Source organism: Planococcus salinus (assembly GCF_003719725.1).
Lineage (GTDB): Bacteria > Bacillota > Bacilli > Bacillales_A > Planococcaceae > Planococcus > Planococcus salinus.
The window spans coordinates 230687-461372 of the sequence record NZ_RIAX01000001.1; the positions used below are offsets into that span (position 1 = coordinate 230687).

The 230686-nt window shown below is 47.4% G+C and carries 233 protein-coding genes, 2 riboswitches and 1 other annotated feature (1 of these 236 only partly in view); of the genes, 160 read left to right on the forward strand and 73 right to left on the reverse strand.

Going from position 1 to position 230686, the window contains the following annotated elements:
• From alaS to mtnN, 10 genes are all read left to right on the forward strand, one after another.
• Positions 1-1750, forward strand: partial view of an alanine--tRNA ligase gene (gene alaS / locus EEX84_RS01095; RefSeq protein WP_123163728.1) — the 3' portion only. It extends 875 nt beyond the left edge of the window; 1750 of the gene's 2625 nt are visible here — the last part of the coding sequence; the start codon falls outside the window, past its left edge; the stop codon is at positions 1748-1750.
• Positions 1751-1838: 88 nt separating this feature from the next.
• Positions 1839-2105: an IreB family regulatory phosphoprotein gene (locus tag EEX84_RS01100; protein ID WP_123163729.1), complete on the forward strand. Its 267-nt coding sequence runs from the start codon at positions 1839-1841 to the stop codon at positions 2103-2105.
• Between the two features lie 2 nt (positions 2106-2107).
• Complete coding sequence (gene ruvX, locus EEX84_RS01105; RefSeq protein ID WP_123163730.1) at positions 2108-2524, forward strand: Holliday junction resolvase RuvX; 417 nt, start codon at positions 2108-2110, stop codon at positions 2522-2524.
• Positions 2525-2537: 13 nt separating this feature from the next.
• Positions 2538-2837: a DUF1292 domain-containing protein gene (locus tag EEX84_RS01110; RefSeq protein ID WP_123163731.1), complete on the forward strand. Its 300-nt coding sequence runs from the start codon at positions 2538-2540 to the stop codon at positions 2835-2837.
• A 90-nt stretch (positions 2838-2927) separates the two neighbouring features.
• Positions 2928-4052 (forward strand): endolytic transglycosylase MltG, encoded by a 1125-nt coding sequence (mltG, locus tag EEX84_RS01115; RefSeq protein WP_123163732.1) that lies wholly within the window; start codon positions 2928-2930, stop codon positions 4050-4052.
• Between the two features lie 68 nt (positions 4053-4120).
• On the forward strand, positions 4121-4726 hold the full coding sequence (locus EEX84_RS01120) for an O-methyltransferase (RefSeq protein WP_123163733.1): 606 nt from the start codon (positions 4121-4123) through the stop codon (positions 4724-4726).
• A gap of 249 nt (positions 4727-4975) precedes the next feature.
• The gene (udk, locus tag EEX84_RS01125; protein WP_123163734.1) at positions 4976-5599 is read left to right on the forward strand and encodes a uridine kinase; all 624 of its coding nucleotides are present in this window, start codon (positions 4976-4978) and stop codon (positions 5597-5599) included.
• 81 nt (positions 5600-5680) lie between these two features.
• Positions 5681-6157 (forward strand): transcription elongation factor GreA, encoded by a 477-nt coding sequence (gene greA / locus EEX84_RS01130; protein WP_123163735.1) that lies wholly within the window; start codon positions 5681-5683, stop codon positions 6155-6157.
• Between the two features lie 129 nt (positions 6158-6286).
• Positions 6287-6970: a YrrS family protein gene (locus tag EEX84_RS01135; RefSeq protein ID WP_123163736.1), complete on the forward strand. Its 684-nt coding sequence runs from the start codon at positions 6287-6289 to the stop codon at positions 6968-6970.
• A 51-nt stretch (positions 6971-7021) separates the two neighbouring features.
• Positions 7022-7726, forward strand: a complete 705-nt coding sequence (gene mtnN, locus EEX84_RS01140) for a 5'-methylthioadenosine/S-adenosylhomocysteine nucleosidase (RefSeq protein WP_123163737.1) — start codon at positions 7022-7024, stop codon at positions 7724-7726.
• Between the two features lie 49 nt (positions 7727-7775).
• Here mtnN and pssA read toward each other — a convergent pair whose 3' ends face one another.
• Positions 7776-8315, reverse strand: a complete 540-nt coding sequence (pssA, locus tag EEX84_RS01145; RefSeq protein WP_123163738.1) for a CDP-diacylglycerol--serine O-phosphatidyltransferase — start codon at positions 8313-8315, stop codon at positions 7776-7778.
• Positions 8316-8408: 93 nt separating this feature from the next.
• On the opposite strand from pssA, the gene EEX84_RS01150 reads away from it, so the two are divergent.
• From EEX84_RS01150 to EEX84_RS01190, 9 genes are read left to right on the forward strand one after another with little or no spacing between them, the layout of a single operon-like run.
• Positions 8409-9182, forward strand: a complete 774-nt coding sequence (locus EEX84_RS01150; protein ID WP_123163739.1) for a phosphatidylserine decarboxylase — start codon at positions 8409-8411, stop codon at positions 9180-9182.
• A gap of 30 nt (positions 9183-9212) precedes the next feature.
• Entirely contained in the window at positions 9213-9743 is a 531-nt protein-coding gene (locus EEX84_RS01155; RefSeq protein WP_275669720.1) for a YqeG family HAD IIIA-type phosphatase, read from the forward strand.
• Positions 9740-10843: a ribosome biogenesis GTPase YqeH gene (yqeH, locus tag EEX84_RS01160; RefSeq protein ID WP_123163741.1), complete on the forward strand. Its 1104-nt coding sequence runs from the start codon at positions 9740-9742 to the stop codon at positions 10841-10843. Before EEX84_RS01155 ends, yqeH begins: the two co-directional genes overlap by 4 nt.
• Before the next feature lie 10 nt (positions 10844-10853).
• The gene (gene aroE / locus EEX84_RS01165) at positions 10854-11681 is read left to right on the forward strand and encodes a shikimate dehydrogenase (RefSeq protein WP_123163742.1); all 828 of its coding nucleotides are present in this window, start codon (positions 10854-10856) and stop codon (positions 11679-11681) included.
• Positions 11668-11967 carry a ribosome assembly RNA-binding protein YhbY gene (gene yhbY / locus EEX84_RS01170; protein WP_123163743.1) on the forward strand — a complete coding sequence of 100 codons (300 nt, stop codon included), beginning with the start codon at positions 11668-11670 and terminating at the stop codon, positions 11965-11967. Before aroE ends, yhbY begins: the two co-directional genes overlap by 14 nt.
• Positions 11964-12566 carry a nicotinate-nucleotide adenylyltransferase gene (locus EEX84_RS01175; RefSeq protein WP_123163744.1) on the forward strand — a complete coding sequence of 201 codons (603 nt, stop codon included), beginning with the start codon at positions 11964-11966 and terminating at the stop codon, positions 12564-12566. The genes yhbY and EEX84_RS01175 overlap by 4 nt, the downstream gene beginning before the upstream one ends.
• Positions 12520-13095 (forward strand): bis(5'-nucleosyl)-tetraphosphatase (symmetrical) YqeK, encoded by a 576-nt coding sequence (gene yqeK / locus EEX84_RS01180; protein WP_123163745.1) that lies wholly within the window; start codon positions 12520-12522, stop codon positions 13093-13095. Before EEX84_RS01175 ends, yqeK begins: the two co-directional genes overlap by 47 nt.
• Entirely contained in the window at positions 13092-13430 is a 339-nt protein-coding gene (gene rsfS / locus EEX84_RS01185; protein WP_123163746.1) for a ribosome silencing factor, read from the forward strand. Before yqeK ends, rsfS begins: the two co-directional genes overlap by 4 nt.
• Positions 13427-14149 (forward strand): class I SAM-dependent DNA methyltransferase, encoded by a 723-nt coding sequence (locus tag EEX84_RS01190; RefSeq protein WP_123163747.1) that lies wholly within the window; start codon positions 13427-13429, stop codon positions 14147-14149. Before rsfS ends, EEX84_RS01190 begins: the two co-directional genes overlap by 4 nt.
• A 108-nt stretch (positions 14150-14257) precedes the next feature.
• Here EEX84_RS01190 and EEX84_RS01195 read toward each other — a convergent pair whose 3' ends face one another.
• The gene (locus tag EEX84_RS01195; protein ID WP_240033890.1) at positions 14258-15208 is read right to left on the reverse strand and encodes a nuclease-related domain-containing protein; all 951 of its coding nucleotides are present in this window, start codon (positions 15206-15208) and stop codon (positions 14258-14260) included.
• A 472-nt stretch (positions 15209-15680) separates the two neighbouring features.
• Between EEX84_RS01195 and EEX84_RS01200 the strand changes: the two genes are divergently transcribed.
• The 3 genes from EEX84_RS01200 (at position 15681) to EEX84_RS01210 (ending at position 19153) form a co-directional block, all read left to right on the forward strand.
• Positions 15681-16187 carry a helix-hairpin-helix domain-containing protein gene (locus EEX84_RS01200; RefSeq protein ID WP_240033891.1) on the forward strand — a complete coding sequence of 169 codons (507 nt, stop codon included), beginning with the start codon at positions 15681-15683 and terminating at the stop codon, positions 16185-16187.
• A 120-nt stretch (positions 16188-16307) separates the two neighbouring features.
• Complete coding sequence (locus EEX84_RS01205; protein WP_123163750.1) at positions 16308-16880, forward strand: ComE operon protein 2; 573 nt, start codon at positions 16308-16310, stop codon at positions 16878-16880.
• A gap of 104 nt (positions 16881-16984) precedes the next feature.
• On the forward strand, positions 16985-19153 hold the full coding sequence (locus EEX84_RS01210) for a DNA internalization-related competence protein ComEC/Rec2 (RefSeq protein ID WP_240033892.1): 2169 nt from the start codon (positions 16985-16987) through the stop codon (positions 19151-19153).
• A gap of 43 nt (positions 19154-19196) precedes the next feature.
• Here the strand turns inward: EEX84_RS01210 and EEX84_RS01215 are convergent, their stop codons facing one another.
• Positions 19197-19331: a YqzM family protein gene (locus EEX84_RS01215; RefSeq protein WP_123163752.1), complete on the reverse strand. Its 135-nt coding sequence runs from the start codon at positions 19329-19331 to the stop codon at positions 19197-19199.
• A gap of 155 nt (positions 19332-19486) precedes the next feature.
• On the opposite strand from EEX84_RS01215, the gene holA reads away from it, so the two are divergent.
• Positions 19487-20521 carry a DNA polymerase III subunit delta gene (gene holA, locus EEX84_RS01220; protein WP_123163753.1) on the forward strand — a complete coding sequence of 345 codons (1035 nt, stop codon included), beginning with the start codon at positions 19487-19489 and terminating at the stop codon, positions 20519-20521.
• Positions 20522-20663: 142 nt separating this feature from the next.
• Here the strand turns inward: holA and rpsT are convergent, their stop codons facing one another.
• Positions 20664-20915 carry a 30S ribosomal protein S20 gene (gene rpsT / locus EEX84_RS01225; RefSeq protein WP_123163754.1) on the reverse strand — a complete coding sequence of 84 codons (252 nt, stop codon included), beginning with the start codon at positions 20913-20915 and terminating at the stop codon, positions 20664-20666.
• Positions 20916-21131: 216 nt separating this feature from the next.
• Between rpsT and lepA the strand changes: the two genes are divergently transcribed.
• The 21 genes from lepA to recO all read left to right on the forward strand — a co-directional run bounded on the left by lepA (position 21132) and on the right by recO (position 42339).
• Positions 21132-22961 carry a translation elongation factor 4 gene (lepA, locus tag EEX84_RS01230; protein WP_123163755.1) on the forward strand — a complete coding sequence of 610 codons (1830 nt, stop codon included), beginning with the start codon at positions 21132-21134 and terminating at the stop codon, positions 22959-22961.
• Positions 22962-23017: 56 nt separating this feature from the next.
• A complete protein-coding gene (hemW, locus tag EEX84_RS01235; protein ID WP_123163756.1) occupies positions 23018-24157 on the forward strand; it encodes a radical SAM family heme chaperone HemW in 1140 nt (379 codons plus the stop codon).
• Positions 24158-24347: 190 nt separating this feature from the next.
• Positions 24348-25379, forward strand: coding sequence for a heat-inducible transcriptional repressor HrcA (gene hrcA / locus EEX84_RS01240; protein WP_123163757.1), 1032 nt, complete (start codon positions 24348-24350; stop codon positions 25377-25379).
• Positions 25380-25398: 19 nt separating this feature from the next.
• On the forward strand, positions 25399-26031 hold the full coding sequence (gene grpE, locus EEX84_RS01245) for a nucleotide exchange factor GrpE (protein ID WP_240033893.1): 633 nt from the start codon (positions 25399-25401) through the stop codon (positions 26029-26031).
• A 20-nt stretch (positions 26032-26051) separates the two neighbouring features.
• Complete coding sequence (dnaK, locus tag EEX84_RS01250; protein ID WP_123163758.1) at positions 26052-27884, forward strand: molecular chaperone DnaK; 1833 nt, start codon at positions 26052-26054, stop codon at positions 27882-27884.
• A 118-nt stretch (positions 27885-28002) separates the two neighbouring features.
• Entirely contained in the window at positions 28003-29121 is a 1119-nt protein-coding gene (gene dnaJ, locus EEX84_RS01255) for a molecular chaperone DnaJ (protein ID WP_123163759.1), read from the forward strand.
• A 15-nt stretch (positions 29122-29136) separates the two neighbouring features.
• Positions 29137-30078, forward strand: a complete 942-nt coding sequence (gene prmA, locus EEX84_RS01260) for a 50S ribosomal protein L11 methyltransferase (protein WP_123163760.1) — start codon at positions 29137-29139, stop codon at positions 30076-30078.
• Positions 30079-30090: 12 nt separating this feature from the next.
• Entirely contained in the window at positions 30091-30828 is a 738-nt protein-coding gene (locus tag EEX84_RS01265; RefSeq protein ID WP_123163761.1) for a 16S rRNA (uracil(1498)-N(3))-methyltransferase, read from the forward strand.
• A 15-nt stretch (positions 30829-30843) separates the two neighbouring features.
• The gene (gene mtaB / locus EEX84_RS01270; protein ID WP_123163762.1) at positions 30844-32178 is read left to right on the forward strand and encodes a tRNA (N(6)-L-threonylcarbamoyladenosine(37)-C(2))-methylthiotransferase MtaB; all 1335 of its coding nucleotides are present in this window, start codon (positions 30844-30846) and stop codon (positions 32176-32178) included.
• Positions 32179-32527: 349 nt separating this feature from the next.
• Positions 32528-33196 (forward strand): deoxyribose-phosphate aldolase, encoded by a 669-nt coding sequence (gene deoC / locus EEX84_RS01275; protein ID WP_123163763.1) that lies wholly within the window; start codon positions 32528-32530, stop codon positions 33194-33196.
• A 95-nt stretch (positions 33197-33291) separates the two neighbouring features.
• Positions 33292-33465 carry a 30S ribosomal protein S21 gene (gene rpsU, locus EEX84_RS01280; RefSeq protein ID WP_112232367.1) on the forward strand — a complete coding sequence of 58 codons (174 nt, stop codon included), beginning with the start codon at positions 33292-33294 and terminating at the stop codon, positions 33463-33465.
• A 216-nt stretch (positions 33466-33681) separates the two neighbouring features.
• Positions 33682-34512: an NfeD family protein gene (locus tag EEX84_RS01285; RefSeq protein WP_240033894.1), complete on the forward strand. Its 831-nt coding sequence runs from the start codon at positions 33682-33684 to the stop codon at positions 34510-34512.
• 4 nt (positions 34513-34516) lie between these two features.
• Entirely contained in the window at positions 34517-35518 is a 1002-nt protein-coding gene (gene floA, locus EEX84_RS01290) for a flotillin-like protein FloA (RefSeq protein WP_123163764.1), read from the forward strand.
• A gap of 30 nt (positions 35519-35548) precedes the next feature.
• A complete protein-coding gene (locus EEX84_RS01295; protein WP_123163765.1) occupies positions 35549-36019 on the forward strand; it encodes a hypothetical protein in 471 nt (156 codons plus the stop codon).
• A gap of 144 nt (positions 36020-36163) precedes the next feature.
• Entirely contained in the window at positions 36164-37123 is a 960-nt protein-coding gene (locus EEX84_RS01300) for a PhoH family protein (protein ID WP_123163766.1), read from the forward strand.
• Between the two features lie 131 nt (positions 37124-37254).
• Positions 37255-39399, forward strand: a complete 2145-nt coding sequence (locus EEX84_RS01305; RefSeq protein ID WP_123163767.1) for an HD family phosphohydrolase — start codon at positions 37255-37257, stop codon at positions 39397-39399.
• Positions 39386-39868 carry an rRNA maturation RNase YbeY gene (ybeY, locus tag EEX84_RS01310; RefSeq protein ID WP_123163768.1) on the forward strand — a complete coding sequence of 161 codons (483 nt, stop codon included), beginning with the start codon at positions 39386-39388 and terminating at the stop codon, positions 39866-39868. The genes EEX84_RS01305 and ybeY overlap by 14 nt, the downstream gene beginning before the upstream one ends.
• Positions 39855-40208 carry a diacylglycerol kinase family protein gene (locus EEX84_RS01315; RefSeq protein WP_123163769.1) on the forward strand — a complete coding sequence of 118 codons (354 nt, stop codon included), beginning with the start codon at positions 39855-39857 and terminating at the stop codon, positions 40206-40208. The genes ybeY and EEX84_RS01315 overlap by 14 nt, the downstream gene beginning before the upstream one ends.
• Before the next feature lie 20 nt (positions 40209-40228).
• Complete coding sequence (locus tag EEX84_RS01320) at positions 40229-40639, forward strand: cytidine deaminase (RefSeq protein ID WP_123163770.1); 411 nt, start codon at positions 40229-40231, stop codon at positions 40637-40639.
• The gene (gene era, locus EEX84_RS01325) at positions 40623-41540 is read left to right on the forward strand and encodes a GTPase Era (protein WP_123163771.1); all 918 of its coding nucleotides are present in this window, start codon (positions 40623-40625) and stop codon (positions 41538-41540) included. Before EEX84_RS01320 ends, era begins: the two co-directional genes overlap by 17 nt.
• 13 nt (positions 41541-41553) lie before the next feature.
• Positions 41554-42339 carry a DNA repair protein RecO gene (gene recO, locus EEX84_RS01330; RefSeq protein WP_123163772.1) on the forward strand — a complete coding sequence of 262 codons (786 nt, stop codon included), beginning with the start codon at positions 41554-41556 and terminating at the stop codon, positions 42337-42339.
• Positions 42340-42761: 422 nt separating this feature from the next.
• Here recO and EEX84_RS01340 read toward each other — a convergent pair whose 3' ends face one another.
• On the reverse strand, positions 42762-44150 hold the full coding sequence (locus EEX84_RS01340; protein ID WP_123163774.1) for a glycine--tRNA ligase: 1389 nt from the start codon (positions 44148-44150) through the stop codon (positions 42762-42764).
• A gap of 310 nt (positions 44151-44460) precedes the next feature.
• Here EEX84_RS01340 and ccpN point away from each other — a divergent pair, with 310 nt between their 5' ends.
• The 8 genes from ccpN (at position 44461) to EEX84_RS01385 (ending at position 52974) form a co-directional block, all read left to right on the forward strand.
• Positions 44461-45099, forward strand: coding sequence for a transcriptional regulator CcpN (gene ccpN / locus EEX84_RS01350; protein WP_123163776.1), 639 nt, complete (start codon positions 44461-44463; stop codon positions 45097-45099).
• A 10-nt stretch (positions 45100-45109) separates the two neighbouring features.
• Complete coding sequence (locus tag EEX84_RS01355; protein ID WP_123163777.1) at positions 45110-45913, forward strand: pyruvate, water dikinase regulatory protein; 804 nt, start codon at positions 45110-45112, stop codon at positions 45911-45913.
• A 324-nt stretch (positions 45914-46237) separates the two neighbouring features.
• Entirely contained in the window at positions 46238-48040 is a 1803-nt protein-coding gene (gene dnaG, locus EEX84_RS01360) for a DNA primase (protein ID WP_123163778.1), read from the forward strand.
• Positions 48041-48072: 32 nt separating this feature from the next.
• On the forward strand, positions 48073-49227 hold the full coding sequence (rpoD, locus tag EEX84_RS01365) for an RNA polymerase sigma factor RpoD (protein ID WP_123163779.1): 1155 nt from the start codon (positions 48073-48075) through the stop codon (positions 49225-49227).
• A 202-nt stretch (positions 49228-49429) separates the two neighbouring features.
• The gene (locus EEX84_RS01370) at positions 49430-50569 is read left to right on the forward strand and encodes an acyl-CoA dehydrogenase (protein ID WP_123163780.1); all 1140 of its coding nucleotides are present in this window, start codon (positions 49430-49432) and stop codon (positions 50567-50569) included.
• A gap of 127 nt (positions 50570-50696) precedes the next feature.
• Positions 50697-51107 carry a cytochrome c550 gene (gene cccA, locus EEX84_RS01375; protein WP_123163781.1) on the forward strand — a complete coding sequence of 137 codons (411 nt, stop codon included), beginning with the start codon at positions 50697-50699 and terminating at the stop codon, positions 51105-51107.
• A 57-nt stretch (positions 51108-51164) separates the two neighbouring features.
• On the forward strand, positions 51165-51878 hold the full coding sequence (locus tag EEX84_RS01380; protein WP_123163782.1) for a tRNA (adenine(22)-N(1))-methyltransferase: 714 nt from the start codon (positions 51165-51167) through the stop codon (positions 51876-51878).
• The gene (locus EEX84_RS01385; RefSeq protein WP_123163783.1) at positions 51865-52974 is read left to right on the forward strand and encodes a Nif3-like dinuclear metal center hexameric protein; all 1110 of its coding nucleotides are present in this window, start codon (positions 51865-51867) and stop codon (positions 52972-52974) included. The genes EEX84_RS01380 and EEX84_RS01385 overlap by 14 nt, the downstream gene beginning before the upstream one ends.
• A 187-nt stretch (positions 52975-53161) precedes the next feature.
• Here EEX84_RS01385 and EEX84_RS01390 read toward each other — a convergent pair whose 3' ends face one another.
• Positions 53162-54142 carry a 4-hydroxy-3-methylbut-2-enyl diphosphate reductase gene (locus EEX84_RS01390; protein WP_123163784.1) on the reverse strand — a complete coding sequence of 327 codons (981 nt, stop codon included), beginning with the start codon at positions 54140-54142 and terminating at the stop codon, positions 53162-53164.
• A 132-nt stretch (positions 54143-54274) separates the two neighbouring features.
• On the opposite strand from EEX84_RS01390, the gene EEX84_RS01395 reads away from it, so the two are divergent.
• The 5 genes from EEX84_RS01395 (at position 54275) to EEX84_RS01415 (ending at position 58609) form a co-directional block, all read left to right on the forward strand.
• The gene (locus EEX84_RS01395) at positions 54275-55570 is read left to right on the forward strand and encodes a DEAD/DEAH box helicase (protein ID WP_123163785.1); all 1296 of its coding nucleotides are present in this window, start codon (positions 54275-54277) and stop codon (positions 55568-55570) included.
• Positions 55571-55582: 12 nt separating this feature from the next.
• Positions 55583-56476: a deoxyribonuclease IV gene (locus EEX84_RS01400; RefSeq protein WP_123163786.1), complete on the forward strand. Its 894-nt coding sequence runs from the start codon at positions 55583-55585 to the stop codon at positions 56474-56476.
• Between the two features lie 105 nt (positions 56477-56581).
• The gene (locus tag EEX84_RS01405) at positions 56582-57355 is read left to right on the forward strand and encodes a metal ABC transporter ATP-binding protein (RefSeq protein WP_123163787.1); all 774 of its coding nucleotides are present in this window, start codon (positions 56582-56584) and stop codon (positions 57353-57355) included.
• The gene (locus EEX84_RS01410; RefSeq protein ID WP_123163788.1) at positions 57348-58202 is read left to right on the forward strand and encodes a metal ABC transporter permease; all 855 of its coding nucleotides are present in this window, start codon (positions 57348-57350) and stop codon (positions 58200-58202) included. Before EEX84_RS01405 ends, EEX84_RS01410 begins: the two co-directional genes overlap by 8 nt.
• Positions 58199-58609: a Fur family transcriptional regulator gene (locus tag EEX84_RS01415; protein WP_123163789.1), complete on the forward strand. Its 411-nt coding sequence runs from the start codon at positions 58199-58201 to the stop codon at positions 58607-58609. The genes EEX84_RS01410 and EEX84_RS01415 overlap by 4 nt, the downstream gene beginning before the upstream one ends.
• Positions 58610-58837: 228 nt before the next feature.
• Here EEX84_RS01415 and EEX84_RS01420 read toward each other — a convergent pair whose 3' ends face one another.
• The 3 genes from EEX84_RS01420 to EEX84_RS01430 form a co-directional block, all read right to left on the reverse strand.
• A complete protein-coding gene (locus tag EEX84_RS01420; RefSeq protein WP_123163790.1) occupies positions 58838-59416 on the reverse strand; it encodes a hypothetical protein in 579 nt (192 codons plus the stop codon).
• A 12-nt stretch (positions 59417-59428) separates the two neighbouring features.
• A complete protein-coding gene (gene ispG, locus EEX84_RS01425) occupies positions 59429-60550 on the reverse strand; it encodes a flavodoxin-dependent (E)-4-hydroxy-3-methylbut-2-enyl-diphosphate synthase (protein WP_123163791.1) in 1122 nt (373 codons plus the stop codon).
• Positions 60551-60700: 150 nt separating this feature from the next.
• Positions 60701-61219, reverse strand: coding sequence for a DUF1189 family protein (locus EEX84_RS01430; protein WP_123164031.1), 519 nt, complete (start codon positions 61217-61219; stop codon positions 60701-60703).
• A gap of 166 nt (positions 61220-61385) precedes the next feature.
• Here EEX84_RS01430 and EEX84_RS01435 point away from each other — a divergent pair, with 166 nt between their 5' ends.
• The 13 genes from EEX84_RS01435 (at position 61386) to EEX84_RS01495 (ending at position 74488) form a co-directional block, all read left to right on the forward strand.
• Positions 61386-63017 carry a Na/Pi cotransporter family protein gene (locus tag EEX84_RS01435; protein ID WP_123163792.1) on the forward strand — a complete coding sequence of 544 codons (1632 nt, stop codon included), beginning with the start codon at positions 61386-61388 and terminating at the stop codon, positions 63015-63017.
• Between the two features lie 86 nt (positions 63018-63103).
• The gene (locus EEX84_RS01440) at positions 63104-63583 is read left to right on the forward strand and encodes a DUF456 domain-containing protein (protein WP_123163793.1); all 480 of its coding nucleotides are present in this window, start codon (positions 63104-63106) and stop codon (positions 63581-63583) included.
• 109 nt (positions 63584-63692) lie between these two features.
• Positions 63693-64301 carry a superoxide dismutase SodA gene (gene sodA / locus EEX84_RS01445; protein WP_123163794.1) on the forward strand — a complete coding sequence of 203 codons (609 nt, stop codon included), beginning with the start codon at positions 63693-63695 and terminating at the stop codon, positions 64299-64301.
• A gap of 298 nt (positions 64302-64599) precedes the next feature.
• Entirely contained in the window at positions 64600-66774 is a 2175-nt protein-coding gene (locus EEX84_RS01450) for a peptidoglycan D,D-transpeptidase FtsI family protein (protein WP_123163795.1), read from the forward strand.
• 165 nt (positions 66775-66939) lie between these two features.
• Positions 66940-67914, forward strand: a complete 975-nt coding sequence (locus tag EEX84_RS01455; protein WP_123163796.1) for a PstS family phosphate ABC transporter substrate-binding protein — start codon at positions 66940-66942, stop codon at positions 67912-67914.
• A 71-nt stretch (positions 67915-67985) separates the two neighbouring features.
• Complete coding sequence (gene pstC, locus EEX84_RS01460; RefSeq protein WP_123163797.1) at positions 67986-68912, forward strand: phosphate ABC transporter permease subunit PstC; 927 nt, start codon at positions 67986-67988, stop codon at positions 68910-68912.
• Between the two features lies 1 nt (position 68913).
• Positions 68914-69792, forward strand: coding sequence for a phosphate ABC transporter permease PstA (gene pstA / locus EEX84_RS01465; protein WP_123163798.1), 879 nt, complete (start codon positions 68914-68916; stop codon positions 69790-69792).
• A gap of 24 nt (positions 69793-69816) precedes the next feature.
• Positions 69817-70632 carry a phosphate ABC transporter ATP-binding protein PstB gene (gene pstB / locus EEX84_RS01470; RefSeq protein ID WP_123164032.1) on the forward strand — a complete coding sequence of 272 codons (816 nt, stop codon included), beginning with the start codon at positions 69817-69819 and terminating at the stop codon, positions 70630-70632.
• A gap of 18 nt (positions 70633-70650) precedes the next feature.
• On the forward strand, positions 70651-71310 hold the full coding sequence (phoU, locus tag EEX84_RS01475; protein ID WP_123163799.1) for a phosphate signaling complex protein PhoU: 660 nt from the start codon (positions 70651-70653) through the stop codon (positions 71308-71310).
• 162 nt (positions 71311-71472) lie between these two features.
• Positions 71473-71622, forward strand: a complete 150-nt coding sequence (gene rpmG / locus EEX84_RS01480) for a 50S ribosomal protein L33 (RefSeq protein WP_123163800.1) — start codon at positions 71473-71475, stop codon at positions 71620-71622.
• 62 nt (positions 71623-71684) lie between these two features.
• Positions 71685-72260 (forward strand): 5-formyltetrahydrofolate cyclo-ligase, encoded by a 576-nt coding sequence (locus EEX84_RS01485; RefSeq protein WP_123163801.1) that lies wholly within the window; start codon positions 71685-71687, stop codon positions 72258-72260.
• Positions 72257-72448: a YqgQ family protein gene (locus EEX84_RS01490; RefSeq protein ID WP_123163802.1), complete on the forward strand. Its 192-nt coding sequence runs from the start codon at positions 72257-72259 to the stop codon at positions 72446-72448. The genes EEX84_RS01485 and EEX84_RS01490 overlap by 4 nt, the downstream gene beginning before the upstream one ends.
• Positions 72449-72601: 153 nt before the next feature.
• On the forward strand, positions 72602-74488 hold the full coding sequence (locus tag EEX84_RS01495) for an LTA synthase family protein (RefSeq protein ID WP_123163803.1): 1887 nt from the start codon (positions 72602-72604) through the stop codon (positions 74486-74488).
• Positions 74489-74772: 284 nt separating this feature from the next.
• Here the strand turns inward: EEX84_RS01495 and EEX84_RS01505 are convergent, their stop codons facing one another.
• Positions 74773-74952: a DUF2759 domain-containing protein gene (locus tag EEX84_RS01505; protein ID WP_192892894.1), complete on the reverse strand. Its 180-nt coding sequence runs from the start codon at positions 74950-74952 to the stop codon at positions 74773-74775.
• Between the two features lie 145 nt (positions 74953-75097).
• Here EEX84_RS01505 and EEX84_RS01510 point away from each other — a divergent pair, with 145 nt between their 5' ends.
• Positions 75098-75736, forward strand: a complete 639-nt coding sequence (locus tag EEX84_RS01510; protein WP_123163805.1) for an MBL fold metallo-hydrolase — start codon at positions 75098-75100, stop codon at positions 75734-75736.
• A 56-nt stretch (positions 75737-75792) separates the two neighbouring features.
• Here the strand turns inward: EEX84_RS01510 and EEX84_RS01515 are convergent, their stop codons facing one another.
• Entirely contained in the window at positions 75793-76035 is a 243-nt protein-coding gene (locus EEX84_RS01515) for a DUF2626 domain-containing protein (RefSeq protein WP_123163806.1), read from the reverse strand.
• 305 nt (positions 76036-76340) lie between these two features.
• Between EEX84_RS01515 and comGA the strand changes: the two genes are divergently transcribed.
• From comGA to gcvPB, 10 genes are all read left to right on the forward strand, one after another.
• Entirely contained in the window at positions 76341-77390 is a 1050-nt protein-coding gene (comGA, locus tag EEX84_RS01520; protein WP_123163807.1) for a competence type IV pilus ATPase ComGA, read from the forward strand.
• Positions 77338-78378: a competence type IV pilus assembly protein ComGB gene (gene comGB / locus EEX84_RS01525; protein WP_240033895.1), complete on the forward strand. Its 1041-nt coding sequence runs from the start codon at positions 77338-77340 to the stop codon at positions 78376-78378. The genes comGA and comGB overlap by 53 nt, the downstream gene beginning before the upstream one ends.
• An 11-nt stretch (positions 78379-78389) precedes the next feature.
• Positions 78390-78701: a competence type IV pilus major pilin ComGC gene (gene comGC, locus EEX84_RS01530; protein WP_123163808.1), complete on the forward strand. Its 312-nt coding sequence runs from the start codon at positions 78390-78392 to the stop codon at positions 78699-78701.
• 41 nt (positions 78702-78742) lie between these two features.
• Positions 78743-79129, forward strand: a complete 387-nt coding sequence (locus EEX84_RS01535; RefSeq protein WP_123163809.1) for a GspH/FimT family protein — start codon at positions 78743-78745, stop codon at positions 79127-79129.
• A 25-nt stretch (positions 79130-79154) separates the two neighbouring features.
• Positions 79155-79418: a hypothetical protein gene (locus EEX84_RS01540; RefSeq protein WP_123164035.1), complete on the forward strand. Its 264-nt coding sequence runs from the start codon at positions 79155-79157 to the stop codon at positions 79416-79418.
• Positions 79406-79843: a ComGF family competence protein gene (locus EEX84_RS01545; protein WP_123163810.1), complete on the forward strand. Its 438-nt coding sequence runs from the start codon at positions 79406-79408 to the stop codon at positions 79841-79843. Before EEX84_RS01540 ends, EEX84_RS01545 begins: the two co-directional genes overlap by 13 nt.
• Positions 79844-80046: 203 nt before the next feature.
• Entirely contained in the window at positions 80047-80559 is a 513-nt protein-coding gene (locus EEX84_RS01550) for a shikimate kinase (protein ID WP_123163811.1), read from the forward strand.
• Between the two features lie 140 nt (positions 80560-80699).
• Positions 80700-80791, forward strand: a riboswitch (glycine riboswitch).
• Position 80792: 1 nt separating this feature from the next.
• Positions 80793-80872: riboswitch (glycine riboswitch) on the forward strand.
• A gap of 106 nt (positions 80873-80978) precedes the next feature.
• Positions 80979-82079 (forward strand): glycine cleavage system aminomethyltransferase GcvT, encoded by a 1101-nt coding sequence (gene gcvT / locus EEX84_RS01555; RefSeq protein ID WP_123163812.1) that lies wholly within the window; start codon positions 80979-80981, stop codon positions 82077-82079.
• Positions 82080-82105: 26 nt separating this feature from the next.
• Entirely contained in the window at positions 82106-83473 is a 1368-nt protein-coding gene (gcvPA, locus tag EEX84_RS01560) for an aminomethyl-transferring glycine dehydrogenase subunit GcvPA (protein WP_123163813.1), read from the forward strand.
• Complete coding sequence (gene gcvPB / locus EEX84_RS01565; protein ID WP_123163814.1) at positions 83466-84929, forward strand: aminomethyl-transferring glycine dehydrogenase subunit GcvPB; 1464 nt, start codon at positions 83466-83468, stop codon at positions 84927-84929. Before gcvPA ends, gcvPB begins: the two co-directional genes overlap by 8 nt.
• 234 nt (positions 84930-85163) lie before the next feature.
• On the opposite strand, the gene EEX84_RS01570 is transcribed toward gcvPB, so the two are convergent.
• Positions 85164-85544, reverse strand: coding sequence for a rhodanese-like domain-containing protein (locus tag EEX84_RS01570; protein WP_123163815.1), 381 nt, complete (start codon positions 85542-85544; stop codon positions 85164-85166).
• A gap of 155 nt (positions 85545-85699) precedes the next feature.
• On the opposite strand from EEX84_RS01570, the gene EEX84_RS01575 reads away from it, so the two are divergent.
• From EEX84_RS01575 to EEX84_RS01665, 19 genes are all read left to right on the forward strand, one after another.
• Positions 85700-86479: a lipoate--protein ligase family protein gene (locus EEX84_RS01575; protein ID WP_192892906.1), complete on the forward strand. Its 780-nt coding sequence runs from the start codon at positions 85700-85702 to the stop codon at positions 86477-86479.
• A 178-nt stretch (positions 86480-86657) separates the two neighbouring features.
• Complete coding sequence (locus tag EEX84_RS01580; RefSeq protein WP_123163817.1) at positions 86658-89222, forward strand: vitamin B12-dependent ribonucleotide reductase; 2565 nt, start codon at positions 86658-86660, stop codon at positions 89220-89222.
• Between the two features lie 276 nt (positions 89223-89498).
• A complete protein-coding gene (gene aroQ, locus EEX84_RS01585; RefSeq protein ID WP_123163818.1) occupies positions 89499-89939 on the forward strand; it encodes a type II 3-dehydroquinate dehydratase in 441 nt (146 codons plus the stop codon).
• On the forward strand, positions 89936-91003 hold the full coding sequence (locus EEX84_RS01590) for a M24 family metallopeptidase (RefSeq protein ID WP_275669721.1): 1068 nt from the start codon (positions 89936-89938) through the stop codon (positions 91001-91003). Before aroQ ends, EEX84_RS01590 begins: the two co-directional genes overlap by 4 nt.
• A gap of 17 nt (positions 91004-91020) precedes the next feature.
• Positions 91021-91578, forward strand: coding sequence for an elongation factor P (gene efp / locus EEX84_RS01595; RefSeq protein ID WP_123163820.1), 558 nt, complete (start codon positions 91021-91023; stop codon positions 91576-91578).
• Between the two features lie 143 nt (positions 91579-91721).
• The gene (gene accB / locus EEX84_RS01600) at positions 91722-92231 is read left to right on the forward strand and encodes an acetyl-CoA carboxylase biotin carboxyl carrier protein (protein WP_123163821.1); all 510 of its coding nucleotides are present in this window, start codon (positions 91722-91724) and stop codon (positions 92229-92231) included.
• 22 nt (positions 92232-92253) lie between these two features.
• The gene (accC, locus tag EEX84_RS01605; RefSeq protein ID WP_123164036.1) at positions 92254-93603 is read left to right on the forward strand and encodes an acetyl-CoA carboxylase biotin carboxylase subunit; all 1350 of its coding nucleotides are present in this window, start codon (positions 92254-92256) and stop codon (positions 93601-93603) included.
• A 15-nt stretch (positions 93604-93618) separates the two neighbouring features.
• On the forward strand, positions 93619-94020 hold the full coding sequence (locus EEX84_RS01610) for an Asp23/Gls24 family envelope stress response protein (RefSeq protein ID WP_123163822.1): 402 nt from the start codon (positions 93619-93621) through the stop codon (positions 94018-94020).
• Between the two features lie 212 nt (positions 94021-94232).
• Entirely contained in the window at positions 94233-94622 is a 390-nt protein-coding gene (nusB, locus tag EEX84_RS01615) for a transcription antitermination factor NusB (protein WP_123163823.1), read from the forward strand.
• 15 nt (positions 94623-94637) lie between these two features.
• Positions 94638-95498: a bifunctional methylenetetrahydrofolate dehydrogenase/methenyltetrahydrofolate cyclohydrolase FolD gene (gene folD, locus EEX84_RS01620; RefSeq protein ID WP_123163824.1), complete on the forward strand. Its 861-nt coding sequence runs from the start codon at positions 94638-94640 to the stop codon at positions 95496-95498.
• Positions 95499-95584: 86 nt separating this feature from the next.
• Positions 95585-96937, forward strand: a complete 1353-nt coding sequence (gene xseA, locus EEX84_RS01625; protein ID WP_123163825.1) for an exodeoxyribonuclease VII large subunit — start codon at positions 95585-95587, stop codon at positions 96935-96937.
• A 1-nt stretch (position 96938) separates the two neighbouring features.
• Entirely contained in the window at positions 96939-97175 is a 237-nt protein-coding gene (gene xseB, locus EEX84_RS01630; RefSeq protein WP_123163826.1) for an exodeoxyribonuclease VII small subunit, read from the forward strand.
• Entirely contained in the window at positions 97172-98050 is an 879-nt protein-coding gene (locus EEX84_RS01635) for a polyprenyl synthetase family protein (protein ID WP_123163827.1), read from the forward strand. The genes xseB and EEX84_RS01635 overlap by 4 nt, the downstream gene beginning before the upstream one ends.
• Positions 98051-98143: 93 nt before the next feature.
• On the forward strand, positions 98144-100048 hold the full coding sequence (gene dxs, locus EEX84_RS01640) for a 1-deoxy-D-xylulose-5-phosphate synthase (protein ID WP_123164037.1): 1905 nt from the start codon (positions 98144-98146) through the stop codon (positions 100046-100048).
• Positions 100045-100866 carry a TlyA family RNA methyltransferase gene (locus EEX84_RS01645; RefSeq protein WP_123163828.1) on the forward strand — a complete coding sequence of 274 codons (822 nt, stop codon included), beginning with the start codon at positions 100045-100047 and terminating at the stop codon, positions 100864-100866. The genes dxs and EEX84_RS01645 overlap by 4 nt, the downstream gene beginning before the upstream one ends.
• A 203-nt stretch (positions 100867-101069) precedes the next feature.
• The gene (gene ahrC, locus EEX84_RS01650) at positions 101070-101519 is read left to right on the forward strand and encodes a transcriptional regulator AhrC/ArgR (RefSeq protein ID WP_123163829.1); all 450 of its coding nucleotides are present in this window, start codon (positions 101070-101072) and stop codon (positions 101517-101519) included.
• 16 nt (positions 101520-101535) lie between these two features.
• A complete protein-coding gene (gene recN / locus EEX84_RS01655) occupies positions 101536-103233 on the forward strand; it encodes a DNA repair protein RecN (RefSeq protein WP_123163830.1) in 1698 nt (565 codons plus the stop codon).
• Between the two features lie 32 nt (positions 103234-103265).
• Entirely contained in the window at positions 103266-104030 is a 765-nt protein-coding gene (gene spo0A / locus EEX84_RS01660) for a sporulation transcription factor Spo0A (protein WP_123163831.1), read from the forward strand.
• A 49-nt stretch (positions 104031-104079) separates the two neighbouring features.
• Positions 104080-104805 (forward strand): glycerophosphodiester phosphodiesterase, encoded by a 726-nt coding sequence (locus tag EEX84_RS01665; protein WP_123163832.1) that lies wholly within the window; start codon positions 104080-104082, stop codon positions 104803-104805.
• Positions 104806-104816: 11 nt separating this feature from the next.
• On the opposite strand, the gene EEX84_RS01670 is transcribed toward EEX84_RS01665, so the two are convergent.
• Positions 104817-105050, reverse strand: a complete 234-nt coding sequence (locus tag EEX84_RS01670; protein ID WP_123163833.1) for a DUF2627 domain-containing protein — start codon at positions 105048-105050, stop codon at positions 104817-104819.
• Positions 105051-105175: 125 nt separating this feature from the next.
• On the opposite strand from EEX84_RS01670, the gene EEX84_RS01675 reads away from it, so the two are divergent.
• From EEX84_RS01675 to EEX84_RS01735, 13 genes are all read left to right on the forward strand, one after another.
• Positions 105176-107221 (forward strand): sigma 54-interacting transcriptional regulator, encoded by a 2046-nt coding sequence (locus EEX84_RS01675; RefSeq protein WP_123163834.1) that lies wholly within the window; start codon positions 105176-105178, stop codon positions 107219-107221.
• 132 nt (positions 107222-107353) lie between these two features.
• Entirely contained in the window at positions 107354-108274 is a 921-nt protein-coding gene (yqiS, locus tag EEX84_RS01680) for a phosphate butyryltransferase (protein ID WP_123163835.1), read from the forward strand.
• 22 nt (positions 108275-108296) lie between these two features.
• On the forward strand, positions 108297-109391 hold the full coding sequence (locus tag EEX84_RS01685) for a Leu/Phe/Val dehydrogenase (protein ID WP_123163836.1): 1095 nt from the start codon (positions 108297-108299) through the stop codon (positions 109389-109391).
• 370 nt (positions 109392-109761) lie between these two features.
• Positions 109762-110847 (forward strand): butyrate kinase, encoded by a 1086-nt coding sequence (gene buk / locus EEX84_RS01690; RefSeq protein ID WP_123163837.1) that lies wholly within the window; start codon positions 109762-109764, stop codon positions 110845-110847.
• Positions 110848-110870: 23 nt separating this feature from the next.
• Positions 110871-112298 (forward strand): dihydrolipoyl dehydrogenase, encoded by a 1428-nt coding sequence (gene lpdA, locus EEX84_RS01695; protein WP_123163838.1) that lies wholly within the window; start codon positions 110871-110873, stop codon positions 112296-112298.
• 13 nt (positions 112299-112311) lie between these two features.
• Positions 112312-113316 carry a thiamine pyrophosphate-dependent dehydrogenase E1 component subunit alpha gene (locus tag EEX84_RS01700; protein ID WP_123163839.1) on the forward strand — a complete coding sequence of 335 codons (1005 nt, stop codon included), beginning with the start codon at positions 112312-112314 and terminating at the stop codon, positions 113314-113316.
• The gene (locus EEX84_RS01705) at positions 113316-114299 is read left to right on the forward strand and encodes an alpha-ketoacid dehydrogenase subunit beta (protein ID WP_123163840.1); all 984 of its coding nucleotides are present in this window, start codon (positions 113316-113318) and stop codon (positions 114297-114299) included. The genes EEX84_RS01700 and EEX84_RS01705 overlap by 1 nt, the downstream gene beginning before the upstream one ends.
• 210 nt (positions 114300-114509) lie before the next feature.
• A complete protein-coding gene (locus EEX84_RS01710) occupies positions 114510-115859 on the forward strand; it encodes a dihydrolipoamide acetyltransferase family protein (protein WP_123163841.1) in 1350 nt (449 codons plus the stop codon).
• A gap of 98 nt (positions 115860-115957) precedes the next feature.
• On the forward strand, positions 115958-117649 hold the full coding sequence (locus EEX84_RS01715; protein WP_123163842.1) for a methylmalonyl-CoA mutase family protein: 1692 nt from the start codon (positions 115958-115960) through the stop codon (positions 117647-117649).
• A gap of 2 nt (positions 117650-117651) precedes the next feature.
• Positions 117652-119799, forward strand: a complete 2148-nt coding sequence (gene scpA / locus EEX84_RS01720) for a methylmalonyl-CoA mutase (RefSeq protein ID WP_123163843.1) — start codon at positions 117652-117654, stop codon at positions 119797-119799.
• Positions 119799-120866: a methylmalonyl Co-A mutase-associated GTPase MeaB gene (gene meaB, locus EEX84_RS01725; protein WP_123163844.1), complete on the forward strand. Its 1068-nt coding sequence runs from the start codon at positions 119799-119801 to the stop codon at positions 120864-120866. Before scpA ends, meaB begins: the two co-directional genes overlap by 1 nt.
• A 64-nt stretch (positions 120867-120930) precedes the next feature.
• Positions 120931-121371: a BrxA/BrxB family bacilliredoxin gene (locus EEX84_RS01730; protein ID WP_123163845.1), complete on the forward strand. Its 441-nt coding sequence runs from the start codon at positions 120931-120933 to the stop codon at positions 121369-121371.
• Between the two features lie 54 nt (positions 121372-121425).
• Complete coding sequence (locus tag EEX84_RS01735) at positions 121426-122412, forward strand: aromatic acid exporter family protein (protein ID WP_123163846.1); 987 nt, start codon at positions 121426-121428, stop codon at positions 122410-122412.
• Between the two features lie 69 nt (positions 122413-122481).
• Here the strand turns inward: EEX84_RS01735 and prli42 are convergent, their stop codons facing one another.
• Complete coding sequence (gene prli42 / locus EEX84_RS16455; protein ID WP_158599055.1) at positions 122482-122577, reverse strand: stressosome-associated protein Prli42; 96 nt, start codon at positions 122575-122577, stop codon at positions 122482-122484.
• Between the two features lie 170 nt (positions 122578-122747).
• Here prli42 and mce point away from each other — a divergent pair, with 170 nt between their 5' ends.
• The 5 genes from mce to rnz all read left to right on the forward strand — a co-directional run bounded on the left by mce (position 122748) and on the right by rnz (position 128547).
• Positions 122748-123146, forward strand: coding sequence for a methylmalonyl-CoA epimerase (gene mce, locus EEX84_RS01740; protein WP_123163847.1), 399 nt, complete (start codon positions 122748-122750; stop codon positions 123144-123146).
• Positions 123147-123161: 15 nt separating this feature from the next.
• A complete protein-coding gene (locus EEX84_RS01745) occupies positions 123162-124703 on the forward strand; it encodes an acyl-CoA carboxylase subunit beta (RefSeq protein ID WP_123163848.1) in 1542 nt (513 codons plus the stop codon).
• A gap of 18 nt (positions 124704-124721) precedes the next feature.
• Positions 124722-125852, forward strand: a complete 1131-nt coding sequence (locus EEX84_RS01750; RefSeq protein WP_123163849.1) for a M20/M25/M40 family metallo-hydrolase — start codon at positions 124722-124724, stop codon at positions 125850-125852.
• 483 nt (positions 125853-126335) lie between these two features.
• A complete protein-coding gene (locus EEX84_RS01760) occupies positions 126336-127580 on the forward strand; it encodes a DNA polymerase IV (protein WP_123163851.1) in 1245 nt (414 codons plus the stop codon).
• A 7-nt stretch (positions 127581-127587) separates the two neighbouring features.
• Positions 127588-128547: a ribonuclease Z gene (rnz, locus tag EEX84_RS01765; protein ID WP_123163852.1), complete on the forward strand. Its 960-nt coding sequence runs from the start codon at positions 127588-127590 to the stop codon at positions 128545-128547.
• 766 nt (positions 128548-129313) lie between these two features.
• On the opposite strand, the gene namA is transcribed toward rnz, so the two are convergent.
• Together namA and proC are read right to left on the reverse strand one after the other, a co-directional pair.
• On the reverse strand, positions 129314-130330 hold the full coding sequence (namA, locus tag EEX84_RS01775) for an NADPH dehydrogenase NamA (protein WP_123163854.1): 1017 nt from the start codon (positions 130328-130330) through the stop codon (positions 129314-129316).
• A 47-nt stretch (positions 130331-130377) separates the two neighbouring features.
• A complete protein-coding gene (proC, locus tag EEX84_RS01780) occupies positions 130378-131181 on the reverse strand; it encodes a pyrroline-5-carboxylate reductase (protein WP_123163855.1) in 804 nt (267 codons plus the stop codon).
• Between the two features lie 52 nt (positions 131182-131233).
• Positions 131234-131439: a binding site (T-box leader), on the reverse strand.
• Between the two features lie 118 nt (positions 131440-131557).
• On the opposite strand from proC, the gene EEX84_RS01785 reads away from it, so the two are divergent.
• The 9 genes from EEX84_RS01785 (at position 131558) to EEX84_RS01830 (ending at position 142964) form a co-directional block, all read left to right on the forward strand.
• Positions 131558-132505 (forward strand): MBL fold metallo-hydrolase, encoded by a 948-nt coding sequence (locus tag EEX84_RS01785; RefSeq protein WP_123163856.1) that lies wholly within the window; start codon positions 131558-131560, stop codon positions 132503-132505.
• Positions 132506-132781: 276 nt separating this feature from the next.
• On the forward strand, positions 132782-134017 hold the full coding sequence (locus EEX84_RS01790; RefSeq protein ID WP_123164038.1) for an argininosuccinate synthase: 1236 nt from the start codon (positions 132782-132784) through the stop codon (positions 134015-134017).
• On the forward strand, positions 134014-135387 hold the full coding sequence (gene argH, locus EEX84_RS01795) for an argininosuccinate lyase (RefSeq protein ID WP_123163857.1): 1374 nt from the start codon (positions 134014-134016) through the stop codon (positions 135385-135387). The genes EEX84_RS01790 and argH overlap by 4 nt, the downstream gene beginning before the upstream one ends.
• A 350-nt stretch (positions 135388-135737) precedes the next feature.
• A complete protein-coding gene (locus tag EEX84_RS01800) occupies positions 135738-136994 on the forward strand; it encodes a Y-family DNA polymerase (RefSeq protein ID WP_123163858.1) in 1257 nt (418 codons plus the stop codon).
• Between the two features lie 122 nt (positions 136995-137116).
• Entirely contained in the window at positions 137117-138871 is a 1755-nt protein-coding gene (locus EEX84_RS01805) for an ABC transporter transmembrane domain-containing protein (protein ID WP_123163859.1), read from the forward strand.
• The gene (locus EEX84_RS01810; RefSeq protein WP_123163860.1) at positions 138871-140640 is read left to right on the forward strand and encodes an ABC transporter ATP-binding protein; all 1770 of its coding nucleotides are present in this window, start codon (positions 138871-138873) and stop codon (positions 140638-140640) included. Before EEX84_RS01805 ends, EEX84_RS01810 begins: the two co-directional genes overlap by 1 nt.
• Positions 140641-140652: 12 nt before the next feature.
• Positions 140653-141411, forward strand: a complete 759-nt coding sequence (locus tag EEX84_RS16555; RefSeq protein ID WP_192892895.1) for a hypothetical protein — start codon at positions 140653-140655, stop codon at positions 141409-141411.
• A 192-nt stretch (positions 141412-141603) separates the two neighbouring features.
• Positions 141604-142314 (forward strand): cytochrome c biogenesis CcdA family protein, encoded by a 711-nt coding sequence (locus EEX84_RS01825; RefSeq protein WP_123163861.1) that lies wholly within the window; start codon positions 141604-141606, stop codon positions 142312-142314.
• A 149-nt stretch (positions 142315-142463) separates the two neighbouring features.
• Complete coding sequence (locus EEX84_RS01830; RefSeq protein WP_123163862.1) at positions 142464-142964, forward strand: CcdC family protein; 501 nt, start codon at positions 142464-142466, stop codon at positions 142962-142964.
• Positions 142965-142976: 12 nt separating this feature from the next.
• On the opposite strand, the gene EEX84_RS01835 is transcribed toward EEX84_RS01830, so the two are convergent.
• Entirely contained in the window at positions 142977-143411 is a 435-nt protein-coding gene (locus EEX84_RS01835; protein WP_123164039.1) for a DUF2621 domain-containing protein, read from the reverse strand.
• A 165-nt stretch (positions 143412-143576) separates the two neighbouring features.
• Between EEX84_RS01835 and EEX84_RS01840 the strand changes: the two genes are divergently transcribed.
• The 4 genes from EEX84_RS01840 (at position 143577) to EEX84_RS01855 (ending at position 144888) form a co-directional block, all read left to right on the forward strand.
• A complete protein-coding gene (locus EEX84_RS01840) occupies positions 143577-143798 on the forward strand; it encodes a DUF1659 domain-containing protein (protein WP_123163863.1) in 222 nt (73 codons plus the stop codon).
• Between the two features lie 16 nt (positions 143799-143814).
• The gene (locus tag EEX84_RS01845; protein WP_123163864.1) at positions 143815-144030 is read left to right on the forward strand and encodes a DUF2922 domain-containing protein; all 216 of its coding nucleotides are present in this window, start codon (positions 143815-143817) and stop codon (positions 144028-144030) included.
• A gap of 70 nt (positions 144031-144100) precedes the next feature.
• Positions 144101-144226: a YvrJ family protein gene (locus EEX84_RS01850; protein ID WP_123163865.1), complete on the forward strand. Its 126-nt coding sequence runs from the start codon at positions 144101-144103 to the stop codon at positions 144224-144226.
• Positions 144227-144324: 98 nt separating this feature from the next.
• Entirely contained in the window at positions 144325-144888 is a 564-nt protein-coding gene (locus EEX84_RS01855) for an SCO family protein (RefSeq protein ID WP_123163866.1), read from the forward strand.
• A gap of 11 nt (positions 144889-144899) precedes the next feature.
• On the opposite strand, the gene mscL is transcribed toward EEX84_RS01855, so the two are convergent.
• Positions 144900-145289, reverse strand: coding sequence for a large conductance mechanosensitive channel protein MscL (gene mscL, locus EEX84_RS01860; RefSeq protein ID WP_123163867.1), 390 nt, complete (start codon positions 145287-145289; stop codon positions 144900-144902).
• 115 nt (positions 145290-145404) lie between these two features.
• Between mscL and EEX84_RS01865 the strand changes: the two genes are divergently transcribed.
• A complete protein-coding gene (locus EEX84_RS01865) occupies positions 145405-146052 on the forward strand; it encodes a lytic transglycosylase domain-containing protein (RefSeq protein WP_123163868.1) in 648 nt (215 codons plus the stop codon).
• 87 nt (positions 146053-146139) lie between these two features.
• On the opposite strand, the gene EEX84_RS01870 is transcribed toward EEX84_RS01865, so the two are convergent.
• The 3 genes from EEX84_RS01870 to EEX84_RS01880 form a co-directional block, all read right to left on the reverse strand.
• Positions 146140-146403, reverse strand: a complete 264-nt coding sequence (locus tag EEX84_RS01870) for a GlsB/YeaQ/YmgE family stress response membrane protein (protein WP_123163869.1) — start codon at positions 146401-146403, stop codon at positions 146140-146142.
• 88 nt (positions 146404-146491) lie between these two features.
• Complete coding sequence (locus tag EEX84_RS01875; protein ID WP_123163870.1) at positions 146492-147034, reverse strand: cysteine hydrolase family protein; 543 nt, start codon at positions 147032-147034, stop codon at positions 146492-146494.
• Positions 147035-147329: 295 nt separating this feature from the next.
• Positions 147330-148187 carry a site-specific integrase gene (locus EEX84_RS01880; RefSeq protein ID WP_123163871.1) on the reverse strand — a complete coding sequence of 286 codons (858 nt, stop codon included), beginning with the start codon at positions 148185-148187 and terminating at the stop codon, positions 147330-147332.
• A gap of 216 nt (positions 148188-148403) precedes the next feature.
• Here EEX84_RS01880 and EEX84_RS01885 point away from each other — a divergent pair, with 216 nt between their 5' ends.
• The 4 genes from EEX84_RS01885 (at position 148404) to EEX84_RS01900 (ending at position 152622) form a co-directional block, all read left to right on the forward strand.
• On the forward strand, positions 148404-148910 hold the full coding sequence (locus EEX84_RS01885; RefSeq protein ID WP_123163872.1) for a DinB family protein: 507 nt from the start codon (positions 148404-148406) through the stop codon (positions 148908-148910).
• Positions 148911-149037: 127 nt separating this feature from the next.
• Entirely contained in the window at positions 149038-151749 is a 2712-nt protein-coding gene (gene acnA / locus EEX84_RS01890; RefSeq protein ID WP_123163873.1) for an aconitate hydratase AcnA, read from the forward strand.
• Positions 151750-151901: 152 nt separating this feature from the next.
• Positions 151902-152339 carry an acyl-CoA thioesterase gene (locus tag EEX84_RS01895; RefSeq protein ID WP_123163874.1) on the forward strand — a complete coding sequence of 146 codons (438 nt, stop codon included), beginning with the start codon at positions 151902-151904 and terminating at the stop codon, positions 152337-152339.
• Complete coding sequence (locus tag EEX84_RS01900; protein ID WP_123163875.1) at positions 152323-152622, forward strand: hypothetical protein; 300 nt, start codon at positions 152323-152325, stop codon at positions 152620-152622. Before EEX84_RS01895 ends, EEX84_RS01900 begins: the two co-directional genes overlap by 17 nt.
• Before the next feature lie 236 nt (positions 152623-152858).
• On the opposite strand, the gene EEX84_RS01905 is transcribed toward EEX84_RS01900, so the two are convergent.
• A complete protein-coding gene (locus EEX84_RS01905) occupies positions 152859-153107 on the reverse strand; it encodes a HesB/YadR/YfhF family protein (RefSeq protein ID WP_420812543.1) in 249 nt (82 codons plus the stop codon).
• 23 nt (positions 153108-153130) lie between these two features.
• The gene (gene plsY, locus EEX84_RS01910) at positions 153131-153721 is read right to left on the reverse strand and encodes a glycerol-3-phosphate 1-O-acyltransferase PlsY (RefSeq protein ID WP_123163876.1); all 591 of its coding nucleotides are present in this window, start codon (positions 153719-153721) and stop codon (positions 153131-153133) included.
• 190 nt (positions 153722-153911) lie between these two features.
• Between plsY and EEX84_RS01915 the strand changes: the two genes are divergently transcribed.
• The 4 genes from EEX84_RS01915 (at position 153912) to EEX84_RS01930 (ending at position 159313) form a co-directional block, all read left to right on the forward strand.
• Positions 153912-154319, forward strand: coding sequence for a CoA-binding protein (locus tag EEX84_RS01915; protein ID WP_123163877.1), 408 nt, complete (start codon positions 153912-153914; stop codon positions 154317-154319).
• A gap of 166 nt (positions 154320-154485) precedes the next feature.
• Positions 154486-156456, forward strand: a complete 1971-nt coding sequence (gene parE / locus EEX84_RS01920; RefSeq protein WP_123163878.1) for a DNA topoisomerase IV subunit B — start codon at positions 154486-154488, stop codon at positions 156454-156456.
• Positions 156453-158879 (forward strand): DNA topoisomerase IV subunit A, encoded by a 2427-nt coding sequence (gene parC / locus EEX84_RS01925; protein ID WP_123163879.1) that lies wholly within the window; start codon positions 156453-156455, stop codon positions 158877-158879. The genes parE and parC overlap by 4 nt, the downstream gene beginning before the upstream one ends.
• A 140-nt stretch (positions 158880-159019) precedes the next feature.
• Positions 159020-159313, forward strand: a complete 294-nt coding sequence (locus EEX84_RS01930; RefSeq protein ID WP_148039008.1) for a hypothetical protein — start codon at positions 159020-159022, stop codon at positions 159311-159313.
• 111 nt (positions 159314-159424) lie between these two features.
• Here EEX84_RS01930 and EEX84_RS01935 read toward each other — a convergent pair whose 3' ends face one another.
• Positions 159425-159658, reverse strand: coding sequence for a hypothetical protein (locus EEX84_RS01935; RefSeq protein ID WP_123163881.1), 234 nt, complete (start codon positions 159656-159658; stop codon positions 159425-159427).
• Between the two features lie 342 nt (positions 159659-160000).
• On the opposite strand from EEX84_RS01935, the gene EEX84_RS01940 reads away from it, so the two are divergent.
• Positions 160001-160663, forward strand: a complete 663-nt coding sequence (locus EEX84_RS01940) for an SDR family oxidoreductase (protein WP_123164040.1) — start codon at positions 160001-160003, stop codon at positions 160661-160663.
• A gap of 191 nt (positions 160664-160854) precedes the next feature.
• Here the strand turns inward: EEX84_RS01940 and EEX84_RS01945 are convergent, their stop codons facing one another.
• Complete coding sequence (locus tag EEX84_RS01945; RefSeq protein WP_123163882.1) at positions 160855-162153, reverse strand: NAD(P)-binding domain-containing protein; 1299 nt, start codon at positions 162151-162153, stop codon at positions 160855-160857.
• A 46-nt stretch (positions 162154-162199) separates the two neighbouring features.
• Positions 162200-162514 (reverse strand): ArsR/SmtB family transcription factor, encoded by a 315-nt coding sequence (locus EEX84_RS01950; protein WP_123163883.1) that lies wholly within the window; start codon positions 162512-162514, stop codon positions 162200-162202.
• 307 nt (positions 162515-162821) lie between these two features.
• On the opposite strand from EEX84_RS01950, the gene EEX84_RS01955 reads away from it, so the two are divergent.
• The 3 genes from EEX84_RS01955 (at position 162822) to EEX84_RS01965 (ending at position 166855) form a co-directional block, all read left to right on the forward strand.
• Entirely contained in the window at positions 162822-164417 is a 1596-nt protein-coding gene (locus EEX84_RS01955) for a long-chain-fatty-acid--CoA ligase (RefSeq protein WP_123163884.1), read from the forward strand.
• 118 nt (positions 164418-164535) lie between these two features.
• Positions 164536-165234, forward strand: a complete 699-nt coding sequence (locus tag EEX84_RS01960; protein WP_123163885.1) for a hypothetical protein — start codon at positions 164536-164538, stop codon at positions 165232-165234.
• A gap of 118 nt (positions 165235-165352) precedes the next feature.
• The gene (locus EEX84_RS01965; RefSeq protein WP_123163886.1) at positions 165353-166855 is read left to right on the forward strand and encodes an FAD-dependent monooxygenase; all 1503 of its coding nucleotides are present in this window, start codon (positions 165353-165355) and stop codon (positions 166853-166855) included.
• Positions 166856-166932: 77 nt separating this feature from the next.
• Here the strand turns inward: EEX84_RS01965 and EEX84_RS01970 are convergent, their stop codons facing one another.
• The 15 genes from EEX84_RS01970 to EEX84_RS02040 form a co-directional block, all read right to left on the reverse strand.
• The gene (locus EEX84_RS01970; RefSeq protein ID WP_123163887.1) at positions 166933-167307 is read right to left on the reverse strand and encodes a hypothetical protein; all 375 of its coding nucleotides are present in this window, start codon (positions 167305-167307) and stop codon (positions 166933-166935) included.
• A gap of 1582 nt (positions 167308-168889) precedes the next feature.
• The gene (locus EEX84_RS01980; protein ID WP_123163889.1) at positions 168890-169498 is read right to left on the reverse strand and encodes a 3'-5' exonuclease; all 609 of its coding nucleotides are present in this window, start codon (positions 169496-169498) and stop codon (positions 168890-168892) included.
• 68 nt (positions 169499-169566) lie between these two features.
• Positions 169567-171573 carry an ABC1 kinase family protein gene (locus EEX84_RS01985; RefSeq protein ID WP_123163890.1) on the reverse strand — a complete coding sequence of 669 codons (2007 nt, stop codon included), beginning with the start codon at positions 171571-171573 and terminating at the stop codon, positions 169567-169569.
• Positions 171574-171661: 88 nt separating this feature from the next.
• Positions 171662-172468: an MBL fold metallo-hydrolase gene (locus EEX84_RS01990; RefSeq protein ID WP_240033896.1), complete on the reverse strand. Its 807-nt coding sequence runs from the start codon at positions 172466-172468 to the stop codon at positions 171662-171664.
• Between the two features lie 284 nt (positions 172469-172752).
• Positions 172753-173208: an SRPBCC family protein gene (locus EEX84_RS01995; protein WP_123163892.1), complete on the reverse strand. Its 456-nt coding sequence runs from the start codon at positions 173206-173208 to the stop codon at positions 172753-172755.
• Between the two features lie 58 nt (positions 173209-173266).
• Positions 173267-174802: a CPBP family intramembrane glutamic endopeptidase gene (locus EEX84_RS02000; RefSeq protein ID WP_123163893.1), complete on the reverse strand. Its 1536-nt coding sequence runs from the start codon at positions 174800-174802 to the stop codon at positions 173267-173269.
• Positions 174803-175084: 282 nt separating this feature from the next.
• Complete coding sequence (locus EEX84_RS02005; protein ID WP_123163894.1) at positions 175085-175807, reverse strand: 3-ketoacyl-ACP reductase; 723 nt, start codon at positions 175805-175807, stop codon at positions 175085-175087.
• 275 nt (positions 175808-176082) lie between these two features.
• Positions 176083-176445, reverse strand: a complete 363-nt coding sequence (locus tag EEX84_RS02010) for a nuclear transport factor 2 family protein (RefSeq protein WP_240033901.1) — start codon at positions 176443-176445, stop codon at positions 176083-176085.
• An 82-nt stretch (positions 176446-176527) separates the two neighbouring features.
• Complete coding sequence (locus EEX84_RS02015; RefSeq protein WP_123163896.1) at positions 176528-176881, reverse strand: nuclear transport factor 2 family protein; 354 nt, start codon at positions 176879-176881, stop codon at positions 176528-176530.
• Between the two features lie 322 nt (positions 176882-177203).
• Entirely contained in the window at positions 177204-177797 is a 594-nt protein-coding gene (locus tag EEX84_RS02020; protein ID WP_123163897.1) for a histidine phosphatase family protein, read from the reverse strand.
• A gap of 202 nt (positions 177798-177999) precedes the next feature.
• Entirely contained in the window at positions 178000-178233 is a 234-nt protein-coding gene (locus EEX84_RS02025) for a hypothetical protein (protein ID WP_123163898.1), read from the reverse strand.
• A 46-nt stretch (positions 178234-178279) separates the two neighbouring features.
• Positions 178280-178444 carry a hypothetical protein gene (locus EEX84_RS16465; protein ID WP_158599056.1) on the reverse strand — a complete coding sequence of 55 codons (165 nt, stop codon included), beginning with the start codon at positions 178442-178444 and terminating at the stop codon, positions 178280-178282.
• Positions 178445-178645: 201 nt separating this feature from the next.
• Entirely contained in the window at positions 178646-179842 is a 1197-nt protein-coding gene (locus EEX84_RS02030; protein ID WP_123163899.1) for a M14 family zinc carboxypeptidase, read from the reverse strand.
• An 802-nt stretch (positions 179843-180644) separates the two neighbouring features.
• Complete coding sequence (murJ, locus tag EEX84_RS02035; protein WP_123163900.1) at positions 180645-182168, reverse strand: murein biosynthesis integral membrane protein MurJ; 1524 nt, start codon at positions 182166-182168, stop codon at positions 180645-180647.
• A gap of 90 nt (positions 182169-182258) precedes the next feature.
• Positions 182259-183278, reverse strand: coding sequence for an ATP-grasp domain-containing protein (locus tag EEX84_RS02040; protein WP_123163901.1), 1020 nt, complete (start codon positions 183276-183278; stop codon positions 182259-182261).
• A gap of 272 nt (positions 183279-183550) precedes the next feature.
• On the opposite strand from EEX84_RS02040, the gene EEX84_RS02045 reads away from it, so the two are divergent.
• The 3 genes from EEX84_RS02045 to EEX84_RS02055 all read left to right on the forward strand — a co-directional run bounded on the left by EEX84_RS02045 (position 183551) and on the right by EEX84_RS02055 (position 185973).
• Positions 183551-184414 carry an NAD(P)H-hydrate dehydratase gene (locus EEX84_RS02045; protein ID WP_123163902.1) on the forward strand — a complete coding sequence of 288 codons (864 nt, stop codon included), beginning with the start codon at positions 183551-183553 and terminating at the stop codon, positions 184412-184414.
• Positions 184415-184527: 113 nt separating this feature from the next.
• Positions 184528-185217 (forward strand): Na-translocating system protein MpsC family protein, encoded by a 690-nt coding sequence (locus EEX84_RS02050; RefSeq protein WP_158599057.1) that lies wholly within the window; start codon positions 184528-184530, stop codon positions 185215-185217.
• Between the two features lie 60 nt (positions 185218-185277).
• Positions 185278-185973, forward strand: coding sequence for a Na-translocating system protein MpsC family protein (locus EEX84_RS02055; RefSeq protein WP_123164041.1), 696 nt, complete (start codon positions 185278-185280; stop codon positions 185971-185973).
• A gap of 15 nt (positions 185974-185988) precedes the next feature.
• Here EEX84_RS02055 and EEX84_RS02060 read toward each other — a convergent pair whose 3' ends face one another.
• From EEX84_RS02060 to EEX84_RS02075, 4 genes are all read right to left on the reverse strand, one after another.
• On the reverse strand, positions 185989-187362 hold the full coding sequence (locus EEX84_RS02060; RefSeq protein ID WP_123164042.1) for an MATE family efflux transporter: 1374 nt from the start codon (positions 187360-187362) through the stop codon (positions 185989-185991).
• 31 nt (positions 187363-187393) lie between these two features.
• Entirely contained in the window at positions 187394-188713 is a 1320-nt protein-coding gene (locus tag EEX84_RS02065) for an alpha/beta hydrolase family protein (protein WP_240033897.1), read from the reverse strand.
• 171 nt (positions 188714-188884) lie between these two features.
• On the reverse strand, positions 188885-189592 hold the full coding sequence (locus tag EEX84_RS02070; RefSeq protein WP_123163904.1) for a Crp/Fnr family transcriptional regulator: 708 nt from the start codon (positions 189590-189592) through the stop codon (positions 188885-188887).
• Positions 189593-189707: 115 nt separating this feature from the next.
• The gene (locus EEX84_RS02075) at positions 189708-189929 is read right to left on the reverse strand and encodes a heavy-metal-associated domain-containing protein (protein ID WP_123163905.1); all 222 of its coding nucleotides are present in this window, start codon (positions 189927-189929) and stop codon (positions 189708-189710) included.
• Positions 189930-190117: 188 nt separating this feature from the next.
• On the opposite strand from EEX84_RS02075, the gene EEX84_RS02080 reads away from it, so the two are divergent.
• A complete protein-coding gene (locus tag EEX84_RS02080) occupies positions 190118-190624 on the forward strand; it encodes a flavodoxin domain-containing protein (RefSeq protein WP_158599058.1) in 507 nt (168 codons plus the stop codon).
• Between the two features lie 42 nt (positions 190625-190666).
• Here the strand turns inward: EEX84_RS02080 and moaA are convergent, their stop codons facing one another.
• Genes moaA through EEX84_RS02110 form a run of 6 tightly spaced genes read right to left on the reverse strand, consistent with a single transcriptional unit; the run spans position 190667 to position 194678 of the window.
• A complete protein-coding gene (gene moaA / locus EEX84_RS02085) occupies positions 190667-191686 on the reverse strand; it encodes a GTP 3',8-cyclase MoaA (protein WP_123163907.1) in 1020 nt (339 codons plus the stop codon).
• Positions 191687-191710: 24 nt separating this feature from the next.
• Positions 191711-192268, reverse strand: coding sequence for a molybdenum cofactor guanylyltransferase (locus tag EEX84_RS02090; protein ID WP_123163908.1), 558 nt, complete (start codon positions 192266-192268; stop codon positions 191711-191713).
• Positions 192268-192501, reverse strand: coding sequence for a molybdopterin converting factor subunit 1 (gene moaD, locus EEX84_RS02095; protein ID WP_123163909.1), 234 nt, complete (start codon positions 192499-192501; stop codon positions 192268-192270). Before moaD ends, EEX84_RS02090 begins: the two co-directional genes overlap by 1 nt.
• Entirely contained in the window at positions 192498-192938 is a 441-nt protein-coding gene (locus EEX84_RS02100) for a molybdenum cofactor biosynthesis protein MoaE (RefSeq protein ID WP_123163910.1), read from the reverse strand. Before EEX84_RS02100 ends, moaD begins: the two co-directional genes overlap by 4 nt.
• Positions 192925-193446: a molybdopterin-guanine dinucleotide biosynthesis protein B gene (mobB, locus tag EEX84_RS02105; protein ID WP_123163911.1), complete on the reverse strand. Its 522-nt coding sequence runs from the start codon at positions 193444-193446 to the stop codon at positions 192925-192927. The genes EEX84_RS02100 and mobB overlap by 14 nt, the downstream gene beginning before the upstream one ends.
• Positions 193434-194678: a molybdopterin molybdotransferase MoeA gene (locus tag EEX84_RS02110; RefSeq protein WP_123163912.1), complete on the reverse strand. Its 1245-nt coding sequence runs from the start codon at positions 194676-194678 to the stop codon at positions 193434-193436. The genes mobB and EEX84_RS02110 overlap by 13 nt, the downstream gene beginning before the upstream one ends.
• Positions 194679-194741: 63 nt before the next feature.
• On the opposite strand from EEX84_RS02110, the gene moaC reads away from it, so the two are divergent.
• A complete protein-coding gene (gene moaC, locus EEX84_RS02115) occupies positions 194742-195230 on the forward strand; it encodes a cyclic pyranopterin monophosphate synthase MoaC (protein ID WP_123163913.1) in 489 nt (162 codons plus the stop codon).
• On the opposite strand, the gene EEX84_RS02120 is transcribed toward moaC, so the two are convergent.
• From EEX84_RS02120 to modA, 14 genes are all read right to left on the reverse strand, one after another.
• Positions 195218-195730, reverse strand: a complete 513-nt coding sequence (locus EEX84_RS02120) for a MogA/MoaB family molybdenum cofactor biosynthesis protein (RefSeq protein ID WP_123163914.1) — start codon at positions 195728-195730, stop codon at positions 195218-195220. The genes moaC and EEX84_RS02120 overlap by 13 nt on opposite strands.
• Before the next feature lie 20 nt (positions 195731-195750).
• Positions 195751-196770: a ThiF family adenylyltransferase gene (locus EEX84_RS02125; RefSeq protein WP_123163915.1), complete on the reverse strand. Its 1020-nt coding sequence runs from the start codon at positions 196768-196770 to the stop codon at positions 195751-195753.
• Between the two features lie 20 nt (positions 196771-196790).
• Positions 196791-198320, reverse strand: a complete 1530-nt coding sequence (locus tag EEX84_RS02130; protein WP_123163916.1) for a nitrate/nitrite transporter — start codon at positions 198318-198320, stop codon at positions 196791-196793.
• A gap of 655 nt (positions 198321-198975) precedes the next feature.
• The gene (locus tag EEX84_RS02140) at positions 198976-199506 is read right to left on the reverse strand and encodes a hemerythrin domain-containing protein (protein ID WP_123163918.1); all 531 of its coding nucleotides are present in this window, start codon (positions 199504-199506) and stop codon (positions 198976-198978) included.
• Between the two features lie 21 nt (positions 199507-199527).
• Positions 199528-200175 (reverse strand): response regulator, encoded by a 648-nt coding sequence (locus tag EEX84_RS02145; protein ID WP_123163919.1) that lies wholly within the window; start codon positions 200173-200175, stop codon positions 199528-199530.
• A 4-nt stretch (positions 200176-200179) separates the two neighbouring features.
• Positions 200180-201235, reverse strand: a complete 1056-nt coding sequence (locus EEX84_RS02150) for a sensor histidine kinase (protein WP_123163920.1) — start codon at positions 201233-201235, stop codon at positions 200180-200182.
• Entirely contained in the window at positions 201235-201693 is a 459-nt protein-coding gene (locus EEX84_RS02155) for a GAF domain-containing protein (RefSeq protein WP_123163921.1), read from the reverse strand. Before EEX84_RS02155 ends, EEX84_RS02150 begins: the two co-directional genes overlap by 1 nt.
• Before the next feature lie 44 nt (positions 201694-201737).
• A complete protein-coding gene (narI, locus tag EEX84_RS02160; protein ID WP_123163922.1) occupies positions 201738-202427 on the reverse strand; it encodes a respiratory nitrate reductase subunit gamma in 690 nt (229 codons plus the stop codon).
• Entirely contained in the window at positions 202414-202989 is a 576-nt protein-coding gene (narJ, locus tag EEX84_RS02165; RefSeq protein ID WP_123163923.1) for a nitrate reductase molybdenum cofactor assembly chaperone, read from the reverse strand. The genes narI and narJ overlap by 14 nt, the downstream gene beginning before the upstream one ends.
• Positions 202982-204568 carry a nitrate reductase subunit beta gene (narH, locus tag EEX84_RS02170; RefSeq protein ID WP_123163924.1) on the reverse strand — a complete coding sequence of 529 codons (1587 nt, stop codon included), beginning with the start codon at positions 204566-204568 and terminating at the stop codon, positions 202982-202984. Before narH ends, narJ begins: the two co-directional genes overlap by 8 nt.
• Positions 204558-208232, reverse strand: coding sequence for a nitrate reductase subunit alpha (locus EEX84_RS02175; protein WP_123163925.1), 3675 nt, complete (start codon positions 208230-208232; stop codon positions 204558-204560). The genes narH and EEX84_RS02175 overlap by 11 nt, the downstream gene beginning before the upstream one ends.
• Before the next feature lie 679 nt (positions 208233-208911).
• Entirely contained in the window at positions 208912-209562 is a 651-nt protein-coding gene (locus EEX84_RS02180) for an ATP-binding cassette domain-containing protein (RefSeq protein WP_123163926.1), read from the reverse strand.
• 5 nt (positions 209563-209567) lie between these two features.
• Positions 209568-210248 carry a molybdate ABC transporter permease subunit gene (gene modB, locus EEX84_RS02185; protein ID WP_123163927.1) on the reverse strand — a complete coding sequence of 227 codons (681 nt, stop codon included), beginning with the start codon at positions 210246-210248 and terminating at the stop codon, positions 209568-209570.
• Positions 210245-211021, reverse strand: coding sequence for a molybdate ABC transporter substrate-binding protein (gene modA, locus EEX84_RS02190; RefSeq protein WP_123163928.1), 777 nt, complete (start codon positions 211019-211021; stop codon positions 210245-210247). The genes modB and modA overlap by 4 nt, the downstream gene beginning before the upstream one ends.
• A gap of 339 nt (positions 211022-211360) precedes the next feature.
• Here modA and EEX84_RS02195 point away from each other — a divergent pair, with 339 nt between their 5' ends.
• Positions 211361-211783, forward strand: a complete 423-nt coding sequence (locus EEX84_RS02195) for a hypothetical protein (protein WP_123163929.1) — start codon at positions 211361-211363, stop codon at positions 211781-211783.
• Entirely contained in the window at positions 211783-213648 is a 1866-nt protein-coding gene (locus EEX84_RS02200; protein ID WP_123163930.1) for a tetratricopeptide repeat protein, read from the forward strand. The genes EEX84_RS02195 and EEX84_RS02200 overlap by 1 nt, the downstream gene beginning before the upstream one ends.
• A 64-nt stretch (positions 213649-213712) precedes the next feature.
• Here the strand turns inward: EEX84_RS02200 and EEX84_RS02205 are convergent, their stop codons facing one another.
• The 3 genes from EEX84_RS02205 to EEX84_RS02215 all read right to left on the reverse strand — a co-directional run bounded on the left by EEX84_RS02205 (position 213713) and on the right by EEX84_RS02215 (position 215895).
• Positions 213713-213955 (reverse strand): hypothetical protein, encoded by a 243-nt coding sequence (locus EEX84_RS02205; RefSeq protein WP_123163931.1) that lies wholly within the window; start codon positions 213953-213955, stop codon positions 213713-213715.
• 102 nt (positions 213956-214057) lie between these two features.
• Complete coding sequence (locus EEX84_RS02210) at positions 214058-214996, reverse strand: MBL fold metallo-hydrolase (RefSeq protein WP_123163932.1); 939 nt, start codon at positions 214994-214996, stop codon at positions 214058-214060.
• Between the two features lie 242 nt (positions 214997-215238).
• Positions 215239-215895 (reverse strand): GDSL-type esterase/lipase family protein, encoded by a 657-nt coding sequence (locus EEX84_RS02215; RefSeq protein ID WP_158599059.1) that lies wholly within the window; start codon positions 215893-215895, stop codon positions 215239-215241.
• A 405-nt stretch (positions 215896-216300) separates the two neighbouring features.
• On the opposite strand from EEX84_RS02215, the gene EEX84_RS02220 reads away from it, so the two are divergent.
• The 3 genes from EEX84_RS02220 (at position 216301) to EEX84_RS02230 (ending at position 219962) form a co-directional block, all read left to right on the forward strand.
• Complete coding sequence (locus tag EEX84_RS02220; protein ID WP_123163934.1) at positions 216301-217302, forward strand: ion channel; 1002 nt, start codon at positions 216301-216303, stop codon at positions 217300-217302.
• A 50-nt stretch (positions 217303-217352) separates the two neighbouring features.
• Positions 217353-217748 (forward strand): hypothetical protein, encoded by a 396-nt coding sequence (locus tag EEX84_RS02225; RefSeq protein WP_148039011.1) that lies wholly within the window; start codon positions 217353-217355, stop codon positions 217746-217748.
• Between the two features lie 135 nt (positions 217749-217883).
• Positions 217884-219962, forward strand: a complete 2079-nt coding sequence (locus EEX84_RS02230; protein ID WP_123163936.1) for a sensor domain-containing protein — start codon at positions 217884-217886, stop codon at positions 219960-219962.
• Positions 219963-220047: 85 nt separating this feature from the next.
• Here the strand turns inward: EEX84_RS02230 and EEX84_RS02235 are convergent, their stop codons facing one another.
• Entirely contained in the window at positions 220048-221316 is a 1269-nt protein-coding gene (locus tag EEX84_RS02235) for a dicarboxylate/amino acid:cation symporter (protein ID WP_123163937.1), read from the reverse strand.
• 92 nt (positions 221317-221408) lie between these two features.
• Positions 221409-222632, reverse strand: a complete 1224-nt coding sequence (locus EEX84_RS02240) for a threonine synthase (RefSeq protein WP_123163938.1) — start codon at positions 222630-222632, stop codon at positions 221409-221411.
• A gap of 145 nt (positions 222633-222777) precedes the next feature.
• On the opposite strand from EEX84_RS02240, the gene EEX84_RS02245 reads away from it, so the two are divergent.
• The 4 genes from EEX84_RS02245 (at position 222778) to EEX84_RS02260 (ending at position 227472) form a co-directional block, all read left to right on the forward strand.
• A complete protein-coding gene (locus EEX84_RS02245; RefSeq protein WP_158599060.1) occupies positions 222778-224454 on the forward strand; it encodes a DUF2207 domain-containing protein in 1677 nt (558 codons plus the stop codon).
• Between the two features lie 632 nt (positions 224455-225086).
• Entirely contained in the window at positions 225087-225242 is a 156-nt protein-coding gene (locus EEX84_RS02250; protein ID WP_123163940.1) for a cytochrome c oxidase subunit 2A, read from the forward strand.
• 42 nt (positions 225243-225284) lie between these two features.
• Positions 225285-225752 (forward strand): cytochrome c oxidase subunit II, encoded by a 468-nt coding sequence (locus EEX84_RS02255; RefSeq protein WP_123163941.1) that lies wholly within the window; start codon positions 225285-225287, stop codon positions 225750-225752.
• Positions 225753-225774: 22 nt separating this feature from the next.
• Positions 225775-227472 (forward strand): cbb3-type cytochrome c oxidase subunit I, encoded by a 1698-nt coding sequence (locus EEX84_RS02260; protein ID WP_123163942.1) that lies wholly within the window; start codon positions 225775-225777, stop codon positions 227470-227472.
• A gap of 144 nt (positions 227473-227616) precedes the next feature.
• Here EEX84_RS02260 and EEX84_RS02265 read toward each other — a convergent pair whose 3' ends face one another.
• Positions 227617-228333 (reverse strand): ferredoxin reductase domain-containing protein, encoded by a 717-nt coding sequence (locus EEX84_RS02265; protein ID WP_123163943.1) that lies wholly within the window; start codon positions 228331-228333, stop codon positions 227617-227619.
• Between the two features lie 388 nt (positions 228334-228721).
• Positions 228722-229174, reverse strand: a complete 453-nt coding sequence (locus EEX84_RS02270; RefSeq protein WP_123163944.1) for a VOC family protein — start codon at positions 229172-229174, stop codon at positions 228722-228724.
• Between the two features lie 316 nt (positions 229175-229490).
• Between EEX84_RS02270 and EEX84_RS16560 the strand changes: the two genes are divergently transcribed.
• Together EEX84_RS16560 and EEX84_RS16565 are read left to right on the forward strand one after the other, a co-directional pair.
• A complete protein-coding gene (locus tag EEX84_RS16560) occupies positions 229491-229907 on the forward strand; it encodes an ester cyclase (RefSeq protein ID WP_192892896.1) in 417 nt (138 codons plus the stop codon).
• A gap of 5 nt (positions 229908-229912) precedes the next feature.
• Complete coding sequence (locus tag EEX84_RS16565; RefSeq protein WP_192892897.1) at positions 229913-230236, forward strand: VOC family protein; 324 nt, start codon at positions 229913-229915, stop codon at positions 230234-230236.
• A 207-nt stretch (positions 230237-230443) separates the two neighbouring features.
• On the opposite strand, the gene EEX84_RS02280 is transcribed toward EEX84_RS16565, so the two are convergent.
• Entirely contained in the window at positions 230444-230665 is a 222-nt protein-coding gene (locus EEX84_RS02280) for a hypothetical protein (RefSeq protein WP_123163945.1), read from the reverse strand.
• Between the last annotated feature and the right edge of the window lie 21 nt (positions 230666-230686).

The window sequence follows — 230686 nt, forward strand, 5'->3', positions numbered from 1 at the left end:
TGGACTGCCGTCAAACGAAGGACGTGGATATGTGCTGCGCCGTTTGCTGCGCCGCGCTGTCCGTTATGCTAAAAAACTGGGAATCGAAAAACCGTTTATGTATCAATTAGTACCCGTTGTGGGCGATATCATGAAAGGGTTTTATCCGGAAGTGGCAGAAAAAGAAGACTTTATCGTTCGTGTCATGAAAATGGAGGAAGAACGTTTCCATGAAACGCTTCATGACGGATTGGCCATCCTGAATACAGTTGTTGAGCAGCAAAAAGCAGCCGGCCAGGCGCATTTGCCGGGCCAGGATGCATTCCGTCTCTATGATACGTATGGCTTCCCGGTCGAACTGACCGAAGAATACGCGCAGGAAGCCGGAATGGAAATCGATCATGAAGGCTTTGAAACAGCTATGCAGGAGCAGCGTGACCGTGCACGCAGCGCCAGACAGAATGTCGATTCCATGCAGATCCAGTCGGAAGTACTGGGCAATATCAAAGAGCCGAGTGAATTTATCGGTTACAGCCAAACTGTCGCTGACGCCAAAGTGCTCGTCATCATCAAAGATGGCCAGCTGGCAGAAAGCGCCCACGAAGGGGAAGAAGTGCAGGTCATTCTGGACCAGACGCCATTTTATGCAGAAAGCGGCGGCCAAATTGCCGACCGGGGTACTTTATCCAACGATTTGGTAACTGCTTCCGTACTGGACGTCAAAAAAGCGCCGAATGGCCAGAATCTTCATTCTGTCCGTATCGATTCCGGTGAATTGACGAAGACGGCCGTCCATGCCCAAGTGGATGCTTCCGAGCGCCGCCATACCGTCAAAAACCATACGGCGACCCACCTCTTGCATCAGGCGCTGAAAGATGTGCTGGGGACGCATGTCAACCAGGCGGGATCCTATGTCGGTCCCGACCGCCTGCGTTTCGATTTCTCGCATTTCGGACAAGTGACAAAAGAAGAACTGGAAAAAATCGAAGCAATTGTCAATGAAAAAGTGTGGGAAGGCATTGCTGTTGGCAGCGGCTATCATAATTTGCAGGAAGCGAAAGACATGGGCGCCATGGCTTTATTCGGTGAAAAATACGGAGACGTGGTCCGTGTCGTGCAAATCGGCGATTATTCACTTGAATTATGCGGCGGTGTCCATGTCGTCAACACCGCGGACATCGGTTTGTTCAAGATCATGTCCGAAAGCGGAATCGGTGCCGGCATCCGCCGGATCGAAGCGGTCACGGGCAAAGGGGCTTATCAAAGCCTGAAAGACAGCGAACAGACACTTGAACAAGCGGCTGGGCTATTGAAATCTTCTCCAAAAGACATCGTGAAAAAAATCGAGTCGTTCCAACAGGACATGAAGAATCTGCAGCGTGAAAACGAATCGTTGATGGCCAAAATTTCCAATGCGCAATCTGCCGACATTTTATCAAATGCCCGCCAGTTTGGGGATGTCCAGGTACTGTCCGCGAAAGTGGAAGCGAAAGACAATAACCAATTGCGCCAGATGATGGACGACCTGAAGCAGAAATTCGACAAAGCGGTCATCGTCCTGGGGGCCACAGACGGCGACAAAGTGATGCTGGTGGCCGGAGTGACAAAAGAATTGGCCGGCGGCACATACCATGCCGGGCAGATCGTCAAGCATGTTGCAGAACAATGTGGAGGAAAAGGCGGCGGCCGTCCGGACATGGCGATGGCTGGAGCCAAAAACCCTGAAAAATTGGATGCTGCGCTGGAATCTGTTTACGACTTGGTTAAATAGGTTTAATAAATGTGCGATATCGTATATAATGAGTGTCAGGCAGTGAGATCGATTTCTCCTACTTAAATCCGAAAGCGAGGTGCTTGTCGTGAGTTCATTTGATAAGACGATGAAGTTCAATTCTTCAGACGAGTCGATGGAGCAGGAAGTGAAGCATGTGATGCTTCAAGTTCATGCTGCATTGGAGGAAAAAGGTTATAATCCGATCAATCAGATTGTCGGGTATTTATTATCAGGTGATCCGGCTTATATTCCTCGCCATCAGGATGCACGAAATATGATTCGCAAACTTGAACGGGATGAAATCCTGGAAGAGCTGGTGAAGTTTTATATCAAAAAGAATAATGAGGAATAATTATGCGCATAATGGGGCTTGATGTCGGATCAAAGACAGTCGGCGTCGCAATCAGCGATGCGCTCGGCTGGACTGCGCAAGGCATCGAAACTGTCAAAATAAACGAGCAGCAGGAAGACTTCGGCATCGCACGTTTGGGTGAATTGATCAAACAGTACGAAGTCACGGAAATAGTCGTCGGCTATCCGAAAAACATGAACAATTCCATTGGACCCCGGGCGGAAGCATCCGAAAGATTTGCAGCTTTGCTGGAAGAAGTGTATTCTATACCGGTAGTGTTATGGGACGAACGGCTTACTACGATGGCTGCTGAAAAAATGCTGATATCAGCGGACGTCAGCCGGAAAAACCGGAAAAAAGTGATCGACAAGATGGCGGCCACAATGATTTTGCAGGGCTATCTTGACTTTAAAAAATGATGAGGTGACACAAATGGAACACGGACAAGAACAGATTACAGTAGTAGACGAAAACGGCAACGAACAATTATACGAAGTATTGTTCACATTTGAATCAGAAGAGTTCGGAAAGTCTTATGTTTTGTACTTCCCGGTAGGCGCTGAAGAAGATGAAGAAGGCGAAATTGAAATCCAGGCTTCTTCATTCACTGAAAACCCTGACGACGACGGCAAAGTGGCTGGCGGCGAATTACGCCCGATCGAAACCGATGAAGAATGGGACATGATCGAAGAAATGCTGAACACGTTCCTGGAAGAAAACGACGAACTGTAGAAAAAGGGGCGGAATTGATGCCGATTCCGCCTTTTTCTTTTGTACGGAATTCTTGTATACTTGGTGTAGGAAAGATAAGGGGGGGAACCCGTGGACAAGCAATCGAAAAAAGAAGTCATGTTCGAACGGATGAGAGAGAAAAAGCAGGAAGTGAGAGTGGTCCGGCGAATTGTTCTGATCGTTACACTAATTCTGCTGATCGTGTTCGGCATAGCCGGATATCAGGCGTATAATTACGTTTCCGGCGCATTAAAGCCGGTGGATCCCGATTCGGACGAAGTTGTCGACATTGAAATTCCAATCGGTTCGTCGATTGACAGTATAGCCAGCATTCTGGAAGAAAACGGTTTGATTGACGATGCACGAGTGTACAAGTACTATGTAAAATTCAACAATGAATCTGAATTTCAGGCCGGTAATTATGAAATGACGCCATCGATGACATTGGATGAAATTACAGAAAGCCTGAAGACCGGAACGGTTTACCGTGAGCCGTTGTTCACCATTACCGTACCGGAAGGCCTGACACTGGATGAAATTGCTGCGCGTGTCATCGAGGAAAAGACGGCTTATACGGCAGAAGAATTCATGACGCAGGTGACGGATGAAGAGTACATCAAGCAATTGATGACGGATTATCCGACGTTGTTGACGGATGAAATCCTGCAGGAAGACATCCGCTATGCATTGGAAGGATATCTGTATCCTGCGACGTATCCATTCTATGAAGAAGATCCATCGCTGACATTGATCATTGAACAAATGATTGAAGCGACAGAAACCACTGTGCTGCAATACGAATCGGTATTGCAGGAAATGGAGAAGACGCCGCATTGGCTGTTGACTTTCGCTTCGCTGCTTGAAGAGGAAGCGACCAGCCAGGCCGACCGCGCGACGATTGCCAGCGTCTTTTACAACCGCCTGAACAAGCCGATGCCGCTACAGACGGACCCAACCGTCATTTATGCCATGGGTGAACACCGTGAACGCTTGTTCAATTCGGATTATGAATTTGACCATCCTTATAACACGTACCAGATACAAGGATTGCCGCCGGGACCGATTGCATCAGCCGGTTTGTCTTCCATCCAGGCAGTTCTGGATCCGAACGACACCAATTATTATTATTTCCTGGCCGACTCGGAAGGAGTCAACCATTTCGCCGAAACCTATGAAGAACATTTAGCGAATCGCGATCAATATATCGGAAATTAATCATGAGAGAAGGAGGCGTTTTCGCTTTCCTTCTTCTTTCATGACGGTAGGAAAAAGGGGATTTTTGTATGGGTGCTGAACAACTGGAGCAAACCATTGCTGACATGAAACATTACGCGGATGCACACCACGTTCCGATTATGGAAGACGAAGGCATGGAGCAGCTGCTTGCTTTATTGACCGGCCAACAGCCGGAAAAAATATTGGAAATCGGGTCTGCCATCGGGTTTTCAGCCATCAAAATGGCCCAGAGTCTGCCTGACTGTCACATTGATACCATTGAAAGAGACGGGCAGCGCTATGAAAAAGCGGTGCAGTTTATCGGCCAATCAGGATTGAGTGATAAAATCCGGATTTTTCAGGGAGATGCCCTGGAAATGGATATTTCTTCATTGGACAAGGACTATGATGCCATCTTCATCGATGCCGCCAAAGGCCAGTACGAGCGGTTTTTTGAAAAATACGAAGTCCTTTTGGCTAACGGCGGTGTCGTCTATTGTGATAACATGCATATGCACGGTTTGGCGGAATTGCCGATGGCCGATGTGCCGAAAAGAAAAAGGACCATGATCCGGAACCTGAAGAAATTCAGAGACCATATGATGGAACATCCTGCATATGACACGCAGCTGTTGAATCAAGGCGACGGCATCATGGTGTGCAGGAAGAAATGACAATATTGTTTATGTACAATTAAAGAAAATTATTATTAAACACCGTTTCGGCCGCTTTGGGCAAGGCTTCCGCCATGAACCGGGAAAACACCCGTTTCATAGCTCCGCCTAGCCCGTGGACGCGCCGGCGCTAAGAGATTTACTCACTTGTAAGCGAGCATGTGTTTTTCACTGTTTTGCGGAATATCGACAAGTGAAGGTAATTAGTTCAACTTATATTCAATCAAACTTTGCAAGGAGCACGGGTATATGGCTGAAAACCGACCGGTTGTAATCGGGATTGCAGGGGGTTCCGGCTCAGGTAAAACGAGCGTTACGAATTCCATTTACGAAGTTTTCAAAGACCTCTCTGTAGTGGTCATCGAACAGGATTATTATTACAAGGACCAAAGTCACTTGGCTTTTGAAGAGCGGCTGGAAACGAATTATGACCATCCACTGGCATTTGATACCGAACTGCTTATTGAGCATATCCACAAATTGCTTGAAAGAAAGCCGATTGAAAAGCCTGTTTATAACTATGCATTGCATACGCGTTCCGAAGAAACGGTATTGATCGAGCCAAAAGATGTCATCATTCTGGAAGGCATCCTGGTGCTGGAAGATCAGCGCCTGAGAGACTTGATGGATATTAAGTTATTTGTCGACACAGACGCAGATTTACGCATCATTCGCCGTCTATTGCGGGACATAAATGAACGCGGACGGACAATCGATTCAGTGATCGAGCAATACCTGACAGTGGTCCGACCGATGCATAACCAGTTCATCGAACCGACGAAGCGTTATGCAGATGTTATCATTCCGGAAGGCGGCCAGAACGAAGTGGCCATCGATTTAATGGTTACAAAAATTAAAACAATTCTTGAATAGCAACACAGTTTATAATATGATGAGACGAGACTGACAGATAATTCTAATTATCCAGCGTCAGCAGTTGAAGGAGTGGGGAAAATGGCGAACGAAAAACAATTTCCAATGACCGCTGCAGGTAAGCAGAAATTGGAAGAAGAATTGGATTACCTAAAAACCGTAAAACGAAAAGAAGTAGTGGAGCGGATTAAAATAGCACGCAGTTTCGGAGATTTATCTGAGAACTCCGAGTACGATTCGGCAAAAGAAGATCAGGCATTCGTGGAAGGACGGATTTCGACGTTGGAATCAATGATCCGGAATGCCGTCATCATAAACGAAGACAAACTGGACAAAGACACGGTCCGTTTGGGAACCACCGTTACATTTGTTGAAGTTCCGGATGGCGATGAAGAGTCCTATACCATTGTAGGGTCAGCGGAAGCGGATCCGTTGGAAGGTCGAATTTCCAATGACTCCCCTATTGCCAAGAGCATGATTGGCCGTACGGTCGGCGAAAATGTGAAAGTGTTGACACCGGGCGGAGAAATGGAAATCAAAATCGTTTCCATCAGCTAAAACAGGCAGCCATTCTTTATTGGAGAATGGCTGTTTTTTAGAAACATCCGTTTGAAACATCTCTTTTATCAAAACATCAATTTTGTAACAGAGAATTATGGTACAATAATCTGTAGGGGAGGCGAGCGTATGTCAAATGATCAAAAACCTTATCCCTCGCGTTTGAACAAAAGAAACCGGAACCGCTCCAATTCCATATTGAATATGATGATTGGACTGGTCTTTACGTTAATTTTGATTACCGGAGCTTTCATCTTCCTCGATGGCGATGAAGAAGAAGCCCATGAACCGGAATCAGTGCAAATTGCTTCAGGATCTGAAGGGCAAACGAATATGAAGGATAATGGCGCCGATGAAGGTGCGGCAAGTCAAAATGATGCAGAGCCACAGGAAAGCGAACCACAGGACGACAGTTCTGAAGAACAAACCGGTTCTGATGAATCCGGTGAAGCAACTGTTGGAGGTACGATTACACGCGAAGAGTCCAATGATCCGATTGTGGAAGAAACAGTGATCAATACGAGCTGGGAACCCATCGGCACATCTCAAAGCGGTGAGCACGTGTCAGTTTATCAGAAAGATTCAGTGGACTGGCAGGAAAAAGTCAGTGCTCTTTCATATGCCACGGGGTTGGCTGAAGACGATATGTATGTCATGATGATCCAAAACGGCGGTGGACCGCAAAAGTCGATTGGTACGGTCACCTCAAAAGATCAATCGAAGAAATATCGGGTGCATCTGGAATGGGTGGATGGCGAAGGCTGGAAACCAATGAAAATGGATGTATTGAAAACCTTGGAAGGCGCCTATTAAGCAAGGCGTCTTTTTTACGACAAAGAACAGAAAAGAAATGGGGATTACTGGATGAAAATCGGTGTCATAGGAGCAATGGAAGAAGAAGTCGAATTATTGAGAAACAGTTTGGATCAACCGCGGACGACGACAGTGGCGAATTGTGAATTTACGGAAGGTACATACAAAGGACAGGAAGTCATCCTGCTGAAAAGCGGTATCGGCAAAGTGAACGCTGCCATGTCAACAAGCCTTCTGCTTCAACAGTTCAAACCCGATGTTGTGATCAACACAGGATCAGCCGGCGGGTTTGACAAAGACCTGGAAGTCGGCGGCATCGTGATATCGGATGAAGTACGCCACCATGACGTGGATGCAACCGTTTTTGGCTATGAAATGGGACAGGTGCCGCAAATGCCGGCAGCTTTCCAGTCCGATAAAAAACTGATCGAGCTGGCTTCGGCGGCAGTATCGGAATTGGGAGAACACCCATATGCTGTCGGTTTAGTGGCAACCGGGGATTCGTTCATGAACGATCCGGAGCGTGTGGAAACCGTACGCGGCCACTTTCCGGAAATGAAAGCCGCAGAGATGGAAGCGGCCGCTGTGGCGCAAGTTTGCCACCAATTCAGAGTGCCATTTGTGGTGATCCGTGCATTATCCGACATCGCCGGAAAAGAGTCGTCGGTATCGTTTGAAGAATTTTTGCCGGTAGCAGCAAAACATTCCACACAAATCGTCCATCATGTCATAGAGCGCCTGTCTTCAGGAAAATAGAGGAGTCACTGCCAATGAAAAAGCTGAAGGCGAATTTCGCCTTCAGCTTTTAAACTTTTTTCAATGTGAAAGTGCTGACCATCAAAATCGAACAAAGCAGAAACAAAAACATATACAGCACCGGCGGAAATGCCGCCAGGCCGAAAAAAGACAAGGTGATGACGGTACCGGCTGCAGTGATCGGTAACCCGATAAAAAAGCCGTTTGATTCCGATATATTAAAACGAGCAAGACGGAACGCTCCGCTTGCAATGTATAAGACCGTGAATGCCATGCCGGCGATGCCAAATTCTGTCAGAACCAATTCATACAGCAGAATGGCAGGTGCCACACCGAACGAAATGATATCACTCATTGAGTCTAATTGTTTGCCCAGGTCGGATTCCTGATTCAGTTTTCTGGCAACCACGCCGTCAAACCGATCAAAAAAAGCTGCGATAAAGATGAAAAGCACACTGAAGCTGTAAGCTTCGTTTAAAGTGGCCATCAATGAGGCTCCGCCAAAGGTCATATTGCCGATGGTCAGCATATTAGCCGACTGGGTTTTGAGCTTTCTTAATGTGTGATCCATTCGTTCAATGATCAGCAATGGAAAACACTCCTTTTTTGTTAAACTTATTCACTTTATTATACTGTCTAACCAGGAAAAATGATAGACTATTTTAAGTATTGGGGGATGAATATGAAAAAGAAAGTGTATCAAAAGGCCATCGAACTGACGAACGGTCCGGTAACAAGTGGTGTGTTGCGCCGTTTTGCCCAATCTGCTAAAAGCCGTTGGGTGATTCCGGGCTACATCAAAACGTATAATATTACACTGGACGATATCGATTCGCCGCTCGACTCCTTCTCATCGCTCCACGATTTTTTCATCCGTAAGCTGAAGGCGGCCAGTCGACCGACTGCGTCCGCCCCGATTGTTTCGCCGGTCGATGGAACAATAGAAGCGTTGGGAGATTTGCATGAAGGCATTGAATTTCTGGTGAAAAATCAGCAGTATTCCTTAGCCGCCCTGCTTGGCAGCGATCAAATGGCCGAACAGTATCAAAACGGTAAGTATGCTGTATTCTATTTGTCACCGGCAGATTATCATCGCATACATAGTCCGGTGAATGGAACAGTGCTTAAACAGTATCTGGCCGGAAAGAAATCCTATCCTGTAAACCGATATGGTTTGTTATACGGGAAAACACCGCTCAGCGGAAATTACAGGATGGTGACAGAGTTGGAAACCGATTTTGGACGTTTGCTGGTGGTAAAAGTCGGTGCCATGTTCATTAATTCGATAGAGTTGACAAACCGGGGAAAAGAATGGAAGAAAGGCGAAGAAGTAGGTTATTTCAGTTTTGGTTCAACGGTGGTTTTATTTTTCCAGGAGAACCAGGTTGAACTGTTGGATGATATTGCGGCCGGCCGACAGGTCAAGATGGGAGAAGCCGTGGCAAATATGATATAATCAATAGCATTAAGTTCGAGGAAACAGGAGTTGTTTGCAATGTACCGACATTTTGTGCCAAGTCAGTATGTCCATACGGTGTTCGATATCACACCCGAATCGTTACTGAAAAAAGGGATAAAAGGCATCATAACAGATTTGGATAATACGCTGGTGGAATGGGACCGCCCAGAAGCGACCCCTCGGCTGATCGAGTGGCTGGCAGCGATGAAACAGGCTGGAATCCAAGTGGTGATCGTTTCCAATAACAAGGAAATGCGCGTCAAATCTTTTGCCGACCCATTGGGTATCCCGTTCATCTTCCAGGCACGGAAGCCGATGGGAAGAGCGTTCCGAAAAGCGCTTGCCATCATGGAAGTAAAGCGCGACAAAGTAGTGGTGATTGGTGACCAAATGCTGACGGATATATTCGGTGGCAACCTCAATAAATTGCACACGATTCTGGTTTTGCCAGTGGCGCAGTCAGATGGTTTTTTCACACGCTTTAACCGGCTGGTGGAAAGACGGATTATGAGAAGGCTGAAGAAAAAAGGACAAATTATGTGGGAGGAAGAAAATTGAGCGAAATGCCAACATGCATCGGATGCGGAATGCAGATACAGACTGAACGTCCCGGAGAAGCGGGATATGCACCGCCATCTTCATTGAATAAGGAGGAAATTATCTGCCAGCGTTGTTTCAGGCTGAAAAACTACAACGAGCTTCAGCCGGTTTCTTTGACGGATGATGACTTCCTGAAAATTTTAAACGGTCTGGGAGAACGAAAAGGGCTGATCGTCAAGATTGTCGATATTTTCGACTTTAACGGCAGCTGGCTGCCAGGACTTCACCGTTTTGCGGGGGGCAATGATATTCTGCTCATTGCCAACAAAGCCGATTTATTGCCGAAGTCGGTGAAACAGCAGAAGCTCATTCATTGGATGAAACAGGAAGCCAATAAACTGGGGCTGAAACCTGTGGACATTTTGACGGTGAGTGCTCATAAAGGCGATGGCGTCGAAGAAGCAATGCAAGCCATCGAGAAACACCGAAACGGTGAAGATGTCTATATAGTCGGTTCTACAAATGTCGGCAAATCCACTTTCATCAATCGCATCATCAAACAGGCGACTGGGCAAAATGATGTGATCACGACTTCTCATTTCCCAGGTACGACATTGGATATGATTGAAATTCCATTGGACGATGAACGTTCTTTATACGATACACCGGGAATCATCAACCATCATCAATTGGCGCATTATCTTCACGCTGATGACCTGAAGAAAATCATGCCGAAAAAAGAGATCAAACCGCGTGTCTTCCAATTGAATCCGGAACAGACACTTTATATCGGCGGCTTGGCACGGTTCGATTTTATCCAGGGCAAACGTTCATCTTTTACAGTACACATCGCTAACGACCTGCTGATTCACCGGACCAAACTGGAAAATGCGGACCAGCTGTATGAAGAGCATCTGGGTGACATGCTGTCGCCGCCTTCAGCTGAACACAAAGAGAGTTTTCCGGAGTTAGTGCGGCATGAATTTCGGGTAAAAGACAGTAAAACGGATATTGTGTTTTCAGGCCTCGGCTGGATTACCGTTCAGCATCCTGACGTGGTTGTGGCCGCTTATGCCCCCAGAGGCGTTGAAGTAATGATCAGACCATCATTGATATAGGAGGAATTGGATGAAGAAATGGTACGCAGTCATCGGCGATCCGATCACTCATTCCTTATCGCCGTTCATGCACGATACATGGTTCCGGGACCATGGCATCGATGCCAGTTATGTGCCGATCCGTGTCGAGCCGGCAAATTTGGAAAAGGCGTTCGAATCGTTGAAATTGCTGGGTGTCAGCGGGTTCAATATCACATTGCCTCATAAGCAGTCCATCATCCCTTTTTTGGACCAGCTGGATGACACAGCATTAAAAATGAACGCCGTCAATACGGTGGTCTGCGATGGTCAGCAGTATGCCGGTTTTAATACGGACGGCGATGGATTTGTCCGTTCTTTGCTTACACATCCGGTTGACCGGAACGATCAATTGCTGGTCATCGGAGCGGGAGGAGCCGCGAGAGGGATTGTCCATGCTTTGAAGCGGGCTGGTTTCCATCATGTGACGATTGCCAACCGGACTTTCCGGCGAGCGGAAGAGTTGGCGGAAGAGACGGAGAGCGCAGCGATAACGATGGCCGATGCCGAGTCTTCTTTGGCTGATTTCAACATCATCGTCCAAACGACTTCTGTCGGCCTGTCGAAGGATGAGGCATTGCCGCTGTCGCTTGACCGGTTAAAAGAAGGGGCTGTTGTGGCGGACATTATCTACAATCCGCTGACGACCTCTTTTTTGCAGGCGGCGAAAGAAAAAAATTGCACGATTGTCAACGGGGTCGGCATGTTCGTTTATCAAGGAGCAATCGCTTTTGAAAAATGGACAGGTGTCGAACCTGATACAGAAAAAATGATTCAATTGATTACAGAGAAATTAGGTGGAACTTATGTTAACAGGTAAACAAAAGCGTTTTTTGCGCAGTGAAGCACATCATTTAGATCCGATTTTCCAGGTTGGAAAAGGCGGTGTGAACGAAGCGATGCTTGTTCAGATCGAAGAAGCGTTGGAAAAGCGGGAATTGGTGAAAATCAGCATTCTTCAAAACAACGAAGATGATAAGCACGAAGTGGCAGAAAAGCTGGCAAAAGGCACAAAAGCGGAATTGGTGCAGCTGATTGGCCACACCGTCGTTCTATACAAACAATCCGTCAACAACAAGAAAATTGAGCTGCCGGTGAAAAGATGAAAAAAGTCGGGATCCTGGGCGGAACATTCAATCCACCTCATCTCGGCCATCTGATTATGGCAAATGAAGCGTTTCATGCGCTCGAATTGGATGAGGTCCGTTTTATGCCGAACTTCATCGCACCGCATAAAGACGTGAGCGATGCAAGCGTCGGCCAGCGTCTTGAAATGACCCGCCTGGCTATTGAAGATTATCCGTATTTTCAAGTGGAAGATATTGAAATCCGCAGCGGTGGTGTTTCGTATTCTGTGGATACCATGGCAGAATTGACAGAAAAAGAGCCGGACAGTGAATTTTATTTCATTATCGGAGGAGACATGGTCAAAGGTCTTGATAAATGGCATCAAATCGACAGACTGATCAATTTGGTTCAGTTTATCGGCATTAAACGCCCGGGATATGAAGCAGAAACTGCCTATCCTGTGCAAATGGTCGAATCCCCTGAAATTCACCTGTCTTCAACAATGCTACGGCAACGGGCTTCTTTGGGCAAAACCCTGACTTTCCTGGTGCCGGAAAAAGTGGAAGCCTATATTCGAAAGGAGCGATTGTATGGACCAGAGCGTGATGCTGCAAAAAGTAAAGAAACGCCTTCCTGAAAATCGCTATGCCCATGTGATCGGGGTCATGGCAAAAGCGACGGAATTGGCTCAAACATTCGGTGTGCCGGAAGAAAAGGCGAAAGTGGCGGCGATTCTGCATGATGTCGCCAAATTTTCAGACCGTGACTGGATGAAATCCATCATCATCTCAGAAAAGATGGATCCGTTATTGCTTGAATACCATGCGGAATTGTGGCATGCTCCAGTCGGTGCGTACGTCGCACAGAAAGAATTCGGTGTCCAGGATGAAGACATCCTCAATGCCATCCGCTACCATACTACGGGCCGTGCAGGCATGTCAGATCTGGAAAAAATCATCTATATTGCCGATTTGGTCGAAACCAACCGCAAGTTCAAGGGAGTCGATGAATTGCGACAATTAAAAGAACAGGGATTAGATGTTATGATGGAAGCCTGCGTAAAGCATTCCATCGAATTTCTTGCTTCAAAAAATCAACCGGTTTATCCGGATTCACTGAAGTGTCATGAATACTTCGTGCGACAGAAAGGGAACGTGAAAGAATGACAAAACTTACATTATTGCAAACAGCCTACAACGCTGCAGAAGACAAGAAAGCGGAAGACATCGTCGTCTTGAATATGGAGGGGATTTCCCTTCTTGCCGATTACTTCATCATCTGCAGCGGAAACTCCGACCGTCAAGTACAGGCGATTGCGAAGGAATTGATCGACAAGTCGAACGAAGCGGGCAACGAAGTGAAAAGCGTTGAAGGGTTTGACGCTGCCCGCTGGATCCTGATTGATATGGGAGACGTCGTCGCGCATGTCTTCCACAGAGACGAGCGTTCTTACTACAACCTGGAGCGGCTTTGGAGAGAAGCGCCGACGCTCGAAATATGAGATATGGAAAGTTTGCATCGGTCTACGATGGCCTGATGGAAGACATTCCTTATGAACAGTACGCGGAACGGGTGGCCAAACATGTTCAGTCCGGAAAAATTCTGGATTTGGCCTGCGGAACCGGTGTGCTGTCCCAGCTTTTTGCCGAAATCGGCTTTGATGTGACGGCCAGTGACCTTTCGGAAGAAATGCTGACGGTCGCAAACCAGCGTTTTCAGGAAGCCGGGCTGCAAATTCCAGTGCTCCAGTTGTCCATGGACAATTTGGAAGGATTGAGCGGTTTCGACGTGGTCACCATTGCCATCGATTCGCTGAATTACCTGGAGACGGAAAAGCAGGTTCAACGGACTTTTCAGGAAGTCCATGCCGCATTGAATGACGGCGGTCATTTTTTCTTCGATGTTCATTCACTCCATAAAGTGGATAATGTCTATCTGAATGGTCCGTTCACGCTCGATGCTGAAGATATCGCATATATATGGCATACGGAACCGGGCGATCACGAACATAGCATCATTCATGACATCACATTTTTCGTTCGCCAAAACAGATGGTTCGAACGCTTTGAAGAAACGCATGAACAGCGGACATTTGCTGTTTCGCTGTATCGGAAATGGCTGGAGGAAACCGGCTTTACGGTGGAATCCATCACAGCTGATTTCACAGATGAAGAGCCGAATGAGGAAAGCGAACGGATTTTTTTCCACGCCCGAAAATAGAATGGTTTGAGCCCTTTGCGGATTCCGCAGAGGGCTCTTTATGAGGATGAAAAATCGCTTTATTTGAGTTCCGCAGGATCTATTAGCGTTCGACAAAATCCGCTCCTTTTATTCACCGCTCCATAATTGATAACTGCGCGTTTTCAATTCACCTGTTTTTTTCAAATCAAGCTGTTTCAGTAACCGCGATGCAACGTGAGGGGAATCGACACGGCAGAACTTGCGAAATTGTTCGTTGGTTAAGTGCGTATTAACCAACGAAAAGTATTCCTGAACAGCGAGATGGTGGGCAAGGCTGTCGCGATGACCGCATTTTGTGCAATGCCAGTTTTTCCTGTGGCGCTCCATCGTCAGCAACTGGCACTGGGAACATTTCACACCGGCCAGTAACTCATTCGGGTCAAGGTAATATTGCTGGCATAAAGGGTTTCGTCTAAAAGGGGTTTGCAGGGATAGGAGCTTTTTCTTAATGGTGATCAGTTTTGTACTGTGGGCTTCCGGGGGAAAAGCCTGCCATATCTTTAACAGGTTCTCAGGCATTTGATAAGTTTTGCAGATGGGAGTATGGTTAGGTTTGGAAATGAATTCGGACTGCTTCGCGGTAAATACCACTATTCCGGCCAGCGGCATATTGATTTTTTGTGTTTTGAACCACTTTGTCAAAAACCGGATATGCTTGTTTAATTGGACTGTCGGATCTTCCATGATCGTCTTTTTTCCTTCAAGGTCTTCCCTTGAAAACTCACCGGTTTCTTCATTGAATAAAATTTTTCCGCTGATATTCTTCGATTCAATGATTATAGCGCCTCTTTCAGTCAGCAGGAGCCCATCCATTTGTACTCTCCAGTCACCTAGGCATAGGCGGATGTCCCATAGCACCTCGTAGGCTGCGTCCAAATCGAATTCTTTGAAGCGTTCGCGGAGGCGTTTTTCTCCTCTCTTTCCTGCAGCCTGCCGGTAAATTTCCGTTTCCAGAAATTTTCGCTGAAAGTGATTGTCCGGAAGGCGTGCCAGTAACGCGTGTAATGCTTCCATTTCAGAAAGCCTGGCAAGTTTCATCTTTATAAATAATCCCCCTTTCATATGGTTAATTGAATTATACTCATCTCCAAAAACAAAAACCAGTGCCATATTTTGGTTTGTAGAAGATGAGAAAAAACTTATTTGCGTTCCTGAAAGTTTATTTGCGATCAGAAGATTTTATAAGCGTTCCTAGAGAGTTGTTTGCGATAAAAATTTTTTATTTGCTTTCCGCGCATTTCTTTTTGCGTTCGCTAAAATTCACCGGTCATTTCTCTCCAAACCATTACTTCCGACGTCAAAACCGAACCAAATGAGCTGGACACCGGAGAATTAATAACTTATAATTCAGACAGCTTCTTATTTAATTGCCTTCTGAAGAAAAGAGGAATGACAACTGAAATTTTCCCAGCTTCAGAACAAAGTTGTGTGGTTATTGGTCCCCGCCGTTTCCGCGCTGCTGTTAGTCGCTTATTTTTTATTTCCTCAGGAAGTACCGGAAAGTGTTCCGGTGTCATCGTTTGATTTGAATGAAGCTGAATCCCCTCAGCAGACGGAAACTCCCCCTACTGTAGAACCAATCCAAATATCACCAGTTGTCGACGTAAAAGGTGCCGTGGCCCATCCGGGTGTGTATGAACTGTCTCCGGAAGCGCGGATCCAGGACCTGATTCAGGCGGCAGGCGGTTTTCTTCCTGAAGCAGACAGCCGTGCGATCAATCTCGCCATGAAATTACAAGATGAAATGAGCGTCTACGTGCCGGCAGTCGGCGAAGAAATCCTTCTGCCCGAATCACCACACTCAGCTGCTGCAACGGGTGATACTATGGTCAACCTGAATACCGCTGCCGAAGCGGAATTGACTTCGCTTCCGGGAATTGGCCCTTCCAAAGCGGCAGCCATCATCACATATCGGACCGATCATGGCAACTTCAAGACCATCGACGAATTGAAGGAAGTCACCGGCATCGGCGACAAGACCTTCGAACAATTGAAAGACGCCATCACCGTCAAGTGACGGACTGAAACACCGGCGGGGGTGCAGCGGTTAGCCCGAAACACCCATAGACAAAAGGCGGTTGACGAAGTTTGTGCCTCTGCTACACTTATTTTATAACCATCAGCGGGAGGCAATTAAATGAAGCGAATAACATGGGATCAATTTTTTATGGCACAAAGCCATCTACTGGCACTGAGGAGCACGTGCACACGGCTTTCGGTCGGTGCCACCATCGTACGGGACCGGCGCATTATGGCAGGAGGATACAATGGTTCGATTTCCGGAGGGGATCATTGCATCGACAAAGGCTGTTATGTCGTGGATGGGCATTGCGTCAGAACGATACACGCCGAGATGAATGCGTTATTGCAGTGTGCCAAATACGGCATCAACGTCGGAGGGGCGGATATGTATGTCTCTCATTTCCCGTGTCTGCAATGCACCAAATCGATTATACAGGCTGGCATTGCACGACTGTATTATGCGGCAGATTATAAAAACCATGAATACGCCATTGAATTACTGGAACAGGCCGGCGTTGAAGTGGTCCAAGTGCCGTTTGACGAACGGAAAATTGACTTCCTGAGTGTCGAAAAAACATCTCTGTACATGGAACTGCTCGAGAAACTCCGTGAAAAAGGTGGCAGTGAAGAAGAGTTGTCCCATTATAACGAGCGGGTGAAGCAATTATTCGGAGAACTCGAAGTGTAACGGCCAATTTATACGTTTATATAGCAATTTCCATCATACTTGCTACATACGCAGCGCATGAAACACCGATTAAATTTGTGTTCATGGCGCTGCTTTTTTGCTGGATGCTGTGGAAAAAAGAACCGGCGTCATTCATGCTGTTGATCCTGCTGGCAGCAATCGCGGTTTACATGCTGCAGGATTTCCGTCAGCAGGATGACTTTCCATACGAAAAAGCCTTTACGGGAGAGCTGTCTTTTGACAGCGATTACGTAGTGGACGGCGATCGTTTGAGGGGATTTGCCAGGCTTGACGGCAAAACGCGTGTATATGCGACTTACCGCTTTGAAACTGCGGAAGAAAAAGCGGCTGTTGAACAAATGGCACACAAATCCAATTTTCAAGTTACCGGCTTGTTTGAGGTGCCGTCCCCGCCGTCACACCGGTTTTCATTTGATATGGAAAAGCATTTGAAAAAGAATGGCGCTTCCCATATCCTGGCCATCGATACGATTCATGCCGCCACAGAAAAACGGTCGGCTTTCGGTAAATTGATCGGTCAACGAAAAGCGGTACAACACCATATTCGTGAACATTTCCCGGCAGCTTTAACGGCTGAAGCGGAAGCGTTGCTGATCGGCGAACGGGAAACGATGACCGAGGAAGACCGTCTTGTTTACCAGACACTCGGCATTACGCATCTTTTTGCCATATCGGGTCTCCACGTGGGGATTGTTTCAGGAATGCTGTATTTTCTGCTGATCCGCCTTCATATCCGGAAAGAAACGGCGATCTTGCTTTTGCTGGTGGCTTTGCCGATGTATGCGGTGGTTGCAGGAGGGGCACCTTCCGTATGGCGCGCGGTGAGCATGGTATTGACGGTATTGGTAGCCAGCCTTTTCGGTGCCAGGTTGCCGATTGCACAGGTTTTGCTGCTCAGTCTCTGCGCATTTGTGCTGCTGGACCCGTACGTCATGTATCAAATCGGCTTTCAGCTGTCCTATGGAGCGTCTTTTGGCATCATTTATTCCATTCGCTTCCTCTCTGCATCACAATCGCTTGTGAAAACAGGTTTTTTGGTGACATGCATCGCTCAGCTGTCACTATATCCTTTGCTGCTGTTCTATTTTTATGAGCTGTCGGTGTCAGCTTTTTTCGTCAACAGTATATTTGTCCCTTTATACACCATGCTTATTTTGCCTGTTAATTTTATACTGCTTTTTTTGACGTGGGCGTTTCCGCCGGCCGCCGATCTGATTTTTCACTTTTATGAGCCGCTTCGCTCGTGGATTGGTGGTGTGATGGAGTGGCTGTCGTTCCTGCCTTTTCAAATGTGGAATCCAGGAAAGCCGGAGCCGCTTGTTCTGGCGTTGCTGATTGCGACGGTTCTGCTGTTCTATTCACTGGCTGAACAAGGTTTCAAGTATCGGCAATTGCTGATCCTGCTGTTGCCGGCGGCTGCCTTCAGTTTATGGCCTTATGCGGACCCCGCTTTGAAAGTGACATTTCTGGACGTCGGTCAAGGAGACAGTGCGGTCGTTGAGTTGCCGTACCGGAGGGCGGTATATCTGATCGATACGGGCGGTGTCCTGCGTTTTGATGCAGAAGAATTCAAAAAACGGCAACGGCCGTATGAAGTGGGGCGGCAAGTGGTCGCCCCTTATTTAAAAGGCAAAGGCATTTCGACGATTGACGCCCTGATCCTGTCTCACCCGGACGCTGACCATGCTGAAGGGGCGGACGAGATTTTCCGGCTTTTTCGGGTGAAGGAACTTCATGCGACGCCTGGATCTGCCGCCACGGATTTAATGAAGGCGTTGTCGGCTGCGGCAAAAGAAGCGGATATTCATTATCCGGGAAAAGGATCCGAATGGGAGGAAGGCGGCATCCAGTTTTCCTATTGGGCACCGGAAGATACGGAGTATGAAGGAAATAACGATTCGCTGGTACTGAAAATGGAAAAAGAAGCGTTCAGTGTGTTGTTTACCGGGGATTTGGAAGTGGCAGGGGAAAATAAAATTGTGGAACGGCATAAAGAGGAGCTGCGGGGCACCACCATCCTGAAAGTCGGGCATCATGGCAGCAAGACGTCAAGCGGCCAGTCTTTTCTGGAAGCCGCTTCTCCAAAACTGTCCATTTTTTCAACCGGCAAAGACAACCGCTACGGCCACCCGACGGAAGAAGTGGTGGAGCGGTTTCAGTCACTGGGGCTGCCGACTTTGAATACAGCAGAATCAGGAACCATTGAAATTGAGTATGAAAATGGAGCCGTCTCCGTTCAAACCATGCGATGAAAAGAAAAAAGCCCCGGCTTGCCGCCGGGGCTTTTCATCCTTTTTATCGAGCCATAAATTCAACGACCGCCGCAATGATAAAGATAACTGCGAAAAAACCAAAAGAAACTACAAAGCCCATTCCGGCATCTATTGCGTCGTTTCGCTTCGACTGTACATTCTGTTCAAATTCATTCATTGCTACCCCTCCTAATTCCCTCTAATTATAAGTGAAACAGCTTGAAAAATCCAGATTGAACGAATTTTTAATGGCGGAAATTCCGCATCGTCACAAAAACGACAAATAGCATCCGTGTGTGAAATCCGTTATAGTAGAAGGAGGGAGGCAGAATTATGATTACTTCAATTTGGAAAGCCATACGCAGCGGCCAAATAGATCCCGTATACCTGATTTCGGGCCCGGAAAGCTATTTTATCGAAAAAACATTGGATTTATTAAAAGAAAAAATGACTGATGGTGACCTGGAGCTGTCCCATTTTGACTTGGATGAAGTTCCTGTAGACCATGTGATCGAAGAAGCGGATACGTTTCCGTTTTTCAGTGACCGGAAATTAATCATCGCCAAGAATGCCTCTTTCCTGAAAGCGGCAGAGCGGGGCAAAGAGAAAATCGACCACAACCTGAAAGCCCTTGAGGCCTGGCTGAAAAATCCGCCGGCGAGCAGCGTGACCGTGTTTATCGCACCTTATGAAAAATTGGATGAACGCAAGAAAATGACGAAACTGATGAAACAGCACACTGTTTTGATAGAAGCCAAGCCGTTGCAGAGCAACGAACTGGAAACATGGATCGATCATGAAGCGAGGAATTTCGGCAAACGGATCGACCGGAAAGGCGCACAGAAACTGATTGAGATGGTAGGCACAAATTTAACGTTACTGTCTTCTGAAATCGAAAAAATGTCGCTGTACCTCGGTTCGGAATACGAAGACATCACCATTCCTCTCATTGAAGAGATGACAGCGAGAACGCTTGAGCAGGACGCTTTCAAAATGCTGCAATCGTATCTGGACGGCAACATCAGTACTGCCCTCAGCGTCTACTATGACCTGATCAGGCAAAAGGAAGAGCCGGTGGCATTGACGGCGTTGCTGGCGTCTCAGATCCGTTTCATGATCCACGTATTTTACCTGCAGAAGAAAGGCTATCACGCACAGCAGATCTCCAAGCAGTTAAAAGCGCATCCATACCGTGTGAAACTGCTGGTGGAAAAACGGCAGCAAATTTCCGAACAGCGCCTGCTGGAAGTGCTGGGCGATTTGGCCGACATTGACCTGGAGCTGAAGACCAACAGCGGCAACCGGGAACGGATTCTGGAGTTTTTCTTGATGAAAAGAAAAACGCAGGCACCAGAAGGAAGAAGATAAGCAGAAAATGCGGTAACCGGGCGCAGGGCTTATCTGAACCTTCTGCTGTGAGCCACCGATAGGATCAGCTGAAGCAACACGGTTCAAAACGACACAATAAAAAATGCCGGCTCCCTCTGAAAGGGAACCGGCATTTTTTATGTTACGCTTGTTTTTTCATCAAGCGAGATTTTTTACGGGCTGCAGTGTTTTTGTGGATTAAGCCTTTAGAAGCCGCTTTTTCCACTTGTTGGATCGCCGCTTTCACAGAATCGCCAGCGTTTTCAGCGTTGTTTGCTAAAGCTTGCTCCGCTTTTTTAACAGTTGAACGCATAGCTGATTTTTCCTGTGAGTTTTGTGCGTTTTTCTTTTCATTCGTGCGCACGCGCTTGATTGCAGATTTAATGTTTGGCATGTCTTTCACCTCCTAGACAAAAGGAACAGAGATATAAACATCTCATATCTTTAATGTCTCTATACAACATGAGTTATTCTATCAAATCGTTAAAAGGAATGCAATAGATACGTGGAAAGAAGTTTCACTTGACAGCAAAAGCTTTCCGCAGGGATTCATTGCTCAATGTCCATGACACTGCTATAATTCATAGTAGTTTATATAGGAGTGAAGAGAATGAACTTAGAGCAGAAAATAGCGCGGCAAAGCAAGATTCGTAACTTTTCCATCATCGCCCATATCGATCATGGGAAATCCACGCTTGCAGACCGTATACTGGAACTTACCAAAGCATTGACTTCACGTGAAATGAAAGCGCAGCTGCTGGATTCGATGGATCTGGAACGCGAACGCGGCATCACGATCAAATTGAACGCAGTGCAATTGAATTATACCGCCAAAGACGGTGAAACGTATATCCTGCATTTAATCGACACTCCGGGACACGTCGACTTCACTTATGAAGTTTCCCGCAGTCTGGCCGCCTGTGAAGGAGCGGTGCTGGTGGTGGATGCGGCACAAGGCATTGAAGCGCAGACATTGGCGAATGTCTATTTGGCGTTGGACAATGACCTGGAGATTCTGCCGGTCATCAATAAAATCGATTTGCCGGCAGCCGATCCGGAACGGGTTCGCCAGGAAGTTGAAGATGTCATCGGTTTGGACGCATCCGAAGCGGTGCTGGCGTCTGCCAAAGCAGGCATCGGCATCGAAGAGATCCTGGAGCAGGTGGTCGAGAAAGTGCCAGCTCCTCAAGGAGACCCTGAAGCGCCGTTAAAGGCATTGATTTTTGACTCGATGTATGACCCTTACCGGGGAGTCATCGCCTATATCCGTATTATGGAAGGAACGGTAAAACCGGGTGACAAAATCAAGATGATGGCGTCCGGCAAAGAATTCGAAGTGGCCGAAGCCGGCGTTTTCACACCGAAAGCGACTTTGCGCGACGAATTGACAGTCGGTGATGTAGGTTATTTGACCGCCGCCATCAAAAATGTCGCCGATTCGAGAGTGGGGGATACCATCACGTTGGCGAACCACCCAGCCGAACAGGCGCTTCCGGGCTACCGCCGTTTAAATCCGATGGTGTACTGCGGGCTGTATCCGATCGACACAGCGAAATACAATGATCTTCGTGACGCGCTGGAAAAATTGGAGTTGAACGATGCAGCGCTCCAGTTTGAACCGGAATCGTCACAGGCACTTGGCTTTGGCTACCGCTGTGGGTTCCTCGGCCTTCTTCATATGGAAATCATACAGGAACGCATCGAACGGGAATTCAATATCGATTTGATCACGACAGCACCAAGTGTTATTTACAATGTGCATATGACAGATGGCGAAGTCTTGCATATCGATAACCCCGCAATGATGCCGGATCCTCAAAAAATCCGTGTCATCGAAGAGCCGTATGTCAAAGCGACCATCATGGTGCCGAATGATTTTGTCGGTCCGGTGATGGAAATCTGTCAGAACAAACGGGGCAATTTCATCAATATGGATTATGTCGATTCGACCCGTGTCAGCATCATCTATGAGCTGCCACTTGCGGAAATCGTCTATGACTTTTTCGACCAGTTGAAATCCGGTACAAAAGGATACGCTTCTTTCGATTATGAGCTGATCGGTTACAAAGAGTCGAAACTGGTGAAAATGGATATCCTGTTGAATTCTGAACAAGTGGATGCATTAAGTTTTATTGTCCATCGCGATTTCGCTTATGAGCGTGGGAAAGTCATTGTCGATAAATTGAAGACACTGATTCCGCGCCAGCAATTTGAAGTGCCGATCCAGGCAGCGATCGGTCAAAAAATCATTGCCCGCCAAACAATCAGCGCCATCCGGAAAAATGTTCTCTCCAAATGTTACGGAGGCGACATTTCACGGAAACGGAAGCTTCTTGACAAACAAAAAGAAGGTAAAAAGCGCATGAAGCAGGTTGGCTCTGTTGAAGTACCGCAAGAAGCATTCATGGCCATCCTGAAAATGGATGACCAGTCAAAATAAACGAAAAAAGGAGGCCGGAATTTGCGCCTCCTTTTCTTTTGGAAAGAAGGAATACTATGGTAAAGGGATTGTATATCCATATCCCATTCTGCCACCAGATCTGTTTTTATTGTGATTTCAACAAGGTTTTCTTTAAGGACCAGCCAGTGGATGCCTATATTGATTCACTGGGAAGAGAATTGGCGCTGTGGAAGCAGGAAGGCGCGTTCGCTCGACCGCTGGAGACGATTTTCCTGGGCGGCGGCACGCCGACTGCACTGACGCCGGAACAACTGGAGAAACTGCTGTCTTATATCCATCAATACGTCCCGATGGCTGACAATTTGGAATGGAGTTCGGAAGCGAATCCCGACGAATTGACAAAAGACAAGCTGCAGGTATTGTTTGACGGCGGCGTCAACCGATTGAGCATGGGAGTCCAGTCATTCGACCAGGACCTGTTGAAGCGGCTTGGCAGAACCCACAGCAATGAGCATGTCAGCCGGGCGCTTGAAGAGGCGAGACAAGTCGGTTTTACGAATATCAGTTTTGATTTGATGTATGGGTTGCCGGGTCAGACGATGGAGCAGTGGGAAGACACCTTGAAACAGGCTTTTTCGTTCGAACTGCCCCATTTCTCGGCGTATTCGCTGATCATCGAACCAAAGACGGTTTTCTATAATCTCATGACAAAAGGTAAATTGAATACAGTGACGGAAGATCTGGAAGCTGCCATGTACGATAAGCTGATGGCTGAAATGGACCGGCATGGCCTGGAGCAATACGAAATCTCGAACTTCGCCAAACCCGGATTTGAATCGCACCATAATTTATTGTACTGGAACAACGAAGAATACATCGGTGCAGGAGCCGGTGCCCATGGTTATGTAAAAGGTGTCCGTTACTCCAACGCAGGACCGCTGAAAAAATACATGGAGCCGCTGGACGAAGGCAAGCGTCCTGTCCTGAATATCCATGAAGTCCCGTTCCACGAAAAAATGGAAGAAGAAATGTTTCTCGGTCTGCGGAAGACGACCGGCGTTTCACTGTCGCATTTCCAGCAAAAGTTCGGCCGGCCGATGGAAGAGGTTTACGGAGAGATCCTGAAAAAAGAGATGGAAAAGCAAAACCTCGCCATCGACGGCGGTTTTATCAAACTGACGAAAAAAGGACGGTTTGTCGGAAATGAAGTATTTGAGCAGTTTCTTTTAGGTTAACCATATATCAGAAGATGGTTGATTTTGCTTTATAGAAAAGATGAGAAGCTTCAACTTACTTATGTGAAGTAAATAAACTTCAGTCCTTCAAACTAAAAAAATCGCATGCGTTGACAAGCCGAATGGAATTTGGTAATTTTATTGTAGTATTAGCACTCGACATCATAGAGTGCTAACAGAGGTGATGATCATGTTAACAGAACGGCAACTGCTCATTTTGAAAGTGACAGTGGATGATTTTATTCAATCAGCACAGCCGGTGGGATCGAACCAACTCTCAAAAAAACCAGAAATTCCGTTTAGTTCAGCTACCATCCGCAACGAGATGGCCGATTTGGAAGGTCTCGGTTTTCTTGAAAAAACTCATACTTCTTCAGGGCGTGTGCCGTCCGAAAAAGGATATCGCTATTATGTCGATCACTTATTGACACCCCGTCCGCTGCCGCAGCAGGATATTGTGCAGCTGCGGTCGATATTCGATGACAAAATCGCTGAAACTGAGGAAGTAATCAAGCGGTCAGCAATGATATTGTCGGAACTGACGAATTACACGTCCATTCTGCTCGGCCCGGATGTGCGCAAGCATGTATTGAAAAGGCTGTCGATTGTTCCTTTGAGCTCTGACACGGCAGTGGCGATCATAGTTACAGACGGTGGACATGTCGAAAACCGGGTGTTTACACTGCCTTCCGGATTGGATGCAGGAGATATCGAAAAGATGGTCAATATCCTGAACGAACGGCTGCTCGGTGTTCCGTTAAGCAACCTGCACCAGCGCTTGGAACAGGAGACTTTGACCATTCTCAAACAGCATGTCAATCGCTATGGCGAACTGTTTTCCACATTCCGAAAAGCAGTCGTGATGCCGCAGGAAGACAAAGTGTTCTACGGCGGAAAATTGAACATCCTCAACCAACCTGATTTTCATGACTTGCATAAAATCAGGGAGCTGATGGATGTGATTGAAGAAGCCAAGCACATTCCGATGATTTTACCAGTCGGAAGCCAGGGTCTCCATATCCGCATCGGATCGGAGAACGTCCTTACCGCCATGGAAGACTGCAGTGTCATCACCGTTTCCTACGATATCGGTGAAGAACAGACCGGATCGATTGCCATTGTTGGGCCAAAACGGATGGATTACAAGCGGGTTGTCACGTTGCTTGACATTTTAAGCGGTGATTTATCAAATGAGTTGACCCGCATGATGCGTGGCAAATGAACTAAAGGAGGAACAAATCTTGTTTAAAGAAAACGAACAACACCAAACCGAAGAAGTGACTGTGGAAGAGTCGGGAGCAGAAAAATCCGAAACGGCAACAGACACAGAAACTGTCGGTGCAGAATCGACGCAGCAAGATGCAACTGAAAATGCTGAAGAAGCAACAGAAGAAACCGCAGAAACAGCAGAAGAAGTGCCAAGCGTTGATGAGACGGTTAAGCTTCGCGAAGAATTGGAAGCAGAGCAGAACAAATACCTGCGTTTGATGGCCGATTATGATAACTTTAAACGGCGTACAAAAAAAGACCGCCAGGAAGCAGAAAAATTCCGCGCCCAATCTTTATTGACAGACCTGCTGCCGGTGTTGGATAATTTCGACCGGGCTTTGTCTGTTGAGACGAAAAGTGAAGAATCCGCTTCTTTGCTGAAAGGTGTCAAGATGGTGCAGTCGTCCTTGCTTGAAGCGGTGCAGCGTGAAGGGCTGGAGGAAATAAAAGCTCTTGGCGAACCGTTTGATCCGAATTTCCATCAGGCGGTCATGCAGGAAAAAGATGAAGAAGCCGAACCGGGAATTGTCTTACAGGAACTTCAAAAAGGGTATACCTTAAAAGGCAGAGTCCTGCGTCCGGCAATGGTGAAAGTCAACGAATAAAAGCTAATGGAGGAATTGAAATGAGCAAAATTATCGGTATTGACTTAGGAACAACAAACTCAGCAGTTGCAGTATTGGAAGGCGGCGAACCAAAGATCATTCCGAATCCGGAAGGCAACCGTACGACTCCTTCTGTTGTTGCATTCAAAAACGGTGAACGCCAAGTCGGTGAGGTGGCGAAACGCCAGTCCATCACAAACCCGAACACCATCCAGTCCATCAAACGTTTGATGGGTACACAGGAAAAAGTGACAGCTGAAGGAAAAGAATATACGCCTCAGGAAGTTTCTGCCATGATCCTTCAATACATCAAAGGCTATGCTGAAGATTATTTGGGTGAAAAAGTGGACAAGGCTGTTATCACAGTGCCGGCATACTTTAACGACGCTGAACGCCAGGCAACTAAAGACGCCGGACGCATTGCCGGACTTGAAGTTGAGCGCATCATCAACGAACCGACTGCCGCAGCGCTTGCATACGGTCTGGACAAAATGGATCACGATGAAACGGTTCTCGTTTATGACCTTGGTGGCGGTACGTTCGACGTATCGATTCTTGAACTTGGTGAAGGTGTATTCGAAGTACGTTCAACTGCCGGTGACAACCGTCTGGGCGGAGATGACTTCGATAAAGTCATCATTGACTATTTGGTGCAGGAATTCAAAAAAGAAAACGGCATCGATTTGTCGAAAGACAAAATGGCGACACAGCGATTGAAAGATGCTGCTGAAAAAGCGAAAAAAGATTTGTCAGGTGTTTCTTCAACTCAAATCTCATTGCCGTTCATCACTGCAGGAGAAGCAGGACCGCTTCACCTGGAAGTGACAATGAGCCGCGCGAAGTTTGACGAGTTGACTTCTTCTCTAGTGGAACGCACGATGGGACCAACTCGCCAGGCGCTGAAAGATGCAGGCATCTCTGCGTCCGAACTTGACCGTGTCATTCTTGTCGGTGGTTCTACACGCATTCCAGCTGTTCAGGAAGCGGTTAAAAAAGAAACCGGCAAAGACCCTCATAAAGGCGTTAACCCGGACGAAGTTGTGGCAATGGGTGCTGCCGTTCAAGGTGGCGTATTGACAGGCGACGTCAAAGACGTTGTACTTTTGGACGTAACACCATTATCACTTGGTATTGAAACAATGGGTGGTGTGTTCACGAAGTTGATCGAACGCAACACGACGATCCCGACTTCGAAATCACAGACATTCTCGACAGCTGCTGATAATCAGCCAGCGGTTGATATCCATGTTCTTCAAGGTGAACGTCCGATGGCAGCAGACAACAAGACGCTTGGCCGTTTCCAGTTGGCGGATATCCCACCGGCGCCACGCGGCGTACCACAAATCGAAGTAACTTTCGATATTGATAAAAACGGTATTGTGAGCGTTAAAGCGAAAGATCTTGGAACTCAAAAAGAACAGACAATCACCATCCAGTCCAATACTTCATTGACAGACGATGAAATCGAACGCATGGTGAAAGAAGCGGAAGAAAATGCAGAAGCGGATGAAAAGCGCAAAGAAGAAGTAGAACTGCGCAACGAAGCCGACCAGGCTGTTTTCCAAACAGACAAAACAATCGCGGATCTTGGCGAAGTCGTAACAGAAGAAGAAAAAACAAATGCCGAGCAGGCTCGCGATGAGCTGAAAGCCGCATTGGAATCAGACAGCACAGATGACATCCGTGCGAAAAAAGAGAAACTGGAAGAAATTCTTCAAGGTTTGGCCATGAAAGCTTATGAGCAGGCAGCAGCGGCTCAGCAAGGAGCACAGGGCGAACAGCCGCAAGGCAACCAGGGCGACGATGTAGTCGACGCTGAATTTGAAGAAGTAAATGACGACAAAGACAAGTAAGATATGCAGGAACTGGAAAAGTCAAAGCAAAGCAACATGCTTTGGCTTTTTCAATGTCTTTGCAACCGTAATCCTAACCGTGTACAATTACAGTTGATTGCATTAGGGGAGTGAGCCGATGAATAAACGAGATTATTATGAGGTATTGGGAGTGGAAAAAACAGCTTCCAAAGAAGAAATCAAAAAAGCTTACCGGAAGCTTTCAAAAAAATTCCATCCGGATATCAACAAAGACGCGGATGCTTCTGAGAAATTCCAGGAAGTAAAAGAAGCGTATGAAGTATTGAGTGACGATCAGAAACGGGCGCAATACGATCAGTTTGGCCATCAGGATCCAAACCAGGGCTTTGGCGGCTTCGGCGGCGGAGCAGACGGTTTCGGTTTCGAAGATATATTCAGTACATTTTTCGGTGGCGGCACAAGACGCCGTGACCCGAATGCACCGAGAAAAGGGGACGACCTGCAATATTCCATGAATATTGATTTTATGGACGCCGTATTCGGAAAAGACACGGAAGTTGAAATACCACGAGACGAAACGTGTGAAACATGTGATGGGTCTGGAGCAAAACCCGGAACGAAAAAGAAAACATGTTCTTACTGTGAAGGTACCGGCCAGTTGAATGTGGCACAGGATACACCTTTTGGGCGCATGGTCAACCGGAGAGCCTGCCATCATTGCCAGGGATCCGGTGAAATTATTGAAGAGAAATGCCGGACATGCCGCGGCGAAGGAACAGTCCGCAAACTCAGAAAGATCAAAGTCACGATCCCTGCAGGAGTGGATGATGGACAGCAGCTGCGTGTCGCAGGACAAGGCGGACCAGGAGTTAATGGTGGACCGGCCGGCGATTTATATGTCGTATTCCGTGTCAAACCGCATAAACAATTTGAACGTGAAGGCGATGATATCTACCTGGACTTGCCGATTACGTTTGCGCAGGCTGCATTGGGCGACGACATCGAAGTGCCGACCGTTTCCGGGAAAGTGAAGCTGAAGATTCCGGCGGGTACTCAAAGCGGAGCGAGATTCCGTCTGAAAGGCAAAGGTGTTAAAAATGTGCACGGATATGGTGTTGGCGACCAGCACATCATTATCCGAGTGAAAGTACCGACAAAATTGAACGAAAAGCAAAAGCAATTGCTCCGTGAATTTGCTGAAATCAGCGGTGATATTCCAGAAGAACAAAGCAGTTCGTTATTTGATAAGATCAAGCGGACGATCAAAGGTGAGTAAAGGAGCTGGTTGCGCATGAAATGGTCGGAACTGTCCGTTCATACGACAAACGAAGCGATTGAATCTGTTTCCAATATCCTGCATGAAGCAGGTGCCAGTGGAGTTGTCATAGAAGACTCGGAAGATTTAATGAAAGCAAGAGAAGACCAATTTGGAGAGATCTGGTCGCTGAACCCGGATGATTTTCCGAAAGAAGGCGTCGTTCTGAAAGCGTATCTGCCCGTCAACAGCTTTTTGGGTGAGACGGTAGAAGCGATCAAACTGGCAATCAATAATCTGGTGGCTTTTGATATTAATCTTGGTGCCAATGTCATTACAATCAGTGAAGTGAATGAAGAAGAGTGGGCGACTGCATGGAAGAAATATTACCATCCGGTCAAAATCTCGAAACGTTTCACCATTGTGCCAACATGGGAAATATATGAGCCGGTGGACAGCGATGAATTGATCATCGAACTGGATCCCGGCATGGCGTTCGGGACAGGGACTCACCCGACAACGGTCATGAGTCTGCAGGCGCTTGAGAAGACTGTGAAACCCGGCGACCGAATCATAGATGTGGGCACTGGATCCGGTGTTCTCTCCATTGGTGCTGCCTTGCTTGAAGCAGGGCAGGTTCACGCACTGGATTTGGATGAAATTGCGGTCAAGGCGGCTGGATTGAATGTCAAACTGAACAAAGTGCAGGACACAGTAAAAGTCGTCCATGGCAATTTGCTGGATACTGTCGATGAACCGGGCGACGTTGTAGTGGCGAATATTCTTGCTGAAATCATCATGTCTTTTACCGATGATGCATTTCAAGTGGTGAAACCGGGAGGGCGCTACATTACTTCGGGTATCATTACGGCCAAGAAAACAGATGTCAAAAATGCTCTGGAAGCTTCAGGATTTATCATTGAAGACGTGATGATGATGGAAGACTGGGTCACGATCATTTCAAAAAAACCGGAATAACGGGGTGCAACGATGCAACGATATTTTATTGAAGGCAAAGTTCCCGACAACCGAATGGTGACGATAACTGGCGATGATGCAAAGCACATCGCCAAAGTTATGCGTCTGGGACCTAAGGACAACATTATTGCCGTAATAGAGAACCGGGCATTTCTTTCGGAAATTGAATCCGCTGACAGGGATGTGGAAATACGGTTGCAGGAAGAACTGGTTCAACATACAGAAATGCCGAAACAAGTGACGATTGCCTGCGGACTGCCAAAAGGCGATAAATTGGATCTGATTACGCAAAAATCAACGGAACTCGGGATGTTCGCATTGATTCCTTTTGAAGCGGAGCGTTCCATCGTCAAATGGGATGCAGCGAAAAGCGAGAAAAAAAGGTTGCGTCTGCAAAAAATCGCAAAGGAAGCGGCTGAGCAATCACACCGGATGCACATTCCGGAAATATATACGATTCACCGTTTTCCTGAACTGCTCAAAGCCGCTTCCTCTTTTGATACGGTGCTTGTGGCATACGAAGAAAAAGCACGGGAATCCAAGCGAACGCGATTTGCCGAAGTACTCGAAACATTGTATGATAAAAGCTCAATCCTTATCATTTTTGGACCAGAAGGCGGCATTTCGGAACAGGAAGTTTCTCTTCTAAAAGAAGCTGGGGCTGTTTTTGTGGCTTTAGGACCGCGGATTTTACGCACAGAGACTGCACCTTTATACGCCTTGTCTGCAATCTCCTATGAATTTGAATGAAAGAGGTGGCCACTTATGTCAACAGTAGCGTTCCATACGTTAGGATGTAAAGTGAATCATTATGAAACAGAAGCAATTTGGCAGTTGTTTAAGGACCAAGGGTACAGCCGCGGAGAATTTGACCAGCATGCAGACGTCTACGTCATCAATACTTGCACAGTGACCAATACTGGCGACAAAAAAAGCCGCCAGGTGATCCGGAGAGCTGTGCGCAAAAATCCTGATGCTGTCATCTGCGTCACTGGCTGTTATGCCCAGACATCACCGGCTGAAATCATGGCGATTCCGGGAGTGGATATTGTCGTCGGCACACAGGATCGTACCAAGCTGCTGTCGTATATTGAACAATACAAAGAACAGCGCCAGCCGATCAATGCGGTCGGCAACATCATGAAAAATCGCGTTTACGAAGAACTCGATGTTCCGTCCTTTACAGATCGCACACGGGCTTCTTTGAAAATCCAAGAAGGCTGCAACAACTTTTGCACGTTCTGCATCATCCCTTGGGCTCGCGGTTTAATGCGTTCAAGAGATCCCCAGGAGGTCGTCCGTCAGGCGCAACAATTGGTGGACGCCGGATATCAGGAGATTGTCCTGACTGGAATCCACACAGGCGGTTACGGAGAAGATTTGAAAAATTACAACCTGGCGCAGCTTCTACGGGATCTGGAATCACAGGTCACCGGCTTGAAGCGGCTCCGGATTTCGTCCATCGAAGCGAGCCAGTTGACCGATGAAGTGATTGACGTACTGCGCGAATCGAATATCGTGGTGCGCCATCTGCACATCCCGATTCAATCAGGATCAGACACTGTATTGAAGCGTATGAGAAGAAAATATACGATGGAATTTTTCGCTGACCGCCTCAATCAGCTGCGCAAGGCGCTGCCGGAACTGGCAATCACGTCGGATGTCATTGTCGGATTTCCAGGAGAAACCGAAGAAGAATTCATGGATACCTACAATTTCATCCATGACCATAAATTTTCGGAACTCCATGTATTCCCTTATTCGCAGCGGACAGGTACACCTGCAGCCCGTATGGAAGATCAGGTGGACGAAGAAGTGAAAAATGAACGGGTTCACCGGCTGATTTCGTTGAACGACCAATTGGCCAAAGAATATGCTTCCCGCTTTGAAGGGGAATTGATGGAAATCATTCCGGAAGAATTGTCCAAGGACAATATGGAAGGCCATATGGTCGAAGGTTATACCGACAACTACCTGAAAGTTGTGGTTCCGGGAGACGAATCATTGATCGGCAAAATCATCAAAGTGAAGATCGTAAAAGCGGGCTACCCTTATAATGAAGGGCAATTCGTCCGGGTTATGGAAGAAATGACTGTATAAAAACTCAAGCTATATAAGTTGAACTAATGATTTTTACTTATCGATATTCCGCAAAACAGCTGCGCTTGCGGGCCCACAGAATGTGGGTCATGCAGTAGGCGCGACAGGACGTCGCGCTGCCTACTGCCAAAACCCGTGCTCCTGTCTCTGCATCGCTGCGCTAGCTTCGCTGTTTTGCTCCATATCTTTAGTGACTTCTCTCAGCGCCGGCGCGCCTCCGGACTGGACGGAGCAATAAGACGAGTGGTCTTCTCGGCTTATTGCGGGAGTCATGTCCAAAGCGCCGAAGCGTTAGATAAAAGGTCATTCTTTTGTTCAACATATATATCAACAGATTGGAGCATTAACAATGACAAATATCGCCTCGTACATCGACCATACATTATTGAAAGCAGAATCGACTAAAGAGCAGATCATAAAGCTTTGTAAGGAAGCGGCTCAATATGAATTTGCATCAGTCTGCGTCAATCCGGCATGGGTGGAAACTGCCGCATCCGAACTGCAGGACAGCAAAGTGAAAGTCTGCACAGTAATCGGTTTCCCGCTCGGAGCTTCAACTTCTGAAACAAAAGCATTTGAAACAACAGATGCCATTTCAAAAGGCGCCGGCGAAATTGACATGGTCATCAACATCGGAGCCTTAAAAAGCGGAAACACTGAGCAGGTGAAAAACGATATTGAAGCAGTAGTGAAGGCGGCGAAAGGCCACGCCATCGTCAAAGTGATCATCGAAACAAGCCTATTGACAGACGAAGAAAAAGTTGAGGCCTGCCGCCTCGCCAAACAAGCCGGAGCCGATTTTGTAAAAACGTCCACGGGTTTCTCAACCGGCGGTGCGACTGTCGAGGATGTTAAGCTGATGCGTGAAACGGTAGGAGCTGAATTGGGTGTCAAAGCGTCCGGAGGCGTCAGAAGCCTGGAGGATCTTCAGTCGATGGTTGACGCCGGCGCAACAAGAATCGGCGCCAGTTCAGGGGCTCAAATCATGCAGGGACTGTCTTCACAATCCGATTATTAACTATTGACTTACGGTTCAAGCCACGCTATAATTTTAAAGTATATAACACGTGTGGTTATATGCTGTAACGTGTGTTCGGAGGGAGGGAAAAAGAGATGACAAAAACAAATGTTCGTAAAAACGAATCAATTGAAGATGCTCTTCGCCGCTTCAAACGCACTGTTTCTAAATCCGGGACAATGCAAGAGGTAAGAAAGCGCGAGTATTACGATAAGCCAAGCGTAAAACGTAAACTGAAATCAGAAGCTGCGCGTAAACGCAAATTCTAATTGACCTTACTTTAAAATCGAGCTATTTTCACATATGACTGATAGCATCACCGGCTGTACGGATAAACGTACAGCCGGTTTCTTTTATACTTTTGTAAGCGCATTCTTTCGTGATTCTGATGGCATTCCTCTATAATAAATTATGAAGCGGATAATGAAACCATTCACCTGTTCATCCGTAAATATAGAAACGGTTTAACGAAAGGAGGGGTTCTTTTGCGCAGGATTAAAATCACTCTTGCTGTTGGCCTGGTGTTGGCAGCAGGCCTGTTACTGTCAATATCTCACAGCGATGTTTCCGCCAGCGGTCACCTGACAGCTGGGACCGAAATGGATGGTGTGACCTTATTGGCAGTGTATGCTGCACCTGCAATGGAAAATAAAGGCTTCAGTGAAATGCTGGGCCAATTTTTAACCAACCCTTTCGTTATACCGATTTTATTGTCAATTGCAGCACTTGGAATCCTGTTGTCGATGTTTACACCAGGACCTGTACCTGCGTTTGTCGGCCTTTTTTCGCTCCTGCTGTATTTCTACGGACACATGATCGAAGGGGCAATGGGCTATGGATCCGTTATCTTGCTTGTCATCGGCCTGGGCCTGCTCTTTGTTGAGATTTTTATACCAGGAGGAGTTATCGGCTTTTTCGGGATTGCTGCTATAGTCACCAGCATCCTGTTGACAGGGGAGGATATGGGATTCACTGCCATTTCACTGCTTATTGCGCTTATTGTAGCTATAGGGGGGACGGTGATTTCGTTGAAATTTTTTGGCAAACGGCTTCATTTATTCAAAAGAGTCATTTTGACAGATGCGACGGATACGGAAAGTGGCTATGTTTCGACCGTTAACCGTCCGGAACTGGTTGGACAAATGGCTGAAACAGTAACAGCTCTCCGCCCATCTGGTACAATCAAGCTGCTGGATGAACGAATTGATGCGGTTTCAGAAGGCCGCTTCATCGGTTCAGGTAAGCGTGTTAAGATTATTAAGGTGGAAGGTTCGCGGATTGTAGTGCGCGAACTTGAACAAGAAGAGGAGGAGTAAGAGCATGGGGATTGAATTGGGAGTCATCGGGTTAGTGGCAGTTATTATCGGGATTATCATCCTGTTTGCTATTTTTTTCACATTTGTACCGGTTACATTGTGGATTTCAGCAGTAGCTGCCGGCGTTAAAATCAGCATTTTCACCCTGATCGGAATGAGGCTGCGCCGTGTTATTCCATCGCGTATCGTAAATCCGCTCATCAAAGCTTCAAAGGCGGGGTTATCTGTCCAGATCAACCAGTTGGAAAGCCATTATCTGGCAGGAGGAAACGTGGACCGTGTCGTGAATGCGTTGATTGCAGCCCACCGTGCCAACATTGAACTGCCGTTCGAGCGTGCAGCTGCCATCGACTTGGCTGGCCGCGATGTCTTGGAAGCCGTCCAAATGTCCGTCAATCCGAAAGTCATTGAAACACCGTTTATTGCTGGTGTCGCGATGGACGGGATTGAAGTGAAAGCAAAAGCGAGAATCACTGTGCGCGCCAATATCGATCGCCTGGTCGGTGGTGCCGGTGAAGACACAATCGTAGCCCGTGTGGGTGAAGGGATTGTCTCTACACTGGGTTCCAGTTCGAGCCATAAAAAAGTTTTGGAAAACCCGGATTTGATTTCTCAGACGGTATTGGGCAAAGGTCTCGATTCCGGTACAGCATTTGAGATTCTGTCAATTGATATCGCCGATGTGGATATCGGCAAAAACATCGGTGCCGAATTGCAGACAGAACAAGCGGATGCAGATAAGAAAATTGCACAGGCAAAAGCGGAAGAACGACGTGCTATGGCTGTTGCAAGTGAACAGGAAATGAAAGCAAAAGTTGTGGAAATGAGATCGAAAGTTGTTGAAGCCGAAGCTGAAGTGCCACTTGCGATGTCCGAGGCGCTCCGTTCGGGGAATATCGGCGTGATGGATTATGTGAATTACAAAAACGTGCAGGCTGACACAGGCATGCGCGATTCCATCGCCAAAACAGGAACGGACAAAGCCAATTCTTCCGATGACAGATGATCACATTGATCCATAAGGGAGGTTTTTTGTTTGGAACCACTTATTTTCGGACTGATCATCATGGCGATCGGCGCTTTCTTTAAAAATAAAGGCGGCGACGAAGGCGATGAAAAGCCCCGGCGTCCCACCAAAGGCAATTCCGATCAAAAAAGGTTCAAACGGGTTGAGGATTATGCCAAGGAAATCTACGGAGAATTCCAGGCTCAAATGAATGGCCAGACCGATCGGAAAGACCAAGTCAACCGGAAAATCGAAGAAGTGGTGGAAAAAAAGCCGCTCAGCCAGCCTGCCAGGCAGACAGCCAAGCAAGCGGCAAAAGAAGCGGTGAAAAAAACCGACGACTTGACTACCGGGAGATTGAGCGCTCACCAACACCGCTCTGCAGTCAGAAAGCCGGAACCGGCTGAAAGCGAAGAATTGCTGCCATTGTCCAATGAAGATGTCCAAAGAGGAATTATACTGGCGGAAATCTTAATGCCGCCGAAATCCAAAAGACGTTAATCAAATCCAGTCGCCTTCAGCGGCTGGATTTTTATGTTTATAATATTGTTATGTAAACAAAGACAAGGAGAAATTAATTTACAGGACTTTGCTTTTAATGATAGAGTAATTAGTAGTAAATACTCGATTCCAAGGAGAGTCTGCATGACTGAAAACCAATTACTTGAACTGCATGTGAAAGATCCAAATGAAGCGGTATTGCTTTTGGGAATTTCGGATAATCACATGACATTGATTGAAGAAGCGCTCGATATTCAAATTATTACCCGTGGTGAAACCATCCGTCTTTCGGGGTCTGAAGAAAACAAAGAGACCGGGAAATTATTGATAGAACAATTACTGAAAGTGATCCGCAAAGGCATCAACATCGATCAGCGGGACATCGTATCGGCGATCGAGATGGCCAAAGCTGGAACCATTGAATATTTTGCGGAGCTGTACGAAGAAGAAGTGGCGAGAAATGCCACTGGCAAAGTGATTCGGGCCAAAACGATTGGCCAGCGTCATTATATCCATGCCATGCGCAGCAGGGACCTTGTTTTTGGCATTGGTCCTGCCGGAACAGGAAAAACGTATTTAGCGGTTGTCATGGCTGTGCAAGCGTTGAAGAACGGACAGGTGAAACGGATTATCCTGACACGTCCCGCTGTGGAGGCGGGTGAAAGCCTTGGCTTCTTGCCGGGCGATTTGAAAGAGAAAGTGGATCCTTATCTGCGCCCTCTGTACGATGCTTTGCATGATGTGTTGGGGCTCGAGCAAACCAACCGTATGATTGAACGGGGAACCATTGAAGTGGCACCGCTTGCTTATATGCGGGGACGCACACTCGATGAAGCTTTTGTCATTTTGGATGAAGCTCAAAATACGACAAAAGCACAGATGAAGATGTTTTTGACCCGCCTGGGTTTTGGTTCCAAAATGGTCATTACAGGCGATAAGACGCAGATTGATTTGCCCCGAGGAGCTGAATCGGGATTGATTGCTTCTGAAACAGTGCTGCAGGGAGTGCGTGGCATCCATTTTCAGTACCTCGAAAGTGGAGATGTTGTCCGCCATCCGCTTGTTGCAAAAATCATTGAAGCATATGAAAACCAGTCATCGTGAATGACTGGTTTTTTTATTTGACTGCCAAATAAGTTTCCTTGCATATCGAATAATTTGTAAAAATTTGAAATATAAAGTGAAATCGCACCCGCAACTTGATATGATGGATTTACAAAGAGTGAGGTGATCATATGCGCCAGTGGATGAGAAATATTTACATAAATACCGGGTATAAAGCATTTGCCATCGCGTTAGCTCTGCTGACAGGACTTATACTTTATGCCTTTTTGTACAGTTCTGTAAAAAGTGATACATACAATCCGCAATTGTTTCAGCTTTCAGAAGAGACCATCCGGTCCGCCAAGACAGTGGAGGATCCGGTGAAAACAGAGCAGGAAAGAGAGCGGGCTGCAGCTGAAGTTTCCCCGAGCTATCACTTTAATGATGAAATTGCCGGCAATCAGGCGGCTGTTATTGAATCTTTATTCGGTTATGTGCAGGAAGCGAAAGAAATGGCTGACCAGGAAGACGGAGCCGACATGAGCATGATGGTAACTGAGCTTCAGGAGAATCTCCGTCTGATGGAAACCAGTGAAAACGGTCTGCGGTTGACAGATGAAATGCTTCGTGCTTTATTATCAATCCCTGATGGAGCGATTGAAAATGTGCAGGAAGAACTGACAGAAATCGTGGAAAGCCGTCTTGGGAATCCAATAAGGGAAGAGCAATTGTCGAACGCAAGAAACGGAGTCGAGCAGGAAGTCAGGGAAAGTGACAAAATTCCATCCTCCGTTCTGCAGGCAGCGGTGTCAATTGTCCGCTTTGGCCTCATCCCGAACGAAACAGTGAACGAAGAATTGACCAAAGCGCAAGCCGAACAGGCGCGGGCAAGCATCGAGCCGACACGCATTTTAAAAGGACAGGTGCTGGTACAGGAAGGGCAAGTGATCGACAAGGAAATATATCGCCAATTGGAATTGGCAGGAATGACTGAAGAGCAGACAACCCTCAAGCCACTGGCCGGATTGGGTCTGTTTGTGTTATTGGCGATGCTGCTGTTGCTTCTGGTGACGCAGCGTTACGAGTCAAAAGAGCGGAACAAGCGGCTGGCTTTGATGGTCATTGCACTGGTATTGGTTATCTCTTTGGCACTGATGCAGTTAATCAGTGCAGTCAGTGACAATTTCGATACAGTCATCGCTTTTTTATTTCCGACAGCGATGGCTGGAATGATCATGCGCTTATTGACCAATGAACGGCTGGCTGTGCTGGTGACTTTTTTGATTGCCGCAAGTGCCGGAATGATGCTCGAAGGCGGATATGCCGCAACACTTCAGATGGACATCGCCTTGTATATCCTCTTTGGGGGGCTCACAGGCATTTACTTGATCGAACAGGACGACCGGCGGCTTCAGCTGCTGCAGACCAGTTTAGCGGTGGCAATCGTGAACGTTCTGTTTATCGGTTTTTATATTCTTGTCGGCCAAAGCCAGTATGATTGGTCGGAAATTGCGTTTTACCTAACGGCAGCGGTTGTTTCAGGCTTGTTATCGGGTGCTTTGACTATCGGGCTGCTGCCGTTTTTTGAGACGGCATTCGGCTTGCTATCGACGATGCGCCTCATCGAGCTCTCCAATCCGAATCATCCGCTGCTGAAAAAAATTCTGACAGAGACACCGGGGACTTATCATCACAGTGTAATGGTCGCCAACCTGGCGGACGCAGCCTGTGAAGCCGTTGGGGCCAATGGTTTGCTGGCACGTGTCGGCTGCTATTACCATGATATCGGGAAAACGGAATTGCCGCAGTATTTCATTGAGAATCAGTTTAATGGTGCCAATCCGCATGACTCGCTTCCGCCGGAAGAAAGCCGGGACATTATCCTGGCCCACGGCAGGCGGGGAGCAGAAATGCTGAGAGAATACAAAATGCCGAAAGAAATTGTTGATATCGCAGCGCAGCATCACGGCACCAGCCTGTTAAAGTATTTTTACCATAAAGCAAAAGAAAGAAATCCAGCTGTGGCTGAGCAGTCCTATCGTTATGAAGGCCCTAAGCCCCAAACCAAAGAAATTGCCATCATTTGCATTGCCGACAGCCTGGAAGCTGCTGTCCGTTCAATGAAAGAACCGACGACAGAAAAGATAAAAAATTTGGTGGCAGCCATTATAGAAGATAAACTAAAAGATGGACAGTTTGACGAATGCGACCTGACAATGAAAGAATTGAAGAAAATCAAAGCCATTATGTGCGAAACGCTGAATGGCATTTTCCACAGCAGAATTGAATACCCGAAAGAACAAATTGATGGGAGGAAACAGCATGCTTTCGATTGACCTTATGGACGAGACAGCTTCCTTAACTGATAAGGAGCTGCAGTTGGTGGAAAAAGTTCTGCAGCATGCTGCTTTGGAAGAGCAGGTAGGAGCTGCAGAAGTATCGGTCACCTTCGTGACAAACAATGAGATCCGGGAGATCAATAAAGAATACCGCGGCAAAGACCAGCCGACGGATGTTATTTCTTTCGCGATGGAAGAGCTGGGGGAAGGTGAGATGGAAATCGTCGGATCCCTGGAACCGCGGATGCTCGGGGATATCATCATCTCTCTGGAACGGACAAAAGAACAGGCAAACGACTATGGCCATTCGTTTGAACGGGAATTGGCATTTTTAGCGGTTCATGGCTTCCTGCATCTGCTTGGTTATGATCACATGAATGAACAGGATGAGAAAAAGATGTTTTCCAGACAAGAAGAGATTCTGGCCTCTCTTGGAATTACACGTGATCACCATGAAAGCGAGTAGGTTTTTCCGTTCTTTCAAATTTGCCGCAGAAGGCATTGTGGAGGCGGTTAAACGCGAGCAGAACATGCGAATGCACTTATTGGCTGCAGCTGTTGTAATGATTGCAGGAGGAGCAACCGGTTTAAGCTATGCCGAATGGCTTGTGGTCATCGTTTTAATCGGTGGAATGATTTCGCTGGAATTGATGAACTCAGCCATCGAACGGGTGGTGGACCTGGTGACCCCTGAGTTTCATCCGCTTGCCAAGCAGGCAAAAGACATGGCAGCAGGCGCCGTTTTGGTATTTGCCGTGGCAAGTGCTATAATTGGATTACTACTATTTGTACCCAAGTGGTTTTAAAATGACTGAGGTGAGTGTGAATGGACAAAGAAAAATTGATGCAAGAAGCGATACAGATTCGCGAACGGGCATATGTGCCGTATTCGAAATTTCCGGTAGGTGCCGTACTTGAAACTGCTGACGGCAAACTTTACCATGGCGTCAACATTGAAAATGCCGCATATTCCATGGCCAATTGCGCAGAGCGCACAGCTATCTTCAAAGCGGTATCTGAAGGCGAAAGGTCTTTTGCTTCACTCGCGGTTGCCGCTGACACAGAAGGGCCGGTTTCACCATGCGGTGCCTGCAGGCAAGTGATTGCTGAATTTTGTGATCCGGATATGCCGGTCTATTTGACAAATTTAAACGGAAAAGTCAAAGAAACAACGGTCAGCCAGTTGCTGCCGGGTGCTTTTTCAACGGAGGATTTAAAGTATGCAGCCAGAAAATAAAGGTTATAAATCAGGGTTCATTTCCATCATCGGGCGACCGAATGTTGGGAAATCGACGTTCCTCAACCGTGTAGTGGGGCAGAAAATTGCCATCATGAGCGACAAGCCTCAAACCACCCGAAACAAAGTGCAGGGGGTTGTGACGAACGATTCCAGTCAAATGGTTTTCATCGATACACCGGGCATCAATGAGCCGCGCCATAAACTGGGTGACTTCATGTTGAAAGTGGCCAAAAATACATTCAGGGAAGTGGATGTCCTATTGTTTGTGGTCAGTGCCGCTGATCGTGTCGGTAAGCAGGACCGGTACGTTTTGGAAATGCTGAAAGGGGTCGATGTGCCGGTATTTCTGGTTCTTAACAAAATCGACCAGGTTCATCCGGATGAACTGCCGAAAATCATCGAGTCCTATCGCCAGGAATTCGATTTTGCAGAAGCGATCCCCATTTCCGCCTTGCAGGGCAATAACGTGGAAAATCTGCTGAAAAAGATTGAAGAACGTCTACCGGAAGGACCTCAATACTACCCGGCTGACCAGGTGACGGATCACCCTGAACGCTTCATCATCTCGGAACTGATCCGTGAAAAGGCGCTGCATTTGACGCGTGAAGAAATTCCGCATTCCATTGCGGTTGTCATTGAAAAAATCGCACCTGACAGCGACAATGAGAATATGATCCGTGTGCAGGCGACAATCATGGTGGAACGTGATTCCCAAAAAGGGATTGTCATCGGCAAAAAAGGGGCGTTGCTGAAAGAAATCGGCAGCCGTGCACGAGCCGATATCCAAAACCTGCTCGGCTCAAAAGTTTATTTGGAGCTGTGGGTGAAAGTCCAGAAAGATTGGCGCAACAAATCCATGCATTTGCGTGATTTTGGCTTCAGAGACGATGAATATTAAGGAGTAGTCTCCTATGTTGAATCAATTGGAAGGAATTGTTATCCGTACGCGTCCTTACGGTGAAACAAATAAAATAGTGACCTTGTTCACCAAAGAAGCAGGAAAAATCACCTGCATGGCAAGAGGTGCGAAAAAACCATCGAGCCGTTTGGCAGCCATTACACAACCGTTTACACACGGAACATTTTCTGTCTTTAAAGGCAAAGGAATGGGAACGCTTCAAACAGGAGACCAACTGGAGTCGCTGCGTCATATACGGGAAGACATTCTGTCCACTGCATATGCCAGTTATATAACGGAGCTGATTGATCGTCTGACCGAACAGGATGAACCGCAGCAAGGAATATACGCCATGCTTTATCAGGCCTTGCATGCCATAGAAGAAGGATACGATCCGGAAGCGATTACATTGTTCGTGGAGTGGAAAATGCTTCCATCTGCAGGGCTGACTCCCACGTTGCACCAATGCGCCAGTTGTGGCGCCACTGAAGGTGAATTTGCTTTTTCGTTTCAGGAACTGGGGTTTCTGTGCCATCGGTGTTTTCATGTGGACCGTTATATCATCCGCCTGAGTCCGGCGCTGGTAAAGCTGATCCGAACCTTTTTTTTCGTGCCGATCGAACGGGTCGGTTCCTTGACATTGAAGAAAGAATCCAAAACATTGCTGAAGCAGATTGTCCGGACCATTTACGAAGAACAGGCGGGAATCCGTTTGAAATCACGTAATTTCCTGGAACAGTTGGAACGTACGCCGGAATTTTTGCCGAATAAACCAGGAGATGATCCGAAAGACCGCTGAATATGCGGTTGCGGGTCATCTTTTTTGTCGTATGCTTTATTCATTGTCCGACTGGGATGCCATACTGTCTGCCAGCTCATGGCAATAAACCAAAAAAAGCGCTGCCTCCAGACCTGGAGGCAGCGCTTCAGCTTGTTGAGAAACGGTTCAGCAACCCGATATTCCGCAAACCAGCTGCGCAAAAACCCTGTGCTCCTGCATCGCTCCGCTGCTTCGTCGCAAAGGCATTGACCGAATTACTTTCGGCCAATGCCTTTCCTGCGGGGATAGCATGAGCTTGAGACCCCACACGAAGCGAAGCGTAGGAGGAGGCTCAAGCCATGCCCGCGGAAAGCGTCCGCCTGGAGCGAAATGTTACTGGCGAGATTTCTCGACAGTCTCAAGCGCTGCCTCTAGACCTGGAGGCAGCGCTTTTGGAATGCTTAAAATTGAATGTGCTTTTCAATGTATGCCTGCACTTCAGCAATCGGCATACGCACCTGCTCCATAGAATCACGGTGGCGCACCGTCACCTGGCCATCTTCTACGGAATCGAAATCATAAGTGATGCAAAAAGGTGTGCCGATTTCATCCTGCCGGCGATACCGTTTCCCGATGGACTGGGACTCGTCATATTCCACCATGAAGTGTTTCGACAAGTCGGCGAAGATTTCGCTTGCACCGTCCGACAGCTTTTTGGACAATGGCAGAATGGCTGCTTTGATCGGTGCCAGTGCCGGATGGAACTTCAACACGGTACGCGTATCATCGTTGTCCAATTCCTCTTCACCGTAGGCATCCACCAGGAAAGCCAGCGTCACACGGTCCGCTCCCAGCGAAGGTTCGATGCAGTAAGGGACAAAACGTTCGTTGGTGATCGGATCGATGTAGTTGAAGTCCTCTCCCGAATGTTCCATATGACGTTTCAAGTCGAAATCGGTGCGGTCAGCTACGCCCCATAATTCGCCCCAGCCGAATGGGAACCGGTATTCGATGTCAGTGGTCGCATTCGAGTAATGGGACAATTCGTCTTCATCGTGATCACGAAGGCGGATATTGTCTTCTGTAATATCAAGTGACAGCAGCCAGTTCTTGCAGAAGTCACGCCAGTAGGCAAACCATTCAAGGTCTTCTCCAGGCTTGCAGAAAAATTCCAGTTCCATTTGTTCAAATTCGCGTGTGCGGAAAGTGAAGTTCCCCGGTGTGATCTCATTACGGAAACTTTTGCCGATTTGAGCAATTCCGAACGGCATTTTTTTCCGCATCGAGCGCTGGACATTTTTGTAGTTGACAAAAATCCCCTGGGCGGTTTCCGGGCGTAAAAAGATTTCATTGGTGGAAGATTCCGTTACCCCCTGGAACGTCTTGAACATCAGGTTGAACTGGCGGATTTCTGTGTAATCATGAGCGCCGCACGTTGGGCATTTGATATTGTGCTCTTCGATCAGTTCAGCCATTCTTTCAAAAGACAATCCGTCAACAATCATTTCGATGCCTTTTTCATCGAGTGCATTTTCAATCAATTTATCTGCACGATGGCGTGTTTTGCAGCTTTTGCAGTCGATCATCGGGTCATTGAAGTTGCCGACGTGGCCGGATGCTACCCACGTTTGCGGATTCATCAGGATGGAGGCGTCCAATCCGACGTTATGTGGTGATTCCTGAACAAACTTTTTCCACCAAGCTTTTTTAATGTTGTTTTTCAATTCGACGCCTAAAGGACCGTAATCCCATGTGTTCGCCAAACCACCGTAAATTTCTGAGCCCGGGAATACAAATCCCCGATGCTTTGCTAGCGCTACTACATTTTCCATAGACTTACCTTTTGACATGTCATTACCTCCATAAAATAAAAAAATCGTACCCGTCCCGGACATCATGTCCGAGGACGAGTACGTTAAGACCCGCGGTTCCACCCCGATTGGCTGCGGATGCAGCCCACTTAAGATAATATGGCTCCAGATTGCCGTTTCCTGCTGGTGCGGGCTTCCACTGTCCCCGCTCGCTGATTGTGCAGTACTTATTCATCCTTCAATGCCTCGTATTCAATTCTTTAGTATTGTAGCATGGCATTGTTTTCTTCGCAATATGGCGTTAATTAGTATATAATAATCATCATTGAGTATAACATATTTTGAGGCGGTGAGTCCGATCGAACTCAATAAACGGCAGGAAGAAATATTGCGGATCGTCAAAGGCAATGGTCCGATTACGGGTGAGCAGATAGCTGACCGACTGAACTTAACACGCGCCACATTGCGGCCGGATTTAGCCATTTTGACCATGGCTGGGTTTTTGGATGCACGTCCGCGTGTAGGCTATTTTTATTCCGGCAAAAAGCCGGGGTCAGATATTACTGATACAATGAACAATATGAAAGTGAAGGATTTTCAATCCATCCCGATTGTTGTCAGAGAAGATGTCAATGTATATGATGCCATCAGCCAAATGTTTTTGGATGATGTCGGCACTTTGTTCGTTGTTGACAAAAACGCCTGCCTGACAGGTGTGTTGTCCAGAAAGGACCTGCTTCGCACAAGCTTAGGGAAGCAGGACTTAACTACCATACCGGTACATATTATTATGACGAGAATGCCGAATATCACATATTGCATGAAGAATGATTCCCTCATAAAAGCGGCAACCCGCTTGATCAACCGGCAGATCGACGCTTTGCCGGTGGTCCAGGAACATCCGGAAGGGCTGAAAGTGATCGGCAGATTGACTAAGACAAACATTACACGGGCATTTTTATCGCTGTCAGAAAGCCATGAATTGTGAGGTGCACAAAATGAATCCACTCCGTTTGTTTATCGTTTCCGATTCGGTCGGAGAAACAGGAGAACTTGTCGCCAAAGCGGCAATCAGCCAATACTTAAATGCAGACCAGAATGCTGTAATGAAGCGGTTTCCCTATATCGATTCCGTCCAGCAACTGCAGGAGATCATCAAGCTTGCCAGCAGCCAGGAGGCATTTATCGTCTATACGCTTGTGTCACGGGAATTGCGTACCTACCTGACAAGTGCTACAAAGAGGCATGATGTGCCTGCTGTCGATTTGATGGGTCCCCTGATGGATGCCCTTGAAAATGAGCTGGAAATGGCTCCTATTGGAGAGGCAGGTTTAGTGCGGAAATTGGATGATGATTATTTCCAGAAAGTCGAGGCCATTGAATTTGCCGTTAAATATGATGACGGAAGGGACCCCCGGGGGATATTGCTGGCCGATATTGTACTGGTGGGGATATCGAGAACTTCAAAAACCCCTTTATCGCAGTATTTGGCACATAAGCGTTTGAAAGTGGCCAATGTGCCACTCGTTCCGGAAGTCGATCCACCGGAAGAGTTGTTCAAGGTGGATCCATCAAAATGTTTCGGCCTGGTCATTTCTCCTGAAAAGCTGAATCATATCCGAAAAGAGCGGCTTATCGCACTCGGGTTGAACGACGACGCCAATTATGCACAGATGGATAGAATTCGGGAAGAGATTACGCATTTCCATAAAGTTGTCGATAAAATGGGCTGTGAAGTATTGGATGTTACGAACCGGGCGGTAGAAGAAACCGCCAATCTGATTTTGGCCAAACTGAAATAATAAGTCGGGAAAACCACCTGCAAAGGCGGTTTTCTTATTTTTGTCGTGAAAGCCAAAAAGTTGTCTCATGCCTCCAGTGTTCCGTGACTGGACTAAATTCATCTGTACAGCAGCGCGCTGGAATATTTCCACTGAAGAACTGCAAAAAAACTACGGGTGCCAAACGTTTTTATAGATTTTTCCACAAAAACGTTTTATAATGAAGAATTGTGGCTAAAGCTATGTATCAGGCGTTTTCTGTCTGCATCTTTTTCTTGAAAGATGAAGGAATTTGTCTGAGCATCACGAATTAAATAAGTTAAGCAAACTAAAGATGGTGATAAAGTGTCTACTAGAGTTCCTGAAGAAGTGATTGAAAAAGTCCGTTCATCCACGGATATCGTAGACCTTGTCGGGGAATATGTCCAATTAACAAAAAGAGGCCGAAACTGGTTTGGCCTTTGCCCATTCCACGGAGAAAGTACACCGTCATTTTCTGTAACAGCTGATAAGCAGATCTTTCACTGTTTCGGTTGTGGTGCCGGTGGAAATGTCATCACTTTTCTGATGGACATTGAAAATATATCATTTCAGGACGCTTTAGCGAGACTCGGGAGCCGTGCAGGAATTGAAGTTGAAATCAACAGCAATCCTGAAGATTCTTCTCCGGCAGCAAGCAAAAGTGATCAACAGCTGATTTCGATGCACGAGTTTGCTGCTGAAATGTACCATCATATATTGATGAACACCGAAGAAGGACAATCAGCTCTTGATTATCTGGAAAGCCGGGGATTTACGCATGAAATGATTGAAAAAAACCGCATCGGCTGGTCACTGCCGGAATGGAATTACATGGCGACGGCCCTGCAGAGAAAAGGCTTCAGCGAAGAGGAATTAGTGACAAGTGGTCTGGCGATCGAACGGGAACAGTCCAATGGATTTTTTGACCGTTTCCGTGGCCGGATCATGTTTCCGATCATGAATGAAAATGGAAAAGTCATTGCGTTTTCCGGCAGGGTGCTGGAACAGTCGAAGCAGGAAGCGAAATACATGAACAGCCCGGAGTCTCCGATTTTCCAGAAAAGCCAGGTGCTTTATAACGTTCATCAAGCCCGTAATGCGATCAGGAAGAACCGGAAAATCGTCCTGTTCGAAGGGTTTATGGACGTCATTGCGGCTGGCAAGGCCGGAGTCCACAATGCGCTGGCCACCATGGGCACTTCTCTAACCGCTCATCATATCCGGAAGATGAAACGTTTTGCACAGGAAGTCGTCATCTGTTTTGACGGCGATGACGCCGGTTGGGAAGCGGCCAAAAGAGCTGCTATCGCATTAAATGAAGAAAATTTCAAAGTGGAAGTTGCTGTGCTCCCGGGAAAGATGGATCCTGATGATTTTATCCGGGAACAAGGCGCGGAAGCTTTTCAAGAACGGATTATCGGAAAACCGCATGCATTTATCGCATTTGCCATGATGCACGCCCGCAGGCATAAAAATTTTCAATACGAAAATGACCTGTTGCAGTATATACAGGAAGTGTTGCAGCTGTTGGCTGGCCGTTCAACGCCCATCGAGCGTGATTTGTACATCAAGCAGTTATCAGGCGAAACGGGTTTATCGGAAGAAGCGATTTTGCAACAGTACCGAAAATTGGAAAATAAATCAATTGGCAGAAGCCGCCCTGAAAAGCCGGTTGAAAATGTTGCCAAAAAAGAATCCAAGCGCATCACTTCATTGCACAGGGCGGAAAGGCTGCTGTTTGCGCATGCACTGGCAGATCCGCAAGTGATGGATAAACTGATCGCTGACCGGGAGGGAATCCCTTTTATCAGCGAAGAATTTCAGACCTTGTATGTTCAGCTGATCGGATTTTACGAAGAGTGGGAAAAAGCGGATTTCCATCATTTTCTGGAAACGCTGAAAGACAATGATCTAAGAAAAATTGTGATGGAGACCGCGCTGTCTGAACGCGACCCCGAACACGCAGAAGAAGAAATTGCCGATTGTTTAAAGCATCTGGAAAAGCATCGGGTCGAGCAGCAAATTGAATTGAAACTACAGCAATCCAAGGAAGCGGAAAAGCAACATGATTTGAAACGCGCTTTAGTCCTTGCTCAAGAAGTGATTGCTTTGCGGAAATCATTGTAAGTTATTACCGGTTTTTTAAAGGAGGAAGCAACATGGCTGAAAAGTCTGAACGTCCAAACGAAGTTGAAGCACGAAATGTCCCTTTGGTTACCGAAGGTCCTGAAACATCTGTAGAAGAAGCAAAAAAGCAGCTGATTGAAGCAGGGAAAAAAACAGGTGAATTGAATTATGAACAAATTGCTGACAAATTGGCTATTTTTGAATTAGAGTCTGACCAAGTGGAAGAATTTATTGATCAGTTGGAAGGCCATGGCATCGACCTTGAACGAAAAACCGATGATGAAGAACATTTGGATCGTCTCATGAAACCAACCGAAGAAAAGTTCGACTTGAACGATTTGAGTGTTCCACCGGGCGTAAAGATCAACGACCCGGTACGGATGTACCTGAAAGAAATCGGCCGTGTCGACTTGCTGAAAGCTGAAGAAGAAGTCCGTTTGGCCAAACTGATCGAACAGGGCGATGAAGAAGCCAAAAAGCGTCTGGCAGAAGCCAACCTGCGATTGGTGGTCAGCATCGCGAAACGCTATGTCGGACGCGGAATGCTGTTCCTGGATCTGATTCAGGAAGGGAATATGGGTCTGATCAAAGCGGTTGAAAAGTTCGATTACTCCAAAGGGTTCAAGTTCAGTACGTACGCCACCTGGTGGATCCGTCAAGCCATCACACGTGCCATTGCCGACCAGGCGCGCACCATCCGGATCCCCGTGCATATGGTCGAAACCATCAACAAACTGATTCGGGTCCAGCGCCAATTGCTGCAGGATCTGGGACGTGAACCATCCCCGGAGGAAATTGGGGAAGAAATGGACCTGCAGCCTGAGAAAGTACGTGAAATCCTGAAAATTGCTCAGGAACCAGTGTCGCTTGAAACACCAATCGGCGAGGAAGATGATTCACATCTGGGAGATTTCATCGAAGACTCTGATGCGCAATCCCCTTCTGACCATGCAGCCTATGAACTGTTGAAAGAGCAATTGGAAGATGTACTGGATACGCTGACCGACCGTGAAGAAAACGTACTTCGCCTGCGCTTTGGCCTGGACGATGGACGCACACGGACACTCGAGGAAGTGGGCAAGGTATTTGGTGTGACGCGCGAACGCATCCGTCAAATCGAAGCAAAAGCACTCCGCAAGCTTCGCCATCCTTCGCGAAGCAAACGCCTGAAAGACTTTTTGGAATAAAATCCGCCGCTCTCATGACATCATGAAGGGCGGTTTTTTTTAATGGTCTATCCTTCCGGCTGACATCATGAAGGGCGGTTTTTTTTAATGGTCTATCCTTCCGGCAACCGGCTATAAACTTTTACTTATGCTTGAGTTTATTGAAATTCTTCCTATATAATGGGGAATGTAAGCGCATTCAACACAAAGGGGATGTAATGAGATGAACTTTGATTTGACACAGGAACAGCAGATGATCAAAAAGACCATTAAAGAATTTGCAGACGAAGTGGTGGCTCCGGGGGCAGTGGATCGTGACCGCTCAAAGGAGTTTCCGGCAGATATCTTCAAACAGCTTTCCGACATGGGGATGATGGGATTGCCGTTTGATGAAAAATATGGCGGAGCAGGAGCGGACACGACCAGTTTTGCCATTGTGACAGAAGAATTGAGCCGAGCTTGCGCTTCCACAGGGATCACCTATTCCGCACATATTTCCCTGGGCGGGGCGCCGTTGAATTTGTTTGGCACAGAACAGCAGAAACAGCGTTATTTGACACCGATCTGCAAAGGCGAGTCGTTTGGCGCGTTCGGTTTGACGGAACCAAATGCCGGGTCTGATGCAGGGGGTACACAGACGCGTGCCACAGAAGATGGTGATGACTGGGTCATCAACGGATCAAAAGTCTATATCACCAACGCCAGCTACGCCAATCATTTGGCATTGACGGCAATTACGGGAATGGAAGGCGGCAAAAAAGAGATCAGTGCAATTATTGTACCGACCGACGCGGAAGGTTTTACCATCATCGACAACTACGAGAAAATGGGGCTTAACGCATCCAATACGACGGAGCTGGTTCTCGACAATGTACGGGTACCGAAGGAAAACCTGCTGGGTAAACGGGGGCAGGGGTTTAAGCAGTTTATGGCGACATTGGATGGCGGCCGCATCGGAATTGCAGCAATGGGTGTCGGAATTGCGCAAGCCGCATTTGACCGGGCATTGCGGTACTCAAAAGAACGCAAACAGTTTGGCAAGACGCTGTCCGAGTTTCAAATCACACAGTTTAAACTGGCGGATATGGCAATGAAAATCGAATTGGCGCGCAATATGGTCTACAAAGCTGCCTGGCTGAAAGACCAGGGACGGCCATTTACAAAAGAGGCGTCGATGGCCAAATTATACGCTTCTGAAATTTCCATGGAAGTAGCGGATGAAGCGATACAAATCCATGGCGGCTATGGCTATATGAAAGAATATGAAGTGGAACGCTATATGCGTGATGCCAAACTGTTGGAAATCGGGGAAGGAACTTCTGAAATCCAGCGAATGGTGATTGCGCGGCAAATTGGCTGTTAAATTGCTGAATTTGTCACAATCAGTCAAATTATCTCCGTTTTGGCTTTTCGTTTTGCTTGGAATGCAGTACAATAATGAATGTTACGCATAGTATCATAAGCAGAACTAGAAGAAGGAGGGGTAACGGATGCAAAAAAATGCAATTGTACCTTATATCTTAATCATGGCGTTTGGTATCGGTCTGATCTTCTTTTTATCATTGGAAGGTGCCAATAACCAGGATGAAATTGCTGAAGAGCATGCAAGCGAAGAAGAAGGCGGTTCCGGCGGTGGAGAAGAAGAGCCGACTGATGACGGTTCTGGCGACGAAGGCGAAGGCGATACTGCTTTCGATCCTGAAGCTCACGCACAGCAAAACTGTATTTCCTGCCACGGTTCAAGCTATGAAGGCGGCATGGGACCATCATTGATCGGTCTTGATATGCCACAGGAAGAAGTGGAAGACGTCCTGCTGAATGGTAGAGGCGCTATGCCGGGCGGACTTGTTCCGGAAGAAAATGTTTCAGCAATGGCTGAGTGGGTATTGTCACTCGAATAGTAAAAAAACCCTTAGTTCTTTCTGAGCTAAGGGTTTTTTATTAATAGGAGGAAGCGGATGAACGCTCAACAATTATCGAATCGTTTGATGAGAGTGGCACATCACGTGCCGGCAGGAGCGGTAGTAGCCGATATCGGCAGTGATCATGCTTATCTGCCCTGTTATCTGGTGCTGAATGGCATAGCAGAAAAAGCGATAGCAGGAGAAGTTGTGCAGGGCCCTTATGATTCAGCGAGAAACCAGGTGATTCAGGAACAATTGACAGGACAGATCGAGGTCAGGCTGGCCAGTGGTCTCGGTGCTGTCCAACCGCAGGACGGGGTGACCGTTGTGACAATTGCCGGCATGGGTGGCCCTTTGATCCGGACAATCCTGGAGCAGGGGAAAGAGCGGCTGGCCGGAGTTGAACGGCTAGTGCTGCAGCCGAATGTCCACGCACGGTCAATCCGGGAATGGGCGGTTGAAAACGGCTGGTCAATCGTTAATGAAGAAATCTTGAAGGAAAACGAAAAAATCTATGAAATTCTCATTCTTGAACAAACGGATAAAACAAAAGAACTGTCTCCTGAAGAATTATTGATGGGTCCTGTGCTTATGAAAGAATTTTCTGCTGTGTTTCAGGAAAAATGGACGAAGGAATGTGCACAGTGGAAAAAAATCATTTCCTCCATGGAATCGGCAGAAGAAACACCGGAACTGGCAGAAAAAAAGCAGGAACTTTCAGGGAAAGTAAAACTTGTAGAAGAGGTGCTGAAAAATGAAAATTCCTAACGGTCAGCAAATCATCGAAGAGTTCGAAAAGTGGTCGCCGAAGTATTTGGCAATGGAAGGCGATCCGATCGGTTTGCATGTCGGTACATTGAACAAAAAGGTGGAGCGCGTACTGGTGACGTTGGACGTCAACGAAGAAGTTGTCAATGAAGCTATTTCCAAAGGGGCAGGATTGATCATTGCGCATCATCCGCCGATTTTCAGACCGCTGAAAATCCTGCAGACCGATTTTCCGCAGGGACGCCTGATGGAAATGCTGATCAAGCACGATATCGCGGTATATGCGGCCCATACCAATTTGGATGTGGCGAACGGCGGCGTCAATGATTTATTGGCGGAAGCGCTCGGACTCGAAAACACAGAAGTGCTGGTGCCGACTTATGAAGCGGAGCTTGTTAAAATTGCTGTTTTTGTTCCGGAAAGTCACGAAGAGCAGGTGAGGGAAGCACTCGGCAAAGCAGGAGCCGGCTCGATTGGCGATTATGAACATTGTTCCTATACTTTGTCTGGGACAGGGCGTTTCCGTCCGACAGCTGACGCGGATCCGTATATCGGGGAAAGCGGAAAAATGGAAGTCACGGAGGAATCGAAAATTGAGGTGGTCATCCGCAAAGCGGAAAAAGACCGCGCCATCAAGGCGATGATTGCCGCACATCCTTACGAGGAAGTGGCGTATGACGTTTTTACGCTTGAAAACAAAGAAGTGCCGATGGGGCTCGGCAGAATCGGGCGTCTGGAAACTGCGATGAGCCTTCGGGAGTTTGCAGAACATATCAAAGAACGCCTGGACGTGCCGGCTGCGCGTGTTGTCGGAAATCTGGATGCGCCGGTCAAAAAAGTCGCCGTGCTTGGCGGAGATGGCAATAAATACATCCAGCAGGCAAAACGTGCAGGTGCGGATGTGTATGTCACCGGCGACTTGTATTTTCATGTGGCTCAGGACGCGGAAGCGATGGGGCTGCACGTGATTGATCCCGGTCATCATGTTGAAAAAGTGATGATTAAAGGTGTCGTCAATGAAATGTCCAAGCGGCAAAATTGGCAATGTGAGTTCCTGCCTTCCGAAGTAGATACCGAGCCATTCAATTTTTTGTAGGAAATATGCAGGTTCGATGAAAAGGAAAATGGCTGCCCGCTTTCGGTCAGCCATTTTTTCGTTTTTCTGACACGAACAATGGTAGACAGAGCAGAAAAGTGGACTTATGCACGTTCCGGAAAAATTCCGTAACAAAAATGTTAAAATCGGCAATAAAAAAAAGAGGCCTGGGCCTCTTTTTTGTGTTTTATTGATTTGCCGGGTAAGGTTCAATCCGCTCTGATGGTTGCGGGTTTTTGATTTTCGGCAAAATCTTGTTGAGTGGTACGCTACGTTCCAATGTGTGCGTCTCTGGATCATTCGGGTCGTATTGATCCAGAAATTTCATAACTTCTTTGACGATCGGTGTCGGAGTGGAAGCACCTGCAGTAATGGCGACAGTCTCGACGTTTTCCAGCCATTCCAGTTTCAGTTCCGAAAGGTCGGAAATGCGGTATGCCGGTGTGCCGGCAATGTCCTGGGACACTTGTGCCAAACGGTTGGAGTTATTGCTCATCGGATCCCCTATGACGATCAAAAGATCAGCATCTACAGCCTGTTCGGCTACCGCTTCCTGCCGGACTTGTGTGGCCAGACAGATTTCTTTATGGACTTCCGAGTGCGGGAATTTCTCTTTCAGCCGCTCCATCATATGAACGACATCCCATTGGCTCATCGTCGTCTGGTTGGTGACAATGATCTTTTCGGAATCCAGTTCCAGGCGATTGACGTCTTCGACCGATTCCACTAAGTGAACCATGTCAGGCGCAACGCCAATGGCTCCTTCCGGCTCTGGATGCCCGCTTTTGCCGATATAGACGATCTGATATCCTTCTGCAGTTTTTTCACGGATCAAATCATGAGTCACGGTAACGTCGGGGCAAGTGGCATCAATGGAAACAAGGCCTTTGCGTCTGGCAAGCTCCCGGACTTGAGGAGACACGCCGTGTGCTGTGAAAATAACGGTTCCTTTTTCAACTTTCTCGAGAATTTCCAATCGGTTTTTGCCATCCAATGTGATGATGCCGTCTTCTTCAAAAGCATCTGTCACGTGTTTGTTGTGGACGATCATTCCCAGTATATAAATAGGGCGGGGCAAAGATTTGTCCATTGCCGCATTTTTGGCAATGACCATTGCATCCACCACTCCATAGCAATACCCTCTTGGCGATATTTTCATTACTTTCATGTACTATCGCACTCCTTTCAAAATCATACTTTCATTATAACGGAGACGGCTGTGCATTACAAAAAGTTGCCGTTCGTGAAAATAAAGAAATTATGCTATAATGTCAAGAGCTTAAGGAGGGAACTTTATCCCATGACAAATTTCAACGAATATCCATTCAAACCGTTTTTGCAGGAAGCGATTGCAAAACTGGGTTTTAACGAACCGACACCCATCCAAAAAGAAATCATGCCTCATATATTAAAAGGCAACAGCGCCATCGGACAATCCCATACAGGAACCGGCAAAACGCACAGTTTCATCATTCCGATCGTCGAACGCATCGATGCCGGCAAGCAGGAAGTGCAGGCGGTCATCGCGGCTCCGACGCGCGAGCTGGGTACACAGATTTACAACGAATTGATAAAACTGGTGGAAGGTTCCGGCATCGAAGTGAAATCTTTCATCGGCGGAACAGACAAACAACGTTCCATCAATAAGTTAAAAACTCAGCCCCACATTGTTATTGGAACACCTGGCCGTTTGAAAGACCTGGTCAATGAAAATGCCTTATTGGTGCACACCGGCAAAATTCTGGTGGTGGACGAAGCGGATTTGGCATTTGATATGGGCTTTATCGAGGAAATCGATCAAGTGGCCGGCAAAATGCAGGAAGACTTGGAAATGTATGTTTTTTCTGCGACCATTCCGGAAAAACTGAAACCTTTCCTGAAAAAATACATGGAATCACCGGTTCATGTGAACATCGCGGATAAACGCCCGACAGCGGAAGGACTGGATTTCTATTTGGTGCCTGTGCGCAGCAAAAAGAAAATGGAACGTCTGAAGGAAGTGATGGACGTGATCAACCCATATTTGGCCATCATTTTCGTCAACACGCGCACCAATGCTGATTACGTGGCAGATGAATTGTCGAAAGCCGGCATCCGTGTGGGACGTATTCATGGGGATCTGGCTCCGAGAGAACGTGTGAAAATGATGAAACAGATCCGTGATCTGGAATACCAATACATCGTGGCAACCGATTTGGCAGCACGGGGCATTGATATTCAAGGCGTCAGCCATGTCATCAATTACGAACTTCCCGAAGACCTGGAGTTCTTTATTCACCGTGTCGGCCGGACTGCCCGCGCAGGACTGAAGGGCCTGGCAATTACATTGTTCAAGCCGGAAGACGAAGACGCGTTGGTCCGTGTCGAGAAAATGGGCATCCCATTTCAGCAGAAAGACATTGTAAAAGGCGAATTTGTTGACCTGAAAGAACGTCACAGCCGCAAAAAGCGGGTACGGACGGAAAATGAAGCAGACGCCAAAGCGAAAACGATGGTCCATAAACCGAAGTCGGTCAAACCGATGTACAAAAAGAAAATGAAGTGGAAAATGGACGAAATCAAAAAAGCGGAACGGCGGAAAAACCGCAAGAAGTAAGGAGCCGAAGAAATGCTATTAGGATCTCATGTGTCAATGAACGGGAAAAAAATGCTGTTGGGCGCAAGCGAGGAAGCAGCGTCCTATGGTGCAACAACTTTCATGATTTATACAGGAGCGCCCCAGAATACACGGCGCAAACCGATCGAAGAGTTGAATATTGAAGCTGGACAAGCCCACATGGCAGCCAATAACCTGTCAAATATCATTGTCCACGCACCTTATATCATTAATATCGCCAATACGCAAAAACCGGAAACCTTTGCGCATGGTGTGGAATTTCTGCAAAAGGAAATCGAACGCACTGCTGCGCTGGGTGCCAAACAAATCGTTCTGCACCCTGGAGCACATGTCGGTGCCGGAGCGGAAGCCGGCATTGCAAAAATCATCGAAGGTTTGAACGAAGTGCTGACGCAGGATTTTCCGGTCAATATCGCTCTTGAAACAATGGCTGGAAAAGGCTCTGAATGCGGCCGAAGCTTTGAAGAAATCGCGGCAATCATCAATGGCGTAACCCATAATGAGCGTTTGTCGGTGTGCTTCGATACCTGTCACACGCACGATGCCGGGTATGATGTCAAAGAAGATTTTAATGGCGTGCTGGAAGAGTTCGACCGGATTGTCGGCATCGACCGTTTGCAGGTGCTGCATATCAATGACAGCAAAAATGTCCGCGGTGCGGGCAAAGACCGCCATGAAAATATCGGCTTTGGCGAAATCGGTTTCGATGCTTTGAACGGCATTGTCCACCATCCGGATTTGATGCACGTGCCGAAAATTCTGGAAACCCCTTACGTTGGGGCAGATGCCAAAAACAAAAAAGCGCCTTATGCGTTTGAAATTGAAATGTTCAAAAATGGTGTCTTTACGCCGGGTGTTATTGAAGACCTGAAAATCCCTCTTTAAACAGAGGGATTTTTTTGAGTTCAATCTGTTTACATCACCCACAATCTCAATTATACTTTTCTAATGTAAATCGTAATTATTATTATTTAGAAAAGAGGCGAAACGATGGTTGCGCCATTAATTGAAATCAAAGACATCAGTTTTGAATACGAACAGACAAAAGCGCTGGAAAACATTTCGATGTCAGTGCAGGAAGGCGATTTTCTTGCCATCCTCGGTCCAAACGGATCAGGGAAGTCAACGCTGTTGAAAATCATGCTTGGGCTGATCAAACCCACCAAAGGATCGATTAAGCTGTTTGGTGTCGATTCGAAACAGTTTAAGAACAGGGAATGGGTTGGTTACGTCTCGCAGAAGTCGAATTCCTTCAATTCGGGTTTTCCGGCAACTGTGGAAGAAGTGGTGGCCGGCGGTTTGGCAAAGAAGTCCGGGTTGTTCCGGCGGTTGCCGAAATCGGCCAGAGAAGATGTAAAAGAAGCGCTTGAGGCTGTCGGGATGGAAGCGTTCATCGACCGCAGCGTCAGCGAATTGTCGGGAGGCCAGCAGCAGCGTGTTTTCATCGCACGGGCCCTGGTGGCAAAACCGAAAGTGCTGATACTGGATGAACCGACGGTCGGCATCGATCATCAGAATGTCCAGTCATTCTATAATATGCTGGCGTCGCTTAATCGGGACAAGAAAATCACACTGGTCCTCGTCACGCATGACGTCGATACGGTAACAGACCGGATTACGCACGTAGCATGTTTGAACCAGACCATTCATTTCCACGGATTCAAAGAACAGCTTCATACGATGAGCGATGAACAGCGTGAAGCCTGGTATGGCCATTCCGTCCGGAAAATTCACCATGTCGGAGGGAGCCACAGCCATGCTTGAAGCCATTTTTTCCTATGAATTTCTGCAGAATGCCTTTGGCGCCGGTTTGATCATTGGTGTGATTGCTCCGCTGCTCGGGGTCTTTATCGTGGTCAGACGGCTGTCGCTCATCGCCGATGCGCTCAGCCACGTTACGCTGGCCGGCATCGCCGGAAGCTTGTATCTGAGTCAGAGCGCAGCGGTTTTTGCATCGTTGAATCCGTTGTTTCTGGGGATTTTTGCTTCTGTTGGAGGGTCGGTTCTGATTGAACGGCTGAGAAGTTTATACAAGCATTACGAAGAGCTGGCGATTCCGATTATACTATCCGCCGGAATCGGTTTTGGGGCGATATTCATTTCCCTGGCACAAGGGTTCTCGAATGATCTGTTCGGCTATTTGTTCGGTTCGGTTTCAGCTGTCAGCAGAGAAGACTTTTTGATTGTTGCCGGAATCGCCATTGTGGTTCTGCTGTTTATCCGGTTGTTTTTCAAAGAGCTTTTCGTGTTGTCATTTGATGATGAATACGCCAAAGCCTCCGGACTTCCTGCCAAATGGGTCCACTTTCTTTTCATGATTGTCACCGCACTGGTGATTGCCGGCTCGATGCGGATTGTAGGGATCTTATTGGTTTCGTCATTGATGACAATTCCTGTGGCTACAGCGATGCGAGTCTCGAAAAGTTTCAAGCAGACCATCTTTTTGTCCATTCTGTTTGGAGAATTGTCGGTGATTACTGGATTGTTCACCGCGTTTTATTTCAACCTGGCGCCCGGCGGTACCATTGTCGTAACTTCGATTTTTCTGCTGCTTGTCGTCATTGGATATAAAAAAGCCGCGGTTTCCAGGAAAAAGGGGGCGATTGCATGAATCTGACAAAAGCATGGGACATATTAAAAGAGAATGGATTCAAGGAAACATCAAAGCGCCAGCAGATTTTGGAGCTGTTTTCGAAAGATGACCGTTATTTGACGGCGCGTGACTTATTGGATGTGATGCAAAAAGATTATCCAAGCATGAGCTATGATACGGTCTACCGCAATCTGGCGACGTTTGTGTCATTGGGGATTCTGGAAGAAACGGAACTTTCCGGTGAGCGCCATTTCCGGATGCATTGTGAAAGCGATCAGCACCATCACCATTTTATCTGCATGGACTGCGGAAAAATCAAAGAAATTCCCGTATGCCCGATGGATATGCTCGGAGCGGCTTTGCCGGCTTATGAAATCGACAATCATAAATTCGAGATTTACGGAAAGTGCCCGGAATGCAAATAGAAAAGCGGTGGGGCGGAAGTGGAGAAAAATCCATTTCCGCCTTTTTTGTTATATTCGGGGCGAATTTTGGAGAACGCAGATAAAACTCCAGCATCGCAAATAAATTCCTCTGATCGCTAATAAAGTTTCTCCAGCGCGAATAAAATAAGTTCATTGTATATAAAATCAAAAATCGTCCACAAACCCAAAAAAAGAAGGCACTCGCCATCAGCGAATGCCTTCTTTTACTTATACGTTTTGTGCAAGGAACTCTTTTTTCACCCATTCGTCGGCTTCGAGCCAGTTGTAGACCCGAATGACGTTTTTGGGAGCGGGCATCCGGTTATAGGGTGTGTCGAATAACAATACCGGGATATCCAGTTCCTCGCTGATTTCCACGGCGTTATCATGCTTGTCTTCAAAAAACAGATCGACATCATGCTTTTGGGCCGCTTCGATTTTTTTGTGTGTGCCAATCAATTCGATGTGGTCGTACGCAATGGCGTGATGCTTGAACCAGTCATACGTCACATCCAGGACATTATCGCCCCGTGCCGAAATATAAAACAGTTCGAATTGGTTTTTCCATTGATTTAGTACCGCTTTGGCATTTTCTGATACAGGAGAAGAGGAATAGATCTTGGATTCCATACTGCGGAACCAGGAATAGACTTCTTCCTGCGAAGCATGCGGCAAAGCTGCTGATAAATCATATTCTTTGATGTCTTCCAAGGTCAAGTCGCTTTTGAACGCCTCATTCAAATGAGGAAGCAGTGACGTGGGACACGTCACAGTTCCGTCAATGTCAATTCCAAATCGGTGTCTCATCGCTTCACAACCTTATGCTTTTTGTTGTTCAAGTGCTTCTTTTTCTTCTTTTTGCTTGGCAAAGTATTCTTCAGCCAGTTTGTCGATTTCCACTTTCAATTCCTCGACCATCGTTTCTTCCGGAACTTTGCGGACTGTTTTGCCTTTCATGAACAGCAGCCCTTCGCCGCGGGCACCGGCAATGCCGATATCCGCTTCGCGTGCTTCTCCGGGACCGTTGACGGCACAGCCGAGAACTGCCACTTTAAGCGGCGCTTTAATAGTGGAAATATACTCTTCGACTTCATTGGCGATTTTGATCAGATCAATTTCGATGCGTCCGCATGTCGGGCAAGAAATAAGTGTGGCGGCATTTGAGGAAAGGCCGAATACCTTCAGCAGTTCACGTGCCACTTTCACTTCTTCCACCGGATCGGCACTCAATGACACGCGCAATGTGTTGCCGATGCCTTTTGCCAGAAGTGCCCCTAAACCGGCGGAACTTTTCACGGTGCCGGAGAACAACGTACCGGATTCTGTGATGCCGAGATGGAGCGGGTAGTCGAACGCTTTGGAAGCTTTTTCATAAGCTTCGACGGCCAGGCCGACATCCGATGCTTTCAATGAAACGATGATGTCATGGAAATCAAGGTCTTCCAGTATTTTAATGTGGTGAAGTGCGCTTTCCACCATACCGTCAGCTGTTGGATAGCCATATTTTTTCAGGATATGACGTTCCAATGAACCGGCGTTGACACCGATGCGAATCGGAATGCCTTTTGCTTTGGCTGCAGTGACGACAGCTTCCACTTTTTCACGCCGCCCGATGTTACCCGGGTTGATGCGGATTTTGTCTGCACCCTGTTCAATGGCGATCAATGCTAATTTATAATCAAAATGGATATCGACCACCAAGGGAATATTGATGCGTTTTTTGATTTCGCCGATGGAGTAGGCTGCGCGCTCATCCGGGCAGGCCACACGGACAACCTGGCATCCGGCTTCTTCCAGGCGCAGGATTTCTGCTACTGTCGCTTCCACATCATGAGTTTTTGTCGTAGCCATACTCTGAATGAATAATTCATTGCTGCCACCGATCGTCAAATCTCCGACTTTTACGGGGCGTGTGTTTGAACGGTGAATAATTTCACTCATTAATAGTTCTCTCCTTTTGGGATTCACTGGCTTTCAGCCAGCTCCGCATTTCTAGCAATTTCTATTACCTACAGTCATTTTAGCAGTGTCCCATTCAAAAAGACAAGAAAGACGGTTGATCTTATCTTTTTCTTTACAAACCCGGCTGCGTCAGTTTTTCGGACGCTGGGCAGGAGGCATCTTCGGGTAATAGCCGGCTGCCAGGTACAGGTAGATGACTGTCAGCAGGCTGGTGATGAGAGAAACCCATAGTCCCATCCCGAAAAAACTGAGGACAAAGGATACTAATGTCGGAATGGTGACACTTAATGCTGCTGTACGCCACATATGACGATATTCACCTTTGCGTTTTCTCATCTGAAGTAACCCCACACCAATCAATGCAAAAAGGCTGATTTTCACAAAATGGTATAGCGTGGTGGAAACGAATAAAAAAATCAAGGCGAATGGATACAGCAGCCACTCGATTTGTTCGACAAATTCCAATAACCCTTCCACACCAATTGCCGCACTGTCCAGGTTGAAGGCCAATTCCACAAATGAAATGGCGGTCATCAGCAAAATAATCATGAAAACAAAGCGCATAATTTTGCCAATTGTCATAATACGGACGGCTGCCTGCTTTTTAGGTTCCATGAAACTGGCTTTAAATAATTGAAATAAATTCACTTCCATCTTCCTTTCAGTTATATTGTAATCGTAACACGGCAAAACGCGAGTTTTTTGCCACTTTGTTACGGCATTGTAAATTTTAAAAAAGGTATTTACAATCTCTTATTGAACTCTTCATAATAGACTAGGTGTCAAAAAGATATTTAGGAGTTGAATGTAAATCGTGGATATGAGTTGGCAAGAGATACTCTTTTCTTTCTTCGGGGGACTGGGGATCTTCCTTTTTTCAATTAAATACATGGGTGACGCATTGCAGAAAGCTGCAGGAGATAAACTCCGCGATATTCTCGACCGCTTTACAACCAATCCGTTCATGGGGGTGCTGGTCGGAATCGTTGTAACGATTTTAATCCAGTCAAGTTCCGGGACGACCGTCATTGTCGTCGGTTTGGTCAGCGCCGGTTTCATGACGCTTCGCCAGGCGATCGGTGTCATCATGGGCGCTAATATCGGTACGACGGTTACTGCGTTCATCATCGGCTTGGACGTCGGTGCATATTCTCTGCCGATCATGGCAGTCGGGGCTTTCCTGATTTTCTTCTTTAAGAAAAACAAAGTTCAGAACGTCGGCCAGGTCATTTTCGGTTTTGGTGGTTTGTTCTTCGGTATGGAAACGATGAGCGGGGCGATGAAGCCATTGCGTGAATTGCCTGCTTTCATCGATATGACCATCAACTTAAGTGAATACCCAATTCTGGGTGTTGTAGTCGGTACGGTCTTCACCTTGATCGTCCAAAGCTCCAGTGGTACGATCGCCATTTTGCAGGGCCTTTATGACGAGCAGATCCTGACGCTTGCGGCTTCTTTGCCGGTATTATTCGGTGACAATATCGGAACGACCATTACAGCGGTGCTGGCTGCTCTTGGTACATCCATTGCCGCACGCCGTGCCGCAGCTGTTCACGTGTTGTTCAATGTCATCGGTTCGGTCATTTTTCTTCTATTGCTTGTGCCGTTCACCGCGTATGTGGAATGGCTGTCAACTTTGCTGGGTCTGGAACCAAGAATGCAGATTGCCTTCGCCCACGGTTCATTCAACGTTGCCAATACACTTATCCAGTTTCCATTGATCGGTTTTTGGGCTTATCTGGTAACCAAAGTGATCCCTGGACAGGAAGTGCTTGTCGAGTTTAAGCCGAAGCACCTGGACCCAATTTTCATCGAACAATCTCCATCAATTGCCCTCGGGCAGTCGAAAGAGGAAATTCTTCGCATGGGGGCTTATGCGGTACAGGGGCTTCAGGAAACATTTGAATACCTGAAAACGAAAAGCAAGAAAAATGCCGAGATGGGTTACCAGTTGGAAGATGCCATCAATAACCTCGACGGCAAAATCACCGATTACCTGGTGCTGATTTCAGCAGAAAGCATTTCAGCCGCTGACTCCACTCGTCATACCATGCTGATGGAGACAGTGCGTGATATCGAACGGATCGGTGACCATTTTGAAAACATCATTGAATTGATTGATTACCAGGAAAACAACAAAGTGAAAATCACGGAAGATGCGATGGAAGATCTGGGTGAAATGTTCGCTTTGACGATTGCCACTGTCCAGAAATCGCTCGATGCTCTTGATACGACAAGCCATGAATTGGCACGTGAAGTAGCGGAGCAGGAAGACCTGATCGATAAAATGGAACGCAAATTCCGGAAAAAACACATCATGCGTCTGAATGAGGGCCAATGTTCTGCTCAAGCAGGTATCGTCTTTGTCGATATCATCAGTAACTTGGAGCGGATCGGCGACCATTCGGTCAATATTGCAGAAGCTATACTGGGCAATCGGGCCTAATGGAAACTCCTTCTCATTTCTTTACATTTTTACAGATGTAGGGCACGATGAGAAGGAGTTTTACTATCTTTAGGAGTGTGAAAAAGATGGAAATTTTCGCCTGGATTTTGATTTTGCTGTTTTTCGTTATCGGTTTCGTCGGTTTGGTTTATCCAATCATCCCGGCAGTGTTGTTCATATTTGGCGGTTTCCTCATCTATGGCTTGTTCTTCAGCTTTTCGGAGTTGCCCTGGTGGTTTTGGGCCATCCAAGTCCTGTTCGTGGCGTTGCTGTTTAGTGCAGATGCCCTTGCCAATGCGTTCGGCGTGAGGAAGTTCGGTGGATCCAGAGCGGGTTTTTGGGGCAGTACGCTGGGCTTGATCCTGGGACCGTTCATCATCCCGATTGTTGGAATCATTATCGGACCGTTTGTCGGAGCCATTGCGGCCGAACTATTGGTCAACCGGTCTTCTTTCAAGCAGTCATTCCGTTCAGGGGTCGGTTCAGTTGTCGGCTTTGTCACCTCGGTGTTTACAAAAGGGATTATTCAGACGGTCATGGTCATTCTGTTTTTTCTGGTCGTTTAAATCAGCCTTTGGACTGAAAGTGAATTGAATCATGCATTTTATTTGTGTCGGTCTGAAAATTTTGATACGCTAAAGAGGTAGACCAATAGACTCAAGGAGGAATTTAATCATGGCTTATGAATTACCAGAACTACCTTACGCGTACGATGCATTAGAACCGCATATCGACAAAGAAACGATGAACATTCACCACACAAAGCACCATAATACGTATGTGACAAAAGTGAATGCGGCTCTTGAAGGGCAAGATGATCTGGCTTCAAAATCAGTGGAAGAATTGATTTCCGACTTGGACGCTGTTCCTGAGTCAATCCGTACAGCAGTTCGCAACAACGGCGGCGGGCACGCCAACCATTCACTATTCTGGCAGTTATTGTCTCCGAACGGCGGCGGCAATCCATCAGGTGAACTTGCTGAAGCGATCAACAGCAAGTTTGGCAGCTTCGATGAATTCAAGCAAAAGTTCGCTGATGCGGGTGCAGCTCGTTTCGGTTCCGGATGGGCTTGGCTTGTGCTTTCAAATGGAGAACTTGAAATCACTTCAACTCCAAACCAGGATTCTCCGTTGATGGAAGGCAAAACGCCTATCCTCGGATTGGATGTCTGGGAGCATGCATATTACCTCAAATACCAAAACAAACGTCCTGACTACATTTCCGCATTCTGGAATGTTGTAAACTGGGAAGAAGTATCAAAACGCTACGAAGCAGCAAAATAATTGTCACAAAATGCAACTCGGCACACACTTTTTCGTCTGAAAAAGTGTGTGCTTTTCTTTTTGGGATGATATACTATCCATTGTGTATTTTATCCAATCCGTTTTAGGTGAAGCAGTGCAGCGGCGGTTTTCTTGCACCGATGCCGGCAATCCAGGCGAGCGAGGAATTCGTACAGCCGCCTTGCGGAATATCCTAAGATTGAAACGATTAGTTTACTTTGTATACCATATGTAATTCAACTTATTTTCAAAAGCCTGAACGGCTGTTTGATTATTACAGGAAAGGAGCTCCTGCATCATGAACACACCTCCTAAAAGGCGTGTGGCACTGGCGAAAGCCAAACTGAAGTCGCATACTATCTTTCGGATGAATATCCTCTTTTTTGCTATTTTTCTTCTTTTTTCCGTATTGATCCTCCGGCTCGGTTATCTTCAGATTGTCAAAGGCGAAGATTATGCACGTGCCCTTGCCCGCACAGAAGAAGTGCCGGTGAATACCAGTGTGCCAAGAGGCCGCATCTATGACAGCGAAGGGCGTGTGCAAGTCGACAACCATCCCGTCAATGCCATTACATATACTGCCATGCAGACCACAAAAAGAGATGAGATGCTTGAAGTGGCAACCGAACTGGCAAAATTGATCGAGAAAGATACAGGCAAAGTGTCGCTGCGCGATAAACAGGATTATTATATTTTATTGAATACGGAATCAGCTTCAGCCAAAGTGACCGATGAAGAACGAGCGGCTGTTGCATCGGAAGATATTCCGGAAAAAGAAAAACAACGAAAAATCGATGCTTTGATCAGAGAGAAAATCACGGAAGAGGAACTGGCCAGTTTGAGCAAGGATGACCTTGAAGTATTGGCAATTTATCGTGAAATGACTTCCGGCTACGCATTGTCTCCACAAATTATTAAAAACAAGGACGTAACTCCGGAAGAGTTTGCACGGGTGTCGGAACGCCTGACGGACCCTAAGTTGAAAGGTGTCAATACGGTGACCGACTGGGAAAGGACCAAAAAGAGTGACTTGACCATTCTGGGCAGCACCACTACACCGGAACAAGGGATTCCAGCCGATGAACTGGATTATTATCTGGCGCGTGATTATTCCCGCAATGACCGGGTGGGGACGAGCTTCCTGGAAGAACAATACGAAGAAGTGCTGCAGGGCCAAAAATCCATTGTCAAAAACCTTACTGACAAGCAGGGGCGTGTGACGGAAACGGTGCTGGTTGATGAAGGAAAGGCAGGCCGGGATCTTGTTCTGACAGTGGACAGCGAAATGCAGAATGCTCTGGAAGAGATTGTCGAATCGAAACTGCTGGAATTGAAAGCGGGGCCGAATTCACAGCTTGTACGGGATGCCTACCTGGTCATGATGGATCCGGCCACCGGTTCGATTCTGTCGCTTGTCGGCAAGCGGCTGGACACGGACGAACAGGGCAGACGAATTGTGTTGGATCATTCCTATGGTGCCTTTACTGCTGCTTATCCGGCTGGCTCTGTGGTCAAAGGTGCCACTGTGCTGACGGGCTACAGCCAGGGAGCTTTGGACATGGGGCAAGTCATGATCGACGAGCCGCTGCAACTGGGCAGGGGGCTGATCAAACGGTCGCTGTTCAACAGAACTTTGTTTAATCGAGTGCCGGTCGATGATTTGGAGGCATTGGAACGTTCATCCAACGTCTATATGTTCAAGATTGCCATGGCCATGTCTGGGAATACGTATCAATACAATGGTGGGTTAGCCGTCACACCTGAAGAATTCAATGTCATGAGAAATTCGTTTGCCCAATTCGGGCTTGGCGTCCAAACGGGCATCGACCTGCCGAATGAAGGCAAAGGTGTAACGGGCAATTATTCGGCAACGGAACCGGGAACTTTCCTCGATTTGGCGATCGGACAATATGATACGTACACGACGCTGCAATTGGCACAGTATATTTCAACGATTGCCAATGACGGATACCGGATGAAACCGCATATTGTCAAGGAAATTCGTGAAGCGTCGGTCGATGGGGAGACACTGGGGCCGCTTGTCACTTCTGTCGGATCGGAAGTTTTGAACCGCATCAACAACTCGCAAACAGAGATAGACCGTGTCAAAGAAGGGATGCGTCGAGTCTATACCGGAACCCACGGGACAGCGAGAGCATATTTCAGCGATACTCCCTACACGGCAGCCGGGAAAACAGGAACCGCCGAAATCAGGTATTACGATGATCAGGACAGCCCATTCTATAATGAGGCATCAATCAATACAGCGCATGTCGGATTTGCACCATACGACAATCCGGAAGTCGCCTACGCCGTATTTATCCCGTATATCACGACAGATACGAGCAAAGTGCCACCGGCAAGCAATCAAATTGCCCGTGCCGCATTGGACAAGTATTTTGAACTGAAAAATCGCAATGCGGAAGGCAACCCGAACATTATCAAACCGGCTTTATCGACGGAAGAAAAATAGAACGCATGGACCACAGGCAATCGCCTGCGGTCCATGCGTTTTTTGTTTAATCGTATTTTATAAGTTTACGTTATCTTTACAATCGCTTTATATGTTCTCAACAATCGGGGTCTATAGTAGGGATTGTAAGTAATTCAAACATAAAATTTTAGGGGGAACTGATCAATGAGAAAGTGGAAATTTGCAATGGCATCAACAATTCTGGGGTCTGCTTTGGTGCTGGGAGCTTGCGGAGGCGAGTCGGAAAGCAATGCTTCAGAAGAGGAAGTGGAACAAACGACTTCCGACACAGCAAGTGATGAAGAGGCTGCACTGGAAGGGAGCGTTTCAGGTGACGGTTCATCGACAGTTGCTCCAATCATGGAAGGGATTGTAGAAGAGTATGCAGCTGAGCAGCAGGGCGTACAAGTTACAGTTGGCGTTTCAGGAACTGGCGGCGGATTTGAAAAGTTCATTCAGGGAGAAACGGATTTCTCGAATGCTTCTCGGCCGATAAAAGAGGAAGAAGCAGCGAGCCTGGAAGAAGCAGGCGTTGATTATACGGAGTTTCTATTGGCTTATGACGGTTTATCTGTTGTCGTCAGCCAGGAAAATGACTGGGTGGAAGATTTGACAGTGGAAGATTTGAAAAAGTTATGGGTGGAAGACGGCTCCACGAAGATGTGGTCGGATATCAATCCGGAATGGCCTGAAGAAGAAGTGGTCTTCTACGCACCCGGGACAGATTCAGGAACTTATGATTATTTCAATGAAGTGATCCTTGAAGACGAAGACCTCGTAAGCACAGCGACTTTGTCGGAAGACGACAATATCCTGGTGCAAGGGATCCAGTCTGATCCAAATGCCATCGGATTCTTCGGCTATGCGTATTACGTTGCCAACCAGGATACCTTGAAAGTCGTATCGATTGAAGGCGTGGAACCGACGAATGAAACAATTGAGTCGGGAGACTATTCACCACTTTCCCGCCCGTTGTTCACCTATGCCAGCAATGCAGCTATTTCTGAAGACCCGGCAGTTTACGACTTTATGGAATATACGTTGAACAACGCGGGGGCAATGGCGGAAGCAGTCGGCTATGTAGCTCTTCCTCAGGAAGAATATGACAAAGGCTTGGCGGCTCTTGAAGCATTGAAATAAAATCAACAGGAAATGCAAAATTACGGGTGAGCAGCCACTGCTCGCCTTTTGCGCTTGAAAGGGGTTTCGTTATGCGTCCATCTGTGCAGGAAATGATCGCGCAGTCAAATGGCAAGAAAAGCAAAAAAGTAATTGAAAAAATCATTCCGGTCGTGCTGTTTTTGATCGCTTCCGTGTCGGTCCTGACGACAGTCGGAATTGTGATTACGCTGATACTGGAAACCATTACATTCTTTACACGCGTACCGGTTGCCGATTTTTTATTCGGCACAACCTGGCTGCCTTTTTCCAATAAAGAAGAGTTGTACGGCATCTGGCCATTGATTCTGGGAACATTGAAAGTTACGGCAATTGCCGTGGTCGTGGCGGTGCCGATTGGAATTTCCGCAGCCATTTACCTGAGCGAATATGCCAGTGAACCTGTGCGCAGGACCATCAAGCCGGTGCTGGAAATTCTGGCTGGCGTACCGACGATCGTCTATGGGTTTTTCGCATTGACGTTTGTGACGCCGGTGCTTCAAAGTTTTTTTCCGGACGTCAAAATTTTCAACGCCATTTCGCCGGGAATTGTGGTCGGCATCATGATCGTACCGATGATCGCCTCGCTGTCTGAAGATGCCATGACCTCTGTTCCCAGACAGATTCGGGAAGGCGCTTTGGCAATGGGATCGACAAAGTTGGAAGTGGCGATGAAAATTACATTGCCTGCGGCTTTTTCGGGCATTATCGCGTCGGTTGTGCTGGCCATTTCCAGGGCCATCGGGGAAACAATGATTGTTTCACTTGCAGGAGGTTCCACTCCGCGTTTTGATGGGAATTTTACAGATTCCATCCAAACGATGACAGCTTATATCGTCCAAGTATCAAAAGGGGATGCCGGATATGGCACGACCATCTATTATTCGATTTATGCGGTCGGATTCACCCTTTTCCTCTTTACGATGATCATGAACATCCTCGCCGGTTACCTGTCAAAACGTTTCAGGGAGGAATATTGAGATGAAGTACATTGAACAAGATCTGGTAATCCAGCGGATGAGCGGCCGGAAAATCCTGAATTTGATTTTTAAAGTCCTGTTCCTTTTTGCGACTTCGTTGGCCCTTCTGGCATTGGCCATTCTGCTGTTTCGTATTGTCACACAGGGAGCCGGACATTTATCCATCGATTTCATCCAGAATTTCGCTTCCCGTTTTCCTGAAAAAGCAGGGATTAAGGCGGCGCTTGTCGGTTCGCTTTGGTTGATGGCCGTTGTAGCCCCGACTTCCATCATCTTAGGCGTCGGTTCGGCCATTTATCTGGAAGAGTATGCAAAAAAAAACAAAGTGACGACATTTATCCAGGTTAATATATCAAATTTGGCAGGAGTTCCTTCCGTTGTATTCGGCCTGCTCGGACTGACCATCTTTGTGCGGGCATTGGCGCTCGGCAACAGCATCCTGGCAGCCGGCTTTACAATGAGTTTATTGATTCTGCCGGTCATTATCGTGGCTTCGCAGGAAGCGATTCGTTCGGTGCCGGCTGAATTGCGTGACGCTTCCTACGGCATGGGCGCCACAAAATGGCAAACCATTGTCAGAATCATATTGCCCGCTGCGATTCCGGGAATTCTGACAGGCAGCATTTTGGCGCTGTCCCGTGCAATAGGGGAAACAGCTCCTTTGATCGTTATCGGTGTACCGGTCATCATTCAATTCCTGCCTTCAGGAGTTATGGATACGTTTACGGCGTTGCCGATGCAGATCTATGATTGGTCGAGCCGGCCACAGCAGGAGTTCCAACAAGTGGCCGCAGCCGGAATTATCGTCTTGATGGCATTTTTGCTGTTCATGAATTCAATCGCTGTTTTTATTCGAAATAAGTTTCATAAACGCTATTAACGAAAAAGCGGGAGGAAGATTATGATGACAACCATAGTGGAAAAAGAAAGAACCACCGAATCACCGGTCCGTGTAAAGGAACATGCCAAGTCCGTTTACAGCACCAACCAATTGAACCTTTGGTACGGCAGCAATCATGCGCTGAAGAATATCGATCTGGATATCAAAGAACATGAAGTGACGGCCATCATCGGTCCATCAGGCTGCGGGAAATCGACTTATATCAAGACTTTGAACCGGATGGTCGAATTGGTGCCTTCTGTAAAGACGTCGGGAGAAATCCTTTACCGGGACCGCAATATCTTTGACTCGAATTACAGTGTGGAAGAACTGCGCACGCGCGTCGGAATGGTGTTTCAGAAGCCGAACCCGTTTCCGAAGTCGATTTATGACAACGTGGCATACGGGCCGCGGATCCACGGTATCCGAAACAAAAAGATTCTGAATGAGATTGTGGAAAAAAGCTTGCGCGGCGCGGCCATTTGGGATGAAGTGAAAGACCGCTTGCACGAAAATGCCTACGGTGTCTCAGGCGGACAACAGCAGCGCATCTGTATCGCACGGGCGCTTGCCATCGAACCGGATGTCATCCTCATGGATGAACCGACATCGGCGCTGGATCCGATTTCCACGCTGAAAATTGAAGAGCTGGTGCAGGAATTGAAAAAGGATTACAGCATCATCATCGTTACGCATAATATGCAGCAGGCAGCCCGCATATCCGATAAGACCGCTTTTTTCCTCAATGGAGAAGTGGTGGAGTTTGACCATACTGATACAATTTTCTCCAATCCGTCCGATAAACGGACAGAAGATTATATATCCGGACGGTTCGGTTAAGGAAAGAGAGTGAAAAAAATGGCAGTTCGCGAAAAGTTTGAGTTGGAGCTGAAGTCGGCACAGGACCAGCTGATTACGCTGAGCAATATGTCGATTGAAGCCATGGACAAGGCAGTGGATGCACTCATTAATCATGACATCGATTCGGCACTCGAAGTGATTGAAGATGACAACGACATCAATAAGCTGGAAGAGGAGATCAACGATCATGTGGTTTTGCTGATTGCCAAACAGGCTCCCGTAGCCACGGATCTCAGAAGGCTGATTGTCATCATCAAAGTCGCTGCTGACATGGAGCGGGTGGGCGACTATGCGGTCAATGTAGCAAAGGAAGCCATCCGGATCGGTTCCGAGGAACTGGTGGCAACCATCGGCCAAATCGATACGATGAGAAAATTGGCCATAGCCATGCTGAGGCAAGTGATTGAAGCGTTTATCGATGAAGACATTGTAAAAGCAAAGGAAATCGCTGAGCTGGACGATCAAGTGGATGAGCTGTACGGCGATTCGATCATCAAGCTGATGAAAGCCGGCGCAGAAAGCCCGGAAAAATTGAAGCAGATCACACAGCTGGCGTTTGTCTGCCGCTACATGGAGCGGACGGCGGATTATTCGACAAATATCGCGGAACAATTGTTTTTCCTGGTCCGAGGCCAGCGTTATGATTTGAATCAGTAAGAAAGGATTTCCCGGGAGCGAAAGAGCTCTCGGGATTTTCTTTTTTAAAAATAAAATATTGAACGTGGAAGTAGACTTTTTAGTGAAATATGCTATAATAATAAAGTCGTATAAATCACGCTTATTTATAAACGATCTTTGAAAGAATTAGGAGGGATAAAGATGCGTGTTAACATCACTTTAGCTTGCACAGACTGTGGCGAACGTAACTACAGCACTGTTAAAAATAAGCGCAATAACCCTGAGCGTCTTGAAATGAAAAAATATTGCTCACGTGAACAGAAAATGACTTTACACCGTGAAACAAAGTAATGCTTTGATTGCCAAAACCCCATACCGGTTTTGGCTTTTTTCTATCCAAAGGAGTTATTGATATGGACAAACCCCTGCTGAGAAAAACGGTATTGAATACCATGAAACAACTGGATAAACAGGCGCACCAGACGAAATCACAGGCCATTCACCGCCGTTTGCTGCAAGATCATGCATTCGTCGATGCCTCGACCGTAGCATTGACGATTTCCGCTTTTCCGGAAGTGGATACTCTCGGTTTGATCACAGAATGCTGGAATGCCGGCAAACAAGTAGCGGTACCCAAATGCATCCCCGGCAGTCGAGGGATGGATTTTTATGTATTGGAAACTTTTGAGCAGCTCGAAGTGGTTTACATGCAGCTGAAGGAACCAAAAGTGGAAGAAACGATGTACGTCGGTCCTGAGCATATCGATTTAATGATTGTGCCCGGCGTTGTTTTCAGTCCTGCGGGTTACCGCATCGGATTCGGCGGAGGTTATTATGACCGCTACCTCGCAAAATACAAAGGGCCTACACGGTCGCTGGCCTTTGACCTTCAGCTGGCTGAGAGAATCCCTGTAGAAGACCATGATATTCCTGTAGATGGCATTCATACGGAAAGTCGTTTTATCGATACGAAAAAGGTGAGGGCATGAAAAATCTATTCGATGTGATGCAGTTATTGAAAAAGTACGGAACCGTGATCTATACCGGGGACAAACAAGCGGATCTGGAAATGATGGAAGACGAAATCCGTGAATTGTATCAGCTGCAGTTTATCACAGCGAAAGAATTTGCTTCAGCATTGCTCATCATCCGCGGACGCAAAGAAGATCTTTCATAGAAAAAGTGCCGTGGAACGAAACTTTTCGTTGATTCAGCCGTCTGAATAAGGGTAAATACTTTGTTGGAGCAATGTTTTAGTATAAACTATTACTATTGAGGAAATATAAACCCAGTATTAAAAAATGTAAAAATCTGAGGAGGATGTGCGGGAATGTTAAAAAGAGATTGGCCTAAGCATTCCATCCTGGCAATTGCTATCGTTGCAACCTGGTTAAAAACCTACATTGTATACAAGACGAGCTTTTCAATTACAATTGAAAATGCATTGCAGGAATTTATACTGTTTCTGAACCCATTGAGTCTGCTGCTTTTTGTTTATGGATTGTCGTTGTTTTTCAAAACGGATAAAGGCAAAAACCGTTATTTGATTGTTGTATCCCTTATATCTTCCATTGTTCTGTATTCAAATGTGGCATTTTACCGGTTCTTCAATGACTTCATTACCTTGCCGGTATTGTTCCAGACCGAGAACTTTGGAGATGTGACGTCCAGTGCGGCGGCCAGCATGTATATAACGGATATTATGTACTTTGCCGATGTCATCATTATTCTGCTTGCGATGAAGTTCGTATCAGAAAAAACAGCATCAGTGAAAGCATCTTCGGTTCAGCGCAAAGCGTATTTTGTGCTGTCTGCAGCAGTTCTGTTTTTAAACCTGGGGCTGGCGGAAGCGGAACGCCCTCAATTATTGACGCGCAGTTTTGACCGTGAAATGCTGGTCAAGAATATCGGGATGTACAATTACCATATCTATGATGTCTATATTCAATCCAAATCACAGGCACAGCGTGTGCTGGCTGACGGTTCGGAATTGGTGGAAGTGAATAACTACGTCCGTTCGAATTACGCGGAGCCTTCTGAAGAAATGTTCGGAATTGCTGAAGGAAAGAACCTGATCGTCGTTACGTTGGAATCGCTTCAGACTTTCACGATCAACAGTGAAATGAACGGACAGACGATTACGCCTTTCCTGAACGAATTGACAAAAGATGAAGATACAATTTATTTTCCAAACTTCTATCATCAGACTGGCCTTGGAAAAACATCGGACTCTGAATTCTTGCTGGAGAATTCCCTGTATCCATTAAGCGGTGGAGCGGTGTTCTTTACGCACAGTGGAAATTCGTTCAATTCCATGGCAGAAAAAGTTGGCAATGAAGGATATTTCACCAATGTCCAGCACGCCAATACAAAAAGTTTCTGGAACCGTGACATTATGTATGAATCTTTGGGTGTCGACAATTTCCAGGACATTCAGAGCTATACAGTTGAAGAAGGACAAGCCGTCAACTGGGGCATGAAGGACATTCCGTTCTTTGAACAATCAGTTGACTTGATGGCCGAAATGCCACAGCCGTTCTATAATCGTTTACTCACGTTGACAAACCATCATCCATTCACATTGGATGAAGAAGATAAGTTTATCAGCGAGTTTGATTCGAATTCAGGTACTTTGAACCGTTATTTCCAAACCGCCCGCTATTTGGACGAAGCGGTGAAGGAATTATTCGATGACTTGAAAGAACGTGGCCTGTATGAGGATTCGGTTATCGTGATGTATGGAGACCATTATGGTATTTCAGAAAATCACAATGAAGCGATGGCACAATACCTGGGGAAAGAAATTACCCCTTATGAGTCAGCGCAGTTGCAGAAAGTGCCGTTTTTCGTTCACATTCCTGGGTATGGTGAAGGTCACGTAGACGAAGAAATCGGCGGCCAGATTGACATGCGGCCAACCATCCTTCACATGCTTGGCATAGATTCATCCGACGATCTGCAGTTTGGCGGGGATTTGTTTTCGGAAGAACATGAAGAGTTCGTAATTTTCCGGGATGGTCGATTTGTGACAGAAGACTATGTATATGCAGGAAATGTCTGCCACGATAATGGAACAGGCGAAGAAGTCGCCATCGAACATTGTCAGCCTTACATCGAGCAGGCACTTACAGAACTCGGTTATTCAGAGTCGATCATCAACGGTGATTTATTGAGGTTCTACGATGAAAAGACAGGTCAATTGGTGACCAAGGATTAAAAAAGAGAGCGCAGCGGCGCTCTCTTTTTTTCGTTTGCTGAGAAACTGTCCAGCAATTCGATATTCCGCCAAGACCCTGTGCTCTTGTCTCTCCGCCGCTTCGAGACATGAAAGGGCGCTGGCATCCCTCTGCTAGCTGCGCGGTGCAAAAAACACACCGCCGGGCTTCTTTGGCGCAAATACAGGGCCGAAGGGAGTCCGACCCATGTATTTTGCTGACGTTCTTTGATTTCCAGGCAAAACAAAAGAGCTGATGCCATAGGGCACCAGCTCTTTTCTGACGATTAATGAAGGCTTGGTGGATATCCTTGTGTAATGATGGTGGCAACTGTAAACGCACCGAAAATCGCGAAAGTTCCAAAGTTGAATAAGAATCCTAAAACTTCTTTGTTTTTAAATGTTTGTACAGTGCCTATTGCTGCAACAATTGCAATCAGACCAAATATTACCATTAGCAAATTCATGTATGACACTCCCTTCACCCATACGAAATGATGCAGTCTTGTTCTCTTTATTATTGTAAAGAATTATTCCGGCTTTGTCGAGAGCTAAAATTGTCATTCCCATGAACGATGCGGAGTTTGTTATAATGCAGGAGAGGTGAAAAAAATGCTGAAAATTGATCAATTGGAACTGGGGCCGGTGCAGACTAATTGTTATATCGTTTCCAACAGCGACAAAGATTGTCTGATTTTCGATCCCGGTGAAGAAAGCGAACGGATTGTCGCATTGCTTCAAAAGAAAAGCCTGAATCCGTTGGCCATTTTACTGACGCATGCCCATTTTGACCATATCGGGGCGGTTGATGATCTGCGGGAACGGTATTCGATTCCCGTCTATCTGCATTATCTGGAAAGAGAGTGGCTGGGCCTTCCGAATTTGAATGGTTCCGGCAAATATGCCATGTTACCGGATTACCGGATCAAAGAAGCGGATGTGTTATTAAACGAAGAACGGGTACTCCAAATCGGTCCGTTTGAGATGGAGCTTTTTCATACACCGGGACACTCACCGGGAAGCGTTTCGTATTCTTTCGGAACAGAAGGTTTCGCTGTTGTAGGAGATACCTTATTCCGCGGCAGCATCGGGCGCACGGACTTGATAGACGGCTCCGAGCAGAAGCTGCTGCAATCGATCAGGGAGTCGCTGCTGACGCTGCCTGAGCAAATGGTGCTGTTTCCAGGCCATGGCCCGGATACGACGCCTCAGGCGGAAATAGCGGGCAATCCGTTCCTTAAAAACTTATAAAGACAAACAAAAAAGCGGCCGGTGTGGCCGCTTTTTTGTTTGTCTTGAAGTTGTGATTAATGCATTCCGCCCGGCACGTGAATGAACGTCGCATAGTAAGTGAAGCCGACGAAGAAAACAGTTAAGTATGCTCCGAAAATATACATATACATGCGTTCAGATACATTTAAGAAACCGAGAAGAACAAAAAATCCGGTATTTGCTACCATGATCAGGGATACTTCGATCATGTCACCGACATAAAAAAGAACCGCAAATATACCTGTCCACCATCCCATTAGTTTGAACATATTATCCATGGGTAATCCCTCCTCTGCCACTACACAATAATCTCTTGTTCATTATATAGGAAACCTGGCGAATGTGTAAACAACGAGTTGGCCTTTCTTTGTGACAAACCCGTGTATTGTGAAAATTATCTTACCATACTTCTTGTTTCAACAACTGGAAGCGTAACTAAGGGAAGGCGCAAAAATGGGATTTGCCCTGAAAACAAGGGGTCAAAAATTTATTTTAAGGAAAAGTATTCCATTTCAAAAAAGTACTGGTTATACTATGGGGGAACAAAGGGCGGTCTTTGTTCCCATCAAAACAGGAGGTGGCTATGCAAGAGATTATCGAACGCCGAAGTTTCAATTTGCTGCAACAGGCAGTGGAAGCAAATACTACAGACATCCACATCAAACCCGAAACATCCTGCTACGCTGTTTCTTTCCGCTCGTTTCAATCGCTGCGGCAAGTGACGGAAATCCCCCACGATCTTGGAGATCGAATGATTGCCTATTTCAAATACCTGTCCCTTTTAGACATCAGTGAAAGACGAAAACCCCAAACCGGATCTTTCCAACTCCCACTTAAAGACAAAGCTTATTATTTCCGGATATCGACGCTGCCTTCTGTTTTGACAAAAGAAAGCATTGTCATCCGCATCATGCTTGACGAAGAAACCCAAACAGTCCATGAATTGGCGGCTTTTCGCGATTCAGCGAGGCTGTTGGAAAAACTGGCGCAGCAGCCACAGGGCCTGATCCTGCTGACTGGCCCTACAGGCTGCGGAAAATCGACGACTTTGTATTCTCTGCTGAAACATTGCAGCGACAATTTAAACCGCAATATCATCACTCTAGAGGACCCGGTGGAACGCAAGAACCAGTCGATGCTGCAGATCCAGGTCAATGAAAGAACCGGCCTCAGCTATGCTGCCGGCTTAAAGGCGATATTGCGGCATGATCCGGATATTATTATGATTGGCGAAATACGGGATGCCGCTACCGCGGAAATTGCCGTGCGTGCGGCCTTGACGGGTCATTTGGTGTTTTCGACCATTCATGCCAAGCACTCGGTCGGCTGTTTGCACCGTCTTTATGATCTGGGAATCTCGTTTGAAGATATGGCGCAGACACTGGTGGCCATTGCCGCTCAACGCATCATCCCGATGTTTCCCAGCCTTGGACAACCGGATCTCTCATACCGCGCTTTGTTTGAAATCCTTCATGCCGACCGGCTGCTGGAAGCTGTACAATCGGCGAAAAATCGTCAGGTTTACAGTTTACCGGAAGCTCTGTCATTTGACGGACAAATCAGGGAAGGGGTGAAGATCGGTGCGATTGATCCGTCGTACACCAGGCAAGCAGGTTTCCATTACAGAACGTGAACATTTTCTTTCCCGTATGGCCGTTCTGATGAATGAAGGCTATTTACTGCCAACAGCATTGATGCTTTTGCTGCCGATCCATGCCCGGAAAGCTGGAGAAGCGTCTGCCGGCATTACCGCTATTTTAAGAAATGGCGGCACCGCCGCGGAAATTCTGCGGTTTCTCGGTTTCAAGGAACAGGTTCTGTTTCCCGTTGAAATTGCAGAATTTCATGGCCGTTTGGCTGAATCGATCGAAGGTATTGCCAAAAGTTTCGCGCGTACTGAGCAAATCCAAAGAAAGCTGAAAAGCATCCTGCTTTATCCCGTCTCGTTGCTGGTGTTTACTTCCATCCTGTTTCTTTTTTTTCGGACAAACTATGTGCCGAACCTGACCGAATTGATGCAGTCGATGCAGACAGACGGACAGGCTGATGTGCCTGCTTACTTATTGAATCTGCCGGATTTGTTTATCGGTCTTTTTGGGAGTGGCGCAGCCGTTTTTGTCGCTTTCCGGTGGCTCCTGAAAAAGCAGTCTGCTGACCGACAGATTCAGTGGCTTCTTTCCATCCCATGGGTGTGCCGGATGATGAAGCTATATTGGTCGCATCTTTTGGCGAAAGAACTGGGTACGCTGCTGCACAGTGGCATCTCGCTGCAGCACTCGCTTCAATTGCTGGAAAAGCAGGACTATCATTCCATCATCCGGAAACTGGCGGCAGCTTGCCAGAAAGAGATTTTGACGGGGCAGCCTTTATCAACAGCTTTGGAACGGTTTCCATTTTTTGCAGATGACATGCCGTCTTTTGCTCAACACGGAGAACTGACCGGGCATTTGGGGAAGGAGCTGATCCTTTACAGCGAGGTGCTGATGGAGCGGATTGAGCAGCAGATGCAACGGCTGCTGCGGATCATCCAGCCGGTTTTCTTCCTCATTATTGCGGTCTGCATAGTAGGGGCTTACCTGGCAATTTTATTGCCGATGTATAATTTAGTTCAAACAATCTGAGGGGGAAGCGTATGCGTATATTGAAGAACGAAAAAGGGTTCACATTGATTGAAATGCTGATTGTCATGCTCATCATCACCGTATTGATCGCTTTAGCTATCCCGAACGTCGCCAAGCAGACATCGGCTGTGGACGATAAGGGATGCACAGCATTCGTCCAGATGGTGCAGGGACAAGTGGAAGCTTATCGGATGGATGAAAAAGCCATTCCTGATATTGAAGATCTGGTCAGTAAAGGATATTTGAAAACCGGAGACACCAGCTGCTCAAACGGAAAAGCCATCGTGATTTCGGTGGACGGAGTGGTGTCATCCGGGTCTTAAAGGAAAAGGGCGGTTTTACACTGCTCGAAGCGACTCTTGCCTTGTTTATCCTGATGGCCGTGGTGGCCGTCACTCTTCCAGCTTACCGGGTTTTTGATACAGGACAGGAAGAGCGACGGTTTTTCGATATTTTGCTGCAGGACATCTATTTTGCGCAAAGTGAGAGTTACAGGACAAAAACGTCTGTGGTGATCAGCTTTCGGGAAGGTACCCAATCCTATGAAATTGCCCGCAATGCCCATGACATTATACGGGTCAGACAGATGCCGTCTTCCGTCTCGTTTAAACGATCCAGCAACATCACAATTGTTTATTTCAATCCACAGGCTTCTATTGTCAATCCGGGCACATTGAAATTCAACACAAGCAAAGGGGAAAAAAGTATGACCATTTATCTTGGAAAAGGGAGGGTGCTTCTTTCTGAATGAGCGCGGCATATCCTGGGCAGAAACCATGCTGAGCCTTTTTATTGTCATGCTGTTGTTCGGGGCGGTTTTGCCGGTGAGCCAGCAGTTGCAGGAGTCCCTTCAATTGAAAAAAGAACGTGTAGCGGCTTATGAAACCATGTACGAAGGGGCGAAAGAGATGAAGGCAAGCGGTTCCGCAGAAGGAGAACGGCTGGTGGATGGAGTGGTTTACAGCTGGGCAATCGGGGTCAGCGTTTGTGTAGAATATGAAAATTACAAAGGTGCAGGCGAAATTCTATGCCTGGACTGAAACTGCTGGACAACCGGGGCTATATGCTTCTTCAGTCGTTACTGGACCTGGCTCTCTTATTGACTTTGCTGCCGCTGATTGTCCTGTTTTTCCTGTTCGCCCTGTCGTTCTCACAAGATCTCGATTCTCAGCATTTGGAATGGCAATTGTTCACAATCGATTTTCAAACCTACCTTTACGAAGTCGATTCGATTGAGCTCATCAACGATGGAGGTGGCATCCGCGTCATGCACCAGGGAACAGAATATGATATCGAGAGTTATGGAACATTCATCCGTAAACAGAAATTCCGCCTGGGGCATGAAATCATGCTCACAGAAATTGACCACTGTTTTTTCGAAATTAAAGAAAGGCGGCTTTTTATCACTGCCCATCTCTCGAGCGGCATAACAAAGCGTGCAGAATATGTTATTACGCCTCCTTAAATGCAACCGGGGAGCTTTGTATCCCATCTCTCTCATCTTTTTCCTATCGGCGCTCATCCTGGTTTCCCATCAGTTTAGCTTGTATACCATCCACTATAAAACATATGATGGTTTGGAAAATATGCACAGACATGCTACTATACAACTACTAATGGAAAACGAGAAAAATAAAATACCTGAGTAAGGTAGTATCGGGTGGTAGGATGAAGAGAATTTATTTAATAGGATTTATGGGCTGCGGGAAAAGCGCAGTCGGCAGGAGGCTGAGTTTTCTGCTGAAGTTGCCTTTCTATGACATGGACAAGGAAATTGTCCGGCAGACGGGCAAAACCATCCCGGAGATTTTTGCGCAGGACGGCGAAAAGCATTTCAGAAATCTGGAAACGGAGTTTTTGCAAAATTTCAAAAACGATAATTGCATCATTTCCACGGGGGGCGGTGTGGCAATGAGAAAAATCAACCGGAAAATCATGCGTGAAACCGGCCTGGTTCTTTTCCTGGATGCCCCATTCAAAGAAATCTGGCGGCGAATTCATCGGGACCGCAACCGGCCGATTGTCAGAAGCTCCACCAGAGAAGAAATAGAAGCCTTGTACAAATCACGCTACCGTGATTACAAGGCAACAGCCCACATCCGGATCCGGACGGAATTCCGTACATTGCGGCAAATTACGGAATTTGCCGCATATCAAGCAAATCGACTGAAAGGCGAATAAAGTTAAATGTTTTTCATGGAATGTTCGTTTTTCAGTAGAGTACAAAAAAGATTGCGCATATGCGTGAAACAATGTTAGGATATAGACGAAGTTATACTATTCTGTATAACAAGTTGGACCAAATCAATCAATTTGGGCGGATGAACGTACGGGGAGAGAACGTGGAAGCGTCGCCGAAGGAGCAAGTAACGGAAGTTATGAATCTCTCAGGCAAAAAGACTCGTACGGGACGCATCTCTGGAGAATGCTGCACAGCAGCTACCAAAGAGGAAAACCATTTCGACGGTAAACTTTCAGGTTCCAGGACAGAGATTTCCCTTTAAAGGGAAATCTCTGTCTTTTTTTATTGTCCGGTTTGGTTATGAGCATGTACAAACCGCAATAAGGGATGGGATTTGAGAAAAAAAGGAGGAAGATGGATGGGAGAGTTAAAACGTACACCTTTGTTTGAATCATATGCAAAGTATGGTGGAAAAACAATCGATTTTGGCGGTTGGCAGCTGCCGGTTCAATTTTCAAGCATTAAACAGGAACATGAAGCAGTGCGGACCAGAGCGGGATTGTTTGATGTGTCCCATATGGGCGAAATAAGCGTCACAGGTACCGATAGTGAAGCTTATCTGCAGCAGCTCGTGACCAACGATGTTTCCAAAGTAAAAGCCGGACAAGCGCAATATACGGCTATGTGTTATGAAGACGGTGGAACGGTGGATGATCTGCTGGTCTACAAAATCTCTGATCATCACTTCCTGCTGGTCGTCAATGCGTCCAATATCGACAAGGATTTTGAATGGATGAAAAAGTCCGTTTCCGGCAATGTCGAAATCGATAATCTGTCCGATCAATATGGTTTGCTGGCATTGCAGGGCCCTCTGGCGGAACCGGTTCTGCAGCGCCTGACAGACACCGATCTGTCGGCCATCAAGCCATTCCGTTTTCAGCAGGAAGTAGACATCGCTGGGCATTCGGCATTGGTATCACGCACAGGTTACACCGGAGAAGATGGTTTCGAAATTTATGCCGGTCCGGAAGACACAGTGGCGCTATGGGAGAAAATTCTGGCTGAAGGCGAACAGGAAGGTGTGGTTCCAGCGGGTCTGGGGGCCCGCGATACGCTGCGCTTTGAAGCCGGTCTGGCATTATACGGGCAGGAGCTGTCCAAAGACATTTCACCGCTTGAAGCGGGAATCGGCTTTGTGGTGAAGCTGAAAAAGGAAACAGAGTTTATCGGACAGCAGGCATTGGCTGCCCAGAAAGAAAATGGAGTACCCCGGAAATTGATCGGTATTGAAATGATCGACAAAGGCATCCCAAGACACGGTTATCCGGTTTATGCAAACGGTGAAAAAATCGGTGAAGTGACGACGGGCACGCAATCGCCGACTTTGAAGAAAAACATCGGCCTCGCTCTCGTTTCCAGTGAACATGCAGTGATGGGAACGGAATTTGAAGTAGAGATCCGCAACAAACGCCTGAAAGCAGTGACAGTGGAAACGCCATTTTACAAACGTTCAAAATAATCTAGTTGAAAAGGGGACAGCACTCGATGAAACATCGCTATTTACCAATGACGTCTCAAGATGAAAAAGAAATGCTGGAAGCGATTGGCGTTCAGTCAATTGACGAATTGTTTAACGACATTCCTGAAAAAGTCCGTTTTAAAGGCGAATACAACATCAAGGCGGCCAAATCAGAATCTTCATTGATGAAGGAATTGGGCCGGATCGCTTCAAAAAATGCCAATACCAATGACTATGCTTCGTTTCTGGGAGCGGGCGTCTACGACCATTACAAGCCGGTTATCGTGGACCATGTGATTTCCAGATCCGAGTTTTATACAGCTTACACGCCGTATCAGCCGGAAATTTCGCAAGGCGAGCTGCAGGCGATCTTTGAATTCCAAACCATGATCAGCGAATTGACGGGCATGGATATCGCCAACTCTTCCATGTATGACGGAGGAACAGCATTGGCGGAGGCGGGGATGCTTGCTGCAGGACATACGAAGCGCAAAAAAATCCTGGTCTCCCAGGCAGTTCATCCGGAGACGCGTGATGTGGTACGGACCTACGCATTGGGCCAGTCGATTGAAGTGGAAGAAATTCCATTGAAAAATGGCCATACCGATGTGGAAGCGTTAAAAGAGATGGTGGACGATAATGTGGCAGCCGTCATGGTCCAGTATCCGAACTTCTTCGGGCAGGTGGAGAACCTGACAGCGCTTGAACCGGTGATCCACGAAGCGGGCGCTTTGTTTGCTGTATCTTCCAATCCGTTGGCGCTTGGCGCATTGACGCCTCCTGGAAAACTTGGTGCCGATATTACGGTCGGCGATGCACAGCCATTCGGAATTGCAGAAGCGTTCGGCGGTCCCCATTGCGGTTATTTCGCCGTCACTAAAAAATTGATGAGAAAAGTACCGGGGCGCCTGGTAGGAGAAACAGTCGATGAAGACGGCCGCCGCGGCTTCGTGCTTACCTTGCAGGCGCGGGAACAGCACATTCGCCGCGACAAAGCGACGTCCAATATCTGTTCAAACCAGGCTTTGAATGCGTTGGCTGCCTCCGTGGCCATGACGGCACTTGGCAAAGTGGGGACAGCACAAATGGCGAAACAGAACATCTCCAAAACCTATTATATGAAACAGCAGTTGGAAAAAGCCGGTTTTGACATCGCGTTTGACGGAGCCCACTTCAACGAAATCGTTGTCAAAACAGGAGTGCCTGTCAAAGAAGTCAACGCCAAGTTACTGGATTTCCATATCATCGGCGGTTATGACCTGGGCCGCAGCTATGAAGAGCTGAAAGGGCATATGCTGGTCGCAGTTACAGAGCAACGGACAAAAGAAGAGATTGACGCATTTGTACAGGAACTTGCTGCTGCAGTGCGGGAAATGGGGGCTACTCATGCATAAGGAAAACCAACCACTCATTTTTGAATTGACGAAAGAAGAACGGACAGGATACAGCCTGCCTGAACTCGATGTGCCGGAAGTCGATTTGAGCGAATTGTTCCCGGAAGAACTGATCCGCCAGGAAGCCGCGGAACTGCCGGAAGTGGCTGAACTGGATATCATGCGCCATTACACGGCTTTATCGAAACGCAATCACGGCGTGGATTCCGGTTTTTATCCACTGGGTTCCTGCACGATGAAATACAACCCGAAAATCAATGAAAACGTTGCCCGCTTTGCAGGCTTCGCCAACATTCATCCGTTGCAGGAAGAGTCAACCGTACAAGGTGCCATGGAGTTGATGTATGATCTACAGGAGCATTTGAAGGAAATCACAGGCATGGACGAAGTGACACTTCAACCGGCAGCAGGTGCACATGGTGAATGGACGGGCCTCATGATGATCCGTGCTTTTCACGAAGCGAATGGTGATATGAACCGTACAAAAGTCATCGTGCCCGATTCGGCACACGGAACCAATCCGGCTTCTGCCACAGTGGCAGGATTTGAAACGGTGACCGTGAAATCAAACGAGCATGGCCTTGTTGATCTGGAAGACCTCAAGCGGGTCGTTGATGAAAACACGGCAGCTTTGATGCTGACCAACCCGAATACACTCGGGTTATTTGAAGAGCAGATTTTGGAAATGGCTGCCATCATCCATGAAGTCGGCGGAAAACTGTATTATGACGGTGCCAACCTGAATGCGGTCATGTCCAAAGCTCGCCCGGGAGACATGGGCTTTGACGTGGTCCATTTGAACTTGCATAAAACTTTTACAGGGCCACACGGCGGTGGAGGTCCAGGTTCAGGTCCCGTTGGAGTTCAAAAAGACCTGATTCCGTATCTGCCAAAACCGGTTCTTGTGAAAAAAGGTGAACGTTTTACATTCGAGTATGACCGGCCCGAATCGATCGGCAGAGTCAAACCTTTCTACGGAAACTTCGGCATCAATGTCCGGGCGTACACATACATCCGTACAATGGGACCGGACGGCCTGAAAGCAGTGACGGAATATGCCGTATTGAACGCCAATTACATGATGCGCAAGCTGGCGCCTCATTTCGATTTGCCGTATGACCGCCACTGCAAGCATGAGTTTGTTCTGAGCGGGCGACGCCAAAAGAAATTGGGGGTTCGCACATTGGATATGGCAAAACGGTTATTGGATTTCGGTTACCATCCGCCTACCATCTACTTCCCGTTGAACGTGGAAGAAGGGATGATGATCGAACCGACGGAAACCGAATCAAAAGAAACGCTGGATGCATTTATTGATGCCATGATCCAAATTGCAAAAGAAGCTGAAGACAATCCGGAAGTTGTCCAAAATGCTCCGCATACGACGGTCATTTCACGGCTTGATGAAACGCAGGCTGCACGCAAGCCCGTTTTGCGTTACTATAAGCCGGAATAGCAAAAAACTCCGAAGCAGCTGCTTCGGAGTTTTTACTTTCCTAAGATTTAAGAAAGTATAAAGTTTTTATCTTACAAAGAGCCTGTGAAACATGAGCGCTTGCGCTTTTCTTTGTCCAGACTCCAGCGCCCAGCTTTTCGGGGTCATAAGCCACTCCGGCTGTGCGGCTGAAAACATGCCGCTTCGCCAGATCGTCTTATGCCCGTCAAAGCTACACGGGCGCTTGCGCTTTTCTTATTTGGATTTTATTTTTCCGGTCCACTTTTTGAAACCGCCATCCAGCAGGTATAGCTGGGTGTAACCTTTTTTCTTCAGAAACAAAGCGACACGTCCACTGCGGGCGCCGTTTTGATCATACAGGTAAACCGGCTTGTCCGGCCGGATCTCCTTGTAGCGCTGGCGCAACTGGGACTGCGGAATGTTGCGGGCTCCTAAAATATGGCCGCCTGCGAATTCCTTTGGCTCCCGTACGTCGATCAGCTGTGCCTTGCGATAGCCTTCGATGAATTTCTCCTGTGACAGAGTCGTGACCGTCTTACGGATACGCATAAAAGAAATGACCGCGTACACCAGGATGACAGCGACGACGGCTAACGTGATATACAAAAATTCCAATGTTCTTGCCCCTTTCTATTCTTCTATTATTATAAAAGAAGCGGTGACGGTTATTCAATGGCAATGTTACACTTAATAGCGAAATAGGAGGCGATCTTGTGAATAATCCGGAATGGATTTTTGTAAACTCTGGGCCTTGTAGTCCATCTTTTAATATGGCTCTTGATGAAGCGTTGCTTATTTGGCATAATGAAGGGCTTATCCCCCCGGTAATCCGTTTTTATCAGTGGGAACCTGCAGCGCTGTCTGTCGGGTATTTTCAAAAAGTGGATAAAGAGATTGATATGGAAGCTGTGAAAAAGCTCGGATTGGGCTTTGTCCGAAGACCGACAGGCGGGCGGGGTGTGCTTCATGAACACGAATTGACCTACAGCATCATCGTCAGTGAACAGTACCCCGACATGCCGGAGACGGTGACCGAAGCATATCGCGTGCTCAGTGGCGGTTTATTGGAGGGGTTCCGGAATTTGGGGCTCGATGCCTATTTTTCTGTTCCAGATACGGAAGAGAAAAGAGCCGACTTGAAAAAGCCGAAAAGCGCTGTGTGTTTTGATGCGCCAAGCTGGTATGAATTGGTCGTTGAAGGAAAAAAAGTGGCGGGCAGTGCCCAAACAAGGCAAAAAGGGGTTATATTGCAGCATGGAGCGATCCTGATTGATTTGGATGCGGAGAAATTATTGTCGGTTTTCCGTTTTTCCACTGAAGAAGCCAAAGACCGGATGCGCAAAAAATTACTCGAAAAAGCTGTCTCCATCAATTCGCTGAGAAAAACACCGGCAAAAGTCGAGGAATGTATTACAGCATTTAAAAGCGGATTTGAAGAAGCGCTGGAAATTGACTTAAAACCATACATATTGAGCAGCGAGCAATTGGAGTTTGTCAAATCGATTGAACAAGAGCGATATGCCAAGGATGAATGGAATTTTCGGACCTAGCATGTCTTTGTGCTTATTTTTTCCCGGGGAAGCCTGTTGGCACCTGGGTTTTTACAGGGGATGAATCGAAAACAAAAAAATGTCATTGAAAAGAAGTTTCAACATATAGTATGCTGGGAATTGTAATAATACTATATATAGTGTTTGCATTTATTTACGATAAGGGAGGAATTGTCACATGGTTATCGCCGCACAATCTCATTATACACTGGATGTGGCTTCTTTAAACGGGGATATTAAATCATTTCCTCAAGTACACGCGATTACACCGGATATGAAAATTACACACAAAGGTGTATCACGCCTCGTTATGATTGACCGTTACTCTTTTAAAGACACCGAAAAGAAAACGTTGAAAGCAGGAGACTTTGTCGTTCTGACGGTTAAGGAAGATCCGAAATTTCCGGCACGCGGGTTGGGCTTCATCGTTTCAATCGATAAACAAGCCAACAAAGCGCAGGTCTGGATCGAAGCTGATTACAGAAGTGCCATCGATGATGCGGCAGGACAGGAAAGCGGCGTGGTCACCCGTTCGCTGGATGTCATTGAAAAACCGCTGGAAGTTTATTATGAACAGATTGCCAAGCGCAATGCAACAGGGCTGGCAGCGGCTGAAAAAACGCCGGAAAAGCGCCGGGAGTGGTTTGAAAAATTCTACGAGCAGCTGGTCGGACTGAAATTCATCCCTGCAGGCCGCGTTTTATACGGTGCCGGAGCAGACACGGATGTAACTTATTTCAACTGTTATGTCATGCCGTTTGTGGCGGACTCCCGGGAAGGCATCTCAGATCACCGCAAGCAAGTGATGGAGATTATGAGCCGCGGGGGAGGCGTCGGTACCAACGGATCGACGCTCCGCCCAAGAAACACCTTGGCGCGGGGAGTGAACGGCAAATCATCCGGCTCGGTTTCCTGGCTTGACGATATCGCCAAACTGACGCACCTGGTTGAACAGGGCGGATCAAGACGCGGAGCACAGATGATCATGCTGGCTGACTGGCATCCTGATATTGCGGAGTTCATCATTTCCAAAATGCAGAACCCGCGGATTTTGCGTTACCTGATTGAAAATACCGAAGACGACACCATCAAAAAACTGGCGAATGAAAAACTGAAGTTCAAACCGTTAACGGAACAGGAAGAAGCGATGTATCAGGGGATTCTGAATTACCGCACCATTCCGGGCATGGGTGGTTTCAATGAAAACATCATGCGTGACGCAGAAACGAAATTGCGTGATGGCGGAACTTATTCGGTTCATAACGAAGAATTTTTAACCGGCGCCAATATTTCGGTCACGCTGACAAGTGATTTCATGGAAGCTGTGGAAAACGATGCAGATTTCGACTTGCGTTTCCCGGCAGTGGAATCCTACTCAAAAGAAGAAATGGCTGTTTACAACGACCAATGGCATGAAATCGGTGATGTCCGTGAATGGGAAAAAATGGGTCATAAAGTCCGCACATACCGGACAATGAAAGCACGTGAACTGTGGAATCTCATCAATGTCTGTGCGACTTATTCCGCTGAGCCGGGAATATTCTTCATCGACAATGCCAATGAAAAAACGAATGCAGCAGCATACGGTCAAAAAGTGGTGGCGACCAACCCGTGCGGCGAGCAGCCACTGGCCCCTTATTCCGTCTGCAATCTGGCTGCCGTCAATTTGGCACAGTTTGCGGATGCCAAAACGAAGCAGGTTGATTTTGACGCTTTGAAAGAAACGGTCCGCGTCGGCGTCCGTATGCAGGACAATGTCATTGATGTGACGCCGTATTTCCTGGAAGACAACCGTGTACAGGCACTGGGCGAACGCCGAGTCGGACTCGGTGTCATGGGTCTTGCGGATCTGCTGATTTATTGTGACAAGGAGTACGGTTCGCCGGAAGGCAACGAACTGGTGGATGAAATCTTCAAAACGATTGCTGCAGCGGCTTATGAAGAATCGACTGATTTGGCGGTGGAACGCGGAAGCTTCCCATTCCTTGTCGGGAAAACGGACGAAGAAACTGCCGAATTGCGTAAGGCTTTCACAGAAACAGGCTTTATGCAGGGCATGCCGGAGCACATCCGGGAAGCGGTACTCGCCAACGGAATCCGGAATTCCCATCTGTTGACGGTGGCGCCGACAGGGTCAACCGGAACGATGGTGGGTGTCTCCACCGGTCTGGAGCCTTATTATTCCTTTACGTATTACCGCAGTGGCCGCCTCGGCAAATTTATCGAAGTGAAGGCGGATATTGTTCGCGAATACTTAAAGAACAACCCGGAAGCGGATGAAGATAATCTGCCGGATGCGTTTGTTACGTCAATGGACCTGGCTCCGGAAGCGCATGCGGATGTCCAATGCATCATCCAGCGATGGATCGATTCGTCGATTTCCAAAACGGTGAACGCACCGCGCGGTTACTCAGTGGAACAGGTGCAGGGCGTTTACGAACGTCTTTACAAAGGCGGCGCCAAAGGTGGAACGGTATATGTTGACGGCAGCCGTGACTCCCAGGTGCTGACGCTGAAAGCGGAAGAAAATACATTTGAAGACAACCGGCATGAGCAGGAAGAAGTGACAGAAAAGCGTCCAATTGTCCTGATCGACACCATTCAGGATTTGCGGTCGACGAATGTCACGATCGGCTCGGAAGTGGGCAATACCTGCCCGGTCTGCCGGAAAGGGACGGTTGAAGAAATGGGTGGCTGCAACACTTGCACCAACTGCAGCGCCCAGTTGAAATGCGGCTTGTAAAATAGGTTTTCTTGCTTCTTCAATTGATTGTTAACTACAGTAAAATCAGGGAAAAACAGCGCGACGGCTCAGGCCGTCGCGTTTTTATGTGGAGTAAAGAGTGCAAGGTTAATATATGTAGAATATTACATAAGGAAAATTTCCAAAAAAACAAAACATTAGACAACCAAGAAAGAAAAATGAAACCATTTGAATTGCCAATCCTTTTCGAAATAGTTGTTCAATTCTGCTGCTGTGATAAAATGAGAAAGGACGTGAGTGAGAGGAGTGTGGAAAATGCGGGTTTTGTGTTTAAATGGCCCTAATTTAAACCGGTTAGGCAAAAGGGAAAAAGACGCCTACGGCACGTTTACGCTGGCTGAGCTGGAGAGTGAACTGCAAAACTTTTCCTCCGATAACGCCATCGATTTGACATGCAAGCAGTCCAATCGCGAAGGGGAATTGATTGATTGGATTCATCAGGCTGATGACGACGGCCTGAACGGCATCGTTTTGAACGCCGGTGCCTATACCCATACAAGCATCGCGATCCGTGATGCCATCGCATCGGTGCAGGTACCCGTCATCGAAGTACATATATCAAATATCCATAAACGCGAGGAATTTCGTCATCATTCCTATATTGCTCCTGTGGCTGCCGGCCAGATCGCCGGATTCGGAAAAGAAGTTTACCAGATTGCGCTGTATGCATTGTTACTACGTAGACAGAAGGGATGACTCTATTGAAACTACAAAAATTAAGAAAAGAAATGTCAGAAAAAAACATTGCGGCTCTGCTGATTACAAGTCCTTATAATTTGCGGTACATAACCGGATTCACCGGTACATCAGGTCTCGCTCTGGTAACTGGTGAGAAGGCTTTCTTCATCACTGATTTCCGCTATACCGAACAAGCAGCCAAACAGGTAAGCGAATTTAAAGTGGTGCAGGCGAAAACAACTTTATTGGAAGAAGCAGCTTCTGTTGCAAGAGCAGAAGGAATCCAAGTGCTGTCGTTCGAGCAGGATTTCGTAACTTATTCTTCCTACACACAGTACCGGGACAAAATGGACGCGGAACTAAAGCCGGTCAGTGGAATCATTGAAAAAATCCGGATGTTCAAAACGGCGGAAGAAATCAGCATTCTGAAGACGGCCGCTGAAATAGCGGATGCCGCATACGAACATATTTGTACATTCATCCGTGCCGGTCGAACGGAACTGGAAGTATCAAACGAGCTCGAATTCTTCATGCGGAAACAGGGAGCTTCTTCTTCCTCGTTCGATATCATCGTAGCTTCCGGGCTTCGTTCGGCATTGCCCCATGGCGTGGCAACCGACAAGGTGATTGAGCAGGGAGATTTTGTCACGTTGGATTTCGGCGCGCTTTATAACGGCTATGTCTCTGATATTACACGCACCGTTTCTGTGGGCGAAGCTTCTGAGCAATTGAAGGAAATCTATCAGATCGTATTGGATGCACAAGTGCTGGCACTTGAAAAAATCGTTCCTGGCATGACCGGTGTTGAAGCGGATGCCATTGCCCGTGATTACATCAAATCCAAGGGGTACGGAGATGCGTTCGGACATTCGACAGGACATGGCATCGGCCTGGAGGTCCATGAAGCACCCGGGTTGTCTTTCAGATCCCAGGCTGTACTCGAAGCAGGCATGGCTGTAACGGTGGAACCGGGCATTTATTTGCCGGGAGTTGGCGGAGTACGTATTGAAGATGATATACTGTTAACTGAGTCAGGGAATGAGCGGTTGACCAACTCCACAAAAGAGCTACGCATTCTATAACAAACGGAGGAACGAATATGATTTCAGTAAACGATTTTAAAACAGGTGTGACGATTGAAGTGGACGGCGATATTTGGCGTGTCATGGAATTCCAGCACGTAAAGCCGGGGAAAGGAGCAGCTTTCGTCCGTTCAAAACTGCGCAATCTGCGTTCAGGAAACGTCAATGAAAAAACTTTCCGTGCAGGCGAAAAAGTGGCAAAAGCACAAATCGATAACCGGAAAATGCAGTACTTATACGCCAATGGTGATATGCATGCATTTATGGATACCGAGACTTATGATCAAATTGAACTGCCTGAAAAAAACATTGAATACGAATTGAAATTCCTTCAGGAAAATATGGAAGTTCAAGTAATTCAATACCAGGGAGAAGTTCTCGGAGTTGAACTGCCGAATACGGTTACACTTGAAGTGGTCGAAACAGACCCAGGCATCAAAGGCGATACAGCGAGTGGTGGGTCAAAACCGGCAAAACTTTCAACCGGTTTGACGGTGCAGGTGCCTTTCTTCGTCAATGAAGGGGACAATCTGATCGTCAACACGACAGACGGTTCATATGTATCACGGGCTTAACAGCTTTTAAAAGACTAAAACGGGCCTCTTTTATAAAGAGGCCTCTTTATAAAAAGTCATTTCGGCTGTTTCCAATCAGCCGCACAAAGTCTAAAATGGAAATGTAGTAAAAAACTATACATAATAAAGGGGAGTAGGATGAATTGAAAATTCAGGAAATCCGCGAAATCATCAAATTGGTAGATGGGTCTTCAATCGACGAATTTACATACGAGTCTGAAGGTACCAAAGTAAAGCTGAAAAAGAACATGACGGGTGCAGTTTCATCCAGCAGCGAACCCGTATCAGTACAATCGGCTGAACCGGTGAAACCGGCGGCAGCTCCGGTTGCCGCGCCACCTGTTTCAGAGCCTAAAGAAGAGGCAGTTGCAACCGAGGAGGCTCCGGAAGTTTCAGTGTCGACAGACGAAGGCTTGCACCAGATCCTTTCACCGATGGTGGGGACTTTTTATCAATCTCCGTCTCCGGAAGAAGCCCCTTATGTCCAAAAAGGGACAAAAGTGACTTCTGATCAAGTTGTTTGTATCGTCGAAGCCATGAAACTGTTCAATGAAATCGAAGCGGAAGTAGATGGGGAAATTGCTGAAATTCTCGTGAAAGACGGGCAACTCGTAGAATATGGTCAGCCTCTTTTCCTGGTAAAAACAAACTGAGAAAGGAGAGGTGACGATGACAATGAAGAAAGTTTTAATAGCAAACCGTGGGGAAATCGCCGTCCGCATCATCCGGGCATGCAAAGAAATGGATATCAAGACGGTGGCGGTGTACTCGGAAGCAGATAAAGATGCGCTTCATGTGGAAATGGCGGATGAAGCTTATTGCATCGGCCCCAAATTGTCGAAAGACAGTTATTTGAATTTCTCCAATATCATTAGTGTCGCCAAGCTGACAAATTGCGATGGCATTCACCCGGGGTATGGGTTTTTAGCCGAAAACTCCAGTTTTGCAGAACTGTGTGAAGCGTGCAATATCATGTTCATCGGCCCTACTTCTGATGCAATTTCGAAAATGGGCACGAAGGATGTAGCGCGTGAAACAATGAGGGAAGCAGGGGTTCCGGTTGTCCCAGGCTCCACAGGGATTGTCCAGAACGAAGAAGAAGGCTTAAAAATCGCTGACAAAATCGGTTTTCCGGTCATTATCAAAGCGACTGCCGGTGGAGGAGGCAAAGGGATCCGCGTGGCAAGAACGCGTGAAGATTTTATCAAAGGCCTCCAGATGACGCAAAAAGAAGCTGCTGCTGCATTCGGCAATCCGGGCGTTTACATTGAAAAGTTCATCGAAGATTTCCGGCACGTGGAAATCCAGGTGCTTGCCGACTCTCATGGCAATGCCATCCATTTAGGTGAACGGGATTGCTCGATTCAACGGCGCATGCAAAAGCTGGTAGAAGAAGCCCCTTCTCCGGCCATCTCTCCTGAACTCCGTGCTGAAATGGGCGAAGCTGCTGTGAAAGCGGCTCAGGCTGTGGAATACCGCGGGGCAGGAACAGTTGAATTCATTTTTGATGTGGAAAACCAGCAGTTTTATTTCATGGAGATGAATACACGCATTCAAGTGGAGCATCCGGTTACGGAAATGATTACAGGCATCGATTTGATTCAGCAGCAGCTCAAAGTCGCCTCTGGTGAAAAGCTTGCCTATAAGCAGGAAGATGTAACATTCAAGGGCTGGTCGATCGAATGCCGGATCAATGCTGAAAATCCGGAGAAAAACTTCATGCCATCAGCCGGCACCATTGAAATGTACTTGCCGCCGGGCGGCATGGGCGTCCGGGTTGACTCAGCGATGTATCCCGGCTACAGCATTCCGCCTTATTATGATTCGATGGTCGCTAAACTGATCACATTTGCTGATACCCGCGAAGAAGCGGTGGCGAAAATGAAGCGCGCCCTTAGCGAGTTTGTCATTGAAGGCGTTTTTACCACAACTCCTTTCCATTTGAAACTGATGGATCACGAAGTTTTCAAATCAGGTGACTTTAATACAAAATTCCTTGAAAAATACGATGTGCTGAAATCATAAGGAAGGGGAATAGCGATGGCTGAAAAAACCGCACCGACTTATGTGCAAATGAAACCAAAAGGACCGCAGAATTTAGGGAACATCGAAGTTGCTCCGGAAGTTTTGGAAATCATCGCCAGTATTGCTGCTTCTGATATTGAAGGGGTTGCCAGCATGCGGGGAAATTTCGCCTCGGGTGTTGTGGAACGTCTCGGCAAGAAAGTCCATAACAAAGGTGTAAAAACCGAACTTTCCAATGACGGCCTGATGATTGACATTTATTGTGTCATCAATTACGGGGTGTCGATTCCGAAAACAGCCTTGAAAATACAGGAGCAAGTACGGCAAACGCTCGAGAATATGACTTCTTTGGAAACCCAGGAAGTCAATGTCCACATCACCGGTGTTCAATTTGAACCACAACATGAAGTGGAATGATTACTGCACTGTCCGAACAGCCAGCACCTGGCTGTTCGGACAGTTTTTTATTGGCTGGTTGAAGAGAAAAACTGTATGCCTGGACTGTAAGTGTGAAGAGGGTATCAGCGGCTGCAAATTACTTTAGCCAACTTCTTTCCAAACATAGAAGTTCATATGGATTATCTGTATAATGAAGAGTAATCAGCTGTGAAAAGGAGAACGAAAATTATATGAAACGACACGAAGCACGTGAAAAGGCGCTCCAGACCTTATTCCAATTGGAAGGCACTGAACTGACAATTGCGGAAGCCATTGGCCATGTCATGGAAGACGAAACCGATCATTTTTATGAATCATTGGTGAAGGGTACTCATTCCAACATGGAAGCAATCGACGAACAATTGAAAGGGCATCTGGAAAAATGGTCGCTTGAACGTTTGCCGAAAATAGAACGCACCATATTGCGTATGGCAGTTTTTGAACTGAATTATATGGAAGACGCACCTTCCCGGGTCGTGATGAACGAAGCAATCGAATTGAGCAAAACTTTCGGGGACGAGCAGTCCAGCCGTTTTGTCAATGGTGTCTTGTCCAAAGTTACAAATGAATCCCAAAACTGAGTTGGAGGAATCCATGTGTCGACTACAAGAATTGATGGTAAAGCAGTAAGCCAAAAAATCAAAGACCAAGTGAAAAAACGGGTGGACCGATTGAAACAGGAAGGGATTGTCCCCGGTTTGGCAGTTGTGCTGATTGGGGAAAATTCCGCTTCCCATACATATGTGAAAAATAAGAAGAAAACATGCGAAGCACTCGGCATGCGCTCAGATCTGCATCAATTTCCCGATACACTGACGGAACATGAATTGTTGTCAACCATTGACGAGTTGAACAATGATCCCGCGATTCATGGAATTCTTGTGCAACTGCCTTTGCCCGCCCATATTGATGAGTTTAAAGTTATCCTGGCCATTGATCCGTCAAAGGATGTCGATGGATTTCATCCGGTTTCGATCGGCAATATGATGATCGGCAAAGAGGCTTTTCTACCCTGCACTCCACATGGCATCATCAAATTGCTCGAGCACTATGGCATTGATCCCAAAGGCAAACACGCAGTGGTGATCGGCCGCAGCAACATAGTCGGCAAACCTGTCGGCCAGCTGCTGCTTCAAAAAGATGCAACGGTCACCTATTGCCATTCAAAAACGGAGGATATGGAATCGATTACGAAGCAAGCTGATATTTTGATCGCGGCAATCGGCAAAGCAAAATTCATCGACCGGTCGTACGTGAAACCCGGAGCCGTCGTAATTGATGTGGGGATGAACCGTGACGAAGACGGGAAATTATGCGGAGACGTTGATTTTGCGGATGTTGAAGGCACCGCTTCCTATATGACACCGGTACCGGGTGGTGTAGGGCCCATGACGATTGCGATGTTGATGGAAAACACCGTGCAATCAGCTGAATATGGCTTAACAAAAGACAAATAAGGCAAAACCATGTAAAATAAACAGGAACAAAGCTGTTTTTCGAAAGAAAGGCAGCTTTTTAATTTCTGACAGAAGGGGTTGTAATTTTGGCAACCGACCCATATTTAAGCGTCAAAGCGTTGACGAAATACATAAAAAAGAAATTTGATGCAGATCCCCATTTGCGCAATGTGTATGTCAAAGGGGAATTGTCGAATGTGAAAATCCACACCAGCGGCCATATTTACTTTACGCTGAAAGACAATGCTGCAAGGCTGCCGGCGGTCATGTTCTCAACAAATGCCAAAACTGTAAAGTTCAAGCCGGAAAGCGGCATGACTGTACTGATCCGCGGAGATGTCTCGGTCTATGAAGCGGCGGGGCAGTATCAATTATACGCCCATTCCATGCAGGCGGACGGCATCGGCGATTACTATCTTGCCTTTGAGCAGTTAAAGGAGAAATTGGCGAAAGAAGGCTTGTTCAGCGCTGCGCACAAACAATCATTGCCGCGTTTCCCCGAAAAAATTGCTGTCGTCACAGCCCAGACCGGTGCAGCAGTCCGTGATATTATGATTACACTGAGCCGGCGTTACCCATTGGCGAAAGTGGTACTCTATCCGACATTGGTTCAGGGAACCGGCGCTGCGCCTTCCATTGTCAAGTCCATACAGGCAGCAAATGAGAGCGATGCGGATGTGTTGATTGTTGGCCGAGGCGGCGGATCGATAGAAGATCTGTGGGCATTTAACGAAGAAGCCGTGGCACGCGCCATTTTTCACTCCAGGATTCCGGTCATCAGTGCAATCGGCCATGAAACCGATACCACTATAGCAGATTTCGTCTCAGATTTGAGAGCGGCAACCCCTACTGCGGCTGCAGAGCTGGCTGTTCCGAGCAAAACGGAACTGCTTGAGCGTATACTGAGTTACCGGACCGCCATGTACCGCATGGCAGCCAACTCGATTTCGAAGGAACGGGCATCTCTGGACCGCTTGAAGTCATCGATGCCGCTGGCTTATCCGGACCGGCTGTACCGCCCTTTCATCGAGCGGGTGGAACGGGCGACAGAGTCGCTGCAGCGGGAGATGGACCAGCACATGAACCGCTCCAAAGAACGGTACAGCAATCTCGATCAGCAGTTCCGTAACCGGCTGCCGATGCAGAAAGTCCGGCAGTCGCAACAGGAGGTTGACCAGCTGGCCAAGCGTTTGGATCAGCTGGCGGCCAATACTTTAAAGTCGCGGTCGCAGCAGCTTTCTTCAGCCATGCGGACACTGGATGCGCTGAGTCCTTTAAAAATCATGGAGCGCGGCTACAGCATCAATTACAAAGGTGACGAGGTTGTGAAAAGCATCGCGCAGGTAGCACGCGGAGATGAATTGATAATAGCAATGAAAGACGGTTCTTTGAAAACTTCCGTAACCGATATTATCCCACGCAATGAAGGAGATTCGTAAAATGGCAGAAAAACAATTACTATTCAATGAAGCAATGGAACAATTGGAAGAGATTGTGCGTCAATTGGAACAAGGAGACGTACCTTTGGAGCAGGCATTGACGCTTTATCAAAAAGGGATGGAGCTGTCAAAAGTATGCCATGACAAATTGCAGAATGCAGAAAAGCAGCTGGTGACGATGATGAATGACGGCAAAGAAGTGTCGGTGGACATAGAAACGGACGGGACAGCGAAATGAACTTAACTGAATTCAGAAAAATGAACGAACCATTGATACAGCAGCAATTGAAAGAACTGATCTCCGCTTTGTCGATACCGGCGCCTTTAAAGGAATCGATGGATTATTCGTTGCAGGCAGGCGGTAAACGCATCCGCCCCATGCTGCTTCTCGCCGTTCTTCGTGAACTGGGTGTCCGCCATCCGGATGCATTGAAAGTGGCGGCGGCCATCGAAATGATCCACACGTATTCGCTGGTGCACGACGATTTGCCGAGCATGGACAATGATGACCTCCGCAGAGGGATGCCGACCAACCATAAAGTTTACGGGGAAGCAGTCGCTATACTTGCAGGTGATGCGCTGTTGACTTATAGTTTTGGTATCATTGCGCGTTTGGAACATGTCTCCAGTGATGATAAAATCCGCTTGATCGATTTGCTGAGTGTCGCTGCAGGAGCAGAAGGCATGGTCGGCGGCCAGGTACTGGATATAGAAGGTGAAGAGAAAAAATTGTCATTGGAAGAATTGGAACAAGTGCATCGGTTGAAAACGGGAGCCTTGCTGACTTACAGCATTTTAGCTGGAGCGATTCTGGGGCAGGCGACTCCAGAACAGATGGTGTCTTTCAGCAGGTTCGGCGAGCACCTCGGACTCGCTTTTCAGATCCAGGATGATATTCTGGATGTCACCGGTACTTCCCAGGAACTGGGGAAAACCGCCGGAAAAGACGAATCGAGCGAAAAAAGCACGTATCCAAGTCTGTTGACGTTGCCGAAAGCGAAAGAAAAGCTGGACTTCCATGCCTCCGAAGCGATCAGTGCCATCCGCTCACTGAACAGTGACTGCGCGTTGCTGGAAGAATTGACAACTTTGATCGTCCAACGGAAAAACTGAAAAACCAGCTCCGATTTGTACTATTAAAAAGTGTTGATATAATAGATATATGTGTCATAGTGGAAAAATTTTTGAAGAAGGTGTGTGATGGCAATGGATCTTCATACGATTACTAGTCCATCTTTCTTAAAAGAGCTGAACCAAAAGCAGCTCGCGGAATTAAGTGAAGATATTCGGCAATTTTTAGTAGAAAACTTATCGAAAACAGGCGGCCATATTGGACCGAATTTAGGTGTTGTCGAATTGACATTGGCATTGCACCGTGTATTCGACAGCCCATCTGATAAATTTATATGGGATGTGGGTCATCAGTCGTATGTCCATAAGATTTTGACGGGGCGTGCAAGCCAATTTGATACATTGCGCCAGTTCAAAGGGTTATGCGGCTTCCCGAAACGAAATGAAAGCGACCATGATGTCTGGGAGACGGGCCACAGTTCCACTTCCCTGTCGGCAGCGATGGGAATGGCGGCTGCCCGTGACATTAAAAAAAGCAAAAACCATGTAATACCGATTATCGGGGACGGTGCTTTGACAGGCGGTATGGCACTGGAAGCATTGAACCACATTGGCCATGAACAGACCAATATGATTGTTGTTTTGAACGATAACGAAATGTCGATCGCCCCGAATGTGGGAGCTCTCCATAATGTGCTGGGCCGCTTGCGTACAGCCGGGAAATACAACAAAGCAAAAGACGATTTGGAATATTTGATGAAAAAAATACCGGCAGTTGGCGGCAAACTTGCGGCTACAGCCGAGCGGGTAAAAGACAGCTTGAAATACCTGCTTGTATCCGGTGTTTTCTTCGAAGAGCTCGGATTTACGTACCTGGGACCGATTGATGGCCACGATATGGAAGATTTGGAATCCAATCTCCAGTACGCCAAAAAAGTGGAAGGCCCTGTTCTGCTCCATGTTATCACCAAAAAAGGCAAAGGCTTTTTGCCGGCAGAACAAGATCGCATCGGCACCTGGCATGGCACAGGTCCATATAAGATGGAAACAGGCGACTTGGTGAAATCCTCTTCAAAAGCTCCGTCCTGGAGCGGCTTGGTAGCGGAAACCGTGCGGAAGATTGCGCGGCAGGATGAGCGCGTGGTGGCCATCACTCCGGCGATGCCGGTTGGTTCCAAACTGGAAGGCTTTGCATCTGAGTTTCCTGAGCGGATGTTTGATGTAGGGATTGCGGAACAGCACGCCACTACCATGGCGGCCGGACTTGCGACGCAGGATATGAAACCATTTCTTGCGATTTACTCCACTTTTCTTCAGCGTGCATATGACCAGGTGGTTCATGATATTTGCCGTCAGAATCTGAATGTTTTTATTGGCATTGACCGTTCGGGGCTTGTTGGAGCGGACGGCGAAACGCATCAAGGCGTTTTTGATATTGCCTTTTTGCGCCACCTTCCGAATATGGTCATCATGATGCCAAAAGACGAAAACGAAGGCCAGCATATGGTCAAGACAGCCATCGATTACGACGGTGGCCCAATCGCCTTGCGCTATCCGAGAGGAAATGGATTGGGCGTGGAAATGGATACGGAGCTGCAGGCTTTGCCGATCGGTTCGTGGGAAGTGCTTGAACAAGGGACGGACGCGGTTATCCTGACTTTCGGCACGACCATTCCAATGGCTCTGAAAGCAGCGGCAGACCTGCGGGAGCAGGGCATCAAAGCGGAAGTGGTCAATGCGCGCTTTATCAAACCGATGGATTCGCAGATGCTCCATTCCATCTTCCAGCGAAAATTGCCGGTTGTCACAATTGAAGAAGCTGTGCTGCAAGGTGGCTTTGGCAGTGCAGTGCTGGAATTTGCCCATGACCATTACTACACTGATTCGGTTGTGGAACGTCTCGGCATACCGGATCAATTCATCGAGCACGGCGACGTTTCAAAGTTGATGGATGAAATCGACTTGAACAGTGATCGTGTGGTACAGGTTATCAAAAAACATATCCAGCCAGAAGTAAAGGCAGGATATAAGGCATTATGAACAAACCGAAAAAAGAGCGTGTCGATGTACTTCTTGTAGAAAGAGGGATATGCGAGACACGGGAAAAAGCAAAACGCGCCATCATGGCCGGCATTATTTTTTCCAACGAAGAACGGATGAACAAACCGGGTGAGAAAATTGCCCAGGACGCTCCTCTCGAAATGAAAGGCAATGACTTAAAGTATGTCAGCCGCGGCGGTTTAAAACTGGAAAAGGCACTGCAGGAATTTGAGTTGTCGGTGGAAGGGAAGCTGATGCTTGATATTGGCTCTTCCACCGGCGGTTTTACCGACTGTGCTCTCCAAAACGGAGCCGCGCATTGCTATGCGCTGGATGTCGGCTATAACCAGCTTGCCTGGAAAATCCGTCAAGACGAGCGGGTAACGGTGATGGAACGCACCAACTTCCGTCATTCCAAACCGGCGGATTTCACAGAAGGGCTTCCTGAGTTTGCGACCATTGATGTTTCTTTCATTTCACTGAAAATCATTTTGCCGGTATTGAAGCAAGTTCTGGTGCCGGGTGGGCATGTGATTGCCTTGGTCAAGCCCCAATTCGAAGCCGGCAGAGACAGCGTCGGGAAAAAAGGCATTGTCCGGGATCCGAAAACCCACCGCGAAGTTTTATTGAAAGTCGGTGGATTTGCTTCGGAGGCAGGGTTTCATATAAGAAACATGTCCTTTTCGCCTATTACCGGCGGGGAAGGCAATATCGAATTCTTGTTTCATTTGCAATCAGCACAGGACAGCGAAGAAATTGCCGGCGTTTCAGAAGCAGCGGTCAATGAAACCGTTCGAACAGCACATGAAAATTTATAAGAAGGTTGTCCAACCAGTCGTCACACGACTCATTGGACAACCTTTTCTTACGGAGTCACCGTCTTTCGGCTGGAGTTTTTTATAAAAACTGCACAAGCAATGGTTTTTGTGCCATGCCAGAAATGACTCCTTTCTTGTCTTTCCTGTTTTTAAAAGGTACGATATAAGGTATATGGAATAATTATTCACGTAGGGGGAGCAAGATGAACAAAGGACAACGCCATATTAAGATTCGCGATCTTATTTCAAACCGCGAAATTGAAACGCAGGACGACTTGGTGAACTTACTGAAAGCAGCAGGTTACGAAGTGACACAAGCGACGGTTTCGCGTGATATAAAAGAACTCCATCTGGTTAAAGTGCCTTTGCAGGACGGGCGTTACAAGTACAGCCTGCCCGCTGATCAGCGCTTTAATCCGATGCAGAAATTGCACCGTGCCTTGACAGACGCTTTTGTCAGTATAGACGGGGCAAGCCATTTTCTTGTCATGAAAACATTGCCGGGCAATGCCCATGCCATTGGTTCACTCATTGACCATTTGGATTGGGAAGAAATCCTCGGGACAATTTGCGGTGACGATACCTGCCTGATCATCTGCCGAAAAGATGAAGACAGAGAAGTGTTGAAACAACGATTGATTGAAATGCTTTAATAATGGGGTGAAGTGTATGTTGCGCGAGTTGGATATCCGCAATTTTGCTATTATCGATGCGCTTTCTGTCAGTTTTTCAGAAGGCCTGACAGTATTAACAGGTGAAACGGGAGCCGGAAAATCGATTATCATCGATGCCGTCCATTTGCTTGCAGGAGGAAGAGGGAGCCAGGAGTTTATCCGGCATGGCGCCAAAAAAGCGGAAATTGAAGGTTTGTTCACGATAGAAGATGAAAAGCACCCGGTTTTCCAGAAACTTGCGGAGTTTGGGGTCGAGTCGAGCGACGGCGATATACTGCTGCGCCGGGAGTTGAACGAAAAAGGCAAGAATGTATGCCGCATCAACGGCAAACTTGTGACGATTTCAATTTTACGTGAAGTGGGGGCTGCGTTGATCGATATCCACGGCCAGCATGAAACGCAGGAACTGATGGATGAAAAGCAGCATCTTCATTTATTGGATCAGTTTGCCGGAAAAAGCCTGGCAAAGGCGAAAGAAAGCTATGCCAACACTTTTGACAAGTACACGAAATTGAAACGGGAGTTTTCTTCTTACAATGAAAACGAACAGCAAATTGCCCAGCGGATTGACCTTCTGACCTTTCAGCTGCAGGAAATTGAAGCGGCGCAGTTGACGGCTGGAGAAGACGAAGAATTGCTCCAGGAGCGCAAAAAACTGCAGAACTTCCATAAAATCTATGAATCCATATCGGCTGCCCATGAAGCCATCCAGGGAGAGTCGAAAGGATTGGATTGGGTTGGGACGGCCATGTCGGAACTGGAGCATGCGGCTTCGGTCGATGAACAATTCAGCAGCCATTCCGAACTGCTGTCGACGGCGTTTTACCAGATTCAGGACACCTCCACGGAAATCAAGCGGATCCTTGATGACATGGAGTTTGATCCGAACCGGCTGAACGACATCGAACAGCGGCTGGCTTTGCTGCAATCGCTGAAAAGGAAATATGGAGCATCAGTCGAAGACATTCTGCTGTATCATGAAGCGCAGACGGATGAGCTGGATAAACTGGTGAATCGGGACCAACGGCTTCAGCTGGATCAGGAAAAACTGAAAGAATTGACGGAAGATCTGCGGGTGGAAGCGGAAGAACTGACGATTCTTCGGAAAAAGGCGGCTGTGCGTCTGGGAAAAGACATTATGGAACAGTTACAGGCTCTGCATATGGGCAAAGCTTCATTCGAAGTCAATTTCGGAACGCTTCCTAATGGCAGATTTGACCGCCACGGCCATGATGCGATTTCGTTTTATATTTCCACCAATCTTGGAGAACCGTTAAAACCGTTGACAAAAGTGGCTTCCGGTGGAGAACTGTCACGGATGATGCTGGCTTTGAAAACGATTTTTTCGAAGCATCAGGGCATTACATCCATCATTTTCGACGAAGTTGATACAGGAGTCAGTGGCCGGGTTGCACAAGCCATTGCCGAAAAGATTGCGGCCATTTCCATTCATTCACAAGTGCTGTGCATTTCACATCTGCCACAGGTGGCAGCGATGGCCGACCAGCATTTGTTCATCGAAAAACGGATTGACAAAAATCGGACGACAACTGCTGTGCATGAACTCGATGGACAAGAGCGCAAAGAAGAAATGAGCCGTATGTTGTCCGGGGCTGAAATTACGGAACTGACTTTGCAGCATGCAGAAGAACTGCTGTCGCTTGCCCATGATCGGAAACTATTGATGAAGTAAGCTGCCAGAGCAGTCAGCGAGGGGAGAAATTGATGAATACGATCAGAATAGCAGTGGCAGATGACAACAGGGAACTGGTGGATTTACTGAGTGATTATTTGAACAGCCAGCCGGAAATGGAAGTCGTAGCGAAAGCTTACAATGGCCACGCCTGTATCGAAATGCTGAAGGACCATCCTATTGATGTGTTGGTGTTGGACATTGTAATGCCTCATTTGGATGGGATCGGTGCACTGGCCGCCATCAAGCAAGACGAAAAGCTGCGCGACATCGAAGTTATCATGCTGTCCGCATTTGGCCAGGAATCCATCATGAGCCAGGCTGTTCAATACGGTGCTTCGTATTTTCTCATGAAGCCTTTTGAACCGGAGCGGTTGGCTGTACAGATCAACCATATCATGTACAATGGCAGTGAGAAGCATCCGGAAGAAAATCAGGTGCTGAGCATCGAAGAGCAAATTACGAATGTGGTCAAAGAAGTGGGAGTCCCTCCGCATTTAAAAGGGTACGGCTACTTGAAACAAGCGATTTCACTCGTATTGGATAACCCGGCCATTCTAAACAAGGTGACCAAGTCCTTGTATCCGGCGATTGCCGGGACGTATGATACTACTCCTGCGCGAGTTGAACGCTCTATCCGGCACGCCATAGAAATTGTGTGGACGCGTGGCGATATCCAGCATATTTCGAAAATAGTCGGCTACAGCAATGAACACTTGCAATCGAAACCGACCAATTCCGAGTTTATCGCGATGCTGTCCGACAGTATTCCGCTTGAAGATTCTGCATCCCAATAGCAGGAAATAAAAACCCGTTTTTATTCGTCAAGAAAGAAGATGATTCGAATTGTCTGAAGTAAAAGTCTATGCACATAGAGGAGCGTCAGGCTACGCTCTCGAAAATACATGGAAGTCTTTTCAGAAGGCGTGTAATTTCGGTGTCGGCATCGAGTTGGATGTCCAGATTACAAAAGATGGTGTAATCGTCGTTTTTCATGATGATAATGTAAAGCGATTAAGCGGTAAAGATGCCAGAATAGAAGAAGTGGACTATGATTTTTTAAAGGAATTGAAAATCGGGAAAAAATGGAGACGTTCGTTCGTCCATCATAAAATCCCACTTGCCTATGAAGTTTTTCAATGGGCGAAAGAAAAAAAAGTTCCGTTGAATATCGAAATGAAAAGTTCCTTTCTGCATCACCCGAATGGCACGAAAATATTATGTGCCATGCTTGATGGTTTGCATGACGTGCATTTGTCTTCTTTCCATCCGCAGTTGCTGAAAGAAATAAAAAAAACAAAGCCATCTGTTGAGACGGCCTTGATACTGAAAAAGAAATTTTCCTTGGAAGAAGTTATCGGGATGGATTGGGTCGACAGCCTTCATCTCCATAAGCGGCTGTATTCAAGCCAGTTGATCGATCAGTTGCAGCAAACCGGGAAAAAAATCAGGGTTTATGGAATGGTTGGTTCCGAAGCAGCCATAAAAAAACCGGATTCCTGTCTGGTTGGTGTCATCACCGATTATCCGGACCGTATAAAAGAAAAATTGCGTCCCGCCGTTGAACGGTAGGACGCAATTTTTTATTTCTGAAATCTTTTTTGGACTGTCCCTTTTTTCCGGTCACGGTTCAACAGAAAGCCGGCAAAAAAGCCGACTCCAAGCACCACGAAAATTGTGCCAAGGATGAATTGCAGCCACAAAGCCGGATAAGGCTCGAGTAATTTATTGAACAAGGTGTCGCGCATCAGCTTGATGCCGTACGCAGCCATGATTCCAGGTATGAGTAAGACAAGAAAAGCAAGAAAACGTCCCATGATTCCACTCCTTCTGCTCTATTGTTTCCAATTTGCGGGCAGTTGTCAAGAAATCGATTCTGCGGTACGCTTAGAACATTACTGCAAGAGATTGCATATACTGCGAATGAAAGGTATGAAGAAATTTGCAAAATATATTGATTGTCGGTGGCGGTGCGGGTGGCTCTGCCATCCTTGAGCTGCTTCTTGAATCGGATTACTTACGTGTGCTTGGCGTGGTGGATATCGACCTGAATGCACCCGCCATCGCATCAGCCAGATTGCACGGCATCCGTGTATCAGATCATTTCAACGAATTTCAGCATGAAGACGTGCATCTCGTCTTTAATGTGTCGGGCAGCGATGCTGTACAACGGGAATTGCACCGCTATTTCAACGACAACACCGACATCATCCCTGGAAGCGTTGCCAATATGGTGGTCAAATTACTCCATGAAAAAGAGCATTTCATCAAACGCCTCAGCGAAGAAAGCCATAAGCAGAACATCATTTTCAATTCCATAGAAGAAGGCATGGTGGGAATCGATCAGAACAGCCATGTGATATTCATGAACAAAAGTGCCGCCCGGATGCTTGAAGTGGAAATTGAGTCATCCATCGGCCGCCATATCCATGAACTGATCGCACTCAGTGAATTGCCGCGGATCTATGAAACCGGCCGCACCGATTTGAACAAAGAGCTGGTGCTGAAGACGGGTTCGAAGATTGTCACATCGCGTTTTCCGATGATTGATGAAAACGGGGAGATCATCGGGGCTTTTGCGGTATTCAAAGACATTACGGAAGTGGTATCCCTGGCGGAAGAAATCACGGATTTAAAAGAGGTCCAGACGATGCTGCAGGCCATCATCCAGTCAAGCGATGATGCAATTTCCGTTGTTGATGAGAAAGGCAACGGCTTATTGGTCAACCCCGCATACACCCGGATTACCGGTCTCCAGATGGACGAAGTCATCGGCCGACCTGCCACTGCAGATATTTCGGAAGGCGAAAGCATGCATGTAAAAGCGCTTCAAACACGCAAGCCGGTGAGAGGTGTAAATTTAAAGGTGGGACCAGGCAGACGCGAAGTTATTGTTAATGTAGCTCCGATCATTGTGGACAACAAACTGAAGGGCAGTGTCGGCGTTATCCATGATACGACTGAGATCCGGTCACTGATGAAAGAGTTGGACAGGGCACGGAGCATCATCCGAACACTGGAATCCAAATACACTTTTGACGATATCATCGGACTGTCGTCAGAAATGCAATTGTCCCTGCAACAAGCGAAACTGGCGGCGCAGACCTTGGTGACCGTGCTGCTGCGCGGTGAGTCGGGAACGGGGAAGGAATTATTCGCCCATGCCATTCACAGCGCCAGCGAAAGAAAATACAACAAGTTTGTCCGCGTCAATTGTGCTTCTTTATCTGAAGAACTGCTTGAAAGTGAACTGTTCGGATATGAAGAGGGGTCGGTTTACGGATTGAAGAGCGGCGAAAAAAGAGGGCTTTTTGAAGAGGCGAATAATGGCAGCATTTTTTTGGATGAAATCGGCGAATTGTCTCCCGCCATTCAAAGCAAACTGCTGCGTGTCCTGCAGGAGCACGAAACATTACGGATCGGCGGAACAAAACCGATTCCCGTCAATGTACGGGTGATCGCCTCCACGAACGCCAATATGGAAAAAGCGTTGCTGGATGGCACCTTTCGGGAAGATTTGTATTATCGGCTGAATCGCATGCCGATCCTGATCCCACCGTTGCGCAACCGAAAACAGGATATCCCACAAATCGTCGACAGGCTGCTGCTGAAGCTGAATCAGGAATACGGCCGCAGCATCGAAACGATTACTGAAAAGGCATTGCAGCTTTTGCGGGTCTATGATTGGCCGGGCAATGTGCGTGAACTTGAAAATGTCATCAGCCAGTCCATGATATTTATGCAAATAAACGATAAAGTCTTAACGGAAAAACACATTCCGCTAAACATGCTGAAAGTTTCCGAGGCGAAAAACGAAGTGGTGGTCGAGTCATCTGTTCCGTTGCAGGAACAACTGGACACTGTCGAACGGGGAATCCTCCATCATGCACTCACTCAATTCAAAGGAAACAAATCCAAGACAGCCAAGCAATTGCAGATTTCGCTGCGCACTTTATACTACAAATTAGAAAAATACGGCTTAAATTAAGTTTGTGCAAATAATTGCAGGGTTTTGCAAATATTTGCATGAAATCCGGTCCGGATTAAGAAATAAAACGCTTACATCCCTTATCTCACCATGTTTTATCTGGTTTAATTAAAGGTGAATGAGGTGATGACCATGACTACATTAATCGATTTGATGAATGACATCCCCACTGAAGAAATACATGCAGTTGCTGTAGCAGCGGCAGCGGATGGCGAAGTACTCGAAGCAGTCAGCATGGCGATTGAGCGAAAACTCGCAAGCTTCAGGCTGTTCGACGATGAGGAAAAGCTCCGGAAGTTGATTGCTGATGATTTTCCACACTTGATCGATCATCCGCATCTTTCCATCCATCACACAGACGGCCCTCAACAAGCAGCCAGGGAAGCGGTTACATCCGTATCCATCGGCGAGGCGGATGTGCTGATGAAAGGGATGATTTCCACAGCCGTTTTATTGAAAGCGGTTTTGAACCCAGATATTGGACTGAGGACCGGCAATGTCCTTTCTCATGTAGCCGCTTTTGAAATCGAGGGATTTGACCGGTTGATTTTCGTCACCGATGCAGGGATGAATATGACTCCGGTGCTGTATGAGAAAGCGCAAATTATCCAGAACGCAGTGCATATTGCCCGTTCAGTCGGTGTGGAAACTCCAGTGGTCGCTCCACTCGCCGCTGTGGAAGTTGTCAATCCAAACATGCAGGCTACACTTGATGCGGCAGCACTGGCAACGATGAACAGACGGGGCCAAATTAAGAACTGTATAATTGACGGTCCTTTGGCTCTGGACAACGCCGTATCAGCTGAAGCAGCCGCCCACAAAGGAATCAAAGGTGAAACTGCAGGAAAAGCTGATATTCTGGTTGTGCCCAATATTGAAGCAGGCAATATCCTATATAAATCACTTGTCTATTTTGCCCGGGCGAAAGTCGGCGGGGTCATCGCAGGTGCAAAGGCTCCGATCGTTTTGACTTCACGGGCAGACAGTGCCGAAAGCAAATTATTCTCACTCGCTTTAGCGATCCGTTCATCAACTTATCAAAAAGAAAAGTAACGATATATTAGGAGGAATCACAATGGAAATCTTCAAAAAAATGGAACAGCACGACTACGAACAGTTGGTATTTTGCCAGGATAAAAATTCAGGCCTGAAAGCGATCATCTGCATCCACGATACGACACTCGGACCGGCTCTTGGCGGTACGCGGATGTGGAATTATGCGACAGAAGAAGAAGCGATCGAAGACGCCATTCGTCTGGGCCGCGGAATGACTTATAAAAATGCAGCTGCCGGGCTGAACCTCGGCGGCGGTAAAACCGTCATCATCGGTGACCCGCTGAAAGACAAGAACGAAGAAATGTTCCGTGCATTCGGCCGCTTTATCCAAGGCCTGAACGGCCGTTACATCACTGCCGAGGACGTGGGTACAACGGTGGCTGACATGGATTTGATCCATGAAGAAACGGACTTTGTAACAGGAATTTCTCCTGCTTTCGGCTCTTCAGGAAATCCTTCTCCGGTTACAGCGTACGGTGCGTATATCGGGATGAAGGCTGCGGCAATGGAAGCGTTCGGCGATGATTCACTGGAAGGTAAAACAGTGGCTGTCCAAGGAGTCGGCAACGTTGCTTACCCACTATGTGAATACCTGCATAAAGAAGGGGCGAACCTGATTGTCACGGACATCAACAAAGAAGCCGTGCAGCGTGCCGTAGATAACTTTGGCGCCACCGCTGTCGAGCCGAATGATATTTACGCACAGGAAGCAGACATTTTCGCACCGTGTGCAATGGGTGCCATCATCAACGACGACACAATTCCTCAATTGAAAGTCAAAGTGGTCGCAGGGTCAGCCAATAACCAATTGAAAGAAGAACGTCACGGCGATGAACTCGAGGCGAAAGGCATTGTCTATGCTCCGGATTTTGTCATCAACTCGGGCGGAGTCATCAATGTCGCAGACGAATTGTACGGCTACAACAATGAACGCGCTATGAAACGCGTAGAAACGATTTACGACAGCATTTCGAGAATTTTTGAAATCTCAAAACGTGATGGAGTACCAAGCTACATTGCGGCAGAACGGATGGCGGAAGAACGCATCGAACGCATGCGCAAATCCAGAAGCCAATTTTTGCGCAACGGCCACGACATCCTTAGCAGAAGGTAAAAAAGAAAAGCGGAAGTGCCTGTCCAGCTCTGACAGGCAAGAGATAGACCAAAAGTAGTTTGGGCTATCTCTTTGCGACGAAGCTAGCGCAGCGATGCAGGAGCAATACGGGTTCAGGCAGACCAGTGCAGTGGAGCTCTATCCCACACAGCTGGGTCGACTTATGTCCCGAAGAGCTAGGCACTGGAGACTGGACAAAGAAAAGCGGAAGCGGCCGTTCAGGTTTGACGGGCATAAGACGGTCTGGCGAAGCGGAGTATTTCCAGCCGCACAGCCAGAATGGCTTATGACCCGAGAACCTGGCCGCTGGAGACTGGACAAAAAGAAAAACGGAAGCGGCCGGCGAGTAAGATGAAAAGGAGGGATCGCTGTGCAAGAACAGCTGCATCGAATACTAGTCATAAATCCAGGGTCGACATCGACTAAGATCGGCGTTTTTGACAACGACACCCTGATCATGGAAAAGACCATCCGCCATTCAACCGAACAGCTGGCGGAGTTCCCTTCCATTATTGAGCAATACAGTTTTCGCAAGCAAACCATTCTCGAAGCTCTGGATGAAGAAGGGATGAACGTTTCAAACCTTTCTGCCGTCTGCGGAAGAGGCGGTTTGCTGCGGCCGATCGAAGGTGGAACATACCAGGTCAACGAAGAAATGCTCAACGATCTGCGTATCGGATATGCCGGCCAACATGCCTCCAATCTCGGAGGGATATTGGCATACGAAATCGCCAATGGATTGAATATCCCTTCTTATATAGTTGACCCTGTAGTGGTGGATGAGCTGGCGCCGATTGCCCGCCTGTCCGGTTTTTCATTGATTAAGCGGAAGTCGATTTTCCATGCCTTGAACCAAAAAGCGGTGGCGAAGCGGTTTGCCAAAGCCAACGGGCGAGCTTATGAAGACGTGCGATTGATCGTCACCCATATGGGCGGCGGCATCACAGTCGGTGTCCATGAAGGAGGCCGTGTAGTGGAAGTCAATAACGGTCTCCACGGCGACGGCCCCTTCAGTCCTGAGCGGGCGGGGACGGTACCGGCAGGAGATTTGGTGGAATTATGTTTTTCCGGAAAATACTACCGTCAGGAAATCATGAAAAAACTCGTGGGGCAAGGCGGCATGGTTGGCTATCTGGGAACCAATGACGCGGTGACTGTGGAAAAAAGGATCAACAAAGGCGACCGGCAAGCCGCTCTGGTTTACGAGGCGATGGCCTATCAGATTGCACGTGAAATAGGCGCGGCCAGTGCCGTTTTAAGCGGCAAAGTGGATGCCATCATTTTAACAGGCGGACTGGCTTACGGAAAAGAGTTTGTGGAAGCCATCTCAAAGCGGATCAGCTGGATTGCGGATGTAGTGGTTCACCCGGGAGAAAACGAACTGCAGGCTCTTGCAGAAGGGGCGGTCCGTGTACTGAAAAACGAAGAAACAGCAAAAAATTATCCCACAGGATGATGGGATAAAGGAGGTTGCCATACATGGCTCAAAATTATGATGTAGTCATCATAGGAGGAGGTACAGGCGGTTACGTTGCCGCCATCCGCTCCGCACAACTTGGCTTGAAAACAGCAATTGTCGAAAAAGGCGATCTTGGTGGAACCTGCCTGCATAAAGGATGCATTCCCAGCAAGGCCTTGCTGCGAAGCGCGGAAGTCTATTCAACCACCAAAAACCATGCTTCTGATTTTGGTGTTGAAACAAGTGAAGTTTCTTTGAATTTCTCGCGTGTTCAACAGCGTAAACAGGGAATCGTCGATCAGTTGCATGCCGGAGTCCAGGGGCTCATGAAAAAAGGGAAGATTGATGTCTACGAAGGAATCGGCCGTATTTTAGGTCCTTCGATTTTCTCACCGAATGCAGGGACGGTTTCAGTGGAAATGAAAAACGGTGAAGAAAACGAAATGCTGATTCCGAACAATGTCATCGTTGCGACAGGTTCGCGCCCGCGCACATTGCCGGGCTTACCAATTGATGGCGAATTTGTGATGAGTTCAGACGAAGCCTTGCAGATGGAGGAATTGCCGAAATCCATACTCATTGTAGGTGGCGGTGTCATCGGCATCGAATGGGCCTCTATGCTGAATGACTTCGGTGTCGATGTGACGGTCATTGAGTATGCAGACCGCATCATTCCGACTGAAGACCAGGATATCTCAAAGGAAATGCAGAAATTACTGAAGAAAAAAGGAATCACGATTGCCACCAGTGCCAAAGTATTGGCAGACACACTTGAAACAGGCGATGGCGGGGTGACCATCCAAGCTGAAATCGATGGCAAGAATGAAAGTTTTGCTGCAGACAAAATGCTGGTTTCCGTCGGCCGTCAGGCAAACATCGAGAACATCGGCCTTGAAAATACGGATATTATTGTGGATAAAGGTTTTATCCAGGTAAAAGATTCGTTTCAGACGAAAGAGTCCCATATTTACGCCATCGGTGACGTAATCGGCGGCATGCAGCTGGCTCACGTGGCATCTCATGAGGGGATCACTGCAGTTGAGCATATCAAAGGCAATAACCCGCACTCCATCAATTATGATTTAGTGTCGCGCTGTATCTATTCCAATCCCGAAGCGGCAAGTGTCGGTATTACGGAAGAGCAGGCAAAAGAACAGGGCTTTGATGTCAAAGTCGGTAAATTTTCGTTTAAGGCCATCGGAAAAGCACTGGTTTACGGTGAATCGGACGGCTTTGTCAAAATAATTGCAGATAAAGAAACAAACGATATTCTCGGAGTCCATATGATCGGACCGCACGTGACGGACATGATTTCCGAAGCCGGACTGGCGATGGTCCTGGACGCAACCCCGTGGGAAGTGGCGGATACCATACATCCACATCCAACATTATCGGAAGTGATGGGCGAAGCCGCCCTCGCTGTAGACGGAAAAGCGATTCACAGTTAAAGGAGGAATCTTAATGGCTTTAAAACACGAAGAAGCAGGTCTTACAACGGAAGATTTGCTGAATATTTATGAAACGATGATGATGGCGCGCCGTGTCGATGAGCGCATGTGGCTTTTAAACCGTTCAGGCAAAATTCCTTTTGTCATCTCATGCCAGGGGCAGGAAGCGGCACAGGTGGGAGCGGCTTATGCGCTTGATAACACAAAAGATTACGTGGCGCCTTATTACCGTGACCTTGGAGTGGTGCTGCACTTCGGCATGACGCCTAAAGAACTGATGCTGTCGGCATTTGCGAAAGCGGAAGACCCGAACTCCGGCGGCCGTCAGATGCCCGGACATTTCGGTCAAAAAAGCAACCGGATCCTGACAGGATCTTCACCTGTCACGACACAAGTCCCCCATGCAGTTGGTGTAGCGCTTGCAGGAAAGATGAAAAAGCAGGACTTTGTCGCTTTCACCACATTGGGCGAAGGTTCTTCCAACCAGGGAGATTTCCACGAAGGCCTCAATTTTGCGGGTGTCCACAAATTACCGGTCATCACAATGGTTGAAAACAATAAATACGCCATTTCCGTTCCTTTTGATCGGCAGGTTGCCAGCAAGAATGTCTCGGACCGTGCAGTCGGTTACGGTATGCCGGGTGTGACGATTGACGGCAACGATCCGATTGAAGTGTACAAACATGTCAAAGAAGCGGCTGACCGGGCGCGCCGGGGAGAAGGACCGACACTGATCGAAACTGTCTCCGAACGAATGACTGCTCATTCTTCTGACGATGACCACCGCCAGTACCGTTCAGCCGATGAACTGGCTGCGCAGAAAGAAAAAGATCCGATTCTGACATTCGGTGCCTACCTGAAAGAAAACGGCATCATGGACGATGAGCTCGAAAAAGAAATCAATGACCGTATTATGAAAGAGGTCAACGAAGCAACAGATTACGCGGAAAATGCTCCGTATGCTGAACCGGAACACGCACTGAAATACGTCTATGCTGAAGAAGGAGGAAACGACTAATGGCCGTTATGAACTATATTGATGCCATCACGCTTGCCATGAAAGAAGAAATGGAGCGTGACGAAAACGTTTTTGTTCTCGGTGAAGACGTGGGCAAAAAAGGAGGCGTGTTCAAAGCGACTCAAGGCCTCTACGACCAGTTCGGCGAAGACCGTGTAGTCGACACGCCGCTTGCTGAGTCGGCAATTGCCGGTGTCGGCATCGGTGCCGCCATGTATGGCCTGCGTCCGATTGCAGAATTCCAATTTGCGGATTTCATTATGCCGGCAGTCAATCAGATTATTTCCGAAGCATCACGCATTCGGTACCGTTCCAACAATGACTGGTCGTGTCCGATCGTCTTCCGCGCGCCTTTTGGCGGCGGCGTACATGGTGCTCTGTATCATTCCCAGTCGGTTGAAGCGGTGTTCGCCAACCAGCCCGGGCTGAAGATTGTCATCCCGTCCACACCCCATGACGCCAAAGGCCTGCTGAAGGCTGCAATCCGCGATGAAGATCCGGTGATGTTTTTTGAACACAAACGCGCATACCGTCTGATCAAAGGCGAAGTGCCGGAAGATGATTACACCATCGAAATCGGCAAAGCCGATGTAAAGCGGGAAGGGGAAGACATCACTGTCATCACCTATGGCCTGGCTGTCCATTTTGCGCTCCAGGCTGCAGAACGCCTCGCTGAAGATGGCTATTCAGTGCACATTCTCGATTTGCGCACGGTTTATCCGCTCGACCAGGAAGCCATCATCGAAGCTGCCAAAAAGACGGGGAAAGTTTTGCTTGTGACAGAAGACAATAAAGAAGGAAGCATCATCGGCGAAGTGGCCGCCATTATCGCGGAACATTGCCTGTTCGATCTGGACGCCCCGATTAAGCGCCTGGCAGGTCCGGATGTGCCGGCAATGGCTTATGCGCCGACCATGGAAAAATACTTCATGATCAACCCGGACAAAGTCGAAAAAGCCATGCGGGAACTGGCGGAATTTTAAAACAGAAAAGTGGAGGCGGCCAATAGAGGAAGATAAGCTAAGAACGCGATATCCTGTCGCAACGCTTATCTGACCCACATCGTGTGGGCCTTCGACAGGCATATGACGCTTTGGCGAAGCGGCGTTATCACAGCCGCGCAGCCGGAGTGGCTTATGATCCCGAGGGTCTGGCCGCCGGAGACTGGACAAACAGAAAAGGAGGAAACCCTTTTGGCTATTGAAAATATTAAAATGCCCCAGCTTGGAGAAAGTGTAACAGAAGGAACCATTGAAAGATGGCTCGTCCAGCCGGGAGACCATGTCAATAAGTACGATCCACTTGCTGAAGTCAATACAGATAAAGTGACGGCTGAAGTTCCTTCATCATTTACAGGGACGATCAAAGAATTGGTCGCTTCCGAAGGCGATACACTGTCCGTCGGTGAAGTTGTCTGTACGATTGAAACCGAAGGTGGTTCTGCTGAACAGGCAGCTGAACCGGTAGAGGAAGCAAAACCTGCCGCTGATGAGAAAGCGAACGAAATGCCGGCCGCCGGTGCCAAACCGACAACCGGATTGACAGGCGAGAAAGGTTCTTCACAGCCCGCCAAATCCACAGGGGCAAAAGCCCGGTATTCCCCGGCAGTCATGCGCCTCGCTCAGGAACACGACATTGACTTGACGCAAGTGGAAGGTTCGGGAAGTGAAGGGCGCATCACCCGAAAAGATATTCAGTCACTGATTGACAGCGGGGAAATCCCGAAAGCTGGAGAAGCTCCTGCACAAACGGAGTCTGCACCACAAACCACTCAGCCTGAAGCATCTTCTCAGGCTGCACAGGCACCGAAAACCGAGGCGGCGCCGATTGAAAGTTCCGCCGGAGATATTGAAATTCCAGTGACGGGTGTCCGAAAAGCGATCGCTGCCAATATGGTGAAAAGCAAGCACGAAGCGCCTCATGCCTGGATGACAGTGGAAGTCGATGTTACAAATCTGGTCCAATACAGGGATTCCATTAAAACGGACTTCAAGAAAAAAGAAGGATTCAATATCACTTATTTTGCATTCTTCGTAAAAGCTGTGTCACAGGCCCTGAAAGAATTTCCAATGATGAACTCGATGTGGGCAGGAGACAAAATCATTCAGAAAAAAGACATCAACATCTCGATTGCTGTCGCTTCGTATGATGCTTTGTTCGTGCCGGTCATCAAAAATTCTGACGAGAAGTCGATCAAAGGCATCGGGAAAGAAATCAATGAACTGGCGATGAAAGCCCGCTCAGGAAAATTGAAATCGGCTGATATGCAGGGCGGCACGTTTACAGTCAACAATACCGGATCATTCGGTTCTGTCCAGTCGATGGGCATCATCAATCATCCACAGGCAGCAATCGTACAGGTTGAATCCATCGTCAAACGGCCAGTCATTATGGAAGGCGGCATGTTTGCTGCCCGTGACATGGTCAACTTGTGTCTGTCATTGGATCACCGTGTGCTGGACGGTCTGGTATGCGGCCAATTCCTGGCTCGTGTGAAGGAAATACTGGAGAACATCTCAAAAGAAAATACATCTGTTTATTAAGAAAAAGATTGGAGTGGACCACTCCAATCTTTTTTCTCCTTTAATGTCAACCTTTACTCAGGTAAAATGGAGATGTGAACTCTAGGAGGAGGGAAAGTATGGCAATCGACTCGATGAAAAAGACGAAGTTTTCTGAACGTACATATGAAGAATGGCAAAAAGGAGCGGAAGCGGCATTAAAGGGAAAGTCTTTGGACAGCCTGAAGACGCAGACGATTGAAGGCATCACGCTCGAGCCATTGTATACGAAAGACATGCTGCAAAAGTGGGGAAATTCCATACAGCTGCAGACAGCCGCAGTACAGGCAGGCAAACAACATGCCCAGTGGCTGGCGGCCCAGGAAGTAAATGCTGAATCCGCGGAAGAATTTTTGGCAGCGGTGGAAAACGAGTTATCCAAAGGAAGCGACGTGATTGTCTTTACCGGGTCCAAGAAATATGACTGGACCGAGGCGCAATTCCGCCGGTTGGCTGAACTGATCATCAAACATCCGATATACTTTAAGCTGACGCGTCAAGATCAGGACATCCTTCGTGTCTTTGATTATATCGATGAAAACGATAAAGAATCCGTAAGGGGTGTTATTCAATCGGAAGAAGAAGTCAGTGCGCCCGGATATGTGCGGACGCAATTGATTGACACAATCCCTGTTCATCATGCAGGAGGAACAGCCATCCATGAGCTCGGTGTAGCACTGAGCATGCTGGCGGAAAAAATGGACGCAGGATCGTTTGCTGACACGGCAGATAACCTGTGGGTCCGGTTTGCGGTTGATACGAAATTTTTTCAGGAAATTGCCAAGTTGCGGGCTTTCCGGGTGTTGTGGAAAGCTTTTTGCTCCGCTTACGGCGAAGACAGCCGGTTTATTCCCATATACACCGAAACATCCGTAAGGTCTTATTCCAAATTGGATCCGTACGTCAATTTGCTTCGGGCAGGCAACGCCACTTTTTCGGCTGTTCTCGGAGCCACGGATGTTCATACCGTACATCCGCATGATTTTTTGACTACTCCTACCGCCATAAGCCGGCGTATTGCCCGCAATGTTCAGCTGGTGATCAAAGAAGAAGCGCATGTGTCACATGTGCTGGATCCTTCGGCCGGTTCTTACTTTATCGAGACATTGACCAAACAATACGTTGATGCGGCATGGAATTACTTTCTGGAAATTGAAAAAATCGGTGGGTATTCACAAGCGATGAAGTCCGGCTGGCTGACAGACGATATACAAGCGAAGTGGGTCGAGAGAGAAAGGGACGTGGCGACACGGAAAGCGTCATTGATTGGAACGAATATCTACGCCAATCCGCAGGAAGCGGTGGCCGACAGCGAATTGGATGACGGTCATTTGGAATATATCACCGCGAAACGCCTGGCTTTGCCATTTGAAAAGCTGCGGGCACAAAGCAGAGAACGGATTTTAAAAACAGCGATCATCCATGTTGGGCCTTTGAAAGAAGTGAAGGCAAAGTCTGATTTTGTGAATGGTTTCTTAGCGGTCGGTGGAATTGAGCCATTGATCAGTCCGGAAATGACGGATGCAGAGAAAGTCAATCGTTATCTCTCCGACGAACAGATCGATTACGCTGTACTCTGCGGTTCTGAATCTGCTTTGGCACAGGTGATACCGGGTCTGGAAACCTCTGCCGCAATCGATGTGGCCGGCAAATTCACTGCGCAGCAGCTGGCTGATTGGGAAAAGTCCGGCGTGCAGGACCATCTCTATTCCGGGAAGCACCTGGTTGAAAAGCTCGAACAAATCCTTAGTCTTGGAAAGGAGGCGCTGTAATCATGGCTAAACCTGATTTTTCTAAAGTGGATCTCACAAAAATTCAAATAGGGGAAAAGAACACAAGCGCTTCAAAACCTTTTTTAACAAATGAAGGAATCGAAGTGAAACCGGCTTATTCGAAAGAAGATATCAGCTTTTTGCAGGAAAGTATGCCCGGGTTCGCGCCGAATGTAAGAGGCCCCTACCCGACAATGTATGTATCCCGCCCATGGACGGTCCGTCAATATGCCGGATTTTCAACAGCAGAAGAAAGCAACGCTTTTTACCGCCGCAACCTGGCAATGGGGCAAAAAGGGTTGTCTGTCGCATTTGACTTGGCCACTCACCGTGGGTATGATTCCGACCACCCCCGCGTAGTCGGTGATGTCGGCAAAGCGGGTGTGGCAATTGACAGTGTGGAGGATATGAAAATCCTCTTTGATGGCATCCCGCTTGATCAGATGTCTGTATCGATGACGATGAACGGTGCGGTAATCCCCGTCATGGCGTTTTTCATCGTGGCAGCAGAAGAGCAAGGGGTGTCACCGGACCAGTTGGCGGGCACCATTCAAAATGACATTTTAAAAGAGTATATGGTGCGCAATACCTATATCTATCCGCCGGCAATGTCCATGCAGATCATTGCGGATATTTTTAAATATACGTCCACCAATATGCCAAAATTCAATTCGATTTCGATTTCCGGCTATCATATCCAGGAGGCGGGGGCAACCGCTGACATCGAACTTGCCTATACACTGGCGGATGGGCTGGAATATGTCCGTACGGGATTAAAAGCGGGTATCGGAATCGATTCATTTGCTCCACGGCTGTCCTTTTTCTGGGGCATCGGCATGAACTATTTTATGGAAGTCGCGAAAATGCGTGCGGCTCGTGAAATATGGGCCAAGATGATGAAGACATTTGAACCGGATAACCCAAAATCACTGGCGCTGCGCACACACTCGCAGACTTCAGGCTGGAGTTTAACCGAGCAGGATCCGTTCAATAATGTCACGCGGACTCTGATTGAAGCAAACGCCGCGGCGATGGGTCATACACAGTCACTTCACACAAATGCGCTGGACGAGGCGATTGCTTTGCCGACTGATTTTTCTGCCCGTATTGCCCGCAATACACAGCTTTTCCTGCAGGAGGAAACGCTGATGACAAATGTCATCGATCCTTGGGGCGGGTCTTATTACGTCGAATCGCTGACCAAGGAACTGATGGACAAGGCATGGGAGTTAATCGAAGAAGTAGAGGAACTGGGCGGCATGGCGAAAGCGATCGAAACCGGCCTGCCGAAGATGCGCATTGAAGAAGCGGCTGCCAAAAAACAGGCGCAAATCGATTCGAACGAGGAAGTCATCATCGGCATGAACCGCTACCGTCTGGAGCAGGAAGACCCGATTGATATTTTGGATATCGACAATACCATGGTACGCAAAACACAAATCGAGCGTATTGAGCGCATGAAAGAGCAACGGGATGATGACAAAGTCATCGAGGCGTTGGAAAAGCTGACGAAAGCAGCTGAAACCGGCGAAGCCAATATTCTGGAATGTGCAGTGGAAGCGGCTCGGCACCGGGCAACACTCGGTGAAATATCGGATGCCATCGAAAAAGCATCCGGCAGACATAAGGCGGTGATCCGTTCAGTGAGTGGTATTTACAGTTCCAATTTCACAAATCAGCAGGAAATTGACATTGTGAAACAAATGACCGAAGACTTTATTGAAAATGAAGGCCGCCGTCCACGGATTCTTATCGCCAAAATGGGACAGGATGGACACGACAGAGGGGCCAAAGTCATTTCAACCGCGTTTGCCGATCTTGGGTTCGATGTGGACATCGGACCGTTGTTCCAGACGCCTGCCGAAACCGCACAGCAGGCAGCGGAAAATGATGTCCACGTAATCGGAGTCAGTTCGTTGGCTGCCGGCCACCGGACGCTTGTGCCGGAATTGGCGGAAGAACTGAAGAAAATCGGCCGGGAAGATATTCTGATCGTCGTAGGCGGAGTAATTCCTGCACAGGACTATGAATTTTTACGGAACAATGGTGCCAGCGCCATCTTTGGTCCGGGCACCGTGATTCCGGTCGCTGCACAAAAAGTGATTGAGGAAATCTACGTTCGTCTGGGTTACGAGGAAGTGGTCGACTGATGGAGCGGAAAAAAGGATCCAGAAAAGTGATGGACGGCGTCAAGGCTGCTCACGACGGGATGGATGCCGGTCCGCGAAAGAAGTTCAGGAAACCGGCAGCAAAAACGTTCGATGGCACAGAAATTGCGGAAGGCGTCCGGAAAGGATCCAGGCTGCATTTAGGGAAAGCCATCACTTTGCTTGAAAGTTCCAACCCGGTCCATAAAAAGCACGGGCAGGAGTTATTGAGCAGCTTGCTGCCACATACAGGAAACAGCATCCGCATCGGCATCACGGGAGTTCCGGGAGCCGGTAAAAGCACCTTTATCGAAACGTTCGGAGAGATGCTGACAGAACGTGGTCACCGTGTGGCGGTGCTGGCGATCGATCCAAGCTCTTCGGTGACAGGCGGCAGCATTCTTGGAGACAAGACACGGATGGAGCAGTTGGCCCGCAATCCAAATGCTTTTATCCGCCCGTCCCCAACGGCGGGGACACTTGGGGGTGTCCACAAGAAAACACGTGAAACGATGCTGCTGTGCGAAGCGGCGGGATACGATATCATCCTGGTCGAAACGGTCGGTGTCGGGCAAAGCGAAACACTGGTCCGTGGCATGGTCGACATGTTTTTGCTGCTGGTATTGACCGGAGCGGGTGATGAACTGCAGGGCATGAAAAAAGGGATTCTGGAACTCGCCGATGCCATCATTGTGCACAAAGCAGATCAAAGCAACGCAGAGCTTGCCAAAAAGACGGTATCCGAGTACAAGCAGATGCTGCATTTTCTGCAACCTGCCACAGAAGGCTGGAAGACACGTGCATTGCCGGTATCTTCTCTCGAAAACAAAGGGATCACGGAACTTTGGGAAATGGCGCAGGAGTTTGTGGAAACGGCCAAAGCCGGAGGTCAATGGACAAGGCGCCGGCAATTCCAAACCAAGGACTGGTTTCATTCCATGATCATGGATGAACTGCACAGCCGCTTTTTTGAAAATGCTCAAAAACGCGGGCAAGTGAAAGAACTGGAGCAGCGTATACTCGAAGACAACATGACGGTTTCACAGGCGATCGCCGATTTGTTCGAGTAAGTTTTTTGCATGTATTCCATGCACCTGCTATGATTAAAGAAGGAAATATGAAGGAGTGGTATGGATGAGTATGGATTTCAATTTCTTGATGAATGATATAGTAACACAGGCCCGCCAGGAAATGATCGACGGCGGCTATACACAGTTGGAAACACCTGAAGACGTAAACGAGGCATTTTCACAGCCGGGAACAAGCTTGATCATGATCAACTCGGTCTGCGGATGCGCCGGCGGCATTGCCCGTCCAGCGGCATTGCATTCCGTCCATTATGACAAACGCCCGGATCGCCTGTTAACTGTATTTGCAGGACAGGATAAAGAAGCGACAGCCCAGGCACGGATGTTGTTCGGCGACGATCATCTTCCATCGTCACCATCTTTCGCTTTAGTAAAAGATGGCAAACTGGTGGATGAAATCGGCCGTCACGAAATCGAAGGACACGATCCGATGTCCGTTATCGCTCATATCCAGGCGATATTTGAAGAGCATTGCCAAGAAGTATAAATAAAATGCCCCTTTAAAGGGGCATTTTTTCATGTCAGAAAACAAGGGGGATTTATGAAGCTTAAGCCCTATTCAATCGGCTACCGCACCATGAAAACGGCAGCGGGGGCAGCCGTGGCCATTTATCTGGCACAGCTGCTGCAGCTCGATTATTATGTATCGGCCGGCATATTGACCATTCTATGTGTCCAGCCTACTAAAAAGAAATCCATACGTGCGGCTTTCTCCCGTTTTGTCGCGAGTCTGATCGCCATCGCTTATACTTTTGTCTTTTTTGAAGGCATCGCTTACCATCCAGCCATTCTGGGCATTCTGATTCTGCTCTTCATTCCCCTGCTGGTGAGTCTGAGATTTTCGGATGGCTTTGTATCCAGTGCTGTTATCATCCTGCACATTCTGGACGCCGGAGATTTGACGCTTGGACTGTTTCTCAACGAACTTTCGCTGATGCTGATCGGTTTTGGGACCGCTTTGCTGGTGAATATGTATATGCCGAGTATCGAGCGCAGATTAAACGCTTATCAAGTGGAGATAGAACATCTGTATTCGAAGATTCTCAACGAAATGGTTGTATACCTGCGGAACGGCTCTTCCGATTGGAGCGGAAAAGAATTGATGGAAACCGCCGAGCTGCTGAAGAAAGCAAAGGCGCTGGCTTATCAGGATGTCGAAAACCACGTCACGCGCCTAGAAAACAAGTACTACCGCTATTTTGACATGCGGGAGCAGCAATTTGAAATCATTGAGCGAATCCTGCCGAAAATTTCCACAATGCCGGTGATGGTTCGGCACTCGGGCCTGATCGCTGACTTTCTGGAAGATCTGTCAGACCATGTCCATTCCGGAAATACGGCCCATCGTTATCTCGAAAAGCTGGAAGTTGTGAAAAAAGAGTTTGCCGATATGCCGTTGCCCGACAGCCATGAAAAGTTTTTGGCCATGGCTTCGCTGTACCAGGTGATTGAAGAAATGGACAGCTATCTGGAGATCAAGCAATCCTATAAGGGATTTGAAAACAAAAAGACAGCCGGATCATTTTGAACCATGCTTTCTATGCCGATAAGAGGCAGAGAACGCTGGGTCTGATGACCGGCTGTCTTTTTATATAGTTCAGATGACAAAACTGATTCCCATCAATAAGCTGGATAGAAGCATCAATCCGACCATCGCATAGACGATAAACTTCCGGAACGCCGCATTTCTCATAAATGTCAAAACTCCTTTGTTGTCAGTAATGGACTTTTACGAAATCATATCATATTTTGAGCTTGAACAGAAGAAGGTTGCACATAGATTCCAAATATTCGTGAAGAACTAGAGTTTTACAGGTCGAATCTGTACAATAAAGAAGAAACCTAAAAAGGGAAGTGAAACTGATGAAGAAAGTCGATCATATTGGAATCGCAGTTCGGGACTTAAAAGAAGTGCTCCCTTATTACACGGAGACACTCGGCTGCCCTTTATTGAAAATTGAAGAGGTATCATCAGAAAAAGTCCGTGTGGCCTTTATCGATGCGGGGAACATCAAACTCGAATTACTGGAACCGCTGGACGATACAAGTGCCATTTCCAAATTTATTGAGAAAAAAGGAGAAGGCATCCATCACATCGCTTTTGGTGTTGAAAACATTGAGAAGCGGATGGAAGAGCTTCGGGAAAAAGGAGTTCGGTTATTGAACGAACAGCCCAAAGCAGGGGCGGGAGGCGCCTTGGTGTCCTTTTTGCACCCGAAGTCCTCAAACGGCGTATTGTATGAATTGTGTGAAAAACAGTAAGGGGAGTGTGAAGAAATGGATATTTACGAACGCATCAATGAATTATACGACAGAAAACGAAAAATCGAACTGGGTGGCGGAGAGGAACGGATTGACAAGCAGCATGAAAAAGGAAAACTGACCGCCCGTGAACGCATCGATTTACTGGTGGATGAAGGTTCTTTTGTGGAATTGAGCCCTTTTGTGGAGCATCGCACCATTGACTTCGGCATGGCAGAAGGACCTGGCGAAGGTGTGGTAACAGGGTACGGTAAAGTTGATGGCCGTCCAATTTACTTGTTCTCACAGGATTTCACCGTCTTCGGGGGAGCTTTGGGAGAGATGCATGCCCAAAAAATTGCCAATGTTATGGATTTGGCAGCAAAAAACGGAGCTCCTTTTATCGGTTTAAATGACTCCGGCGGTGCACGAATCCAGGAAGGTGTCTTATCACTGGATGGCTATGGCCAGATTTTTTACCGCAATTCCATCTATTCAGGTGTCATCCCTCAAATTTCCGTCATTATGGGGCCATCTGCAGGCGGGGCGGTTTATTCCCCGGCTATCACTGATTTCGTTTTTATGGTGGATAAGACAAGCCAGATGTTCATTACAGGACCCAAAGTCATCGAAACGGTGACGGGCGAAAAAATTTCCTCTGAAGATTTGGGAGGATCGAAAGTACATACTGCCATCAGCGGGAATGCTCATTTCCGTGCCGGCACAGAACAGGAAGTGCTGGAACAGGTTCGCCAACTGATCAGCTACTTGCCGCAGAACAACAAAGAACTTCCGCCTCGTTTGGAGCTGGAAGAAGATAATGATGACCGTCCGGATCTGGCTGATATCGTACCTTATGAAGCGATTCGTCCATATGACGTGCGGAAAGTGGTCGAGCAGGTCGTCGATACAGGCAGTTTCATGGAAGTGCAGCCGGAATTTGCGCGCAATATCGTCGTCGGGCTTGCCCGCATCAAAGGCGAAACGGTCGGTCTCGTATGCAACCAGCCAAAAGTGATGGCAGGCGGGTTGGATATTGATTCGTCGGACAAAGCGGCCCGTTTTATCCGGTTCTGTGACTCGTTCAACATCCCGCTCATCACATTCGAAGATGTCACGGGCTTTTTCCCAGGCATCAAGCAGGAACACGGGGGCATCATCCGGCACGGGGCAAAAATCCTTTATGCCTACTCAGAAGCGACAGTGCCGAAAATGACGGTCATTCTGCGCAAAGCTTATGGCGGCGCCTATGTGGCATTGAACTCCAAGTCAATTGGAGCGGACCTTGTTTACTCATGGCCGAATGCGGAAATCGCCGTAATGGGGCCTCAAGGTGCGGCCAACATCATTTTTGCCCGTGAGATTGCGGCAAGTGACAACCCTGAAGAAACACGAGCTGCGAAAATCGAAGAATACCGTGAGAAGTTTGCCAATCCTTATGTGGCAGCGTCACGCGGCATGGTCGATGATGTTATTGACCCGCGCGAAACACGCGTCAAACTGATTCAGGCGCTTGAGATGATGCGGCATAAGAAAGATCAGCGTCCATCGAAAAAGCATGGCAATATGCCGTTATAAATTGGAGGTATTTCAGCAATGAAGAACGACCGGTTATTGAATGAATTTCTGGAATTGGTGCAAATCGATTCCGAAACCAAAGATGAAGCACAAATCGCAGAGGTTTTAAAGCAGAAGATGGAATCCATCGGCTTTGAAGTGACGGAAGACGACTCTTCCCGCCGTAATGGCCACGGTGCCAATAATCTGGTGGCGACACTCAGAGGTGCTAAACAGGACGTACCCGCCATTTATTTTACCGTTCATATGGATACGGTGGTACCCGGCAAAGGCGTGCAGCCGCAAGTGCGGGACGGTTACGTCTACTCGGACGGCAATACGATTTTGGGTGCGGACGACAAAGCAGGAATCGCGGCATTGCTGGAAATGATCCGTTCGATCCAGGAACAGCAAATCGAACATGGCGACATTCAGCTGGTGATTACGGCCGGTGAGGAAAGTGGATTGGTCGGTGCCAAGGAGTTCGATTCTTCCCTGTTGACAGCGGATTACGGTTACGCAGTCGACAGTGATGGAAAAGTCGGCGGCATCGTCACTTCTGCGCCAAATCAGGCAAAGCTTTGGACAACGATCCACGGCAAAACGGCGCATGCCGGAGTAGCACCTGAAAAAGGCGTATCGGCAATTACGATTGCCGCCAAAGCCATCGCCAAAATGAAGCTGGGTCGAATCGATTCTGAAACCACGGCAAATATCGGCCGTTTCCAAGGCGGAGAAGCGACTAATATTGTCTGCGACGAAGTGAATATCTTGTCGGAAGCCCGGTCGATCAGTAAAGAAAAATTGTCAGCCCAAACCAGTCATATGGAAAGGGTATTTCAGGAAATAGCGGACGCCATGGGCGGCCGGGTAGAGACAGATGTCCAAATTATGTATCCCGGCTTCCATTTCAATGATGCGGCGCCGGTGGTGGAAATCGCCAAAAAAGCCGCGGCGAACATCGGGCGGCCGTCTCCGACGTTGACGAGCGGCGGCGGAAGCGATGCCAACATTTTCAACGGTTTCGGTGTGCCAACGGTCAACCTTTGTGTGGGCTATGAAGAAATCCATACGAAGAATGAGCGTATGCCCATTGAAGAGCTTGAAAAGCTGACTGAACTGCTTATTGAAATTGTCAAGGAGTCAAGTGGGCAGAAAGCTGCTGTATAACAAATAGAAAGAGAGAACAGCCCCGCTGTTCTCTTTTTTTTTGGCATTTTCAACTAATGGCCGCCTGCGCTTTTCTTGTTGTCCAGACTCCGGCGCCTAGCCCCTCGAGTCGCTTCGAACTTGCATGCCATGGCAAAAAACGCCATGACTCGCAAGTCCTCCAGCGCTTGTCGGGACTGAACAGGCGCCTGCGCTTTTCTTTGTCCAGCTCCGGCGGCCAGATTCTCGGGATCATAAGCCAACCTCCCTGTGCGGCTGAAGATATGCCGCTTCGGGAGGCTGTCTTATGCCTGTCGAATCTACATGGCCGCCTGCGCTTTTCTTTGTCCAGACTCCAGTGCCCAGCTCTTCGGGACATAAGCCAGTCCAGCTGTGAGGCAAAGAACGCCACTTCGCTGGTCTGTCTTATGCCTGTCAGAGCTACCCGGGCACTTCCGCTTTTCTTGTGTTAAACTGAAAGAAAAATGAAAGTGGAGCGATTGCATGGCAGGCCGGGTGATTTTTCATATTGATATGAATAGTTTTTATGCTTCTGTGGAACAGTCGCATAACCCTGATTTAAAAGGGAAAGCAATTGCGATTGCAGGCAATCCGAAAGAGCGGCGGGGCATCATTGTTACCTGTTCCTATGAAGCGCGGGCCCACGGAATTTATACGACGATGCAGGTGCATGAAGCGAAACGGAAATATCCGGAGCTGATTTTATTGCCACCCAACTTTGACCGCTACCGGACCGCTTCAAAAGCCATGTTCGAGATTTTGCGTTCCTATACAGCGATGGTCGAGCCGGTTTCCATCGATGAAGGCTATCTGGATGTGACGGAGCTTGCACTGGAACGCCACGCTGTGTCGATTGCTGAAGAAATTCAACAGCGTATTCTGTCAGAACTTGATCTGCCCTGCTCCATCGGCATTGCACCAAATAAATTTTTGGCCAAGACAGCCTCTGATATGAAGAAACCGCTGGGCATCACGATTTTGCGCAAGCGTGATATTCAACAGGAAATGTGGCCGCTTCCGGTGATTGAGATGCATGGCATCGGGAAAAGCACCGCCGCGAAACTGAAGACCCTGTCGATTGAAACAATCGGGGATTTGGCGAAGGCGAATACGGGTCTTATCAAGGAAAAGATGGGGAAAAATGGTGTCAGGCTTCAGAATCGTGCCAATGGAATCGATGAGCGGGAAGTTGATCCGGACTCTGTTTACGATACGAAGAGTGTCGGGACTTCAACAACTCTGCCTTTTGATGAGACGGATGATGAAAATTTGAAAGCCATCATCCGGAAACTGAGTGAAAAAGTGGCAGGCAGGCTGGAAGCGAAAGAACTGGCGGGTCCGACTGTCAGCATCCAGACAAGAAGTGCCGACTGGCAAAACCGGACACGCAGCATCACCTTGAAAAACACCGTATGGAAAGCAGACGATATCAACCGGGAAGCCTGGCAGCTGTTCATGAAGCATTGGAACGGAGAAGCGCTCCGACTGGTGGGAGTGACGGTTTCCAATGTGGCGGATAAAGGCGAGATGACCGAGCAGTTATCCATTTTCAATTTTCAGGAACATGCCAAAGAAGAGCCGATCATGGAGTTGATGACAAAGTTGGAATCCAGGTTTGGCAAAAGCATGCTGAGAAGAGGGACGAAGCTGAAAAAAACCTCTTCTGAAGATTCCGAAACAAGTTTCAGTAAAGATTTTCTCAATGACCACGACCATGATAGAAAGTAGGGACTTTATGCAGTTATTATTTCTGGGTACCGGTGCCGGCATACCATCCAAACAACGCAACACTTCATCGTTGGCCTTGAAGCTGCTGGAAGAACGCGGGACTGTTTGGCTGTTCGATTGCGGCGAAGCGACACAGCATCAAATTCTTCACACCACGTTAAAGCCAAGGAAAATCGAGAAAATTTTTATTACCCATCTTCACGGCGACCATATCTTCGGTTTGCCCGGCTTGCTCGGTTCCCGTTCATTCCAGGGAGGGGACGAACTTCTGGAGATCTATGGGCCTGCAGGAATACAGGAGTTTACTGAAACGTTTTTACGCATCAGCCAAACCCATTTGACGTATTCAATCATTTTCCATGAAGTGCAGGAAGGCCTCATCTTTGAAGATGAGACGATGGAAGTGGAGGCGCGTCTGCTTGATCACGTCATTCCTTCGTTTGGTTACCGCATCACTCAAAAACCGCTGCCTCCCAAACTGCTGATTGATGAGGCAGTCAAAAAAGGGGTGCCGAAAGGGCCGTTACTAGCCAAGTTGAAAAACGGTGAAACTGTTGAACTGGAAGACGGAACAGTGGTGAAAAGCGAAGAAGTGACGAGTCCGGCGGAAGCAGGCTTTGTTGTCGCCATTCTCGGGGACACCCGTTTCTGCCAGGCCGCTGTCGAACTCAGCCGGGGTGCCGATGTCCTGGTCCATGAAGCGACGTTTGATACGGAGACGCAGAAATTGGCGAAAGCCTATGGCCATTCATCGATTTACGATGCGGCACTGACGGCACACCAAGCCGGAGCAGGGACACTGATCGCCAATCACATCAGTGCCAGGTTTTTGCCGGAAGACGCCAAAACTCTCGCAAACGAGGCGTTGCACGTACATCCAACGATCCATATTGCACACGACTTCGCTGAATATGAATGGCATAAAAACAAAAAAGAAATACAGAAAAAGAAAAAAGAACGCCAATAGCCGGTTCCTGAAAAAACGAAGTGAAAATTATTGTGGTATAAGGGGACCGGGGTTAAGAACCATTGAACAAGTGGTGAGAAAAAGCTTCTATATAAGTTAAACAAAAGAATAATCCTTTATATAACGCTTCGGCGCTTTGGACAAGACTCCCGCAATAAGCCGAGAAAACCACTCGTCGCTCCGTCGGCATTCGCCTGCTCCGGAGGCGCGCCGGCGCTTAGAGAAGTCACTAAAGATATGGAGCAAAACAGCGAAGACGCCCAGGGGACCAAGCGAAGTGATGAGATCCACTCGGGCGGTAAGCCCGAGTTAGCTCAGCGCGAGCCCCCAGGCAAGCGGAGCTGTTTTGCGGAATATCGATTACTAAAGATTAGTAGTTCAACTTATATATTTTTTATTAACAGAAAAAATTATATAAATAATAGAACATACGTTCTGTTTGTGGTAAAATAGAGTTACAGTTGCAAGAGGGCGGTGTGGCCATTCCCCGGGAAAGGGGGTGGTAGTATGACGATATCTGAATCATTCGGCCTCATCTTCACGAGCGTCGGCTTGACGATCAGCGCAATCACGCTGGTCGTTACGATGATACTAGTCATAAACAAAGAAAAATAACCGTCCCTGTGGTGAGGAATGACGGTTATTTTCTAAGCCTAAATTCCAGCCGACCGCTCTTCACGCGGTATGCAACTGGCCGAATGCTCACGCATTCGGTTTTTTTTACGTTACTTTCAGTATACTAAATTTTGAGCATTTTGCAACTGCCTTATACCCAGCCGCGTTCATACGGCACAGGAGCTTCAATTTCGGCTTTCAGTTCGGAAGCCGCGGTATAAGCCCAATAAGGATTGCGCAGCAATTCGCGCGCCAGGAACACCATATCGGCACGCCCGTTCTGCAGAATTTCCTCGGCGTGGAGAGGGCTGGTGATCAGGCCTACTGCTCCTGTGGCAATCGGCGTCTGCTGTTTGATCGTTTCCGCAAACGGTACCTGATACCCCGGATAGGCATTGATTTTTGCGGGCACCACAGCGCCGGAGCTGACGTCGATCAAATCGACGCCTTGCTGTTTCATCCATTGGGTCATTTCCACATATTGATCCGGTGTCATACCGCCTTCAGTATAGTCAGAGGCAGAAATGCGGACAAACAGGGGGCCATCCCATACAGGGTTGACGGCGTCGATGACTTCACGCAGTAAACGGTAGCGGTTTTCAGCTGAACCGCCGTATTGATCTGTCCGTTTGTTGGTCAATGGCGACAAAAACTGGTTGATCAAATACCCATGGGCCGCGTGGATTTCAATGACATCAAATCCTGCTTTTTTTGCCCGGACGGCGCCATCCTTGAACGCTTGGACGGTTTCTTTGATATCTTCGGCGGTCATGGCTTCCGGCGTCTTGTACTGATCGTTGAAAGCGATGGCACTCGGCGCCTGTATTGTTCCGTCCACAGTCGCTTTTCTGCCGGCGTGCGCCAGCTGAATGCCTGTTTTTGAGCCGTGATTCTTCATCAGACGAACGATTTCAGCGAGCCCTTCGATATGGCCATCTTCCCAAATTCCCAGATCTCTGGCAGAAATCCGGCCCTGGGGCTGTACGGCGGTCGCTTCCACAATAATCAGGCCGACTTGGCCGACTGCCCGCGTCGGGTAATGGATCCGGTGCCAGTCGGTCACTTGGCCATCCTCCTGGTCGCTTTGGTACATGCACATGGGTGCCATGACGATCCGATTTTTGAACGTGGTGTTTTTGATGGTCATCGGTTCAAATAGTTTTGCCATTGTCATTTGCTCCTTTTCATTGCGATTAAGTCAATCAAACGATATGATTATTCGAATTCTTTTCCGAGTTCGCGTGACCGTTTGGCAGCTTGTGTTACACAGTCATTAATGATTTTCTTGAATTGATTGTTTTCCAATGATTCAAGTCCGGCAGCGGTGGTGCCATTCGGACTTGTCACTTTTTTGCGCAACTCAGTAAAATCATTTTGCTGCATCATTTCGGCAGCTCCGTCAAATGTCTGGCGCACCAGTTTTTTGGCATCCGCTGAAGACAGCCCATTTTCAATGGCCGCTTCCCGCATTGCTTCTGCAAAATAATAGATGTAGGCAGGACCGCTTCCGGCTACGGCAGTGACCGTATGCAATTGATCTTCCTCTACAACCGTAACGCCGCCGATGGAGGACAGCAATTTCCGAAGGTCATGCTGTTTTTCAACGGTGACATATTTGCTCCAGGCAACGCCTGTCGCCGACTTGCCGATTTGCGCGGATGTATTTGGCATCACACGGGCCACCGGCAGATTGCCGACATGCTTCTGGATGGTATTGATGGACACACCCGCCACCACTGAGATGATGATGGTGTTGTCTGTCAGGGTGTCTTTTATGTCCGCCAAGGCTGCTGCGATATCTTTCGGCTTCATCGCCAGCAGGACGAAATTGGCATCCTTCAGATCTTTCTTGTCTTCACAGACAATATTGACGCCGTATTCGTCGCGCAAATTTTCCAGTCGTTCCATGTCTGACTTATTGGTTACTGAGATTTCTTCCGGTTTCAGAATCCTTTTATTGATCCATCCGTGGATCATGGACTCCGCCATTGACCCAGCACCTACACATACGATTTTCATTTCTTCTCCACTTCCTTTACTCAAAATAAAAAAGCGCAATCATCCCTGTTGTTCCAAGGACGAAAACGCTTTGTTTCCGCGGTACCACCTAAGTTTGCCGTGACGGCACTACTCGATATCCATAACGCGGATCAACGGCCGTGTTTACACGGCAGCTCAAAAGCAGGTTCCAGAAAGGAGAGGGGATGCGCCTCGCAGCAAACGGCGCACTCTCTTGGCACCTTCACTTTCTGTACTAGTCTTCATCTTCGCTCATATGTTATAGCATTATAAAGGATATTGAACCGTTTTGTCAAATTGCCTCCGGGAGTGACGTGAACCCGATTTAGCGTTATGATAGTTGAATAGTGATTCAGTTTTAAAGGAGAGGAAGAATTTGAGTTTACATAAAATAGTTATACCAACGAACTTTGCGGTGGGAGATGTAAACTCTTACCTATTAAAAGGAGATATGCTGACATTGATTGATGCCGGTCCGAAAACCCCTGAAGCGTGGGAAGCTCTTAAGTTCGGTTTGAAACAGGCGAACGTACGCCCCGAAGATATTGAACAAGTGGTGTTGACCCACCATCATCCGGACCATGCCGGCTGGGTCGATGGATTTGAGCGCGCAAAATTATACGGTCATCCGTATAATGATCTGTGGCTGCGCCGGGACCAGGCTTTTTTCGATTATCACGATACTTTTTACCTTGAACGTTTGCAGGAGGAGGGAGTGCCGGAAGAGCTGTTTTTCTGGATCAAGAAAATGAAACGGCCACTCAGCCTGATGGGAAGCCGGCCGCTCGACATGTCGATCAACGAAGGCGACAGTTTGCCTGGGCATCCCGACTGGGAAGTCATGGAGACATTGGGGCATGCGCAGAGCCATGTCTCATTCTGGAACAAAGAAACCAACGAAATGATCGGAGGAGACCACGTCATCAGTCACGTCTCATCCAATCCGCTGATCGAGCCGCCGCTGGATCCGTCTGAAGGACGGCCGAAATCGCTGCTTCAATACAACGCGTCGCTGGGCCGCTTGCTGAAGATGCCGGTGGAAGTTGTTTACAGCGGCCATGGCGATGAAGTCCGCAATGTCCACGAACTCATTACAGGACGTCTTGAGCGGCAGCATCAGCGGGCGATGAAAGTGCTGGAAATGATCGGCTACAATGAGAAAACGGTGTACCAGCTGGCGCAGGAACTTTTCCCTCACGCCTATGAAAAAGAATTGGGACTGACTTTGTCAGAAACCATCGGGCAGATTGATTATTTGCTTGAAGATGGATTGATCACCGAACAGATGGATGAACAGGGCGTATTCCATTTCAGGCAGGCGTAGCGGGAGCCGGTTTGTTTTTGTTGCAAGAATCTTCAGAAGCAAGTAAAATAAAACGCGTGTTAAAAATAGTTTGAATTTAGAAAAATGAAAACGGCAGTTGTCAGACAGCGATTCATGGGTTGATTTGTTGGGGATGGGCAGGTGCAGAAGGAAAAGCGGCTGAAGCTGCTTTTTTTATGTGAAAATGTAAATAAATTCACTTGCGCTAATAAATATTCCGTGGTATTATGTGTATATTCATTTCAAACATTGCATAAAAATACATTGGAGGTTTTCATATTGAATAAAAAAGTGGTTCTTGCATACTCAGGCGGTTTGGATACATCGGTGGCAATTCCTTGGTTGAAAGGTCAAGGCTACGACGTCGTAGCGGTTTGCCTGGATATCGGAGAAGGAAAAGACCTGAACTTTGTGAAACAAAAAGCGCTTCAAGTAGGGGCAGTAGAAAGCTACATGATCGATGCACGTGACGAATTTGCAGAAGAATATGCATTGATTTCATTGCAGGCTCATACATTATATGAAGGAAAGTACCCACTGGTGTCAGCTCTGTCCCGTCCGCTTATTTCGAAAAAATTGGTTGAAATCGCTGAAGAGACGGGTTCAACGGCTGTAGCGCATGGCTGCACAGGAAAAGGGAACGACCAGGTGCGTTTTGAAGTGTCCATCAAATCATTGAATCCGGATCTTGAAGTTGTGGCGCCTGTCCGTTCGTGGGCTTGGTCGCGTGACGAAGAAATCGCTTATGCAAAAGAGCATAATGTGCCGATCCCTGCAACTTTGGACAGCCCATTCTCCATCGACCAGAACATTTGGGGCCGTGCGAACGAATGTGGCGTTTTGGAAGACCCTTGGGCTACACCTCCAAAAGAAGCATACGACATCACTGCTGAACTGGAAGATACACCGAACACACCGGATATCGTGGAAATTGAATTTGTAAAAGGCGTACCGACTCAATTGAACGGCGTTTCCTATAAATTTTCCGATCTTATCCTTGAATTGAACCATATTGCCGGTAAACACGGAGTCGGCCGTATCGACCACGTTGAAAACCGCCTTGTCGGCATCAAATCACGCGAAATCTATGAAGCTCCGGCTGCGATGACTTTGATTGCTGCCCATAAAGAGTTGGAAGACATCACATTGGTGAAGGAAATGGCTCATTTCAAACCGGTCATCGAGAAAAAGATGACGGAATTGATCTACGAAGGCCTTTGGTTCTCGCCGCTTCGTTCAGCATTGGAAGCGTTCCTGAAAGAAACACAGGCGTTTGTCAACGGCACAGTGCGTGTGAAATTATTCAAAGGACATGCCATCATTGAAGGGCGTAAGTCACCAAACTCGTTGTACAGTGAGCAATTGGCAACATATTCTACAGAAGATACATTCAACCATGAATCTGCTATCGGTTTCATCGAATTATGGGGACTGCCAACAGTCGTCAATTCACAGGTCAATAAGAAAGAAGTCGCTGTTACCGAACAAGTGAAAGAGAAGGTGAAAGCATGACCAAACTGTGGGGAGGCCGTTTCCAGAAATCGGCCGAACAGTGGGTCGATGAATTCGGCGCTTCCATTTCGTTTGATCAAAAACTCGTACTCGAAGATTTAGAAGGCAGTACAGCCCATGTCAAAATGCTGTCGGCGTGTCATATCCTGTCGGAAGAAGACGCGTCGCTCATCTTGTCCGGCCTGGAAACCTTGAAAGAAAAAGCAGCAGCCGGCGATCTCGAATTCAGCGTTTCAAATGAAGACATCCACTTGAATCTGGAAAAATTATTGATTGATGAAATCGGCCCGGTCGGCGGCAAGCTCCACACCGGAAGAAGCCGCAACGATCAAGTGGCAACGGATATGCATTTGTATCTGAAAAACCGTGTTCAGGAAATTATTTCCGGCATTGCGGCTTTTCAGGATGCCATCGTCAAACAAGCAGAGGAACATGTGGAAACGATTGTGCCCGGATACACGCATCTGCAGCGCGCACAGCCAATTTCGTTTGGCCATCACCTGTTGACGTATTTCTGGATGCTCGAACGCGACAAAGAGCGATTGACGGAATCACTGAAGCGCATCGATGTGTCTCCGCTTGGAGCGGGAGCGATGTCGGGCACGACATTTCCGATCGACCGTGAATTGTCAGCGGATCTTCTCGGATTTTCCGCTGTTTACCAAAACAGCCTGGATGCCGTCAGTGACCGCGACTTCATTGTCGAATTTCTCAGCAACGCCTCAATGCTGATGATGCATATGTCACGTTTTGCAGAAGAAATCATCCTGTGGTCAAGCGAAGAGTTCCGTTTTATCGAACTCGATGATACGTTCTCGACCGGTTCAAGCATCATGCCGCAAAAGAAAAACCCGGATATGGCGGAGTTGATCCGTGGCAAAACCGGACGCGTATACGGCAATTTGTTCGGCTTGCTGACTACTTTGAAGGGCTTGCCGCTCGCTTACAATAAAGACATGCAGGAAGACAAAGAAGGTATGTTCGACACGGTCCATACATTGATGGGCTCGTTGCCGATTTTTGAAGGCATGGTCCGTACCATGACAGTCCGTACCGATTCGATGGAGAAAGCTGTTCATTCGGATTTCTCCAATGCCACGGAACTGGCCGATTATTTGGCCGCCAAAGGCATGCCGTTTCGGGAAGCTCATGATGTCACAGGGAAATTGGTTTTCTTGTGCATCCAGCGCGGCTATTATTTGAAAGATCTGCCACTTGCTGACCTGCAGGACGCCAGTGCGCTGATCGAAGAAGACATTTACGATACTTTGATGCCAAAAACAGCTGTAAAGCGGAGAAATTCACTTGGTGGCACTGGTTTTGCGCAAGTGGAGCATCAACTTGAACAAGCTAAGCGATTGATCGGATAAACTTGCTTTTGCACCGGTTAAGTAAGAAATCATTCTTGAATAAAGCCGATTCTTCTGGTTACACAGGAGAATCGGTTTTTTTGTGTGGATTTGGCGAAGGGAAGCCTGTGCGGGCAAGAGTGCTTTCCAGTTAATTGGATATACATGCTTTCACCAGCGAAATACTGTCTCTTGTTTCGGAAATACTGTCTCTCACCCGGAAAATACCTTCCCTCCTCCCCGAAATACGTTCCTTCTAACACCATTCCCCCTTATACAAGTTTAGCCACATCCAAAAGCGGTTATTGATTAGGAACAAATGTTCGTATATGCTTGAAAAGAGGAGAGGCAACAGAATGGAGGGGAGCGGTATGTACGAAGGATTGGAACAGCGGCCCATCATCTGCCTTGATATGCGCAGCTTTTACGCCAGCTGCGCCGCAGTCGATGAGGGCCTGGACCCGTTGAACGCCTGTATTGCGGTCATCGGCAAACAGGAAAATCGCGGAAGTGTGGTGCTGGCGGCTTCGCCGGTCTTGAAGAAAGAGTTTGGCGTCCGGACCGGCACCCGACTGTTTGAGATTCCGGACGATCCGCGCATCCTGAAAATCGAACCGAAAATGGGTTTTTTCCTGCGAGTGTCGATGGAGATCACCCGATTACTGGAAGAGTATGTGCCGAATGAAGCGATTCATGTCTACAGCGTGGATGAAAGTTTCGTTGACTTGAGCGGAACGGAAAAAATATGGGGAACACCTGAAACGATCATCAGCCATTTGCAGGATGACATCGTTCGGCAATTCAGTCTCCCTTCAGCAATCGGCCTGGGACCGAATATGCTGATGGCCAAACTGGCACTTGATCTGGAAGCGAAAAAAGAAGGCTTCGCCAAATGGAGCTTTGACGATGTGCCGGAGAAATTATGGCCGGTGTCACCGCTCAGCAAAATGTGGGGAATCGGTGCGCGCCTGGAAAACACCCTGAATGGTATGGGCATTTTTTCAGTCGGAGATTTAGCCGCTGCCGAATTGGCATTGCTGGAAGAAACGTTCGGCATCCTGGGCAATCAATTGTATCATCATGCCTGGGGCATCGATTTGTCGGAACTCGGCGCTCCTTTGGTCGAAGGGCAGGTAAGTTACGGCAAAGGCCAGATTTTGTATCATGACTACACAACATCCGAAGAGATTTTGGCGGTGATTCTGGAAATGACGGAAGATGTGGCGAAACGTGCGCGCGCAGCCGGCAAAGCAGGACGCACCGTGTCATTGTCCGTCGGCTACAGCAAACAGGCATTCAGCGGAGGGTTTCACCGTTCGCAGTCCATCGATGAAGCGACGAATGATACGATGAAATTATACGCGGTGTGCAAGGATTTATTGGCGCAGTTCCATGACGGCCGTCCTGTCAGAAGGCTTGCGTTGACTTTGACCAAATTGGAGGACGAAACATCGATGCAGCTCAGTTTGTTTGAGCAGCGCAAGTGGCAGAAACGGAAGCTGGGAGCGGCAATGGATGAACTGCGTGACAAATACGGGCCGACTGCTGTGCTGCGCGGCGTCTCCTATACCGATGCCGGTACGGCAGTCGAACGGAAAAATCTGATTGGCGGCCACAAAGCGGAATAAACAACGGATGATTCTGCAACCGCATCGGGTGGAGCAGGCGCCTCAAACAAAGCCGTGCTTCTTTCGGGCGGAAATATTTGCTAAGATGAAAACGTAACTACAACATAGCAAGGAGAAAAACAATGCGCGTATTCTGGGAGTTGGGATGGTTTTTCAAAGAAAGAAGAAAGCACTATGCACTCGGTATTTTCCTGCTGCTCCTCGTGGCATTGATTGGCGTACTGCCGCCCCGCATCATCGGTTTTGTGGTGGATGAAATCAGCCGCGGCACGTTGACGCCTGCGTTTCTCATCAAATGGCTCAGTATTCTGGCAGCCGCTGCCCTCGTCATGTATGTGTTGCGTTACATCTGGCGTCTGCTGATTTTCGGTTCATCGATTTTACTGGCCCGGAATTTACGGAAACAATTATTCCACCATTTTACACGCATGTCACCGGCTTTTTATCAGCGCCGGCGTGTCGGAGATCTAATGGCGCATGCCACCAATGATCTTCAGGCTGTGCAACAGACTGCCGGTGCCGGTGTGTTGACGCTTGTGGATTCGCTGGCTACAGGCGGCTTTGTTATTGCCGCGATGGCGTTGACCATCAGCTGGGAGTTGACGCTGATCGTGCTATTGCCGATGCCGATCCTGGCTTATTTGACAAATTATTACGGCAAAATGATGCACGACCGTTTCCACGGCGCGCAACTGGCATTTTCCGGACTGAATGACAAAACACAGGAAAGCATTTCGGGTATGAAAGTGATTAAGACCTTCGGCCAGGAAACGGAAGACGTTGCCGATTTTGTTAAAAAAACAAAAAAAGTGGTGGACGAAAATATCCGAGTGGCGCGCGTGGATTCCCTGTTCGATCCGACCATTTCCGCTGTCATCGGTGTCTGTTATTTTCTGACCATCGGTTTCGGCTCTTATTTTGTGGTCAATGGCGACATGACCATCGGAGATTTGGTGGCCTTCACGGCCTATCTTGGGCTCCTTGTCTGGCCGATGCTGGCATTTGGCTGGCTGTTCAATATCGTGGAACGGGGGCGGGCGTCTTATGATCGGATTCGTGTACTGCTGGCAGAACCCGCCGATATCGATGACCGGAAAGACGCACTGGATGTCCGACCGGCAGGAGATATCGTTTTTTCGATCAATAAATTCCAGTTCACGGGAGACGATCGTGCTGCCTTGAAAGATGTTCATTTTGAATTGAAGCAAGGGCAGACCTTGGGTATCGCCGGGAAGACCGGTTCCGGAAAGTCAGCGATTTTGCGGCTGCTGCTGCGGGAGTTTGAGAATTACCAGGGAGATATTACCTTCGGCGGGAAATCCATCAACGATTATAAGAAACAAAGACTGCGGGAAGCGATCGGTTATGTGCCGCAGGATCATTTCCTGTTTTCGACGACGGTTGCCGGCAATATCGCCTTTGCCCGTCCGGAAGCCACCATGGAAGAAGTGGTGGAAGCGGCAAAACTGGCCCACATTCATGAAGATATCCTGAATTTTGCAGACGGCTATGACACGGTGGTCGGCGAGCGGGGTGTTTCGTTGTCGGGCGGCCAGAAACAGCGCATTTCCATTGCCAGGGCGTTGATGATGCGCCCTGAACTGCTGATATTGGATGACTCGTTATCGGCAGTCGACGCCAAAACGGAAGAAGCGATTCTGGCTTCGCTGAAACAAACGCGAATCGGCGAAACAACCATCATCACGTCGCACCGGTTGAGTGCCATTCAACATGCGCACAAAATCATCGTCTTGGAGGAAGGGTCCATAGTGGAAATCGGATCGCATGAAGAACTGATGAACAAAAAAGGACGTTATTACGAAATGTATGAGCTGCAGCAATTGGAAGCGCTCGTCGAGCAGGGAGGCGAAGCGTGATGGATAAACAGAAAGAATTGACCGAGAAAGACCAATGGCTGGTACTCAAACGTTTGCTCAGTTACCTGCGGCCGCATAAAAAACCCTTGCTGGTGGCGACCGCTTTGCTCGTTTTGACGGTCCTTGGTGATGTGCTGGGACCTTTGCTCATCAAAGTGTTCATCGATGATTATTTGACACCGGGCACATTTCCGACGGGGCCGATTGTGGGCTTGGCTCTCGGCTACGTCTTTATTCAAGTGAGCAATGTGATTCTGAGTTATTTTCAGATGCTGAAGTTTCAGACCGTGGCGCTGGTGATCATCCAGCAGCTGCGCATTGATGTTTTTACGAAAGTGCAGCATCTCGGTATGCGTTATTTTGACAAGACACCTGCCGGCAGTGTGGTATCGCGCGTAACGAATGACACGGAAGCGATCAAGGATATGTTCATTACTGTATTGATCGGCTTTATCCAAAGTACGTTTTTGATTGTCGGCGTGTATATTGCGATGTTCTTTTTGAATGTCCGGCTGGCACTCATTACGCTGCTGCTGTTGCCGATCCTGTTGTGGATCATTTACATTTACCGCAAATACAGTTCCGTCTTTTACCAGGACCTGCGGGAGCGGCTTGGACAATTGAACGCGAAACTGTCTGAATCGGTCCAGGGAATGGGTATGATTCAGGCGTTCAGCCAGGAATCACGGCTGCAGGATGAATTCAATGACATCAACGACAAGCACTGGGAGGCGGGAAAGCGCAATATCAAAATTGACGGTTTGTTGTTGCGGCCGGCGATCGATCTCGTTTACGCCTTGGCATTGATCATGCTGCTCAGCTATTTCGGCATCACGTCATTTGATAACGTGGTGGAAGTCGGCGTCATTTATGCTTTTGTCACCTATGTCGATCGTTTTTTCGAGCCGATTAATCAATTGATGCAGCAATTATCCATTTTCCAGCAGGCCATTGTAGCGGGCTCCCGTGTTTTCGCTTTATTGGATGAAAAAGAAATCGTTCCCCATCAATTGGATGAACCAAAGAAGATAGTGGACGGCAAAATCGAGTTTCGAAATGTCACTTTTTCTTATGACGGAAAAAACGATGTGTTGAAGAATATCTCTTTTACCGCCGAGCCAGGACAGACGGTGGCTTTAGTCGGCCACACCGGCAGCGGGAAGAGCTCGATTATCAACTTGCTCATGAGATTCTATGAATATTCCGAAGGGGAGATTTTGATCGATGGGATATCCGTAAAAACTTACGCAATCGAAGAACTGAGAAAGAAAATGGGCTTGGTGCTGCAGGATCCGTTTCTTTTTTACGGCACCATTGCCAGCAACATCCGGCTGTATAATGAGCACATGACGGATAGGGAAATCCGGGCGGCCGCTGAATTTGTCCAGGCGGACCGGTTTATCCATGCGCTTCCTGAAGGCTACAGCCAGCCGGTGACAGAACGCGGATCCACTTTTTCCAGCGGTCAGCGGCAGCTCGTGGCATTCGCACGCACGATGGCGGTCGACCCGAAAATATTGGTGTTGGACGAAGCGACGGCCAATATCGACACGGAAACGGAAGTGGCCATCCAGACCAGTCTGGAACGGATGAGAAAAGGGCGTACAACCATTGCGATTGCGCACAGGCTCAGTACGATCCAAGATGCAGACCTGATTCTTGTGTTGCATCATGGGGAAATTGTCGAGCGCGGATCCCACCAGCAACTGCTGAAGCAGCGGGGTCTGTATCACAAAATGTATTTGCTGCAAAACGGCATTGTGGAATAACGCAGGGGAAAATTGGATAATTACAGGCTGCAGGCACGCTTAGAAAAGAGCATGTCTGCAGTTTTTTTAAGATTTGCGGAAAAAATACAGATTCAATTGTTTAAAAAAGATGTTCACAACTATATATGTACAAAATTACATAAGGAAAACTTCAAAAAAAAAAAAAAAAAAAAAAAAAAAAAAAAAAAAAAAAAAAAAAAAAAAAAAAAAAAAAAAAAAAAAAAAAAAAAAAAAAAAAAAAAAAAAAAAAAAAAAAAAAAAAAAAAAAAAAAAAAAAAAAAAAAAAAAAAAAAAAAAAAAAAAAAAAAAAAAAAAAAAAAAAAAAAAAAAAAAAAAAAAAAAAAAAAAAAAAAAAAAAAAAAAAAAAAAAAAAAAAAAAAAAAAAAAAAAAAAAAAAAAAAAAAAAAAAAAAAAAAAAAAAAAAAAAAAAAAAAAAAAAAAAAAAAAAAAAAAAAAAAAAAAAAAAAAAAAAAAAAAAAAAAAAAAAAAAAAAAAAAAAAAAAAAAAAAAAAAAAAAAAAAAAAAAAAAAAAAAAAAAAAAAAAAAAAAAAAAAAAAAAAAAAAAAAAAAAAAAAAAAAAAAAAAAAAAAAAAAAAAAAAAAAAAAAAAAAAAAAAAAAAAAAAAAAAAAAAAAAAAAAAAAAAAAAAAAAAAAAAAAAAAAAAAAAAAAAAAAAAAAAAAAAAAAAAAAAAAAAAAAAAAAAAAAAAAAAAAAAAAAAAAAAAAAAAAAAAAAAAAAAACAGACAAGAAAAACCAAAATGCACCCAATAAAAACAAATAAAAAACAACAAAATCGCTTCGAATTTACTAAGTGCGGAAAAATGCACTCTCTAAAGGTTGCCCACATTTGCCATTTACATAGCCGTCTGCGTTTTCCTGCCACAAAGTTTTCACAAACAGAAAGGGGGTATTAAAGGGGGAATTTTGGTAAGATGAGGGGAGAATTGTAGAGGAGTGACAATTATGGCCACTGACATTAATTTATTATTAGCGTTCGGTGCAGGATTTTTGAGCTTTGTTTCTCCTTGTACCTTGCCATTATATCCCGCATTTTTATCGTATATTACAGGAATGACCATTGACGAAATCAAGAATGACAAAAAAGTGATGCAGCGCCGGGGCATGTTCCATACGATCTTTTTCCTGCTCGGTTTTTCGACCATCTTTATCGCACTCGGCTTCAGTACGTCGTTCTTCAATGAATGGTTCGTCCGTTACGAAGAACTGATCCGCCAGGTAGGGGCTATTTTCATTGTCCTGTTCGGTTTAATGATTGTCGGCGTGTTCACACCGAAATTCTTGATGCAGGACCGCAAAATTTCTTTTAAGAACCGGCCATCCGGTTTTCTTGGTACGTTCTTGATCGGACTTGCTTTTGCGGCAGGATGGACGCCGTGCACCGGTCCGATTATCGGGGCCATTTATGCACTTGCTGCAAGTAATCCAGGTTCTGGCATCTGGTATATGCTTGCTTATGTATTCGGGTTTGCGATTCCGTTTTTCGTCCTTTCCTTTTTCGTTACGCGTATGGGCTGGCTCCGGAAGCACAATAAGAGCATTATGACTGCCGGCGGCTATGTTATGATCGGTGTCGGGGTCCTGTTGTTTTTTGACGGATTGACCTATATCATTCGAATTCTAAGTCCGTTTTTCGGTGATTTCCAAGGATTCTAATTGCAAAAGGAGAGATGATGATGGAAGCCATCGCCAGCATACAATACCAACAACAACAAACAGGCAACCGTCAGTCATTTTCACCGGCAGACAACATCCTTTTTTCCCAGACCATAAAATGCACTGTGGCAGATTGGAGGTAGAATGGAATGTTTGAAATGATTCCTCCAGAGCTGTTATTGATCGTTACGTCTGTAGGTGCAGTTATCATGGGGATTTTGGTCATGTTTGTGCGGTCCAAAGCGTCAAAAAAACCGGTATCGGCCAAAAAAATCATCCTGCCGCCCTTATTCATGTCGACAGGGGCGTTGATGTTTGTATTTGAATTTTTCCGCGTATCACCGATTCAAATTGCAGAAGCACTGGTGGTCGGTATGCTCTTTTCGACCGTATTGATCTGGACTTCCAAATTTGAAGTGAAAGAAGACGGGATTTATATGAAACAGTCAAAAGCCTTCATCTTCATTTTGATTGGATTATTGGCGGTCCGGCTTATCGGGAAAATGGTGCTCAGCTCGACCATCGATGTCGGGGAATTGAGCGGCATGTTCTGGATTCTGGCTTTTGGAATGATTGTTCCGTGGCGGGTTGCCATGTATCTGCAATACAAAAAAATAGTGGAAAAAACAAAAAGCGTCGTTCCCGGTTAAGGGACGGCGCTTTTACTGTTCAAAGTATTGTTCATATGGACGGACATCGATTTGCATTTCGTCCAACTTTTTGCGAAGAAATTTATGATCACGTTTTGGAGTCGCTTGAATATACCCACGGATAATGTGCTGTAATTGTATTTTTTTCGCGTTTTCAGCCAACAGGATCTGACCGATTTTCCCGGCAATCTTTTGTTTGGCCACAGGCCGAAAAAGGTCCGGCACCGGCTGCACCAGTTCCGCGAGTAGTGCTTTTTCTTCATCTCCCCAAAGATGAATCGTTTTGTCCACGTAATATTCTTCCCAATTCAGGTCGGACAATCCGTCCTGTTTGGGCATCGACTTCAGGAACTTGCGAAACATGAAGTATCCACCTATCGCAAAAAGACCGACCAGAACCACTACCCAGAATAGGATAAACCATAAAAACCAGCCACCTAATTCCACTTTCTTCACCTCATTGTATCCCGCGTTAACAGGCAGTAAAACTCCATTTGTAGAAGCTCTCTTTATTTCTTTCTCCATTATAGAAGCATTTTCGAAAAAATTCATCTTAAAAGTATCTTCTTTTGGATTTGCTGTCTATATAGCGGATGAAAGGAGGTGGTAAGCATGGCAGCAAGCGATTTCAAGAACGCCTCAATCCGGTGCACGTTTGAAAACGGCATGGGGGAAGATGGCAAATTACTGAAGAAAGTCAAGTCGTATCATCACGTAACAGAAACAGCAGGAGCTACAGAAATTTTCGAAGTGGCCACCGTATTGACCAATCTGGGCACAAAACCGCTGATGTTTCTGGAAAAACAATCAGCAGAAAGCATTTACGCAGTTTAAAAGGGGGAAATAAGAATTGGCGAAAACATTGGAATTGATTTTTGAAACCGCAGCAGGCAAGAGCGTGACATTGTCCGTAGATGATCCAAAAGAAGACCTGACAGCACAAGAGCTGCAGGAAGGAATGGAAACAATCATCACACAGAATATTTTCGAAGTGGAAGGGGCGGCGTTCGCCTCGGTGAAAGGTGCTCGCGTGATTGACCGCAATGTAACGGAATACGAAGTATAAAGACAAGATCGACTCTCCTGAATCAGGAGAGTCTTTTTTAAAATAGAACAGTGAAAACGAGGTGTGCAGAATGGAAGAATGGATGAGGTGGATACAGGAACTCGGATTCCCAATCTTTGTATCGTTTTATCTGATGCATCGTGTGGAAACGAAACTCGTAGCCATTCACGATGCCTTAATCACATTAAAAGTATAAAAGGGTTTCACAGATTTGTGACAAAGAGCGCGGAAGTTATGTTGTGTTCATCAGCTGTGTTCGCTAAGATGGAATCATAGTGAAATGGAGGCGACAGTATGAAGCGCTTGCTGTTACTGGTTATTGTCGTCCTGGCGCTGATTCTTTCAGCGTGCGGCAATCAAGAAATCGATGATTTTTCGTTTACTGACCATAGAGGAGAAACCGTATCCAAAGACCAGCTGGCAGGAACGCCGTGGCTGGCAACTTTTGTTTTTACAAACTGCGAAACCGTGTGTCCGCCGATGACCTTTAATATGACGGAAGTACAGGAACAGTTAAAAGCTGAAGGCCTTGAGGACTATCGGATTGTCGCATTCAGCGTGGATCCGGTCCATGACACCCCTGAAAAAATGCAGGAATACCTGGCGAACTTTCCAATTCCGGACGAATCCCGGTGGCATTTGCTGACCGGCTACACACAGCCTGAAATTGCTGAATTTGCAAGAGATAACTTCAATTCCTTCGTCAAAGACGATCCCAATAGCAATCAAGTGATTCACGGCACCAGTTTTTACCTGGTGGACCAGCAGGGCGTCGTCGTCAACAATTACGACGGATTTGAAAATGTGCCGGTTGACGACATACAGGCAGATCTTGAAAAGTTACTGGAAAATCCATGAGAAAAAACCGGTCATTGACCGGTTTTTTCTTTGCTCAATAAATCGCGTATTTCAACGAGCAACTCTTCTTTTTTGTCCAGCACCGGAGCTTCCTCTTCCGCAGGTGCATCATCTTTGCGTTTCAACTTCGAAAACAGGCGAATCGCCATGAATATTGAAAAAGCGATAATGAAAAAATCAAGAACGGATTGCAAAAAAGCGCCGTATCGCAATTCTGCGCTGCCAATCGGATAGGATAAGTCCTCGACACTATAGCCACCCAGCAAAATACCGACAGCCGGCATGATCAGATCTTCGACCAGCGACGTGACGATTTGGCCAAATGCTGTGCCGATGACAACTGCTATTGCCAAATCCAGCACATTTCCTTTTAAAGCGAATTTTTTAAAGTCCTGCCACATGGAATTCACCTCCTACTCATCCAGTTTACAGGCAGCGACGAGATAAATACATAGTTACAGGCATTTTCAAAGACTAAATGTGATATGCTGTTAAAAAAGACACATAGGTGAAAATATGAAAAAAAAGAAGCGCTTGAAAAAGAAATACCGTGTAGCCTTGGGCTGTCTGGTTGTTTTGTTTCCCGCAGCCATCGTTCTGAGTATACTGGCCATCGTTCTTTTTTCAATAACAAATTCAGATTCTGTAGTCAATACGATAAAAGAAACCCCCAAACAGCTATTCGAAGTAAAAATCCCGGAAGAAAACATACCCTACTATAAAGAAGCAGGTGCGGAATACGGGGTTCCATGGACACTGCTTGCAGCACATCACCGTGTGGAGACGAGGTTTTCCAAAATGGATCCATTGTTGTCTCCTGTGGGAGCGGAAGGCCATATGCAATTCATGCCCTGCACGTTTGTCGGCTGGTCGCATCCGACTTGTTCCGGATTGGGACAGGGAGATATTCCGGAACAAGAGAAAACCGATCCGGCGGTAATCGCCAAATACGGAGGATATGGAGTGGATGGCAACAACGATGGTGTGGCAGATCCATATGACCTGATGGATGCTTTGTACAGCACGGCCAATTATTTGGCCAAGAACGGAGCTGCAGAAGGCGATCTGGAGCGGGCGATCTTTCAATACAATCACAGTGAAGTTTACGTAGAGGACATTCTGCATTACTATCATCTATACGAAGAAAAATTTCAGGAACAGTAAAAAAGAGCGGACTCGGTGTCCGCTCTTTTTGTCTTTATCCCGCTTTCAGTGGAGAATGAAAATACCCCACACTGACTGCAGCTCTCTTTATGAAGCTCTTCTTTTTCTGCCCATCGATCCGAGAATAAGGCTGAGGACAAATACCAGAACCAATGCACCGATCAATGCCGGGATAATGAAGACGCCCCAGATTTCCGGTCCCCAATCACCTAAAATCAGACTGCCGAGCCAAGCTCCGATGATCCCTGCGATGATGTTACCGATGATGCCGCCTGGAATGTCTTTTCCTAGAATCAGACCAGCGAGCCATCCGATAATACCTCCCATGATCAAGTAAAGAATGAATCCCATTGTTTCCAACTCCTTTATCAGTAATGAATAAGTTCTACACTCTCTCTATATCCTTATTCACATGACTTGAAACATCAATGGGATTTTTCTATCGAACTTCCGCTCCTAACGTGTACGTGAAATGACGCAAAGCCCATTTATGGCCGGCCGCATCGAAACTTGCCACTGCCTTTTCATGGACCACAATCTGAAAGCCTTTGTTATAAGCGTCTACAGCGGTATGAAGCACACAGATATCGGTGCAGACTCCGGCGATATGAATTTCTTCAATGCCTCTTTCCCTCAGCAGCAGCTCCAGATTCGTTCCTGCAAATGCGCTGTACCGTGTTTTGTCCATCCAGACGATCCGGTCCTGGTTTTGCCTGTAAACTTCAGACAACCGGCCATATAATTCCCGCCCCAAAGTGCCGCGTATATTATGGGGAGGAAACAGCTCCGACTCGGGATGATGGGGATTGTTCCGTTCATGGAGATCAACGGGCATGACAACAAAATCACCTGCATCGATGAATTCCTCAGTCAGCCGGCAAATTTCCTCTTCAATTGCCTGTCCCGGTTCGCCGCAGGTCAAGGCACCTTCATCCGCTACAAAATCAACCGTGTAATCCACTACCAGCAAAGCTTTTGACAAAATGAACCCCTCCTTTTCTCTATAGTAGCAAAAATCGAAACTGTTTGTTTCTGCTGTGAAAAAAATAATAGTTTTTACTTGAATGTAAACTGAATATTCTATATAATTTGATAAAAGATAAAAGAGGGGTGAAAGTCATGCAATATGAAAATGTAGAGCGCTATAACAAGCAGGGAAAATGGTTCGTGGTGTTTCATACGCTGGTCATTTTCATGATGGCTTTTAACGGAATCCTGATGTAGGAGCCCAAGGAAAAGCCTGCGACTCTTCAATGAGTTGCAGGCTTTTCCTTGGGTTACTTTTTTGTTTTGATGCGTGTCAGTGAATCTTTCAGCATGCGTGAGGCTGAATCGATTGAAACACCGAGGATCTGCTGGATTTCCTCCAGGTTTTTGTGTTGAACTGCATAAAGGTAATGGACGTAGGCAAACCGGATATCTCCCGAACGGACCGGCATGCCCAAAAAAGCAGACAAAGCTTCGGTGTAATCCGACAAAGATCCCATTTGAAACGATGTATACTCGTCCTTCACTTTGGAAGACAACAAAAACGATGTGCCACGGAACACAGCCCGCTCAATCGCTTCCTGCATAACGGGGATTTCCTTGCCGGTGAATTCCAAGATACAGACAAAGCCGTCTTTTTTTTCGACGGTCAGCAAAAGTGCGTCCCCTTTGTCTTCGAAATTATGGATATCAAGCGTAGCCATATCCCGTAGCCGCAATCCTCTCAAATACAGCAAATACAAAATTTTGGCGTTCAACGCCAATTGGTCAGCTTCAAGAACAGCGTCTTTTTTGGCCAGCAGTTCCTCGTAGTCCATCTCGATATCCGGAACCGACAGATCCAGTTTCTCGGAAAATTTGAATTTGGGCATGAAATCAACCGGGATCCGGCCAATTTGCCACATATAATCGAACCAGCGGCGAATATAAATCAATTTTCGGTTCAAGGTGCTGTCTTTAAGCCCCAAATCACGCTGCTCCTGCAGAAAACGCTGGATATCAGTTGGACGGATTTCATGGGGCTCGACTTTTTTATCGTAAGTACGTCTGAGAAAAGCAAAAAGCGAACGGATCAATTGAACTTCGTGCACAACCGTGTTGGGGCTGATGCCATTTTTCAAGCGGTATTTTTCGTAGCCGTAGGGCACAAAACGTCACCTCTCATCTGTTCTTTCTTTTTATTTTACCATATTATGCGCTTGACAGAACACACTTTCCCTATCAATTGATGGAACAGCGGATGCAGGTTGGACAGCCGCTGCAAGCGTTTCCTGTTCGGTGTTTTCCTCTCCGGTGGAAGAGTGGATTTTCTCCGGAAAGGGTATATCAGTAAAGAAGAAATTTCGGCAAAAGGGAGGGCTAAGGTGTTTAAACAAGAAAATGAAAAAATACGCCAGCAGCTTCTGCAACTGGTCAAGCATGTTCCGGACGAGGTGTTGAACCGGAAACCGTCGCCGGAGGAATGGTCACCGATTCAAATTCTGGAACACCTGCATCTTATGGAACAGACGGTCGCCGCAGGAATTGCGCAGCAGCTGGAAAATGAACAAAGCCGCAAAGCCGGCAAAAAACCCATCAAGCTGGCCACGGTGCGGCTGGTCAAAGTCGACGCCCCCAGTTACCTTGTGCCAAGTGAGGAATTCATCTCTTATGAGGAAATGGAGGGACGGTTAGCTGCCTCACGGGAAAAGTTGCACCACTTGTACGACAGCGTGCCCCAGGAAGTGCTGGAACAAAAGTCGATGCCTCATATTGTATTCGGGAATATGCCGTTGATCCAATGGTTTTCATTTATCGGCCTGCACGAGAAACGCCATTTGAAACAATTGGAAAAGGCGTTAAGTAAAGTCAATGATAACCAAAAGAAGTGATTCATAAAACTTATCACATTCTATAATTTTAATGTAATTTACTTATGCGTATGTTTTCGTTATGATAGAGGAGGAGAAAAGAGACTCTGAGAAGCCTTTTCACAAGATTTAAAGGAGGAACACAATCATGGCAAAAAGCAGTTTGCACAATAGCCGAACTTCTTTTGAGCTGAATGGTAAAACCTACAATTATTACCGCTTGGCTGCTTTAGAAGAAGCTGGAATCGCGAAAGTAACACGCCTTCCTTACTCAATCAAAGTACTACTGGAATCCGTATTGCGCCAGCATGACGGATATGTCATTAAAGACGAGCATGTAGAAGAATTGGCAAAATGGGGTAAGAATGCGAACAAGGAAGCGGAAGTTCCGTTTAAACCTTCACGCGTTATCCTGCAGGATTTCACAGGTGTTCCTGTTGTGGTCGATTTGGCCGCACTTCGTTCAGCGATGGCTGAAATGGGCGGAGATCCAAACAAAATCAACCCGGATGTTCCAGTTGACCTTGTTGTTGACCACTCGGTACAGGTAGACAGCTACGGAACGCCGGAATCTCTGAAAATCAACACCAAACTTGAATTTGAACGAAATGCAGAACGCTACCAGTTCCTGAACTGGGCTCAGAAAGCTTATGACAACTACCGTGCTGTTCCACCGGAAACCGGTATTGTCCACCAGGTAAACCTGGAGTACCTGGCAAACGTTGTTCACGCAGTCGAAAACGAAGACGGCACGTTTGAATCGTATCCGGATACACTGGTCGGTACCGATTCCCACACCACCATGATCAATGGTCTTGGTGTTCTTGGATGGGGCGTCGGCGGCATCGAAGCGGAAGCGGGCATGCTTGGCCAGCCTTCATTCTTCCCGATTCCGGAAGTTATCGGAGTTAAATTGAACAACGCATTGCCAAACGGTGCTACGGCTACAGATTTGGCACTTAAAATCACCCAGTTGCTTCGCCAAAAAGGCGTAGTTGGGAAATTCGTTGAATTCTACGGTCCCGGCGTGACTACGTTGCCGCTTGCTGACCGTTCCACGATTGCCAACATGGCACCGGAATACGGCGCTACTTGCGGTTTCTTCCCGGTAGACGAAGAAGCGTTGGACTACCTTCGCCTGACTGGCCGTGAAAACGACCATATCGAAGTAGTGAAAGCTTACCTTCAGGCAAATGACATGTTCTTTGATGCGGATAAAGATCCTGTCTATACCGATACTATCGAACTTGACCTTTCAACAGTTGAACCAAACCTGTCCGGTCCGAAACGTCCACAGGATTTGATCCCGCTGTCTAAAATGAAAGAAGAGTTCAACAAGGCGGTTACTGCACCGGAAGGCCCTCACGGCTTTGCTCTAGGTGAAGATGAATTCAACAAAACAGCAACCGTAAACTTTAAAGACGGTTCAACTGCTGAGATGAAAACAGGAGCCATCGGCATTGCAGCCATCACTTCCTGTACCAATACATCAAACCCGTACGTTATGCTCGGCGCTGGTCTTGTAGCGAAAAAAGCCGTTGAAAAAGGCTTGATGCCACCAGCTTACGTGAAAACGTCATTGGCACCAGGTTCAAAAGTTGTTACAGGCTACCTGGAACAAGCTGGCTTGCTTGATTACCTTGAGCAAATCCGCTTTAACCTGGTTGGTTACGGCTGTACTACATGTATCGGTAACTCCGGTCCAATGCTTCCTGAAATCGAAGATGCGATTTTGGACAGCGACCTATTGGTGACTTCTGTACTTTCCGGTAACCGGAACTTTGAAGGGCGTATCCACCCGCTGGTAAAAGCCAACTACCTGGCTTCACCGCCGCTTGTTGTAGCGTACGCTTTGGCAGGAACAACCGATATCGACCTTCAAAACGACCCGATCGGCCAGGACCAGGAAGGCAACAATGTCTACTTGAGCGATATCTGGCCGACTACGGAAGAAGTTAACGAAGTTGTGAAGAGCACGGTAACTCCGGAATTGTTCCGCAAAGAATACGCACGTGTCTTTGATGAAAACGAAACTTGGAATGCCATTGAAACAAACGATGATTCTCTGTATAACTTTGATGAGAATTCAACGTATATTCAAAACCCGCCGTTCTTCCAGGGTCTTTCAAAAGAACCGGAAGCCATTCAGACGCTTTCTGATCTGCGTGTGGTTGCGAAATTCGCGGATTCAATCACAACAGACCACATTTCACCGGCAGGAGCCATCGGCAAAGATACTCCAGCAGGCAAGTACTTGCGTGAAAACGGCGTAGAACCACGTAACTTCAACTCTTACGGATCTCGCCGTGGTAACCACGAAGTCATGATGCGCGGAACGTTCGCCAATATCCGTATCCGTAACCAGGTAGCCCCAGGAACAACTGGCGGTTACACAACTTACTGGCCAACGGGCGATATTATGCCGATCTATGACGCAGCAATGAAATATCAGGAGCAGGGCACAGGACTTGTCGTTCTTGCAGGAAAAGATTACGGCATGGGCTCTTCACGCGACTGGGCTGCCAAAGGAACATTTCTGCTTGGCATCAAAACAGTCATCGCTGAAAGCTATGAGCGGATCCACCGTTCGAACCTGGTGATGATGGGCGTTCTTCCGCTCCAGTTCGTAAACGGACAAAATGCTGATTCACTCGGTCTTACAGGCCGCGAAACCATCAACGTCAACTTGACAGACGACGTGAAGCCACGCGATCTTCTGAAAGTGACAGCGACTGCTGAAGACGGCACAGTAACAGAATTCGACGCTTTGGTGCGTTTCGATTCTGAAGTTGAAGTTGATTACTACCGCCACGGTGGTATCCTTCAAATGGTACTGCGCAGAAAAATGGTAGAAGCGTAAGATGCAAACCGAAAAAGGCTGCCCCCGGGCAGCCTTTTTCTCTGTTTAATCTGAAATTCACTGCACCGGATGCCGTAAATCAGAATCCGGAAGCCTATACTTACATAAGACCCGTGAAGTTTTGTATACTTACCAATAGAGGTGAAAAGGACATGCACATAAGCGAAAAAGAAATTGAGATCCGCTATGCGGAAACAGACCAAATGGGTTTGGTGTATCATGCCAACTACTTGATTTGGCTGGAAATCGGAAGAACGAAACTGATCGAAGATATCGGATTTACTTACGCCGGGATGGAAGAACAAGGGTTTATTTCCCCTGTCACGGATGTGTCGATTCAATACAAAGCCGCTCTCCGCTACGGCCAAAAAGCGAAAGTCCGGACCTGGGTGGAAGACCACGGCCGGTTGCGTACGACCTACGGCTATGAAGTGGTTCATGAAGACGGCACCATTGCCGCAAAAGCGACTTCCGAACACGTGGTGGTCAAAAAAGACACATTCCGACCGGTGCCGTTGAAAAAAGTCAATCCGGCGTGGAATGAGAAGTATGAAGAAATCAAGAAGGTCACCGATGGCGTTCGGAATTAAGCGGGATGAACTGCAGCGTTGGAAAGCGGCTGTCGATAACGGCGAAATCGCTTTTTTGACGCATTACTGGACGGATGAACGGTTTCCCGGCTGCAAAACCGTCACCAAAGTCGGCTGCAGGGATTTGGACAAACTGGCCGGCTGGGGAAAGCAATATGGATTAAAAGCCGAATGGATGGATTTGCGCGGTGACTATCCGCATTTCGACTTGTTCGGGGAACACCAGGAACGCATCATGGCGGCCGAAGGCATGGCCCATCAACTGAAAAACTTTCGTCGGTAAAACGCTGTTTTCCGTTCCGGCGGACGCTTTCCGCAGATGAAGCACTGAACCTCCTCGCGGCTGGAAAGAACGGTGCTCCTGCATTTTTGCGCAATCGAAGGCGTAACAGCAGAAACGATTCCAAATCAAAAACAAGTGGAGAAAAATGTTTATTTTTCTCCACTTGTTTTATTTTAAAACTTATGGGACAACCGTTTTTTATTCGTATGAGTACGCCAGTTCCTGCAACTCATCGTTTACGGTGACGTACAGGTCATGCTGATCAAAATACCACAAATCTTTTTCCTCGATAAAATACAGCACCTTGTCGTGCGTCGTTTCAGCGGCAGCTTCGACCGGCTCACTTTGGCTACACCCAGCGAAAAGCCCGGCTGAAGGTTGCCTGAACCGCCATATCGGACGTAAAAACGAATGCTGTCGCCTTTAGACACTTCCATTTCCTGCTGAAACCATTTGATCGCGTCATCGCTGATTTTGATTTCCATTCCATGCACGTCCTTTCATCGGTTCACCATTTGATTTTGGGTTCAGTGCCGGCTCTGATGCGCGCAATATTGGCCCGGTGGCGGTAGATGATAAAAGAAGCCAATACCACGATGACGGCCAAAAACAGATAGTCGCCTGTATTGATCGCATAGATGGTCGTGTAAATGATGGCCACCACTGCCAGAATGATGGAAGACAGGGAAACCATCTTGGTGATTTTCAAGGTGATCAGAAGAGCTGCCACGGCGACGAGAAAAAGCGGCCACTGATAGCCGAGCAGGATGCCGCCTGAAGTAGCGACCGCCTTGCCTCCTTTAAACCGGGCAAACACCGGAAACATATGGCCGATGACCGCGATGACACCAAGCAGTAACGGGTGGATATTCGTATCGATAAAGACCGGAAGCAGCGTCGCGGCCGTCCCTTTCAGGATATCCAATACCGTGACCACGATTCCGGCTTTGGCACCGAGTGTCCGGAATGTATTGGTGGCACCCAGATTTCCGCTGCCTTTTGTCCGGATATCCGTTTTGTAAAAAATTTTTCCGATCCACAACGCGGACGGGATGGAACCAAGCAAATAAGCTATAATGACCGCAACCAGTATATCCATGATGAACTCCTTTGAAACGCATATATTTATCCGATAACACTCCGCCAAGGGAGGAAAAGCCCTATGGAACAAAGTTTCTCTGTATGCTTCAGTTTACCATGAAGGACAATCCGGAGACAATAGATGCAGGATTTTTCAACATCCGGCGCGAAATCGTGTATGATAGTATAAAAAGGACAGGTGATACTCAATGGACAATCCAACACGCGAACAAATCAAGACCATTCTGGACGAAGCGAAAACAATCGCTGTGATCGGCTTGAGCCCGAATCCGAACCGCACTTCCTACATGGTATCGGAAGCGATGCAAAAAGCCGGCTACCGCATCATCCCGGTCAATCCGATGGCAGATGAAGTATTAGGGGAAACAAGCTATGCTTCCCTGACCGATATACCGGAACCCGTGGACATTGTCAACGTCTTCAGACGCAGCGAGTTTCTCCCTGAAATAGCAGAGGAGTTCAAAAAAATCAACGCGCCTGTTTTTTGGACACAATTGAATGTAGTGGATGAAAACGTCTTTACTGAATTGACCGAGGCTGGATACACAGTGATCATGGATCGCTGCATCAAAGTCGAACATGCTATATTGAAATAAGGGAATTCATGAAAAAGGGCGCCCAGCGCTCTTTTTCTATGGGATGGGACCGGGCACTGCAAGCAGGATATCTGCCTATTGACACGGCAGCCCGGAATTGACAGAACGTCCATAAATGGATACGATGAGTAAAAGATACGAACAGATGTTTGATGGAGGGAACTTAATGGCTAAAATGCAAAACACGGCATACAACGAAGAAGCGATTCAAGTACTCGAAGGTTTAGATGCCGTCCGAAAACGCCCGGGTATGTATATCGGTTCCACCGATACGAGAGGCCTGCACCATTTGGTCTACGAAATTGTGGACAACTCAGTCGACGAGGCGCTGGCGGGCTACGGAAAAGAAATCCGTGTAACGATCAATGAAGACAACAGCGTCAGTGTCCGGGATTTTGGACGCGGGATGCCGACGGGCATGCACCGAAGCGGCAAACCGACGCCGGAAGTCATCCTGACAGTGCTCCATGCCGGCGGGAAGTTCGGGCAGGGCGGCTACAAGACCAGCGGCGGTTTGCACGGTGTCGGCGCTTCAGTGGTCAATGCGCTGTCTTCATTTTTGGAAGTGACGATTTACCGGGATGGCCGGAAATATCGCCAGCGGTTTGAAAACGGCGGCAAACCGGCTACCACGCTGGAAGAAGTCGGACCGACAAAAGAAACGGGAACAATGATTCACTTTTTACCGGATGAAGCAATTTTCTCAACAACGAATTACAATTACGAAACGCTCAGCGAACGTCTTCGGGAATCGGCTTTCCTGTTAAAAGGCATGAAAATCGAGCTGGTCGACAATCGCAGCGGCCAGCACGATACGTTCTTTTTCGAAACCGGAATTGAAGCCTTTGTGGCCTATTTAAACGAGGAAAAGGATGTGCTGCATCCTGTCGCTTATATTGAGGGGCAACAGGACGACCTGGAAGTGGAGTTTTCATTTCAGTTCAACGACGGCTATTCCGAAACGATTCTGTCGTTTGTCAACAATGTGCGGACGCGAGACGGCGGGACGCATGAAACCGGCGCAAAAGCGGCCATGACACGCGTCTTCAATGACTATGCCCGGAAAATCAATTTACTGAAAGACAAAGACAAGAACCTCGAAGGATCGGACATCCGTGAAGGGGTGGCCGCCATTATTTCCGTGCGCATTCCAGAAGCGCTGCTGCAGTTTGAAGGACAGACGAAAAGCAAACTGGGAACAAGCGAAGCAAGAAGTGTGGTGGACGCCGTGGTGTCACAGAAACTGATGTATTTTCTCGAAGAAAATGCCGACCTCAGCGCTTCATTGGTACGAAAAGCGATCCGTGCATCCCAGGCCCGGCTGGCAGCCCGGAAAGCGCGGGAAGATGCCCGTAACGGCAAAAAGCGGAAAAAATCGGATGCCCTGCTATCCGGCAAGCTGACACCCGCCCAGTCCCGCAACGCCAAGAAAAACGAATTGTACCTGGTCGAAGGGGACTCGGCCGGCGGATCGGCCAAACAAGGCCGCGACCGGACGTTCCAGGCAATATTGCCGCTGCGCGGAAAAGTGGTCAATACGGAAAAGGCAAAACTGGAAGACATCATGAAAAACGAAGAAATCTCCACGATCATCCATGCCATTGGCGGAGGTGTGGCTTCGGAGTTTTCGATTGACGACATCGCCTACAACAAAGTCATTATCATGACGGATGCCGATACGGACGGCGCGCATATCCAGGTATTGCTGCTGACGTTCTTTTACCGTTACATGAAGCCGCTCATTGAAGCCGGCAAAGTGTTCATCGCACTGCCGCCGCTCTACAAAGTGTCAAAAGGCAGCGGCAAGAAAGAAGTGGTCGATTATGCCTGGACCGAAGCGGATCTCGAAGCATCGACGAAAAAGATCGGCAAAGGCTATATGCTGCAGCGCTACAAAGGTCTTGGGGAGATGAACGCGGACCAATTATGGGAAACGACGATGAACCCGGAGACGCGGACACTGATTCGCGTGACCATCGAAGACAGTGCCCGTGCCGAGCGCGGCATCACGACGCTGATGGGCGACAAAGTCGATCCACGGAGAAAATGGATTGAAAGCCATGTCGATTTCGGCATGGAAGATGATGATAATATTTTGGAAAATGATTTGATCCACGCTGAGGAGGAACTCGTATGACACAAACCGAACGTTATCAGGATCTGCCTTTGGAGGAAGTCATCGGCGATCGGTTTGGACGCTACAGTAAATACATCATCCAGGACCGTGCGCTGCCGGATGCCCGGGACGGCCTGAAGCCTGTGCAGCGGCGTATTTTATATGCCATGCACAAAGAAGGCAACACCAACGACAAAGGGTTCCGGAAATCGGCCAAAACGGTCGGGAACGTTATCGGGAATTACCATCCCCACGGCGACAGTTCGGTCTATGAAGCGATGGTCCGTTTGAGCCAGGACTGGAAAATCCGTCACATGCTGATTGAAATGCACGGCAATAACGGGTCAATGGACGGCGACGCGGCGGCTGCCATGCGGTATACGGAAGCCCGGCTGTCGGCGATTTCCTCGGAACTGCTGCGGGACATTGAGAAGCGTACGGTGGAATTCATTCCGAATTTCGATGATACCGACATGGAGCCGACCGTGCTGCCGGCCCGGTTCCCGAATCTGCTGGTGAACGGCTCCACCGGAATATCAGCAGGTTACGCCACTGACATTCCGCCGCATGCCCTGCACGAAGTGCTCGATGCGGTGTTGATGCGCATGGACAATCCGCAGGCCACCGTGGAGCAATTGATGACGGTCATCAAAGGGCCGGATTTCCCGACTGGCGGCATTATCCAAGGTGTGGATGGCATCCGCAAGGCATATGAAACGGGCAAAGGGAAAATCATTGTCCGTTCCAAGGCGGATATCGAGCCGATCAAAGGCGGCAAAGAACAAATCGTCATCACGGAAATCCCTTTTGAAGTCAACAAAGCGAACATGATCAAGAAAATCGATGATTACCGCTTTGACCGGAAACTCGAAGGGATTGCGGACGTACGCGACGAAACGGACAGAACCGGCTTGCGCATCGTCATCGAGCTGAAAAAAGACGTCCAGGCGACAGGTATTTTGAATTACCTGTACAAGAACACGGACTTGCAGGTCAGCTACAACTTCAATATGGTGGCCATCCACAAACGCCGGCCGACGATGATGACACTGCCGACTTTGCTCGATGCCTACATCGAGCACCAGAAGGAGATTGTGACCAAACGGTCGGAGTATGATCTGCAAAAAGCCAACGACCGGATGCACATTGTCGAAGGCCTGATCAAAGCGTTGTCGATTTTGGACAAAGTGATCAAGACGATCCGTGCTTCCAAAGACAAGCGGGACGCCAAAAACAATTTGCGCGAGTCGTTTGATTTTTCGGAAGCGCAGGCAGAAGCCATTGTGTCCCTGCAATTGTACCGGCTGACCAATACCGACATCACTGATCTTCAAAAAGAGGAAAGTGATTTGCGGAAACTGATCGACGAATTGACCGGCATTTTGACAAGTCCCGCCAAATTGAAAAAAGTCATCAAAAAAGAGCTGGCGGGCATCCGAAAGCAATTCGCGGAACCGCGCCGCTCAATTATTGAAGACAAAATCGAAGAAATTACCATTACCCGTGAAGTGATGATTCCAAGCGAGGAAGTCGTGGTGTCTGTCACCAAAGAAGGCTATGTAAAACGGACAAGCATCCGCTCCCATGCCGCTTCCAACGGCCAGGACTTTGCGATGAAAGAAAGCGATTATCTGCTGTTTGAAGGGAATCTGAATACGCAGCACACCATCCTGATCTTTACGACCGGCGGCAATTTCGTCTACCAGCCGATCAATGAACTGCCGGATATCCGCTGGAAAGACCTGGGCCAGCATTTGTCGAGCATCGTACCGCTCGATGCGAACGAATCGATCCTGGCGGTGTACCCGGTGGAAGACTTCGACCAGGATGCAACGGTGCTGACCGTATCGAAGCTGGGACAAGTCAAACGGTCGGCGCTGAAAGATTATCATGTGCAGCGTTATTCACGGGCCATCAAGACGATGAACCTGAAAAAAGGCGATTCGATGATTTTTGCAGGACTGATGACAACACAGAACGAATTGTTCATCGGCACACACAATGCCTATGGTGTCCGGTTCCCGGTGGAAGAAATCCCGGTAACGGGGCTGCGGACAGCCGGCGTCAAAGGAGTCAATCTGAAAGACGATGATTACGCCGTATCCGCCGTTATGATCGATTCGGAAGAAAAACAGGATTTGGTGGTGGTAACGCACCGCGGAGCTGCCAAGAAAATGAAACTGCAGGAATTTGAAACCGGCAGCCGCGCCAAACGAGGCGTGGTGATGCTGCGGGAATTGAAATCCAATCCTCACCGTGTTGTTGGGGTGATCGGAGCCGGCGGGGGGGAAGAGATCCTTTTGGAAACCGCCAAAGGCGTCCGCTCCCCGTTGCCGGTCAGCAACTTAAAAACGGTTGACCGCTATTCCAACGGCTCATTCATCCTTGATGAAGCAACGGATGGCAAAGTGGTTGCGGTGTACCGGGTGGAGAAAAAAGAATAACAAATGGAGCACTTCCTGATTTCGGGAAGTGCTTTTTTGTGCTTTGATAATGGAAAAAGAACGAATCTGAAGGGCTGCGAAAAGGAAAAAGGTTCCTTCAAGTGAAAACAGGGAAGAAAAGAATCCAAGGGAGGGATTTTTTGTTCAATAAGTTGAAAACAATCGCTTCACTTTCCATCCTGACCGGTGTTCTTCTTCTGATAGCAAACGCCGATGAAACATTCAATTTGTACAAGGTTCCTTATATTTTGATCATCGCCGGTTTTGTGTTATTAATCATTTCACTATTGGTTACCAATCACGAAAAACATCTCTTGTGCAGAATCGGCCTTCATAGATTCGTGCAAGTGGATCGTGACAGTGAAGTACCTGCATTATTTGTCTATCAATGCGAACGCTGTGGAAAAGAAAAGAAGGCGATGAAATCATTTTGAGCGGCCATCTTTTCTTTATTCCGAACAGGAATCCAGTGGTCGATTGTCAGCGGGATATACAAAGAAAGTGGAAAGGCATCCAACACCTTCCCGCTTTCTTTGCTGCAGCACCTACCGCGTTTTTGGTTGAGTTTCTTTTGTAGCCAGCGTCCGGATCTTTTCGGCGTTCATTGCCCAAATCACGCTGACAATCACATAGTAAATCGCCACCACGGACAGGTTATCCGTCACATTCGTGCCGAATGTTTTCGCTGATACGAAGTGTCCCCACAAAAGACCGACCACCAGTGTCAGGACGGGCGTGAGAAGGTGAACAATCAAATATAAAAATTTGTCGAGCTTCATCAGTTGTCCTGCCTTTCCGAACCAGGATGTGTTCTATATTCAGTTTACAGAACTTCGCATGAAATGAAAATGAGATCTGTGTGCGCGCAGTTACAAAAACATAAGCAAATACTTATTTGATAAATAATTAAATTATGTAAACTAATATACGGAAAATTCTCAAGCCCTTTTCGCTCTTCTATTTTGATACATAAGAATATACTTATGGGAATAATATTTATATTATGTATACTAAATGAACCTACAAGAGCCATATACGCAGCGTGCCTATGTATTCCTCGACCCTGTTCATGATATGGTAGCAGAAAGAAGAAAAAAGAAAAAATGAGAGGAATGGTGGAAATGAACATACTGGTTGTCGGAGCGAACGGGAAAGTCGGAAAACACTTGGTGAAGCTGATTCAGGAAAGCGATGGACATCAGGCCAAAGCGATGATCCGTGACCAGCAGCAAGCGTCTTTTTTCGAAGAGCTGGGCGCTAAAACAGTGGTTGTCGATTTGGAAGACGACATCTCCGAAATTGCCAAAGCAGCGGATGGTGTTGATGCCATTGTCTTTACTGCCGGTTCCGGCGGGCATACAGGCGCCGACAAAACCATTTTGATCGATTTGGACGGAGCGGTGAAAACGATGGAAGCAGCGAAGCAGGCGGGTGTGAAGCGGTTTGTGCTGATCAGTTCGTTTGATACCAGACGGGAAAAGTGGATCGGCGGATCGTTCAAGCCGTACGTGGCGGCGAAGTATTATGCGGATATGTGGCTGAAATCGACCGATTTGGAGTATACCTTGATTCACCCGGGAATTTTAACGGATGAGCCGGGAACAGGAAATGTGCACGCCGCTGCTGAGACGGAACGTGCCGAAATTCCGCGGGAAGACGTAGCGCGGGTGATTTTGGCAGTGCTGGAAGATGACGCGACGATCCATAAAGAATTCCAGGTGATTTCGGGGGACACAGCAGTCAGCGAAGCGGTAGCATCGATTGAGTCCATGGGAAACAGGTAGAAATTTTTGCTCTTCCAATGTCAGGTGCCAGCAGGATAAACGGAAGGATTGCAAACAGGCATGCAGCGGCCGGCGGGGCGGTGACAGCAGCCAGGCAGTGATGCACCAAACGGTTTTAGCGAATGACAAAACCCAGCAAAAAAAGCGGCTGCTCTGTTGCAGAGTTGGCCGCTTTTTAGCTGGCTTTATTTTTATCCGCAGCAGGAGCCCCCTGCACCGATTGCAGCCTTTGGCGGAATGGTGATCGAACTGCTGCAAACGCCGGTCTCGGGCAGTGACAATTCCACGTTTCGGGCTGCATCCAAGTCTCCTGCCAAATAGGCCACGACAGAACGCGCCTGTTCGTATCCCGTTGCCATCAGAAATGTCGGAGCGCGCCCATAGCTTTTGGCTCCGAGAATGTAAAAATCTTTTTCCGGTTGCTGCAGCTCCAGCTCTCCATGAGGCCGGACCGTGCCGCAGCTGTGGACGTTCGGATCAATCAATGGCGCCAGTGCCGGAACGCTTTCGAGTGCCGGATCGAACGCAAAACGGATTTCCTTTAAAAAACCGAAGTCCGGCCGTGCACCGGTATTGGCGATGACGGCGTCGAAAGGGCCGAATACGGCAGGGGTGCCGTCTTGTGCCGCCTGAAGCGTAACACCGCCATCTTTTTCTGCTCGATAAGACTGAATCAGCACAGAAGTTATCAGCTTCATCCGGCCCTGCTCAAGCGCTTGTTGGACGCGTAAGCCGAGAGCGCCTCGTGCCGGCAGCTGATCTGCACGGCCTCCGCCCAAAAGGCTGTCCGCATTCGAACGGCGGATGATCCACGTGATTTCTGTGTTGGGTGCTTCGTTCTGCAAAAGCACCAGGTCGAGCAGGGAATTGAACGCCGAATGGCCGCTTCCCACGACGGCTATGCGCTTGTTTTCATAAATATGGCGGTCTCGTCCCAATACATCGGGGATGCCGTAGTGAATCGCTTTATCCGGCGAATCCGGCATGCCGCCTGACACCAGCGGGTTCGGATGTTGCCAGGTGCCTGTAGCATCAAGAACGGCCCGGGCACGGAATTTCCGAATTGCACCTGTACCGGTTTTCACAATCACTTCAAACGCCCGGTCGTTGCGCCCTTCCGTTCTCACTTTGTCCATCCCTTCTCGGGCCACGTGGATGACACGGCTGCCGAGATGGACAAAAGGTTTTATTTCCGGAAGTTCCCCCAGCGGCTGCAGGTACTGTGCCGCGATATCCCTTCCAAGAGGCAGGTGGTCAGGGTCCGGCAGTGCGGCTCCGTGTTTTTCCAACAAAGATGCGGCGGCTTTGTCCATGTTGTAACGCCACGGCGAAAACAGCCGGACGTGTCCATACTCCAGAAAATTCGCCCCAAGCCGGGAGGCCGCTTCGAATAAGAGAAACGGTTTGCCGCGCTTAACGAGCTGGGCGGCGGCTGCCAATCCGACAGGACCTCCACCGATAATGGCCACAGGCAACGAATGCAATGTCATTTCCAACACTCCTTCATCAGTTGATTTGGATTACTGAAACCAAAAATCAGCAGGACGGCCCGATCAAACAGCAAAGTTCCGTCGATAACAGACGGGACAGTTCGCTGGTGTTCACCGCATAATAACTCCAGGTCCCTTTGGTTTCCTTCGTAATGAATTCCGCTTGCAGCAATATTTTCAAATGATACGACAGTTTGGACTGCGGAATCGCCATGTCTTCCACCAGGTCACAGACACAGACGGACCCTTTTTTGCAGATGGTGTTCAGCAGCTCAATCCGTTTTGGGTCGGCCAGCGCTTTGAATTTCTGTGCATAGCTATCGAGCGGCAGCGCAGGAGCCGGCGGGTGTGTGTTTTCCATCAGGAAGAGACCTCCAGTCGAATAATAAATCAAATTTATTTGATGAATTAACAATAACGCGGCTTCAAGAGAAAAGCAAGAGATTAATCAAAATAATTTGATTAATTAAACGGCATCATTACATTATGTAAAAATACTTGCCGATCAAAAAACGGATTCCCGGATAAACCGAACCGGCATTTTCTCCTGCAGACTCTTGCGTGAATTTTTGAGCAATTCCGCAAAGTCGATTGACACAGATATTGCCCCTCTCTATACTGATATATAACACGTTTATTATTACATAGTGGAAAGGGGTTTGATGGACATGTTGGCACCTTTGACACCCATCGATTGGAAACGCAGAGCAGTAAAATACTATCCGGAGAAAATAGCGGTGATTGATGAGGACAAACAATTCACCTACAAAGAATTTGGAAACCGGACAGACCAGCTTTCCATCGCTTTACATACCAGCGGCGTAAAACCGCAGGAGCACGTGGCGGTCATGCTGCCGAATACGCATTACATGCTGGAGGCTTTTTATGGCATTGTGCAGCTGGGAGCGGTTATTGTGCCGCTGAATTTCCGGTTGAGCGCCAAGGACCTGGAGTACATCATCCGGCACAGTGACGCCAAGACCTTGATCGTCGATGCCGAGTTCGGCAAACTGATCGAAGACATACAGGACAAGCTGCCGATCGAACGGTATATCGTCGTGCCGGTTGACGGGCACGAATCCGCCATCAACGGAACGGATTATGAAGCGTTTATCAGCCAGGTGCCGGAAGATGCTGTCCTGCCGTCTGTTGAAATCGACGAAAACAGCATGCTGTCACTGAACTACACGAGCGGCACGACTTCCAATCCAAAAGGGGTCATGCAGACGCATCGCACCAATTACATGAACGCGGCCAACTTCCTGCATCACCTGGAAGTTAAATTTGACGATGTGTACCTGCATACCTTGCCGATGTTCCATACCAACGGCTGGGGCGGCGTTTGGGCCATTACAGCAGCCGGCGCCACGCATGTCTGCCTGCGGAAAGTCGACCCGCCGCTGGTGCTGGATCTGTTTGAACAGCACGGCATTTCGGTGCTGTGCGGCGCGCCGACCGTCGTCAATATGCTGGTCAATGAACCGAAAGCCAAATCGCTGCAGCTGAGCCGGAAACTGCGGATGGCAACAGCCGGTTCACCGCCTGCCGCGGCCCTGATCGCCAAAGCACAGAATATCCTCGGCCTCAATATGATGCATGTCTATGGATTGACTGAAACGTCGCCGTTTATCCTGTACTGCGAATGGAAAAATGAATTCGATTCGAAATCACTCGAGGAACAGGCGACGATCAAAGCGCGTCAAGGCATCGAGCTGGCATTCAACGGGGAAACCAAAGTGGTGAACCAGGAAGACGGCAAGGAAGTCGCCTGGAACGGCAAAGAGCTGGGTGAAATCATCACGCGCGGCAATGTGGTGATGAAAGGCTATTACAAAGATCCTGAAAAAACAGCGGAAGCCATCAAAGACGGTTGGTTTTATACAGGCGATCTGGCGGTGACGCATCCGGACGGGTTTATCGAAATCCAGGACCGCATCAAGGATATGATCATTTCCGGCGGGGAAAACATCTCCTCCACGGAAATTGAAGGCGTGCTGTACAAACACCCGGACATCCTGGAAGTGGCGGTGATTGCCGTACCGGATGAAAAATGGGGGGAAGTGCCGAAAGCGATTGTTGTTCTGCGCCCTGGAGCGGACATCACCGAACAGCAGCTTCTTGATTACACACGGGATCAGATGTCCCGTTTCAAAGTGCCGAAGTCGGTGGAGTTTGTCGAGTCGCTGCCGAAGACCGCAACAGGCAAACTGCAGAAATTCCAGCTGCGGGAAATGTACTGGAATGCGGGCAAAAAAGTAAATTGATCCACCACAAAACCTGAAGCCGACATGGCTTCAGGTTTTGTTTGGTTTACCGGGTAGTTTGTGATCAGCGGCACAGGGAATAAAGTAGAAAAAGCAATTTCGGAAAGGGGTGCAGGAAATGACAAAAGATCAAAGACCCGTGACAGCAGCCAGCCAGCTGAAGCCGGAAAAACGAATGAGGCTTGCGGCCACTGCCGCGGCCAGTAATAAGCAATTGCATGAAAGTGGGACCGGCAGAGACAAGGGAACAATGGAGCAGCTGAATATACATTATGTGGAAAAGATTATCAGTGAGTGGCCGGAACTGTCACGGAAAGCGGCTGAACAAACCATCGGGTTTTACGGGCCGCCGAACGAAGCGACCAACAGCCGCCTGTTTTGGTTCTATAATGGCCCCTGGAAGCGGACCGTCGTGTACCGGGACCAGATTCCGCATGATTTCCCGGAACCGCACGTGGACATGCTGGAGTCGGTCATCGATTACCATGTACCACCGGAGAAAATGAGCGAAATCGCGGCGTTTGACGGCAGCATCATCGTCGAACGGACAAAAGGGGAAGTGGCGGCACGCTGCGATCTGGAAGCGGCGAATATCCTGGCTTTGAATTTGATGCACGACATCGTCACCGATAAGAAGACCGCAAAACAAGCCCGTAAATTTTGCGCCAATGAAATGGCGGCATATGCCCTGAACCGGCCGGCTCCTTATGCGGAACAATTCCAATTCGAATTGCCCGCCGGTGAACAATTTGATACAGACATAACGACCATCAAAAAGAACGCGCTTGTGCAGACGGTAAAGAAATTAATAAAATGATCATTGAAACCAGAGGCCTGAAAAGCCTTTTGTTTTATGTAATTGAAGGAAAAATCTGTTGCTGCTTGTTTTCGGCTTTTCCCTTGATTGTACCAGGTGAAGAAAAGGGGCGAGACAAATGCCAGGCAAAGTTTTAATCAGCGGAGCGGGGCCAACAGGATTGGTAGCAGCAATCAGTCTGGCCAAGCTCAACATCCCTTTCCGGATCATTGACAAAAACAAAGGCCCGGGGAGAGCGTCAAGAGCGATTGCCGTCCATGCGAGAACACTGGAGTTTTACCAGCAGTTGGAGGTTTCGGGTGAAATTATCCAAAAAGGGATCGTCCTCGATCGACTGCAGATTTTCAAAGAAGGAAAATTAAAAGCGATGCTGAAACTGGAGGAATTGGGAAAAGGGCTGAGCCCCTTCCCGTTTGTTCTCACCCTGCCGCAGGACGAGCACGAACAGATCCTCGTCGGGAAGCTGAACGAGCTTGGCCACAGGGTCGACTGGGAAACGGAACTGGTTTCTTTTCGCCAACAAGACGGGTTTGTGGCGGTTGTACTTTCAAAGAACGGGCGGCAGGAAGAGGAGCGGTATTCCTATTTATGCGGCTGTGACGGGGTTCGGAGCACCGTCCGGAAAGGGTTGGGACTCGATTTCGCCGGAGGCACCTATCAGCAGGTTTTTTATGTAGCAGATGTGCAAAGCGGATCTTCGGTTAAAGGGGTACAGGTGAGGTTTTTCAAAGAAGGCTTTGCGATCGCGCTGCCGGTACGCGCAACCGGTTCCTTGCGCTTGATCGGTCTCTTGCCCCCTTTTTTGTCGGACAAGCAAAATGTCGGTTTTTCGGAACTGGCAACGTATATTGAGACGAAAACCAAGCTGCGCGTCGACAAAGAAAATTGGTTTTCGACCTATAAGGTGCATCACCGGGTCAGTGAACGGTTCCAAAAAGGGAATGTCTTTCTGGCAGGAGACGCGGCGCATGTCCACAGTCCGGCAGGGGGGCAGGGCATGAATACAGGGATTGGCGACGCCTTCAACCTTTCCTGGAAACTGGCGGATGTACTGAAAGGAAAAAGCAATCCGGCCATTCTCGGGAGTTATGAATCAGAACGGAAAGCGTTTGCAGAAAGTCTGGTTTCTACAACAGACAGGATGTTCGAAATTTTAGTAGGGGAAGGTCTCTCGTCCAAAATGGTGAAAGGTGTCATACTTCCATATGTGGCGCCCACGCTGACCAAATCGGACCGTGTCAAACACATGATGTTTAAAACTTTGTCACAGATCCGGATTCATTACCGGGACAGCGCGCTCAGCGAAGGAGCGGCTGGTTCCATCCACGGAGGCGACCGTCTGCCGTGGGTTCCTGCAGAAGAAGGAGACAACTTTTTGCCATTGCAGGCGATGGATTGGCAATTCCATGTGTATGGAGAGGCGACTCCGGAGTTAATCGATCTGGCAAAAGCTCATGCGATTCCGTATCATCAATTTCCATGGACAAAAATCGCAGAAAAAGCGGGAATTGCACAAAATGCTGTTTTTCTGGTGCGGCCGGATGGCCATGTCGCCGTTGCAGATGACGGGAACGGACTGGATACCATGGAAAACTATCTCATACGCTTAAAAAGCAGGTGATTACTGTTTCATGTCGCTTTTTATTGCTGAATAGAACGAAACGAAAAAACTCCTGATTTTCCTGCTGAAAAGCGGAATCAGGAGTTTTCAGCATGTTCGGCTTTGGAAGCACGCCATTCGCGCAGCAAACTGAAAAGGTAAATGGAATTGATAATCAGAAGAATGAACATCATGTCTTCACGGCTATAAAACAACAGCATATACAGCGTGAACAGCCAAAAGCTGCTGAATACCATCAGACGGGTCTTCAGTTCGATCCAAAATGTCCAGGTAAGCTGCAAGTTGATTTCAATGGTTGCGCTGACGAGAAACAGCAGAACGAGTGCAATGAGTATGGCCGTATTGCTCATGAACTTTTCATCCAGAGCGGTATTCAGGATAAAAAAGAAAAGACTCGCTGTCAGCAAGGTCCGTACGGCAAAATGAAGGGAATTGACCACGGTTTGGTTCAAAAGCTCACTCCTAGGTATGATAGGTAATAATTCCTTATTTTAACAAACTTAGGGATGGTAAGAAAGCGTTCATTTGAAAAAGAAGAGGGTATGGGAAAGAAATCGAAACAGGAGCGGCTGATCTGACAATAAGGAGAACCAAAGCCATAGAAGTCAAAAGAGATTGAAAATAAATGAAAATGAACTTTGAATTGGACATGACACATACAAGAAGCAGCTAAATAAAAAGAAAATGATGCAACAAGAGATGTATCATCGTTAGAAACAAGGAAGTTGATGAGCTAAACGTTAATGAGACAGAATTTATGAGCCGGCTGATTTTTTCCGAAGTTTTCTGTGAGCTATTACAAACAAAAAACAAAAAATGATTTTTAAGGACAATCAAGCCATGCATAAAGCGCGTAATAGCAGCTAAAACAAGTTTTATTCAAAACTGATGAAAATTCGTAAATATCAGCCCAAAAACCGATTTTGTCTCACTGTTAAAAGTATACTTATTTATTGAAACGTTACTTCCGATAATTTATATTATGTCTACTAAAATAGTTTTTAGAAAGATAAGACCTTTTTGTTTGTCTCCTGTTGTATGACATAAATATTATTATGTATATGACAAGAACATATTTACTTCTCTACTTCCCTTAGTTTTAATAGAATCTTTAGTAGTGCTACCTGTTGCATTAATAATTCTATAAAACCATTTTCTCCTATCAGGTGAAAAATTTTTTACAATCGATCTTTTAGTTAAAGTTGCAACGGGATCCATATTTACACTTGTCCAATATAATTTTATAACTTCTCTCTAGCAAAATCACCTTCTAAAGTGTATGCTAATTTATCTATAATAAATTCCCTTCGGTTTTTCGGTAATATGGAATTCCTTATACAATTAAGTACATTAATAACATTAAGTAAGGATACAGAATTTACCCCCCACATTCACAAAGATAAATATGTTGGTGAATAACAGTCAGTTACTATTCATTATCCATTAAGAACAAAACAACACTCCTCGGCTTTTCAATCGCCAAGGAGGATTGTTTCTATTCATTCGATTTGAAGAGGTCACCTATCAATCCCCGGACGCTACTGAAAAGATAGACGCAAAATGTCGCCAGCAACCAGAACGAATAGGCATCTATCACAAACATGTAAATAATCCCACCGATGGAAAAGATGACTAGACCAATGCCCATTACTAAATTAATGACAGGTGAAATGGTCTTCCAGAGACTTTTCAGCTTCATCTCAAAGAACCTCCCTAGTGTCAGCTCTTGTCAGCGTCGTACCTTTAATTTTTATTTCCAGAGCGCTGCTATAAATGCAGAGTATTGATTTCCTTGCTGTATCTCCATCAACCTTCAACCTTGTTCTTGATAGGATTATTGTATCTTAAATGACAGAAAATTACCATAATTATCACAATGTATTAATGGAAAGAAAGACAAAAAATTAAATTACATGAAAAAACGTTCGTAAACGCATTAAAATACGCTTACGAACGTCCGCCGAGTTGGCTGTATGTTTTCAGATGATTGTTAACGTCGCACCAACACACATTCCGTGAGTTGTTTGTTCTTCTTCACATCTTGCCGATGCAATACTGATAAATCGCAGCCGTAGCCAAACAGTCTCCCAATGCATCGTGCGCATCGTGTTCCAGTTCCAGATAAGCCGTTAATGTCCCCAATTTGTGGTTAGGCGTCTCTGTGATGGCTTTTCTGGCCACTCGCACCGTATCGATGACCGTATACTCCGGAATCGGTGTAATGTCCTCCAAGGCGTACAGGAATCCCATATCAAACGGCGCGTTGTGCGCAATGATCGGCAAGTCGCCAATGAAGGCAATCAATTCATGAGCGACTTCTTCAATGACCGGTGCATCTTTCACGTCTTTATCGGTAATGCCGGTGATGCGTGTAATGGTGTTCGAAATCGGCCGTTCCGGATTGATCAGCAGATACATGGTGTCTTTGTGGCTGTGGCCGATGTATTTGACGGCGCCGATTTGAATGATTTTATCGCTGCCGGCGCGGAGTCCGGTCGTCTCAAAATCAAGTACGACGTAATCTTCCACTTTTTGTGTGCTCGATTTGTATTTTTTGGGCCGTGCCGTCTGTTTTTTCGACCTCGGCGCTGTGGTTTCGTTCACTTTCTGCTTCAGCAAATCTTCAGCTTCCCTTTTATTCATCCTGCCATTCCCTTCTTCGTCGTTGTTGTTGTTTTTATTGTACCGGAAAAAGAGGAAAAGAACAGATGTCAGGCATTGTTGCTGCGTTTCATGTCGCGGATGGCCTGTATGGACAGCCGGACCAGCAGTACCACGGAAAGAAACAGGCCCGTATAGGAGGCAATATTCAAATACACGGCATAAGCTGTCTCAATGAATTGTGCGATGGCCAGGAGGGCTGCTGAAACCAGGCCGAATGTGATGCCAGTAAACAATAACACAAACCGCGAAAACAATTGGATGACAAACATGGCATTTTTCTTGTCGGAAAATATATCATGATGCAGGATGATTTTTCCGCTTTCCACACGCTGCACCAGCATGTCCAGCCTTTTGGGCAGTTTAAACAGTTCCGGTATGAGCAATGCCAGTTCGTCTTCAATGCGGTCTTTTGTCTCCATCGGCTCTTTAAACGGCTTTTTCAAAAAAGAGGTTTTGTATTTTTTCGCAAATACTTTTGCTTCCGTGAACATATCGAATCCTGGATCGATCGTATGGATGGTGCTGTCCAGGCTGATGAGCGAACGCAACGCGGTGCCGACTGACGGATAAAAAGATAAGCCGAAATCCCGGACCACATCGAATAACGCATGAATCAGTTCAGCGGTCGGTATCCGGTCCACATAGGACGTCTTCAATAAAATTTGTCCGATGGATTGTTCAAATTTATGCCGGTCAATCTGTTGATTGTCTTCGACCAGCAGAGAAACGGCGTCATAGATGACGGAACTGTCATTCTGCTGAACACCGATGAAGAAAAGGTTCAGTCCATTTTGCTGTGACGATGCCAGACGGCCGACTGCACCGAAATCGAGCAAAATCGGCGATCCGTCTGTTGCATCGATAAAAATATTGCCGGGATGCGGATCGGCATGAAAAATGCCGGATTCCAGCATCTGTTCAAAAAACGAAAATAGCACCGTTTCAGCGAATTTCCGGGGGGTGACGTCGAATTGCTTGAATACCGAACGGCCTTTCGAGATGCTTTTACCCTCCAGGTACTGAAGGACAATCAGCTGATCATTGCTGTAATCCGTATAGACTTTTGGGATTTTCACCTTGTATTCACTGTCTTCCAGGGCATTGCCGACCTGGACGGTATTCCGCATCTCAATGGTGAAGTTGATCTCTTCTCTCATGCCATTGGCAAACCCGATGGCCAGCTGCCGGAAACCAAGGTTTTCTGCCCATGTCGATTTGCTCGTCACCCATTCGGCGAATTCGACCAGGATGTTCAAGTCGTCTCTCATGATTTTCCGTATATCCGGCCGCAGCAGTTTCACGACGACCTGTTCACCGTTCTCTTTCAGTACAGCCCGGTGAACCTGGCCAATGGAACCGGCCGCCAGCGGATTCATATCAAAATCAGAAAAGACTTCGTCAACGCCATACGGCAAGGAAGTTGCCAAAATCCTCTTGACTTGTTCACTGGTCAAAGGCTTGACATTCTGCTGCAAAGATCCAAGTTCTTCGACAAAAACCGGTGGGAACAACTCTGTACGGGTCGACAGCATCTGGCCGAACTTGATGAAGACGCCCCCGCTTTGTTCGAGTGTGTCCCGGAACGCAATGGCCAGTTCCCGGTCATTCTCACGGTTGCGCGCGTATTTCAACGACCGGGAGATGCCGTTGCGGACAGCGATTTCCAACACACGGGCCAATCGTTTCTGACGGCGCCAGCGATGCTGGATCCGTTTGAGGATGAATTTCCTCCCGGTGATGCGCTCTCCTCTTTCCCCGAGCTCAATGGGATCGAACAATTCAAAAAACAGATACAGCAGCATCGAAATCAACAGCATGCTGCCGATCCATAAAATCGTGCTTTCATCCTGTGCCATATAAACAAAAGGGTCGTTCATGTAATCCGTAAAACGCAGGTAGGAATACCAATAGACAAAGGTAGTCAAAGTGACACCCAGCGCAACAGACAGGAGCCGTTTGATGAAATTGATTTTGGAGCCCATCAGCCGCCCGCTGATAATATAGATGAAAACAGCGATCACCGCTATTTCCAGTAAAATGCGAATATAAACCATTCCCCGTATCCCCACTTCCATTTTTTCTATAGACAGCACACAAAAAGGTGCTTGTTTTTGTGAAAGTATAACAGGATTCAGTTGCGTACTAGATTTTTACGGGTGCCAGAATTGAATTGATCAGGTGGATCGGATGCCATTCTCTTTCAGAGCGTGCGATGATCGGGTAGTTTTTCGGAAACAGCTGATTGGCTATTGCTTCTGGAGATTTGCCTTCCCGGTACAACCGTTCCACGGTGGCTGAGAGTTCTTCCAAGTAATCCAGTTTTTTCTGCAAAGTTTCGCGTCCGTTTTCAAAATAACCGGAATGGCTGCAGTACATCGATGAGATGTCATACGACAGCAAGGTTCGTATGGATTCCATGATTTGCGGAATGGACTCCGTATTCATGCTGATTTTTGTTTTTGTCTGCACAAACAGGTCGCCGGTGAACACTCTGCCGGTTTCTTTGTGCAGCAAAGCCACATGATCATCTGCATGCCCGGGCGTGTAAATCACATCCCACGTGAGGTTTCTGGAGCGGATGGTGTCACGGAGCGGCAACGCATCGAAAGCATCACGGACTCCCCAGCTGTGCTGTCTGTATTCCGGATAATTCCCCGGTTTTGCACAAAGCGCAATGCCGTTTTCATGCATATAAATGGGAACATCCCGGTTGGTTTGAATCCAGGAAGCAGTGCCGCTGTGGTCTTCGTGGCTGTGTGTCAGCACAACTTTATCAAATGAATGTTTGTCATAAAAAGACGTGAAATCCGGTTCCATTCTTTTAGGTCCGGTATCCACCAGCATCCCGTCAACCAAATAAACAAAGATTTTCCGTTTTGTTGCTTCTAAATAGCCTTCAGCGCAAATGACGCCTTCTTTTTCGTACTCCGTAATCATTAGTGGATTCATTCTCCTTTCGGGAAATGCAGTCGCTTCTGTTCTGGATCCCTCTTCTTTGTTTAATCTTATAAGGAATAAAAAGGTTTGTCACGGTTAATGAGGTGATTTTTCCGATTTGTCAATAAATTTGCAGTCCCAGCGGGGAGAAAATCGTTTACATTTCATATAGATTTTAAGTGTTTTTGCTGCAAATGTATGTGTTTGCTTTGTATTGCGTTTTTTTTGTTTTGTATTAATACCCTTATGTAAACATCTACATTTACTTATTTCAACAAAGATTGAACTCTTCTCGATTAATCGTTGTTCAAGGCTGCCAGTTCCACTCGTTCCATGAACTTCGTTACCGTCTCTTCCGCTTTTTTCTTGTTGCCCGCAAGCAGCATTGCTTTGCCAACCAGGTTGACGCCTTTGTTATGCCCCTGGTAAATGAATTTCGTCCGGTTTTCACCGGCTTTTAACAAAGTGAACGAATACATCACTTCGAAACTCTGCCCCATAATAAAACGGATCTGTCTGTGTTTTCTATCCGGTGTATCGTCATAGGCTAACGTCTCCACAATATAGGTTTGCAGTTGGCTGCCCTCATAATAGGTCTGTGCATGTTTCGCTCCAGCTTCATCGTCGTTGTTTTCAAGAAGCTGATGTTCTTCGATTTTCGGCATAATTTGTTTGATGTTGCGATCTTGGAACAACTCCCATACTTTTTCGATGTTCGCTTCAATAATTGCTTCCTTATTCCACTTGACCATTTGTCTGTTCCCCCTTTTCTGCTGTGCGGCATTCCATCGGTAAACGGTAGAGAATTGATTATGAAATGAATAAAGGTCCTATGACTTGAATGAGAATATTGGCCGTGAAATGAGCGATTATCGCAAATTCAAGCCCCATAAAGACAAACATGGCTCCAAACACCATACCGCCGATTCCATTTATAAGAAGCATACCTCCGATGACTCCGAGCGTCATCTCAAAATTGGCTGCTGCCACACTGTAATGCATTCCACTGAAAATAAGTGCTGCCAGGCTGATCGCTGTCCATTTGTTTAATCCATTGGTTTCTTTTTTGGTAATTTTCATTGAAAGCCATATAAACGTTGTCACAAGAAACAGACGGAAAACAGATTCTTCATTGACGGCAGCTCCAAACGAGCCAAATACCGCCAGCCACCAGGGTGTATCTTTTATAGAAGAATTATCGATTCCCAACGGAGTGGAAATCAATAAACTCACAAAGATGATTACACTGCCTGTCAAAAATCCATACAGCACCGAGTTTATCAGCTTTCTGCTTAGATGGGAAACCTGCTTTTCTTTGTGGAATACAGATTCAATAACGGGTACTCCCAGCTCGACTTTTTTTATCAGCCATAATGCAACGAATAACAGGACTGCCGATTCCAGAAAGACCTGTGCGAGATAGTAAAGGACAAATTCCATTTCGGTTAACCCCATTTGCTGATGCATGTTTTCCCTGGCGATTGCATAAGGAGCTATGGCCACAGCCCCCAGCAAATTCAGGAAAAGAAGCGAAAAATAAATTTTCCAGTCGATCACCGGCACTTTTTCGTCTTTTTGAACCACTTCTTCCAGGGTATTCGAATGATGACTGTATGTATTCATTTTTTCCTGTAACACACCCGTAAACTCCTCAGGCTGATCGATATACAGGAGCGCTTTTCGAACTGTTTTCTTTTGTCCAAAATAGCCGCGTGCATGCAAAGGTGTTTTGAACACTATTTCGTACGAGGCTTCATCTGTAACTTCGAAAATGTATGTGAGTATCCTCGGCATGGCTGTTACGTGAAATGCATCCTTTTCGTGTATTATACCGCCATTATTCTTGTATTTAATCGTGGCAGGCTGGATATTTTCAATATCACTGATACAAAAATCCAATTGTCTTCTGGCGCCTATTTTAAACTGGACCTGATTGCCGTTCAGAAGAACAGGCGAATTCCTTATTAAATTGTAGTCTCCCATCATGTAGAAAACGCTGTATATGTGCAAGACCAGCATAATTGTTGCAATTTCCGGTTCCTCATTTTTTAAATAGATATGGAAAACCACCATCTCCAGCACTTGTTCATGAATCAACGCCACAAAAAGCCAAAAATAATTGGAGGTCTTATAATACGAAAAAGCTTGGGTCCCCTCTATGCTATTTCCATTCCTTCTTTTCCATCTGAAAAAAGCATAAAACAAGATCTGCCATTCCTTTTTTAAAGTAAGTGCAAAAGGGTTTTCTGTGATGATTCCCCGTTTCCAGAAGACTAATAAAACCACAAGAAAAACTTCAGCTAATGCAATCAGCAGAATAACCGACACCATCATTTGACTGTCCACCTATACTCCTCCTCTAAGCGTGTCTTCCTTTTCGCACAATACAGCCAAAGCGGAGCGGAAGCCGGCTGAATCAAAATAAACGTTTTTCAAATAGCCAGAAATGATTCTTATTATTTACTTATTAAATAACTTATTACAACTTTCGTATGGTGTACAGCTTATGTATGCGTTTTCACAAAGATATAACAGATGGAATGGGAAAATAAATATGTTGCTCTGTTATGGTTCTGCAGACAAAAAAGACTTCAGGGAATCAATCCTCTGAAGTCTTACTATCATTCATTAAAACGGGTTTGTTGCCCATTGGCTCGAAGTCGGGATAAAAATCCGCGGATGCAGTTTCAATTGCGCCACCATGTATTCCGCGATGTCTTCCGGCTGCATGAATTTCTCTTTGCTTTCTTCGGGTTCCGGTTGCCGTGAACCGAATCCCGTCACCACTTTGCTTGGTGTCAGCGCAAAAACACGGACGTTGTGTTTCCGCACTTCCTGGGACAAGGCTTCTGTCATGCCCAAAACACCGAATTTCGAGGCGCTGTAGGCCGCTGAACCGGATGTCCCGCGCAAACCGCTGGAAGATGAGATATTGATGATATCCCCACCGTTTTTTTCGATCATCTGCGGCAGAACTGTACGTGTTACATTAAACATTCCCGTGAGATTGACATCCAGGACATGACTCCATTCTTCCGGTTTAATATCAAGAAACGGCGCATGTTTGCCGACACCGGCATTATTGATCAAAATATCAATGGTTCCGAGCTTGTCAGTCAGTTTCTCCACTGCCTGCTCCACTTGTTCCAAAGAAGAAACATCCGCTGCTGCATACTCTGTCAGGACGCCCAGTGCCTCAATTTCCGCAGCGACTTCTTTTAAATCGGCTTCTGTTCGGGCAATCAGGCCCACGTGTGCTCCTTCTTTCGCTAAAGCGATCGCTGTCGCACGGCCGATTCCTTTACCTCCTCCTGTTACTATTGCTACCTTGCCAGTCAATGATTGTGCCACTTTCCATTCCACCTTTCTCTATTTTCAAAAATAACGCTTCCATTCTATCCTCTCATTCCTTACTCAATTTTGCTTGTACTTTGCTTGTTATTGCTGTTTTTGTTTTTTGAGAGTAGACCCTTATGTAAGATAATACATTTATCGCTTTGGAGAGCATCTTTCTCTTCAATCAATACTCAAACGCACGATTCAGCCAGCATCGATCAAGATTCCATTGAAACAGCAAAAAGCAGCACAGCCTGTAATAGCCGTACTGCTCGTCATTCCCTTGTTAGTTACTGCTTCAACTCAATGACAAACGAGATCATTTCCTGGATTTTCCCACCGCTTTGCCGATCCATACGGTAAAAATCACAAAAAGCATAAGTTTGAAAATCGCCTGACTTATTCGGCATGGTCATCGTCCCTTTGACAGCCGCTTCCATTCCATTTGAAATCACTGTATCAATTTGAAAATCCATTTCCGTGTATACACCAATGCCAAATGCAGCATCCATAAACGCCTGCTTGCCATGAATTGGTGCGCTTCCTATCATATGCCACACAATATCATCTGTCACAATATCCTCCATAAAATCAATATCACCACTGAAAAAGGCTTCATTCACTTGGCGAAAAAAATCCTCGGTTCGTAACATGTCCACATCCAACCGCTCCCTCCAAACGTTTGAATAAGAACGATAGCCGCTTTTAGATGCTTCTTCAAAATAATTGGAGCTGCTAATCCAACTTCAGAAGAAATGATGTCAATTCGATAATTTCACCTTTTCCTTTTCCACTGAACCGATAAACGTCGTGATAGGCTGAAACCGCTGTTTTTTCTGTGAAGATCAGTCCCGTCACTGACAAATCGAGTCCTTCACTGATGACCCGGTCAATGGACCTTTCTGTGCTCTGTACATTGCTGTTTTCTTTGACGAAATTCAAAAAGCCCGTTTTCCCATATATTTTGCTGTTGCCGACAATGGACCAGATTACATCATCGGTTATGTTGTCTTCGAAAAAATGGGTGTCTCCAGCAATGAACGCATCATTCAAACTCTGCAGGAATTGTGGGTTCTCTCTTGTCATCATTTAATGGACTCCTTCCTGCTGAAGCGTTTAGCCGATCATCCAGTTCGAATGATTACCGGGCCTTGCGAGATATTGTTTCCTCCCTTCTGTTTTTATTCCGGAAGCTTGGCTTTTCTTCTAAACTGTGATTACCTTTACCATTCTTCTTTTACCGCAAAATACCTTTCGCTCTTCATACTTTTTTATACTTTTCCCTTTTTCCGGATTAATAGCAGGAACAAGAAGCAATAAAGCGAATAAATCAACGAGCATCCATTCTCCAAAAATTTCAGCAGCAGTGTAAAAATCCTCTATTATATTTTTTGACTGATGATTTTCTTTTTTATTCCGTGGTAAAGCCTTGGTAATAGGAAAGATGCGAGACTTGATTGTAGTTGACAATTTTCCATGTTTTCTGCTGGTATTGAATATTACTGACACAGGCATTGACCAAAGGCGCCTTTTTTGAACTGATCTCTCCTTCTGACAACACCAACAGCAATTCACTTATCACTGCGCCATGGGCAATCAGCAGCACACGTCCGTCCGCATATGCCTGCTGGACTTTTTCCAGTCCGTCCAGAATGCGCTCTCTGAAGGTTACTGGATCTTCCTGTCCCGGGTAGTCTTTGTCTGGATATATGGCTGTTCGTTGCGTCACATCCATTCCTTCGGCCTTGCCGAAATAACGCTCCATGAAGCACTCCATTTCAACTACGGGAAGTGCCAGTTTGCGGTTGATGATATCCGCCGTTTGCCTCGCTCTTTTCAAAGGGCTTGTAACAAGCACATCCCAATCCTCTGGTCGAAAATAGGCGCTGCATTCTTCCGCTTGTCTGATTCCTGTCCCATTCAACGGAATATCCGTCTGTCCCTGCAGCTTTTCCGACACATTCCAATCCGTTTCACCATGTCTCACTAAACAAATAGCTGTCATATGAATCTTCTCCTTGTTGAATCCTCACAGTTCTCTATAAAACAGTATACCAGACCGGCAAGTTCCGTTGTGCGTTGGAGCGTTTGTCGGCTATCGGCTATAAGGACAAAACGAAAAACCAAAGAGAAAGAATTATCGCTTCGTCTCTCTCTTTGGTTTTCGTTCGTTTTCAGGTATTCGATTGTCGCTGCCAACTTATTTCTCAATAGCGTTTTCCGGTATTTTTCACAACGGTTTTTTCACCGGTTCTGTGGTCTGTAATGACTTTGTCTCCCTGTGGGACATCCCCTGCCCCTTCGTCCGGTGTGTCTTGAAACGTCTCTTCTTCCTCAGACGAATCCACACCGTCCCCCAGCACTTCCTTTGTTTTGTCCGCCAGCTTGTCGAGTGCAGATTCGTTGTCTTTTGTTTGCTTGCCTGTATTTTTTGAATCCATTTGTCATGACCTCCATTACATAAATTTTCACCTAATTCCTGTCCTATCAACCGGAAGGGTTTTCCTTGTTGTCTCCTAAGTCATCATCCGACTGTTCTTTTGCTTTTTCCTGACTCCGGTCTGATTCCATGTCCGGCAGCTGTTCATTTGGCATGCCGGTGAATTCCGTCTCTTGCTGTTCTTCTTTATCCTCTTTTTTCCTGTTCGCCATGCAATACCACTCCTTTTGAAGATCTTTGTCTTCAATTACCCGTTATTTCGTGAATCAATCGGGAAATCTCTATATTGCTTCGGCATCCAGGCAATAAATTCTCAGTAAAAAACGCCTGCATCCCTCGAAAGGCTGATGCAGGCGCGTGAAAAATTATTCAGTTTTTCTTGATAATGGTTCGGCTGCTGTGAATGGCCTGCCTCAGTTGGAAGGTCGGTAAGATGTCAATGGAATATCTTCGTAATCATCCGGATCCAGTGATTCAACCGATCCATCCGCTACACTTTCAATAATGCCCGTCAGTCCGCGTTCAACTGATTTGACCAATTGGCCTTTTTCTTTTTGCCCCATCATCTGTGTTTGGCCTCTGACTTCAAAAAGGACTGTGCCGCTGCCGTTCAAAGCGTAACTGCCGAGAGCGGTTCCCGGAAGATCAAGCCCTTGTGAGTATAGAGAAATGTTGGTGAATTTGGAGTTGCCATATGACTGCAATTCGTTATAAGCGGCCAAGTTCAATTGTCTCGAGAAGTCGTAATTATAATTGTCGGCGTATTCAGCGTATTTTTCACCCTCCGGTGTGTTCGGGTCTGGAACGAACTGTGCGGATAACGACAAAGTCACCGGGTCGGCAGTGCCGTCGACATAATACATTCCCTGATGATGCAGGTCAATGAAGACATCCACATTGCCGAATTCTTCCTGCAGGGATTTATAAACGTCACGGGAAGTTTGTGCTTCCGGTGTGATAAACCATCCCGGCAAATTGGAAGCCCCCGGGAAGTCTTCCGCTTCTGGTTCATAATCGAGCTCCGGGTTGAAATCACGGTTGACGTCAAATCCTGGATTCGCTCCGTAATCATAGCTCTGGCTGATGCCGCTGTCCAAGTAATTCCACGACGGAGCAACCTCGCTCAGCTGTGGATATTGCTCAATCACTTCATCCCATGTCAAACTGTTTCGGCGTTTATCGCCTTCTGAAGCATCCGGATTCATCATCGGCATGAACACGAGCGTCAGTTCCTCACGGATTTCTCTCGATTGCTTGGAGTTATTGGATAACTTTTTCAATAAATCCAGGATGGCGACAGTCCCCGTTTTTTCATTGCCGTGAATTTCACTTTGCACCAGTATAACTTTATCGCCTGTCCCGACTGTAGCGGTATAGATATCCAATCCTTTATGGGATTGCCCGGCAACATCCACTTGAACGGTCCCTTTGCTGGATGCCTCTATTTGCTTCAGGCTTTTTTGCAGTTCAGCATAATCGATAAACCCGGATATGCTGTGTTCATGGTGGTGTGTTTCGGTTTTATTCTCTGTTTCGACAGCGTAAGCCGGCATGGCCAAGGCTGTACACAATGTTACGGCGCCGACAGTGGACATCCATTTTTTCTTCATTTACACCCGCTCCTTTTAGTGGTTTTCAAAAATTGTTTATTTTTTCCTCCTTTCTTTTTATTTCTAGATTATTCAAAAAAAGAATAGCAAACTGAAACTTATTAGTAAATATTTTTAGAATATTCAGTCCTTATGTAATGCAAAATCCTGATATTCTTCTTTTCCAGTGGTCACATTGACTCGAAGCTTGCTGAGTACTTCGCATTACGAAATGAATATAATAACCAGACCTATTTATTCAGCCAACCGGTTTCCAAAAATTTTCACGCAGGTTTTTTTGTTTGATCTATCCGTAGTGAAATCGCCTTTCTTTTTTCATCTAAAAAAGCTGTCTCGAAAGGTTTTTTCACGACCTTTCAAGACAGCTTCTTTTTGAAAACCCAACTTCCTTTAATTTCTATAAGTTGCATTAATAACATTTAGTAATCTATATTCCGCAAAACAGCTTCGCTTGCGGGCCCACAGGATGTGGGTCATGCAGTAGGCGCGACAGGACGTCGCGCTGCCTACTGCCAAAACCGCGCTCCTGTCTCTGCATCGCTGCGCTAGCTTCGAGACATGAAAGGGCGTTGCATCGCTTCGCTAGCTTCGTCGCAAAGAGTTGCCCTCGCAGGCTTCGAGCAACTCTTCGCTGTTTTGCTCCATATCTTTAGTGACTTCTCTCAGCGCCGGCGCGCCTCCGGACTGGACGGAGCAATAAGACGAGTGGTCTTCTCGGCTTATTGCGGGAGTTATGTCCAAAGCGCCGAAGCGTTATATAAAGAATCATTCTTTTATTCAACTTATATCGTCGCAAATCCTGTTACGAACGTTTTGTCAGTTTTCGCTTGATGCCTTTTACAATCTGTTCCGCGTCTTCGATTTTCATCATGTACACCAATGCAAAGTAAATGACGCCGGCCGCCAAAATGGACAATATCAACCCCATTGCGGAACCGAGAAACGGCAGCGTATACGTGTAGAGAAGTCTTGCCGACACACCCATTATGATGGAAGCCGCAGCAATTTTTACAAAAGAGGCGCTCAGCTGCTTCATATCGAAAGGACCGATTTTTTTCCGTAAACTGATATACAGCAGGAGCGTACCGAAAATGGCCGAAATACTGGTGGCCAACGCCAACCCGCCGATACCGAGATATCTCGATAAAATGAAATTCAGGATGATGTTCAAGACCATGGCAATCGCCGCGTTGATCATCGGTGTCCTTGTATCCTGCAGCGAATAGAATGCTCTCGACAGCACTTCACGCAGGCCATAACCGATCATACCAATCGAATAGAAGAAAAAGGCGCTGGCGGTCAATGCAACGTCGGATTCATCAAACGCTCCCCTGCCAAACAGCAGCGCCACAATCGGTTCTGCAAAAAACAAAGCCCCGACGGTAGCGGGAATGACCAACAGGTTGATGCCGTTGATGGCTTGGGACACTGATCGTTTCAGGCCCTCCATATTGCCTTTTGAGGCCATTTTGGAAATGAGCGGGTACATCACAGTCGAAATCGACACCACAAACACACCTTGGACAAACAAATTCAAGGTATTGGCGTAATTCAACGCCGAAATCCCACCGATGGAAATTTGGGAAGCCAGTGTCCGGTCGACCAGTTTGTTGATTTGATTGACAGAAGAGCCGATGATGACCGGAATCGCGAGAATCAGCATGTTCTTGATATGCTCATCTTTCGGTTTGAAGATGAACTGGTACTTAAACCCTTTGCGGTAAGCAAAAAACAGCAGGATGAGAAACTGGATGATGATGGCGACTACATTGCCGATGGCGAGCATCAGCACCAGATCGAATTTTGAGCTGGCGATGATGGAGAGAATCAGCACGATGTTCAATGGCAACCCGATCAGCGTCGGCACGACATAGTATTTTTTCATATTCAAATAGCCGCTCAGAATCCGGATTGTCATCGTGAAATAGATGCCGACGATGCTGATGCGCGTAAACGTCACCGCCAGCTGCAGAATATCGCCTTCAAAACCGCTGGCAAAAATCCTGACGAGCGGCTGGGTGAAAATCAGTCCAAGAACCACAATCACCGTACACAAAGCCCACAGGATGTTCAGCAGGTTGTTAGTATAGTCTTTGCTGTTTTGTTCGCCGTATTTTTCTTCGATCCGGCTGTACATCGGGATATAGCCCGTGGAGATCCCCGTCGCCACAAAGCCAAAAATGACGGTCGGAATGGTCAGTGAGATCAAATAAGCATCACTGATGCCCGAAGCTCCGTAAAAATAAGCCAATGTGACGTCACGGAAAAACCCGATGAACTTCGAAAAAATGGTCAGGACCATGATGAGGATGACAGCTTTTTTCATAACAGCACCCCTTCAGACCGATCAGAAGAAACCGGTGAACGGCTGATGCCGGCTGTCACAGCATATGCTCTAGGCAGCATGGCGAAACCCCTAATCTTCGTACACAAAGAAATGATCCCGGAAACGGATCATTCGCGTGTTCCATCTTGGCGTCACTTTTTCATACTCACCGAGCACCTGGTATTGGAGAAACAGATAAGGGAAATTAACTCCGGCTCCAAGCCCCATCACCTGGCTGCCGCAGAAACGGGCGTTGATATCCGTCAATTTATACCCGTCCTCGGAAGAAAAGAACTGCAGGTTGAGAAACCCATCTGTGACCATGGATTCGGTAATATCCGTTGCAGCTTTTATAAGTTGTTCGTTGTAAATCACTTTGCCATCCAACACGATGCCACTGGATACGCCGGTCCGTTCACGGGGAACTGCGACCACGACTTTGCCGTTATGGACAAAGACATCGACACTGTATTCTGTGCCTCCCAGGTATTCCATCGCAATCCGTCTGTCGGTTGAAGGAATATCGACATAATCATCGATGTTGACAATCTTGTTCTTTCCCTCCTTCAAGGCTTGTAAATAAGTAGGGCGATCCGTCAATACCGCAAACCCCAACGCACCGTACCCGCTGATTTGTTTGACGACGACAAATTGCTCATCAGCGAAATGCTGATCGATGATCGGCTTCAGCTCATCGGTATCGCTGAAGCCAATGTACCTGGGTATGTATGTACTAAACCCTTGTTCTTCTAAAAATCCATATGCTTTTTCTTTATCCACCAGCACATCGAAATGTTCACTGTTTGGCAGAGCCACTGCGGCATCCAACTCTTTTCTGAAGTCATTGAAAATCTCGATTTCTTCATGCAATGCCGGAAAAACCGCGTCAATCTCCTCTTCTTCGATAATTGTCTGGATGGCGCTTTTGTAAGCATCCAAATTGCTGAAGCGCGGAATTGTATACGTCTTATCGCAGAATTGATTGCCGGAAGTCACTTCCCGCCTGTCGACGCCGACTACATAGACATTGTCTTTTTCCAAAAACCCACGGAGGATCCCTTGTGCGGTCGGCCCTCCGATCCCTGTCACCAATACTCTTATATTTTTCATTCTCCATCTCCCTAACTTCTGATTATCTATGTTGTCTTCTTTTGCAATACAAATAAATACCTGCAGCTTTGTTGTTTCTAAGCTGTACAGGCTTGTGGATTGTAACCTACCTACCATGATTTTATCAGAGTTTGTGCAGCAGTTGGCGCTTATTTTAAAGAAAACGGGATTTGCATAAACTCTTTCTTCTTCGGCTGTATTCCACAAATGCCGTTTATTTTTTCGCCAGGCAGGAACAAGTATATAACAGAATGATTGGAGGAGAGACGATTATGCCAGCTACAGATTCATTGGCGGTTTGGACGGAGCATGATGTAAAAGAAACCCTTCCCGTAAGAGCAGCGTCCAGCCATAAAGGAAGCCACGGAACCGGCCTGTTGATTGCCGGCAGCAGGGATATGCCGGGAGCGGCGCTTCTTGCGGGATTGGGCGCCATGAGAAGCGGCATCGGAAAACTGGTCATTGATACCGATCCGGAAGCGATTCCGGTCATCTGCCCGACTCTGCCGGAAGCGACTTACCGGCGAAGAGACTGGGATAAAACAGCTGCAGGCAGTGCAGATCTTGGCCAGTACCGGGCCATCGCCGCCGGACCGGGAATCGAGCCGACACAGGAAAGTGAGCGGGCTTTCCAGCAGTTAATAACGTCCCCGCTTCCGCTGGTGCTGGATGCCGGCGCTTTGTTGAAGCGCAGTTATAATAAGCGTACAGCCCCTACCATTCTGACACCGCATCTCGGGGAATTTGCCAGATTAACAGATCGGACAGCAACGGACGTGCAGGAAAACCGCCCGCACTATGCCCGTATGCTTGCCGGCGAACTGGAAGCCACCATCGTCCTGAAAGGCCATGAAACCATCATAGCGTTCCCGGACGGTGAATCGTGGCAAAATCCGACCGGCAACAGTGCTCTGGCTAAAGGAGGGACCGGTGACACACTGACCGGGATGCTGCTCGGCATGCTGTGCTGCCATGATAACTGGAAACACGCAGTTTTGAATGCCGTCTTTCTTCACGGCGCCTGCGCGGATGCATGGACCGCCGAGTATTCCGCACATACTTTGCTGGCTCATGAATTGACGAACCGTCTGCCCGAGGTTTGGAGACGGTTTGAAAAAAACGAAGATTCTTTATGACTGAATTCGGCAATACTATACTGATGAATTCGTTTCAATACTCTGGCTAATAGACTCGATAAAACGTATACTTGATTGAATTCATGCATCAGCCAGCAAAAGGAGGCAACAATATGACGATGGACCATCCCGCCCAAACAGAAGCCAGCGACTTTGTTTCCAACCTTTTAGAGGAGTATTTTGGTGAACGCCCCTCCTCGGTCAATGTAGTCATTGAGGCACCTTTCATCCTGATTCACCTTCAGGGATTTTTGATGCCGAGCGAAAAAAATCTTTTGAAGCGAAATGAGATCAAAAGAATCACGGAAACTCGGGATTTGCTCCTCAATACATTGAAACCGGAAATCCAGGATCGGCTCCAGCACATCACCCGACATGAAATAGAAGGGGTATATGCTGATTGGAACCTCGAAAAAGAGACCGGTTTGTTCATCGCCGTGATGGCCAGCGACGGGGCAAAAGGAGAGAATTATTGGCCTGCAGAAATCGATCGAAACGCTTTAAAAAACAAGATCATCGAGACCAGCAAAAAAACGCAAAAAGAACCCGACCATACGGAACTTTACTGGCTGAACCATAACCTGATCGTCATCAAACGGCTTGGGATTATGGTGGACATTGAAAAGGAATTGATAAAAAATGGCGTTATCGATGAATTGAGGCTTGCCAAACGCCCGTTGGAGCATCGGCTGATGGACTCTGCGGAACTTAAGCCTATAGTAAATCGGGACATAATTGAGCTATTCGTTGACTGGGATTTCGAGAAAGACAAAGCGTATCTTGTCCTGATATTGCAGGAATAAGTTACTATAATGATCCAACGCTTCATCAAAAGCTGCGTTTTACAGGAAGGTGTCGATCATATGCCTAAAGAACGGACGACTCAAACGGAAATTGGCGCTTATGCGTCCACATTGCTGCGCAAGCATTTCGGCAAAGGCCCCACTTCTGTTTTTGTGACCATCAAAAAGCCTTTCGTCATTATTCATTTCCGGGGGTTTCTCGCCCCCATGGAAAAAATACTGCTCCGTCAGAATGAATCAAAAAGAGTATTGGAAACAAGGGATTTGCTGATGAACGATTTGAAGGCCGAAATTATACTCGAGCTTTGGAAAATTGCGGAACTGGATATCAAAGAGCTGTATGCCGACTGGAACCTGGAAAAAGAAAGCGGCGTAATTATCGGAGTAACATCTGAGAAGATTTCAGAAGAGGCGCTGAAGTGGCCGGAAGAAGTGGACCGGGAAGCATTTACAGAAGCTATCAACGAAGCCAGCATTAAAGCGGAAAAAATGCCTGAGGAAACCGCGGCGTATTGGCTGAACGACCGCAGCATCCTGGTCAGGCGTTCACAGATCCTGGTGGAAATCGAGAAAGAACTTATCAAATCCGGCTTTATCGAACCGCTGAAGCTGGCAAAACGGCCACTGGAACAGAAAGTGCTGAAAGAAGTTCAGTTGGAGGCCGTTTTGAAAAGAACCATCTCCGAAACATTTGTCGACTGGAATTTCGATTCCGATTTGGGTTATATTGTATTTATATTGGATTCTCCAAAGTAAACAGCAGAAAAAAGCTCACCGAACCCGGTGAGCTTTTTCCATTTCTTCCTCTTCTTCCCCAAAACTTGGGATGTCTTTCCACTTGCCATAGCGGTAATACAGGAACGCAAACAGGCTGCTGATGACAAAACTGGTGCCGATGCCATAGGCGATTCCTTCTTCACCGAACATCTCTGAAAAAAGATAGGTGATCGGATATCGAAGCACCCAAAACGACAGAATGTTCAAGATCAGCACCTGGAACATCGCCCCCGCTGCCCGGACCGTGCCGTTCAGGATAAAATTGATGCCGAGAAACGGATAGAAAAAAGCGATCATTTTCAAGTATCCCGTTCCGAACCGGACGGCATCCGTTTCTTCGATGAACAACAGGATGCCGTATTCGGCGAACAGCACAACAAATGTGGCGATGCTCAGCATGATGGTCAGATTATACAGGAATCCGTAGAACGTGATCCGGTACACACGGTCCCACTTCCCCGCTCCGATATTCTGGCCGGCCATGCTGTTAACGGCGGTCCCCAAGGCTTGTGCCGGCAGCATGATCAGGCTGTCCAGACGCTGTGCCGCTCCGTACCCGGCAACAACGGCCGGACCGAACGAAGCCACGACGCTCATAATGGCCATAACACCGGCGGCGATGACACTCATCTGCAAGCCGGCAGGAATGCCCAGCTTTAAAATATCAGCCACTTCTCTTTTGGCCGGTACGTGCGGTTTTGTGAACGGCACAAGGTTTTTCCGAAGTGTATAAATGGCGCCGGTCGCAAAAGCGATTCCCTGGGAGAAGATCGTCGCATAGGCGACGCCTTCTATTCCCCAGCCGAACACCGAGATGAAAAGTGGATCCAACACCGCATTGAGGAGAACGGCGATGAGTACGAAATACATCGGCGTTTTCGAATCGCCCACAGAACGCAACACCGTACCGATAAAATTGTAGCCGAATAAAAACAATATCCCGATAAAGTTGATTTTCAAATAAGCGCTTGCCATCGGCATCATCACTGCCGGCGTCCCCATCAGCTGCAATACCCAATCCGTCAGCAAAACCCCGACCAGGCTCAGCACAACCGACATCCCCGTCAACAATACGACAAATGCGTTCAAATAGCGCTTCAAGCCTTCTTCACTCTTTTTGCCTTTCTGCTGCGACAAAATGGTCAATGCAGCGTTGTTCAAACCAATGACGAACGACAGCACCGTGAACATGATCGTACTTGAAATGGACACGGCACCGAGCGCATCGGCTCCGATCAAATTCCCGACCCATAAGCTGTCGATAAATTGATAGGAGATTTGCAGAAGATTGGCCAAAATGATTGGACCGGAGAAAACGAAGAGCTGCCTGACAATATTTCCTTCTGTGAAATCATGCTGTTTGGCCAGTTTCCTCACTCCTCTTTCCAATCATGTGGTTTTATTGTTCATTAAACTGAATGCCGTTATTCTTCAGGAATTCTGTAATGCCGTTGATTAGTCCATCAGCCAGTGGGACATCGGGATCCGAGTACGTTTCCATATTGCCCGCTTCGTCTTCCGGCGCCGGTTTCAACACATGGTTCATGCCGTCGATTGCGAGCAATTCCGCATCTGTGTTTGCCTGTTTCAAGGTCTCCGCCTGCTCTTCCGGCACTTGCAGGTCATGCGTGCCGCCGACAACCAATACCGGCATATCCAGATTTTTCAGCTCTTCTGCAGGATCATATTTGATCCAGGAAATCAGGTAAGGCTGAACAGATGGACGGAAGATGTTATTCAGCTGCGGGTCGACCGTTTCCACTTGCTGGCCTTGTTTTAACTGTTCCAGAATCGCTTCCGCTTCTTCCATCAATGGCTCCGGCAACTGCTCCTGCAGTTGCTGACGCAAAATCTGATCGATTGGTTCAGCAGGACCTGCCACAGAAATATAGGCATCGGCTGAAGCTTTTTCTGCGGCTTCCATGCCAATCAGGGAGCCTTCACTGTGCCCGATGACGCCGTCTTCGGAAAACGATTCGTCTTTTTTGGCAAATTCCAGCCACGCTGCGGCGTCATTGATGTAATCGTCGAAACGGAGGTCTTTTTCCGACCCGGCCAACGCCAGATTGTCTCCTACTCCCCGCTTATCATACCGGATGCTCGCAATTCCCTGTTTGGCCAGTTCTTCCGCCAGCATCTTCAGGCCATTATTTTTGCCCGGCAGTGCCAACGAATTTCCGTCTTTGTCAGTCGGACCGGATCCTGCAATGATCAGCATGACAGGAAACGGACCTTCACCTTTCGGCATTTCGATCAACGCTTTCATCGTTCCGCCTTTCACTTCAATTTCTGCCAGGTTCTGAGGTTCCTCCAATTGTTTCTCAGCTTTGGCCAATACAAACGGAATCGACTGGCCTTGCTGAGTGAAAGTCCCGGTGATTTCTTCCCCTGACAGTTCGCCTTCGAAACTGATTTGCTGGCCCTGTAAATTCATATCAAAATAGATGCCGGGATCATCAAAATCCACTGTCGCCAGCGGGAAGTTTTGCAATCCCTGGACCGGGATACTGATCATGCCTGACTCTTCCTCAAACTCTGCATTGAATGCGAGAGGCTGGTTGGGAATGTTGATGGCCCCTTCCCAATAACCGGTTAGTTTGCTCACTGATTCCACGTCCTTTGCACCTGATTCGGAATTTCCCGTCTCCTCCCCGCTGCTGCATCCGCCGAGTAAGAAGACGGCCATGACGGCAACTAAAACTATCACACATCTTTTCAAAAGCAGCCCTCCTGTTTCTTTCTATCATCTCCCACTCAGTCGTTTCGGGTCAAGGAAATTTCCACCGGAAACTCCAAGTGTCAGTCAGGCACAGAAAAAAAGCTGAAGGCGCATCAGGCGTCTTCAGCTTTCTAAACAGTTTATTCGACCGGTGCAATGGCAAACATGCATCTAGACGAGAAGCAATGCATCCATGTCTTTGATGCGGATCCCTCTTTGGTCCAGTTGTTCGATCCAGCCTTCGTCTTCGAACTTTGCCAGTTTCCGGCTGACCGTTTCCGGAGTTGTCCCAAGGTAAGAAGCCAGATCCTTTTTGGTCATCGGCAGCCGGATTTCTGCTGAACGGTTTTTCTCCGATTCCTGTGCCAGATAAAGAGCAATCCGGGTTTCCGCTCCTTCTGTCGCAAAACTTGTGACCTGATGTTCTGTCTGGTCGAGACGGGTGGAAAATTCATTCAATATTTTCAATGAGATGTTGGGGTATTTCAGTAAAAGTTCATTGAGACGGGTCCGCTGAATACTGCAGATTTCTGTCTTTTCCACTGCTTCGGCATAGGAATCATGAATTTTCTGCGTGAACAACGCCAATTCCCCTGTAAACTCCCCTGCCTCTAAAATCCGTATCACCTGCTCTTTCCCACTCTCGGATAACCGGTAGACCTTCAGTTTTCCTTTATGGACAATATACAGTGAATCTGATTCGTCTCCTGCGTTGTAAAGCAATTCCCCTCTTTTCAAGCCAATCGGACGGGCTGCTTTCGCAACTTCCTGAACCTCTTCGTGCTCGAGATGATTGAAAATCGGCACAATCGCTACACAGGATTGATGTGCACCCGTATTTTCAGTTATGGAATGGTCACATACTTTTTGCTCCACCATTTTGTTTCCTCCTCCTGCCTTTACTCGTTCCGTTCATGTCAACAGCTCTTACTATCAGTATAACCGATTCCGGATAAACAAATCCTCTGCCGGATTCGGTGCTTCCGGTGCGGTGTTAGGCCACTTTTTGCGACAACACCGGATATCCCAGCTTAACGAGTGTATTTTCCAATTGTTGCGCAGTAATCTGTGTTTCGTTGTAACGGACTCTCACTTTGCCGGCATGGAACAGGACGGTCACGGCTTCGACTCCTGCCAGTTTCCCGACGGCGTTTTCGATTTTCTTGATGCAAGAAGGGCAAGTGAACGGTTCCATTTGAAAGACTGCTTTTTTCATTGTGTGTTCCTCCTCCTGTTTTCTATCTTCATCTTACCCTTTGCCGGCTGTCACATCCTTGATACCCGTCAAGATTTGAGTGGAATATAAAAAAGCAGAATTGACACAAGTCAAGGAAAGGTGGTCCTGGAAGAGATATGATTTTCTTACGGGAGACTGACAAAGATTTCAAAAAAGGAGTGTCCAATATGAAACCGGTTCTCATTCTTTACCTCAGCGGAACGGGAAATACCGAACAGATCGCGTGCTTGCTGCAGGAGCATCTGGAACGAAAAGGACTAGCCGCAGAGTTAAAAGATATATCTTTGGAAGACTTCGATTTGGAATATATTCGCTATTATGCCGGCCTGCTGTTTGGCACCTATACGTATGATGACGGAGATCTGCCTTTTGAAATTGAAGACTTTTATGACGAACTTGGAAACACCGACTTGACCGGTATCGTAATCGGTGTCTTCGGGTCAGGTGACACGGCCTATTATTCATTCTGCCAAGCAGTGGATTTGATGAAAGAGCAATTTCAGAAAACCCACGCCAATGTCCTCGAGCATACAGTGAAAGTGGACCTTTTTCCGGATGAACCGTCGGAATTGACGGACATTGAAAAACTCGCCGATGACTTTGTTGCCGCCCTGCAGCCATTCCCTGTCGCAAACGAGGAAAGAGACGGCGAAAAAAATCTGTATAACGAATAAAAAAGGAACAGAAAATGTCTTCTGTTCCTTTTCCGTTTCCACTTATCCGCCGATATAGGACATGCCGATTTTATGGCGGTTCTTGGCGGTCTGTTCTGTCCGTTCGTCGGAATAACGGTCTCTACGGCCCTGCCAGATAGCACTGATGGCTTCGAACAGGCTGTCATCGTCCATCATGTCATTTCGAATCAGCTCACGGATATCAAAACCTTCCGTGGCAAACAGGCATGTATAGAACTTGCCGTCTGAAGACAGACGCGCCCGTGTACAAGTCGAACAAAACGATTCTGAAACCGACGTGATGAAACCGACTTGTGCGTCGCTGCCGGCAAAGCGGTAACGTTTGGCGACTTCCCCGTAATAATCTTTGTCGACCGGCTCCAGCTCATAAACCTTTTGCAGTTTTTGGAGGATTTCTTTTTTGGTTACGACTTTTTTGAAACTCCAGCCGTTGTCGTTGCCGACGTCCATGAACTCGATAAACCGGAGCGTGATGCCCCGTTCCTTGAAGTAAGCGGCCATGGGAAGGATTTCGCTTTCGTTCACACCTTTTTGGACGACCATATTCACTTTGATCTCAAAACCGACAGCTTTGGCATGGTCAATCTGTTTTAACACATGCGACGGATCGACTCCGCGGCCGTTCAATTTGCCGAACAATTCGGGGTCGAGCGCATCCAGGCTGATATTCAACCGGCGCAGGCCGGCATCGTACAAAGGCTGTGCCTGCTGGCCGAGCAGCAAGCCGTTTGTGGTGAGTCCAATATCCTCCACTCCGTCCACAGCCAGGATTTTCCGGACCAATTCGGGAAGACCCCGACGCATGAGTGGCTCTCCGCCGGTCAGACGTATTTTTTTGACTCCCATTGAGACGAAAATTCGGGTCAGCCGTTCAATTTCTTCAAACGACAACAATTCCTGTTTTGGCAGAAAGACGTAGTCATCTCCAAAGACCTCTTTCGGCATACAGTACGAACAGCGGAAATTACAGCGGTCCGTCACCGAAATGCGCAAATCGCGTATCGGCCGCCCCAATTTGTCCTGCAGCGGATGTTCCATCATGTTCATCGCCCTCCCTTTCTCAGTTTAATCCGATGTGTTGATGTTCCGGAAAATATGTTTGTCCGGATGAATCCTTGATGCATCCATCCAGTCGGTTGTCACTTTCTTCAAAAACGACATGACACCCAATTGCCCATCATCCAATTCTCTCTCCAAAAGTTCTTTCATATTGCCGTTCCATCTGCTGAATAACGGAATCCGTTCACTATCTGTCCGTACGGCTGTTATGTCAGCTGCATTGTTCGACAATTGCATGAAAACCGTCAATTCCTTTTGGCCGATATAGGGCATATCACAGGGTAGTACCACATAACATTCAGCCGGCCTTTCCGACATGGCTGTATAAATGCCGGCAAGCGGTCCTTTTCCGGCAACTGACGGAAGGTCCGTAATAACGTCCATCCCTGCCCGAAAATCGGATATCAGCTCAGGCCTCGAAACAACGACGACATGATCGCTTACAGCCGTCAGCGCTTCGTATGCCCTTTCGTAAAAATATTTCCCTTCCAACACAGCAAACGCTTTCGGGGAGCCATAGCGGCGCGACTGGCCTCCAGCCAGCAAAATGCCGATTGTTTTCATCAACCGCCGCTGACAGGCGGAATAAAAGCTGCGACATCCCCGTCGTTCAGCACATCCGCCGGCAAGGCATATTCTTCATTGACCGCAATCCGCACGGAACCGCTTTGAAGATCCGGGTATTTTGCAGTGGCCCATTGCCACAATTCTTCCACTGTTCTGCCCGTCAAATCGACTGTCTCCTGTGCGATCCCCGTCACTTCCCGAAGACCCGCAAAATAATGCAATTCAATCACAGAAGTTCCTCCTTCGGTTTTTTCTTCTGATGGCCGATCCATTCCTCGCCATCTTCCCAAATTTCCTTTTTCCAAATCGGAACAATCTCCTTGATCCGTTCGATGGCATATTCATTTGCTTCATAAGCGCTTTTTCGATGGGGAGAAGAAACCGCAATGACGACTGCGATATCGCTGATTGCCAATTCGCCGATGCGGTGGGCGATGGCAACGCGTGTCCCTTCCCATTTCTCTTCGATTTCCTGGCCGATTTGGGCCAGTTTCTTTTCTGCCATCGGAATGTATGCTTCATATGCCAAGTACAGCGTACGGATGCCTTTTGTCCATTCCCGGACGTGACCGGTGAACAATGTGACGGCGCCTGCTTCCGGACGCAGCACATAATCCGCATAGCGTTGCGGGTTGATCGGTTCTGACACTATTTCAAATGCTTTCATCGCTTTCCCCTTCCATCCATTGAAAAAACCAGTTTTCAATTTCTTTTTGCTGATGCCGCCCAACGGCTTCGATGTCACCGGGAACAGCGCCTTCCTGTCCAATGACGAGCCGGATATTGCGGAGCTTTTGCAGGTCTTCCCAATCTTCGGGCGTCCGGACAAGAACTATTTTCTCGTATCCGGCTTGTTTGAATCCTTCGACCAGCACAATATCCGGGTTGGCTGAAAGCGAAAGGCTGATCAGCTCTTTCAGATCGGCTTGGTCTTTGTGCATATGCAGCTGAACCACGCCGTCTCCATAAGCAAGTGAACTGGCAGCACCTTTGTCGAGAAATTGCATGCTGTCTGTTCCGGCGGGAGGTGTTTCCAATGCACCACCATGACCATGGTGTTTGATGGTCGAGACCGTTTTGCCGCTCTGTTGAGCCAGCTCCAGCAGCTGTGCGGTTAAAGTCGTTTTGCCGCTGTTTTTGTAGCCGACGACTTGCAGAACTTTCACAGCTGCCATTGCTGCACGCCTTCTTCCACACCGAGCAGCAGCACATCGACTGAATCTCCGGCACTGAATCCTCTCGTCCCACCGGGCAAGACGATGAGCGCATTGCCTCTGGCGATGGATGAGACGGCATTCGATTTGTTGAAACCGGCCGGTGTGGCATATGTACCGTCATAAGTCGCACGGATAAACCGCGTAAACGGATTGGCTTTTGTAAAATCTTCTTTCAGTATGGCTGTCGTTTTCGGCAGATAGATTTTCTCCGCACCCATCATTTTGAGAAGAGCTGGCCGCACGAACAGTTCAAACCCTGTAAAGCACGCGGACGGATTGCCCGACAGACCAAACAGGTACCGGCCGTTTGCCACAGCCACCGTCGTGACGCTGCCCGGCCGCATGGCGACTTTATTGAACAGCACTTTTGCGCCTAAGCGTTCATAGATAGCCGGCAAGAAGTCGAAGTCCCCGACAGATACGCCTCCAGTAGTGATCAGGCAATCCGTTTCTTCAGCCGCCTTTTTCACTACTGCAAAACTTTCTTCCAGCCGGTCTTCCGACATGCCGTACAATTTGCAGTGGATGCCCATCCGCCTCAGCTGCGCTGCGATCATCGGGCCGTTGCTGTTGCGGATTTTCCCAGGACTGAGCGGTTCACTGACGTCCAACAGCTCCGTTCCCGTCGACAGAATTCCAACAACCGGCTGTTTGGATACGGCCACCCGGGCATAACCGAATGTGGCCAGTAAAGCGATGGTGCCTGGATGAATCAAACCGCCGCTGTCAATGATCGTTTCGCCCTGTTTGGCATCTTCTCCCTGGAGCGATACGTTTTCCATCGGTTCAAACGGCTTTCTTATGGTGAATGAATCGCCTGAGTCCACTGTCTGTTCGAACATGGCCACTGCATCTGCTCCTTCCGGAAGCAGTGCTCCTGTCATAATCCGAACGGCTGTGTGACTGGTCAGCGACTTTCCGGAAACTTCTCCCGCTCCAATATGGTCGATGACTTCAAACCGTACGCGCCGTTCCCCGGAAGCTCCGGCTGTATCAGCTGAACGAAGTGCAAAGCCATCATACGGAGAGCGGTTGAACGGCGGTACGTCATGGGCAGCTTTAATCGGTTCCGCCAGTATTCTGCCGTAACTGTCTTCAAGCGCCACTGTTTCCGTTCCAAGCGGATGCGCCTGTTCTACCACCTGTTCTACTGCCTGTGACACCGGAATCGGTTTTCGCTGTTCTACCATTTTATCTACTCCTCGATTAATCATGCTATACTCTATCTATTCTATTCTGAAAGGATGATTTACATGTCTGAATTGACTCATTTCAATGAACAGGGCCGTGCCAAAATGGTCGACGTGTCGGATAAAAACGACACTGTACGCACAGCAAGAGCCACTTCTTCTGTAGTAGTGAACGAAACCATTTACCGGCAAATCGAAAATGGCCAGATTAAAAAAGGGGACGTTTTTGCCGTTGCCCAGGTAGCGGGCATCATGGCCGCCAAAAACACTTCTCAAATCATTCCAATGTGCCACCCGTTGGCTCTCAGCGGCGTAGATATCAGCTTTGAATGGAATGTCGATGAATCGGCGGGCCATTACGAAGTGGAACTGGTGGCTGCTGTAAAAACGAAAGGGCCTACAGGCGTTGAAATGGAAGCGTTGACCGCCGTTTCGACTGCCGCATTGACCATTTACGATATGTGCAAAGCCGCCGGCAAGGAAATGGTTATCGGACCGACCATGCTGCTTCAGAAAACCGGCGGGAAATCAGGCGATTATCAACGGGACTGATGATGTTTGGTCAGTTCGAATACAATATGCCCGAGTTCCGGCAACACCAGCCGTTCCATGGCAAGCCTGACAGCTCCGCGGGATCCCGGCAGGACGAAAATGGCTTTTTCCGAAGCCGTTCCTGCCGCCGCACGGCTGAGAAGCGCTTTGCTTCCGATATCTTCCGTGAAACTCAAAAACCGGAAAAGCTCCCCAAAACCGTCCAATTCCTTTTCGAAGAACGGACGGACCGCTTCAAGTGTCACATCCCGCTTTGCAATCCCCGTGCCTCCAGTCGTAATGATGGCATCCACATCCTGCCGCTCCAGCCAGCTGGACAGCGTGCTGTGAATTTCTGCCATGTCATCTTTGACGATTTCAGAGGTGGTGATATCCACCTCTCGGTCCTGCGCCATTTTTCTCACCAGCGCTCCCCCGGTATCTGTTTCAAAGGTCCGCGTGTCACTGACGGTCATCACGGCAATCCGGATTTTTCGGTTTAACTGAAATGCTTCTGACATTCGTTTTCTTCCTTTCGCTATCAGCCGAACAGCTGATGGTACAATTTCCGTCCTTCCGACACATCACGGATCCCGTGAATCAGCAGGCGGCCATTCCCAAACAGCACCAATCGCCTGTCAAATACCTGCATTTCGACGAAATAAGGGGTCCGTTTCATTGCAGCGTTCAATCGGACGCCGATTTTCTCGGCATCATCCAACGTGATCGGCCGTTTCGGATCCGGCAGCACCTGAACGGCATCCCGTCCGCATAATACGGCATATGAGTGGTTCACTGCCGAGGCAAGCTCTGGAAACACCGGCTGTTTTCCGCATGTTTCGCAATCTTCATTTTTGATGCGGGAAATGCCGATATCCGCTTGTTCGTTTTCCCATAAATTGAAATGGTGTACTTTTTTTCTCATGTTTTCTTTGTTGCCGGTCATCCATTTAAGCGCTTCTGCACATTGCAGCGCTGCTGTGACCTGAACTGCCGGTGAAATGATGCCGGCGATGTCGCAGGTTTCATTCGCAGCCGGCAATACCGGCAACAGGCAGCGGAAACAGGCAGATGCACCGGGGATGAACGGAAATACCACACCCGAGCCGCCGACACAGGCACCGTAAATCCAGGGTTTTCCGTATTTTGCAGCTGCGTCGTTGATCAACAGACGTGTTTCGAAATTGTCCGTGGCGTCCATGATAAGGGTGCTGATGGAAGCCAGCCGTTCCATGAGTGTCGGGCTTACATTATCCAAATAAGTGAACAAATCCACATCACTGCGTATCGCTTTCAGTCTTTTTTCAGCCGCCGCCACTTTTGGCTCCATGGATTCCGCATTCTGTTCTGTAAACAGCTGCTGCCTTTGGAGATTGGACATTTCCACGTAATCCCGGTCAACGAGATGGATTTCTCCCACTCCTGCCCGTGTCAACGTTTCTGCAATGGCCGATCCCAATGCGCCGCATCCGATGACCGTTACGATCGCTTCACTGATTTGCTGTTGGCCGGCTGGGCCGATCGGTTTGAATATGGTTTGCCTCGAATAGCGCTCACTCACTGAATGCCACACCTTTCCTGCTACTTGGAAAAACTCGAATTCGTGTTTTTGTTATTCCGGTATTCCTCGGTGATGTCTGTAAACGTTCCGACATACCTCACCACTTCTCCTGTATCATCTTTGACCGCACTGATATTCAGCCATTGCAGATATTCTACACCATCTTTTTTCTTATTCCAAATTTCTCCCTGCCACATGCCCTGCTCTTTTATCTCCTGCCACATCTCTTTGTAAAATTCTTTGGATTGTCTGCCGGATTTCATGATGCTTGGATTTTCGCCGACCACATCTTCTTTTTCAAAACCGGTCAATCTGGTAAATGCCGGATTGACGGTTCTGATTGTTCCAGAGACGTCTGTTACCAGGATGCCCTGGCCGGTCGAGTTGAACACTTCAGCCGCCAATACCAGCCGGTCCTGGTAATACATCCAAACAACAAGGACAAAACTTGCCAAAGCAACTTGCGATAACAGCATGAACCCGATGGAATATTGCCCTGTCAGAGAGAAGATGATGGAAAGCATGATCGGCGGGAAAAAGCCGCCAAGTCCACCCATCATGGAAACGATCCCATTGACAATCCCTGCCTGTTTATTGAAATAAAACGGCACCAGTTTAAAGATAACCCCATTGCCGATTCCTGCACTGACCGCAATGGCCAGGCTTCCCACTGTGTAAAGGCCGATTGATGGAGAAAATGCAAGGATGATGGCGGCAATCGTGTATACCAGAAATGTCCCCATCAACAGCAGCAATGGCTGCAGTTTATCCGCAAGCCAGCCGCCAACCGGACGAAGGAACGTGGCGATGGCGATAAACCCGGCCGTTCGCATGCCCGCATCCACTTCTGCCAAGCCGTAATTATTGACCAGGAAATTCGGCAAATAAATGGTAAAAGCAACGAACGAACCAAATGTAATGAAATAGAACAACGAGAAAAACCACAGTTTTTCATTTTTATAAACGCCTTTGATTTGTTCGAAAATCGGTGTTTTGACTTTTGCTTCATGGCGGTCGCCGAAAAAGAAGTTTAAAGCGGCAAATACCAAAAGCAGGATCAGGTACAATTTAACGGTTGAAGACCAGCCGATCTGTGTAGCGATCAACGGAGCTGAAAATGTCGTAATGGCCGTCCCGATGTTGCCTGCCCCGTAAATCCCATTGACAAGACCGTGTTTTTCTTTCGGATAGTATTTCGGCAAAGATGTAACACCAACCGAAAATACCGCTCCCCCGATTCCCAGGAACAAACCGCCGATGATCAGATCGGTCATGGTAGAAGCTTCACTGATGTAAAACACGGGGAACAAAAGCAGGATAAAACTTACCAAAAAAATTATACGGGCTCCGAATACGTTGGCATAGTAGCCAAGCGGTATACGCAAAATGGAACCCAGTACCACTGGAACTGCCGTGACAATGGCCAGCCGCTCAGGCGGAATTGTAATATCTTCACTGATGAACGGTATGAGCGAAGAGATAATGACCCATACCATGAACCCGACGACCAGGTTCATCGTCTGTAACGGCAACTGCACTTTCTTAATCATCCAAATCACCTTTTTCACAAGTTTTCGGTACGATGATTTTGTATTGATTCCCTGTTTCTATTGTATCTATGTACCCTTATCTTTTTAATAAGGGAGTCCCCTCACCTTGTGGAGGGAAACCCTTATTAAAGCTGCTTCCAATTGGAAGCAGCTTCACAGCTTGTTGAGAAACGGTTTCGCACCCCGATATTCCGCAAAACAGCTCCGCTTTCCGGGGGGCTTGCGCCGAGCTAACTCGGGACTTCGTCCGAGTGGATCTCGACACTTCGCTTGGTCCCCCAGGAGTCTGCGCTGTTTTGCTCCATATCTCAGCTATGTTTCATATACGAAAACCCGAGTGATAGAATCTGTTACTATGTCAGTTAACAAAAAATCACTGGGAAGAAACTGAATGGAGTGGAAAGCCGCCGAAGGGTAAACATGTGCTCCTGTATCGCTGCGCTAGCTTCGTCGCAAAGACGTTGACCGAACTTTCTTCGGCCAACGTCTTTCCTGCGAGGACAGCGCGAGCCGAAGACCCTGGACTGAGCAAAGCGAAGGTAGCGGCTGAGGCCGTGCCCGCGGAAAGCGTCCGCCTGAAGCGAAATGAAGAAGTCCGACGAAAGTTTCTCGACAGCCATAAAAGCTGCTCCCAAATAGAAGCAGCTTCGTCAGATCAAGTGATCAGGGTATTCATTTTTTCATAAAGTTCGTCATGATCGACGGCTTTCATCAATTTTTCCGCCATCGGAAAAAGGACCGTCTCTTCTTTTACAAAATGGATGGTCAGGACCTCAAATGCTTCTCCCGCATCTTTGGCGACCGTTCTCATGTCATCCAGCGTCATCGTGTCGATGGTCCCGCGGGTATGGTGGAAGAAATGGCCGATGTACCCGTCGATTTCCTGGTGTTCGTCCTGGATGCCGACAAGGGGGCCTTGCTCAAACCCGATATAGGTTCCGAGCACCGGAAAGAAATGTTCTTCTTCCTTATCGGTGTGGTTCTTCAAAGGTTCGATAAATTCAAACAGTTTTTGACGCAGCAGCTTCAACTTCTCGCGCCCTTCCTCCAGCGTCATCTGTTCCTGCCTTTCAAAGTCCAGGACGAGTTCATGCCATTCTTCCATCAAATAGGACAGATAACGGTGCTCGTTTTCCAGCAGCCTCATCCCGGGTTCTGCAAATCTCAATTCTGCCTGTTCAGCCATTTGGAACCTCCTTTTCGTTCATCAGAAATTCAGCAATTTTTTCTTCAGTGCATACTCAACCAATTCCGGCCGGCTCTTGAAATGCAGTTTTTCCATGATTTTCGCTTTATGCGCTTCCACTGTTTTGACCGAGATAAACAACTTTTCGGCGATTTCCTTATTGCCATAGCCTTTTGCAATAAGCGGCAGCACTTCTATTTCTCGTTTTGACAACAATTCAAAAGGATCGCTTTCCGCTCCTTTCTGATCCTGGTGAATAAATTCACGCACCAGGGAAGTTGCCATTTTTGGGTGGATATACGTTCCGCCTGTATGAATCGTTCGGAGAGCCAGCAATAATTCTTCGTCCGGCGCATTTTTCAGCATATACCCCGAGGCCCCGTTTTTTAATACATGAAACAAATACTCTTCATCGTCGTGCATGGTCAAAATCAGGATTTTGGTTTCCGGATAATCTTCTTTGATTTTCCCTGTAGCGATTAAACCGCTTTCGCCAGGCGGCATGCTCAAATCCATCATGAGTATATCCGGCTGGTGTTTCGCCACCATCTGATACGCTTCGATGCCATCAGCTGCCAGTCCGACGACTTCCATATCTTCTTGAAATTTCAGGATCATCGAGAATCCACTTCGCACAATGGCATGGTCATCCGCTATGACAATTTTCATCGCTTCAGCCTTCCTTTCGTACCGGCACACGCAGATGCACCGTTGTTCCTTTGCCGGGTTCTGATTCTATTGCCACACTGCCGTCCAGAAGTTCCGCCCGTTCGTTCATTCCATACAGGCCCAGCCCGGTTCCGATCGGATTGGTTCCTTTCCTGAATCCGACGCCTTCATCTTTGACAATGAGATGCAGCATCTCATTTTCTTCAAACAGCCTGACCTCCACTTGTCCCACTTGCGCGTATTTTACAGCATTTAATAGGGCTTCCTGCCCCACGCGGTAACAAACGGTCTCAATTTCATTTTCATAACGCTTTTTGTCCAATGCCGAAACAAATCGGACTTCAAGGCCATAGCTTGAATCGATTCGTTTGAAATGCGACCGGAACGCCGCTTCCAGACCGAAATCATCAAGAGCGGCAGGACGCAACTCGACGGAGATATTGCGGATTTCATCCAGCAGTCTGGTCAGCGTAGCATTGGTTTCTTCGGTTTTTTCCAATACAACCGGATCTGTTGTCATGTACTTGAGAGCCCGGAGGTCCACCAGTGCACTCAGCAACTCCTGCGCTACACTGTCATGCAGTTCTCTCGAAATCCGCTTCCGTTCAAATTCCTGCGCTTTAATGACATGCTTCATCAACGTATTCTGGTGCAATTTCTTCTGAGTTTCAAATTGCGTGGTCAAATCACGAAGCATAAAAACGCGGATTTCTTGCTCTGCATCGATGGTATGGAAAGTGGCGGCGTAAGGAATGACGCCTCTGCCTCTGGTGTCCAGGTATACTTGAAAAGAAGAAAAATCTTCAGCAGGCGTACTGCTCAAATAACATCCGAGACAGGTCTGCAGCTCTGCATCACTCGTATACCCTTTGCAGGCTCCACATATCGCCTGATCGACACCGCTTTTCAATTGTTCGAGCGCCTGTACATCCAGGATTTTTTCTGCGGCTGGATTCATGGCAACGGCTTTTCCACTGCCATCAAAAAAGAACATGGCTTCGGTGCTGTTTTCGAACATTTTGATCATCAGCTCATTCAGCTGGCTTTTGTCTGCAGACATCAATTCAGCGTCAATTCCTTTCCGTCCAGGTTCCCAATGCCCTGGTCAGCAGTCTTTTTCAGCAGTTCATTTTTTTCAGCTGTCATCAGATAAGGTTCCCGGTGTCCAGCCAGCAACACGCCCGCTACACGTCCCTTATGCCAGATCGGAACCGCTCCGATACTTTTCAGGTTTTCCAAAGTCAAAATTGGAAAGTTGAACAGGTCGTCTTTAACCGCAAAGTCCAGCACGTTTTCAATGAGCATCGGTTTTCCTGTTTTGAATACGACACCTGCCACTCCTTTGCCGGATTGCAGGACTATTTTCTTCAGACGGTTATTCTGATTTCCAGAGGCAAATTGCCATTTCAGTACATGCAGATTCTGTGCCGGTTCCACAAATGCCAAAGCTACGACATCACAGTCAAGTTGCATACGGAGTTTATCAATCTGAGCTTGGCAATCTTCTTTATTTTTCATCCTATTATCTCCTATTAAAAATTGAAAAGAGGACGAACCTCTTTTCAATTTGTTGGTTTATGTCTTCTGTATAGAATATAACTTCTGCCCACATAAATCAAAGGAACACTCCAGACATGCACAAGGCGCGTAAAAGGCCAGAAAGCGAAGATGGCAAAACCGGTCAGCACATGGATTTGGAAAGACAACGGCACATTTGTCATCAATGCGGCATTGGGACTAAAGTAAAATAATTCCCTGAACCAGACAGAGATCGTCATCCGGTAGTCAAAATCCGGATTGGCCGCATTGGTGAAAAACGTCGCGTATACGCCGATAAAGACGATAAACAGGAGTAAGCTGTTGACAGCCAGATCAGAAAACGAACTTAACTGGCGGACACTTTTCAAAGAGAAGCGCCGGAACGTCAGGATCAGCATTCCCGCCAATGTTACCACTCCAAAAAATCCACCGATGTAAATGGCGCCCAAGTGGTACAAATGGTCGTCTACACCAAGTGCACGCATCCATGAAATGGGGATGGCCAATCCGGCGACATGGCCGAAAATGACCGGGATAATGCCCAGATGGAACAGCAGGCTGCCGACCATCAGCTGCTTTTTCTCGATGAATTCACTGGATTTCGCTGTCCAGTGAAATTTATCCACTCGGTATCTGTAAATGTGGCCGAAGATGAAAAGTGCAATGCAGATATAAGGGAACACCACCCATAATAATTGGTCAATTAGGTTCATTGGCCGGTGCCTCCACTTCTATGCAAGCTTTAAATGTTTCCCGCAGGCCTTTGACCAAATGGAAATAAGGGCTGCCGTTTTTCTCCAGCGACTTGACCAGGTGATAGGTTCCGTCTTCCAATACCGCAATCAGGATCCGGAAACTCTCAGGCGCCCGGGGATCCCCGAGCCACTCAGCTGCGTACAGAAATTCACAGATGAGCGGCAGGTAATCGGACAGTTCCGATTCGGGCATTTCCAGGCCGAACATTTCATACAGCACTTTCAATTTGGCCAGCATCTGGCCGCGTTCCTTGGCGTCTTCAAATTTGAAGTACGTCATGAACAGCGTGCTGTCTTTCTGGAAATCGAACGTCTCCGTATACATTTCCTGGATATCGTCCAGGCTTCGTTCATGCATCAGTTTCCAGTAAGTTTGCACATAGTCATATGCGGGATGATCGGCTTCAAATGATTCTTCGATTCGGGCAGGATGAAAATCCAACTTTTCCGGATACGTCAGATGATGGGAAAAGAATCCGAACGAATCTTTGAAGGTATAAAGTTTTTCAATATTAATCACGCCAGATCCCCCCGTAGAAATTCTCTTCATAAATTTCTTTGCCCGACTTTGTGGCTGTTCCAGTTGGACTCGGGCTTGCCGGGCCACAGCTGTCGCATGATCCGCCGGAATCAGTGCCCCAGCCTCCCATGCCGCCGCTGTCATACCCTTCCATTCCTTGTGCACGGTACGGATTGACACGGCCTTCTCTGTGGGTGCTCGGGATGACAAAACGGTCCTCGTATTTCGCAATCGCCAACAGGCGGTACATTTTTTCCGTTTGATGAGCGGTCATGCCGATGCGTTCCAGGCGGCTGTTGTCAAATTCTTTTCCGGAAGACAATGCCCGCATATACGAACGCATCATCGCCATGCGCTGAAGCGATTTTTTGACGGTTTCGGTGTCACCGGCCGTCAGCATATTTGCCAGATACTGGATCGGCGTCCGCATTTCTTCGATAGCCGGGAAAATCATATCCGGATTTTTAATGGAATCTTTTCCTTCGAAATAGTTCATGATCGGACTGAGTGGCGGCACATACCATACCATCGGCAATGTCCGGTATTCCGGATGCAGAGGGAACGCCAATTGATGTTCAATTGCCAGTTTGTAAACCGGTGAGTTCTGTGCCGCTTCAATCCAGTCTTCGGAAATGCCATCTTTTTTCGCCTGTGCGATCATTTCAGGATCATATGGATCGATGAACAAATCACACTGGGCTTTGTACAAATCTTTTTCATCCGGTGTTGCCGCAACTTCCAGTACGCGGTCCGCATCATACAGCAGAACGCCCAGGTAACGGATGCGGCCGGTGCAGGTTTCAGAACATACAGTCGGCAAACCGGACTCGATCCGAGGGAAGCAGAATGTGCATTTTTCCGCTTTATTGGTCTGCCAGTTGAAATAGACTTTCTTATAAGGGCAGCCTGTCATGCAATAGCGCCAGCCGCGGCAAGCTTCCTGGTCCACCAGCACGATGCCGTCTTCTTCCCTCTTGTAGATGGCGCCTGAAGGACAGGATGCCACACAGCTTGGGTTGAGGCAGTGCTCACACAGTCGCGGCAAATAGATCATGAATGATTTTTCGAAGTTGAATTTGATTTCTTCTTCGATTTTTTGAATGTTCGGGTCCTGTGGGCCTGTAATATGGGCTCCTGCCAAATCATCTTCCCAGTTCGGTCCCCATTCCAGGTTCATTTTTTCACCCGTCACAGCTGAATGGGCACGAGCTACAGGAGAGTGTTCCATCTCTCCTGCATTGGTCAAGTGCTCGTAATTGTAAGTCCACGGTTCGTAGTAATCCTTCATTTCCGGCATGTCCGGGTTATAGAAGATTTTCCCAAGCGCTACTTTGGACAGCTTGTTCCCTGATTTCAGCTCCAGATTCCCTTTGCGCAGCTGCCAGCCGCCTTTATAGAGCTCCTGGTCTTCCCAGCGTTTCGGATAACCGATACCGGGTTTTGTCTCGACGTTATTGAACCACATATATTCCGCACCTTTGCGGTTGGTCCAGGTGGTTTTGCATGTCACGCTGCACGTATGGCAGCCGATGCATTTGTCCAGATTCATCACCATTGCAATCTGTGCTTTAATCTTCAAGCCAGTCAACCTCCTTCATTTTCCGGACTGCCACATACTCATCGCGCTGATTTCCGATCGGGCCGTAATAGTTGAAGCCGTAGCTGAGCTGGGCATATCCGCCGACCATTTGCGTCGGTTTCATATGGATGCGTGTCGGCGCGTTATGGCTGCCTCCGCGCGTATCCGTGATTTCTGATCCCGGAACATTAATGTGCTTGTCCTGTGCATGATACATGAACATAGTGCCGCGTGGCATCCGGTGGCTGACGACTGCACGAGCCGTTACGACACCGTTCCGATTGTAAACTTCCAGCCAGTCGTTATCGTTGATGCCATGTGCATCTGCATCGTCATTGTTCAGCCAGACAGTCGGACCGCCACGGAACAATGTCAGCATGTGCTGGTTGTCCTGATAAGTGGAATGGATATTCCATTTGCCGTGTGGAGTCAAATAGCGCAGCACCAGCGAATCCACTCCGCCTTTGACGACTTTGTCTCTTGCACCGAACACCATCGGCGGCAGTGTCGGCTTATAGATCGGCAGCGCTTCACCAAACTGCTGGAAAATTTCATGGTCGATATAGAAATGCTGTCTGCCGGTCAATGTTCGGAATGGCACCAGTCGTTCGATGTTCGTTGTGAACGGTGAATAGCGTCGGCCCATTTTGTTTGATCCGCTGAATACGGGAGTCGGAATGACTTCACGGGGCTGCACCGTAATGCTTTGGAACGTGATTTTTTCCGCTGCACGGTCTGCTGAAATATCCTTCAGTTCGACACCTGTGTCTTTTTCCGCTTCCACATATGCTTTCTGTGAGACACGGCCGTTGGTGGCGGAAGACAAGTTGAGAATGGCATCTGCCACTTGGCGGGCCGTCTGGATTTTCGGCAAGCCGTTTTTAATGGATTCATCGTAATATGTCCCGTTGATTCGTTTTAATTCTTCATATTCTTCCGCTACCGAGAAGCTGACGCCGTGCGCGCCGGTTTTCCCGATCTGCAGATTCGGGCCAAGCGTGATGTATTTGTCATGAATCTTCGTGTAATCGCGTTCCACGATGCTGATGTTCGGCATTGTTTTGCCTGGCACCGCTTCGATTTCCCCTTTGGTCCAATCTTTCACCAAGCCCATCGGCTGTGAAATTTCACTGACCGTATCATGCGCAAGCGGTGTCGTGACGACATCTTTGTAGACGCCCGGTAGATGCGTTCTTGCCATTTCCGAGAACTTCTCCGCCAATTTGCCGTAGATATCCCAGTCGGAACGGGATTCCCACAACGGATTGACCGCCGGATTGAACGGGTGCACAAATGGGTGCATATCTGTGGAAGACAAATCTGTCTTCTCGTACCAAGTGGCTGCAGGCAGAACGATATCTGCATACAAAGGCGTCGAAGTCATACGGAAGTCAAGGGCGACCATGAGATCGAGTTTTCCTTCGACATCATCACGCCAGATAATTTCTTCCGGTTTTACGTCTTGATTCGGCTCTGCCAACAGACCGTCAGATGCCCCAAGCAAATGCTTCATGAAATATTCCTGGCCTTTTGCGGAACTGGAAATCAGGTTGGAACGCCAGATGAACAATGAGCGCGGGAAGTTTTCCGGTGCTCCCGGATCTTCGATTGCAAACTTCGTGTTGCGGCTCTTGATCTCTTCAGCGGCGTGGTCGATGATTTCCTTGTTGGTTTTCTTGCCGTCCTGTGCCGCTTCCTCTGCAAACAGCAAACTGTTTTTGTCGAATTGCGGATAAGAAGGCAACCACCCGAGACGCGCGGCCAGCACATTGTAATCAGCCGGATGCTGGTAACTGACATCTTCACCCAGTGGCGATTTCAGGCTGTCGGTTCCTCCTTCTTCGTAGCGCCATTGTTCTGTTGCAAAATAGAAGAACGACGTGGCGTTTTGCAGACGAGCCGGACCCTGCCAGTCTTTCGCAAATGCGACAGTCGACCAGCCTTCGATCGGACGGCATTTTTCCTGTCCGACGTAATGCGCCCAGCCGCCGCCGTTGACGCCCTGAGAAGCCGTCAATACCACCAGATTCAAAATGGCGCGGTAAATCGTGTCACTGTTGAACCAGTGATTGATGCCGGCTCCCATGATGATCATCGAACGGCCGCCTGTATCAATGGAGTTCTGAGCAAATTCACGGGCGATCTGAGTCACAATGGATGCTTTGACCGAAGTCACTTTTTCCTGCCAGGCAGGCGTATAATGAGACGTTTCGTCAAAATAGTCTTTGGCGTTGTGAGGGCTGTCAATCCGTGCAATGCCGTATTGGCTCAACATCAAATCATAAACAGTTGCGGCATAGCGGACCGTGCCGTCTGCCAGCGTCACTTTTTTCGCCGGTATGACCCGTTTGAAGACACCGTTACCGGCGTTGTCAAAGAACGGGAACACAATTTCCTTCCATTCTTCGTCGAGGCCTTCCACGCTCAATGCAGGCTCGACTCTCGACCCGTCTTCGTTTTCCAGGATCAAATTCCATTTTTTATCTTCTTCCCAGCGCTGGCCCATCGTCCCGTTCGGCACAATCAAATCATTGACGGCTTCGTCATAAATGACCGGTTTCCATTCAGCGTGCTGTGACGTGTCGCCAAGATCGCTGGCACGCAGGAAGCGCCCGCCTTTCAATGAATCTTCATGCGGATCCAATAAAATCATGAACGGCATATCCGTGTACTGCTTGGCGTAATTGATGAACATCGGTTCCTGGCGCTGGTGGTAAAATTCATCCAATATGACGTGCGTCATCGCCTGTGCCAACGCAGCATCCGTACCTGGATTCGGCGCCAGCCAGTTATCCGCAAACTTAACGTTTTCCGCGAAATCCGGTGCCACCGAAACGACTTTTGTCCCTTTATAACGGACTTCCGTCATAAAATGGGCATCCGGTGTCCGTGTCATCGGCACGTTCGAACCCCACATCATCAAATAGCCGGCATTGTACCAATCCGACGATTCCGGAACATCCGTCTGTTCTCCCCAAATCTGAGGCGAAGCCGGCGGCAGGTCAGCATACCAGTCATAGAAGCTCAGCATCTGGCCGCCCAGCAATGAAATGAAGCGCGCACCTGAAGCGTAGCTGATCATCGACATCGCAGGAATCGGTGTAAAACCGGCAATGCGGTCCGGACCGTATTTCTGGATGGTGTAAATCAGCTGAGCCGCAATCAGTTCCAGTGCATCGTCCCAATTGACGCGCACATGGCCGCCTTTGCCGCGTGCCGATTTGTAAAACTGTGCTTTTTCAGGGTCTTCCACAATACTCGCCCACGCATCGACCGGGTTGGCATGCATCGATCTGGCAGATTTCCAGAGCCGCCACAAACGCCCTCTCATATAAGGATATTTGACACGGAGCGGGCTGTACTCATACCAGGAAAACGTTGCGCCACGCGGACAGCCGCGCGGTTCAAATTCCGGCATATCGGGACCGCAGGACGGATAGTCGATCTGCTGGTTTTCCCACGTGATGATGCCGTTTTTCACAAACACTTTCCAGCTGCAGGAACCGGTGCAGTTGACACCATGCGTTGTCCGCACCACTTTGTCATGCGACCATCTCTGGCGGTACATATTCTCCCAATCCCGGTTTTTTTCTTCCAGGATCGACCAGCTGCCTGAATAACTCTCCACGGGTTTAAAAAAATTGAAACCATATCTTTTCTTCATTGCTCACAACCACTCCTTCTCAGAATGAAAAACATTGAAGGGAATCAATTAATCATTCGTATACGTTTAAGTATGGAAGACCTGTCCGAAAATTCACATTAGGGAATGTCCTATAGAGAGGAGGGGAATCCCTTTATTGCATGAAATGCGAAAGTGCCCAATAGAAGAAGATAAGCTAAAAACGCGACATCCTGTCGCAACGCTTATCTGACCCACATCGTGTGGGCCTCCGACAAGCGCTGGAGGGCTTTTGGGTCATGGCGTTCTTTGCCATGATACATAAGACCGAAGCGACCTCGAGGGGCTGGGCACTGTAGCTGGACAATGAAAAGCGGAGGTGGCCAATAAAGGAAGATAAGCTAAGAACGCGACATCCTGTCGCAACGCTTATCTGACCCACGTCGTGTGGGCCTCCGACAGGCATAAGACGCTTTGGCGAAGCGGCATGTTTTCAGCCGCACAGTCAAAGTGGCTTATGACCCCGAGGACTTGGCCGCCGGAGCTGGACAACGAAAAGCGGAGGCGGCCGGCGGCAAATCCGCAGACAGGAGGTTTATGCGCGTTTATTTTGATTTATTTGCGTTCGGAAACTTTTATGCGCGCTTAAAAGCTTTTATGCACGTTCCCCGAAAGTTATGCGCGTTCACTTAAAAATCCACGAAAAAAAGCTCCCCTTCATCTAAAGGGAAGCTTCGGAAATCAGTTGTTCAGTCATTTGGCCTTTTTCAACGCGGATCACGCGGTCTGCCAGTTTTTGTGCGTCGGCTTGCCGGTGTGTAACAAAAATAATCGGGATGTTCCAGATTTCATGGATGCGCAGCAATTCCTCCTGGCATCTCTCCCGCGTGTCATCGTCAAGTGCGGAAAACGGCTCATCCAGCAGCAGCAGATCCGGCTTGGCCGCCAGTGCGCGCGTTAAAGCCACACGCTGCTTTTCGCCGCCCGAGATTTGATGGGGATATTTCGGCAGCAGATCCGTAATGCCGAGAACTTTCGTCACTGCTGTAATATGCGCCATATCGCTTTTCGGCGGCCGGCTGTACAAAATATTCTGTTCCACGCTCAAGTGCGGGAACAGCGCATAATCCTGGAACAGATAGCCGACTTTCCGTCGCTGAATTTTCAGCGGTTTATTGCCTTCCTGAAAAAAATTTCTGCCATTCAGGGAAATCGAACCGGCGTCCGGATGGACAATGCCGGCAATGCAGTTAAGAAGAGTTGTCTTTCCTGAACCGGATGAGCCGACGAGCGCCAGAATTTCATTGTCCAGCTGGAAATCCACGACCAGTTCAAAATGCTCCAATTGTTTTCGGAAATCTACGTGTAACATCCGATTCACTCCCTCCCGATCCGGATTTCGGTTTTCTTGCGCCAGTAATTGACCCATGAAATAATCGCCAGACCAAGCGCGGAAATGATGATAACCCAAAACGCCGCTTTTTCCATTTGCCCGGCTTCATAGGCAAAGTAAATCGCCAGCGGAATCGTTTCCGTCTGGCCCGGTATGTAACCTGCTACCATCAAAGTCGCTCCGAATTCCCCAATGCCTCTGGCAAACGACAAAATCAGACCCGCCAAAATTCCCGGCCACGCAAGCGGAAATGTGATGGTCCGGAAAATACGCCATTCAGAGACCCCCATTGTCCGTGCCACATTTTCCCAGCGGCTGTCGATTTTATTGAAAGCAGCAGTGACGCTTTGATACATCAGCGGCAGCGACACGACAAACGAGGCAATCGCGGCTCCGACCCATGTGAAAACGATGCGGACACCGAACCACTGCTCCAGCCAACTGCCCAAAGGACCGTTCAATCCGAATAACACAATAAGTCCAAATCCGATGACCGTCGGAGGCAAAACGAGAGGCAGAAGAATTAACGCATCCAAAAAGCTTTTGCCGAAAAAATTGCGCCTGGACATAAAACGTGCCAGAGCAATGCTGATGATGAAGACAAAGAAAGTCGAGACAGACGCAACTTTCAGGGAAAGAAACAGTGGAGATAAATCCTGTGTCATTTTTCAGGAACCCCTTCAGCGGCACGAAAGCCAAATTGCTCCAGCACTTCCTGGCCTTCTTCTCCTGTCAGAAAAGCAAGAAAGGCTTCGGCAGCTTCCTGATTTTCAGCTGTTGAAGAAATGCCGGCCGGATAAATGATGGCCTCTCCGGTGTCCGGCAGCTCCACCATGGTCTGGAGGCCTTGCGCGAGACCCTGGTCGGAGGAATAAATAATTCCTGCCTCCACATTTCCGCTTTCGAGATAACTGACTACCTGACGGGCATCTTTGGCGTAGATCACCCGCTCTTCAATGCTTTCCCATAAATCCAATTCAGTCAACGCTTCTCTTGTATACATGCCAAGCGGAACACTTTCTGGTTCGCCTATTGCGATTTTGCCTTCAAAGCCCTGGAGAACCGCTGAAAAATCCGGTACTTCATCAACAGCCGCAGTGGAAGCGAGAACCAGATGATTGCTGGCAAACGGAACGACTGTTGTGCCGTCGATCAATTCGCCTTCAACCAAACGGTCCATATCTTTCGCGCTGGCCGATAAGAATAGATCGACAGGCGCCCCCTGTTCGATCTGGTTGCTCAATTTCCCGGAAGACCCGTAATTGATCACCAGTTCGATGTCGGGATGGGCTTTCCCGAATTCCGTTTCCGCCGCTTGCATTGCATCGGTCAAGCTGGAAGCGGCTGAGATGAACAATTCGTCTTTGCGGTCGGCTGACGTCGTTCCACACCCTGCGAGCAATAGCGTTATTGTCAAAAATAATAAAGTTCTTCTCATTTGCATGACCCTTTCCTGACGAAAAAAGCCGCAATCCCTGTCTTTTTCCTGACTGGAAAAGCGGCCTGAACTCGTATTGCTGTTTTCATTTATTCTACAGGCGGTGGCCTCCTAAAAAGGGGTGCCGCGGTTATGTTAAGAATATCGCTGTCCATGGACTTTCGTCAACCGCTTACACAATGCAATTGTTCGCCGGCAGGTCATTGCCTGACACGGATCAGATGCTGCACATGAGGGAATTCCCTGTTTCCTGCCGGGAATGTTCCTAGCCGGAAAATTCAGCAAAAACACATGTTATACTGAAAAAAACATGCACTACTGCAGAGAGGAATGAAGAATATGTCAGGACCATCCCTACGTCAATTACATGCCCACCACGCTATTCACCAGGGGGGCTTATCAGGTGCCATTACAAAAACAGAGGAAATGGAAGATTTATTGAGAGCAAAAGAGTTTGCAGTTGCCCGCCAGGCTGCCGACCATTTGGTGGAATATTGGGAAACGCGGATCATCAGCCACGCCGACGCGGAGGAAGAAGGATTCTACCAGGAAGTGCTCGAGCAGGACCCCAGTCTGGAAGACGCCGTGGCCAAACTGACGCGTGATCACGACCTGCTGCGCATCATTGCAGCGGATATTAAGGAAATGCTGAAAAAAGAAGGGCTGACATATGAAGTTATGCAGCAATTCCATGCCCTGCTCGTTGTCAACGCCATCCACAGCCGTGATGAGGAACGATTATTGCTGGAGGAACATTTCTGATGGCCCACATCCAGGGAGAAAACACATTGACCATCGGCCGCAATGACCCTTGCCATTGCGGGAGCGGGAAAAAGTACAAAAAATGCTGCGGTAAAGACGAAGCGGCCAAGACGATGTTCGAAGAGCAGAACAAAGTTCTTCGGGAAGTGCTTCAGGAATTTTTTGAAAATCACCCCCGCCCTTCCGAACAAAAAGAATTGCTGGCATGGAAAGACACAACCGAAAATTTATTGGTTCCGCTTTACGGCGAAGAAAAATCAAACGGCATCATCGGTGATTTGTTCTTCTTTTTGAAACGCGTTGATGTATGGAATGCCTTTATCGAACATAAGGCCAGAATGGAAGAGCGCCCGCAGCTCAAGCAAGTGTTGAGCGCATGGCCAAACCCCGAATTTCTTGTGGGTGAGATTCTTTCCATCACTGAATACAAAGCACAGATGCGGGATTTATTGTCCGGCGATACGAAGGAAATTGAAGTCAATGAATCATTCCCGGTGGAAACCGGCAATCTGGCCATCGGCTTTTATCTGCCGGATGTCCGGATCAGCCCGCAGTTTGTCATGGCTTTGAACAGCGTTACAGCCGTTGTCGAGCCCAAACCGGAAACCATTCAAAAGATGAAGGATATGTACCAGTCTTCTGAAGCAACAGAAGCACAGGAATTTTACCGGAACAACGCCTTATCTGTCTACAAACAGTTCAGCAGCGGCATACGAAGCACTGAACAGGTCCCACCTGAAGTGCTGGAAACAGTCCAGTCTCTCGAACAGTTTCTGATTGAACACGATTTGAAAAGCGATGACCTGATCGAATCGTTTTTCCATTACTTAGAACCTCTTCCGGAAGTGCCCAAAGCCGCCATTCCAGGAGCCATTCAATTCGGCATCAGCCAAAAATTGTTGAAATTCGATTGGAGCTCCGCTGACATCAGCCGGCATTTCCAAGCTGAAATGGGAGACATTCAACAGTTTGCTGAAGAATTGCAGGCCTTTTACGACAAAGCGGTGGCAAACCAGGAAAAAGAAGCAGCCTATGCATTCGAAGTCGGCACGAACCCGAAATCGAATGAGCTTCAGAATTGGAATTTGTACATGCACTTAAAACACGCCACCATCACAAGCGAATCGGCTTTGAAACGGCAAATGGAATATTACCATGATGTTCCGTACGAGCCGAAATCTGATGCTGAACAAGCGCAGCTGACTGCTTATGAAGCGTACCAGGTTAAGACCGAAAAAGAACGGATAGCCAAATTCGAACAGCTCCAGCGTTTGGATCATCAAAATGCAGATGGTTTCCTGCTTGCTGCTGAAGTGGAAAGCGAGCCCTCAGCACGTGAAGCATTGCTGAAAAAAGCCGTCAGCTCCGGAGAAAAGCAGTTCGAACCGGAAATGGAAGTTGCCTGGCTGTATGTCCCCAACCGCCCTTATTTGCGTGCCCTGTTCCTGCTCGGCAACCTGTACTGGGAGCAAAGTCGTTTCGAAGAAGCATTCGACAAATACCAAAAACTGCTCCTGCTGAATCCCGCTGACCACCAAGGCGTCCGGTACATGGCCATCTCAGCTCTGCTGGCAACCGACCGGCTGGAAGAAGCCGAGAGCCTGATCGGCCATTATGAACAGGAAAACACAGACAATGCGTTTTACGCCTGGTTTAAATGGCTGATCCAGCGCAAACGTCAGGTATTATCAAACAAGACACAGGAAGCTTACCTGGAAGCAATCGAGAAAAACCCTTATGCGAAAAAATACGTGGAAAACCGCTACGAACCGGACCCTTACCCGGCATCGAGCGTCATTACGCCGCGATCACCTGAGGAAGCCCGTCTAATCTGGACATTCCTTGCACCGAGCCTGACTAACTGAAAAAAGACAAACAAGAGCCCCTGCCGGATTTACTGGCAGGGGCTCTTGTGACTTATGATTTAACTCAGCTATTGATCGAATTGGTTTGGCGATCGTCTTTGGCTGAACTGTAATTGCCTTCCCCGACACGGCGCCGGATTTCTTCTTCGGAGAGTTCCTGCGCCACTTCGCCCGTCGGGATATCATCTGCACCTTGTTCGACTTCCATTCTTTCAACACGTGCAAAGCCGGCATTTGTCTGTCGGCCAATCCGTTCCCGTTCCTGACGGCTCATGTATGTTTCTTCCACCTTGTTTTTATCATCCATTGGAAGTTCCTCCATTCTTTTTGTTAACCTGTTCCCGAAATAGTGAAAACAGAAACCTGCTTTGTCTGTCAAATGGCTCCCGTAAAAAATCTTTACTGACTTTTACTTCGATACGTATTCCATGAGCCCCTGCGCACTGACTTCCATGTCCAGCTGCAGAATGTCGTACACTTTGTGGTCATCTTTTACGCCGAGTTCACGCAAATGGATTCTGATCAGGTCCTGGAGCCTTTTGGCAAGTTCTTCCGGTGTTTGGTTTTTAGCTGCGGCTTTTTCCGCTTCTTCAACAAAGACGACCAGCCATTCCGCCACTTGCCGCAATGCCATGTCCGGTTCTTTGCTCATTCCGTAATGGCCAAAGTAAATCGCATCAAGACGCATCGCCGTCATCCGGTCAATGGCGCGCTGCATGGCCACCGGATCGAATTGGTTGGGGGAAGTCGAAGGCAAAAATAAATCGATGCCATCGTCCACCAATTGCTGATACCGGATGCCAACCGTGTCTCCTGTAAACATCCCGTTGGTGACCGGGTCGTAAATACTGAAATGATGATTGGCATGTCCCGGCGTATCATGAAATTTCAGCACACACGTCGGGCTGATTTTCAGTGTATCCCCTTCTTCCTTAATGAGGATGCGCTCTTCGGGAACCGGAACAATCGGTTCAAACAAGTCGTCGAATTTGTCGCCGTATACCATTTTTGCACCTTTCACCAATCGCGTGGGATCCGCTAAATGCCTCGCCCCTTTTTTATGTATCACCACTTGGGCGTTCGGGCAGTCCTGCAGCAGCAATCCGGCTCCTCCGGCATGGTCCAGGTGCACATGAGTGACGATGATGTACTTGACTTGTTCCAATGAATGCCCCAGCTTTTTCAGGCCTTCCTTTACATGTTTGATGGACGGGCTCGGACCTGTTTCAACAATGGTCAATTCGTCTTCATCGAGGACATAGGCACCTGTCCGTTCAGGAGTCCCTAAATCATACCCGTCGATCAAATGAATGTGTTCGTTTAACCGCAGTGGTTGTTGCTCTTCCAATTTTCAAACCTCCTTTGGAATGGTATTTTCCGAATACTCTTTCAAGTGTAAGCCAACAGCCGTTAATATTCAAACAGCATCGCCATCCGACAAGCCAATTTGTACAGTTTTAGCGATAAAGCGCCTTAGCATTAGCCTCATCCTCATCCTATTCCAGAATACCGTTCCAGCTTCCTGAATTCTTCAAAGGCAATGAGGATTGTCAAATAAAAAAGGAAAAGCATCCATGGATACTTTTCCTTTCAACGCATTTTCTCACTTTGTTCAGACAATTGTGTGGCAAATCCCGTTGCCGCTAACGTCTTCAGCAGCAAGTCGTGCATCAATTGATACCCTTCATCGTTTGGATGGATGTCATCCAGCCAAATAGAAGGATTCTTGCCCATGGCGTCTGTTTTCGAAACAACGACTCCTCTTTCACCGATGGCCGTATTCCACAGCCGGAACAGAAGATTGGTGAAACCGAAGTATTGAAACTCCTTTTTGATCGAATTATATAAATTATTCTGGACGATTAAGGCTTTGTCATTTTGTTCCCGGATATATTGATACGTTTTCAGCAGGTTTTTCCGGTAGATTCGCTTTAAACCCGCAAATTGCCTAATCAACCCTTTGGCTCCGTTCTGGCGGAATCCCCGCAGCAAATCATTGCCGCCAATATTCAGCAGAATCAAATCAGCTGTTTGGATGAAGTGCTGCCACTTATCGCTCTGGAGACGTTCCACAAGTCCGTTGCTTGTCAATCCGTTGATGCCCAGGTTGGTCACTTTGCTTCCGGGAAAGGTTTCTTTTAAATACTTAGCGATGCCCTCCCGTGTCCCGTAACCGTAAGCCACGGAATCTCCGAGAATCACAATATGCTGCACGGTAAGTTGCTTTTTCGGCTTTTTTAATTTCAATTTTATTGGCCCTCGAAAAAGGGCGCTGAATCGATTTTTGGTTGCCAATCAACTGCACTTCCTTTTCCTGATAAGTATATCTCTATTTTAACATAATTATCGTCTGTCTTCGATATTGGCAACTTAGACAGGGAACTGCTTTGACGTTTTTCACCAATTTCGTTGACTTTCTAAAGTCTGTAAAAAGAAACTTCCCTAAATAGGGTTTTCTCTTCCCTTCCCAGAGGAAAAGGAGAACATAGCTTAAGAGTGCCGAGTCTCAAGACCGTCTTTTTGAGAGCGATAACTTTTACTTCCATCCGTCCAATTTTACAGATCAGAGAGTCCGACTCACACAAGAGACAGGATTTGCTTGCCATTACACAAAACAAGGTACTTCGAAAAAATTTTTAAAGGAGGAGAAAAATGTCTGTTATTTATTTATTGTTGGGTATTGTGCTGCTGGTTATTGGCATTGTCGACTTTATATGGACCACTTTATGGGTTGACGGTGGTGCAGGCCCCGTTACGAAGAGGTTGTCGGCACTGCTCTGGAGAGCGATGAAAAAATTGGGAAGAGCCAACTCCCGATTGTTCAGCTGGTCAGGTCCGCTTACTTTGATGCTTGCATTATCGACCTGGATTTTCTTTTTATGGGCAGGCTGGACGCTTGTATTCGCCGGAAATCCATCCTCCATTACCGACACGCAAGACAACAACCCGATTTCGTGGGGGGAACGCATCTATTTTGCGGGTTATCTGATTTTCACGCTCGGAAACGGGGATTACAGTCCGAACGAAGGCATTTGGCAGTTTGCCGCCACTTTGGCGACTGCAACAGGTCTGCTCTTTATCACATTGGGCGTCACTTACCTGCTGTCAGTGCTTGGTGCTGTCTCCCAAAAACACGCACTCGCTGAAAGCATTCATGGGTTGGGGAAAAACGGAGTCGATATCGTTCTCAACTCATGGAACGGCCGGAATTTCCACGATATCGATTTGCTGCTGAACAGTTTCGCCAACCAGTTGAGCGCCATCACTTCCCAGCATAATGCCTATCCGGTCCTTCACTACTACCATGCCGATAAAGCGAAAGAAACTTTGCCCGTGGCGGTGACGGCACTTGATGAAGCATTGACGATTTATCTTTATGCGATTCCGGAAGAATTGCTGCCAAACGGAGCTCTTTTGAAGGAAACACGTGCTACTGTCCACAGCTATCTGGAAACGCTTCGATCGGCTTATATTGAGCCATCCAGCAATAATCCACCCTTAATCGATCTGTATTACCTTCGGGAGGCTGGACTGCGGACAGTTTCCGATGACAAATTTCTGGATTCGCTGTCAGATTTACAGGAGCGGCGCCGCTTGCTGCTGGCTGTACTGGAAGAGAATAACCGCCAATGGCCGGAAAAGAGCGATAAATAACAGTTTTTACGACCACCCGATTTGCATACATCCAAATCGGGTGGTTTATTGTGCTGGCTTGTCTTCGTTTTTTTGAAGGTTTTCATTTTTGTCAAAAAAATCTTACAGAAGGTATTTTCTTTTTAATGATTTTGCGTATAATACCGTTCATAAGGGGGGATTGGATGCATCAACAAAATTATGAAGAGATCAAAAAAAGAAACGGCAATTCTGCCAAAGCAATGGGGTTTTTATTTGCCGCAACAATCGCCTTAGTCGGTTGGGGCTTCTATTCCTCTTCGCTTCCTGCGTTCCTGCTGGCCGGATTTTTTATGATGACGCTGGCAGCTGAAAGCCGCGCCTACCGAGAAAGTATAAAAAGAGAAAAATTGATTGAAAAACAGAAAGACCTATTGACGCAATTGACACAACAATCATTTAAAGATCATACAGACAAAATCTCTTAATGCGATTAAGGGATTTTTTTCTTTTTGCTTCATTTCAGCATGAAAACATTCAATTTTTTTACAAGCTATGCTACTATTTTAATAAAAGACTCTTTTTATTAAAAAAGACAATAGACCTATTGGAGGTTACAAAGCATGGAGCACGAGCCGAACAAAGTGACGCCTTCTCTTCCTACAGAGTTTTACAGAGATATGTTCAACGCATTGATACAGGAAGCCGCAGTCAGTATGTATATGCTGGAAAATGGAAAATTCACTTATGTGAATAACCATTTCAGTGAGATGATCGGCTATTCCGAAGAGGAAATGCTGGACGAAGGGGTGCCAGTTGACCGGTTGATTCATCCCGAAGATTTGCCTGTAGTGCTGAAAAGCATTGCCCAAAAGGTGGATGGCAAAAAAACACGCTACCGGGTCCGGGCAATTCATAAAAACGGAAATCTGCATCATGTGGAAATCCATGCCACCAAAAAGGTCATCATGGGAAAATACACAATTTTCGGTACAGTCATCGATGTTACAGAAGAAGTAAAAGCACAGCAATTACTCGAAGAGAAGAAAGAGCAGTTCCAATCGCTTTTCTATCATAATCCGGATGCTGTTTTCGCTTTTGATCTGGAAGGCAGGTTCATCGATGCCAATCAGGCTTGTGTCGATTTGACCGGCTATCTGTTGGAGGATTTATTGGATATGTCATTCGCTCCACTGATCATATCAGAGCATTTGTCAAAAACACTCACCTATTTCGAAGAAGCGATCAAAGGAAAAGTGAATCGCTACGAAATTACCATCAACCGGAAAGACGGAAAACAAGTTTACCTGGATTTGACCAACTTTCCCATGAAACGTGACGGAGAAATTATTGGAGCTTACGGGATTGCTAAAGATATTACAGAGCAAGTCGAGTACAGACAGAAAATGGAAGAGCTGGCTTTTTACGATCCATTGACCGGTTTGCCGAACCGAAAGTTATTTGAAGACCGTCTGGAGCAGGTCAATGGCAGGTTGAAAGAAAGCAATGACTGCCCGGCTGTCCTTTTTCTCGATTTGAATCGGTTCAAATTCATTAACGACACGCTGGGTCATCAGCTGGGGGATGAGTTTCTGAAGATTGTCGCGCATCGCTTAACACAAAGTGTGCGAAAGACCGATACCGTTGCCAGGATTTCAGGAGACGAATTTGCGATTCTTTTGCCTGATACCACGGAACGGGAAGCCATTCGTTTAGCGGAACGGCTGAACAAGGAACTCGCAAACCCCTATGAAGTGGAAGGGCATTCCGTATCCATCTCTGCCAGCATCGGCATTGCTTTGAGCGAAAACAACATGAAAAATGATGTTCCTCATTTGATTAAAAATGCGGATATTGCCATGTACCACACCAAGAAATACGGCGATCAACCTTATACCATCTATTCGGAAGAGCTCGATTTACAGACACGCTACAAATTGACGATTGAAAAAGATTTGAAAAATGCACTGCGCAATCAGGAATTCATGCTTCATTATCAGCCGATTGTCGACTTGGAAAGCGGTGATATCACCGCGATGGAAGCACTGATCCGCTGGAATCACCCGACACTGGGTCTGGTTCCACCAGACAACTTTATTCCAGTTTCTGAAGAAAGTGGACAAATCATCCCCATTGGCAACTGGGTTCTTGAAACGGCCTGCCGGCAAAACAAACAATGGCAGGAAGCAGGCCATGGTCCTTTTAAAATTTGTGTGAACATCTCCACCATTCAGCTGCAGCGTGAGGATTTTGTAGAGACCCTGCGCTGTATACTTAAAAAGACAGGGCTTGACCCACAATGGCTGGAACTGGAAGTGACGGAAGGGATTTTGATGGAAGATACGGTTTTCCTGAAAGAAAGCCTTTTGAAACTTAAATCGCTCGGGGTATCGGTTGCCATCGATGATTTCGGCACCGGTTATACATCGCTCAGTTATTTACGGCAATTTTCATTTGACCGCGTGAAGATCGACCGCAGTTTTATCAAAGACATTCATACAGATGTCAACGGAAAAGCCATCACTTCGACAATCATCGCACTGGCCCACCGGTTGAACATTGGGGTCATTGCGGAAGGAATCGAAGATGAGCAGCAATTGTCGTTTCTTCAGGGAGAGACCTGTGATGAAGGGCAAGGCTATTATTTCAGCAGGCCCATGGCACCCGATAAGCACGATTTTCCTTTACTGAATAAAAAATGAATAAACTTTCACCAGATAAAAGGCAGTCTTCAAGGAGCAGAACCGCTCCATGAAGGCTGCCTTTTGTCATCGTTCCGGTGCATCGTTATTTCGTATCCAGCACAGTTCCATCATTTTCAGTCATCGCGTCAAGCAAGTTTTCACCGGCCAACTCGTCAACCCATAATTCATCTTCGGAAGCGGCCACTACTACAGAACCTGCTGCATCTCCCATGACATTCACCGATGTTCTGAACATATCAAGAATGCGGTCCACTCCAGCTATCAGCGCAATGCCTTCAAGCGGCATATTGGCGGCCGTCAAGACCATGGCGAGCATTACCAGCCCTGCTCCCGGTACGCCAGCAGCTCCAATCGATGCCAGAACGGTTGTTAAGATAACGGCGAGAAGCTGCAAAAAAGACAGTTCGAGACCATAGAACTGGGCAATGAAAACAACTGCAATCCCCTGGTAAATAGCTGTTCCATCCATATTGATCGTAGCACCCAGCGGCAGGACGAAACTGCTGATTTTTCTGGAGACACCCAGATTTTCCTGGGTGTTTTTCAAGGTGACTGGCAAAGTTCCAGAACTGCTGCATGTGCTGAACGCCACGGCCGCCGCAGGAGCAATTCCTTTGAAAAATTTCAACGGACTGATTTTCGCAAATCGCTTCACCAGCATTGAATAGACGAAAAGAGCATGTACCGCACATGCGATGGCCACCGCCAGAATAACTTTCAGCAACGGCATGAGGACGGCCACACCGTATTGCCCGACGACAGGAGCCACTAAGCCCAGCACGCCGATTGGTGCCACCCACATGATGATTCCTGTGATCTTGTACATCACTTCCGCAAATCCTTCAAAAAAACGCAGGACTGGCTGTGCCGGTTTTCCCACCAGCGTGATTGCCAGACCGATGAAAATGGCGAAAAAAATGACTTGCAGAATATTTCCTGTCGCAAGCGCTTCAAAAGGGTTTTCCGGGATGATATTGAGCAATGTGGCAATGACGCCTCCTGTTTCGTTCACTTCTGCAGTTGTTTCAGGAACAGTGAGCGTCAACCCTTTCCCAGGAGAAATCAAATAAGCGAAAGCCAGGCCTATGGTGACCGCTACCGCACTCGTCGCCAAGTAAAACACGATGGTTTTTAGGCCGATTCGGCCCAATTGTTTCGGGTCTCCTGTACTTGCAATCCCCACCACTAAAGAAGCAAGGATCAAAGGTGCAATAATGAACTTGATCAACCGTAGAAACAAGTCCCCCAGTGGCTGCAGCACTTCGATCGATGGGCCAAAAACAGCACCTAAAACAATGGCCAAGCCGAAAGCGATAAAAATCTGCATCATCAGATTCCCTTTTAATCTCATGAAATTCTCCCCTTTCTTATTTGCAAGCAATTACAAATGACGAAAGTTGAAGCATTTTCTGCGTTAAACTCCTGCAAGGCGATTTCAAGGCCTCAAATGCTGTTTGGTGCTCCAATGGAACCGTCTTTCTCCAGTATCGGAATTTTAATTTCCACCGTATCCGGGTATTTGATGCCGGCTCCTGTATTCAACGCCACCACTTTCTCCCCTTCTTTGATCCAGCCGGTTTGTTTCAGTTCCCGGATTGCCGCAAATGCTGCGGCGCCTTCCGGACAAATGAACGCCCCTTCCAAACGGGCAATCGTTTGCTGTTCTTCCAGCATGGTTTCATCGTCAATGGCAATGGCACATCCTTCTGTTTCATAAAGGGCTTCCAGCACCAGAAAATCCCCGAGTGCTTTCGGCACATTGATGCCAAAAGCCAGTGTAGTGGAGTCAGGCCAGAATTCAGACTCTTTCTTGTTTTCTTTCCATGCTTTGACGATGGGTGCGCATCCTGTCGCTTGGACTGCCACCAGGCGCGGAAGCTTCCCTTCCACCCAACCGAGCTTTTTCAGTTCGTTCAACGCTTTGTAAATACCGATCAACCCGACGCCTCCGCCGGTCGGATACAAAATCACGTCCGGCATTTCCCAATCCATCTGTTCGGCGATTTCCAGCCCCATCGTTTTTTTGCCTTCGATCCGGTACGGCTCTTTTAACGTGGAAGCGTCATATAATCCGTGTTCTTTGACGGCTTTTCCGACGATTTTTCCCGCATCGCTGATCAATCCATCCACCAAATACAGATTGGCTCCAGCAATGGCAACCTCATTTCTTGTGATGACTGGCGCATCGACCGGCATGACGATCGTCGAAGCGATCCCGGCTCTGGCGGCATATAACGCCCAGGCCGCTCCCGCATTGCCGTTGGTCGGCATCGCCAATTCCGTCACGCCGACTTCTTTCGCTTTGGATACGCCAACAGCTGCCCCTCTTGCTTTGAACGTGCCGGTCGGGACGAGGCCTTCGTCTTTCATATAGAGATGTTCAACGCCCATGTCTTTGCCGAGTGCCGGCATTGAAACAAGCGGCGTCATCCCTTCCCCCAAAGTGATGACGTTTTGTTCTTCTTCTACCGGCAGCAGCTCGTGGTAGCGCCACAGATCCCCCTTCCTTGCGGTTACGTCTTCACGCTTGAGTTCTGCTTTTAGTTGATCCCACTTGTAGTCAACCAGCAGCGGAGCTCCGCACGAACATAATTGATGCTGTTCTGAGGTGTTGTATGTATTGCCGCATTTCGGGCAATACAAATGTGAAATGTAACTGTATTTCAACTGCTCATCCCCTTTCCTTTTGAGGTAATTTTAGCAATGAACTACAAAGTTGACAATAATATTCTGAATTGTTAAACGAATGAAACCTGCCTTTCTGAAACTTTTTATTCTTTCGCCCGTAAACAATAGGCAAGAGGTGATTTACATGAAACGAAAAAATATAACCGCTTTTAGTTTCGCTATTTTTCTGCTGCTCGCACCGACCACGGTTTTGGCCGTCGAGTATACGATTCCCGAAGTGACAATTGATGCACAGCTTACTGAAGATGGAACGGTTGAAGTCGTCGAGCAGCATACGTATGAATTCGAAGATGATTTTGAAGGGCTCTTAAGGGAAATCGGCACAAAGCCCGACACATCCGTCGAGCAGTTCGAGGCATTTGAAAATAACCGTGAACTGGAAGTGGAACAGGAAGACGACCTCTTCAGAATCTACAGAGCCGGCGATGACGAAACGGTAACGGTCGAAATGCATTACCAAATTACCGGCGCAGTGGAAAAATTCGAAGACGGTGCCGAATTTTATTGGGGATTTTTTGATGAACGCAATGAAAGTGATTACGGCAATATGACGATTATCGTTCATCCTCCCGCTCCTGCTGAAGACGTTGAGTTTCTCGGCTACGAAGAAGCACAAGACACTGCTTCTCTGATGGTGGATGGTGCTGTTGAATTCAACATGGGTGAGGTTCCTGAAGGCAGAAATGGAGATATCCGTGTGATTTATGACGCTGAGCTGTTCCCAGCTGTCGAAGAACAGGCTGGAACGGTCCGCGACGAATTGGCGGATGACCGGCAACAGCAGGAGGAAGATGCCGCAGCGTTTGCCGCAAACCAGCAGACGGCACGGGGCATCGGCAATGTGGTCCTCCCTGTCGGAGCTGCATTATTGGCGCTGTTGCTTGGCTGGGCATGGTTCCGTTCCCGCCGTGACAAACAACAGGCAGCCGTTGACGACTCCCGTTTCTTTGTACCGAAACAAAAGATGAGTATTCCGGCGACGATTTATTATGTGAAATCAGTGTTCTTAAGCCCCAATGCTACGGCTGCTGCCTTGATGGAACTCGTCCGAAAAGGTCACGTCAAACAAGTGACTGAAGATATTTTCGAATTGATTGACCGCAATACAGAATATACACACGAAGCGGCGTTGATCGAGTTATTATTTGACCATGTCGGAGATGGCACTTCTTTTGACGTCGGCGAACTTGAGAACTATACAAAAGATGAAGACCATGCTGAGACGTATAATGAATTGATCAGCCAGTGGACTAAAGGCATTGCCGACGAAGTAAAAGGAAAACATTTGTACCGGAAACATTCAAAAATCCGTTGGTCATCTGCGGTAATTGCATTGGTGTTCGGCGCTGCAGCCGGCTATTTCGGCTGGTATGAACTGTATCCGTTACTGGCGGTTTCCATCTTCATCGCCGTGGCGTTTCTGGCTTTTGCTGTTTTCTATCACCCGCGCACCGTGGAAGGGCTCATCATTAAGAAAGAATGGCAGCAACTGACCAGCGCAATGGAAGATCTTCCTTCTGAACAGTGGCACCAATTGACCCATGATGAAAAACTTCGTGCCTATGCGTACGCACTGGGTGTCGAAAACAAAAATCTCGATAAAAAAGGTGCTGCGTTTTCATTGGCAGAGACGGCTTCTGATTCTGTTGCCACCGGAAGCTTTGTCATGAACCCGATCTTCCTCACTACGATCTTTGTAGCCGCAAGTTCCAACTCAACAGCCCATGCAAGCGGCGGCTCTTCCATGCCTGCCGGGGGCGGTGGAGTCGGCGGCAGCGGCGGCGGATCCGGTGCTTTTTAAAAAAGATTGACCCATAAACTAAAAGCCGGCTTTCAGTCTATATTGACTGGAAGCCGGCTTTTTTGATGTGAACAGATCAGCGCTGTACGTTTTTATTTCGTTTAAAACCTGTCGTCTGTCTCACTTACTTCAACACCTATAATAAGCGTCAGAATGGCGGTAACGATTAGAACCAGCGACATAACCACTAACATTGGAATCCCCTCCTGTGCGATTTAATGGCAAGCTTTTCAGAAATGACCATTACGCATTTTTCAAGTTACTTATTATAAATTCTGATTCACAAATTTGATTGGTCGTACAAAATCAGGTGTTTCCTGCTTGTCCCCTTCATTATAGACGGCATTTGCCAATGAATCCTTGACCTTCATCAAGTTTGATTAATCAAAGCGTATCACCTATACAAAAAATTCACAATAAACTGATTTTCCTTGACGTGCGTCAAGGAAATAAAGGACATGTTCTGATATGATGAGTGGCTAGAAAGAGATATTGTCAGGATGTACATCGATTCTTTAAACTGGACGGCCGATTGACTCCTGAAAAACTAGGAAAAGGAGGATAGGTTTTCATTTTGCAACAGCCTTGATAAGATTAAAATACTCAAAATATTCTGTGAAGGAGGGATTAAAATGAAGGATTCATCTTCTGAAGGTAAAAAAAAAGAAGAGCAACTTACTTCTCAGGAAGCATCTTTAAAGGGTACATTCGTTTCCGTTCTAATCATTGCGGCCTTCATGCTTATATCCTGGTTCAGCGTCTTCTTACTGTTTTTGGAACGAAACTAAACAATTTAATCATTTCAGGACACCGAAAGGAGAAGTTCAATTATGCATATCCATCGTTATGAGAAACTCTGGTTAATCATCGGCTCTCTTATATTGTTTATTTTTCTGGGCATCTTGGCAGTCCAAACCTTTTTCCTGGAAATGGGTCCACCGAGCCATGCTGAAACCATTGATCCAGAAGAGGTTCGGGAATCTGAAATCTTCGCAGACGCTGAGCTGCAGCAAATCGGAGACAATGAATACGAAATTGCCATGATTGCGGAAATGTTTGCTTTTCAACCGGGTGATCTGGAAATTCCAGCCGGAGCTACGGTCCATTTCACATTGGCTTCTCCTGATGTAACCCATGGCTTTAAGATCACGGACACCAATGTCAACGTCATGGTTGTTCCCGGTCATATATCAAAAGTGAGTCACACATTTAATGAACCCGGCGAATACTTAATTTTATGCAATGAATATTGCGGACTCGGCCATGAATATATGGCAAACACCATTACCGTCAATTAAAAAATAGAAAGAAGGGAAAAAAATGACGCATATAACAGAAGCTCCAATTCGACACAAAGGAACAGCTGTAAACGAAGATGCGGTGGCTGGAATTCCAAGACAGGATTACCGGTTATCCCTTGCTAACTTATCCATCGCATTTATCGCCTTATTGGTCGGCGGTATCGCCGGATTGCTGCAGGGCTTTGTCCGTAGCGGCTTTCTGGAACTTCCATCCTGGATCAGTTATTATGCTTTATTGACTGCACACGGTGTTCTGCTGGTCCTGGTATTAAGCTCATTTTTCAGTATCGGCTATTTGTATGCCGGAACTTCGCGTGTGCTTGGCGGACTCGCCAGTAAAACGATTGCATTCGGCTGGACAGGTTTCGGCCTGATGACAGTAGGTACGGTAATTGCGGCGTTTTTCATTCTTGCTGGCGATGCAAATGTACTTTATACATTCTATACGCCAATGCAGGCGCATCCGTGGTTTTATATCGGTCTTGCGTTGATTGTCGTCGGTATTTTACTGAATTGCATCGGAATGTTCATCACTTACCAGAGCTGGAGAAAGCGGAATCCGGGACAACTAACTCCCCTGTTCGCCTTTTTCTCCAATGCCGTGTTTGTCCTTTGGGTCTTTGCTTCCCTGTTCATCGCCGTTTTTGTCGTAGGCTTTGTAATTCCCTGGGCGTTTGGATGGGTTCCGACCATCGATCCGATGATGGGTCGGACCTTGTTTTGGGCATTCGGTCATACGCTTGTAAACATTTGGATGCTGACATCCATTTCCGCCTGGTATGTCTCAATGCCGAAAATTATCGGCGGGAAAGTTTTCAGTGACTCTCTGGCGCGTGTCGCAGTAGTCATTTTGGTAGTTGCCAACGTACCGGGAGGCTTTCATCACCAGATCCTGGATCCCGGCTTATCGGTCGAATTGAAATTTTTGCATGTAATCCAGACATTCATGATTATTTTTCCTTCCCTCATGACAGCCTTTGCCATGCTGGCAACCATGGAGCGTGCAGGCAGAGCGAAAGGTGTGACCAGTTTATTGGGCTGGTGGAAGGTACTCCCTTGGTCTGACGCCCGCTTCTTCGCTTTGATCGTCGCCATGTTTGCTTTTATCCCAGCTGGACTGGGTGGAATCATCAATGCCAGTAACCAGATCAACCAGGTCGTCCACAATTCGATCTGGGTCACAGGTCATTTGCATTTAACCGTCGGAACCACGGTAATGCTGACCTTTTTCGGGATTTCCTATTGGTTGATTCCGTACTTGACTGGCAGAAAGATGACCAGGACCCTCAACCGGTTGGGTATCATTCAGACAATTGTATGGGCAAGCGGCATGCTCATCATGTCAGGTGCCATGCATGCCAACGGATTGCTTGGAAGTCCCCGCCGTACTGCAGACACGACTTATAATGGCCATAGCGCAGCCTCTGAGTGGGCTACGTATGAGATGTTCATGGCCATGGGTGGAGTCATCTTATTTATCGGTATCGTTTTGCTGATCTATATTTGGGCGCAGCTTGCATTTTTCGCCCCTAAAGGCGACACCGATTTTCCGATCGGTGAAGATTACCGGCCAGCAGATGCTTCCCCATTGTTTATGGATCGCTGGGCGATCTGGGTGGCCCTGGGCACACTTTCCATTGCCATCGCCTACGTAATCCCATTATTGGACTTTGCTTCAGGGCATACACCGGGCTCTCCACCATTTTTAATGCCTTAGGTTTAAAAGAAACGGAGTAAAATTAAAAGGATGATTCCAGTCTTATGAAGAAAAGACTGGGATCATCCTTTTTCTTTTTTTGGTCCATTACCCGTCAGTTCATGCGCTTCCACTGTGAAGTGAGTAGAGGCTTAGCAGGAAGTGTTAAATTGAAATTTCAACCGATAAAAACTCGGACAGTGACTGCTCACGCTTGTCGAGCATGATCTGTTCCGGCTTGATGCCCTGTTCACGCAGTACTTGAATGTTCTGCACGAGAAATTCATCGCTGCCAACAACATAGAAAAGTCCGTTTTTGTCTGCAGTAAGATTCTTCAGTTCTTCGTAATAGTCTTTGCGGTTATCGACGAACTGGGCGGTGAACTTCCTGGCAGGTGCAGAATTAAAAATATTGGTAAATAAGAAATCTTTCGAGGAATCGATGTTCAGAGAATGGATTTGATTGACATTGTCAGCATGGTCGAAATAATCAAGTACAAGCGGTCTGAACGTGGCCAGGCCCACGCCGGATGACAGCAGATAAACATTTTTGTTGTCTCTTTTAAGCGGCACATTCGAATGAGTTTTAAATATTGCAACTTCATTACCGACTTCAAGGCTTCTTAAAACCGTTTTAAAATCCGAGCACTGCTCTTTGATTCGTGTTGTGATACCGATTGAATTTTCGCTCGGTAAAGTGGAGATTGACATGTGACGAATCAGGCCGCGGTTTGGTTTATCTCCGGCATTGAAACCTTCAAGTGCAAAGTGGGTGTGGGAACCCTCTTCCCATGTAAAGTCTTCCGGACAGTCGAGCAGATACGTTTTAACCTCAGGCGTTTCTTCAATAATCTTATTTATTTTCGTCCAGTATATTTGCATTATATATCTCCTTCTTCAATAGGTTTATCCATTACTATTCTACTGTACCACAAATGATAATGGTTCTCAATTAAATAATCTGTATGTACTATAAAAATTTCAAACCTTAACCCAGAATGGCTCTTCTATCAAATTAGTCTCCCAATTGACACTTACTTTACTCCGGAGATATTTTATATAACAATATTGTAAAGGTACACTTTTATAAACAGAAAAGGAGAAAAGATGAGTTTTGATCAGTGTCTTCTCTCCCACGTATTCAAACAGCTACTGATAAGCTGTCATGTGTTAGCTCATAGGAAAGACCTCCATTCGTTGGATGTACTTTCACACTGCTTTTCTGTTTCACTTTTTATTTCAGTAAAGGCTTTTATTAAACTCCACTTACTTACTTGTTATCAATTTGTTCCGCCAAACCGATTAGAATTCCTTCGGTTCCACGGATGTAGCAGAGCCGATACGAGTCCTCGTACTGAACCACTTCGCCAACGAGCTGAGCACCACATTTCGTGAGTCCGGATACCATTCCGTCAATGTCTTCAACGGTGAACATGACGCGTAGATAACCGAGAGCATTTACAGGAGCAGTCCGGTGATCTGATATAGTAGGCGGGGTGAGAAAACGCGATAGTTCAAGTCGGCTATGGCCATCTGGGGTAACCATCATAGCAATCTCTACACGCTGTGAACCCAATCCGGTTACGCGCCCCGCCCATTCGCCTTCGACAACGGTTCGTCCTTCGAGGTTCAAGCCAATTTCCTCGAAGAATGAGATTGCTTCATCAAGGGACTCTACAACGATGCCGATATTATCCATTCTTAGTAATTTGTTTTTCTCCATTGTTTCACCTCCTTGTGCATAAAAATTCTTATCTGAACTTTTTCGTAAACTATTCTATTTAAAAGTTACAAATTCCTTCCTTATAATAAACATCTTGTCACAGTTCAAGACAATAAAGAAAAGTCACGGTAGGGATACCAGTTGTAAAAGTACACTTTAATGAATAAAAAAGAAGAAGCTTAAGCGTAAGCTCATTCTCTTTCGATAAGCCGTCTTATGTAAAATGGATTTTTTATTTCCTTGATTTACCCGCAGCAAAGAATTTTATGAACAGAAATTATATATGCTACGATAAAAATAAAAAGGAGCGATTTCTATGAGCAACAAAGATTTATACTATAAATGGTTGGAAGCTTGGAATACTGATATTTCATTAATTAATGAAATAGCTCATAACGAGTGTATCGTGCATCAGGCAAGAACTGATGATAAAGATTCAAAAAGATATAGTGGCCCAGAAGCATTGAAAGAGGTTATTTCTTCAGGAACATATTTTTTTGACGATTATAAAATGTCATTAGTCGTTAATCCAATTGAAGAAGGAAGTTATGTTTCTGCCCGTTGGAATTTCACAGGAAAATACAACGGGAAAATGGTTGGCGTAAATGTTGATAAAGGTAAAGAAATCTCATTTAACGGAACCGATATTTTTTATATAGAGAAGGGAAAAGTTAAAGATTATTGGGTTTCTTCTGATGGGGTTGATTTTATGAAACAGTTAGATATGATTTAAATACTATGTATTGCTTTAACCAAATCAACTTGCGTTGGTGTCTATTTTTACAGCCTTGTCGTTTATCTGTAACCTCTTTTATGAATACTCATTTAAATCTACATGAAGCAGGCAAAGAATTCGAACCGAAAGCAAAAACTCCTATGCCTGGTGCTGCTGATTTATGTTTTATCACTAATGTTCCTATGTTAGACGTAATAAGCCATTTAGAGAGTTGCGGAGTACTTATTGAAGATGGCCCGATAAAAAGAACTGGAGCGACAGGGCCGATCACCTCTGTTTATGCCAGAGATCCAGATGGCAACCTGGTAGAAGTTTCTAATTATTAATTTATTGCTCGATCCATTCTTGCTTCGATCCAAAAATCTGTGGAACGGACTAAAGTCCACTGGTACAGACAAAGAATTTGAAAACGTGTGATTGATCGGTCTCTTCTCTCCTTTTGTATTTCCGACAACTCCTGATATATGTACTAAAATCAGAACTGGAGAGCTCAGTGGTATTGGTTTTATACTTGCCAATAAAAACACGTGAGTTTACGGTACTTGTTTCTCCCTCTCTATGTTTTTATGTTTTTTATTATTATTTTTGTACAAAACATAAATAATATTTACAAGAATTAGTAGTACAAGAGCAGTTAAATTCCCTAATACAACATATACACTGGGGTTTACAAGTAAACCGCCAATAGTTCCGCCGATACAAGCCAATAAAGCGTATCCGCTAAGTTTCCATTTTGAAGATAAGATTTTCTTCATAATTTGTAACCCCTTCCTTAA

Excerpts from the sequence above, each read along its gene's own strand:
- recN (WP_123163830.1), top strand. The coding sequence starts at position 101,536 with ATGTTGCGCGAGTTGGATATCCGCAATTTTGCTATTATCGATGCGCTT.
- EEX84_RS01830 (WP_123163862.1), top strand. The coding sequence starts at position 142,464 with ATGTTTGAAATGATTCCTCCAGAGCTGTTATTGATCGTTACGTCTGTA.
- moaA (WP_123163907.1), bottom strand. The coding sequence starts at position 191,686 with ATGATGGAACATCCGCTGCAGGACAAATTGGGGCGGCCGATACGCGAT.
- EEX84_RS01415 (WP_123163789.1), top strand. The coding sequence starts at position 58,199 with ATGAATCTGACAAAAGCATGGGACATATTAAAAGAGAATGGATTCAAG.
- mscL (WP_123163867.1), bottom strand. The coding sequence starts at position 145,289 with ATGTGGCAGGACTTTAAAAAATTCGCTTTAAAAGGAAATGTGCTGGAT.
- argH (WP_123163857.1), top strand. The coding sequence starts at position 134,014 with ATGACCAAACTGTGGGGAGGCCGTTTCCAGAAATCGGCCGAACAGTGG.
- EEX84_RS01730 (WP_123163845.1), top strand. The coding sequence starts at position 120,931 with ATGAGTATGGATTTCAATTTCTTGATGAATGATATAGTAACACAGGCC.
- EEX84_RS01515 (WP_123163806.1), bottom strand. The coding sequence starts at position 76,035 with ATGGATAATATGTTCAAACTAATGGGATGGTGGACAGGTATATTTGCG.
- EEX84_RS01965 (WP_123163886.1), top strand. The coding sequence starts at position 165,353 with ATGCCAGGCAAAGTTTTAATCAGCGGAGCGGGGCCAACAGGATTGGTA.
- EEX84_RS01715 (WP_123163842.1), top strand. The coding sequence starts at position 115,958 with ATGGCAATCGACTCGATGAAAAAGACGAAGTTTTCTGAACGTACATAT.
- pstA (WP_123163798.1), top strand. The coding sequence starts at position 68,914 with ATGAAGTACATTGAACAAGATCTGGTAATCCAGCGGATGAGCGGCCGG.
- EEX84_RS01455 (WP_123163796.1), top strand. The coding sequence starts at position 66,940 with ATGAGAAAGTGGAAATTTGCAATGGCATCAACAATTCTGGGGTCTGCT.
- EEX84_RS01575 (WP_192892906.1), top strand. The coding sequence starts at position 85,700 with ATGGCTCTTGATGAAGCGTTGCTTATTTGGCATAATGAAGGGCTTATC.
- EEX84_RS01110 (WP_123163731.1), top strand. The coding sequence starts at position 2,538 with ATGGAACACGGACAAGAACAGATTACAGTAGTAGACGAAAACGGCAAC.
- gcvPA (WP_123163813.1), top strand. The coding sequence starts at position 82,106 with ATGAAACATCGCTATTTACCAATGACGTCTCAAGATGAAAAAGAAATG.
- EEX84_RS02235 (WP_123163937.1), bottom strand. The coding sequence starts at position 221,316 with ATGAGATTAAAAGGGAATCTGATGATGCAGATTTTTATCGCTTTCGGC.
- aroQ (WP_123163818.1), top strand. The coding sequence starts at position 89,499 with ATGCGGGTTTTGTGTTTAAATGGCCCTAATTTAAACCGGTTAGGCAAA.
- mtaB (WP_123163762.1), top strand. The coding sequence starts at position 30,844 with ATGTCAACAGTAGCGTTCCATACGTTAGGATGTAAAGTGAATCATTAT.
- namA (WP_123163854.1), bottom strand. The coding sequence starts at position 130,330 with ATGGCAAAACTATTTGAACCGATGACCATCAAAAACACCACGTTCAAA.
- EEX84_RS16560 (WP_192892896.1), top strand. The coding sequence starts at position 229,491 with ATGAGCAACAAAGATTTATACTATAAATGGTTGGAAGCTTGGAATACT.
- EEX84_RS01610 (WP_123163822.1), top strand. The coding sequence starts at position 93,619 with ATGGCTGAAAAAACCGCACCGACTTATGTGCAAATGAAACCAAAAGGA.
- EEX84_RS02040 (WP_123163901.1), bottom strand. The coding sequence starts at position 183,278 with ATGAAAAATATAAGAGTATTGGTGACAGGGATCGGAGGGCCGACCGCA.
- EEX84_RS01450 (WP_123163795.1), top strand. The coding sequence starts at position 64,600 with ATGAACACACCTCCTAAAAGGCGTGTGGCACTGGCGAAAGCCAAACTG.
- EEX84_RS02025 (WP_123163898.1), bottom strand. The coding sequence starts at position 178,233 with ATGGATTCAAAAAATACAGGCAAGCAAACAAAAGACAACGAATCTGCA.
- EEX84_RS01850 (WP_123163865.1), top strand. The coding sequence starts at position 144,101 with ATGGAAGAATGGATGAGGTGGATACAGGAACTCGGATTCCCAATCTTT.
- EEX84_RS02205 (WP_123163931.1), bottom strand. The coding sequence starts at position 213,955 with ATGGATGATAAAAACAAGGTGGAAGAAACATACATGAGCCGTCAGGAA.
- rnz (WP_123163852.1), top strand. The coding sequence starts at position 127,588 with ATGCAGTTATTATTTCTGGGTACCGGTGCCGGCATACCATCCAAACAA.
- EEX84_RS01195 (WP_240033890.1), bottom strand. The coding sequence starts at position 15,208 with ATGAAACTTGCCAGGCTTTCTGAAATGGAAGCATTACACGCGTTACTG.
- ruvX (WP_123163730.1), top strand. The coding sequence starts at position 2,108 with ATGCGCATAATGGGGCTTGATGTCGGATCAAAGACAGTCGGCGTCGCA.
- EEX84_RS01915 (WP_123163877.1), top strand. The coding sequence starts at position 153,912 with ATGGACAATCCAACACGCGAACAAATCAAGACCATTCTGGACGAAGCG.
- EEX84_RS01410 (WP_123163788.1), top strand. The coding sequence starts at position 57,348 with ATGCTTGAAGCCATTTTTTCCTATGAATTTCTGCAGAATGCCTTTGGC.
- recO (WP_123163772.1), top strand. The coding sequence starts at position 41,554 with ATGTTGAATCAATTGGAAGGAATTGTTATCCGTACGCGTCCTTACGGT.
- EEX84_RS01645 (WP_123163828.1), top strand. The coding sequence starts at position 100,045 with ATGAACAAACCGAAAAAAGAGCGTGTCGATGTACTTCTTGTAGAAAGA.
- EEX84_RS01405 (WP_123163787.1), top strand. The coding sequence starts at position 56,582 with ATGGTTGCGCCATTAATTGAAATCAAAGACATCAGTTTTGAATACGAA.
- EEX84_RS01895 (WP_123163874.1), top strand. The coding sequence starts at position 151,902 with ATGCACATAAGCGAAAAAGAAATTGAGATCCGCTATGCGGAAACAGAC.
- EEX84_RS02195 (WP_123163929.1), top strand. The coding sequence starts at position 211,361 with ATGTCAGGACCATCCCTACGTCAATTACATGCCCACCACGCTATTCAC.
- ybeY (WP_123163768.1), top strand. The coding sequence starts at position 39,386 with ATGCTTTCGATTGACCTTATGGACGAGACAGCTTCCTTAACTGATAAG.
- rpoD (WP_123163779.1), top strand. The coding sequence starts at position 48,073 with ATGGCTGAAAAGTCTGAACGTCCAAACGAAGTTGAAGCACGAAATGTC.
- mobB (WP_123163911.1), bottom strand. The coding sequence starts at position 193,446 with ATGGCAGCTGTGAAAGTTCTGCAAGTCGTCGGCTACAAAAACAGCGGC.
- moaC (WP_123163913.1), top strand. The coding sequence starts at position 194,742 with ATGTCTGAATTGACTCATTTCAATGAACAGGGCCGTGCCAAAATGGTC.
- EEX84_RS01550 (WP_123163811.1), top strand. The coding sequence starts at position 80,047 with ATGAAGAGAATTTATTTAATAGGATTTATGGGCTGCGGGAAAAGCGCA.
- EEX84_RS01940 (WP_123164040.1), top strand. The coding sequence starts at position 160,001 with ATGAACATACTGGTTGTCGGAGCGAACGGGAAAGTCGGAAAACACTTG.
- yhbY (WP_123163743.1), top strand. The coding sequence starts at position 11,668 with ATGTTAACAGGTAAACAAAAGCGTTTTTTGCGCAGTGAAGCACATCAT.
- dxs (WP_123164037.1), top strand. The coding sequence starts at position 98,144 with ATGGATCTTCATACGATTACTAGTCCATCTTTCTTAAAAGAGCTGAAC.
- EEX84_RS01870 (WP_123163869.1), bottom strand. The coding sequence starts at position 146,403 with ATGGGATTCATTCTTTACTTGATCATGGGAGGTATTATCGGATGGCTC.
- EEX84_RS02200 (WP_123163930.1), top strand. The coding sequence starts at position 211,783 with ATGGCCCACATCCAGGGAGAAAACACATTGACCATCGGCCGCAATGAC.
- EEX84_RS01305 (WP_123163767.1), top strand. The coding sequence starts at position 37,255 with ATGCGCCAGTGGATGAGAAATATTTACATAAATACCGGGTATAAAGCA.
- parC (WP_123163879.1), top strand. The coding sequence starts at position 156,453 with ATGACACAAACCGAACGTTATCAGGATCTGCCTTTGGAGGAAGTCATC.
- yqiS (WP_123163835.1), top strand. The coding sequence starts at position 107,354 with ATGACTACATTAATCGATTTGATGAATGACATCCCCACTGAAGAAATA.
- lpdA (WP_123163838.1), top strand. The coding sequence starts at position 110,871 with ATGGCTCAAAATTATGATGTAGTCATCATAGGAGGAGGTACAGGCGGT.
- comGC (WP_123163808.1), top strand. The coding sequence starts at position 78,390 with ATGCGTATATTGAAGAACGAAAAAGGGTTCACATTGATTGAAATGCTG.
- greA (WP_123163735.1), top strand. The coding sequence starts at position 5,681 with ATGGCGAACGAAAAACAATTTCCAATGACCGCTGCAGGTAAGCAGAAA.
- EEX84_RS01505 (WP_192892894.1), bottom strand. The coding sequence starts at position 74,952 with ATGAATTTGCTAATGGTAATATTTGGTCTGATTGCAATTGTTGCAGCA.
- EEX84_RS02070 (WP_123163904.1), bottom strand. The coding sequence starts at position 189,592 with ATGGTGGAGCAAAAAGTATGTGACCATTCCATAACTGAAAATACGGGT.
- EEX84_RS01190 (WP_123163747.1), top strand. The coding sequence starts at position 13,427 with ATGAGATATGGAAAGTTTGCATCGGTCTACGATGGCCTGATGGAAGAC.
- EEX84_RS01900 (WP_123163875.1), top strand. The coding sequence starts at position 152,323 with ATGGCGTTCGGAATTAAGCGGGATGAACTGCAGCGTTGGAAAGCGGCT.
- EEX84_RS02080 (WP_158599058.1), top strand. The coding sequence starts at position 190,118 with ATGAAACCGGTTCTCATTCTTTACCTCAGCGGAACGGGAAATACCGAA.
- EEX84_RS02050 (WP_158599057.1), top strand. The coding sequence starts at position 184,528 with ATGACGATGGACCATCCCGCCCAAACAGAAGCCAGCGACTTTGTTTCC.
- mce (WP_123163847.1), top strand. The coding sequence starts at position 122,748 with ATGAAGAAAGTCGATCATATTGGAATCGCAGTTCGGGACTTAAAAGAA.
- EEX84_RS01580 (WP_123163817.1), top strand. The coding sequence starts at position 86,658 with ATGGTTATCGCCGCACAATCTCATTATACACTGGATGTGGCTTCTTTA.
- xseB (WP_123163826.1), top strand. The coding sequence starts at position 96,939 with ATGGCAGAAAAACAATTACTATTCAATGAAGCAATGGAACAATTGGAA.
- narI (WP_123163922.1), bottom strand. The coding sequence starts at position 202,427 with ATGAACCTAATTGACCAATTATTATGGGTGGTGTTCCCTTATATCTGC.
- EEX84_RS01395 (WP_123163785.1), top strand. The coding sequence starts at position 54,275 with ATGACAAATTTCAACGAATATCCATTCAAACCGTTTTTGCAGGAAGCG.
- EEX84_RS01905 (WP_420812543.1), bottom strand. The coding sequence starts at position 153,107 with ATGGAAATCAAAATCAGCGATGACGCGATCAAATGGTTTCAGCAGGAA.
- EEX84_RS01705 (WP_123163840.1), top strand. The coding sequence starts at position 113,316 with ATGGCCGTTATGAACTATATTGATGCCATCACGCTTGCCATGAAAGAA.
- rsfS (WP_123163746.1), top strand. The coding sequence starts at position 13,092 with ATGACAAAACTTACATTATTGCAAACAGCCTACAACGCTGCAGAAGAC.
- modB (WP_123163927.1), bottom strand. The coding sequence starts at position 210,248 with ATGACACAGGATTTATCTCCACTGTTTCTTTCCCTGAAAGTTGCGTCT.
- EEX84_RS01855 (WP_123163866.1), top strand. The coding sequence starts at position 144,325 with ATGAAGCGCTTGCTGTTACTGGTTATTGTCGTCCTGGCGCTGATTCTT.
- EEX84_RS02155 (WP_123163921.1), bottom strand. The coding sequence starts at position 201,693 with ATGAAAAATAAAGAAGATTGCCAAGCTCAGATTGATAAACTCCGTATG.
- EEX84_RS01385 (WP_123163783.1), top strand. The coding sequence starts at position 51,865 with ATGAAAATTCCTAACGGTCAGCAAATCATCGAAGAGTTCGAAAAGTGG.
- mtnN (WP_123163737.1), top strand. The coding sequence starts at position 7,022 with ATGAAAATCGGTGTCATAGGAGCAATGGAAGAAGAAGTCGAATTATTG.
- EEX84_RS01315 (WP_123163769.1), top strand. The coding sequence starts at position 39,855 with ATGAAAGCGAGTAGGTTTTTCCGTTCTTTCAAATTTGCCGCAGAAGGC.
- EEX84_RS02055 (WP_123164041.1), top strand. The coding sequence starts at position 185,278 with ATGCCTAAAGAACGGACGACTCAAACGGAAATTGGCGCTTATGCGTCC.
- EEX84_RS01370 (WP_123163780.1), top strand. The coding sequence starts at position 49,430 with ATGAACTTTGATTTGACACAGGAACAGCAGATGATCAAAAAGACCATT.
- EEX84_RS02230 (WP_123163936.1), top strand. The coding sequence starts at position 217,884 with ATGGAGCACGAGCCGAACAAAGTGACGCCTTCTCTTCCTACAGAGTTT.
- hrcA (WP_123163757.1), top strand. The coding sequence starts at position 24,348 with ATGTTAACAGAACGGCAACTGCTCATTTTGAAAGTGACAGTGGATGAT.
- rpsU (WP_112232367.1), top strand. The coding sequence starts at position 33,292 with ATGACAAAAACAAATGTTCGTAAAAACGAATCAATTGAAGATGCTCTT.
- cccA (WP_123163781.1), top strand. The coding sequence starts at position 50,697 with ATGCAAAAAAATGCAATTGTACCTTATATCTTAATCATGGCGTTTGGT.
- EEX84_RS01840 (WP_123163863.1), top strand. The coding sequence starts at position 143,577 with ATGGCAGCAAGCGATTTCAAGAACGCCTCAATCCGGTGCACGTTTGAA.
- udk (WP_123163734.1), top strand. The coding sequence starts at position 4,976 with ATGGCTGAAAACCGACCGGTTGTAATCGGGATTGCAGGGGGTTCCGGC.
- EEX84_RS01745 (WP_123163848.1), top strand. The coding sequence starts at position 123,162 with ATGGATATTTACGAACGCATCAATGAATTATACGACAGAAAACGAAAA.
- prli42 (WP_158599055.1), bottom strand. The coding sequence starts at position 122,577 with ATGAGAAATGCGGCGTTCCGGAAGTTTATCGTCTATGCGATGGTCGGA.
- EEX84_RS16465 (WP_158599056.1), bottom strand. The coding sequence starts at position 178,444 with ATGGCGAACAGGAAAAAAGAGGATAAAGAAGAACAGCAAGAGACGGAA.
- EEX84_RS01760 (WP_123163851.1), top strand. The coding sequence starts at position 126,336 with ATGGCAGGCCGGGTGATTTTTCATATTGATATGAATAGTTTTTATGCT.
- plsY (WP_123163876.1), bottom strand. The coding sequence starts at position 153,721 with ATGGATATACTGGTTGCGGTCATTATAGCTTATTTGCTTGGTTCCATC.
- EEX84_RS01700 (WP_123163839.1), top strand. The coding sequence starts at position 112,312 with ATGGCTTTAAAACACGAAGAAGCAGGTCTTACAACGGAAGATTTGCTG.
- EEX84_RS02175 (WP_123163925.1), bottom strand. The coding sequence starts at position 208,232 with ATGAAGAAAAGATATGGTTTCAATTTTTTTAAACCCGTGGAGAGTTAT.
- sodA (WP_123163794.1), top strand. The coding sequence starts at position 63,693 with ATGGCTTATGAATTACCAGAACTACCTTACGCGTACGATGCATTAGAA.
- EEX84_RS02270 (WP_123163944.1), bottom strand. The coding sequence starts at position 229,174 with ATGGAGAAAAACAAATTACTAAGAATGGATAATATCGGCATCGTTGTA.
- EEX84_RS01135 (WP_123163736.1), top strand. The coding sequence starts at position 6,287 with ATGTCAAATGATCAAAAACCTTATCCCTCGCGTTTGAACAAAAGAAAC.
- EEX84_RS02010 (WP_240033901.1), bottom strand. The coding sequence starts at position 176,445 with ATGTTACGAACCGAGGATTTTTTTCGCCAAGTGAATGAAGCCTTTTTC.
- EEX84_RS01635 (WP_123163827.1), top strand. The coding sequence starts at position 97,172 with ATGAACTTAACTGAATTCAGAAAAATGAACGAACCATTGATACAGCAG.
- EEX84_RS02260 (WP_123163942.1), top strand. The coding sequence starts at position 225,775 with ATGACGCATATAACAGAAGCTCCAATTCGACACAAAGGAACAGCTGTA.
- EEX84_RS01300 (WP_123163766.1), top strand. The coding sequence starts at position 36,164 with ATGACTGAAAACCAATTACTTGAACTGCATGTGAAAGATCCAAATGAA.
- EEX84_RS02280 (WP_123163945.1), bottom strand. The coding sequence starts at position 230,665 with ATGAAGAAAATCTTATCTTCAAAATGGAAACTTAGCGGATACGCTTTA.
- gcvT (WP_123163812.1), top strand. The coding sequence starts at position 80,979 with ATGGGAGAGTTAAAACGTACACCTTTGTTTGAATCATATGCAAAGTAT.
- EEX84_RS01935 (WP_123163881.1), bottom strand. The coding sequence starts at position 159,658 with ATGAAGCTCGACAAATTTTTATATTTGATTGTTCACCTTCTCACGCCC.
- phoU (WP_123163799.1), top strand. The coding sequence starts at position 70,651 with ATGGCAGTTCGCGAAAAGTTTGAGTTGGAGCTGAAGTCGGCACAGGAC.
- EEX84_RS01810 (WP_123163860.1), top strand. The coding sequence starts at position 138,871 with ATGGATAAACAGAAAGAATTGACCGAGAAAGACCAATGGCTGGTACTC.
- pstB (WP_123164032.1), top strand. The coding sequence starts at position 69,817 with ATGACAACCATAGTGGAAAAAGAAAGAACCACCGAATCACCGGTCCGT.
- EEX84_RS01265 (WP_123163761.1), top strand. The coding sequence starts at position 30,091 with ATGCAACGATATTTTATTGAAGGCAAAGTTCCCGACAACCGAATGGTG.
- EEX84_RS02220 (WP_123163934.1), top strand. The coding sequence starts at position 216,301 with ATGTCTGTTATTTATTTATTGTTGGGTATTGTGCTGCTGGTTATTGGC.
- EEX84_RS01685 (WP_123163836.1), top strand. The coding sequence starts at position 108,297 with ATGGAAATCTTCAAAAAAATGGAACAGCACGACTACGAACAGTTGGTA.
- EEX84_RS01400 (WP_123163786.1), top strand. The coding sequence starts at position 55,583 with ATGCTATTAGGATCTCATGTGTCAATGAACGGGAAAAAAATGCTGTTG.
- EEX84_RS02140 (WP_123163918.1), bottom strand. The coding sequence starts at position 199,506 with ATGGCTGAACAGGCAGAATTGAGATTTGCAGAACCCGGGATGAGGCTG.
- rpmG (WP_123163800.1), top strand. The coding sequence starts at position 71,473 with ATGCGTGTTAACATCACTTTAGCTTGCACAGACTGTGGCGAACGTAAC.
- EEX84_RS01950 (WP_123163883.1), bottom strand. The coding sequence starts at position 162,514 with ATGGAAAACACACACCCGCCGGCTCCTGCGCTGCCGCTCGATAGCTAT.
- EEX84_RS02130 (WP_123163916.1), bottom strand. The coding sequence starts at position 198,320 with ATGATTAAGAAAGTGCAGTTGCCGTTACAGACGATGAACCTGGTCGTC.
- EEX84_RS02030 (WP_123163899.1), bottom strand. The coding sequence starts at position 179,842 with ATGAAGAAAAAATGGATGTCCACTGTCGGCGCCGTAACATTGTGTACA.
- EEX84_RS01320 (WP_123163770.1), top strand. The coding sequence starts at position 40,229 with ATGGACAAAGAAAAATTGATGCAAGAAGCGATACAGATTCGCGAACGG.
- EEX84_RS01215 (WP_123163752.1), bottom strand. The coding sequence starts at position 19,331 with ATGAATGAATTTGAACAGAATGTACAGTCGAAGCGAAACGACGCAATA.
- EEX84_RS02255 (WP_123163941.1), top strand. The coding sequence starts at position 225,285 with ATGCATATCCATCGTTATGAGAAACTCTGGTTAATCATCGGCTCTCTT.
- EEX84_RS02180 (WP_123163926.1), bottom strand. The coding sequence starts at position 209,562 with ATGTTACACGTAGATTTCCGAAAACAATTGGAGCATTTTGAACTGGTC.
- EEX84_RS02100 (WP_123163910.1), bottom strand. The coding sequence starts at position 192,938 with ATGAAAGCATTTGAAATAGTGTCAGAACCGATCAACCCGCAACGCTAT.
- EEX84_RS02045 (WP_123163902.1), top strand. The coding sequence starts at position 183,551 with ATGCCAGCTACAGATTCATTGGCGGTTTGGACGGAGCATGATGTAAAA.
- accC (WP_123164036.1), top strand. The coding sequence starts at position 92,254 with ATGAAGAAAGTTTTAATAGCAAACCGTGGGGAAATCGCCGTCCGCATC.
- EEX84_RS02075 (WP_123163905.1), bottom strand. The coding sequence starts at position 189,929 with ATGAAAAAAGCAGTCTTTCAAATGGAACCGTTCACTTGCCCTTCTTGC.
- EEX84_RS01670 (WP_123163833.1), bottom strand. The coding sequence starts at position 105,050 with ATGGGACGTTTTCTTGCTTTTCTTGTCTTACTCATACCTGGAATCATG.
- EEX84_RS01800 (WP_123163858.1), top strand. The coding sequence starts at position 135,738 with ATGTACGAAGGATTGGAACAGCGGCCCATCATCTGCCTTGATATGCGC.
- EEX84_RS01390 (WP_123163784.1), bottom strand. The coding sequence starts at position 54,142 with ATGAAAGTAATGAAAATATCGCCAAGAGGGTATTGCTATGGAGTGGTG.
- EEX84_RS02110 (WP_123163912.1), bottom strand. The coding sequence starts at position 194,678 with ATGGTAGAACAGCGAAAACCGATTCCGGTGTCACAGGCAGTAGAACAG.
- parE (WP_123163878.1), top strand. The coding sequence starts at position 154,486 with ATGGCTAAAATGCAAAACACGGCATACAACGAAGAAGCGATTCAAGTA.
- gcvPB (WP_123163814.1), top strand. The coding sequence starts at position 83,466 with ATGCATAAGGAAAACCAACCACTCATTTTTGAATTGACGAAAGAAGAA.
- acnA (WP_123163873.1), top strand. The coding sequence starts at position 149,038 with ATGGCAAAAAGCAGTTTGCACAATAGCCGAACTTCTTTTGAGCTGAAT.
- comGA (WP_123163807.1), top strand. The coding sequence starts at position 76,341 with ATGCAAGAGATTATCGAACGCCGAAGTTTCAATTTGCTGCAACAGGCA.
- EEX84_RS01545 (WP_123163810.1), top strand. The coding sequence starts at position 79,406 with ATGCCTGGACTGAAACTGCTGGACAACCGGGGCTATATGCTTCTTCAG.
- EEX84_RS01205 (WP_123163750.1), top strand. The coding sequence starts at position 16,308 with ATGAAGCGAATAACATGGGATCAATTTTTTATGGCACAAAGCCATCTA.
- EEX84_RS01355 (WP_123163777.1), top strand. The coding sequence starts at position 45,110 with ATGAATCCACTCCGTTTGTTTATCGTTTCCGATTCGGTCGGAGAAACA.
- prmA (WP_123163760.1), top strand. The coding sequence starts at position 29,137 with ATGAAATGGTCGGAACTGTCCGTTCATACGACAAACGAAGCGATTGAA.
- yqeK (WP_123163745.1), top strand. The coding sequence starts at position 12,520 with ATGGACCAGAGCGTGATGCTGCAAAAAGTAAAGAAACGCCTTCCTGAA.
- spo0A (WP_123163831.1), top strand. The coding sequence starts at position 103,266 with ATGAATACGATCAGAATAGCAGTGGCAGATGACAACAGGGAACTGGTG.
- EEX84_RS01175 (WP_123163744.1), top strand. The coding sequence starts at position 11,964 with ATGAAAAAAGTCGGGATCCTGGGCGGAACATTCAATCCACCTCATCTC.
- EEX84_RS16565 (WP_192892897.1), top strand. The coding sequence starts at position 229,913 with ATGTATTGCTTTAACCAAATCAACTTGCGTTGGTGTCTATTTTTACAG.
- EEX84_RS01420 (WP_123163790.1), bottom strand. The coding sequence starts at position 59,416 with ATGAGACACCGATTTGGAATTGACATTGACGGAACTGTGACGTGTCCC.
- modA (WP_123163928.1), bottom strand. The coding sequence starts at position 211,021 with ATGAGAAGAACTTTATTATTTTTGACAATAACGCTATTGCTCGCAGGG.
- ahrC (WP_123163829.1), top strand. The coding sequence starts at position 101,070 with ATGAACAAAGGACAACGCCATATTAAGATTCGCGATCTTATTTCAAAC.
- rpsT (WP_123163754.1), bottom strand. The coding sequence starts at position 20,915 with ATGCCAAACATTAAATCTGCAATCAAGCGCGTGCGCACGAATGAAAAG.
- EEX84_RS01150 (WP_123163739.1), top strand. The coding sequence starts at position 8,409 with ATGAAAAAGAAAGTGTATCAAAAGGCCATCGAACTGACGAACGGTCCG.
- meaB (WP_123163844.1), top strand. The coding sequence starts at position 119,799 with ATGGAGCGGAAAAAAGGATCCAGAAAAGTGATGGACGGCGTCAAGGCT.
- EEX84_RS01805 (WP_123163859.1), top strand. The coding sequence starts at position 137,117 with ATGCGCGTATTCTGGGAGTTGGGATGGTTTTTCAAAGAAAGAAGAAAG.
- EEX84_RS01120 (WP_123163733.1), top strand. The coding sequence starts at position 4,121 with ATGGGTGCTGAACAACTGGAGCAAACCATTGCTGACATGAAACATTAC.
- EEX84_RS01590 (WP_275669721.1), top strand. The coding sequence starts at position 89,936 with ATGACTCTATTGAAACTACAAAAATTAAGAAAAGAAATGTCAGAAAAA.
- EEX84_RS01440 (WP_123163793.1), top strand. The coding sequence starts at position 63,104 with ATGGAAATTTTCGCCTGGATTTTGATTTTGCTGTTTTTCGTTATCGGT.
- EEX84_RS02265 (WP_123163943.1), bottom strand. The coding sequence starts at position 228,333 with ATGCAAATATACTGGACGAAAATAAATAAGATTATTGAAGAAACGCCT.
- EEX84_RS01340 (WP_123163774.1), bottom strand. The coding sequence starts at position 44,150 with ATGTCAAAAGGTAAGTCTATGGAAAATGTAGTAGCGCTAGCAAAGCAT.
- nusB (WP_123163823.1), top strand. The coding sequence starts at position 94,233 with ATGAAACGACACGAAGCACGTGAAAAGGCGCTCCAGACCTTATTCCAA.
- EEX84_RS01490 (WP_123163802.1), top strand. The coding sequence starts at position 72,257 with ATGAAAAATCTATTCGATGTGATGCAGTTATTGAAAAAGTACGGAACC.
- holA (WP_123163753.1), top strand. The coding sequence starts at position 19,487 with ATGATTACTTCAATTTGGAAAGCCATACGCAGCGGCCAAATAGATCCC.
- EEX84_RS02150 (WP_123163920.1), bottom strand. The coding sequence starts at position 201,235 with ATGTCTGCAGACAAAAGCCAGCTGAATGAGCTGATGATCAAAATGTTC.
- EEX84_RS01960 (WP_123163885.1), top strand. The coding sequence starts at position 164,536 with ATGACAAAAGATCAAAGACCCGTGACAGCAGCCAGCCAGCTGAAGCCG.
- EEX84_RS01955 (WP_123163884.1), top strand. The coding sequence starts at position 162,822 with ATGTTGGCACCTTTGACACCCATCGATTGGAAACGCAGAGCAGTAAAA.
- era (WP_123163771.1), top strand. The coding sequence starts at position 40,623 with ATGCAGCCAGAAAATAAAGGTTATAAATCAGGGTTCATTTCCATCATC.
- EEX84_RS01945 (WP_123163882.1), bottom strand. The coding sequence starts at position 162,153 with ATGACATTGCATTCGTTGCCTGTGGCCATTATCGGTGGAGGTCCTGTC.
- proC (WP_123163855.1), bottom strand. The coding sequence starts at position 131,181 with ATGAAAATCGTATGTGTAGGTGCTGGGTCAATGGCGGAGTCCATGATC.
- EEX84_RS02145 (WP_123163919.1), bottom strand. The coding sequence starts at position 200,175 with ATGAAAATTGTCATAGCGGATGACCATGCCATTGTGCGAAGTGGATTC.
- EEX84_RS01865 (WP_123163868.1), top strand. The coding sequence starts at position 145,405 with ATGAAAAAAAAGAAGCGCTTGAAAAAGAAATACCGTGTAGCCTTGGGC.
- EEX84_RS02090 (WP_123163908.1), bottom strand. The coding sequence starts at position 192,268 with ATGAAAACAATCGGCATTTTGCTGGCTGGAGGCCAGTCGCGCCGCTAT.
- EEX84_RS01495 (WP_123163803.1), top strand. The coding sequence starts at position 72,602 with ATGTTAAAAAGAGATTGGCCTAAGCATTCCATCCTGGCAATTGCTATC.
- EEX84_RS01210 (WP_240033892.1), top strand. The coding sequence starts at position 16,985 with ATGCTGTGGAAAAAAGAACCGGCGTCATTCATGCTGTTGATCCTGCTG.
- EEX84_RS02015 (WP_123163896.1), bottom strand. The coding sequence starts at position 176,881 with ATGATGACAAGAGAGAACCCACAATTCCTGCAGAGTTTGAATGATGCG.
- murJ (WP_123163900.1), bottom strand. The coding sequence starts at position 182,168 with ATGAAAAAAGCTGTCATCCTCATCATGGTCCTGACCATTTTTTCGAAG.
- floA (WP_123163764.1), top strand. The coding sequence starts at position 34,517 with ATGGGGATTGAATTGGGAGTCATCGGGTTAGTGGCAGTTATTATCGGG.
- ispG (WP_123163791.1), bottom strand. The coding sequence starts at position 60,550 with ATGAGTGAAATTATTCACCGTTCAAACACACGCCCCGTAAAAGTCGGA.
- EEX84_RS01380 (WP_123163782.1), top strand. The coding sequence starts at position 51,165 with ATGAACGCTCAACAATTATCGAATCGTTTGATGAGAGTGGCACATCAC.
- deoC (WP_123163763.1), top strand. The coding sequence starts at position 32,528 with ATGACAAATATCGCCTCGTACATCGACCATACATTATTGAAAGCAGAA.
- dnaJ (WP_123163759.1), top strand. The coding sequence starts at position 28,003 with ATGAATAAACGAGATTATTATGAGGTATTGGGAGTGGAAAAAACAGCT.
- EEX84_RS01510 (WP_123163805.1), top strand. The coding sequence starts at position 75,098 with ATGCTGAAAATTGATCAATTGGAACTGGGGCCGGTGCAGACTAATTGT.
- EEX84_RS02250 (WP_123163940.1), top strand. The coding sequence starts at position 225,087 with ATGAAGGATTCATCTTCTGAAGGTAAAAAAAAAGAAGAGCAACTTACT.
- hemW (WP_123163756.1), top strand. The coding sequence starts at position 23,018 with ATGGTAAAGGGATTGTATATCCATATCCCATTCTGCCACCAGATCTGT.
- EEX84_RS01735 (WP_123163846.1), top strand. The coding sequence starts at position 121,426 with ATGAAGCTTAAGCCCTATTCAATCGGCTACCGCACCATGAAAACGGCA.
- EEX84_RS01985 (WP_123163890.1), bottom strand. The coding sequence starts at position 171,573 with ATGGTTTATATTCGCATTTTACTGGAAATAGCGGTGATCGCTGTTTTC.
- pstC (WP_123163797.1), top strand. The coding sequence starts at position 67,986 with ATGCGTCCATCTGTGCAGGAAATGATCGCGCAGTCAAATGGCAAGAAA.
- scpA (WP_123163843.1), top strand. The coding sequence starts at position 117,652 with ATGGCTAAACCTGATTTTTCTAAAGTGGATCTCACAAAAATTCAAATA.
- EEX84_RS01540 (WP_123164035.1), top strand. The coding sequence starts at position 79,155 with ATGCTGAGCCTTTTTATTGTCATGCTGTTGTTCGGGGCGGTTTTGCCG.
- EEX84_RS01825 (WP_123163861.1), top strand. The coding sequence starts at position 141,604 with ATGGCCACTGACATTAATTTATTATTAGCGTTCGGTGCAGGATTTTTG.
- EEX84_RS01990 (WP_240033896.1), bottom strand. The coding sequence starts at position 172,468 with ATGAATCCACTAATGATTACGGAGTACGAAAAAGAAGGCGTCATTTGC.
- lepA (WP_123163755.1), top strand. The coding sequence starts at position 21,132 with ATGAACTTAGAGCAGAAAATAGCGCGGCAAAGCAAGATTCGTAACTTT.
- EEX84_RS01995 (WP_123163892.1), bottom strand. The coding sequence starts at position 173,208 with ATGGTCAAGTGGAATAAGGAAGCAATTATTGAAGCGAACATCGAAAAA.
- EEX84_RS01980 (WP_123163889.1), bottom strand. The coding sequence starts at position 169,498 with ATGAATAAAAGGGAAGCTGAAGATTTGCTGAAGCAGAAAGTGAACGAA.
- aroE (WP_123163742.1), top strand. The coding sequence starts at position 10,854 with ATGAAGAAATGGTACGCAGTCATCGGCGATCCGATCACTCATTCCTTA.
- dnaK (WP_123163758.1), top strand. The coding sequence starts at position 26,052 with ATGAGCAAAATTATCGGTATTGACTTAGGAACAACAAACTCAGCAGTT.
- EEX84_RS02120 (WP_123163914.1), bottom strand. The coding sequence starts at position 195,730 with ATGTCAGAAGCATTTCAGTTAAACCGAAAAATCCGGATTGCCGTGATG.
- EEX84_RS02245 (WP_158599060.1), top strand. The coding sequence starts at position 222,778 with ATGAAACGAAAAAATATAACCGCTTTTAGTTTCGCTATTTTTCTGCTG.
- EEX84_RS02020 (WP_123163897.1), bottom strand. The coding sequence starts at position 177,797 with ATGACAGCTATTTGTTTAGTGAGACATGGTGAAACGGATTGGAATGTG.
- efp (WP_123163820.1), top strand. The coding sequence starts at position 91,021 with ATGATTTCAGTAAACGATTTTAAAACAGGTGTGACGATTGAAGTGGAC.
- EEX84_RS01750 (WP_123163849.1), top strand. The coding sequence starts at position 124,722 with ATGAAGAACGACCGGTTATTGAATGAATTTCTGGAATTGGTGCAAATC.
- EEX84_RS01485 (WP_123163801.1), top strand. The coding sequence starts at position 71,685 with ATGGACAAACCCCTGCTGAGAAAAACGGTATTGAATACCATGAAACAA.